General features: G+C 68.7%; 204 protein-coding genes, 1 other RNA gene and 26 pseudogenes (2 of these 231 cut by a window edge). 130 read left to right on the top strand and 101 right to left on the bottom strand.

The features are described from left to right. Nucleotides 1-94, top strand: the 3' portion of a protein-coding gene (locus ACFJI0_RS07170) for a cupin domain-containing protein (RefSeq protein ID WP_382159062.1). The gene continues 437 nt to the left of window position 1, outside the view; only the last 94 of its 531 coding nucleotides appear in the window; its start codon lies off the left edge, out of view; its stop codon occupies nt 92-94. A gap of 22 nt (nt 95-116) precedes the next feature. Here the strand turns inward: ACFJI0_RS07170 and ACFJI0_RS07165 are convergent, their stop codons facing one another. After that, entirely contained in the window at nt 117-695 is a 579-nt protein-coding gene (locus tag ACFJI0_RS07165; RefSeq protein WP_382323937.1) for a LuxR C-terminal-related transcriptional regulator, read from the bottom strand. 87 nt (nt 696-782) lie between these two features. Between ACFJI0_RS07165 and ACFJI0_RS07160 the strand changes: the two genes are divergently transcribed. Genes ACFJI0_RS07160 through ACFJI0_RS07150 form a run of 3 tightly spaced genes read left to right on the top strand, consistent with a single transcriptional unit; the run spans nt 783 to nt 3,026 of the window. Beyond that, on the top strand, nt 783-1,595 hold the full coding sequence (locus ACFJI0_RS07160; RefSeq protein ID WP_382159065.1) for a thymidylate synthase: 813 nt from the start codon (nt 783-785) through the stop codon (nt 1,593-1,595). Between the two features lie 22 nt (nt 1,596-1,617). Then, nucleotides 1,618-2,574 (top strand): DMT family transporter, encoded by a 957-nt coding sequence (locus tag ACFJI0_RS07155; RefSeq protein WP_382323936.1) that lies wholly within the window; start codon nt 1,618-1,620, stop codon nt 2,572-2,574. Further along, a complete protein-coding gene (locus ACFJI0_RS07150) occupies nt 2,517-3,026 on the top strand; it encodes a dihydrofolate reductase (RefSeq protein WP_382323935.1) in 510 nt (169 codons plus the stop codon). The genes ACFJI0_RS07155 and ACFJI0_RS07150 overlap by 58 nt, the downstream gene beginning before the upstream one ends. Here the strand turns inward: ACFJI0_RS07150 and ACFJI0_RS07145 are convergent. Then, complete coding sequence (locus ACFJI0_RS07145) at nt 3,002-3,661, bottom strand: helix-turn-helix transcriptional regulator (protein WP_382323934.1); 660 nt, start codon at nt 3,659-3,661, stop codon at nt 3,002-3,004. The two genes, ACFJI0_RS07150 and ACFJI0_RS07145, sit on opposite strands and share 25 nt — an antisense overlap. A gap of 142 nt (nt 3,662-3,803) precedes the next feature. On the opposite strand from ACFJI0_RS07145, the gene ACFJI0_RS07140 reads away from it, so the two are divergent. From ACFJI0_RS07140 to xth, 3 genes are all read left to right on the top strand, one after another. Continuing rightward, nucleotides 3,804-5,246 (top strand): MFS transporter, encoded by a 1,443-nt coding sequence (locus ACFJI0_RS07140; RefSeq protein WP_382323933.1) that lies wholly within the window; start codon nt 3,804-3,806, stop codon nt 5,244-5,246. A gap of 9 nt (nt 5,247-5,255) precedes the next feature. Further along, nucleotides 5,256-5,573: a tetratricopeptide repeat protein gene (locus ACFJI0_RS07135; protein WP_382323932.1), complete on the top strand. Its 318-nt coding sequence runs from the start codon at nt 5,256-5,258 to the stop codon at nt 5,571-5,573. A gap of 102 nt (nt 5,574-5,675) precedes the next feature. Next, complete coding sequence (xth, locus tag ACFJI0_RS07130) at nt 5,676-6,452, top strand: exodeoxyribonuclease III (RefSeq protein WP_382323931.1); 777 nt, start codon at nt 5,676-5,678, stop codon at nt 6,450-6,452. A 6-nt stretch (nt 6,453-6,458) separates the two neighbouring features. On the opposite strand, the gene ntrC is transcribed toward xth, so the two are convergent. The 6 genes and pseudogenes from ntrC to ACFJI0_RS07100 all read right to left on the bottom strand — a co-directional run bounded on the left by ntrC (nt 6,459) and on the right by ACFJI0_RS07100 (nt 13,349). Beyond that, entirely contained in the window at nt 6,459-8,018 is a 1,560-nt protein-coding gene (ntrC, locus tag ACFJI0_RS07125; protein WP_382323930.1) for a nitrogen regulation protein NR(I), read from the bottom strand. Nucleotides 8,019-8,066: 48 nt separating this feature from the next. Next, nucleotides 8,067-9,225: pseudogene (glnL, locus tag ACFJI0_RS07120) on the bottom strand (nitrogen regulation protein NR(II)). Next, nucleotides 9,222-9,632, bottom strand: a complete 411-nt coding sequence (locus ACFJI0_RS07115; protein WP_382323929.1) for a hypothetical protein — start codon at nt 9,630-9,632, stop codon at nt 9,222-9,224. The pseudogene glnL and the gene ACFJI0_RS07115 overlap by 4 nt, the downstream one beginning before the upstream one ends. Before the next feature lie 326 nt (nt 9,633-9,958). After that, complete coding sequence (glnA, locus tag ACFJI0_RS07110) at nt 9,959-11,374, bottom strand: type I glutamate--ammonia ligase (protein ID WP_291114810.1); 1,416 nt, start codon at nt 11,372-11,374, stop codon at nt 9,959-9,961. Nucleotides 11,375-11,639: 265 nt separating this feature from the next. Continuing rightward, nucleotides 11,640-12,455 (bottom strand): competence/damage-inducible protein A, encoded by an 816-nt coding sequence (locus tag ACFJI0_RS07105; protein ID WP_382159086.1) that lies wholly within the window; start codon nt 12,453-12,455, stop codon nt 11,640-11,642. Beyond that, nucleotides 12,452-13,349 (bottom strand): annotated as a pseudogene (locus tag ACFJI0_RS07100) (EI24 domain-containing protein). The gene ACFJI0_RS07105 and the pseudogene ACFJI0_RS07100 overlap by 4 nt, the downstream one beginning before the upstream one ends. Before the next feature lie 84 nt (nt 13,350-13,433). Here ACFJI0_RS07100 and ACFJI0_RS07095 point away from each other — a divergent pair. Both ACFJI0_RS07095 and ACFJI0_RS07090 read left to right on the top strand, forming a co-directional pair. Continuing rightward, the gene (locus tag ACFJI0_RS07095; protein ID WP_382323928.1) at nt 13,434-14,246 is read left to right on the top strand and encodes an alpha/beta fold hydrolase; all 813 of its coding nucleotides are present in this window, start codon (nt 13,434-13,436) and stop codon (nt 14,244-14,246) included. A 226-nt stretch (nt 14,247-14,472) separates the two neighbouring features. Beyond that, nucleotides 14,473-15,201: a hypothetical protein gene (locus ACFJI0_RS07090; RefSeq protein WP_291114818.1), complete on the top strand. Its 729-nt coding sequence runs from the start codon at nt 14,473-14,475 to the stop codon at nt 15,199-15,201. 17 nt (nt 15,202-15,218) lie between these two features. On the opposite strand, the gene ACFJI0_RS07085 is transcribed toward ACFJI0_RS07090, so the two are convergent. Continuing rightward, nucleotides 15,219-15,968, bottom strand: a complete 750-nt coding sequence (locus ACFJI0_RS07085) for a pseudouridine synthase (protein ID WP_382325555.1) — start codon at nt 15,966-15,968, stop codon at nt 15,219-15,221. Here ACFJI0_RS07085 and ACFJI0_RS07080 point away from each other — a divergent pair. Next, nucleotides 15,919-16,416, top strand: a complete 498-nt coding sequence (locus ACFJI0_RS07080) for a DUF2062 domain-containing protein (protein ID WP_382323927.1) — start codon at nt 15,919-15,921, stop codon at nt 16,414-16,416. The genes ACFJI0_RS07085 and ACFJI0_RS07080 overlap by 50 nt on opposite strands. After that, nucleotides 16,307-16,651 (top strand): DUF2062 domain-containing protein, encoded by a 345-nt coding sequence (locus tag ACFJI0_RS07075; RefSeq protein WP_382323926.1) that lies wholly within the window; start codon nt 16,307-16,309, stop codon nt 16,649-16,651. The genes ACFJI0_RS07080 and ACFJI0_RS07075 overlap by 110 nt, the downstream gene beginning before the upstream one ends. Before the next feature lie 62 nt (nt 16,652-16,713). Here ACFJI0_RS07075 and ssrA read toward each other — a convergent pair. From ssrA to ompA, 4 genes are all read right to left on the bottom strand, one after another. After that, nucleotides 16,714-17,090: a transfer-messenger RNA gene (gene ssrA / locus ACFJI0_RS07070) on the bottom strand. Between the two features lie 13 nt (nt 17,091-17,103). Beyond that, complete coding sequence (locus ACFJI0_RS07065) at nt 17,104-17,775, bottom strand: HAD-IA family hydrolase (protein WP_382323925.1); 672 nt, start codon at nt 17,773-17,775, stop codon at nt 17,104-17,106. After that, nucleotides 17,772-18,479 (bottom strand): bifunctional 2-polyprenyl-6-hydroxyphenol methylase/3-demethylubiquinol 3-O-methyltransferase UbiG, encoded by a 708-nt coding sequence (gene ubiG / locus ACFJI0_RS07060; protein ID WP_382323924.1) that lies wholly within the window; start codon nt 18,477-18,479, stop codon nt 17,772-17,774. The genes ACFJI0_RS07065 and ubiG overlap by 4 nt, the downstream gene beginning before the upstream one ends. Before the next feature lie 70 nt (nt 18,480-18,549). After that, a complete protein-coding gene (gene ompA, locus ACFJI0_RS07055; protein ID WP_291114826.1) occupies nt 18,550-19,197 on the bottom strand; it encodes an outer membrane protein OmpA in 648 nt (215 codons plus the stop codon). Between the two features lie 260 nt (nt 19,198-19,457). Here ompA and gyrA point away from each other — a divergent pair. The 9 genes and pseudogenes from gyrA (at nt 19,458) to lapB (ending at nt 31,053) form a co-directional block, all read left to right on the top strand. Then, nucleotides 19,458-22,110: pseudogene (gyrA, locus tag ACFJI0_RS07050) on the top strand (DNA gyrase subunit A). Continuing rightward, nucleotides 22,110-23,216, top strand: a complete 1,107-nt coding sequence (serC, locus tag ACFJI0_RS07045) for a 3-phosphoserine/phosphohydroxythreonine transaminase (protein ID WP_382323923.1) — start codon at nt 22,110-22,112, stop codon at nt 23,214-23,216. The pseudogene gyrA and the gene serC overlap by 1 nt, the downstream one beginning before the upstream one ends. A 4-nt stretch (nt 23,217-23,220) precedes the next feature. Continuing rightward, complete coding sequence (gene pheA, locus ACFJI0_RS07040) at nt 23,221-24,318, top strand: prephenate dehydratase (protein ID WP_291114832.1); 1,098 nt, start codon at nt 23,221-23,223, stop codon at nt 24,316-24,318. Continuing rightward, nucleotides 24,318-25,196 (top strand): prephenate dehydrogenase/arogenate dehydrogenase family protein, encoded by an 879-nt coding sequence (locus ACFJI0_RS07035; protein ID WP_291114849.1) that lies wholly within the window; start codon nt 24,318-24,320, stop codon nt 25,194-25,196. The genes pheA and ACFJI0_RS07035 overlap by 1 nt, the downstream gene beginning before the upstream one ends. Before the next feature lie 35 nt (nt 25,197-25,231). Continuing rightward, nucleotides 25,232-27,283, top strand: a complete 2,052-nt coding sequence (locus tag ACFJI0_RS07030; protein WP_382323922.1) for a bifunctional 3-phosphoshikimate 1-carboxyvinyltransferase/cytidylate kinase — start codon at nt 25,232-25,234, stop codon at nt 27,281-27,283. Between the two features lie 181 nt (nt 27,284-27,464). Beyond that, a pseudogene (rpsA, locus tag ACFJI0_RS07025) lies at nt 27,465-29,149 on the top strand (30S ribosomal protein S1). Nucleotides 29,150-29,241: 92 nt separating this feature from the next. Beyond that, the gene (locus ACFJI0_RS07020) at nt 29,242-29,562 is read left to right on the top strand and encodes an integration host factor subunit beta (protein WP_291114839.1); all 321 of its coding nucleotides are present in this window, start codon (nt 29,242-29,244) and stop codon (nt 29,560-29,562) included. Between the two features lie 44 nt (nt 29,563-29,606). Further along, nucleotides 29,607-29,918 carry a lipopolysaccharide assembly LapA domain-containing protein gene (locus ACFJI0_RS07015; protein WP_291114841.1) on the top strand — a complete coding sequence of 104 codons (312 nt, stop codon included), beginning with the start codon at nt 29,607-29,609 and terminating at the stop codon, nt 29,916-29,918. Then, nucleotides 29,908-31,053, top strand: coding sequence for a lipopolysaccharide assembly protein LapB (lapB, locus tag ACFJI0_RS07010; RefSeq protein WP_382323921.1), 1,146 nt, complete (start codon nt 29,908-29,910; stop codon nt 31,051-31,053). The genes ACFJI0_RS07015 and lapB overlap by 11 nt, the downstream gene beginning before the upstream one ends. Nucleotides 31,054-31,162: 109 nt before the next feature. Here lapB and ACFJI0_RS07005 read toward each other — a convergent pair. Next, a pseudogene (locus ACFJI0_RS07005) lies at nt 31,163-34,749 on the bottom strand (hydantoinase B/oxoprolinase family protein). A gap of 8 nt (nt 34,750-34,757) precedes the next feature. Continuing rightward, entirely contained in the window at nt 34,758-35,297 is a 540-nt protein-coding gene (locus tag ACFJI0_RS07000) for a winged helix DNA-binding protein (protein ID WP_382323920.1), read from the bottom strand. Here ACFJI0_RS07000 and ACFJI0_RS06995 point away from each other — a divergent pair. From ACFJI0_RS06995 to crcB, 6 genes are all read left to right on the top strand, one after another. After that, nucleotides 35,248-35,370, top strand: coding sequence for a hypothetical protein (locus ACFJI0_RS06995; protein WP_382325929.1), 123 nt, complete (start codon nt 35,248-35,250; stop codon nt 35,368-35,370). The genes ACFJI0_RS07000 and ACFJI0_RS06995 overlap by 50 nt on opposite strands. A 103-nt stretch (nt 35,371-35,473) precedes the next feature. Continuing rightward, entirely contained in the window at nt 35,474-36,448 is a 975-nt protein-coding gene (locus tag ACFJI0_RS06990) for a TRAP transporter substrate-binding protein (protein ID WP_382323919.1), read from the top strand. 67 nt (nt 36,449-36,515) lie between these two features. Next, nucleotides 36,516-37,019: a TRAP transporter small permease gene (locus ACFJI0_RS06985; RefSeq protein ID WP_382323918.1), complete on the top strand. Its 504-nt coding sequence runs from the start codon at nt 36,516-36,518 to the stop codon at nt 37,017-37,019. Continuing rightward, nucleotides 37,012-38,307: a TRAP transporter large permease gene (locus ACFJI0_RS06980; protein WP_382323917.1), complete on the top strand. Its 1,296-nt coding sequence runs from the start codon at nt 37,012-37,014 to the stop codon at nt 38,305-38,307. Before ACFJI0_RS06985 ends, ACFJI0_RS06980 begins: the two co-directional genes overlap by 8 nt. Nucleotides 38,308-38,383: 76 nt before the next feature. Beyond that, nucleotides 38,384-39,376: a recombination-associated protein RdgC gene (locus tag ACFJI0_RS06975; RefSeq protein ID WP_382323916.1), complete on the top strand. Its 993-nt coding sequence runs from the start codon at nt 38,384-38,386 to the stop codon at nt 39,374-39,376. A gap of 26 nt (nt 39,377-39,402) precedes the next feature. Continuing rightward, entirely contained in the window at nt 39,403-39,786 is a 384-nt protein-coding gene (gene crcB / locus ACFJI0_RS06970; RefSeq protein WP_382323915.1) for a fluoride efflux transporter CrcB, read from the top strand. On the opposite strand, the gene ACFJI0_RS06965 is transcribed toward crcB, so the two are convergent. The 3 genes from ACFJI0_RS06965 to ACFJI0_RS06955 are packed head-to-tail and all read right to left on the bottom strand — an operon-like array spanning nt 39,773 to nt 43,214. Beyond that, on the bottom strand, nt 39,773-40,684 hold the full coding sequence (locus tag ACFJI0_RS06965) for a helix-turn-helix transcriptional regulator (RefSeq protein WP_382323914.1): 912 nt from the start codon (nt 40,682-40,684) through the stop codon (nt 39,773-39,775). The two genes, crcB and ACFJI0_RS06965, sit on opposite strands and share 14 nt — an antisense overlap. Beyond that, the gene (locus ACFJI0_RS06960; protein WP_382323913.1) at nt 40,681-42,747 is read right to left on the bottom strand and encodes a molybdopterin cofactor-binding domain-containing protein; all 2,067 of its coding nucleotides are present in this window, start codon (nt 42,745-42,747) and stop codon (nt 40,681-40,683) included. The genes ACFJI0_RS06965 and ACFJI0_RS06960 overlap by 4 nt, the downstream gene beginning before the upstream one ends. After that, nucleotides 42,744-43,214, bottom strand: a complete 471-nt coding sequence (locus tag ACFJI0_RS06955; protein ID WP_382323912.1) for a (2Fe-2S)-binding protein — start codon at nt 43,212-43,214, stop codon at nt 42,744-42,746. The genes ACFJI0_RS06960 and ACFJI0_RS06955 overlap by 4 nt, the downstream gene beginning before the upstream one ends. A 251-nt stretch (nt 43,215-43,465) precedes the next feature. On the opposite strand from ACFJI0_RS06955, the gene ACFJI0_RS06950 reads away from it, so the two are divergent. Continuing rightward, nucleotides 43,466-44,653 carry a multidrug effflux MFS transporter gene (locus ACFJI0_RS06950; protein WP_382323911.1) on the top strand — a complete coding sequence of 396 codons (1,188 nt, stop codon included), beginning with the start codon at nt 43,466-43,468 and terminating at the stop codon, nt 44,651-44,653. Here ACFJI0_RS06950 and ACFJI0_RS06945 read toward each other — a convergent pair. Continuing rightward, nucleotides 44,650-45,174 (bottom strand): toxin, encoded by a 525-nt coding sequence (locus ACFJI0_RS06945; protein ID WP_382323910.1) that lies wholly within the window; start codon nt 45,172-45,174, stop codon nt 44,650-44,652. The genes ACFJI0_RS06950 and ACFJI0_RS06945 overlap by 4 nt on opposite strands. A 335-nt stretch (nt 45,175-45,509) precedes the next feature. Then, on the bottom strand, nt 45,510-46,754 hold the full coding sequence (locus ACFJI0_RS06940; protein ID WP_382323909.1) for a serine hydrolase domain-containing protein: 1,245 nt from the start codon (nt 46,752-46,754) through the stop codon (nt 45,510-45,512). A 106-nt stretch (nt 46,755-46,860) separates the two neighbouring features. On the opposite strand from ACFJI0_RS06940, the gene ACFJI0_RS06935 reads away from it, so the two are divergent. Beyond that, on the top strand, nt 46,861-47,340 hold the full coding sequence (locus ACFJI0_RS06935; RefSeq protein ID WP_382159136.1) for a VOC family protein: 480 nt from the start codon (nt 46,861-46,863) through the stop codon (nt 47,338-47,340). 4 nt (nt 47,341-47,344) lie between these two features. Here the strand turns inward: ACFJI0_RS06935 and ACFJI0_RS06930 are convergent, their stop codons facing one another. Then, nucleotides 47,345-48,031, bottom strand: a complete 687-nt coding sequence (locus ACFJI0_RS06930) for a GntR family transcriptional regulator (RefSeq protein WP_382323908.1) — start codon at nt 48,029-48,031, stop codon at nt 47,345-47,347. Nucleotides 48,032-48,087: 56 nt separating this feature from the next. On the opposite strand from ACFJI0_RS06930, the gene ACFJI0_RS06925 reads away from it, so the two are divergent. Genes ACFJI0_RS06925 through ACFJI0_RS06915 form a run of 3 tightly spaced genes read left to right on the top strand, consistent with a single transcriptional unit; the run spans nt 48,088 to nt 51,136 of the window. Beyond that, nucleotides 48,088-49,074, top strand: a complete 987-nt coding sequence (locus ACFJI0_RS06925) for a Bug family tripartite tricarboxylate transporter substrate binding protein (protein WP_382323907.1) — start codon at nt 48,088-48,090, stop codon at nt 49,072-49,074. A gap of 35 nt (nt 49,075-49,109) precedes the next feature. After that, on the top strand, nt 49,110-49,922 hold the full coding sequence (locus tag ACFJI0_RS06920; RefSeq protein ID WP_382323906.1) for an enoyl-CoA hydratase/isomerase family protein: 813 nt from the start codon (nt 49,110-49,112) through the stop codon (nt 49,920-49,922). A gap of 5 nt (nt 49,923-49,927) precedes the next feature. Beyond that, on the top strand, nt 49,928-51,136 hold the full coding sequence (locus ACFJI0_RS06915) for a CaiB/BaiF CoA transferase family protein (protein WP_382323905.1): 1,209 nt from the start codon (nt 49,928-49,930) through the stop codon (nt 51,134-51,136). Here the strand turns inward: ACFJI0_RS06915 and ACFJI0_RS06910 are convergent. Next, nucleotides 51,127-51,738, bottom strand: a complete 612-nt coding sequence (locus ACFJI0_RS06910; RefSeq protein ID WP_382323904.1) for a helix-turn-helix transcriptional regulator — start codon at nt 51,736-51,738, stop codon at nt 51,127-51,129. The genes ACFJI0_RS06915 and ACFJI0_RS06910 overlap by 10 nt on opposite strands. A gap of 244 nt (nt 51,739-51,982) precedes the next feature. Next, nucleotides 51,983-52,066: pseudogene (locus tag ACFJI0_RS06905) on the bottom strand (HTH domain-containing protein); the annotation flags it as partial. 109 nt (nt 52,067-52,175) lie between these two features. On the opposite strand from ACFJI0_RS06905, the gene ACFJI0_RS06900 reads away from it, so the two are divergent. The 13 genes and pseudogenes from ACFJI0_RS06900 (at nt 52,176) to ACFJI0_RS06840 (ending at nt 65,012) form a co-directional block, all read left to right on the top strand. Then, the gene (locus ACFJI0_RS06900; protein ID WP_382323903.1) at nt 52,176-52,895 is read left to right on the top strand and encodes an NIPSNAP family protein; all 720 of its coding nucleotides are present in this window, start codon (nt 52,176-52,178) and stop codon (nt 52,893-52,895) included. Nucleotides 52,896-52,907: 12 nt separating this feature from the next. Further along, the gene (locus ACFJI0_RS06895; RefSeq protein WP_382159151.1) at nt 52,908-53,384 is read left to right on the top strand and encodes a DUF1579 domain-containing protein; all 477 of its coding nucleotides are present in this window, start codon (nt 52,908-52,910) and stop codon (nt 53,382-53,384) included. A gap of 76 nt (nt 53,385-53,460) precedes the next feature. Next, on the top strand, nt 53,461-54,531 hold the full coding sequence (locus tag ACFJI0_RS06890) for a flavodoxin family protein (RefSeq protein WP_382323902.1): 1,071 nt from the start codon (nt 53,461-53,463) through the stop codon (nt 54,529-54,531). A gap of 92 nt (nt 54,532-54,623) precedes the next feature. After that, nucleotides 54,624-55,124: a hypothetical protein gene (locus tag ACFJI0_RS06885; protein ID WP_382323901.1), complete on the top strand. Its 501-nt coding sequence runs from the start codon at nt 54,624-54,626 to the stop codon at nt 55,122-55,124. Between the two features lie 149 nt (nt 55,125-55,273). Next, the gene (locus ACFJI0_RS06880) at nt 55,274-55,741 is read left to right on the top strand and encodes a (2Fe-2S)-binding protein (RefSeq protein WP_382323900.1); all 468 of its coding nucleotides are present in this window, start codon (nt 55,274-55,276) and stop codon (nt 55,739-55,741) included. Between the two features lie 11 nt (nt 55,742-55,752). Then, nucleotides 55,753-58,134, top strand: coding sequence for a xanthine dehydrogenase family protein molybdopterin-binding subunit (locus ACFJI0_RS06875; protein WP_382323899.1), 2,382 nt, complete (start codon nt 55,753-55,755; stop codon nt 58,132-58,134). Between the two features lie 17 nt (nt 58,135-58,151). After that, a pseudogene (locus tag ACFJI0_RS06870) lies at nt 58,152-58,941 on the top strand (FAD binding domain-containing protein); the annotation flags it as partial. Then, nucleotides 58,941-59,847 (top strand): annotated as a pseudogene (locus ACFJI0_RS06865) (AAA family ATPase). The pseudogenes ACFJI0_RS06870 and ACFJI0_RS06865, both read left to right, overlap by 1 nt. 451 nt (nt 59,848-60,298) lie before the next feature. Next, nucleotides 60,299-61,474, top strand: a complete 1,176-nt coding sequence (locus ACFJI0_RS06860) for a VWA domain-containing protein (protein WP_382323898.1) — start codon at nt 60,299-60,301, stop codon at nt 61,472-61,474. Nucleotides 61,475-61,520: 46 nt separating this feature from the next. Continuing rightward, a complete protein-coding gene (locus ACFJI0_RS06855) occupies nt 61,521-62,102 on the top strand; it encodes a CoxG family protein (RefSeq protein WP_382323897.1) in 582 nt (193 codons plus the stop codon). A 2-nt stretch (nt 62,103-62,104) separates the two neighbouring features. Further along, nucleotides 62,105-63,181 (top strand): XdhC family protein, encoded by a 1,077-nt coding sequence (locus ACFJI0_RS06850; RefSeq protein WP_382323896.1) that lies wholly within the window; start codon nt 62,105-62,107, stop codon nt 63,179-63,181. Then, the gene (locus ACFJI0_RS06845) at nt 63,178-63,816 is read left to right on the top strand and encodes an NTP transferase domain-containing protein (protein ID WP_382323895.1); all 639 of its coding nucleotides are present in this window, start codon (nt 63,178-63,180) and stop codon (nt 63,814-63,816) included. Before ACFJI0_RS06850 ends, ACFJI0_RS06845 begins: the two co-directional genes overlap by 4 nt. A gap of 122 nt (nt 63,817-63,938) precedes the next feature. Then, nucleotides 63,939-65,012 carry a sigma-54-dependent Fis family transcriptional regulator gene (locus ACFJI0_RS06840; RefSeq protein ID WP_382325553.1) on the top strand — a complete coding sequence of 358 codons (1,074 nt, stop codon included), beginning with the start codon at nt 63,939-63,941 and terminating at the stop codon, nt 65,010-65,012. Nucleotides 65,013-65,029: 17 nt separating this feature from the next. Here ACFJI0_RS06840 and ACFJI0_RS06835 read toward each other — a convergent pair whose 3' ends face one another. Further along, the gene (locus tag ACFJI0_RS06835) at nt 65,030-65,638 is read right to left on the bottom strand and encodes a glutathione S-transferase (protein ID WP_382323894.1); all 609 of its coding nucleotides are present in this window, start codon (nt 65,636-65,638) and stop codon (nt 65,030-65,032) included. A gap of 144 nt (nt 65,639-65,782) precedes the next feature. Between ACFJI0_RS06835 and ACFJI0_RS06830 the strand changes: the two genes are divergently transcribed. Next, the gene (locus ACFJI0_RS06830) at nt 65,783-66,235 is read left to right on the top strand and encodes an Lrp/AsnC family transcriptional regulator (protein WP_382323893.1); all 453 of its coding nucleotides are present in this window, start codon (nt 65,783-65,785) and stop codon (nt 66,233-66,235) included. Here ACFJI0_RS06830 and ACFJI0_RS06825 read toward each other — a convergent pair. Continuing rightward, the gene (locus tag ACFJI0_RS06825) at nt 66,165-66,722 is read right to left on the bottom strand and encodes an NYN domain-containing protein (protein ID WP_382323892.1); all 558 of its coding nucleotides are present in this window, start codon (nt 66,720-66,722) and stop codon (nt 66,165-66,167) included. The genes ACFJI0_RS06830 and ACFJI0_RS06825 overlap by 71 nt on opposite strands. 563 nt (nt 66,723-67,285) lie before the next feature. Here ACFJI0_RS06825 and ACFJI0_RS06820 point away from each other — a divergent pair. Next, entirely contained in the window at nt 67,286-69,970 is a 2,685-nt protein-coding gene (locus ACFJI0_RS06820; RefSeq protein WP_382323891.1) for an autotransporter outer membrane beta-barrel domain-containing protein, read from the top strand. A 15-nt stretch (nt 69,971-69,985) separates the two neighbouring features. On the opposite strand, the gene ACFJI0_RS06815 is transcribed toward ACFJI0_RS06820, so the two are convergent. Further along, nucleotides 69,986-70,804, bottom strand: coding sequence for a hypothetical protein (locus tag ACFJI0_RS06815; protein ID WP_382323890.1), 819 nt, complete (start codon nt 70,802-70,804; stop codon nt 69,986-69,988). Between the two features lie 158 nt (nt 70,805-70,962). Between ACFJI0_RS06815 and ACFJI0_RS06810 the strand changes: the two genes are divergently transcribed. Beyond that, a complete protein-coding gene (locus tag ACFJI0_RS06810; protein WP_382323889.1) occupies nt 70,963-71,262 on the top strand; it encodes a hypothetical protein in 300 nt (99 codons plus the stop codon). 13 nt (nt 71,263-71,275) lie between these two features. On the opposite strand, the gene ACFJI0_RS06805 is transcribed toward ACFJI0_RS06810, so the two are convergent. From ACFJI0_RS06805 to pedF, 4 genes and pseudogenes are all read right to left on the bottom strand, one after another. After that, entirely contained in the window at nt 71,276-71,647 is a 372-nt protein-coding gene (locus ACFJI0_RS06805) for a DUF779 domain-containing protein (protein ID WP_382323888.1), read from the bottom strand. 123 nt (nt 71,648-71,770) lie between these two features. Then, nucleotides 71,771-73,290, bottom strand: a pseudogene (locus ACFJI0_RS06800) (aldehyde dehydrogenase family protein). Nucleotides 73,291-73,534: 244 nt separating this feature from the next. Beyond that, nucleotides 73,535-74,407, bottom strand: a complete 873-nt coding sequence (locus tag ACFJI0_RS06795; RefSeq protein WP_382323887.1) for a substrate-binding periplasmic protein — start codon at nt 74,405-74,407, stop codon at nt 73,535-73,537. A gap of 14 nt (nt 74,408-74,421) precedes the next feature. Continuing rightward, nucleotides 74,422-74,913, bottom strand: coding sequence for a cytochrome c-550 PedF (pedF, locus tag ACFJI0_RS06790; RefSeq protein ID WP_382323886.1), 492 nt, complete (start codon nt 74,911-74,913; stop codon nt 74,422-74,424). A 442-nt stretch (nt 74,914-75,355) separates the two neighbouring features. Between pedF and ACFJI0_RS06785 the strand changes: the two genes are divergently transcribed. Continuing rightward, the gene (locus ACFJI0_RS06785) at nt 75,356-77,413 is read left to right on the top strand and encodes a sigma-54-dependent Fis family transcriptional regulator (RefSeq protein WP_382323885.1); all 2,058 of its coding nucleotides are present in this window, start codon (nt 75,356-75,358) and stop codon (nt 77,411-77,413) included. On the opposite strand, the gene ACFJI0_RS06780 is transcribed toward ACFJI0_RS06785, so the two are convergent. Both ACFJI0_RS06780 and ACFJI0_RS06775 read right to left on the bottom strand, forming a co-directional pair. Continuing rightward, a complete protein-coding gene (locus ACFJI0_RS06780; protein ID WP_382323884.1) occupies nt 77,390-78,385 on the bottom strand; it encodes an MBL fold metallo-hydrolase in 996 nt (331 codons plus the stop codon). The two genes, ACFJI0_RS06785 and ACFJI0_RS06780, sit on opposite strands and share 24 nt — an antisense overlap. Further along, nucleotides 78,382-79,446, bottom strand: a complete 1,065-nt coding sequence (locus ACFJI0_RS06775) for an alpha/beta fold hydrolase (RefSeq protein ID WP_382323883.1) — start codon at nt 79,444-79,446, stop codon at nt 78,382-78,384. Before ACFJI0_RS06775 ends, ACFJI0_RS06780 begins: the two co-directional genes overlap by 4 nt. Nucleotides 79,447-79,542: 96 nt before the next feature. Here ACFJI0_RS06775 and pqqA point away from each other — a divergent pair, with 96 nt between their 5' ends. The 9 genes and pseudogenes from pqqA (at nt 79,543) to ACFJI0_RS06730 (ending at nt 85,469) form a co-directional block, all read left to right on the top strand. After that, nucleotides 79,543-79,617, top strand: coding sequence for a pyrroloquinoline quinone precursor peptide PqqA (pqqA, locus tag ACFJI0_RS06770; protein WP_068167214.1), 75 nt, complete (start codon nt 79,543-79,545; stop codon nt 79,615-79,617). A gap of 72 nt (nt 79,618-79,689) precedes the next feature. Continuing rightward, nucleotides 79,690-80,606, top strand: a pseudogene (gene pqqB / locus ACFJI0_RS06765) (pyrroloquinoline quinone biosynthesis protein PqqB). A gap of 179 nt (nt 80,607-80,785) precedes the next feature. Further along, a pseudogene (gene pqqC, locus ACFJI0_RS06760) lies at nt 80,786-81,351 on the top strand (pyrroloquinoline-quinone synthase PqqC). 112 nt (nt 81,352-81,463) lie between these two features. Beyond that, the gene (pqqD, locus tag ACFJI0_RS06755) at nt 81,464-81,727 is read left to right on the top strand and encodes a pyrroloquinoline quinone biosynthesis peptide chaperone PqqD (RefSeq protein WP_382323882.1); all 264 of its coding nucleotides are present in this window, start codon (nt 81,464-81,466) and stop codon (nt 81,725-81,727) included. Beyond that, nucleotides 81,711-82,838 (top strand): pyrroloquinoline quinone biosynthesis protein PqqE, encoded by a 1,128-nt coding sequence (pqqE, locus tag ACFJI0_RS06750; protein ID WP_382323881.1) that lies wholly within the window; start codon nt 81,711-81,713, stop codon nt 82,836-82,838. The genes pqqD and pqqE overlap by 17 nt, the downstream gene beginning before the upstream one ends. Then, nucleotides 82,835-83,572, top strand: a complete 738-nt coding sequence (locus ACFJI0_RS06745) for a hypothetical protein (RefSeq protein ID WP_382323880.1) — start codon at nt 82,835-82,837, stop codon at nt 83,570-83,572. The genes pqqE and ACFJI0_RS06745 overlap by 4 nt, the downstream gene beginning before the upstream one ends. Continuing rightward, entirely contained in the window at nt 83,547-84,158 is a 612-nt protein-coding gene (locus ACFJI0_RS06740) for a hypothetical protein (RefSeq protein ID WP_382323879.1), read from the top strand. The genes ACFJI0_RS06745 and ACFJI0_RS06740 overlap by 26 nt, the downstream gene beginning before the upstream one ends. Nucleotides 84,159-84,170: 12 nt before the next feature. Next, on the top strand, nt 84,171-84,815 hold the full coding sequence (locus ACFJI0_RS06735; protein ID WP_382323878.1) for a hypothetical protein: 645 nt from the start codon (nt 84,171-84,173) through the stop codon (nt 84,813-84,815). Between the two features lie 231 nt (nt 84,816-85,046). Next, entirely contained in the window at nt 85,047-85,469 is a 423-nt protein-coding gene (locus tag ACFJI0_RS06730) for a hypothetical protein (RefSeq protein WP_382323877.1), read from the top strand. Nucleotides 85,470-85,520: 51 nt separating this feature from the next. Here ACFJI0_RS06730 and ACFJI0_RS06725 read toward each other — a convergent pair whose 3' ends face one another. The 10 genes and pseudogenes from ACFJI0_RS06725 to ACFJI0_RS06680 all read right to left on the bottom strand — a co-directional run. Next, nucleotides 85,521-86,894 (bottom strand): hypothetical protein, encoded by a 1,374-nt coding sequence (locus tag ACFJI0_RS06725; RefSeq protein ID WP_382323876.1) that lies wholly within the window; start codon nt 86,892-86,894, stop codon nt 85,521-85,523. 147 nt (nt 86,895-87,041) lie between these two features. Continuing rightward, nucleotides 87,042-87,350: a hypothetical protein gene (locus tag ACFJI0_RS06720; RefSeq protein WP_382323875.1), complete on the bottom strand. Its 309-nt coding sequence runs from the start codon at nt 87,348-87,350 to the stop codon at nt 87,042-87,044. Between the two features lie 24 nt (nt 87,351-87,374). Continuing rightward, the gene (locus ACFJI0_RS06715; RefSeq protein WP_382323874.1) at nt 87,375-87,695 is read right to left on the bottom strand and encodes a c-type cytochrome; all 321 of its coding nucleotides are present in this window, start codon (nt 87,693-87,695) and stop codon (nt 87,375-87,377) included. Between the two features lie 82 nt (nt 87,696-87,777). Next, nucleotides 87,778-89,475: a PQQ-dependent methanol/ethanol family dehydrogenase gene (locus tag ACFJI0_RS06710; RefSeq protein ID WP_382325551.1), complete on the bottom strand. Its 1,698-nt coding sequence runs from the start codon at nt 89,473-89,475 to the stop codon at nt 87,778-87,780. Between the two features lie 256 nt (nt 89,476-89,731). Beyond that, nucleotides 89,732-90,697, bottom strand: coding sequence for a quinoprotein relay system zinc metallohydrolase 1 (locus ACFJI0_RS06705; protein WP_382323873.1), 966 nt, complete (start codon nt 90,695-90,697; stop codon nt 89,732-89,734). After that, nucleotides 90,694-91,482 carry a quinoprotein dehydrogenase-associated SoxYZ-like carrier gene (locus ACFJI0_RS06700; protein WP_382323872.1) on the bottom strand — a complete coding sequence of 263 codons (789 nt, stop codon included), beginning with the start codon at nt 91,480-91,482 and terminating at the stop codon, nt 90,694-90,696. The genes ACFJI0_RS06705 and ACFJI0_RS06700 overlap by 4 nt, the downstream gene beginning before the upstream one ends. Before the next feature lie 2 nt (nt 91,483-91,484). Next, on the bottom strand, nt 91,485-92,327 hold the full coding sequence (locus tag ACFJI0_RS06695) for an ABC transporter permease (protein ID WP_382323871.1): 843 nt from the start codon (nt 92,325-92,327) through the stop codon (nt 91,485-91,487). Beyond that, entirely contained in the window at nt 92,309-93,493 is a 1,185-nt protein-coding gene (locus ACFJI0_RS06690) for an ABC transporter substrate-binding protein (protein WP_382325549.1), read from the bottom strand. Before ACFJI0_RS06690 ends, ACFJI0_RS06695 begins: the two co-directional genes overlap by 19 nt. Continuing rightward, a complete protein-coding gene (locus ACFJI0_RS06685) occupies nt 93,493-93,579 on the bottom strand; it encodes a hypothetical protein (RefSeq protein WP_382325547.1) in 87 nt (28 codons plus the stop codon). Before ACFJI0_RS06685 ends, ACFJI0_RS06690 begins: the two co-directional genes overlap by 1 nt. Before the next feature lie 385 nt (nt 93,580-93,964). After that, nucleotides 93,965-94,108, bottom strand: a pseudogene (locus ACFJI0_RS06680) (hypothetical protein); the annotation flags it as partial. 548 nt (nt 94,109-94,656) lie between these two features. Here ACFJI0_RS06680 and ACFJI0_RS06675 point away from each other — a divergent pair. The 4 genes and pseudogenes from ACFJI0_RS06675 (at nt 94,657) to ACFJI0_RS06660 (ending at nt 96,625) form a co-directional block, all read left to right on the top strand. After that, on the top strand, nt 94,657-95,694 hold the full coding sequence (locus ACFJI0_RS06675; RefSeq protein ID WP_382323870.1) for a tripartite tricarboxylate transporter substrate binding protein: 1,038 nt from the start codon (nt 94,657-94,659) through the stop codon (nt 95,692-95,694). Further along, nucleotides 95,691-95,924: pseudogene (locus ACFJI0_RS06670) on the top strand (ATP-binding cassette domain-containing protein); the annotation flags it as partial. The gene ACFJI0_RS06675 and the pseudogene ACFJI0_RS06670, both read left to right, overlap by 4 nt. A 139-nt stretch (nt 95,925-96,063) precedes the next feature. Then, on the top strand, nt 96,064-96,426 hold the full coding sequence (locus ACFJI0_RS06665) for an ATP-binding cassette domain-containing protein (protein WP_382323869.1): 363 nt from the start codon (nt 96,064-96,066) through the stop codon (nt 96,424-96,426). 7 nt (nt 96,427-96,433) lie between these two features. Further along, nucleotides 96,434-96,625 carry a hypothetical protein gene (locus ACFJI0_RS06660; protein WP_382159231.1) on the top strand — a complete coding sequence of 64 codons (192 nt, stop codon included), beginning with the start codon at nt 96,434-96,436 and terminating at the stop codon, nt 96,623-96,625. Between the two features lie 18 nt (nt 96,626-96,643). Here the strand turns inward: ACFJI0_RS06660 and ACFJI0_RS06655 are convergent, their stop codons facing one another. From ACFJI0_RS06655 to ACFJI0_RS06640, 4 genes are all read right to left on the bottom strand, one after another. Beyond that, a complete protein-coding gene (locus ACFJI0_RS06655; protein ID WP_382323868.1) occupies nt 96,644-98,500 on the bottom strand; it encodes a histidine kinase in 1,857 nt (618 codons plus the stop codon). Further along, nucleotides 98,493-98,690 carry a response regulator transcription factor gene (locus ACFJI0_RS06650; RefSeq protein ID WP_382323867.1) on the bottom strand — a complete coding sequence of 66 codons (198 nt, stop codon included), beginning with the start codon at nt 98,688-98,690 and terminating at the stop codon, nt 98,493-98,495. The genes ACFJI0_RS06655 and ACFJI0_RS06650 overlap by 8 nt, the downstream gene beginning before the upstream one ends. Then, nucleotides 98,657-99,169 carry a response regulator gene (locus ACFJI0_RS06645; protein ID WP_382323866.1) on the bottom strand — a complete coding sequence of 171 codons (513 nt, stop codon included), beginning with the start codon at nt 99,167-99,169 and terminating at the stop codon, nt 98,657-98,659. Before ACFJI0_RS06645 ends, ACFJI0_RS06650 begins: the two co-directional genes overlap by 34 nt. Nucleotides 99,170-99,403: 234 nt before the next feature. After that, nucleotides 99,404-99,571, bottom strand: a complete 168-nt coding sequence (locus tag ACFJI0_RS06640; protein ID WP_382323865.1) for a hypothetical protein — start codon at nt 99,569-99,571, stop codon at nt 99,404-99,406. 158 nt (nt 99,572-99,729) lie between these two features. Between ACFJI0_RS06640 and ACFJI0_RS06635 the strand changes: the two genes are divergently transcribed. Beyond that, nucleotides 99,730-101,490, top strand: a complete 1,761-nt coding sequence (locus ACFJI0_RS06635) for a hypothetical protein (RefSeq protein WP_382323864.1) — start codon at nt 99,730-99,732, stop codon at nt 101,488-101,490. Between the two features lie 104 nt (nt 101,491-101,594). Here ACFJI0_RS06635 and ACFJI0_RS06630 read toward each other — a convergent pair whose 3' ends face one another. Further along, a complete protein-coding gene (locus ACFJI0_RS06630) occupies nt 101,595-102,002 on the bottom strand; it encodes a DUF3597 family protein (protein ID WP_382159239.1) in 408 nt (135 codons plus the stop codon). Between the two features lie 358 nt (nt 102,003-102,360). Between ACFJI0_RS06630 and kdpF the strand changes: the two genes are divergently transcribed. The 7 genes and pseudogenes from kdpF to kdpE all read left to right on the top strand — a co-directional run bounded on the left by kdpF (nt 102,361) and on the right by kdpE (nt 110,500). Beyond that, a complete protein-coding gene (kdpF, locus tag ACFJI0_RS06625; RefSeq protein WP_291119061.1) occupies nt 102,361-102,453 on the top strand; it encodes a K(+)-transporting ATPase subunit F in 93 nt (30 codons plus the stop codon). Further along, nucleotides 102,450-104,223, top strand: a pseudogene (gene kdpA / locus ACFJI0_RS06620) (potassium-transporting ATPase subunit KdpA). Before kdpF ends, kdpA begins: the two are co-directional and overlap by 4 nt. Before the next feature lie 13 nt (nt 104,224-104,236). Continuing rightward, nucleotides 104,237-106,309, top strand: coding sequence for a potassium-transporting ATPase subunit KdpB (kdpB, locus tag ACFJI0_RS06615; RefSeq protein WP_382323863.1), 2,073 nt, complete (start codon nt 104,237-104,239; stop codon nt 106,307-106,309). Nucleotides 106,310-106,328: 19 nt separating this feature from the next. Continuing rightward, nucleotides 106,329-106,931 (top strand): potassium-transporting ATPase subunit KdpC, encoded by a 603-nt coding sequence (gene kdpC / locus ACFJI0_RS06610; protein WP_382323862.1) that lies wholly within the window; start codon nt 106,329-106,331, stop codon nt 106,929-106,931. Then, nucleotides 106,928-107,083, top strand: a complete 156-nt coding sequence (locus tag ACFJI0_RS06605; RefSeq protein ID WP_382159247.1) for a hypothetical protein — start codon at nt 106,928-106,930, stop codon at nt 107,081-107,083. The genes kdpC and ACFJI0_RS06605 overlap by 4 nt, the downstream gene beginning before the upstream one ends. A 20-nt stretch (nt 107,084-107,103) precedes the next feature. Then, nucleotides 107,104-109,701 (top strand): annotated as a pseudogene (locus ACFJI0_RS06600) (DUF4118 domain-containing protein); the annotation flags it as partial. A 106-nt stretch (nt 109,702-109,807) separates the two neighbouring features. Next, nucleotides 109,808-110,500: a two-component system response regulator KdpE gene (gene kdpE, locus ACFJI0_RS06595; protein ID WP_382323861.1), complete on the top strand. Its 693-nt coding sequence runs from the start codon at nt 109,808-109,810 to the stop codon at nt 110,498-110,500. Here the strand turns inward: kdpE and ACFJI0_RS06590 are convergent. From ACFJI0_RS06590 to ACFJI0_RS06560, 7 genes are all read right to left on the bottom strand, one after another. Next, nucleotides 110,482-111,285, bottom strand: coding sequence for an ABC transporter ATP-binding protein (locus ACFJI0_RS06590; protein WP_382323860.1), 804 nt, complete (start codon nt 111,283-111,285; stop codon nt 110,482-110,484). The genes kdpE and ACFJI0_RS06590 overlap by 19 nt on opposite strands. Then, on the bottom strand, nt 111,282-112,280 hold the full coding sequence (locus ACFJI0_RS06585) for a FecCD family ABC transporter permease (protein WP_382323859.1): 999 nt from the start codon (nt 112,278-112,280) through the stop codon (nt 111,282-111,284). The genes ACFJI0_RS06590 and ACFJI0_RS06585 overlap by 4 nt, the downstream gene beginning before the upstream one ends. Before the next feature lie 2 nt (nt 112,281-112,282). Next, complete coding sequence (locus ACFJI0_RS06580) at nt 112,283-112,579, bottom strand: hypothetical protein (protein WP_382325545.1); 297 nt, start codon at nt 112,577-112,579, stop codon at nt 112,283-112,285. A gap of 734 nt (nt 112,580-113,313) precedes the next feature. Beyond that, entirely contained in the window at nt 113,314-114,048 is a 735-nt protein-coding gene (locus ACFJI0_RS06575; RefSeq protein ID WP_382323858.1) for a molybdate ABC transporter substrate-binding protein, read from the bottom strand. A 78-nt stretch (nt 114,049-114,126) separates the two neighbouring features. Continuing rightward, entirely contained in the window at nt 114,127-114,909 is a 783-nt protein-coding gene (locus ACFJI0_RS06570; protein ID WP_382163670.1) for an extracellular solute-binding protein, read from the bottom strand. 32 nt (nt 114,910-114,941) lie between these two features. Further along, entirely contained in the window at nt 114,942-115,727 is a 786-nt protein-coding gene (locus ACFJI0_RS06565; RefSeq protein ID WP_382323857.1) for an ATP-binding cassette domain-containing protein, read from the bottom strand. After that, entirely contained in the window at nt 115,724-116,461 is a 738-nt protein-coding gene (locus ACFJI0_RS06560) for an ABC transporter permease (RefSeq protein ID WP_382323856.1), read from the bottom strand. The genes ACFJI0_RS06565 and ACFJI0_RS06560 overlap by 4 nt, the downstream gene beginning before the upstream one ends. Before the next feature lie 123 nt (nt 116,462-116,584). Here ACFJI0_RS06560 and ACFJI0_RS06555 point away from each other — a divergent pair, with 123 nt between their 5' ends. After that, complete coding sequence (locus tag ACFJI0_RS06555; RefSeq protein ID WP_382323855.1) at nt 116,585-117,694, top strand: substrate-binding domain-containing protein; 1,110 nt, start codon at nt 116,585-116,587, stop codon at nt 117,692-117,694. 174 nt (nt 117,695-117,868) lie between these two features. On the opposite strand, the gene ACFJI0_RS06550 is transcribed toward ACFJI0_RS06555, so the two are convergent. Both ACFJI0_RS06550 and coaBC read right to left on the bottom strand, forming a co-directional pair. Further along, nucleotides 117,869-118,456 carry a nitroreductase gene (locus tag ACFJI0_RS06550; protein WP_382323854.1) on the bottom strand — a complete coding sequence of 196 codons (588 nt, stop codon included), beginning with the start codon at nt 118,454-118,456 and terminating at the stop codon, nt 117,869-117,871. Nucleotides 118,457-118,467: 11 nt separating this feature from the next. Next, a pseudogene (gene coaBC / locus ACFJI0_RS06545) lies at nt 118,468-119,683 on the bottom strand (bifunctional phosphopantothenoylcysteine decarboxylase/phosphopantothenate--cysteine ligase CoaBC). A 114-nt stretch (nt 119,684-119,797) separates the two neighbouring features. On the opposite strand from coaBC, the gene ACFJI0_RS06540 reads away from it, so the two are divergent. The 5 genes from ACFJI0_RS06540 to ACFJI0_RS06520 are packed head-to-tail and all read left to right on the top strand — an operon-like array spanning nt 119,798 to nt 124,642. Next, nucleotides 119,798-121,471 carry a CTP synthase gene (locus ACFJI0_RS06540; RefSeq protein WP_382323853.1) on the top strand — a complete coding sequence of 558 codons (1,674 nt, stop codon included), beginning with the start codon at nt 119,798-119,800 and terminating at the stop codon, nt 121,469-121,471. 22 nt (nt 121,472-121,493) lie between these two features. After that, on the top strand, nt 121,494-122,351 hold the full coding sequence (kdsA, locus tag ACFJI0_RS06535; protein ID WP_382159295.1) for a 3-deoxy-8-phosphooctulonate synthase: 858 nt from the start codon (nt 121,494-121,496) through the stop codon (nt 122,349-122,351). Between the two features lie 51 nt (nt 122,352-122,402). After that, the gene (gene eno / locus ACFJI0_RS06530) at nt 122,403-123,686 is read left to right on the top strand and encodes a phosphopyruvate hydratase (RefSeq protein ID WP_382323852.1); all 1,284 of its coding nucleotides are present in this window, start codon (nt 122,403-122,405) and stop codon (nt 123,684-123,686) included. A gap of 11 nt (nt 123,687-123,697) precedes the next feature. Beyond that, nucleotides 123,698-123,982 (top strand): septum formation initiator family protein, encoded by a 285-nt coding sequence (locus tag ACFJI0_RS06525; RefSeq protein ID WP_382159299.1) that lies wholly within the window; start codon nt 123,698-123,700, stop codon nt 123,980-123,982. A gap of 3 nt (nt 123,983-123,985) precedes the next feature. Then, entirely contained in the window at nt 123,986-124,642 is a 657-nt protein-coding gene (locus ACFJI0_RS06520; protein WP_382323851.1) for an AAA family ATPase, read from the top strand. Nucleotides 124,643-124,645: 3 nt separating this feature from the next. Here ACFJI0_RS06520 and ACFJI0_RS06515 read toward each other — a convergent pair whose 3' ends face one another. Both ACFJI0_RS06515 and ACFJI0_RS06510 read right to left on the bottom strand, forming a co-directional pair. Next, nucleotides 124,646-125,623: an Hsp33 family molecular chaperone HslO gene (locus ACFJI0_RS06515; protein WP_382159303.1), complete on the bottom strand. Its 978-nt coding sequence runs from the start codon at nt 125,621-125,623 to the stop codon at nt 124,646-124,648. Nucleotides 125,624-125,674: 51 nt separating this feature from the next. Continuing rightward, entirely contained in the window at nt 125,675-126,199 is a 525-nt protein-coding gene (locus tag ACFJI0_RS06510) for a gamma carbonic anhydrase family protein (RefSeq protein WP_382323850.1), read from the bottom strand. 41 nt (nt 126,200-126,240) lie between these two features. Here ACFJI0_RS06510 and ACFJI0_RS06505 point away from each other — a divergent pair. After that, a pseudogene (locus ACFJI0_RS06505) lies at nt 126,241-127,085 on the top strand (ferritin-like domain-containing protein). Between the two features lie 10 nt (nt 127,086-127,095). Here ACFJI0_RS06505 and ACFJI0_RS06500 read toward each other — a convergent pair. After that, nucleotides 127,096-128,076, bottom strand: coding sequence for an NAD(P)H-binding protein (locus ACFJI0_RS06500; protein ID WP_382323849.1), 981 nt, complete (start codon nt 128,074-128,076; stop codon nt 127,096-127,098). A 75-nt stretch (nt 128,077-128,151) separates the two neighbouring features. On the opposite strand from ACFJI0_RS06500, the pseudogene dbpA reads away from it, so the two are divergent. Continuing rightward, nucleotides 128,152-129,547 (top strand): annotated as a pseudogene (gene dbpA, locus ACFJI0_RS06495) (ATP-dependent RNA helicase DbpA). A gap of 159 nt (nt 129,548-129,706) precedes the next feature. Next, a complete protein-coding gene (locus ACFJI0_RS06490) occupies nt 129,707-130,240 on the top strand; it encodes a GNAT family N-acetyltransferase (protein WP_382323848.1) in 534 nt (177 codons plus the stop codon). A gap of 235 nt (nt 130,241-130,475) precedes the next feature. On the opposite strand, the gene ACFJI0_RS06485 is transcribed toward ACFJI0_RS06490, so the two are convergent. The 4 genes from ACFJI0_RS06485 to ACFJI0_RS06470 form a co-directional block, all read right to left on the bottom strand. Beyond that, nucleotides 130,476-130,925: a carboxymuconolactone decarboxylase family protein gene (locus tag ACFJI0_RS06485; protein WP_382323847.1), complete on the bottom strand. Its 450-nt coding sequence runs from the start codon at nt 130,923-130,925 to the stop codon at nt 130,476-130,478. A gap of 161 nt (nt 130,926-131,086) precedes the next feature. After that, nucleotides 131,087-132,079, bottom strand: a complete 993-nt coding sequence (locus ACFJI0_RS06480; RefSeq protein ID WP_382323846.1) for a sigma-70 family RNA polymerase sigma factor — start codon at nt 132,077-132,079, stop codon at nt 131,087-131,089. Nucleotides 132,080-132,399: 320 nt separating this feature from the next. Next, nucleotides 132,400-132,816, bottom strand: coding sequence for a hypothetical protein (locus tag ACFJI0_RS06475; protein WP_382323845.1), 417 nt, complete (start codon nt 132,814-132,816; stop codon nt 132,400-132,402). A gap of 189 nt (nt 132,817-133,005) precedes the next feature. Continuing rightward, nucleotides 133,006-133,260, bottom strand: a complete 255-nt coding sequence (locus ACFJI0_RS06470) for a helix-turn-helix domain-containing protein (RefSeq protein WP_382323844.1) — start codon at nt 133,258-133,260, stop codon at nt 133,006-133,008. 164 nt (nt 133,261-133,424) lie between these two features. On the opposite strand from ACFJI0_RS06470, the gene ACFJI0_RS06465 reads away from it, so the two are divergent. After that, nucleotides 133,425-133,742 (top strand): hypothetical protein, encoded by a 318-nt coding sequence (locus ACFJI0_RS06465; RefSeq protein WP_382323843.1) that lies wholly within the window; start codon nt 133,425-133,427, stop codon nt 133,740-133,742. Here ACFJI0_RS06465 and ACFJI0_RS06460 read toward each other — a convergent pair. Beyond that, nucleotides 133,732-134,151, bottom strand: a complete 420-nt coding sequence (locus ACFJI0_RS06460) for a VOC family protein (protein ID WP_382323842.1) — start codon at nt 134,149-134,151, stop codon at nt 133,732-133,734. The genes ACFJI0_RS06465 and ACFJI0_RS06460 overlap by 11 nt on opposite strands. A 72-nt stretch (nt 134,152-134,223) precedes the next feature. Between ACFJI0_RS06460 and ACFJI0_RS06455 the strand changes: the two genes are divergently transcribed. Genes ACFJI0_RS06455 through ACFJI0_RS06440 form a run of 4 tightly spaced genes read left to right on the top strand, consistent with a single transcriptional unit; the run spans nt 134,224 to nt 136,808 of the window. Then, complete coding sequence (locus tag ACFJI0_RS06455; protein ID WP_382323841.1) at nt 134,224-135,153, top strand: SdiA-regulated domain-containing protein; 930 nt, start codon at nt 134,224-134,226, stop codon at nt 135,151-135,153. 39 nt (nt 135,154-135,192) lie between these two features. Continuing rightward, complete coding sequence (locus ACFJI0_RS06450) at nt 135,193-135,906, top strand: YebC/PmpR family DNA-binding transcriptional regulator (protein ID WP_382159322.1); 714 nt, start codon at nt 135,193-135,195, stop codon at nt 135,904-135,906. A 15-nt stretch (nt 135,907-135,921) separates the two neighbouring features. After that, entirely contained in the window at nt 135,922-136,182 is a 261-nt protein-coding gene (locus tag ACFJI0_RS06445; RefSeq protein WP_291113155.1) for a DUF3297 family protein, read from the top strand. A 50-nt stretch (nt 136,183-136,232) separates the two neighbouring features. Beyond that, on the top strand, nt 136,233-136,808 hold the full coding sequence (locus ACFJI0_RS06440; RefSeq protein WP_382159324.1) for a DUF1439 domain-containing protein: 576 nt from the start codon (nt 136,233-136,235) through the stop codon (nt 136,806-136,808). Nucleotides 136,809-136,811: 3 nt separating this feature from the next. On the opposite strand, the gene xerD is transcribed toward ACFJI0_RS06440, so the two are convergent. Beyond that, nucleotides 136,812-137,729, bottom strand: coding sequence for a site-specific tyrosine recombinase XerD (gene xerD / locus ACFJI0_RS06435; RefSeq protein WP_382159326.1), 918 nt, complete (start codon nt 137,727-137,729; stop codon nt 136,812-136,814). Further along, nucleotides 137,729-138,708 (bottom strand): annotated as a pseudogene (locus ACFJI0_RS06430) (tripartite tricarboxylate transporter substrate binding protein BugE). Before ACFJI0_RS06430 ends, xerD begins: the two are co-directional and overlap by 1 nt. Before the next feature lie 174 nt (nt 138,709-138,882). Between ACFJI0_RS06430 and ACFJI0_RS06425 the strand changes: the two are divergent. Next, nucleotides 138,883-139,797 carry an AEC family transporter gene (locus ACFJI0_RS06425; RefSeq protein WP_382323840.1) on the top strand — a complete coding sequence of 305 codons (915 nt, stop codon included), beginning with the start codon at nt 138,883-138,885 and terminating at the stop codon, nt 139,795-139,797. A 147-nt stretch (nt 139,798-139,944) separates the two neighbouring features. Here ACFJI0_RS06425 and ACFJI0_RS06420 read toward each other — a convergent pair whose 3' ends face one another. After that, nucleotides 139,945-140,616, bottom strand: a complete 672-nt coding sequence (locus tag ACFJI0_RS06420) for a FadR/GntR family transcriptional regulator (RefSeq protein WP_382323839.1) — start codon at nt 140,614-140,616, stop codon at nt 139,945-139,947. Nucleotides 140,617-140,771: 155 nt separating this feature from the next. On the opposite strand from ACFJI0_RS06420, the gene ACFJI0_RS06415 reads away from it, so the two are divergent. Next, nucleotides 140,772-141,644: a fumarylacetoacetate hydrolase family protein gene (locus tag ACFJI0_RS06415; protein ID WP_382159334.1), complete on the top strand. Its 873-nt coding sequence runs from the start codon at nt 140,772-140,774 to the stop codon at nt 141,642-141,644. Between the two features lie 41 nt (nt 141,645-141,685). After that, on the top strand, nt 141,686-142,663 hold the full coding sequence (locus ACFJI0_RS06410; RefSeq protein WP_382323838.1) for a tripartite tricarboxylate transporter substrate binding protein: 978 nt from the start codon (nt 141,686-141,688) through the stop codon (nt 142,661-142,663). Nucleotides 142,664-142,672: 9 nt separating this feature from the next. On the opposite strand, the gene ACFJI0_RS06405 is transcribed toward ACFJI0_RS06410, so the two are convergent. The 4 genes from ACFJI0_RS06405 to ACFJI0_RS06390 all read right to left on the bottom strand — a co-directional run bounded on the left by ACFJI0_RS06405 (nt 142,673) and on the right by ACFJI0_RS06390 (nt 145,640). After that, a complete protein-coding gene (locus ACFJI0_RS06405; protein ID WP_382323837.1) occupies nt 142,673-142,912 on the bottom strand; it encodes a hypothetical protein in 240 nt (79 codons plus the stop codon). Nucleotides 142,913-143,162: 250 nt separating this feature from the next. Continuing rightward, nucleotides 143,163-143,822 carry a hypothetical protein gene (locus ACFJI0_RS06400; protein ID WP_382323836.1) on the bottom strand — a complete coding sequence of 220 codons (660 nt, stop codon included), beginning with the start codon at nt 143,820-143,822 and terminating at the stop codon, nt 143,163-143,165. Next, the gene (locus tag ACFJI0_RS06395; RefSeq protein WP_382323835.1) at nt 143,819-144,829 is read right to left on the bottom strand and encodes an MlaD family protein; all 1,011 of its coding nucleotides are present in this window, start codon (nt 144,827-144,829) and stop codon (nt 143,819-143,821) included. Before ACFJI0_RS06395 ends, ACFJI0_RS06400 begins: the two co-directional genes overlap by 4 nt. A 4-nt stretch (nt 144,830-144,833) precedes the next feature. Then, a complete protein-coding gene (locus ACFJI0_RS06390; RefSeq protein WP_382323834.1) occupies nt 144,834-145,640 on the bottom strand; it encodes an MlaE family ABC transporter permease in 807 nt (268 codons plus the stop codon). Between the two features lie 122 nt (nt 145,641-145,762). On the opposite strand from ACFJI0_RS06390, the gene ACFJI0_RS06385 reads away from it, so the two are divergent. From ACFJI0_RS06385 to ACFJI0_RS06370, 4 genes and pseudogenes are all read left to right on the top strand, one after another. After that, a complete protein-coding gene (locus ACFJI0_RS06385; RefSeq protein ID WP_382323833.1) occupies nt 145,763-147,325 on the top strand; it encodes an acyl-CoA synthetase in 1,563 nt (520 codons plus the stop codon). Nucleotides 147,326-147,827: 502 nt separating this feature from the next. Next, nucleotides 147,828-148,961 carry a radical SAM/SPASM domain-containing protein gene (locus tag ACFJI0_RS06380; protein ID WP_382323832.1) on the top strand — a complete coding sequence of 378 codons (1,134 nt, stop codon included), beginning with the start codon at nt 147,828-147,830 and terminating at the stop codon, nt 148,959-148,961. Nucleotides 148,962-149,004: 43 nt separating this feature from the next. Continuing rightward, complete coding sequence (locus tag ACFJI0_RS06375) at nt 149,005-150,075, top strand: glycosyltransferase (RefSeq protein WP_382323831.1); 1,071 nt, start codon at nt 149,005-149,007, stop codon at nt 150,073-150,075. A gap of 16 nt (nt 150,076-150,091) precedes the next feature. Continuing rightward, nucleotides 150,092-150,257, top strand: a pseudogene (locus tag ACFJI0_RS06370) (IS30 family transposase); the annotation flags it as partial. Nucleotides 150,258-150,280: 23 nt separating this feature from the next. Here ACFJI0_RS06370 and ACFJI0_RS06365 read toward each other — a convergent pair. Then, nucleotides 150,281-151,090 (bottom strand): siderophore-interacting protein, encoded by an 810-nt coding sequence (locus ACFJI0_RS06365; RefSeq protein ID WP_382323830.1) that lies wholly within the window; start codon nt 151,088-151,090, stop codon nt 150,281-150,283. Between the two features lie 74 nt (nt 151,091-151,164). Here ACFJI0_RS06365 and ACFJI0_RS06360 point away from each other — a divergent pair, with 74 nt between their 5' ends. Beyond that, nucleotides 151,165-151,602, top strand: coding sequence for a MarR family winged helix-turn-helix transcriptional regulator (locus ACFJI0_RS06360; protein ID WP_382323829.1), 438 nt, complete (start codon nt 151,165-151,167; stop codon nt 151,600-151,602). A gap of 9 nt (nt 151,603-151,611) precedes the next feature. On the opposite strand, the gene queG is transcribed toward ACFJI0_RS06360, so the two are convergent. After that, nucleotides 151,612-152,703 (bottom strand): tRNA epoxyqueuosine(34) reductase QueG, encoded by a 1,092-nt coding sequence (queG, locus tag ACFJI0_RS06355; protein WP_382323828.1) that lies wholly within the window; start codon nt 152,701-152,703, stop codon nt 151,612-151,614. Between the two features lie 42 nt (nt 152,704-152,745). Between queG and tsaE the strand changes: the two genes are divergently transcribed. Together tsaE and ACFJI0_RS06345 are read left to right on the top strand one after the other, a co-directional pair. Then, complete coding sequence (gene tsaE / locus ACFJI0_RS06350) at nt 152,746-153,282, top strand: tRNA (adenosine(37)-N6)-threonylcarbamoyltransferase complex ATPase subunit type 1 TsaE (RefSeq protein ID WP_382323827.1); 537 nt, start codon at nt 152,746-152,748, stop codon at nt 153,280-153,282. After that, entirely contained in the window at nt 153,279-154,727 is a 1,449-nt protein-coding gene (locus tag ACFJI0_RS06345; RefSeq protein WP_382323826.1) for an N-acetylmuramoyl-L-alanine amidase, read from the top strand. The genes tsaE and ACFJI0_RS06345 overlap by 4 nt, the downstream gene beginning before the upstream one ends. Here ACFJI0_RS06345 and ACFJI0_RS06340 read toward each other — a convergent pair. Both ACFJI0_RS06340 and ACFJI0_RS06335 read right to left on the bottom strand, forming a co-directional pair. Then, on the bottom strand, nt 154,724-155,233 hold the full coding sequence (locus tag ACFJI0_RS06340) for an aromatic-ring-hydroxylating dioxygenase subunit beta (protein ID WP_382323825.1): 510 nt from the start codon (nt 155,231-155,233) through the stop codon (nt 154,724-154,726). The two genes, ACFJI0_RS06345 and ACFJI0_RS06340, sit on opposite strands and share 4 nt — an antisense overlap. 119 nt (nt 155,234-155,352) lie before the next feature. Beyond that, complete coding sequence (locus ACFJI0_RS06335) at nt 155,353-156,687, bottom strand: aromatic ring-hydroxylating dioxygenase subunit alpha (RefSeq protein WP_382323824.1); 1,335 nt, start codon at nt 156,685-156,687, stop codon at nt 155,353-155,355. Between the two features lie 237 nt (nt 156,688-156,924). Here ACFJI0_RS06335 and ACFJI0_RS06330 point away from each other — a divergent pair, with 237 nt between their 5' ends. Next, nucleotides 156,925-159,639: a tannase/feruloyl esterase family alpha/beta hydrolase gene (locus ACFJI0_RS06330; RefSeq protein ID WP_382323823.1), complete on the top strand. Its 2,715-nt coding sequence runs from the start codon at nt 156,925-156,927 to the stop codon at nt 159,637-159,639. A gap of 134 nt (nt 159,640-159,773) precedes the next feature. Here the strand turns inward: ACFJI0_RS06330 and ACFJI0_RS06325 are convergent, their stop codons facing one another. Further along, on the bottom strand, nt 159,774-160,430 hold the full coding sequence (locus ACFJI0_RS06325; RefSeq protein WP_382159364.1) for a DedA family protein: 657 nt from the start codon (nt 160,428-160,430) through the stop codon (nt 159,774-159,776). A 36-nt stretch (nt 160,431-160,466) separates the two neighbouring features. Here ACFJI0_RS06325 and mutL point away from each other — a divergent pair. The 3 genes and pseudogenes from mutL to ACFJI0_RS06310 all read left to right on the top strand — a co-directional run bounded on the left by mutL (nt 160,467) and on the right by ACFJI0_RS06310 (nt 164,976). Continuing rightward, a pseudogene (gene mutL, locus ACFJI0_RS06320) lies at nt 160,467-162,384 on the top strand (DNA mismatch repair endonuclease MutL). Nucleotides 162,385-162,533: 149 nt separating this feature from the next. After that, nucleotides 162,534-163,877, top strand: a complete 1,344-nt coding sequence (gene gdhA / locus ACFJI0_RS06315; RefSeq protein ID WP_382323822.1) for an NADP-specific glutamate dehydrogenase — start codon at nt 162,534-162,536, stop codon at nt 163,875-163,877. 220 nt (nt 163,878-164,097) lie between these two features. Further along, nucleotides 164,098-164,976 (top strand): alpha/beta hydrolase, encoded by an 879-nt coding sequence (locus ACFJI0_RS06310; RefSeq protein ID WP_382323821.1) that lies wholly within the window; start codon nt 164,098-164,100, stop codon nt 164,974-164,976. Between the two features lie 7 nt (nt 164,977-164,983). Here ACFJI0_RS06310 and ACFJI0_RS06305 read toward each other — a convergent pair whose 3' ends face one another. Next, the gene (locus tag ACFJI0_RS06305) at nt 164,984-166,285 is read right to left on the bottom strand and encodes a serine hydrolase domain-containing protein (RefSeq protein ID WP_382323820.1); all 1,302 of its coding nucleotides are present in this window, start codon (nt 166,283-166,285) and stop codon (nt 164,984-164,986) included. Between the two features lie 91 nt (nt 166,286-166,376). On the opposite strand from ACFJI0_RS06305, the gene ACFJI0_RS06300 reads away from it, so the two are divergent. The 11 genes and pseudogenes from ACFJI0_RS06300 (at nt 166,377) to ACFJI0_RS06250 (ending at nt 177,664) form a co-directional block, all read left to right on the top strand. After that, a complete protein-coding gene (locus tag ACFJI0_RS06300) occupies nt 166,377-167,576 on the top strand; it encodes a winged helix-turn-helix domain-containing protein (RefSeq protein WP_382323819.1) in 1,200 nt (399 codons plus the stop codon). Beyond that, nucleotides 167,494-167,715, top strand: a complete 222-nt coding sequence (locus tag ACFJI0_RS06295) for a hypothetical protein (protein ID WP_382323818.1) — start codon at nt 167,494-167,496, stop codon at nt 167,713-167,715. The genes ACFJI0_RS06300 and ACFJI0_RS06295 overlap by 83 nt, the downstream gene beginning before the upstream one ends. Before the next feature lie 36 nt (nt 167,716-167,751). Beyond that, nucleotides 167,752-169,023: a Bcr/CflA family efflux MFS transporter gene (locus ACFJI0_RS06290; protein WP_382323817.1), complete on the top strand. Its 1,272-nt coding sequence runs from the start codon at nt 167,752-167,754 to the stop codon at nt 169,021-169,023. An 11-nt stretch (nt 169,024-169,034) separates the two neighbouring features. Further along, nucleotides 169,035-170,003 carry a tRNA (adenosine(37)-N6)-dimethylallyltransferase MiaA gene (gene miaA / locus ACFJI0_RS06285; protein WP_382323816.1) on the top strand — a complete coding sequence of 323 codons (969 nt, stop codon included), beginning with the start codon at nt 169,035-169,037 and terminating at the stop codon, nt 170,001-170,003. After that, a complete protein-coding gene (locus ACFJI0_RS06280) occupies nt 170,000-170,668 on the top strand; it encodes an ABC transporter ATP-binding protein (protein WP_382323815.1) in 669 nt (222 codons plus the stop codon). The genes miaA and ACFJI0_RS06280 overlap by 4 nt, the downstream gene beginning before the upstream one ends. A 121-nt stretch (nt 170,669-170,789) precedes the next feature. Next, nucleotides 170,790-172,265, top strand: a complete 1,476-nt coding sequence (gene zwf, locus ACFJI0_RS06275; protein ID WP_382323814.1) for a glucose-6-phosphate dehydrogenase — start codon at nt 170,790-170,792, stop codon at nt 172,263-172,265. A gap of 122 nt (nt 172,266-172,387) precedes the next feature. Next, the gene (gene pgl / locus ACFJI0_RS06270; protein WP_382323813.1) at nt 172,388-173,011 is read left to right on the top strand and encodes a 6-phosphogluconolactonase; all 624 of its coding nucleotides are present in this window, start codon (nt 172,388-172,390) and stop codon (nt 173,009-173,011) included. Nucleotides 173,012-173,025: 14 nt separating this feature from the next. After that, a pseudogene (edd, locus tag ACFJI0_RS06265) lies at nt 173,026-174,913 on the top strand (phosphogluconate dehydratase). Between the two features lie 11 nt (nt 174,914-174,924). Then, the gene (eda, locus tag ACFJI0_RS06260) at nt 174,925-175,563 is read left to right on the top strand and encodes a bifunctional 4-hydroxy-2-oxoglutarate aldolase/2-dehydro-3-deoxy-phosphogluconate aldolase (protein WP_382159385.1); all 639 of its coding nucleotides are present in this window, start codon (nt 174,925-174,927) and stop codon (nt 175,561-175,563) included. Nucleotides 175,564-175,585: 22 nt separating this feature from the next. Further along, a complete protein-coding gene (gene pgi, locus ACFJI0_RS06255) occupies nt 175,586-177,160 on the top strand; it encodes a glucose-6-phosphate isomerase (protein ID WP_382323812.1) in 1,575 nt (524 codons plus the stop codon). A 156-nt stretch (nt 177,161-177,316) separates the two neighbouring features. Next, nucleotides 177,317-177,664, top strand: coding sequence for a hypothetical protein (locus ACFJI0_RS06250; RefSeq protein WP_291113075.1), 348 nt, complete (start codon nt 177,317-177,319; stop codon nt 177,662-177,664). Between the two features lie 162 nt (nt 177,665-177,826). Here ACFJI0_RS06250 and ACFJI0_RS06245 read toward each other — a convergent pair. Further along, nucleotides 177,827-178,493 (bottom strand): annotated as a pseudogene (locus ACFJI0_RS06245) (SDR family oxidoreductase). 187 nt (nt 178,494-178,680) lie between these two features. Between ACFJI0_RS06245 and ACFJI0_RS06240 the strand changes: the two are divergent. Further along, on the top strand, nt 178,681-179,571 hold the full coding sequence (locus tag ACFJI0_RS06240; RefSeq protein ID WP_382323811.1) for a LysR family transcriptional regulator: 891 nt from the start codon (nt 178,681-178,683) through the stop codon (nt 179,569-179,571). Between the two features lie 27 nt (nt 179,572-179,598). Further along, nucleotides 179,599-179,946 (top strand): winged helix-turn-helix domain-containing protein, encoded by a 348-nt coding sequence (locus ACFJI0_RS06235; RefSeq protein ID WP_382159393.1) that lies wholly within the window; start codon nt 179,599-179,601, stop codon nt 179,944-179,946. 12 nt (nt 179,947-179,958) lie between these two features. Here the strand turns inward: ACFJI0_RS06235 and ACFJI0_RS06230 are convergent, their stop codons facing one another. Further along, nucleotides 179,959-180,258, bottom strand: coding sequence for a hypothetical protein (locus ACFJI0_RS06230; protein ID WP_382323810.1), 300 nt, complete (start codon nt 180,256-180,258; stop codon nt 179,959-179,961). 117 nt (nt 180,259-180,375) lie between these two features. On the opposite strand from ACFJI0_RS06230, the gene ACFJI0_RS06225 reads away from it, so the two are divergent. Then, nucleotides 180,376-180,813, top strand: coding sequence for a YeeE/YedE family protein (locus tag ACFJI0_RS06225; RefSeq protein ID WP_382323809.1), 438 nt, complete (start codon nt 180,376-180,378; stop codon nt 180,811-180,813). Between the two features lie 14 nt (nt 180,814-180,827). Beyond that, entirely contained in the window at nt 180,828-181,268 is a 441-nt protein-coding gene (locus tag ACFJI0_RS06220) for a DUF6691 family protein (RefSeq protein ID WP_382159397.1), read from the top strand. Nucleotides 181,269-181,278: 10 nt separating this feature from the next. Here the strand turns inward: ACFJI0_RS06220 and ACFJI0_RS06215 are convergent, their stop codons facing one another. The 4 genes from ACFJI0_RS06215 to ACFJI0_RS06200 are packed head-to-tail and all read right to left on the bottom strand — an operon-like array spanning nt 181,279 to nt 184,666. After that, nucleotides 181,279-182,301, bottom strand: coding sequence for a TRAP transporter substrate-binding protein (locus ACFJI0_RS06215; protein ID WP_382323808.1), 1,023 nt, complete (start codon nt 182,299-182,301; stop codon nt 181,279-181,281). Nucleotides 182,302-182,341: 40 nt separating this feature from the next. After that, nucleotides 182,342-183,634 carry a TRAP transporter large permease subunit gene (locus ACFJI0_RS06210; protein WP_291113066.1) on the bottom strand — a complete coding sequence of 431 codons (1,293 nt, stop codon included), beginning with the start codon at nt 183,632-183,634 and terminating at the stop codon, nt 182,342-182,344. 4 nt (nt 183,635-183,638) lie between these two features. Next, a complete protein-coding gene (locus ACFJI0_RS06205; protein WP_382159401.1) occupies nt 183,639-184,130 on the bottom strand; it encodes a TRAP transporter small permease subunit in 492 nt (163 codons plus the stop codon). Beyond that, nucleotides 184,127-184,666, bottom strand: a complete 540-nt coding sequence (locus tag ACFJI0_RS06200) for a gluconokinase (protein ID WP_382323807.1) — start codon at nt 184,664-184,666, stop codon at nt 184,127-184,129. The genes ACFJI0_RS06205 and ACFJI0_RS06200 overlap by 4 nt, the downstream gene beginning before the upstream one ends. A gap of 120 nt (nt 184,667-184,786) precedes the next feature. On the opposite strand from ACFJI0_RS06200, the gene ACFJI0_RS06195 reads away from it, so the two are divergent. Continuing rightward, complete coding sequence (locus tag ACFJI0_RS06195; protein WP_382323806.1) at nt 184,787-185,872, top strand: LacI family DNA-binding transcriptional regulator; 1,086 nt, start codon at nt 184,787-184,789, stop codon at nt 185,870-185,872. Between the two features lie 6 nt (nt 185,873-185,878). On the opposite strand, the gene ACFJI0_RS06190 is transcribed toward ACFJI0_RS06195, so the two are convergent. Further along, entirely contained in the window at nt 185,879-186,409 is a 531-nt protein-coding gene (locus ACFJI0_RS06190; RefSeq protein ID WP_382323805.1) for an SRPBCC family protein, read from the bottom strand. After that, entirely contained in the window at nt 186,406-186,780 is a 375-nt protein-coding gene (locus ACFJI0_RS06185; protein ID WP_382325543.1) for an ArsR/SmtB family transcription factor, read from the bottom strand. Before ACFJI0_RS06185 ends, ACFJI0_RS06190 begins: the two co-directional genes overlap by 4 nt. A gap of 109 nt (nt 186,781-186,889) precedes the next feature. Between ACFJI0_RS06185 and ACFJI0_RS06180 the strand changes: the two genes are divergently transcribed. Continuing rightward, nucleotides 186,890-187,177: a DUF1330 domain-containing protein gene (locus tag ACFJI0_RS06180; protein WP_382323804.1), complete on the top strand. Its 288-nt coding sequence runs from the start codon at nt 186,890-186,892 to the stop codon at nt 187,175-187,177. Here ACFJI0_RS06180 and creD read toward each other — a convergent pair. From creD to creB, 3 genes are all read right to left on the bottom strand, one after another. Further along, the gene (creD, locus tag ACFJI0_RS06175; RefSeq protein WP_382323803.1) at nt 187,171-188,523 is read right to left on the bottom strand and encodes a cell envelope integrity protein CreD; all 1,353 of its coding nucleotides are present in this window, start codon (nt 188,521-188,523) and stop codon (nt 187,171-187,173) included. The two genes, ACFJI0_RS06180 and creD, sit on opposite strands and share 7 nt — an antisense overlap. A 94-nt stretch (nt 188,524-188,617) precedes the next feature. Next, nucleotides 188,618-189,946, bottom strand: coding sequence for a two-component system sensor histidine kinase CreC (gene creC / locus ACFJI0_RS06170; protein WP_382323802.1), 1,329 nt, complete (start codon nt 189,944-189,946; stop codon nt 188,618-188,620). A gap of 112 nt (nt 189,947-190,058) precedes the next feature. Next, complete coding sequence (creB, locus tag ACFJI0_RS06165; RefSeq protein WP_382323801.1) at nt 190,059-190,757, bottom strand: two-component system response regulator CreB; 699 nt, start codon at nt 190,755-190,757, stop codon at nt 190,059-190,061. A 138-nt stretch (nt 190,758-190,895) separates the two neighbouring features. Here creB and ACFJI0_RS06160 point away from each other — a divergent pair. The 3 genes and pseudogenes from ACFJI0_RS06160 to ACFJI0_RS06150 all read left to right on the top strand — a co-directional run. Continuing rightward, nucleotides 190,896-191,471 (top strand): annotated as a pseudogene (locus ACFJI0_RS06160) (transglycosylase domain-containing protein); the annotation flags it as partial. A 103-nt stretch (nt 191,472-191,574) separates the two neighbouring features. Beyond that, entirely contained in the window at nt 191,575-193,218 is a 1,644-nt protein-coding gene (locus ACFJI0_RS06155; RefSeq protein ID WP_382323800.1) for a penicillin-binding transpeptidase domain-containing protein, read from the top strand. Between the two features lie 69 nt (nt 193,219-193,287). Then, nucleotides 193,288-194,118 carry a thioesterase family protein gene (locus ACFJI0_RS06150; RefSeq protein ID WP_382323799.1) on the top strand — a complete coding sequence of 277 codons (831 nt, stop codon included), beginning with the start codon at nt 193,288-193,290 and terminating at the stop codon, nt 194,116-194,118. A gap of 7 nt (nt 194,119-194,125) precedes the next feature. On the opposite strand, the pseudogene ACFJI0_RS06145 reads toward ACFJI0_RS06150, so the two are convergent. The 4 genes and pseudogenes from ACFJI0_RS06145 to ACFJI0_RS06130 form a co-directional block, all read right to left on the bottom strand. Then, a pseudogene (locus ACFJI0_RS06145) lies at nt 194,126-195,107 on the bottom strand (NAD(P)H-dependent flavin oxidoreductase). Between the two features lie 88 nt (nt 195,108-195,195). Then, on the bottom strand, nt 195,196-196,986 hold the full coding sequence (locus ACFJI0_RS06140; protein WP_382323798.1) for an acyl-CoA dehydrogenase: 1,791 nt from the start codon (nt 196,984-196,986) through the stop codon (nt 195,196-195,198). Between the two features lie 79 nt (nt 196,987-197,065). Then, nucleotides 197,066-197,998 carry an electron transfer flavoprotein subunit alpha/FixB family protein gene (locus tag ACFJI0_RS06135; RefSeq protein ID WP_382323797.1) on the bottom strand — a complete coding sequence of 311 codons (933 nt, stop codon included), beginning with the start codon at nt 197,996-197,998 and terminating at the stop codon, nt 197,066-197,068. An 11-nt stretch (nt 197,999-198,009) separates the two neighbouring features. Next, nucleotides 198,010-198,759, bottom strand: coding sequence for an electron transfer flavoprotein subunit beta/FixA family protein (locus tag ACFJI0_RS06130; RefSeq protein ID WP_382159425.1), 750 nt, complete (start codon nt 198,757-198,759; stop codon nt 198,010-198,012). A gap of 337 nt (nt 198,760-199,096) precedes the next feature. Here ACFJI0_RS06130 and ACFJI0_RS06125 point away from each other — a divergent pair, with 337 nt between their 5' ends. From ACFJI0_RS06125 to ACFJI0_RS06095, 7 genes are all read left to right on the top strand, one after another. Continuing rightward, nucleotides 199,097-199,807 carry a response regulator transcription factor gene (locus ACFJI0_RS06125; protein ID WP_382159427.1) on the top strand — a complete coding sequence of 237 codons (711 nt, stop codon included), beginning with the start codon at nt 199,097-199,099 and terminating at the stop codon, nt 199,805-199,807. 2 nt (nt 199,808-199,809) lie between these two features. Further along, on the top strand, nt 199,810-201,516 hold the full coding sequence (locus ACFJI0_RS06120) for a FecR domain-containing protein (RefSeq protein ID WP_382323796.1): 1,707 nt from the start codon (nt 199,810-199,812) through the stop codon (nt 201,514-201,516). 7 nt (nt 201,517-201,523) lie between these two features. Beyond that, entirely contained in the window at nt 201,524-203,890 is a 2,367-nt protein-coding gene (locus tag ACFJI0_RS06115; protein WP_382323795.1) for a CHASE2 domain-containing protein, read from the top strand. 259 nt (nt 203,891-204,149) lie between these two features. Next, nucleotides 204,150-204,725: a hypothetical protein gene (locus ACFJI0_RS06110; protein WP_382323794.1), complete on the top strand. Its 576-nt coding sequence runs from the start codon at nt 204,150-204,152 to the stop codon at nt 204,723-204,725. Between the two features lie 123 nt (nt 204,726-204,848). Continuing rightward, nucleotides 204,849-205,862: a TRAP transporter substrate-binding protein gene (locus ACFJI0_RS06105; protein WP_382323793.1), complete on the top strand. Its 1,014-nt coding sequence runs from the start codon at nt 204,849-204,851 to the stop codon at nt 205,860-205,862. Between the two features lie 79 nt (nt 205,863-205,941). Beyond that, complete coding sequence (locus ACFJI0_RS06100) at nt 205,942-206,454, top strand: TRAP transporter small permease (protein ID WP_382159437.1); 513 nt, start codon at nt 205,942-205,944, stop codon at nt 206,452-206,454. After that, nucleotides 206,451-207,746, top strand: a complete 1,296-nt coding sequence (locus tag ACFJI0_RS06095) for a TRAP transporter large permease (RefSeq protein ID WP_382323792.1) — start codon at nt 206,451-206,453, stop codon at nt 207,744-207,746. The genes ACFJI0_RS06100 and ACFJI0_RS06095 overlap by 4 nt, the downstream gene beginning before the upstream one ends. On the opposite strand, the gene ACFJI0_RS06090 is transcribed toward ACFJI0_RS06095, so the two are convergent. From ACFJI0_RS06090 to ACFJI0_RS06080, 3 genes are read right to left on the bottom strand one after another with little or no spacing between them, the layout of a single operon-like run. Next, nucleotides 207,723-209,051: a mechanosensitive ion channel family protein gene (locus ACFJI0_RS06090; RefSeq protein WP_382323791.1), complete on the bottom strand. Its 1,329-nt coding sequence runs from the start codon at nt 209,049-209,051 to the stop codon at nt 207,723-207,725. The genes ACFJI0_RS06095 and ACFJI0_RS06090 overlap by 24 nt on opposite strands. Nucleotides 209,052-209,078: 27 nt before the next feature. Further along, a complete protein-coding gene (locus ACFJI0_RS06085) occupies nt 209,079-209,885 on the bottom strand; it encodes an enoyl-CoA hydratase (protein ID WP_382323790.1) in 807 nt (268 codons plus the stop codon). Between the two features lie 35 nt (nt 209,886-209,920). Further along, nucleotides 209,921-210,874: a histone deacetylase family protein gene (locus ACFJI0_RS06080; RefSeq protein WP_382323789.1), complete on the bottom strand. Its 954-nt coding sequence runs from the start codon at nt 210,872-210,874 to the stop codon at nt 209,921-209,923. Between the two features lie 26 nt (nt 210,875-210,900). Here ACFJI0_RS06080 and ACFJI0_RS06075 point away from each other — a divergent pair, with 26 nt between their 5' ends. The 4 genes from ACFJI0_RS06075 to mltB are packed head-to-tail and all read left to right on the top strand — an operon-like array spanning nt 210,901 to nt 215,889. Then, nucleotides 210,901-211,821 (top strand): AAA family ATPase, encoded by a 921-nt coding sequence (locus ACFJI0_RS06075; protein WP_382323788.1) that lies wholly within the window; start codon nt 210,901-210,903, stop codon nt 211,819-211,821. Continuing rightward, nucleotides 211,818-212,795: a DUF58 domain-containing protein gene (locus ACFJI0_RS06070; RefSeq protein ID WP_382323787.1), complete on the top strand. Its 978-nt coding sequence runs from the start codon at nt 211,818-211,820 to the stop codon at nt 212,793-212,795. Before ACFJI0_RS06075 ends, ACFJI0_RS06070 begins: the two co-directional genes overlap by 4 nt. After that, complete coding sequence (locus ACFJI0_RS06065) at nt 212,792-214,810, top strand: transglutaminaseTgpA domain-containing protein (RefSeq protein WP_382325541.1); 2,019 nt, start codon at nt 212,792-212,794, stop codon at nt 214,808-214,810. Before ACFJI0_RS06070 ends, ACFJI0_RS06065 begins: the two co-directional genes overlap by 4 nt. After that, the gene (gene mltB / locus ACFJI0_RS06060; protein WP_382323786.1) at nt 214,807-215,889 is read left to right on the top strand and encodes a lytic murein transglycosylase B; all 1,083 of its coding nucleotides are present in this window, start codon (nt 214,807-214,809) and stop codon (nt 215,887-215,889) included. Before ACFJI0_RS06065 ends, mltB begins: the two co-directional genes overlap by 4 nt. A 7-nt stretch (nt 215,890-215,896) precedes the next feature. Here mltB and ACFJI0_RS06055 read toward each other — a convergent pair. From ACFJI0_RS06055 to ACFJI0_RS06035, 5 genes and pseudogenes are all read right to left on the bottom strand, one after another. After that, nucleotides 215,897-218,309 (bottom strand): annotated as a pseudogene (locus tag ACFJI0_RS06055) (catalase). A gap of 35 nt (nt 218,310-218,344) precedes the next feature. Further along, nucleotides 218,345-218,827 carry a hemerythrin domain-containing protein gene (locus tag ACFJI0_RS06050; protein WP_382325539.1) on the bottom strand — a complete coding sequence of 161 codons (483 nt, stop codon included), beginning with the start codon at nt 218,825-218,827 and terminating at the stop codon, nt 218,345-218,347. 99 nt (nt 218,828-218,926) lie between these two features. Beyond that, complete coding sequence (locus tag ACFJI0_RS06045; RefSeq protein ID WP_382323785.1) at nt 218,927-219,232, bottom strand: hypothetical protein; 306 nt, start codon at nt 219,230-219,232, stop codon at nt 218,927-218,929. 90 nt (nt 219,233-219,322) lie between these two features. Further along, on the bottom strand, nt 219,323-219,895 hold the full coding sequence (locus ACFJI0_RS06040) for a cysteine hydrolase family protein (RefSeq protein WP_382323784.1): 573 nt from the start codon (nt 219,893-219,895) through the stop codon (nt 219,323-219,325). Further along, on the bottom strand, nt 219,888-220,382 hold the full coding sequence (locus ACFJI0_RS06035) for a DUF421 domain-containing protein (protein ID WP_382323783.1): 495 nt from the start codon (nt 220,380-220,382) through the stop codon (nt 219,888-219,890). Before ACFJI0_RS06035 ends, ACFJI0_RS06040 begins: the two co-directional genes overlap by 8 nt. 17 nt (nt 220,383-220,399) lie before the next feature. Here ACFJI0_RS06035 and ACFJI0_RS06030 point away from each other — a divergent pair, with 17 nt between their 5' ends. Continuing rightward, nucleotides 220,400-220,834 carry a hypothetical protein gene (locus ACFJI0_RS06030; RefSeq protein ID WP_382323782.1) on the top strand — a complete coding sequence of 145 codons (435 nt, stop codon included), beginning with the start codon at nt 220,400-220,402 and terminating at the stop codon, nt 220,832-220,834. 38 nt (nt 220,835-220,872) lie between these two features. On the opposite strand, the gene ACFJI0_RS06025 is transcribed toward ACFJI0_RS06030, so the two are convergent. Next, the gene (locus ACFJI0_RS06025) at nt 220,873-221,235 is read right to left on the bottom strand and encodes a response regulator (protein ID WP_382159463.1); all 363 of its coding nucleotides are present in this window, start codon (nt 221,233-221,235) and stop codon (nt 220,873-220,875) included. 270 nt (nt 221,236-221,505) lie between these two features. Here ACFJI0_RS06025 and ACFJI0_RS06020 point away from each other — a divergent pair, with 270 nt between their 5' ends. Then, nucleotides 221,506-221,920, top strand: the 5' end (the start) of a protein-coding gene (locus tag ACFJI0_RS06020) for an ATP-binding protein (RefSeq protein WP_382323781.1). Its footprint extends 2,078 nt past the window's final position; the window shows 415 of its 2,493 coding nt (coding positions 1-415); it begins with the start codon at nt 221,506-221,508; its stop codon lies beyond the right edge, outside the window.

Below are 221,920 nucleotides of genomic sequence, written 5' to 3'. Positions count from 1 at the left end.
GGTCCAGCGCGGGACCATGCATTCGTGGAGCGTGCGCGGCACCGAGCCCTGCATCGTGGCGGCCATCCTGATCGGCGCCACGCCGCACGCCTGAGCAACGCCCGCCTCCCGCCCGCTCAGGGCGAGGGCGGCATGCCCAGGATGCGCGCGATCAGCTCGCCGGTGGAGTTCACGTCCAGCTTGCGCATCAGGCGCATGCGGTGCGCCTCCACCGTGCGGTGGCTGACGTTGAGGTCCTTGGCGATCTGCTTGCTGGTCAGGCCGGTGATGACCCGGGCCGCGATCTCGCGTTCGCGCGCGGTGAGCGGCGCGTTCACCGGGCGGGCTTCGCTGATGTCGTCGAACACCCAGATCACCGACGCGAAGGGCGATTCCGGCGTGAAGGACCGCCCCGACACCGCGCACCAGAACATGCGCCCGTTGGCGTGCCGCATGATGCGCTGATCCCGGTGGTTGCCGTTCTGCCGCATGCTGACCACCCAGGTCTCGCCGATGTGCTCGAACTCCTCGTGCGAGGGATACAGCATCTCGGTGGATTGCCCGACCAGGGCGCTCACCGGGTAACCGAACATCTCCGACATGGCCCGGTTGCAGCGCTCGATGATGCGCTGGCGGGTCACCATCAGACCGACCGGCGCGAGCTCGAAAATCATTTCGGGCTCGGCGATGGATTCAGACAGGGTCTTGGGCGTCATCGGGCGTCGGGGTGATGGGCCATTATGGCGCAGGGGTTCGGCGCGCCGCCGCCTCGGGGCCGGGCCGAAACAGGCACAATTCCGTCCATGACCGACCGCCCCATCCGCTCACAGTACGAAGATTTCATGCGCCACGTGTTCACCACGGGCGTGCAGAAAACCGATCGCACCGGCACCGGCACCACCAGCGTGTTCGGCCACCAGATGCGCTTCGATCTCAACGAAGGTTTTCCCCTCGTGACCACCAAGAAGGTGTTCACCAAGGCCATCATCGTCGAGCTGCTGTGGTTCCTGCGCGGGGACAGCAACGTGAAGTGGCTGCAGGAGCGCGGCTGCACGATCTGGGACGAGTGGGCGCGCGAAGACGGCGACCTCGGACCGGTGTACGGCGTGCAGTGGCGCAACTGGCCGGCGCCGGACGGGCGCCACATCGACCAGATCAGCGAGGTGGTCAAGCAGCTCAAGACCAACCCCGACTCGCGCCGCATCATCGTGAGCGCCTGGAACGTGGCCGACCTCGACAAGATGGCCCTGATGCCCTGCCACGCGTTCTTCCAGTTCTACGTGGCCGACGGCAAGCTGAGCTGCCAGCTCTACCAGCGCAGCGCCGACATTTTCCTGGGCGTGCCGTTCAACATCGCCAGCTACGCGCTGCTCACCCACATGCTGGCGCAGCAGTGCGACCTGGAAGTGGGCGAATTCATCTGGACCGGCGGCGACTGCCACATCTACAGCAACCACCACGAGCAGGTGCAGACGCAGCTCGCGCGCGCCCCGCACCCCTACCCCACGCTGCGCATCAAGCGCCGCCCCGCATCGATCTTCGACTACGAGCTCGACGACTTCGAGATCCTCGACTACCAGCACCATCCCGCCATCAAGGCGCCGGTGGCGGTCTGAGCCCGCGCCCGCCGCGGACCACGTGATCACCCGCCGCCAGCTCTGGGCGCTGCTCGCCCTCACGCTCATGTGGGGCGTGAACTGGCCCATGATGAAGCTCTCGCTGCAGGAGCTCACGCCGCTGTATTTCCGCGCCAGCACCATGATGCTGGGCGCGCTCGGCCTGTTCATCTACGTCGCCCGCCGGGGCGAGCGCATGCGCCCCACGCGCGCCGAATGGGCCGCCATCGCCTGGCTCGGCCTGCCCAACGTGCTGGGCTGGCACACGCTCTCGATCTTCGGCGTGCAGGAACTCGCCTCCGGCCGCGCGGCCATCCTGGGCTTCACCATGCCGATCTTCACGGTGCTGATCGGCGCGGCCTTCTTCGGCGAGCGCATCACGCCGCGCGTGCGCACGGCCGTGGTGTGCGCGGGCATCGCCATCGCGCTGCTGCTGTGGCACGAGCTGCAAAGCCTGAGCGGCCGGCCCACCGGCATCGCGTGGATGCTGGGCGCCGCCTTCTGCTGGGGCGTGGGCACGCTGCAGTTCCGCCGCGCCCACCTCACGCTCTCGCCCATGGTGGTCACGGTCTGGATGCTGCTGCTGGGCAGCGGTGTGGTGGGGGCGCTGGCCCTCGCGCTGGAACCGGTGCCCCGGCTGGCGGGCTTTTCGGTGCCGATGTGGATCAGCCTGCTGTATGGCGTGTGCATCAACTACGGTGTGGCGCAGTTGATCTGGTTCGGCATGGCGCGCAACCTGCCGCCGGCCACCAGCGCCATGAGCGTGATGGCGATCCCGCTGGTGGGCACGCTGAGCGCGACCTTCATCGTGGGCGAGGTGCCGCACTGGCAGGACTGGGTCGCCATCGGCTTCGTGATGATGGCCATCGCCAGTGTGCTCTGGCGCAGCCCGGCCTGCTCTGCCGGCGGCACAATAGGCGCATGCCCCAGCCCACCACCCGATTGCACCTCATCTTCGCGCGCGCCGCCAATGGCGTGATCGGCAAGGACAACGCCCTGCCCTGGCACCTGCCGGAGGACATGGCGCACTTCAAGCGCACCACGCTCGGCCACCCCGTGATCATGGGCCGCAAGACCTGGGATTCGCTGCCACCCAAATTCCGCCCGCTGCCGGGCCGACTCAACATCGTCGTCACGCGCGACACCGCCTGGCAGGCCGAAGGCGCTGCCCGGGCGAACTCGCTGCCCGAAGCCGTGTCGCTGTGCCCCGCAGGCTCGGACGCCTGGGTGATCGGCGGCGCACAGATCTACGCCACCGCCCTGCCGCTGGCCGACACCGCCGTGGTCACCGAGATCGCACGCGATTTCGAGGGCGATGCGCACGCACCCGTGTTCGGCCCCGAATGGCAGGAGACCGCGCGCGAAACCCACACGGCCGCCAACGGCCTGCCCTTCGCGTTCGTCAGCTACACCCGGGCCACGACGCGGTAGACGCAGCGCGATGCCCCCGCGAGCACGTGCTGCTCGCGCGTGACGCGGCCGTCGCCGCCGATGATGTCCTGGAACAGCAGCAGCTCCGAGCGGCAGAAGCCCTGGCAACTGCGCGCCGCGGCGCAGATCGGGCAGTGGTCCTCGATCAGCAGCCAGTCCTTGCCATCGCGCTCGACGCGCGCCATGTAGCCCTCTTCGCTGCGCACCACCGCGAGCTGCTCCAGGCGCTTCGCCATGGTCTTGCCGTTGCAGCGCTGCCGATACAGCGTGCGGGCATCGGCTTCGCGTTGCGAGATCAGCCGCTCCAGGCCCTGCTCGCCAAACAGCTGCCGCACCGAGCCGATCAACTGCACCGTCAGCTGCGCATGGGTGTCGGGAAAACGACGATGCCCGGCCTCGGTCAGCGCCCAGTTCTGCCGGGGCCGACCGACGCCGACCGCAGCTTCCTGCACGCCCTCGAGCACGCCCGCCGCGACCAGTTTCTGCACCTGCTGGCGCGCCGCTTCGGGCGTCAGGCCCAGCGCCTGCGCCAGCCGGGCGGTAGAGGTCGGCCCCCTGGACTTGATGAGGAACAGAAGGCGATCCGCCGTCGGCGATGCACCCGGAATATCCAGGTCTTTACTTGCATAAACCATGGCGCAATCCTAATATGCAAACAATCACTTGGATAATAACCGCGCCACCGCGCCACCGCGCCACCGCGCCACCGCGCCACCGCGCCACCGCGCCACCGCGCCACCGCGCCACCGCGCCACCGCGCACTGTCGAGAATCACGCATGTCTTCCCTGACCGCCCCTTTACCCGCAACGGCTTCCTGGGGCGATCTGCTCAAGGGCAAGAACGGCTGGCTCGCACTGGCCCTGACCGGTGGCGTGGCCCTGCACGCCATCAACGTGCACATCGTTACCACTGTGCTGCCTTCCGTGGTGCAGGACATCGGCGGACTGGACTGGTACGCCTGGAACACCACCTTGTTCGTGGTGGCCTCCATCATCGGCGCCGCACTCTCGGTGCGCGTGCTGTCCTCGCTCGGGCCCCGCGGCGCCTGCCTCGCGGCGCTGGGCCTGTTCGCCCTCGGCTCGGCCGTGTGCGCCAGCGCCGGCTCCATGGGCGGGATGCTGATCGGCCGCAGCGTGCAGGGCCTGGGCGGCGGCACCCTGGCGGCCCTGAGCTACGCCCTCATCCGCGTGGTGTTCGAGCCGGCCCTGTGGTTGCGCGCGGTGGCCCTGGTCTCCGGCATGTGGGGCATCGCCACGCTGTGCGGCCCGGCGGCGGGCGGGCTGTTCGCCGAGGCCGGCCACTGGCGCTCGGCGTTCTGGATCCTGCTGCCGATCTCGCTGCTGCAGGCGCTGGTGGTGATGGTGCAGCTGCGCCCCGCGCCCGGCGCCGCACCGAGCCGTGGGCAAAAACCAGAGGTGCCGTTGGTGCAGGTGGGGCTTCTCGCCGGCTCGGTGCTGCTGATCGCGGCGGGAAGCCTGTCGCCGCAGTTGCTGTGGCAAGGCCTGGGTGTGGCCGGTGGCCTGGCCCTGGGCGCCGCCGCCGTCGCGGTGGACCGCCAGGCGGCGGTGCGCCTGCTGCCTTCGGGGGCGACGGCACTGGGCTCGCCGCTGGGCTCGGTGTACGCCATCGTGGCGCTGCTGCTGGTGGGCATGACGACCGAGATCTACGTGCCCTACTTCCTGCAGGTGCTGCACGGCTACACGCCGCTGGCGGCGGGTTACCTCACCGCGGCCATGGCGGCCGGCTGGAGCGCGGGCTCCTTGCTGTCGTCGGGGCGCGGTGGTGCCGCTGCCGCCCGGCTGCTGCGCGTCGGTCCGCTGTTGACCACCCTCAGCCTGCTGGCCCTGGCGGTGGTGATACCGGTCGGCGCGGACCTGAGCCCCGGCGCGCGCCTGCTGCTTTGCGGCCTGCCCCTGGCCGGTGCCGGGGCCGGCGTGGGCATCGGCTGGCCCCATCTGCTGAACCGCGTGCTGAACCTCGCGCCCCCCGGGGAAGGCGGCATGGCGTCGGCCGCCATCACCACCATCCAGCTCTACGGCATGGCCGTGGGCGCGGCGGTGGCCGGTCTGGTGGCGAACGCCGCGGGCCTCAGCGACCCGGGCGGCCCGGCCGGTGCGCGCGCCGCCGCGGTCTGGCTGTTCGCGAGCTTCGCCCTGGCGCCGGCCCTGGCGACGCTGCTGGCCCGCCGCATCACGCGCGCACCGGGCAGCCACCCATGAGGAGACGCCATGCGCGAACGGCTCGAGAAAATGCTGGCCGAGGGCCGTGACAACGCCCTGTTGCGCTTCGGCCTGGGCCAGGCCTGCCTCAAGGACGAGGACGCCGAAGCCGCGGCGCTGCATCTGACGCAGGCGACGGCGCAGAACCCGCGCCACTCGGCCGCCTGGAAACTGCTCGGTGTGGCGCTCCGCCGGCTCGACCGCCTGGACGCGGCCGAAGCGGCCTGGACCCAGGGCCTGGTGGTGGCCGAACAGCAAGGCGACCACCAGTCGGTCAAGGAAATGACGGTCTTCCTCAAGCGCCTGCGGCGGCCCACACCGGGGTGACGGGCTCGCCCGGTCGGGCCGCGGTTCATCGCATACTTGGCACTTCCGGCCGCATGGCTGGCATGCACCAACACGCTGATCAACCACCACGATGGGTCCACCATGAAACTCGCCACCTGGAACATCAACTCCCTCTCCGTGCGCCTGCCTCAGGTGCTCGACTGGCTGGCCGCCAATCCCGTCGACGCGCTGGGCCTGCAGGAACTCAAACTCGTGGACGAGAAGTTCCCGCACGACGCGCTCAAGGAAGCCGGCTACCACGCCGCTGTCTTCGGCCAGAAGACCTACAACGGCGTGGCGATCCTGAGCCGCAACCCCGTCACCAACATCGTGCGCAACATCCCCCGGCACACCGACGACCAGTCGCGTGTGATCGCCGCGACGCTGGACACGCCCGAAGGCCCGCTGCGCCTGGTCAACTGCTATTTCGTCAACGGCCAGGCACCGGGCACCGACAAGTTCGCCTACAAGATGCTCTGGCTGGAGGCGCTGCACCGCTGGCTGCAGGAAGAACTGAAGGTGCACCAGCGCCTCGTGCTGCTGGGTGATTTCAACGTGGCGCCGGAAGACCGCGACTCGTTCGACCCCGTCGGCCTGAAAGACACCATCCACCACACGGTCGAAGAGCGCGCGCATTTCCAGGCCTTGCTCGACCTGGGATTGACGGACGCCTACCGCCTGTTCGAGCAACCGGAGAAAAGCTACTCGTGGTGGGACTACCGCATGCTGGGCTTCCAGAAGAACCGGGGGCTGCGCATCGACCACATTCTGGTGAGCGAGGCGCTGCGCGGCCGCGTGGCGGCCTGCCACATCGACCGCCTGCCGCGCAAGAACCCGCAGCCCAGCGACCACGCACCGGTGGTGGTCACGCTGGGCTGAGCCCGTTCACTCGAGGTTCAGTTCCTGGATCTTGCGGGTGATGGTGTTGCGGCCGATGCCGAGCTTGTGCGCGGCCTCGATGCGGCGCCCACGCGTGTTCGCCAGCGCGGTCTGGATCAGGCGCGTTTCGAAGCGGCGCGTGAGCACGTCCCACACATCGGTGCGGCCGTCTTCGAGCAAGGCCTGGGCCTCGGCCTGCAGGCCACTCTCCCAGGCCAGAGGCGCCGCCCGGGCGGTCTCCGCCTCGGGTGAGGCGACGGCCGATTCGGCGTGGGCAATGGCCGCCGAACTGCCTGCGTAGACGGGCTCGGGCACGGCAGGCGCCATGAGGCCGGTCGGCAGGGAAGACACCACCGGGGCTTCCGAGGCGGCCGGGTGGGCCACGGCGGGAGCCGTACCGCTCATGGACAACACCTCGGGCGGCAGGTCCTTGAGTTCGATCACCTGGGCCGGGGCCATCACCGTGAGCCAGTGGCAGACGTTTTCCAGCTGGCGCACATTGCCGGGGAAGTCGAAGGCGCCGAGCAGCTTCAAGGCCGCCTCGGAAATGCGCTTGGGCTCCACGCCCAGCTGTTTGGCGCTTTGCTGCAGGAAGAAGCGCGTGAGCATGGGCACGTCTTCGCGCCGCTCGCGCAGCGCGGGCAGGCGCAGGCGGATCACGTTGAGGCGGTGGAACAAGTCTTCGCGGAACACGCCTTCCTTGACGCGCTGCTCCAGGTTCTGGTGGGTGGCGGCGATCACGCGCACGTTGGCGCGCACGGCGCTGTGGCCGCCCACGCGGTAGAAGTGGCCGTCGGACAGCACGCGCAGCAGGCGCGTCTGCAGGTCGAACGGCATGTCGCCGATTTCGTCGAGGAACAGCGTACCGCCATCGGCCTGCTCGAAGCGGCCCCGGCGCATGGTCTGCGCGCCGGTGAAGGCCCCACGCTCGTGGCCGAACAGTTCCGACTCCAGCAGGTCCTTGGGGATGGCTGCGGTGTTGATGGCCACGAAGGGCCCGGCCGCGCGCGGCGAATGCTTGTGCAGCGCGCGCGCCACCAGCTCCTTGCCCGAACCCGACTCGCCGGTGATCAGCACCGTGACCTGGCTCTGGCTCAGGCGCCCGATGGCGCGGAACACGTCCTGCATCGCGGGCGCCTGGCCGAGCATTTCGGGCGCGGCGCTCATGCGCTCCTCGGCCACTTCCTCGCGCAGGCTTTCGTCCACCGCACGGCGGATCAGCTCGACCGCCTTGGGCAGATCGAAGGGCTTGGGCAGGTATTCGAAGGCACCGCCCTGGAAGGCCGAGACCGCACTGTCCAGGTCGGAGAACGCGGTCATGATGATGACCGGCAGGCCGGGCAGCTTTTCCTTGACCTTCTCCAGCAGCTCCAGCCCCGAACCGCCGGGCATGCGGATGTCGCTCACCAGGATCTGGGGGCCCTCGTGTTCGGGCGTGTCGATCAGGGCCTTGAGCACGTCCTGCGGGTTGGTGAAACTGCGCGTGGGCAGGTTCTCGCGCAGCAGCGCCTTTTCGAGCACGAAGCGAATCGATTGGTCGTCGTCCACTATCCAGATCGGCTTCATTGAGTTGTCTTCCCTTCTTGTGGCGCGGCGTTCGACGGTCGGTGACGGCTAGGGCAACGGAATCAGAATCTTGAAATCCGTCTCGTTCGGCACGCTCTCACACTCGATCAATCCATGGTGCTGCTGGACAAAGGTCTGCGCCAGCGTGAGCCCCAGGCCGGAGCCGCCATCCCGCCCCGACACGAGCGGGAAAAAGATGCGGTCCTTGATCGAGTCTGGAACGCCAGGCCCGTTGTCGATCACATGCAATTCCAGTGCCAGCCGATAGCGCTGTTTACCAAACGTCACCTGTCGGCCCACGCGCGTGCGGAACACGATGCGCGCATCGCCCGCCGCGATGCGTTCGCTCAGCGCCTGCGCGGCGTTGTGCGCGATGTTGAGCACGGCCTGGATGAGCTGCTCGCGATCGCCGCGGAACTCGGGGATGGAGGTGTCGTAGTCGCGCACGACCTTCAAGCCCTTGGGAAACTCGGCCAGGATGAGCGAGCGCACGCGCTCGCACACCTCGTGGATGTTCACGTCGCCCACCACGTGAGGCCGGCGGTGCGGCGCGAGCAGGCGGTCCACCAGCGACTGCAGCCGATCCGCCTCGTGGATGATGACCTGGGTGTACTCGATCAACTCGCGGGACTCCAGCTCCATCTGCAGCAACTGGGCCGCACCGCGAATGCCGCCGAGCGGGTTCTTGATCTCGTGCGCGAGGTTGCGGATGAGTTCCTTGTTCGCCTGCGCCTGATCGATCAGCCGCTCTTCGCGCTCCTGGCGCGCCTGCTGCTCCAGCGGCAGCAGCTCGACGATCACCTCACCCGGGTTGTCGGTCTGCGCCACCACCACGTGCACCGGCAGGGCTTCGTGGTTGAGGCGCTTGAGCCAGGCGTCGTAGCGCAGCGCGGCGAACTGGTTGCCGCTCGCGCCCTGCAAGGCGTTTTCCAGCAGCGGGGGTTCGGTGAAGCAGTCCTGCAGCAGCGCGCCCGTGATGCTGCGTCGGGACATCCCCAGCGCATCCTCCAGCGCCGCGTTGGCGTAGAGCACGCCACCGTGCTGATCCACCACGGCCACCAGGGTGCGCCAGCAGGTCGAGGGACTGGAAACGGGACGACACCGAGGGGGACTTGCGTCCGGCAGCCGACCCGTCCGGGTCGGCCGGGGCCCGGCGCGGGAAAGTGGGAAGAAGGGAGGGGAAGTTGGGCTTTTTCAAGCCGGTCATTTTGCGGCAGAACCGACGGCGTTGGCGGACCCCGGCAGTCGATTCAATTCGCGCTGCAGGCCGGCGACGTCGCTCTCGGCGCGCGCCACGGCGGCCTTGAGTTCGGCCACGCGGTCGAGGTAGCGCTGGTAGTTGCGCGACTCGATGCCCTGCTTCTCGGGCTCGCCGTTGGCGTACTCCTTGCGCGCGAGCGCCAGGCGCTCTTGCGCCTTGCGCAGTTCGGCCTCGAGGATGGCGCGCGCATCGCTGTCGCGCGCGCGCTGCGCGGCCGAGTCGACGCGTTCGTTGGCGCTGCCGTTGCGTGGGGCGGCCGCTGCGGGCGTGGCGCGCGGCGGCGTGGGCCGGGTGCCTTCGATGATGGTGATGTTGCCGCCCTCCATGGGGCTGCAACCCTTGGACTTGGCCACCTGCGCGTCGTTCGTGTATTCGTTGCCGCAACGGTAGATGCGCGCCTGGGCATGGGCTTCCAGGACGCACAGCGCGAGCGTTGCGCACGGCCAGCGACCGGATCGTGAGTGAAGGCATCGGATTCAAGGTGACATCAACTCCAGGAAACGGTTTGGGGTATGGGCGGGCGCACCGATATGCGTTTTTCAGTATGACCGAAAACTGTTTCAAAAGTGCCGTGCCAGCGTGTGAACGGTGGCGATTGACCGCCCGAGCAACAAAAAGGGGCCACTTGCATGGCCCCTTTCGGGATGGCCCTGGCAGCCCGGCAGAGCCGGGCAAGCCATCACAGGCTGTAGTACATGTCGAACTCGACCGGGTGCGGCGCCATGCGGAAACGCGTGACTTCGCCCATCTTGAGTTCGATGTAGGCGTCGAGCATGGAGTCGGTGAACACACCGCCCTTGGTCAGGAAGCTGCGGTCCTTGTCGAGGTACTCCAGCGCCTGGTCGAGGCTGTGGCACACGGTGGGCACCAGCTTGTCCTCTTCGGGCGGCAGGTGGTACAGGTCCTTGGTGGCGGCTTCGCCCGGGTGGATCTTGTTTTCCACGCCGTCCAGACCCGCCATCATCAGGGCCGAGAAGGCCAGGTAGGGGTTGGCCGAAGGATCTGGGAAACGCGCTTCGATGCGGCGGCCCTTGGGGTTCGCCACGTACGGGATGCGGATCGAGGCAGAACGGTTGCGGGCCGAGTAGGCCAGCTTCACCGGGGCTTCGAAGCCAGGCACCAGGCGCTTGTAGGAGTTGGTGCCAGGGTTGGTGATGGCGTTGAGCGCACGGGCGTGCTTGATGATGCCGCCCACGTAGTACAGGGCGAAATCGCTCAGGCCGGCGTAGCCGTCACCGGCGAACAGGTTCTTGCCGTCCTTCCAGATCGACTGGTGCACGTGCATGCCGCTGCCGTTGTCGCCGGCGTAGGGCTTGGGCATGAAGGTCGCGGTCTTGCCGTAGGCGTTGGCGACGTTCCACACCACGTACTTGAGCACCTGCGTCCAGTCGGCGCGCTCGACCAGCGTGCTGAACTTGGTGCCGATTTCGTTCTGGCCAGCGCCCGCCACTTCGTGGTGGAACACTTCAACCGGGATGCCCAGCGATTCGAGGATCAGGGACATCTCGGCGCGCATGTCCTGCGTGCTGTCGACCGGGGGCACGGGGAAGTAGCCGCCTTTGACGGTGGGACGGTGGCCGCGGTTGCCGCCTTCGAGCTTGGCGCCGCTGTTCCAGGGAGCTTCGTACTCCTCGATCTCGCACATCACGCGGCCGGGTTCGTTGCTCCAGCGCACGCCGTCGAAGATGAAGAATTCAGGTTCCGGTCCGAAGAAGGCGGTGTCGCCCAGGCCGGAGGCCTTGAGGTAGGCCTCGGCGCGCTTGGCGATGGAACGCGGATCGCGGTCGTAGGCCTTGCCGTCGCCCGGCTCGATCACGTCGCATTGCAGGAACAGCGTGGTTTCTTCGAAGAAGGGGTCGATGTTGGCGGTATTGGGGTCGGGCATGAGCTGCATGTCGGAGGCTTCGATGCCCTTCCAGCCAGCCACCGAAGAACCGTCGAACGCGTGGCCCGAGCTGAACTTGTCTTCGTCGAAGTGAGACACGGGCACGGTGACGTGCTGTTCTTTGCCCCGGGTGTCGGTGAAGCGGAAGTCAACGAACTTCACTTCGTTGTCTTTCACCATTTGCATCACGTCTGCGACGGTCTTGGCCATCAAATACTCCTGTAGCTGGGTGAGTGGAAAAATTGAAAACGACGCTGCTGATAAGCAGAATGTGTGCCACAAAGTGGGTCATGCGCGGGCGCTGGCTCCCCCGGCTTCACGGGACAGCGGGAATTATGGCCCAGCCATGCGCCACAAAGGGTCGGCCGGCAGGCATCGAAGCCCTGGGAAGACCGTGCGTTGCACCTTGTCGGGCGTTATCGCCCCCGGTCGCACCCATTGGGTGCACCCGTCAATTGCACCGATTTGGTGCAACTCAATTTCGCACCATTTCAGGGCCCAGCTTCGCGTCGTGCCGATGCAGGCCCGCGAGCAGCTGGGCGTAGGCCGGCGCCACCGCCTCGGTGGCGCCCTTCACCCCCAGTTCGATGTGCCGGCCGTACTCAGGGTGGTCCACGCTGGGCAGGCTGAAGACCTTCACGGCATGGGCCTGCTCGATCTGCTCCATGAGCGGGGTCAGGGTGGCCTCCATGGCGCCGAACACGATCACCGAACGCTCCTGCCAGGCGCCCTGGCGATGCCATTGCGCGTACTCGGTATCGAGCACGCCTTCGATCATGGGCCAGGCCATGACGGGGAAGCCGGGCACGAAATGCACGCTGCCGCCCCCCGCCCCGTCGCAGCTGAAACCGGGGATCTTGTTGTACGGGTTGAGGATGAGGCGAGCGCCCACGGGAAACACGCCCATGTTGTAGCGGTGCACGTTGTCCGGCCGCTCGGGATCGAAGACCTCGCCACGCTCGGCGGCCGTGTCTCGCATGCGGGACTCGATCAGTTCCTTGGCCTGCGGGTGCAGGGCCAGGTCCACGCCCAGCGCGGCGGCGGCGCACTGGCGCGTGTGGTCGTCGGGCGTGGCGCCAATGCCGCCGCAGCAGAACACGGCGTCGCTGCCCGCGAACGCGTCGCTCAGCGTGGCGGTGATGCGGTCGCGATCGTCGCCGACCAGCTTGGCCCAGGACAGGGTCAGGCCGCGCTGCGCCAGCAACTCGATGATCTTGGGAAGGTGTTTGTCGCTGCGCTTGCCGGAAAGGATCTCGTCACCAACGATGATCAGGCCGAAGGTGGGTGTCATGAAAGGGTGGGTGGCTGGTTGAATGAGGACCCTGGTTCCTGGGCAGGCAAGGTCAATGGGGCCGGTGGGCTGGGTTCGGCGTCCCGCACCTCCACCGTGGCCTGCGCGCGCTGGCGCTGCAGCACGGTCAGGCAGAAATGGGCGAACCAGAGCGAGGCGAATGCGAACACCAGGGTGTAGATCCAGATCGCCACAGGCACCAGCAAGGGGGCCAGTGCAATGAACATCGCACCCGAAGCCCACAGCAGGCTGGGCGCGGCGCCCAGGTAGCCGCTGAGCACGCCCATGACGAGCAGGCTGCCGCGGTGCTCGCGCAGGATGGCCTTGCGCTCGTCGCCGCTGGCGTGCGTGGCCAGCGCGTCGAACGCGAACACCCGGTAGGTGAGCCAGCCCCAGATCAGCGGCGGAAGAATGAGCACCAGGGGTGGCACCAGCCACAGCGGCATGGACACGATCAAGGCCAGCACCGCGAGCAGCGTGGAGCCGAGCGACCACAACACGCTCACCAGCAGAGACCCACCGTGCTTGCGCTCCAGGCTGGGAAAGCGGCGCTGGCGCAACCAGCTCCACCATGGCGGGCGTCATGAACATCGCCACCAGCAACAGGCACAACAGCACGATGACGGGGGTGCGCAGCACCAGCACCAGCAGCGGCGCGAACACGGTGCGCAGCGAGCCCAGGCCCAGGCGCTCCAGCCAACCGAGGAACATCTGGATGAGGTCAAACGCCTCCAGCCACGCCGCCACCGAGGCCACGGCGTTTTCCCAGAAGAAGTAACCCAGGCCGAACGACAGCACCACCATCAGGATCAGCGGGAGAAACGACAGTGCGATCACCCGCGGATGCATGCAATAGGCGATGGCGCGCCAGAAGGAATCGAACAGCAAGGACATGCCGGCAAGAATACATCCAATCCATGTCAGGCCACCCCGCGGGCGGCCCTCGCGCCGATCACTGCGACGCTAGGATCGAGCCCCATGAAACACATCGACATCGCGGGCATTGGCCTGGAAGTGGCTCACATTCCGGGGCCGGCGGAACGTGCCCCCCTGGTCTTCCTGCATGAAGGCCTGGGCAGCGTGGCCATGTGGCAGCAGCGCGGCCGGCACTGGCCCGCCGAGCTTTGCACCGCCACAGGCCGCGCGGGCTGGCTGTACTCGCGCCGGGGCTATCGCCAGTCCGACCCCGTGGCAGACGTGCGCGGCCAACCCCGGTGGCAGGGGTCCTGGCACATCGGCCGCCACGAGCCCGACTACATGCACCACGAAGCCTGGCAGGTTCTGCCTGCGCTGCTGCAAGCCCTGGGCGTGCCCGAGCCCGTGCTCGTAGGCCATTCGGATGGCGCCACCATCGCCCTGCTGCACGCCAGCCGGCACCCGGTCGCGGCCTGCGTGGCAGTGGCGCCCCACGTGTTTATCGAAGACATCGCGCTGAACGCCATCGCCCAAGCCAAGACCTTGTACGAAGGCGATCCCGACGGGCTTCGCCAGCGCCTCTCGCGCTACCACGCCGACGTGGACAACGCCTTCTGGCAGTGGAACGACGTCTGGCTCAGTCCGGCCTTCCGCCAGTTCGACATCCGCGCCGAATGCCAGGCCATCACCGCCCCCTTGCTGCTGGCGCAAGGCCTGGGCGATGAGTACGGCACCCTGGCCCAGCTGGACGAGATCGCGCTGGCGGCGCCGCATGCGCAACGCATCGAGCTGCCCGATTGCGGCCACAGCCCCCACCGCGATCAGCCTGAGGCCTTGACCCGCGCCGTGGCGGATTTTCTGGCCCGCTTGGGCTGATTTCCCCGCCTGGGGGATGCACGCCCGACGCGCAGTTGGGCACAATGGAACGTTGGCCGGACGCGGGCGCCGCCGGCCTGGCGCGCCATACCGCCATTTGCATCAAACGACCTCAAAACCCCAAGAAATTCACACGAAACGCGTACACACAAGGCCACAAAGCCCCGCCGAAGGTCCGGCAAACCTCTACACTTTGATACAAATAGACGCCACCCCTCCGCCACACATGAATACTTGGAACAACCCATGGCTGCTTGCCGTGCTCGCGCCCGCTCTGCTGGCCCTGGGGGCATTCCTGCACCGCGTCTGGGTCGACAAGCAGGCGCGGGAACGGCGGCGCATTCCCAAGCATTGGCCGCTGAGCACCCGCGCGCTGGCCAACAGTGAAGAAGCCCGCGTCTGGCACTGGCTGGCGCGCGCCTTCTACGACCACCACGTCATGATCAAGCTGCCGGTCACGCGCTTCACCTTGCCGCGCGACAAGGAGCAAGGCATGGACTGGTACAAGCTGCTCGGCGGCGTGTATTGCACCTTCACCGTCTGCCGCTCGGATGGGCGCGTGCTGGGTTGCCTGGACGTACCGGGCAGCGCTGGCTTGCCGCGCAGCACCCGCACGCTCAAACACTCCCTGCTGACCCAGTGCGGCCTGCCTTATTGGGTCGTGCGCTCCAACAGCCTGCCCACGGTTGCCGAAATCCGGGCCGAGTTCCTGGGCGAGTCCTCGCTCAACCACTCCATGCGCGAGCGCGAAATGGAAGAGCGCGCCATCATCGCCGCGCAGGCCAACCTGCGCACCGCGCTCACGCGCCAGCGAAGCAACCGCAACAGCGATTTCAGCCCGCTGTCGAACTGGCCCAACAGCACCACCGGCGACCCGCGCAGCGACTTCAACTCGCAGTGGCAGGAAAACTCCTTCCTCATGCCGCTGGACAGCCGCAAGGGCGATCTGCTCTAAGCCTGGCGCGCCGCCTGCTAGGCGCTCGCCGCACCGGGGGCCTTCTGCGTGAGCGCCAGCACCTCCGCCGCGGTGAGCCACCGCCACTGACCCGCCTTGAGCTCGGGCGACAGCACCAGAGCGCCGATGGATGACCGGTGCAGGCCTTCCACCCGGTTGCCGACGGCCGCCACCATGCGCTTGACCTGGTGGTATTTGCCCTCCGTCAAGGTCAGCCGCAGGTGAAGCTCGCTGACGGCTTCACACGCCTCGGCCTTCACCGGCTGGGGATCGTCGTCCAGCACCACCCCTGCCAGCAAGCGGCCGATCTGCCGCGCATCCAGTGGATGCTTGACCTGGGCCTCGTACACCTTGGGCACGTGGTGGCGCGGCGACGTCAGCCGGTGGATGAACTTGCCATCGTCGGACAGCAGCAGCAAGCCCGTGGTGTCCTGGTCCAGCCGACCGACCGCCTGCACGCCCGCGGCAGCCCCGCCCCCGCGCTGGCGCAAGGGCCCAGGCAACAGGGTGTAGACGCTGGGGTAGGTGCTGGGCTTCTGCGAACACTCGTAGCCCGCGGGCTTGTGCAGCAGCAGGTAGGCGCGTGCGTGGTAGTGCCAGACCTCACCCTGCACGCGAAACACCAGCCCCTCCTCCTCGAAGAGAGCTGAGGGATCGGTACACGGAGAGCTGTCTTCACCCACCGACACCAGCCCTTGCTGCACCAGGCCGCTGCAGATGCGGCGGGTGCCGAAGCCCTGGGAAAAAAGAATGTCCTGCAATTGCATCATGGTGCGGGAATTGTCGCCGCTCGCCCGACTCAGACCACGACACACCAGAATGGCAGGCCGCCCTCCGTGGGCACCCTCACTTTTGCGCATGAAGCAACGGATCAAGACCTGGCTCAGCACACAGGACGGACTGCGCCACCACCGCTGGCTGCGCTGGATGGGGCCGGTGTTGCACCAGCCCAGGTTGTGGCACTTCAGTCGCAAAGGCATCGCCATGGGCGTGGCCGTGGGCATCTTCTTCGGCCTGCTCGTCCCGATCGCGCAAATGCCCCTGTCGGCCGCCGCGGCCGTGCTCCTCAGGGCGAACCTGCCGATGGCGGTGGCGCAGCACCTTCGTGACGAATCCGGTGACCTTCGGGCCGGTCTACTACGGCGCCTACCGCCTCGGCAAGGTGGTGTTGGGCGAACCTCGCGTGACGGAGAGCGAGGCGATGGCCGCGCTTGAGAGGGTGCGGGCTGAAGAGGAGAAGGCCGAGGGAGCGCGCCCAACCTGGTCGCAGCGCCTCGCCCGAGGTGTCGAGCACCTGAGGACAGCCGGCAAGCCGCTGGCCGTGGGTCTGGCGATCATTGCCACCTTGAGCGGGCTCACCGTCTACGTCCTCATCAGCGGGCTGTGGATTCTCAAGACACGCTGGGAACGCAAGCGACGGCTGCGCGAGCGCTCTTCGCCGGACACCTGAAGGCCGCTAGCTTCGCAGGGCCGAAAAAAACCCACCCGGCACCGGGTGGGCTTTTCAATAGATGGTGGAGCTGGGGGGATTCGAACCCCCGTCCGCAAGCCTTCTTCGAGCAGTTCTACATGTGTAGCCGTCTGTTTTGGGTCTCGCCGCCCGAGTCGCGCAGTGGCACGCTAAACGGGAAGCCAGCATCCTTGAATCTCACCCTGCGCCAAGGTGCCCGACGCAGAGCCAGCCAATGTGAATTACCTCGCAGCCGGGAGGTCTTGCGACCCCCTTGCCCAGCCCATCGGCCTGCTGTTGCGAGGCTCACCGGTGTTTAAGCGGCGAGTGCGAAACGTTCGTCGTTTGCAGTTGGTTTTTTTCTGCGGATTAACGAGGTGACAGAACCTCGACATGCCCTGCTGCGCGTCCGAACCCACGTCGAAACCAGTGCAGCCCCAGGAAGACAGAGTTTAAGGCAGTTCCAGCAATTTCAAGAGCTGCAGGGGCGAAGAAACCTCCGCGTCCGCACCCCAGCTGGCCACGTCGGCACCATAGCCGAGGTAACCGTACCGAGCAGCCACCGTCGGCATGCCCGCCGCCTTGCCCGCCCGGATGTCGCGCTCGTCATCGCCCACGTAGATGCACTGGCTCGGCAGCAGCTGCAACCGGCGCGCCGCCTCCAGCAAGGGCTCGGGATGCGGTTTGGCATGGGGCGTGGTATCGCCGCTGATCACGACAGAAGCGGTCTCGAAGAGCGCCATGGCCCGCGAAAGAGGATTCGTGAACCGCTGCGACTTGTTGGTGACCACGCCCCAACGAAGCCCACCGTCCACGAGGCGGGCCAGCAGATCGGCCACGCCGTCGAACGGCGCCGTGCGTTGGGTCATGCAGACTTCGTACGCACCAAAGAACTCTTCCTTCAACGCAGGGTAGTCCGCGTGCTCGGGCGTGATGCCGAACGCCACATGCAGCATGCCCCGTGCCCCGGAGCCCGCATGAGGCCGGTATTGCTCCAGCGGCAGCGAGGCCATGCCCCGGCTCACCCGCATGCCATCGGCAGACGACCCAAGATCCGATGCGCTGTCGATCAACGTGCCGTCCAGGTCGAACAGGACGGCGTGCACCCCTCGAAAAACAGTCATGGTTTGCGTGTGGCGAACAGGTAGTTGACGCTGGTGTCGGCGCTGAGCCAATAGCGTTGCGTCAAGGGGTTGTATTCCATGCCCCGGGTCTGATCGAGTTCCAGACCCACGGCCCGGCAATAGCTCGCCAGCTCGCTGGGGCGGATGAATTTCGCGTACTCGTGCGTTCCCTTGGGCAACAGCTGCAGCAGGTACTCCGCCCCGAGCACCGCGAACAGGAAGGCCTTGGCGTTGCGGTTGAGGGTCGAGAAAAACACCCAGCCTCCGGGTTTCACCAGGGTGGAGCAGGCGCGCACCACCGACGCGGGGTCGGGCACATGCTCCAGCATCTCCATGCAGGTCACCACATCGAACTCGCCAGGCTGCTCCAGCGCCATGGCCTCCGCGCTGATCTCCTTGTAGCTGACGTTGGCGGTGCCCGCCTCCAGCGCGTGCAACTGCGCCACCCGCAGCGCCTTGACGGACAGGTCGATGCCCGTCACGTCGGCACCTTTGCGCGCCATGGAATCGGACAGGATGCCTCCGCCGCAGCCAATGTCCAGCACCCGTTTGCCCGCCAATCCCGCCAATCCATCGATCCACCCCAGGCGAAGCGGATTGATCTGATGCAGGGGACGGAACTCGCTGTCGGGATCCCACCAGCGATGGGCGAGATCGGAGAATTTGGCCAGCTCGGCCGGATCGGCATTGACGTTCGGATTCATGCGTTGATTATCGCCAGCACAATAAAAAAACCGCGCCGAAGCGCGGTTTTTGGACCGGAACTGAAGGGAATCAGTTCTTGCGGGTGCCGACCACTTCGACTTCCACGCGGCGGTTCTTGGCGCGGCCTTCGCGGGTGGCGTTGTCGGCCACCGGCTGGGTCAGGCCCTTGCCTTCGGTGTAGATGCGGTTGCTTTCGATGCCCTTGCTCACCAGATAGGCCTTGACGGCTTCAGCGCGGCGGTTGGACAGCTTCTGGTTGTAGCCAGCAGCGCCGGTGGAGTCGGTGTGACCCACAGCGATCACGACTTCCAGAGCAATGCCGGACACCTTGCCAGCCAGATCGTCCAGCTTGGCCTTGCCTTCGGGCTTGAGCACAGCCTTGTCGAAGTCGAAGAAGGCGTCAGCAGCGTAGGTCACCTTGGACGCCACGGGAGCCGGTGCGGGTGCGGGAGCCGGTGCGGGTGCAGGGGCTGCGGCAGGAGCCGGAGCGGGAGCCGGTGCGGGAGCCGGAGCAGCGGCAGGAACGATCGCGCCGTCGCAACCTTGTGCGGCGGTGGCGGGCGTCCAGTTGGCATCGCGCCAGCAGAGTTCATTGGTGCCGTTTTTCCAAACCAGTTCGCTGGTGCCATTGCGCCAGTTGTCGATGGTTTGGGCGCCGGCGGCCGTTGCCATGGCGGCGGTTGCCAACAGCATTGCCACTTTGTTAAGTTTTTTCATGGTTTTCCTCTATATAAGCCGCAGACAGACTGCGTGACAAGAACGACGCTTCAAGTGACCACCACTAAAAACGCTGGAATTTATTGTGCCACAAGCACGGAATGCCCGGCCCGCCGGCCAATGCGGCGTTGTCGCCGGATACAGCAGGTCACGTCATTCGTTGTGGATGTACAACAAACGACCCAAGAAGTTGTAGGAGAACGCGCCGTCTAAAATCGCAGGTTGCCCTCCGGTCCATCTACGCACCTATTCCCTCGCTCATGACACAGTTCGCCAAAGAGACCCTGCCCATCAGTCTTGAAGAGGAAATGAGGCGCAGCTACCTCGATTACGCCATGAGCGTGATCGTGGGGCGCGCCCTGCCCGACGCGCGGGATGGTCTCAAGCCGGTGCACCGGCGCGTGCTTTTCGCGATGCACGAGCTCAACAACGACTGGAACCGCCCTTACAAGAAATCGGCCCGTATCGTGGGCGACGTGATCGGTAAGTACCACCCGCACGGCGACAGCGCGGTGTACGACACCATCGTGCGCATGGCGCAGGACTTCTCGCTGCGGCACATGCTCGTGGACGGCCAGGGCAACTTCGGCTCCGTCGACGGCGACAACGCCGCCGCCATGCGCTACACGGAAATCCGCCTGTCGAAAATCGCCCATGAAATGCTGGCGGACATCGACAAGGAGACCGTCAACTTCGGTCCCAACTACGACGGTTCGGAAAAAGAGCCGCTGGTGCTCCCGTCGCGCCTGCCCAACCTGCTCGTCAACGGCTCGGCCGGCATCGCGGTCGGCATCGCCACCAACATCCCGCCGCACAACCTCAACGAGGTGGTGGACGCCTGCCTGCACCTGCTCAAGAGCCCCGAGGCCTCCATCGACGAATTGATGGAGATCATTCCCGCGCCCGACTTCCCCACGGCGGGCATCATTTACGGCATCAACGGGGTCAAGGACGGCTATCGCACGGGCCGGGGCCGCGTGGTGATGCGCGCCAAGTGCCATTTCGAGGACATCGACCGTGGCCAGCGCCAGGCCATCATCGTGGACGAACTGCCCTACCAGGTCAACAAGAAGACGTTGCAGGAGCGCATTGCCGAACTGGTGCACGAAAAGAAGATCGAGGGGATCAGCCACATCCAGGACGAGTCGGACAAGTCGGGCATGCGCCTGGTGATCGAACTCAAGCGCGGCGAAGTGCCGGAAGTGGTGCTCAACAACCTGTACAAGCAGACGCAACTGCAGGACACCTTCGGCATCAACATGGTGGCCCTGGTCGATGGCGCAGCCGCGCCTGTGCAACCTGAAGGACCTGGTCCAGGTCTTCCTGGAACACCGCCGCGAGGTCGTGACCCGCCGCACGGTGTTCAACCTGCGCAAGGCGCGCGAGCGCGGCCATGTGCTCGAAGGCCTCGCCGTGGCCCTGGCAGACATCGACGAGTTCATCCGCATCATCCGCGAGTCGCCCACGCCGCCCGTCGCCAAGGCCGAACTCATGGCGCGCCCCTGGGACAGCCAGCTGGTGCGCGAGATGCTCACCCGCACGCGCGCCGATGGCGGCGTGATCAACGCCGACGACTACCGGCCCGACGGCCTGGAACGCGAGTTCGGCATGGGTGGAGACGGCCTGTACCGGCTGTCCGAGACCCAGACCCAGGAAATCCTGCAGATGCGCCTGCAGCGCCTGACCGGCCTGGAGCAGGACAAGATCGTGGCCGAGTACAAGGAGGTCATGGGCGAGATCGACGACCTGCTGGACATCCTGGCCAAGCCCGAGCGGGTCTCGACCATCATCGGCGAAGAGCTGATCATCGTGAAGCAGGAGTTCGGCCAGACCAAGCTGGGCGCGCGCCGCAGCGAGATCGAGCACAACGCGCAAGACCTCGCCACCGAAGACCTGATCACGCCAACCGACATGGTGGTCACGCTCAGCCACAGCGGCTACATCAAGAGCCAGCCGCTGTCGGAATACCGCTCGCAAAAGCGCGGCGGCCGCGGCAAGCAGGCCACCGCCACCAAGGAAGACGACTGGATCGACCAGCTCTTCATCGCCAACACGCACGACTACATCCTGTGCTTCTCCAACCGTGGCCGGCTGTACTGGCTCAAGGTGTGGGAAGTGCCGGCCGGTTCGCGCGGTTCGCGCGGCCGCCCGATCGTCAACATGTTCCCGCTGCAGGAAGGCGAGAAGATCAACGTGGTGCTGCCGCTGACCGGCGAGATGCGCAGCTTCCCGTCCGACCGCTATGTGTTCATGCGCACCTCCATGGGCACGGTCAAGAAGACGGCGCTCGATGAGTTCAGCAACCCGCGCAAGGCCGGCATCATCGCCGTGGACCTCGACGAGGGCGACTTCCTCATCGGCGCGGCCCTGACCGACGGGCAGCACGACGTGATGCTGTTCAGCGACGGCGGCAAGGCCGTGCGTTTCGACGAGAACGACGTGCGCCCGATGGGCCGCAACGCGCGCGGCGTGCGCGGCATGCTGATCGAAGACACGCAGAGCGTGATCGCCATGCTGGTGGCCGAGGACGAAGAGCAGAGCGTGCTGACCGCCACCATCAACGGCTATGGCAAGCGCACGCCGATCGCCGAGTACACCCGCCATGGCCGTGGCACCAAAGGCATGATCGCGATTCAACAGAGCGAGCGCAACGGCAAGGTCGTGGCGGCCACGCTGGTGCACAACGACGACGAGATCATGCTCATCACCGACAAGGGCGTGCTGGTGCGCACCCGCGTGTCCGAGATCCGCGAAATGGGTCGCGCCACGCAAGGGGTGACGCTGATTGCGCTGGACGAAGGCTCCGAACTCTCGGGCCTGCAGCGCATCGTGGAGAACGACGCCAACGTGCCTGAGCTGGGCGACGACACGAACGGAGCGGGCGCAGCCGACGACGCGGGCACCGAGCCGTGATGGCGCGGCCCTACAACTTCTCCGCCGGCCCGGCGGCCATGCCCGCCGAGGTGCTGCAGCAGGCCGCGGCCGAAATGCTCGACTGGCACGGCAGCGGCATGAGCGTGATGGAAATGAGCCACCGCGGGCAGGAGTTCGGCGCCATCCTCAAGGCCGCCGAAGCCGACCTGCGCGAGCTGCTCGCCGTGCCGGAGCACTTCCGCATCCTCTTCATGCAGGGCGGTGGTCTGGCCGAAAACGCCATCGTGCCGCTGAACCTGTCGCGCGGGCAAACGGTGAACTTCGTGGTCACCGGCAGCTGGAGCCAGAAGTCGCTGAAGGAAGCGCGCCGCTACTGCGACGCGCGCGTGGCCGCCAGCAACGAAGCCGACCACCACACCACCCTGCCCGCGCCGGCGACCTGGCAACTCGACCGCAGCGCGCGCTACGTGCACCTGTGCAGCAACGAGACCATCAACGGCGTGGAAGTGCACGAGTTGCCCGACCTGAAGGCACTCGGATCCGATGTGCCGCTGGCCATCGATTTCTCTTCCCACGTGGCCTCGCGGCCGGTGGACTGGTCGCGCGTGGGCCTGGCCTTCGGCGGCGCCCAGAAGAACCTGGGGCCGGCCGGCCTCACGCTCGTGGTGGTCCGCGAAGACCTGCTGGGCCACGCCCTGAAAACCTGCCCCAGCGCGTTCGACTACAAGACCGTGGCCGACAACCACTCCATGTACAACACGCCGCCGACCTTCGCCATCTACATGGCCGGCCTCACCTTCCAATGGCTCAAGCGCCAGACCGAAGGCAACCTGAGCGGCGTGGCGGCCATGGAGGCGCGCAACATCGCCAAGGCCGAGTTGCTGTACGGCTTCATCGACCAGTCGACCTTCTACAGCAACACGGTCGCCAAGGACTGCCGTTCCCGCATGAACGTGCCCTTCTTCCTGCGCGACGAGTCGCGCAACGAGGCCTTCCTCGCAGGCGCCAAGGCGGCCGGTCTGCTGCAGCTCAAGGGCCACAAATCCGTGGGCGGCATGCGCGCCAGCATCTACAACGCCATGCCGATCGAGGGCGTGCGCGCCCTGGTGGCCTACATGCGCCAATTCGAACAAACACAGGCCTGAACCGATGACCCTTCCCTCACAGTCCGAAGCCCTGGGCACCCTGCGCGTGCAGATCGACGCGCTGGACCAGCAGTTGCTGGCCCTGCTCAACCAACGCGCTCGCGTGGCCGAACAGGTCGGCGACATCAAGCGCGCGGAGGGCTCGCCCTTTTTCCGGCCGGACCGCGTCGCGCAAGTCATCGAGAAGATCCAGGGCGCCAACCAGGGGCCGTTGCTGAACCAGCACGTGGCCTCGATCTGGCGCGAGATCATGTCCGCCTGCCTGGCGCTGGAAGCGCCGCAGCGCGTGGCCGTGCTCGGTCCGCAGGGCACCTTCTGCGAACAGGCGGCGATCGAATTCTTCGGCGGCGCGGCCAACCTGATCTACTGCGCCAACTTCGACGAGGTGTTCCACGCCACCGCGGCCGGCACGGCGCAGTTCGGCGTCGTGGGCATGGAGAACTCCACCGAAGGCGTGGTGGCGCGTTCGCTGGACCTGTTCCTGCGCTCGCCTGTGCACGTGGTGGGCGAAGTCAGCCTGCTGATCCGCCACAACCTGCTGCGCCAGGTCAATCACCTGGATGGCATCGAAGTCGTCATGGCCCACCCGCAGGCCCTGGCCCAGTGCCAGAACTGGCTCACGCAACACCTGCCGAACGCCGAGCGCCGCGCGGTCTCCAGCAACGCCGAAGGCGCGCGGCTGGCGGCCGAGAACCCGGCCTGGGCCGGCCTGGCCAGCGAACGCGCCGCCGCCCAGTTCGGGCTGCACATCGTGGCGCACGCCATTCAGGACGAGGCCTACAACCGCACGCGCTTTGCCGTGATCTCGCTGCCGCAGACCCTGGCCATGCCGCCCGCCTCGGGACGCGATTGCACCAGCCTGGTGGTGTCGGTACCCAACCGCCCCGGTGCCGTGCACGACCTGCTGGTGCCGCTGAAGAACAACGGCGTGTCCATGACGCGCTTCGAGTCGCGCCCGGCCAAGTCGGGCCAGTGGGAGTACTACTTCTACATCGACATCGCGGGCCACCCGTCGCAGCCGCACGTGGCCGCCGCGCTGGAGGAACTCAAAGGTCTCTGCGCCTTCTACAAGGTGCTGGGCGCATACCCGGTGAGCGAATGATGTTTGAACAACTGGGACTGATCGGCTGCGGCATGATGGGCGGCTCCTTCGCGCTGGCGCTCAAGCGCGCCGGGCTGGTCAAGCGCGTCGTGGGCTACAGCAAGTCGCCCTCCACCACCGAACGCGCGCGCCAGCTGGGCGTGATCGACGTCGAGGCCCCGTCGGCGCTGCTGGCGGTCTCGGGCGCCGATCTCGTGCTGCTCGCGGTGCCGGTCTCGGCCACCGAAGCCACCTTCAAAGCCATTCGCCACCTGGTGCGCGGCAACGTGCTGATCATGGACGTGGGCTCGACCAAGCGCGAGGTGATCGACGCCGCGCGCCGTGTGCTGAAGGACCAGGTCGGTGTCTTCGTTCCCGCCCACCCGATCGCTGGCAAGGAAGTCGCCGGCGTCGAGCACGCCGACGCGGACCTGTACCACGGCCGCCAGGTCATCCTCACCCCGATCGAACGCACGCTGACCGCCCAGCTCGAGAAGGCCAGCCAGCTCTGGACCGCGCTCGGTTGCCACGTCAAGCAGATGTCGCCGGAAGCGCACGATGCGGCCTATGCCGCCGTCAGCCACCTCCCGCACATGGTGGCGTTCGCCCTGATGAACGCCATCCAGGGCCAGTCCGATGGGCCGGATTTCCTCTCGCTGGCCGGCCCGGGCTTTCGCGACTTCAGCCGCATCGCGGCCAGCGACCCGGCGATGTGGCGCGACGTGCTCATGTCCAACCGCGAAGAGCTGCTGGCGCAGTCGCGCCATTTCCAGCGCGCGCTGCACGCCCTGGAGACCGCCATCAATGCCGGCAACCCCGACGCCCTCGAAGCCTTGATCGAACAGGCCAGCAGCGCGCGCGCGCGCTGGCGCATGACCGCCGTCAAGCCCCGCAGCTGAGCGGCGCCCCGGGCGACGCTTCCTCACCTTCGCGCATGTTTGCCATTTCCCACCTCGACATCCCGCCGCTGGCGAGCGCCGGCGGCACTGTGCGCCTGCCCGGCTCCAAGAGCATTTCCAACCGCGTGCTGCTGCTCGCCGCGCTCAGCGTGGGCCACACCGACATCGCCGACCTGCTCGACTCCGACGACACGCAGGTGATGCTCAAGGCCTTGGCCGAACTGGGCTGCCGCATCGAACCGCAACCCAACGGCGCCCTGCGCGTGCATGGCCTGGGCGGCGCCCTGCCGGTGCCCCAGGCCAAATTGTTCCTGGGCAACGCCGGCACCGCGATGCGGCCCCTCACCGCCTCGCTGGCCCTGCTGGCCACCCGCCATGGCGGCACCTTCGAACTCAGCGGCGTCCCGCGCATGCACGAGCGCCCCATCGGCGACCTGGTCGATGCGCTGCGCCAGCTGGGCTGCCCCGTGGCCTGCCTCGCCAACGAAGGCTATCCCCCATTGAAACTCGGCGATGGTCGGACCCACGCCCTGCGGCTGGACCAGCCCATCCGCGTGCGTGGCGACGTGTCCAGCCAATTCCTCACCGCCCTGCTGCTCGCCCTGCCCCTGGTGGCGCAGGAGCGCGACATCGTCATCGACGTGGTGGGAGAACTCATCTCGCGGCCCTACATCGAGATCACGCTCAACCTGCTGGAGCGCTTCGGCGTGGCCGTGCGGCGCGACGGCTGGCAGCGCTTCACCATCCCCGCCGGCAGCCGCTACCAGTCGCCCGGCCGCATCGCGGTTGAAGGCGATGCCTCGTCAGCCAGCTATTTCATCGCCCTGGGCGCCCTCGCGCCCGCCACGCCGGGCACCGACGGCATCACCATCGAAGGCGTCGGCCTGTCGTCCATCCAGGGCGACATCCGCTTCGTCGAAGCCGCCCGCCTCATGGGCGCCAAGGTCTCGGGCGAAGCCAACCGCCTGCACATCCAGCGCGGGGCCTGGCCGCTCAAGGCCGTCGACCTGGACTGCAACCACATCCCCGATGCCGCCATGACGCTGGCGGCCATGGCCCTGTACGCCGACGGCACCACCACGCTGCGCAACATCGCCAGCTGGCGCGTCAAGGAAACCGACCGCATCGCCGCCATGGCCAAGGAATGCCGCAAGCTCGGCGCGACGGTGGAGGAAGGCGAGGATTTCATCCGCATCACGCCGCCCGCCCGCCCGCAGGACTGGCGTGCGGCGTCGATCCACACCTACGACGACCACCGCGTCGCCATGTGTTTTTCGCTCGCCGCATTCAACCCGGCGAAGCTGCCGGTGCGCATCGAAGACCCCAAGTGCGTCGCCAAGACCTTCCCGGACTACTTCGAGACCCTGTTCCAGGTCTGCACCACGCCCAGGGAGCACATCCCCGTGATCTGCGTGGATGGCCCCACCGCCTCCGGCAAAGGCACCCTCTCGGCCGAGGTGGCCGAACAGCTCGGGTACCACCTGCTGGATTCGGGGGTGTTGTACCGCCTGGTCGGGCTGGCGGCTGAAAGAGCCGGCCTGTCCACCGCCGAACCCGACCTGAAGGACCCCGGGCACGCGCGCCGCCTGGGCGAGCTCGCCGCCGGCCTGCAGGTGCGCTTCGAAGGCCTGCGCACCCTGTTCGAGGGCCAGGACGTGACCGACGACCTGCGCAGCGAAACCGCCGGCATGGCGGCTTCCCGGGTCTCGTCCGTGCCCGCCGTGCGGGAGGCCCTGCTGGGCCTGCAGCACGCCTTTCGCCAGCTCCCCGGTCTGGTGGCCGACGGCCGCGACATGGGCACGGTGATCTTCCCGGACGCCCCGCTGAAGGTGTTCCTCACCGCCAGCGCCGAGCAACGCGCCGCACGGCGCCATAAGCAGTTGATTTCAAAGGGAATTGCTGCTAACATCGACAGTCTTTTGGCAGACCTGAAAGCGCGTGACCTGAGGGACACCTCCCGCACACACGCCCCTCTCAAGCCCGCCGAAGACGCCCTGGAACTGGACAACTCCGGCATGGACATCGAGCAATCGGTGCAGCAGGTGTTGAACTGGTGGCAAGGCAAAACGGCGTTCTCGGGCAACTGAGCGCGCTTCTTGATGGCCCTGACGGCACAGCCGGGCGTTCCCTGCCCGCAGGCCCGAAGGTTCTTTTCACTTAACCCCGCGGTGTCACGCACCGCAACGTCAACGCCGCCCACACGTCGCATCCGTTCCAGCCGCATTTCCCGTGGTTGTTGCACCGACGCTGAGTGGTTTAGGAAATTCAATGTCTGAATCTTTTGCCGCCCTGTTTGAAGAGTCCCTGAAACGCGCTGAAATGCGCTCGGGCGAAGTCATCACCGCCGAGGTCGTGCGCATCGAGCACAACCACGTGGTGGTCAACGCTGGCCTGAAGTCGGAAGCCTACGTGCCTCTGGCCGAATTCAAGAACGACCAGGGCGAACTCGAAGTGCAGGTCGGTGACTTCGTCTCCGTCGCCATCGACTCCGTGGAAAACGGCTTCGGCGACACCCTGCTCTCGCGCGACAAGGCCAAGCGCCTGGCTTCCTGGATGTCGCTGGAAAAAGCGCTCGAATCCGGCGAATTCGTCACCGGCACGACCTCCAGCAAGGTCAAGGGCGGCCTCAAGGTCATGGTCAACGGCATCAGCGCCTTCCTGCCGGGCTCGCTGGTCGACAGCCGTCCGACCAAGGACCTGACCCCGTACGAAAACAAGACCCTGGAATTCAAGGTCATCAAGCTCGACCGCAAGCGCAACAACGTGGTGCTGAGCCGCCGCGCCGTGGTGGAAGCCTCCATGGGCGAAGAACGCGCCAAGCTGATGGACACCCTGAAGGAAGGCGCCATCGTGCACGGCGTGGTCAAGAACATCACCGAATACGGTGCGTTCGTGGACCTCGGCGGCATCGACGGCCTGCTGCACATCACCGACATGGCATGGCGCCGCGTGCGCCACCCGAGCGAAGTGGTCACGGCCGGTCAGGAAATCACCGCCAAGATCCTCAAGTTCGACACCGAGAAGCACCGCGTCTCGCTGGGCCTCAAGCAGATGGGCGACGACCCGTGGATGGGCGTTTCGCGCCGCTACCCGCAAGGCACCCGCATGTTCGGCAAGATCACCAACATCGCCGACTACGGCGCGTTCGTGGAACTCGAGCCTGGCATCGAAGGCCTGGTGCACGTCTCCGAAATGGATTGGACCAACAAGAACGTGGCCCCGTCCAAGCTGGTGTCGCTGGGCGACGAAGTCGAAGTCATGGTGCTCGACATCGACGAAGACAAGCGCCGCATCTCGCTGGGCATGAAGCAGTGCCGCGCCAACCCCTGGCACGAATTCGCCGAGCAGACCAAGCGCGGTGACCGCGTCAAGGGCCCGATCAAATCGATCACCGACTTCGGCGTGTTCGTCGGCCTGGCCGCCGGCATCGACGGCCTGGTGCACCTGTCCGACCTGTCCTGGAACGAGCCCGGCGAAGCCGCCGTGCGCAACTACAAGAAGGGCCAGGAAGTCGAAGCGATCGTGCTGGCCATCGACGTGGAGCGCGAGCGCATCTCCCTGGGCATCAAGCAGCTCGACGGCGACCCGTTCACCACCTTCGTGTCGGTGAACGACAAGGGCTCCATCGTGACCGGCAAGGTCAAGACCGTGGATGCCAAGGGTGCCGAGATCGATCTGGGCGAAGACGTGCTGGGTTACCTGCGCGCCAGCGAAATCAGCCGTGACCGCGTGGAAGATGCGCGCAACGTGCTCAAGGAAGGCGACGAAGTCAACGCCGTGGTGGTGAACGTGGATCGCAAGACCCGCAACATCCAGCTGTCGATCAAGGCCAAGGACGCCGCCGACCAGCAGGAAGCCATGGCAACCTGAGCCAGCAGTCTTCCCGCGAAAACGCCGGCACGACCAGCCTGGGCGCCCTGCTGCGCGCCAAGCTGGACAACAACCAGAACTGAAGCGAAACCGGTTCGGCGCCGGGTGAGCCACCCGCCCGCAAGGGCGGCCACTTGCCCGGCGCTGTCCCCTCAACGCCCCCACTCCATTCGACATGACCCGAAGCGACCTCGTTGAAGCTCTGGCCAGCCGTTTCGGCCAGCTCACCCACCGCGATGCCGAGTTCGCCGTCAAGGCGATCCTGGACGCCATGGGCGAAGCCTTGGTGAAGGGCCATCGCATCGAGATCCGGGGTTTTGGCAGCTTCTCCGTCAACCGGCGTTCACCTCGCATCGGGCGCAACCCGCGCTCCGGTGAGAGCGTGATGATTCCCGAGAAACGGGTGCCGCACTTCAAGCCGGGCAAGGCCCTGCGCGAAGAGGTGGACAAGAAGACCGCCGAGATTCTGGGCCGCGAAACCCAGAAGCGGGCCTGAGACAGGGCTGCTCGCTACAATCGCCCCACCACAAAGGGGACGACGTGAAATACCTGATGTGGCTGCTCAATGCAGCCATTTTTTTTGTGCTGTTCGCCTTCGCACTCAACAACCAGGACAGCGTGACGCTGCACCTGTTCTTCGGTGCGAGCTGGCAAGCCCCCCTGGTGCTGGTGATCCTGGTGGCGCTGGTGATCGGGGTGTTCCTCGGCGTGGCCGTGATGCTGCCGCTGTGGCTGCGCGCCCGGCGCACCCGCCGCCAGCACGCGTCGGCCTCGGCGCTGCACAGCACCGCCTTTGACGGCGACACCACCCTGCTCCCTCCCGACCCGATCGACCGCCGGCATGGACTTTGATTTCACCTGGCTGCTCTGGGGCCTGCCGCTGGCGTTCGCGCTGGGCTGGGCCGCGTCGCGCTTCGACCTGCGCCAGTGGCGCATGGAAGGCCGCCAGGCGCCCAAGGCCTACTTTCGCGGCCTCAACCACCTGCTCAACGAACAGCAGGACCAGGCCATCGACGCCTTCATCGAAGCGGTGCAGGGCGACCCCGACACCGCCGAACTGCACTTCGCCCTGGGCAACCTCTTCCGCCGCCGCGGCGACTACGACCGCGCCGTGCGCGTGCATGAGCACCTGCTCTCGCGCGCCGACATCGACCGCAAGGACCGCGACCGCGCCCAGCACGCGCTGGCGCTCGACTTCCTCAAGGCCGGCCTGCTGGACCGCGCCGAAGCGGCCCTGCACAAGCTCGAAGGCTCGGCCTTCGAAGGCGAGGCCTTGCTGGCGCTGCTGGGCATCTACGAACGCTCGCGCGACTGGCCCCAGGCCAAGCGGATCGCCCAGCGCCTCGAAGACGCCGAACAAGGCAGTTTCGCCACGCGGCTGGCGCACTACCTGTGCGAAGAGGCCGACCTCGCCCAGCGCGGGGGCGACGGCGCCAAGGCCCAGCAACTGCTGAACGAGGCCGTGCAACGCGCCCCACAGCTGGCGCGCGGCTGGATGGCGCTGTCGGCCCTGAAGGCGCACACCGGCGACGCCTCGGGCGCGTTCGACGCCCTGGTGCGCATGAACCAGCACGCACCACAAAGCCTGCCGCTGGCGGCCCGTGCCCTGGCCGATCTGGCCCGGCAGACCGGCCGCGAGGCCGAGGCCATGAAGTTGCTGCAGGCCAGCCACGAGCGCGCACCGGCGATCGACGTCACGGAAGCCCTGGCCAGCCTGAGCAGCGGCACCGAGGCGGTGCGCGGCCACTACCTCAGCCACCTGGAGCGCGAACCCTCGCTGGTCATCACCACCCAGTGGATGGCGGGCGAGACGCTCTCCAGCCCCACCGCGAAGGCCAGCGTGCAGAAGGCGCTCGAACACGCCAGCGCGCCGCTGCGCCGCTACCGCTGCGCGGCCTGCGGCTTCGAGGCGCGCCAGCATTTCTGGCAGTGCCCGGGCTGCCAGGCCTGGGACAGCTACCCGGCCCGCCGAGTCGAAGAGTTGTAGACGGCTCCCCTCCCCGCGCCGCGCCTGCGGCGCGTCACCCCCCAGGGGGCGACACCTGGGGCCGGCGAAGCCGGACCCGCGGTGTCCCTGGATCGTGGGCTGGCGCTCGTTACGCCTTCCCGTATCCCCCGCCACCCGGTGTGTGGATCTCGAAGACATCGCCTGCCTGCATCTCGGCCTGCCCGATGTGGGCCAGGTCCTCGGTGCGGCCATCGGCCCGCACCACGCGGTTGATGCCCAACTGCCCCGGCTGGCCGCCCGCCATGCCGAAGGCCGGGTGCACACGGCCGTTGGACAGAATGCTCGCGGTCATGTCTTCCAGGAACCGCACGCGGCGCACCCCACCGTCGCCGCCGTGCCAGCGCCCGGCCCCGCCTGAGCCAGCCCGGATCTCGTAACTCTCCAGCCGCACCGGAAAACGGAACTCCAGCACCTCGGGGTCGGTCAGGCGCGAGTTGGTCATGTGGGTCTGCACCACGCTCGTGCCATCGAAGCCATCGCCCGCGCCGCTGCCACCCGAGATCGTCTCGTAGTACTGGTGCGCCGCGTTGCCGAAGGTGAAGTTGTTCATCGTGCACTGGCTGGCCGCCATCACGCCCAGCGCGCCGTACAGCGCGTTGGTGATGCAGCTGGAGGTCTCCACGTTGCCCGCCACCACCGAGGCCGGCGGGTTGGGGTTGAGCATGGAACCGGGCGGGATGACGACCTTGAGCGGCTTGAGGCAGCCCGCGTTGAGTGGGATGTCTTCGTCCACCAGCGAGCGGAACACGTACAGCACCGCCGCCATGCACACCGCCGTGGGCGCGTTGAAGTTGTTGAGCTGCTGCGGCGAGGTGCCGGTGAAGTCGATCTCGGCGCTGCGCTCGGCCGCGTTCACCCGCACGCTCACCTGGATCTGCGCGCCGTTGTCCAGCGGCAGGGTGTACCGGCCGTCCTTCAGGCGCGTGATCACACGGCGCACCGACTCCTCCGCGTTGTCCTGCACATGGCGCATGTAGGCCTGCACCACGTCCAGGCCGAACTGCTCGACCATCTTGCGCAGCTCCTGCACGCCTTTTTCGTTGGCGGCGATCTGCGCCTTGAGGTCGGCCATGTTCTGCTGCGGGTTGCGCGAAGGGTATTCACCACTCTGCAGCAGGGCCACCATCTCGGCCTCGCGCAGCACGCCCCGGTCCACCAGCTTCACGTTGTTGATCTGCACGCCCTCTTCCTCGATGCGCGTGGAGAACGGCGGCATGGAGCCCGGCGTGGTGCCGCCGATGTCGGCGTGGTGGCCGCGCGACCCCACGTAGAACGTGGGCTGGCTGCCGAGGTAGACCGGTGTGATCACCGTCACATCGGGCAGGTGCGTGCCACCGTGGTAAGGGTCGTTGAGCACATACACGTCGCCCGGCTGCATCTTGCCGGTGTTCTCGCGGATCACCGTCTTGATGCTCTCGCCCATGGAACCCAGGTGCACCGGCATGTGCGGCGCGTTGGCGATGAGGTTGCCCTGCGCGTCGAACAGCGCGCACGAGAAATCCAGGCGCTCCTTGATGTTCACCGAGTACGCGGTGTTCTGCAGCTGCAGCCCCATCTGCTCGGCGATGTTCATGAACAGGTTGTTGAACACCTCCAGCAGCACCGGGTCCACCGTGGTGCCCACGGCGTAGCTCACCGTGCGTGGCACACGGCGGTCCAGCACCAGGTGGTCCAGCGCCGTGAGCACCGCCTCCCAGCCCGGTTCGACCACCGTGGTCGCGTTCTTCTCCGCGATGATCGCGGGCCCGGGAATCACGTCGCCCGGGCGCAGGTCCTCGCGCACCACCAGCGCGGTGTCCAGCCACTGGCCCCCCGAGTACATGCGCACCGTCTCGCGCCGCGGCACTTCGCGCGGTTCGTGCGTTTCCACGCGCGGCTCGTGCGGCGCGTCGCCCGCGACCACGGCCTCCACCGACACCGCCTCCACCACGAGGCGCTTGCCCTGCATGAGAAAGGCAAAACGCTGCCGGTAGGCGGCTTCGAAACCCGCCTCGATCTCGGCCATGTCGCCGTAGGGCACGACCAGGGCCGAGTCGCTGCCCTCGTAGCGCACATGCACGCGGCGGTGCACGGTGGATTCGCCCGCGTTCACCTGCTGGCGCTGCAGCTCGGCGCGAGCGGCCGCCGCCAGGGTCTCGAGCGCGTCCGCGATCGTGGGCAGCGACGCCGCCACCAGCGGCAGTTCCACCGCCTGCTCGCGGATCACGTTCTGGTCGGCCAGCCCCATGCCGTACGCGCTGAGCACACCCGCCAGCGGGTGCACGAAGACGCGCGTCATGCCCAGCGCATCCGCCACCAGGCAAGCGTGCTGCCCGCCCGCGCCGCCGAAGCACTGCAGGGTGTAGCGCGTCACGTCGTAGCCGCGCGCCACCGAAATCTTCTTGATCGCGTTGGCCATCTGCTGCACCGCGATGTGGATGAAGCCCTCGGCCACCTCCTCGGCGGGCCGCCCGGTCTGCGCCGCCAGCTCGGCGAACTTCGACTGCACCGCGTCCAGGCTCAAGGCCTCGTCGGCGCGGGGGCCGAACACCTTGGGAAAGTGCTCCGGCTGGATCTTGCCCGTCATCACGTTGGCGTCCGTCACCGCCAGCGGGCCGCCGCGCCGGTAGCTCGCCGGGCCGGGGTTGGCGCCCGCGCTCTGCGGGCCGACGCGAAAGCGCGAACCGTCGAACGCCAGGATGGAGCCCCCCCCCGCCGCCACCGTGTGGATGCTCATCATGGGCGCGCGCATGCGCACGCCCGCCACCTGGGTCTCGAACTCGCGCTCGAACTCGCCCGCGTAGTGCGACACGTCGGTGGACGTGCCGCCCATGTCGAAGCCGATCACCTTGCCGTGGCCCGCCAGGCCCGCCGTGCGCGCCATGCCCACGATGCCGCCGGCCGGGCCGGAAAGGATGGCGTCCTTGCCCTGGAAGGCGTGGGCATCCGTGAGGCCACCCGAGGACTGCATGAAGAACAGCTTCACGCCCGGCATCTCGGCGGCCACCTGCTCCACGTAGCGGCGCAGGATGGGCGAGAGGTAGGCATCGACCACCGTGGTGTCGCCCCGGCTCACGAACTTCATCATGGGGCTGGTGCCGTGCGAGCTGCTCACCTGCGTGAAGCCCGCCTCGCGCGCCAGCCGCTCGGCCGCCGCCTCGTGCGCGGTGAAGCGGTAGCCGTGCATGAACACGATGCGCCACGCTGCGCAAGCCGCGCGCGAAGGCCGCCTGCAGGTCGGCGCGCAACGCCGCCTCGTCCAGCGGCTGCAGCACCTCGCCGTGCGCGGCCATGCGCTCCTGCGCCTCGATCACCTCGGTGTACAGCAGCTCGGGCAGCACGATGCGGCGGTCGAACAGGCGCGGCCGGTTCTGGTACGCGATGCGCAGCGCATCGCGGAAACCGCGTGTGGTCACCAGCAGCGTGGGCTCGCCCTTGCGTTCCAGCAGCGCGTTCGTCGCCACCGTGGTGCCCATCTTCACGCACTCGACCTGCTGGGGCGTCACCGGCTCGCCGGCTTTCAGCCCCAGCAGGTGGCGGATGCCGGCCACCGCCGCGTCGCGGTACTGCTCGGGGTTTTCCGAGAGCAGCTTGTGCGTGACCAGGGTGCCGTCGGGCCGCTTGCGCAGCGATGTCGGTGAAGGTGCCGCCCCGGTCGATCCAGAACTGCCAGCGAAGTGCGTGCGTCGGTGTCATAGGGAATGTCAGAGCGAAGCGGCCGAACGCGCGGCCTGGTCATAGATGCCGGAGAGCACGCGCAGCAGGCGCGCGAGTTGGCCGATGTCGTGGTTGAGCGCGTCATCCGCCTTGAGCGCATCGATCAGGCAGGTTTCGCGGATCTCGCGGTAGCGCGTCACGTAGCCCTTGCCCACCTCGGTGGGCGCGTAGGTCACGTCCTTGCCGTTCTTGCTCGACTCCACCATGCCCAGGCTCTGCAGCTTCTTGAGCGAGTAGTTGACGAGGTGCGTGTCCTCCACGTTCATGATGAAGGCGATGTCGGCCAGGCGCTTGTCGCGCGCGCGGTGCGAAACGTGGTGCAGCACCAGCACGTCCAGCGCGGTGAGGTCCTTCAGGCCGGCGGCGCTCATGCAGTGCACCACCCAGCGGTGGAAGGCATTGCCGGCCACGATCAGGCCGAACTCGAACTCGCTCATCTCCGCGCTGCGCGGCGACACCAGGTGCGCGGAAGACACGATGGGCGAAGCCGGCGGCGTTGGCTTGGCACTTGCTTTGGAACGGGCCATGGCGGAAAGTCTGCGTCGTTTCGGTGCGGCGGAGTTTAGGCTTTATGTTGACGATTTGCCAACGATTTATTGACATTCAGGGAAAGTACCGATCACACTTCATCCACTCGCCGATAGAGTCCTCCGAGCCGCAACCGCTGCTCGATCCGTGTCCCACCCCCACCTGGAGCCCCAAGATGAAACGTCGCCTGTTCAGCCTTTCCGTGGCCGCTGCCACCGTGGCCATGAGCCTCCCCGCCCTGGCCCAGACCAAATGGGACCTGCCGGCGGCCTACCCCGCCACCAACTTCCACACCGTCAACCTCACGGCCTTCGCCAACGACGTGGACAAGGCCACCGGCGGCAAACTCAAGATCACGGTGCACGCGGGCGCCTCGCTGTTCAAGGCGCCCGAGATCAAGCGCGCGGTGCAGGGCGGCCAGGCGCAGATCGGCGAGATCCTGCTGGCGGCCTATCAGAACGAGTGGCAGATGTTTGGCGCCGACGGCCTGCCCTTCCTGGCCACCAGCTACGCCGATTCCATGAAGCTCTACAAGGCGCAAAAGCCCATCCTGGAAAAAAAGCTCGCCGAGCAGGGCATGACCTTGCTGTACACCGTGGCCTGGCCACCTCAGGGCATCTACAGCAAGAAGCCGGTGACCAGCGCCGCTGATCTCAAGGGCAGCAAGTGGCGCGCCTACAGCCCGGCCACCTCGCGCATCGCCGAGCTGGTCGGCGCGCAACCCGTGACCGTGCAGGCCGCAGAACTCTCCCAGGCACTGGCGGCCGGTGTGGTCGAGTCCAACATGACCTCCGGTGCCACCGGCGTGGACAGCAAGCTCTACGAGCATCTGAAGTACTACTACGACGTGCAGGCCTGGTTGCCCAAGAACGCGATCATCATGAACAAGCGCGCCTTCGACGCGCTGGACAAGCCCACCCAGGATGCCGTGCTCAAGGCCGGCGCCGACGCCGAGGCGCGTGGCTGGGCTGCCTCGCAAAAGGTCAACACCGACACCCTGGCCATCCTCAAGGCCAATGGCATGGCGGTGGAAGCGCCTTCGGCCGCCCTCAAGGCCGACATGCAGAAGGTGGGCGAAACCATGGTCAAGGAATGGCTGGAGAAGGCTGGTCCCGAAGGCCAGGCCATGCTCGACGCCTACCGCAAATAAGTCCTCTCGACACTGCCCGGCCCCGCCGGGCGGTGTTTTTTTCACCCGCCCTATCCCCCATCCGCCGATGCGAAAACTCCTGGATGCCCTCTACACCGGATCGGCATGGCTGGCCGCGCTGTTCATGATCGGCGTGCTCATCATGGTGCTGCTGTCCATGCTGGGCCGCATGTTCAACTTCTACATCCCCGGCACCGATGCCTATGCCGGCTACGCCATGGCGGGCGCCGGTTTCCTGGCGCTGGCGCACACGCTCAAGAGCGGCGAACACATCCGCGTCACGCTGATCATCGGCAAGCTCACGGGCGGCATGCGGCGCGGCCTGGAGCTGTGGTCGCTCTCCGTTGCGGTGTTGCTCTCTGGCCTGCTGGCCGTGTATGCGTGGCGGCTGGCTTGGCAATCCCATGTCTTTCACGACATCTCCACCGCGAGCGACGCCACGCCGCTGTGGATTCCGCAGATCCTCATGGGCCTGGGCACCACCGTGCTGCTGATCGCCTTCATCGACGAATGGGTGCTGGAGCTTCGCCGCGAGCGCTCGCACGACAGCGTGGAGACGCGCCATGAATGAAGTCGTCGTCACCACCTTGCTGATCGTCTCGCTGTTCGCCCTGCTGGGCAGCGGTGTCTGGATCGGACTCACCCTCGCCGGCGTGGCCTGGATCGGCATGGAGCTGTTCTCATCGCGCCCGGCGGGCGATGCCATGTCCATCACGATCTGGGGCTCGGCGAGCAGCTGGACGCTGACCGCCCTGCCCCTGTTCGTGTGGATGGGCGAAATCCTCTTTCGCACCAAGCTCTCCGAAAGCATGTTCCGCGGGCTGGCCCCCTGGGTCAATGCCCTGCCGGGCCGGTTGCTGCACACCAACATCCTGGGCAGCACGATCTTCGCGGCGGTGTCCGGGTCGTCGGCCGCCACCTGCGCCACCATCGGCAAGATGAGCATCCCGGAGCTCACCAAACGCGGCTATCCGCCTGAGAAGATCGTGGGTTCGCTGGGCGGGGCGAGCACCCTGGGTCTTCTCATTCCGCCCTCGATCATCATGATCGTCTACGGTGTCGCCGCCGAGGTCTCCATCGCCAAGCTGTTCGTCGCCGGCGTGCTGCCCGGCCTGCTGCTCGCGGCGCTGTTCAGCGGCCACCTGATGATCTGGGCCCTGCTCAACCCCGACCAGGTCCCCCGCAGCGATGAGCGCATGAGCTTCAGGCAGAAGCTCGGCGAATCCCGCCACCTGATCCCCGTGATCCTGCTCATCGGCGGCGTGATCGGCACCATCTATACCGGCATCGCCACCGCCACGGAAGCCGCCGCCGTCGGCGTGGTGGGCTCGCTCATCCTCTCCGCCGCGCAAGGCTCGCTCAACTGGGTCACGTTCCGCGATTCGCTGCTGGGTGCCACGCGCCTCTATTGCATGATCGCGCTGATCCTCGCGGGTGCGGCCTTTCTCACGCTGTCCATGGGCTACATCGGGCTGCCGCGCCATCTCGCCGAGTTCGTCACCAGCCTGAACCTCTCGCCCGGCGTGCTGCTGCTCGCGCTGGCGGTGTTCTACATCGTGCTCGGCTGCTTCCTCGACGGCATCTCGATGATCGTGCTCACCATGGGCGTCATCCTGCCCACGGTCACCGCCGCCGGCATCGACCTCATCTGGTTCGGCATCTTCGTGGTCATCGTGGTGGAGATGGCGCAGATCACCCCGCCCGTAGGTTTCAATCTCTTCGTGCTCCAGGGCATGACCAAACGCGAAATCACGTGGATCGCCAAGGTCTGCCTGCCTTATTTCTTCATCATGGTCCTGGCGGTGCTGCTGCTCTGGTGGTTCCCGCAGATCGTGAGCTGGCTGCCCTCCCGTATGTAACAAAAGGCCATCCTCTAAGATATGCAGGCCCTGCACCCGCCCCGGGTGCAGGGCTTGTTTTTTTAAGGTGTTCCCCGTGTTCAAGAATGTGACGATCTACCGCATCGCGCCCGGCTGGGAAGCGACGCTGGAAGACATGGAAGCCGCGCTGGACGTGGCCCGTTTCGTGCCCTGCGGCGCCACGCAGGACAAGGCCGTCGGCTGGATCGAGCCGCGCGGCGAGGCCCACGGCCCGCTGGTGGAATCGGTGGCCGGCCAGCGCATCCTGAAACTGCAGATCGAGACCAAGGGCGTGCCCGGCTCGGTCGTCAAGAAAAAGGCCCAGGAAGAAGCCGACCACATCGAGGCCACCACCGGCCGCAAACCCGGCAAGAAGGAAACCAAGGCGCTGCGCGAAGACGCGCTGCTGGCCCTGCTGCCCCAGGCCTTCGCGCGCCAGATGACGGTGTGGGTCTGGATCGACCTGAAGAACGGCTGGCTCGTCACCGACGCCAGCAGCCAGGGCAAGCTCGACGAGGTCGTCACCGCCCTCGTGCGCGCCTTCGACGGCCTGGCCGTCACCCTGCTGCAGACCGCCGTGACGCCGCAGACCGCCATGACGCAGTGGCTCTCGGCCACCACGCCCGACGAATGGCCCGGCGGCTTCGCGGTGGAGCGCGAGTGCGAGCTCAAGTCCGGCGATGAAGAAAAGTCGGCCGTGAAATTCACGCGCCACAACCTCGCCACCGACGAGGTGCGCAAGCACATCACCGAAGGCAAGCTGCCCACCCGCCTGGCCATGAGCTGGGAAGGCCGCATCGGCTTCACGCTCACCGAATCGCTGCAGGTCAAGAAGATCAGCTTCCTGGAAGGCGTGTTCGACGGCCGGCCCGATGAAGGCGAAAACGGCTTCGACGCCGACGTGGCCCTGTCCACCGGCGAGCTGCAGAAACTCATTCCCGAGCTGATCGAGGCCCTGGGCGGCGAGATGGCCTTCGGCGCCGCCGCCGACAGCGAGCCTTCGGCGTCGGCACCCGCCGCGCGCGAGGCCGTCACCGCCGACGCGGACGACGACGGCCCGCCGTTCTGATCCTCCATCGCTGAAGCGCGGCCCCCATGCACAGCGTCATCGCCATCTCCCTCGGTGCCGTGCTCGGCGCGCTGGCGAGATGGCGGCTGAGCCTGTGGCTCAACCAGGGCGCGGCCATCCTGCCCTGGGGCACGCTGGCGGCCAACTGGATCGGCGCCTACATCGTGGGCGTGGCCGTGGTGTTCTTCCAGAGCCAGACGCAGATCGACCCGGTCTGGCGGCTCGCGGTCATCACCGGTTTTCTCGGTGCGCTGACCACCTTCTCCACCTTCTCGGCCGAAGTCATCGCCATGCTGCAGCACGGCCGCTTCGCGCTCGCCGTCGGCACGGCCGGCCTGCACCTGATGGGCTCGCTGCTGCTGACCTGGGTGGGCATGCGCAGCGCCGCGATCTGGTTCACGCCGGCCTGAACTCGTTGCGGTAGAGCCCCGGCGTCATCGCCGTGTGCTGCTTGAACTGCCGGGTGAAATGGGCCTGGTCGGCGAAGCCGCACACATAGCCCACCTGGGCCGTGGGCATGTTGTCCGCGGCCAGCAACCGGGCCGCCCCGGCGAGCCGGGCCTTGGCGAGCAACTGCGTGAAGCTCAGGCCCTGGTCCGCCAGGCGGCGCTGCAGCGTGCGCGGCGACGAGGCCGCTTCCCGCGCCAGCGCGTCCACCGTCCAGCCCCGCCCCGGGTCGGCGGCGAGCCGGGCCTGGAGGTGGGCGACCCAGCCCTCGGGGGTCGCGGGTCCGGGTTCGGTCAGCGGGCTCTCGGGCCGGGCTTGCCAGCGCAACTCCCAGCTCGACACATCGTCTGGCCAAACGGGTGAGCGCCACGCGCGTTGGCTGCGGCTCCACAGCGGTTGCCCGACTGGCCGGGCCTGCACACCGGGTGTCCGCAGGTATTCGCACAGCGCCACCAGGAAGCCGAACACCAGCAGGTCTTCGGCCGGCGTGGGCGGGCGCAGCGGATCCAGCGACAGATGCCGCAGGCGCAGCAGGCCGGGCTCGGGCTGGCTCACGCGCACGCGATGGCGCGAATGCACGAAGCGTTCCAGGCGTTGCCAGCGCTGCAGCAGGTCGGGCGGGTCGCGCGCAAGCGACAGCGCCAGCAACAGCGGCTCGTCGTCCATGCCGTGCACCGCCTCGCCCAGCCGCACGATCACGTCCGGCCCATGGGCCTGCCACAGCCGGTCCAGCCAGGTGCGCTTGTCCGCCAGCGGCACGTGCGCGCTGCGCACGGCCGGCGGGCCGTCGGCCGCCAGGCCCTGCCGCTGCAGGCCGGCGCGCACCAGGCGCAGCATGGCTTCGGAAGCAAAGTCGCTCATGTGGTCGTGGTCTGGGCCAACAGGCCGGTGTCGATCGGGAACCGCTGGATGCGCACGCCGGTGGCCTCGCGCACCGCGTTGGCGATCGCCGCCGCCGTGGCCACGATGGCGGTCTCGCCCGCCCCGCCCGGCGCGCCACCCGCCTCCACCAGCACCACCTCCAGCGGCGGAATCTGGTCCAGCGATGGTATCGGTGCTTCGGCAAAACTGCCGGGGCCGATGCGCGAATCGACCGCCGCCAGCCGGTCGCTCAGCGCCATGCCCAGGCCCCACACCAGGTTGCCCTCGCACTGCGCGCGCACCTGGTCGGGGTTGATCACCGTGCCGCAGTCGTGCGCGCAGACCAGCCTCGCCACGCGCAGCTGGCCGCGCGCGTCCACCACCACCTCGGCGACCACGGCCACGTAACTCAGCTGCTTGTAGATGCCGCAGGCCACCCCGCGCCCGCGCCGCACGCCCGACACCGCCGACGCGCCTGCACCGGCCCGTGCATCCGCCGCGCGCAGCACACGCGCCAGCCGGGGGTCTTCGGCGTGCCGCAGGCGAAACGCCAACGGCTCCACGCCCGCGCGCCGCGCGCATTCGTCGATGGCCGATTCCATGGCCAGCCCATTGGGCCCCGCGCCCAGGCCGCGCCAGGGCCCGGTGAACACCGGCAGGCGGTTCAGCGCGAACTCGGCGCGCTTGCGCGCGCAGCGGTAGGGCAGCTGCGCCCCGCGCGCCACACCCGCGTCGGTCACGAAGTCGGTCAGTCGCTGCATCCAGGCCGGCAGGCCCGCGTTGGTGAACAGGATGTGGCTGCTGCCGAACGCGTGCCACCACTGGTCCAGCTGACCGTCGCGCAGGCGCACGCGGATGCGGTGGCTCGAGGGCGGGCGGTGGAAACCCTGGCGGAACTCCTGCGCGCGCGTCCACTGCAGCTTCACCGGCTGCCGCACCGCCTGCGCGAGCACCGCGGCCTCCAGCTCCACCGTGCAGATCGTCTTGCCACCGAAGGCCCCACCCACCCGGCTGCCATGCACGCGCACGCGGTCTTCGTCCAGCCCCAGGCTTTTGCAGACCACGTCGCGCTGGTAGTACACGTCCTGCGAGCCCACCCAGAGGTCCAGCCCGCCCTCGGCATCGAAGGCGGCCACCGCCGCGCGCGGCTGGATCGGCGCGTGCGCCGCCAGCGGAATGTCGATGCGCAGGTCCACATCCCACTCGCCCTGCGCGTCGATGGCGTCCTCGTGCACCCGGTACTTGAATCCCCCGTCGGCGAGGTGGCGGTCCACGTCCACCAGGTGGTCGATCTCGGCCTGCCCGAAGCTGCCCTGCGAAAGCCAGCGCGCCTCCAGCGCCGCCTCGATGCGGTCCAGCGCCCCCGGCGTGCGCGCGACGATGCCGACGCCCTCGCTCGACGCCTGCCGCAGGCGCTCGTCGCGCACCAGGGCCACGAAGCCCTTCACCGCGCGCGCGGCGGCCTCGTTCATCGCGCCCAGTGTGGAGACGCGCTCGGCCGACACCGGCGCGCGCAGCACGCGGCCGAACAGCAGGCCCGGCAGGCGCACGTCCGCCACGTAGACCGCGGCGCCGGTCACGATGGCCGGGCCCTGTTCGATCGGCGCGGCGCGGCCCACGTGGCGGCCCCCGGGCTGGAACGCGCGCAGCTGGTCCATGGGCCGGGGCTCGGCCATGCGCTCGCCCTGGGTGTGGCCCGCCGCCAGCGCCTCGCGCAGCGTGGCACAGGCCTGGGCCAGCGGCAGGGCGAAGTCCTTCACCGATTCGCTGCCCACCGTGGCGCGCACGCGCGCCATCTCGCCGGTGTGCGGCAGGCGCAGCGTGAGCTGGTCCCAGCCGATGCCCAGCTCCTCGCACGCCACCTGCTTGAGCGCGGTGCCGATGTTCTGGCCCATCTCCACGCGCGGCAGCAGCAGCTCGTAGCGGCCCTCGCGGTGGCGCACCCAGCCCAGCGCGTCTTCGTAGCCCGCCACGGGCCGCTTGGGAATCACCGGCAAGGCGCAGCCGGCGAGAAAGGCCACGCTCAGCGCGCCGCCGGCCTGGAGCAAGGCGCGCCGCTTCACGGGCGGCCCCGCTGCAGCACCACCGCGCGCTGCACACCGGCGCGGATGCGCTGCTGCGTGCCGCAGCGGCACAGGTTGCCCGCCAGCGCTTCGTCCACGCGCGCCGGGCTGGGGGCCGGGTCCTGCCGCAGCAGGGCCACGGTGGCCATGATCTGGCCCGCCTGGCAATAACCGCACTGCGGCACGCGCTCGTCCAGCCAGGCCTGCTGCACCGGGTGCAGACCACCGTCCCGGCCCGCCAGCCCCTCGATGGTTTCCACGGCCTGGTTCTGCACCGCGCTCACCGGCAGCAGGCAGCTGCGCTGCGCCTGGCCATCGAGCAGCACCGTGCAGGCGCCGCACTGGCCCATGCCGCAGCCGAACTTGGTGCCCACCAGGCCCAGGTGTTCGCGCAGCACGGCGAGCAGGGTCTCGTCCTGCCAGTCGGGGTGGATGTGAAACCGCTGTCGGTTCACGAGGATGTTCATGGCGCTGCTCCGTTGAGGGGTGATGGCACGCCACTGTCTCAGCCGGCGCGCCGCGCGTCTTGAAGATTCGCGCCACGCCGTGCTGGGGCAGAATGCCGCCATGGGCCGCGCACAGCCGGCCCGATTCCCGCCACGGGCCCCACCCAGCCCGATGGCGCATGACTCCTGTTGAACCCGGCACGAGCAGATCACGGTCGCGCAACCGCACGGCCCCCGGCGATGTGTCCCCTCAGCCCAGGCGTTCAACCCCCATGCAGACCACGGCCTCCCCGCGCCTCTCCGTCCTCATCGCCTTGTCGGCGCTGGCGATCCTGCCGCTCAACATGTTCGTGCCCTCGCTGCCGAACATCGCGCGCGACCTCGACGCCGACTTCGCGCTCGTCAACCTCGCCGTCGCCGGCTATGCGATCGCCACCGCCGTCGCGCACCTGATCGCGGGCGCGATGTCCGACCGCTTCGGCCGCAAGCCCGTGGCGCTGGCCGCGCTGGCGATCTACACCCTCGCCTCCATCGGCTGCAGCCTGGCCACCGACATCACCACCTTCCTGGTGTGCCGCATGTTCCAGGCCACCGTCATCGCCGGCTACGCCGTGTCCCTCGCGGCCATTCGCGACACCTCGGACGAAGGCGGCGCCGCCAGCCGCATCGGCTACGTCTCCTCGGCCTGGGCCGTGGCGCCCATGATCGGACCCACCGTGGGCGGCCTGCTCGACAGCGCCTTCGGCTGGCGCGCCAACTTCGTCGCCTTCGCCGTGCTCGGGCTCGCGGGCCTGTGGCTGGTGGCCTTCCACCTGAAGGAGACCAACCACCACCGCACCGCCTCCTTCGCCCTGCAGCTCAAGGGTTATGGCGAGCTGGGCCGGTCGCCACCGTTCTGGGCCTATGCCCTGTGCATGGCCTTCGGCATCGGCACGCTGTACGCCTTCCTCGGTGGCGCGCCCCTGGTGGCGGCGCAGCTCGGCGGCTTGTCGAGCACGGCGCTGGGCGCCTACATGGGCCTGGTGCCGGCGGGCTTCATGCTGGGCAGCTACATCGTGGGGCACACCAGTTCCAGGCACGCACCGACCCGGTTGATCCTGGTCGGCCGCCTGCTCACGGCCGTGGGCCTGCTGGTGGGTCTGGTGCTGCTGGCCTCGGGCCTCACGCACCCGCTCGCCTTCTTCGGCCCGTGTGTCTTCGTGGGCCTGGGCAACGGCCTGACCATGCCGGCGGCCAATGCGCGCATCCTGTCCCTGCGCCCGCACCTGGCGGGCACGGCATCGGGCCTGGCCGCCGCGGTGACGGTGATCGGTGCCGGCATCGTCGCGTTTCTCGCGGGCCTGGTGGTCAACGCGTCCAACGCCCACCTCGCCGTGCTCGGTGTGATGTGGGCCAGTTCGCTGCTCTCGCTGCTCGTGGCCCTGTTCATCGTGCACACCGAACGCCAGCGCCCGGCCTAGGCCGTGTGCCGCTCGATGAACGCCCGGGCCTCGGAGGGCCGGGTGATCTCCGTCCATTGGAGGTGGGCGTAGCGCGGATCCTCACGAAGGCCGGCGTACTTTCGCCGGTTCGTTTCGAAGGTGCGGTACGACCACAGCAGGACGGAATCGCGCGAGAAGAACGACATGCGCAGCGACTCGCGGTTGCCTTGAAACAGTTCTTCGCGCGTCATGATGCGGCCGAGCGTTCGCCAGAGCAGGCGCGAGAACACCGTCCAGCGGCTGTAGTTCAGCCAGACGACCTGGGTGGCGCGGGGCCAGAGCACATCGCGCACGGCGCTGTAGTTGCCATCGGCCACCCAGCGCGCTCCTTCGGTGGCCGCCAGCACGGCACGCTCGAACTGTTCGTGCGGCACGGCTTCCCAACCTGGGCCCCAATAGAACCTGTCGAGTTCGATGTGCGGACACTGTGCTGCCTTGCCCAAGGCCTCGGCGAAGGTGGACTTGCCCGCGCCGCTTGTTCCTACAACCAAAAAACGCATGCGCGCGATGCTAGCCCACACGCGGTGGTTGCTCAGCCTCTCGCGCGCTCCGCTGCGTTTCAGGCCATCTGGCGGGGGCCCAACTGAGGGTGGGACAGCCGCTGATCCCGCGGCGTGTCGTCGGGCTGCTCCAGGGCCATGCGGGAGGGTCCCTGTCGCCGCGGGGCCTCGCCCTGACGCGCCTGGCGGCCCGTCCGGCCGCTTTTGCGGGGCGGATTGAAGTGGTGTTGCGGGGATGGCATGCTGGTCTCCGGATGTCTCGTGTCCGGAGTATTCGCCTGCGCCTTCTGGCCGTCTGTTGGGTAGCCCACAAACCGGGGGGCAGGCAGGCCTGCTCACCAAGCCCCGTATTGCTCGACCACCCCCCGCCACAAGGCCAGCAGCTCGGCCCGCGCCGCGCGGTCGCCCGCGGATTTCCAGACGGCCGTCTGCACCAGCACCAGGCGCAGCGCAGGGTCCACGAAGATCACCTGGCCGCGCACCCCGATGAGCGCGAACCGCGGCCGTGCACCTGGAAAGATCCAGACATGATTCCCGTAGCCAAAGTAGGAACTCGCCACAAAGGGCTGGGCATGGGGTTGTGCGACCGCGGTCGATTGCCGCACCCACGCAGCGGGAACGACCTGCCTGTCGCCCACCTGGCCTTCATTGGCCAGCAGCATCCCGAGACGGCCGTAGTCCCGAAGCGTCGCGTGCAGGAACGCGAAAGCCGCTTCCTGGCCAGCGGCATCGACCAGGAAGCTCGCATCGTCCTGAGCCCCCATGGGCTGCCAGATCCGTTCACTCAGGTAGTCGGCCGGCGCAACACCGGTGGCACCGCGCAGCACAAGACCGAGCGCCTGCGTGTCCGCGGACGAGTAGTAGAACAACTGGCCCGGCGCGATCCGGCGCTGGACATGCGGCAACAAGACGGCGGCCCCGCCCGGCGAGCGGCGCCCGATGGTGTCTTCGATGAGGGCGCCCAGGTCGTCGCGGCCGTCATACTGCTCCGAAAACCGCACGCCCGACGACATCTGGAGCAGATCGCGGATCGACGTTTCACCATAGGGGTTGCCCGCCAGCGCGGGCACGTAGACCCGCGCCAGGTCGTCCAGGGAGCGAATGCGGCCTTCCTCCAACGCGATGCCGATGAGCACGCCGACGATGGACTTGACCATCGAGGCCGACAGGAAGCGCGTGGCCGGACCCAGGCCGTACTGGTAACGCTCGAGCACCACCGTGTCGTCCTTGATCACCATGAGGCCCGTGACCCGCTGGCGATCCAGATAGTCGTTCACGCCAAGACGAAGGCCATCGTGCTGGTACACGAAAGCCGTTTCCTCGGGCGCGCGGGCGAGTGGCCTCGAATGCGCGCCCTTTCTGACGATGCGATGGGCCAGCGCCTGCTCCAAGGCCCCGCTGAAGGAGTTCAGCAGATGCTGGGGCTGCTCGTCCGCCACGAGATGCGATGCCAACGGGACGGGACCACCGGGCGGATAGCCTTGCCCTCCTCTCAACAGGGCGTCGTCCGGCGCGGCGGCATGGGCGACGCAGGCCAGCGTGAACGCCAGGCAGGCCGTTACAGCAGGTAAAGAGGTCATCAGAAGATGCTAACGCCGCCAGGTTCGCGGTCGCGGCGCTTAACGCGAGCCTCCGAAAGCGGTAAGGTGCCGGGTTCCTCTTGCTCAACGCTCAAGGAGACCCGGAATGATCCCCAAGAACACGATCTGCCTCTGGTTCGACCGCGACGCCCTGGACGCCGCGACCTTCTACGCCAAGACCTTTCCCGACAGCGCGGTCGGCGCGGTGCACCGCGCGCCGGGCGACTACCCCTCCGGCAAGGAAGGCGATGTGCTCACGGTGGAGTTCACCGTGGCCGGCATTCCCTGCATCGGGCTCAACGGCGGCCCGGTGTTCCAGCACGACGAGGCCTTCTCCTTCCAGATCGCCACCGACGATCAGGAAGAGACCGACCGCCTGTGGAACGCGATCGTGGGCAACGGCGGCCAGGAGAGCGAGTGCGGCTGGTGCAAGGACCGCTGGGGCCTGTCGTGGCAGATCACGCCGCGCACGCTCACCGAGGCTTTCACCGGCCCCGACCGCGCGGCGGCCAAACGCGCCTTCGACGCGATGATGACCATGAAGAAGATCGACGTGGCCGCCATCGACCAGGCGCGGCGGGGCTGAGGCCTCACACGCTCAGGAGACTCGCGGGGATGCCGCTGACGAATTCGGCGAAGTCCCGTCCACCGATCGCGATGTGCTCGGACATGGCCTGCCACGCGGCCGCCTCATCGCCATTCGCGATGGCGAGCGCGACCGCCTGGTGCTCCTCCACGGACCGTTGCATGCGCCCTGGCGAATCAAAGCGGTTGCGGGTGTAGCCCGCGGTTTTGGTGCGCATCTGGCGAACCTGCTCTTCCAGCAGTTCGTTGTGGGACGCGGACCAGATGGCGCGATGGAACCCGTCGTTCGCGACCTCGTACGTGCGCGCGGTGCCATCGGCCGCGATGCGGCGTCCCTGCTCCAGTGACGCCAGGATGGCTTGCCGCTCCGCGGCGGTCGCCCTTCTGGCGGCCAGCCTGGCGGCGGTCGCCTCCAGCTCGGCGATCAGCTCCAGGATGTCGCGCAAGCGCTGCAGCGACAGCTTCGGGATGGTGACGCTGCTTCGGGCTTCGTTGACCGCGAAACCCTGGGCCACCAACTGCAGGAACGCTTCGCGCACCGGTGTGCGGGACACACCGAAGCGCTCGCACAGCAGCTTTTCGTCCAGGGGTTCCCCGGGGCGGAGCGCGCCCGACGCCAAGTCTTCAAGGATCGCCAGGCGCACTTGCTCGGCGAACGTGCGCGCGCCTTTCGTGGGCTCGGCCACTTGCATGGTTGTGCTCATTTAAATATACTGAAGTCGATCGTAAATATATTAGGAGACGTTCAGTGAATATTCTAAAACAAGCGGTCGCTGCCGCCACCCTGGCGGCCGGCTTGGCCTTGCCCGGCCATGCCGTGTTCGCCGCAGGCCCTCAGTGGGTGCCGACCAAACCCATCAAACTGATCCTGGGTTACACCCCGGGCGGCGCGGCGGACGCCACCGCGCGCGAAATCGCCGGGGTCATGGAAAAAATCCTGGGGCAACCCATGGTCGTGGACTACCGTCCCGGTGCGGCGGGCTCCATCGGGGCCGAGGCCGTTGCGAACGCGGCGCCCGATGGCTACACGGTGGGCCTTATCGACAGCGCCCCACTGACCATCATCCCGACCACGCGCAAGGTGCCTTACGACCCCGTGACCGGCTTTGCCTACGTGGGCGTGGTCGCCCAATCGCCCTTGGTCATCCTGGTGAACCCCACGCTTCCCGTGCGCACGCTGCCGGAGCTGATCCAGCTGGCGCGCAAGAAGCCCGGCGCCCTGAGCTTCTCCACCTCAGGGCTGGGAAGCATCCACCAGATGTCCGCCGAACTGCTGAAGGCCGAAACCGGCACCTTCATGACCCACGTGCCCTATCGGGGTGCGGCCCCCGCCCTCAACGACCTGATGGGCGGGCAGGTGGAGGTGTCGTACGCGACGATCGCGCCCGCCATCCCGATCGTGCAGAGCGGCCGGGCGCGCGCCATCGCCGTGACCTCGGACCGCGAGGTGCCGTCGTTCCCGGGCGTCAGGCCCGTGTCTCAACAGGGTGTCCCAGGCTATGACGCCCAGGGCTGGTTCGTGATGGCCTTGCCCAAGGGCACGCCGCAACCGGTGATCGAGCGCTTGAACGCGGCGCTGAACGAAACCCTGAACACCCCCGCCGTGAAGGACAAGCTCGTCGGTTTCGGCAACGACATATCGGCCAGCACCCCCAACGCAGCCTCGCTGCTGGTGAAAAGAGACTTCGAAAAATGGGCTCGCGTGGTGCGGGTGCAGCAATTGAAGTTCGAGTGAACCGCATTCCCCTCCCCTGTCTGAAAGCCTCCCTCATGTCCACCCACCTTGAATCCGCCCCCGCCGCCACCGCGCTCGCCTCTCAGCCGCCCGAGCTGAACGTGGATGGCGCGGTCGCCACCATCCGCCTGCGCCGGCCCGCCACGCACAACCGCATCGAACCCGATGACGTGGGCGTGATTTCCCGCTACCTGAGCGAGCTCAACGGCATGCCCGCGGTGCGCGTCATCGTGTTCCAGAGCGAGGGCAAAAGCTTCAGCTCGGGCTTCGATCTGACGCGGCTGGGCACGGCCGCCAGCGCCAATGGAAAGGCCGGCGAGAACCCGTTCGAACAACTCTGCGACGACATCGAAAATGCGCGGGCGGTCACCATCGCCCGGCTGCATGCGCCGGTCTATGGCGGGTCCACGGACCTCGCCCTGTCGTGCGACTTCCGCCTCGGCGCGCAAGGCATCCGCATGTTCATGCCGGCGGCCCGCCTCGGACTGCACTACTACGGCAGGGGCATTCGCCGCTGGGTCACCCGGCTGGGGCTGGGCGGCGCGAAGAAGCTGTTCCTCACCTCGCGAACGATCGACGCCGCCGAGATGCTGCGGATCGGCTACCTCGACGCCTTGGTGGCCCCCGAAGAACTGGACGCCGAGCTGCAGCGCTGGATCGGCGATCTGCTGGCCATGGCCCCCATTCCGCTGGTGTCCATGAAGAAGGTGCTCAACGAGACCGGGCGGCAGGAGTACGACGAGGCGACCGCCACCCAGGCCTTTCTGCACAGCCTGGGCACGAGCGATCTCCGGGAGGCCCTGGCGGCCTTCGCTGAAAACCGCCCACCCGTGTTCAAGGGCGCCTGACCGACATGACCCCCAAAGCCCAAGGCCCCCTGAAGGGCATGCGCGTTCTCGAACTGTCCCAGATCATGGCCGGCCCGGTGTGCGGGCTCATGCTGGCGGACATGGGCGCCGACGTCATCAAGATCGAGAAATTCCCCGCCGGGGACGACTCCCGAGGCTATGCACGGCCGGGCGACCCCGGCCTGGCGCCCAGCTTCCTGATGCTCAATCGGGGCAAGCGCTCCGTCGCCGTGGACATCCGCCTGCCACAGGGCCAGGAGGTGATCCGCCGCCTGGTCGCGCGGTGCGACGTCATGACCGAGAACTTCCGCCGCGGCAAGCTCGACGCGCTGGGCCTGGGCTACGACGACCTGCGGCGCATCCAGCCCGAGCTGATCTACTGCTCCATCAGCGGCTACGGCCCCCATGGACCGCTGAGCGACCAAGGCGGCTTCGACCTGGTGCTGCAGGCCTTTTCAGGCCTGATCAGCGCCACGGGCACGCCCGACGGGCAGATCGTCAAGCCCGCCAACTCGGTGGCCGACATCAATGCCGGCATTCTCGCGGCCGTCGGCATTCTCGCGGCCTACATCGAGCGGCTGAAGACCGGCCAGGGTTGCAAGGTGGAAACCTCGCTGCTGCAGGCGTCCATGCAGCAGATGTACTGGTTCGCGGCGGCCTACTTCAACGACGGCACCATCGCCAAGCCCATGGGGACGGCCCATCCCCTCATCGCGCCCTACCAGACCTTTCGCTGCCGCACCGGGGCCATCGCCCTGGGTGGCGGAAACCAGGCCAACTGGGAGCGCATTGCCCAGATCCTCGGGCACCCCGAATGGCTGCAGGAACCCCGGTTCAAGAATGGCCGCAGCCGGGTGGCGCACCGCGCGGAACTGGAAGCGCTGATCACACAAGCCCTGTCCAGCGACGACGCGCCGGCCTGGGTGCAGCGCTTCGACCTGGCCGGCGTGCCGGTGGGCCCGGTCAACGACGTGGGGCAGGCGCTGGAACATCCGCAGGTGCGCGCCACGTCCATGGTGGTGGACGTCGACCATGCCGACGGCGGAAAAACGCCTTCGCTGGGTTTGCCGCTCCATTTCAACGGCGCGTCTCCGCACGCCACCTCCGCCGCCCCCTACGTGGGGCAGCACACGGTGTCGGTCTTGCGCGAGCTGGACTTCGAGCCCGGGGAAATCGATTCGCTGATGACCTCGGGCGCGGTCTTTCAGCACTGAGCACGGCCCCGGGCCTGGTAGCGCGCCAGCACCGCCACCGCCTGCTGCGCCAGGCGCTCGCGCAGCGCGGGCGGTGAGAGCACCTCGATCTCGTCGCCGAAGGCGAGCAGCTGCCGCGCGCCCTGCTCCACCGATTCGACGCGGATCGTCACCTCGTCGCCCACCGGGTCGCTGAACGGCACGCGCGCGTTCGCCAGCCACTTCAGGCAGCGCGGCGTCGCGCGCGCCCGCACCTCCACCGAACGCAGCTCCGATTCGAAGCGCGCGGCCGACGCCTGCCAGGTGCGCGCGAGGTCGAACGTCTTGGGCCGGCGAAAGGCCGCGCCCGGCTTGAGTTCCAGCAGGCTCGCCAGCCGGTAGGTGCGCACGCCATCGCCTTTCGGGGGCGCCGCGTCCACCGCGCGCGCCACCAGGTACCACGCGCCCGCCTTGAGCACCAGGCCCAGCGGCTCCAGCGTCCGCCAGGCCTTGCCGCGCCAGCTTTCGTAACGCACCTCGATGCGGCGCGCGCGCCAGACGGCGTCGGCCACCTCGCGCAGGAAGTTCGGCGCGTCCTGCGCGCGGTACCAGTCCACCGGGTCGATGTGCAGGCGTTGGCCCACGCGGTCGGCCTGCTCGCGCCACTCGCCCGGCAGGCTGCGCCACCATCTTCAGCCGCGCCGAGGCGGCGGCCGCGCCCAGGCCCAGTTCGGTGGCCGGCCCGGGCAGGCCGGCGAGCAGCAGCGCCTGGGCTTCGGGCTCGGTCATGCCGGTGAGCTGGGTGCTCCAGCCCTCGCGCAGCTGAAAGCCGCCCTGGCGCCCGCGCTCGCCCCACAGCGGCACACCGGCGGCCGAGAGCTGGTCGATGTCGCGCAGCACGGTGCGCTCGGACACTTCCAGGGCCTGCGCCAGCGCGCCGGCCGTCAGGCGGCCCCGCGCCTGCAGCAGCATGAGGATGGAGAGCAGTCGGCTGGCTTGCATGCGAGAGATTTAAACATGACACACCGTGTCAGGTTATGGGGTGGATCATCACCGCATCGTCTTTCAAGGAGCTTTTGCCATGACCGAGTCCCCCCTCGTCGAGCTGCGCCGCTACACCCTGCACCCGGGCCGGCGCGACACCCTCATCGAATTGTTCGACCGCGAGTTCGTCGAGACCCAGGAGGCCCAGGGCCTGCGCGTGATCGGCCAGTTCCGCGACCTGGACGACGCCAACCGCTTCGTCTGGCTGCGCGGCTTCGCCGACATGGCGCGCCGCGCCCAGGGCCTGGCCGCGTTCTACGGCGGCCCGGTGTGGCAGGCGCACCGCGACGCGGCGAACGCCACCATGATCGATTCGGACGACGTGTTCCTGCTGCGCCCGGCCTGGCCCGGCGCGGGCATCGACGGCGAAGCCCCCCGGCGCGCCAAGCCCGGCACCACCGACACACCGCCCGGCCTGCTGGACGCGGCCGTGTTCCCGCTGCGCGCGCCCGCCGGCAGCGACCTGCTGGATCTGTGCCGCGAGGTGCTCTCGCCGGTGCTGCGCCAGGGCGGCGCGCGGCGCATCGGCTGGTACGTGACGGAGGCCAGCCCCAACAACTTCCCGCGCCTGCCGGTGCGCGAGGGCGAGCCGGTGCTGGTGGGCCTCGCGCTGTTTCACAGCCCCGCCGCCTTCGACGCCTTCGCGCGCGGCGGCGCCTGGGCGCGCGACGCGCAGCCCACGCTCGCCCCCTGGCTGGCCGGCCCCACCGAGAGCCACCGCCTCACCCCCACCGCCCGTTCCGCTTTGCACGCCTGAAGGAGCCACCCCATGAACACCAGCGACCACGACTTCGACTTCCTGCACGGCCACTGGCGCGTGGAACACCACCGCCTGCGCGAGCGCCTGAGCGGCTGCACCGACTGGGAGCGCTTCGACGGCACCTGCACCGCCTGGCCCGTGCTCGGCGGCCAGGGCAATGTGGACGACAACCTGCTGCACCTGCCCGGCGGCAGCTACCGCGCGGCCACGCTGCGCAGCCACAACCCGCACACCGGCCGCTGGTCCATCTGGTGGCTGGACGGCCGCCAGCCCCACCAGCTGGACGTGCCGGTGGTGGGCCACTTCGACCGCGGCGTGGGCACCTTCTTCGCCGAAGACGTGCTGGACGGCCGCCCGATCCGCGTGCGCTTTCGCTGGACCGACACGCAGACCGCCTCGCCGCTGTGGGAGCAGGCGTTCTCGGCCGACGCCGGTCGCAGCTGGGAAGCCAACTGGACGATGCGCTTTCACCGAGCCCCGGCCTGAAGCCAGGGTGCGGTGGCGAACAGACGCGCCCGCGGGTGGCTCCGATATTGGGTCACCCCACCCACACCACCGCACCATGACCCAGATCCGAAAAGGACAGGCGCCCGCTCCCCTGGAGCGCGCGGCATTCAGCGAGCGCTTTCGCGCCTTCTTCTTCGACCCCGCCTTCCGCACCGAGGACGCGAGCATCGAGCGGCTGGAGGCCATCGCCTGGAAGGCCTACCAGGAAGGCCGCAAGGCGCCCGTGACGCAGAAGGCCGGGCCGGGCTACGCCGACCCGGACTACGACCTGTCGTCCGAGTGGGTGGCGACCAAGGCGCGCCTGGACGCCGCGCAGGCGAGTTGGTCGCTGCCCAGCACACCGTCGCGGGTGCTGCTGGTCTGCGGCTCGGCGCGCAACGACGGCACCTGCCCCGGTGAGATCTCCAAAAGCTACCGGCTCACCCGGATCGCGCGCGAAGCGCTCGAACAGCAGCACATGCAGGTCGACGTGCTGGACCTGAGCCTGCTCACCTCCGAATACGCGCTGCACATCCACCCCTGCAAGGGCTGCGTGTCCACCGCCATGCCGCTGTGCCACTGGCCGTGCAGCTGCTACCCCAACCACGCGCTGAACCAGACGCACGACTGGATGGCCGAGATCTACGAACGCTGGGTGGCGGCGCACGCCGTGCTGCTGGTCACACCGGTCTACTGGTACCAGAGCCCGAGCCCGCTCAAGCTCATGATCGACCGCCTGGTGTGCGCCGACGGCGGCAACCCCGACCCGACCTCCACCGGCGGCAAGAAGCCCGAGAAGGCCAAGGCGCTGGAAATGGCGGGCTGGGACTACCCGCAGCACCTGGCGGGCCGCGCCTACGGCGTGGTGGTGCACGGCGACGTGGCCGGCATCGAGGGTGCGCGCCGCTCGCTGTGCGACTGGCTGGACTGGATGGGCCTGATCGACGCCGGTCCGCAGGCGCGGCTGGACCGCTTCATCGGCTACTACGAACCCTACGCCACCAGCCACGACACGCTGGACGACGACCTGGCCGTGCAGGACGAAACCCGCAACGCGGCCTTGGCGGTGAGCAAGGCGGTGGTGGAGTTGCGCAGCGGGCGGTTGCAGGCGGTGCAGCCCCACCTGTCCCGCCCTCGGCCCAAGTAGCCACCGGGTATTCTTGCCGGGCCACCGGCGGGCCCCGCGCCCGGGTGCCGAACCACCCGAACTCCGCGGCTTCGCCCGCATCCAACGCCCACATGAACAAATTCCTCGTCTGCTCGGCCCTGCTCCTGTGGTGCGTGGGCGCTTCGGCGCAGGCGCTCTGGCGCGGCGTGCCCGCCGGCGCCACGCCGGCGGAAGTGGTGGCGCTGATTCCCGAGGCGGCGGCCCCGGGCACGCTGCGCCCGGCCACCGAAGACGGCCGCGTGCTGCTGGAAATTCCCGCCCATGACGTGGTGGGCGCCGACTTCCAGGTGGCGTTCGGGTTCGAGCAGGACCGGCTGCAGAGCGTCGTGCTGCGCGCCCAGGCTGGCTCACCCGAAGAGGCGCGCGCCCTTGCCCAGCGGCTGACGGTGTCGCTGCGGTCGAGGTACGGGCTGGAGATCAGCACCAAGAGCCGCCAGGACCCCTTGACCGTGGGCATCGACCGCAAGTGGTCGTACCGCCGCACCAGCGTGCACCTGCAGGTGGTCGAGGACACGGTGGTGCGCCTGCGCTACCGCGCCGAGCTGCCCCGCTCATCCAGCCCGCAGCTCTGAGCCGGGTCGCGCAAGCCCCCTGGGCCGCGTGCGTCTCAATTTGAGAATGATTGGCGCCGGCCAGAGGATTTCAGGGTTAACCCGCAAATCACCGCCCGGGCCGCGTGCTCAACTTGTTGGTGCCCCATCACCACAACAAGGAGACAAGCATGCAGGTTCAACTCAGGGTCAACGGCAAGGCCGTGACCATCGACGCGCCGCCCCACACGCTCTTGGTCCAGGCGATCCGCGAACACCTCCGGCTCACCGGCACCCACGTGGGTTGCGACACCGCCCAGTGCGGCGCCTGCACGGTCTTGCTCGACGGGCGCGCGGTCAAGTCCTGCAACATGCTGCTGCCCCAGGCCGCCGGCTGCGAGGTGACCACCATCGAAGGCCTGGCGGCGGCCGACGGCACCATGCACCCGATGCAGGCGGCGTTCAAGGAATGCCACGGCCTGCAGTGCGGCTTCTGCACCCCGGGCATGGTGATGAGCTCGGTGAGCCTGTGCAAGTCGAACCCCGGCGCCACCGGCACCGAGATCCGCGAGCTGCTCGAAGGCAACCTGTGCCGCTGCACCGGTTACCAGAACATCGTCAAGGCCGTGCAGCAAGGTGCTGCCGCCATGAAGGCCTGAGGAGAACGACCATGGGTGCTTCCGACTTCTCCAAACTCCCCCACATCGGTGAATCGCTCAAGCGCAAGGAGGACTACCGCTTCCTCACCGGCGCCGGCCAGTACACCGACGACATCGTGCTGCCCAACATGCACCACGCGGTGTTCGTGCGCTCGCCGCACGCGCACGCCAACATCCGCAAGATCGACAAGTCCGCCGCGCTCAAGGCGCCGGGCGTGATCGGCATCCTCGACGGCGACGACGTCGCGGGCGACAAGATCGCCGGCCTGCCCTGCGGCTGGCTCATCACCGACACCGCCGGCCAGCCCATGAAGGAGCCGCCCCACCCCATCCTGGCCTTCGGCAAGGTGCGCTACGTGGGCGACCACGTGGCCATGGTGGTGGCCGACACGCTGGAGAACGCGAAGAACGCCGCCGAGCTGGTGGAGGTGGACTACGAGCCGCTGGCCGCCGTGGTGGACGTGCGCGACGCCATGAAGTCCGGCGCGCCCGCGCTGCACGAGGCCGCCGCCGACAACCACTGCTACAAGTGGGCCATCGGCGACAAGGGCCAGGTGGACGCCGCGTTCAACGGCGCCGCGCACGTGACCCAGATCGACCTCGTCAACAACCGCCTGGCGCCCAACCCGATGGAGCCGCGCGCGGCCATCGCCAGTTACAACCGCGCGGGCGACGACTACACGCTCTATGTCGCGAACCAGAACCCGCACGTGGAGCGCCTGCTCATGACGGCCTTCGTGCTCGGCCTGCCCGAGCACAAGGTGCGCGTGATCGCGCCCGACGTGGGCGGCGGCTTCGGCGCCAAGATCTTCCTGTACGCCGAAGACGTGTGCCTGACCTGGGCCTCGAAGAAGCTCAACTGCGCGATCAAGTGGACCTGCGACCGCTCGGAAGCCTTCCTGAGCGACGCGCACGGCCGCGACCACGTGACGCACGCCGAGATGGCGCTGGACAAGGACGGCCACTTCCTCGCCTTCCGCGTGCACACCGACGCCAACCTCGGCGCGTATCTCTCCACCTTCTCCACCGCCGTGCCCACCATCCTGTACGCCACGCTGCTCGCGGGCCAGTACAAGACGCCGCAGGTCTACGTGGAGGTGGACGCCTGGTTCACCAACACCTCGCCGGTGGACGCCTACCGCGGCGCCGGCCGACCCGAGGCGACCTACCTGCTCGAGCGCATCGTGAGCCGCTGCGCGTGGGAGACCGGCCTGTCGCAGGACGAGATCCGCCGCCGCAACTTCATCACCGAGTTCCCCTACCAGACCCCGGTGGCGCTGCAGTACGACACCGGCGACTTCCCCGCCTGCATGGCCCAGGCCAACGAACTGGCCGAGATGGCCAGCTTCGAACAGCGCAAGGCCGCCTCCAAGGCCAAGGGCCTGCTGCGCGGCGTGGGCTACAGCAGCTACATCGAGGCCTGCGGCCTGGCGCCGTCGAACGTGGCGGGCGCGCTCGGCGCGCGCGCCGGCCTGTTCGAATGCGGCGAGGTGCGCGTGCACCCCACCGGCAGCGTGACGGTGTTCACCGGCTCGCACAGCCACGGCCAGGGCCACGAGACCACTTTCGCGCAGGTCGTGGCCTCGCGCCTGGGGCTGGACCCGTCGCAGGTGGACATCGTGCACGGCGACACCGGCCGCGTGCCCTTCGGCATGGGCACGTATGGCTCGCGCTCCATCTCGGTGGGCGGCGCGGCCATCATGCGCGCGCTGGACAAGATCGAGGCCAAGGCCAAGAAGATTGCGGCCCACCTCATGGAAACCGGCGACGCCGACGTGGACTTCGCCAACGGCGAGTTCACCGTGAAAGGCACCGACAAGAAGGTCACCTTCGGCCAGGTCGCGCTCACCGCGTACGTGCCGCACAACTACCCGCTGGACAAGCTGGAGCCGGGCCTGAACGAGACCGCGTTCTACGACCCGACCAACTTCACCTTCCCGGCCGGCACGCACATCTGCGAGGTGGAGATCGACCCCAACACCGGCGTGGTGCGCATCGACCGCTTCACCGCGGTGGACGACTTCGGCACCATCATCAACCCGATGATCGTGGAAGGCCAGGTGCACGGCGGGCTGGTGCAAGGCATCGGCCAGGCGCTGCTGGAGCACTGCGTGTACGACCGCGAGACCGGCCAGCTGGTCACCGGCTCGTTCATGGACTACGCCATGCCGCGCGCCGACGACGTGCCGGACTTCCGGCTCGGCCACGTGACCACGCCCTGCACCACCAACCCGCTGGGCACCAAGGGCTGCGGCGAGGCCGGTGCCATCGGCTCGCCGCCGGCGGTGATCAACGCCGTGCTGGACGCGCTCGCGCCGCTGGGCGTGAAGGACCTGGACATGCCCGCGAGCCCCAGCCGCGTGTGGACGGCCATCCAATCGGCCAAGGCCTGAAACGGAGGAGACACACCATGTACGCATTCACACTCGAACAACCCAAGACCCTGGCCGACGCCAAGCGCTTCAGCGGCGCGGGCGCGCAACCCCTGGCCGGTGGTCAGACCCTGATCGCTTCCATGAAACAGCGCCTGCTGCGCCCTGAGCAACTGGTGGACCTGGGCGGCGTGGCCGAGCTGCGCGGCGTCAAGGTCGAAGGCCAGACCCTGGTCATCGGCGCCATGACCTGCCACCAGGACGTGGCCGACAACGCCGACGTGCGCAAGCACATCCCCGGGCTGGCCGCGCTGGCCGAAGGCATCGGCGACCGCCAGGTGCGCGCGCGCGGCACCCTGGGCGGCTCGGTTGCGCAACAACGACCCGGCCGCCTGCTACCCCAGCGCCGTGCTGGGCCTGGGCGCCACGGTGGTGACGGACCGGCGCCAGATCGCGGCCGACGACTTCTTCCAGGGCCTGTACACCACGGCGCTGGAGCCGGGCGAGATCATCACCGCGATCCGTTTCCCCATCCCCAGCAAGGCGGCGTACGCCAAGTTCCGCCAGCCGGCCTCGCGCTTCGCGCTGGTGGGCGTGTTCGTGGCGCTCACGCCCTCGGGCCCGCGCGTGGCGATCACCGGCACCGGCAACGGCGTGTTCCGCCACGCCGGGCTGGAGGCTGCGCTGGCCAAGAGCTTCACGCCCGACGCGGTGAAGGACGTGAAGATCGACGCGAGCGACATCAGCGGCGACCTGCACGCCAGCGCGGCCTACCGGGCGCACTTGGTGACGGTGCAGACGCAGGTGGCGGTGCGTCACGCCAACGGATCAGCCGGGTGCCCGACGACACCGACAGCATCGACGGCCTCACCCACGCCCTGCAGGGCGTGGGCTACCACGCTCCCCGGCGGCTGCGCCACCGCCGTGTTTCTCGCGATGCGCCTGCAGCGCCCGCTGTTGCTCGAAGGCGAGCCGGGTGTGGGCAAGACCGAGCTGGCCAAGGCGCTGGCGAAGGTGCTGGGCCGGCCCTTGTTGCGCCTGCAGTGTTACGACGGCATGGAGCAGCGCGAGGCGCTCTACGAGTGGAACCACACGGCGCAGTTGCTGCACATGCGCGCGGCGCAGGCCACGTCCACGCCCGACGAGATCGAGCGCGAGGTGTACCAGGCGCGTTACCTGATCCGCCGCCCGCTGCTGCAGGCCTTGCAGACGCCGGAGCCGGGCGCGGTGTTGTTGATCGACGAGGTGGACCGGGCCGACGAGCCGTTCGAGGCTTTTCTGCTGGAGTACCTGGGCGAGTACCAGGTGAGCATTCCCGAACTGGGCACCATCCGCGCGGTGGCGGCGCCATTGACCATTCTCACGAGCAACCGCACGCGCGATCTGAACGACGCGGTGAAGCGGCGTTGTCTGTACCAGTGGCTGGACTACCCGGAGCGGGAGCGCGAGCTGGCCATCGTGAAAAGCCAGGTGCCGGAGGCGAGTGCGGCGTTGACCGAGCAGGTGACGCGTTTTGTGTCCCGTCTGCGCAACCAGCCGTTCGCCAATGCTTTTCAGCGCAGTCCTGGCATTGCGGAGAGTGTGGAGTGGGCGAAGGCGCTGGTGGCTTTGGATACGCTGACTTTGGACCCTGAGGTGATCCAGGACACGGCGGGCATTCTCTTCAAGCAGCGGGAGGATGTGGCGGCCTTGCTGCCGATGCTGGATCAGTTGTTGGCGCCTGAGCCTGTGTGAGTTTTGTGGATACCTTGCTTGCTTGCATTGGTTCAAGGCCGCTGGGGCGTGTGCCCGTTCTCCGGCGCACTGTCGCGGGCGTCTGCCCGGGCGCGAGTGAAACCACTGCGTTAACGCCATGGTCTGGACGCTTACTCTGTGGCAACCGCGAATGGCGCCTGCGCCCGGACACCCACCCCATCGACCCCAGCCGCACCCAGGCACGCCACACGGGAGAAGACCCTTTGCGCGCCTGCATGTCACTCTCGACGGATGGTGGGGTTCGCGGGCGCAGGCGCCCATTCGCGGTTGCCACAGAGGGAGCGCGAGGGGGTCGTGTTGACGAAGTGATGGTCGTGGACCCGGGCAGACACCCGCGAGCAGCGCCGGAGAACGCGGACCCCGCCAGCCGTCAGCGCGAGGTGCATGCAACCCACCACGACGTGCCAAGCAAAAAGCAGGCAGAAAAAGAATGATCCTGGGCGACGCCAGAAGCGGGAAACTCCCCGACCACATCACCGCCTTCGGCAGGGCCCTGCGCCGAGCCGGTGTGCCGGTCGACAGCAGCCGCGCCGTGCTCGCCATCACCGCCGCACAAGCCGTGGGCGTCGAACGCAGAGACGACCTGCGCGCCGCCCTCCAAGCCGTGATGGTCAGCCGCCAACAAGACATCGGCGTCTTCAACGAAATGTTCGACGCCTTCTTCCGCAACCCCGAACTCGCCCAACAACTCCTCGCCCAGATGCTTCCCAAAGCCGCCAAAGCCCACCCGGTCCGGCGCAAAGCCCGCGTGCAGGAAGCCCTCAGCGTCGCCGGCCTCAAAGCCCGCACCCCCAACCAAGGCGAAACCGAACTCAAGTTCGACGCCGCCATGACCGCCAGCGACCAGCAGCGCCTGCGCCACGCCGACTTCGCTGGCCTCTCCGCCAGCGAATTCCGCCTCGTCGAACAACTCGTGCGCGACATCCCCCTGCCCCTGCCCCCCGTGCGCTCGCGCCGCGAACGCGCCGGCACGCGCGGCCACCGCCCCAACTGGCCGCGCGCCCTGCAACAGGCCCGCCGCCACGACGGTGAACTGCTGCAACTCCCCCTCATGAACCGCCGGCCCCAGCCCCTGCCGCTGCTCATCCTGGTCGACATCTCCGGCTCCATGGAGCGCTACGCGCGCCTGCTGCTCGCCTTCCTCCACCAAGCCACGCGCGGCACCCCGCGCGCCGCCTTCGCCTTCGGCACCGAACTCACCGACCTGCGCGCCGCCTTCCGCCACCGCGACACCGACCAGATGCTGGAGATGGCCAACGCCGCCATCGACGACTTCGCCGGCGGCACCCGCCTGGGCGCCTCGCTCGCCAGCCTGCGCACCCAGTACCCGCGCTGCCTCGTCGGCCGGCGCACCGTGGTGCTGCTCATCACCGACGGCCTGGACACCGGCGCGCCCGAACTGCTCGACCAGGAACTCACCTGGCTCGGCCGCCACAGCCGCCGCCTGCTCTGGCTCAACCCCCTGCTGCGCTACGACGGCTACGCCCCCCTCGCCACCGGCGCCAGCGTGCTGCATCGCCACGCCCACGGCATGCTGGCCGTGCACAACCTCAGCCGCCTCGAAGACCTCGCGCGGTCCATGGCCGCGCTGATGCAGCGCGGCTGATGTCATCTGTTTCATTCATCATTCCGACCTGACAGGAGAAACCAACGTGGACATGCAAGGAAGCCGGCCGCTCGCCGTGACCCAGCAACAGGCCTGGGAGGCCCTCAACGACCCGGAGATGCTCAAGGCCTGCATCCCGGGCTGCGAGAAATTCGAGCTCACCGAACCCAACACCTACGCCGTGACCACCGCCATCAAGATCGGCCCGGTCGCCGCGCGCTTCAACGGGCGCGTGACGCTCTCGGACATCGTGCCGCCCAGCTCGTACAAGATCGGCTTCGACGCGCAGGGCGGCGTGGCCGGTTTCGGCAAGGGCGAGGCCGCCGTGCAGCTCGCGCCGGCCGCCTCCGGCTGCGAACTCAGCTACACGGTGCACTCCACCGTGGGCGGCAAGATCGCGCAGCTCGGCCAGCGCCTGATCGACGGCGCGGCCAAGTCGCTGGCCGAAGACTTCTTCCGCCGTTTCGACGAGGCGCTGCAGGCCCGCTACCCGAGCGCGGCCGCGCCCGCTGCGACCGACGCCACACTCAAACCCATGCCCAAGGCCGGCGGTGGCATGCCCACCTGGGCCTGGGCCGCCATCGCCGTCGTCGTGGCGGCGGTGATCTACATGCGCACGAAGGGGTAACTTTGGAAAATCTGGATGTCACCGTCCTGCGCACGCTGCTGGGCTGGCGCAACGAAGGCCGACGCGCGCTGCTGCGCACCGTCGTGCGCACCTGGGGTTCGTCGCCGCGCCCGGTCGGCTCGGTCATGGCGCTGTGCGAAACCGGCGCGGTGGTCGGCTCGGTCTCGGGCGGCTGCATCGAAGACGACCTGATCTACCGCTACAGCCGAGCGCACGGCGCGGTGCAAGGCAGCACGGCACCGCCCGGCATCACGCACGAGATCCCCACCGGGCCGCCCGAGCGCGTGAAGTACGGCGTGAGCGCCGACGAGGCCCACCGCTTCGGCCTGCCCTGCGGCGGCACGCTGGAGCTGGTGCTCGAATTCAACCCCGACGCCACCTCGCTGGACGAGCTGGTGCGCACGCTCACCGCCGGCCACCTGGTCGAGCGGCGCACCGAGCTGGCCACCGGCCGCGTGGAACTGCGCGCGGCCGCCACACCCGCGGCGCTGGCCGACGAGAACGGCTGGCTGAGCAACACCTTCGGCCCCGAATACCGCATGCTGCTGATCGGCGCCGGCCAGCTCACCGAGTACCTCGCCACCATGGCGCTGTTCAACGGCTTCGCGGTCACCGTGTGCGACCCGCGCGAGGAATACCGCAGCGCCTGGGCCGTGCCCGGCGTGACCCTCGTCACCGAGATGCCCGACGACGTGGTGCGCGAGTTCCGCGTGGACCGGCGCAGCTGCGTGATCGCGCTCACGCACGACCCCAAGCTGGACGACCTGGCGCTGCTCGAAGCGCTGGAGACCGAGGCCTTCTACGTCGGTGCGATCGGCTCGCGCCGCAACAACGAGGCGCGCCACGCCCGCATGATCGAGCACTTCGACCAGACCGAAGAAAGCCTGGCGCGGCTGCGCGGGCCGATCGGCATCTACATCGGCAGCAAGACGCCGGCCGAGATCGCGGTGAGCGTGATGGCCGAGGTGCTCGCGGTGAAGAACGGCGTGCCGCTGCCGCGCGACATGGAAGTGGCGAACGCGAAGAACACGCTGTCGGCCGCCGAGGCCTCCGCGCCCACCTGCTTCGTCTCGCCGTGAAGACGGGTTTCGTCATCCTCGCCGCCGGCGCCGGCCGGCGCATGGGCGGGGTCGCCAAATGCCTGCTGGAGCTGGAAGGCCGCACCCTGCTGGAGCGGCTGCTCACCCACCTGCAGCCGCTGCGCGGCCCGGCGCGGCACGACCTGGTGCTGGTGCTGGGCCACCACGCGCACGACATCCAGGCCCACGTGGCCCGTCTGCCCGACGAGCTGGCGCCGCTGTGCGTCATCAACCCCCGGCCCGAAGACGACACCGCCTCGTCGCTGCGCGCCGGCCTGCGCGCGCTGGCGCACGACGTGAAACAGGTCGTGGTGCTGCTGGCCGACCAGCCGCTGATCGACCGCGCCGACGTGCAGCTGGCGCTGGACGCCTTCACCGCGCGCGGCCCCGGCATCCACGTGCAGGTGCCCATGGTGCACGGCCAGCCCGGCCACCCGGTGATCTTCGACACCCGCGTGCGCAGCGCGCTGACCGAGCCCCTGCAGCCCAGCCTGCGCCAGTGGCGCGCGGCCCACCCCGAGGCGGTGCGCCTGTGGGCGGTGGACAACCCGCACTACACGCGCGACCTCGACACCCCGGCCGACCTGGAGGTGCTGGTGCGCGAGACCCGCTGGAGCTGGCGCTGGCCGGGTTAACCCGATCCGGGCGGGGGGTGCACGGGCGGCCAAACGCTGCTCTAATGGCAAAGACCTGTCCGCAGCCCGGCCTCGGCCCAGCCAACCCCCTGCCGATCGTGACCCCACAGCCCCAGCCTTCGATGCCCCAGCAGCAGCGCCTGGCCCTGATCGAGCAGGCGCGCAAGGCGGTGCTCGAATCGCGCGCCCCGCTCAGCCCGCCCCTGCTGGCGCCCTGGGTCGAACGCTCCTGGCGGCGCTGCCTGGACCTCGGGCTCGAACCGCGCCAGCACATCACCTTCGACACTGTCACCAGCGGCGCGGCACAGCGCGCCATCGAAGCCAACCAGCCGCTGCTGCGCGCGGCCGCACCGGTGATCCAGTCGCTCTCGCGAGCCATGGCGCACACGCGCTACTTCGCCATCCTCACCGACGCGCGCGGCCTGGTGATCGACGTCAACGGCCCGGTGGACCGCCACGACCCGCACGCCGCCAACATCGCGCGCATCGGCGTGGATCTGTCCGAACGCGCCGTGGGCACCACCGCCATCGGCACCACCCTGGCCGACCTGCAGCCGGTCTGGCTGCACCGGGGCGAACACTTCTTCGACGACACCAGCGTCTACAGCTGCGCCGGTGCGCCCATCTGGGGGCCCAACGGCCAGTGCGTGGGCATGCTTGACCTCACCGGCGTGAACGTGATCGAACAGCCCGCGCTCAAGCACCTCGTCACGCAATCGGCGCGCAGCATCGAGAACGCCCTTACCCTGAGCCAGCCGCACCGCCTGCTGCTGTGCCTGAGCTGGCCCGGCCGCATGCCGGGCGACGCCAGCGACGGCCTCGTCTGCGTGGACGCCGACGGGCAGATCACGGCGATCAACCGCCCGGCGGCCGACATGCTGGGCATGGCCGCCGGCATGGCGCCCGGCCATTGCAGCGAACTCTTCGCCGTGCCGGTGGAAACCCTGTTCGACGCCGCGCGGCACCAGCGCGGCCCGCTGGAAGTGCCACTGTGGTCGGGCCTGCGCCTGAGCGTGCTGGCCCAGCTCAACCCCGGTGGCGAACGCGGCGCCAGCCACGGCCTGCCGCTCAAGGACGTGGAGACCGCCATGATCCGCAAGGCGGTGGACGATGCGCGCGGCAACGTGAAGGAAGCGGCGCGCGCGCTGGGCATCAGCCGCGCCACCGTGTACCGCAAGCTCGGCCGCAGGAGCTGAAGCCGCTCGGCCGCACTTCAGGCGAAAGGCGCCGCGCGGAAGGCATCCAGCCCCTCCGCCTCGCTCGAAAAGCGAGCCGTTGCCGGGTAGGCCTGGGCATCCACTTCACCAGGCACCATCTCCTGCGCGAAGCGCCAGGCCACAGCGGCCGTGACCCCGGCCTGGTCGATGGAAGCCACCTCCACCGGCAGGGGCTGCGCCACCATCTCCGCCTCCAGCTGCGCGAAGGCGGCCACCAGTTGCCCCTTCACCCGAAGCATCCAAGGTTCGTGCAGCTTCTCGACCGGGCGCAGATTTCGCTCGTAGACGATCTGCACCGCCTTTTCGCAGGCCGCCAGGCCCAGACCAACGATGCGCAGCGCGCGCTGTCGCTGCGGCCCGCCCGCCGGCATCAGGCTGCGGCCCGCGACGGATTCGATGTGGTCAATGATCAACGTGGAGTCCATCAAGGTCTGGCCGTCGCTGCACACCAGCGTGGGCGCCTTGACCACCGGGTTGATGGCATGAAAGTCATCGAAAGTGCGAAACACCGAGATCGGCCGATGCACATAAGGCAGCCTGAGCAGTTGCAAGGTGACTGCCACCCGCCGCACATAAGGCGAGTCGAGCATGCCGATGAGTTCCATGTTTCCGTCCTGGGTTGAAGGGCCGTCGCGGGGTGCGAAACAGCTTCGGCCCATGCTAGACAATGGCAGCGCCGCCTCCAAGCGCGGGCCATCGGAATCCGGCCCTCAAAACCGATGGATCATCGCTGCCCACGACACACCGCCATGAAGCTGGACAAGAAAGACCTCCTCATCCTCGAAGCCCTGCAGCGCGACGCGCGGCAAAGCCTGGCCGCCATCGGCAAACGCATCGGCCTGTCGCAACCCGCGATGAGCGAGCGCGTGCGCAAGCTGGAAGACGCCGGTGTGATCGAGGGCTACAGCGCGCGCGTCAATCTGCGCGCCATCGGCATCGGGCTGCAGGCCCTCATTCGCATCCAGACCACGCACGCCGGTATTTCCCCATATGTGCAGCTGTTCGAGAACATGCCCGAGGTGCTGGAAGCGGACCGCGTGACCGGCGAAGACTGCTTCATCGTGCGCTGCGCCATCGCCGAGCCGAAGGATCTGGAACGCGTGGTCGACGCGCTCGCGGTGCACGGCAGCGTTACCACCTCGCTGGTGCTCTCCAGCCCGGTGCGCAAGACCGCCACGGTGCTCGCCACGCGGCGGGCGTAGGCCTCACCGCCCCCCGGCGCTGGCGCGCATGTGCTGATTCCGCCGCGATCGACTCGGTGTAGATGAAGCTGCTGCAGGCGGCCACGAAGGCCCGTGGCGTCTGCCGCGCGCCGAAGCCATACACACGCAGCCCCTCGCGCCGCACGCCGAACGCCAGCGGCGTGAGATCGCTGTCCGACGACACCAGGCAGACCGCATCGAACTGCCCCGTGTTCACCAGCGACATCGCCTCCACGCTGAGCATGATGTCCGCCGCGTTCTTGCCCTTGGCGTATGGGAAAAGCTGCACCGCCTCGATCGCGTTGTAGAGCAACACGTTCTTGAAGCGGCTCATGTGGGGCCGCGTCCAGTCGGCGTACGCGCGCTTGACGATGAGCGCGCCGTAACAGGCGGCGCGCAGCAGGATGGAACGGATCAGTGTGTGAGAGACGTTTTCCGCGTCGATCAACACGGCAATCTTCTGTTGCTTGTGCTGCAGCCTGGGCATGGAGTGCCTGCCTTCCCTGTTCGTTGGAGAAAGCCGCCGCCACACAACACAGAGTGGCGGCGGCCCGAACGGGCTGAGAACCGGGAACATCGTCGCGAAGAACCGGCAAGCCTCGCGGCTTCCCATTCAGGCCGCCATAAAACAAGCGTGAATGATGAAGGCCGCTGTCCTAGCGGTATGCAGCGGCCTTCGGGGCCGCGACGATCTTCCGGGTTCTCAGGCCCGGCTCACCTTTTTCGTGAGCGGCAGAGACTTTACCTCAATACGACAAAAGCATTCATGTTGTGCGCATGAAAAATTCGCCGTGGATGCGCCACGGTGCGACCGCCGCCGCGTGCTTCGACTTTAGTAGCACGGACACCTGCCGATAAGTGACAGGGTAAGACTTGCCTGTCACGACATCGCCCGGGATGGAACGGGAAGGGCAGCAGGTTCCATGTGTCAACCAACCGGAGGCCCGCGCCGTCATGACCAAGAAGAACATGCCTGGGATGCGACCATCAAAACGAGCGGGACGCCATGGCGAATTTTTCCGCCACCGGCGCTCTCACCTGTCGACGGCGGTGCTGGCCCTTGCCTGCGCGACCCTTGGGCCTCGCGTCGCGCTGGGCCAGTCCGTCATCGGCGTGGGCGACGTCAACCCGGGCCCCTTGCCGGTGCCGTCGCCGAACTGGGTCGAGGCCGGGGAGATTTACGTGGGCGACACGGGCGTGGGCACCTTGACCATCCAGGACGGCGGCACGGCCACCAGCGCGACCGGCGCCCTGGGGTACACCGGGGGCACGGGCACGGTGATCGTCACGGGCAGTGACGGCAGCGGCAACGTGTCGAGCTGGACCATGCCAGGCCAGTTGAGCGTGGGCTTCGGCGGCACGGCCTCCTTGTCCATCCTCGATGGCGGCCTGGTCAGCAATGCGCACGGCAACATCGCGAAGGACGGCGGCACCGCCTCGGCCACCGTCTCGGGTGTGGACGCGCACGGCAATGTCTCCACCTGGATCAACAACAGCACGCTCACCGTGGGCAATGGAGGCGCGGGCTCGCTGCTCATCCAGAACGGCGGGCTGGTGCGCAGTGCCCAGGGGGCCATCGGCGGCACCACCGGCGCGGTTCCGGGCCTCTCCTCCGGCACGGTCACGGTCTCGGGCAGCGACGGCCATGGCAACGTCTCGACCTGGGCGCTCGGCGACAACCTGTACGTGGGTTTTACCGATCCGGGCACGCTGTCGGTGGATGCGGGCGGTGCGATCACCGGCCACACCGCCTACATCGGCTATCAGGGCACTGGCGACGGCACGGCCGTCGTCTCGGGCCGCGACGTGGTCAGCGGCCGCGCATCGAGCCTGGACTTCTCGGCTCAAATGAACGTCGGCTATGAAGGCATCGGCGCGCTGACCATCGAGGACCACGGCAGGGTGCAAACGCCGCTGACCCAGATCGCCGTGCAGGCCGGCTCCACGGGCACGCTGACCCTCCGTGGCGATGCGGTCAGCCGCGGCCTGCTGGAAACGAGCACGGTCGTCCACGGCAGTGGAACCGCCACCCTCAACCTCGATGGCGGCATCCTGCGCGCGACCTGGAACGCGTCCGATTTCCTGGAAGGCTTCACCACGCTCTCGGGCGGCGCCGAAGGCGTCTGGTTCGACACCAACGGCCATCAGGTCGGCATCCGCACCGCCTTCATCGGCGCGGCCGGTTTCAACAAGCTGGGCGCGGGCACGTTGACGATGCACGGCCTCAACACCTACGCGGGCGCCACGGCCATCAACGCCGGCACGCTGCGCGCCGGTGTGGCCGGCGCCTTCAGCGCGGCCTCCGCGCACACCGTGGCCAACGGCGCCACGCTCGACACCGCGGGCCTGAACCAGACCGTGGCCAGCCTGGACAACGCGGGCACCGTCTCGCTGCGGGGCGCCACCCCCGGCAGCCGGCTCACCGTCCGTGGGGCCTATGTCGGCCAGAACGGGGTGTTGAGGATCGGCACCGCGCTGGGCAACAGCATCAGCCTGAGCGACCGGCTGGTGCTCGATGGCGCCGGCGCCAGCGCCAGCGGAAGCACCACCCTGCAGGTCACCAACCTCGGCGGCCTGGGCGCGCAGACCACCGGTGACGGCATCGAAGTCATCAGCGCGCTCAACGGCGCCACCACCACGGCCCAGACCACCCGCGACGCCTTCCACCTCGCGGGCGGACACGTCGACGCCGGCGCCTACGAATACCGCCTGTACGCCGCGGACGCCAATGACGCGGGGGAAAGCTGGTTCCTGCGCTCCAGCACGCTCGCCGCCGGGCCCACCACCCCCGCCTACCGGGTGGAGGTGCCGCTGTTCGCCGCGCTGCCCGAGCAACTGCGCCTGGGCAACACGCTGATGCTGGGCAGCCTGCACCAGCGCATCGGCGATGGCGCCGGCAGTGGTGTCGAGCGCCAGACCTGGGCCCGTCTCATCAGCGCGGAACGCACCGTCGCCCAGAACGGCGACGTGAGCCCGCGCAGCCAGGGTCGGCTCCATGGCCTGCAAGCCGGCATCGACCTGTGGGCGCAGCCCGGCTGGCGCGCGGGCCTGTACGTGGGCCAGCTCAACGGCACCATGAACGTCCGCGGCTTCGCCAGCAGCGTGGCCGACCAGAACGTCGGCGGCAACCGGCTGCGCAGCCACTACCTCGGTGCCTACACCACCTACCACCACACCAACGGTTTCTATGTGGACACCGTGCTGCAAGGTGGGCAGCATCGCTACGGCGTCTCGCCGCTCACGGCGCCCGCCAGCCACGGCAAGGGCGACAGCCTGCTCGCGTCGGTGGAAGTGGGACGGGGCTACCAGCTCCCGTCGGGCTGGATGCTGGAGCCGCAACTGCAGCTCATCCAACAGCGCATCGACCTCGACGGCGTGGTGATCACGGGCGCCGACGTGCAGCAGAACACGCACAGCCGCTGGACCGTGCGCGCCGGACTGCGCTTGAAAGGCGAACTCTCCACCACCGCCGGCAAGCTGCAACCCTACGCCCGCCTGAACCTGTACCACGGCAGCAAAGGCCGGGACGTGACCCGCTTCACCGGCCCCGCCGGCGCCACCGACGTCGCCACCGGCACCGGCGGTGCCAGCACCGAACTCGCCGCCGGCGCCACGCTCGCCCTGTCAACCTCCACCAGCCTCTACGGCGAGATCGGCACCGTGTGGGCCGCCGGCGGGCATGCGCGGCACAGCGGCGGCCTCAACGGGACACTGGGCCTGCGAGTGCGCTGGTAGCCGGGCGGGTTCGCCTCAGTGGCCGGGCACCCACACCATGGCGATGCTCAGCCAGACCCCGACGCTGAAATAAGGCGTGAGCCACAGCGCATCCGCTTTCCACGCCGTCCAGCTGCCGCTGCACACCCGGCGCTGCCAGGCATCGCGCGCGCCCTGCTCGACGCACAGGTAGGTCTGCCCGTTCGACCGCCCGAGGCGGTAACGGCGCCAGTACATCGGCGCATCCACGCTCAGGACGTACGCCACGAAAGCCAGGCAACAAAGAATGCCGAAGATCGCCAGCGAGTTGACCCAGCCCGTGCTGTAGAGGGCGGTGACGCCCAGCAGGACCGCCATCCAGGAAAAGCCGGCCGCCCAGAGCAGGGACTCGACGGCCTGGGTGATGTGGTTGAGCGTGAGCACGCTGTGCCAGCAGAAGCCTTGTGCCACCACCATGAAGACCGGGACCACCCAGGCGGCGCTTTGCACCCACGGCAGGCCCGCGTGCACGCCCAGCTGATGGATCAGCAGCCCGAGCTGGATCGCGAAGCAGATCTCGGCCACCGTGGCTGCCGCGCGGCCCAGGAAGATGTTGGACAGGCGCGTGTCCACCACCACCAGCCGCTCGAGGTCCACCCGGGGGAACACCGAGCGGTAGGCGCACACCAGCACGTAGACGCCGGACAGCGTGAGCTGCAGCCCCCCGTGGAAACCGGCCACAGGCGCGAAGTGCCACACGGCCAGCCACAGGCCGACGTTCACTGCCGCCAGCGCGCACATCGCCCGCCACCACCGAAGCACCTGGGCATCGGCACCGGCAATGCCCGGCACCCTGCTGCTGAAGATCAACGACATGCCGCGCTCACCTCCATCGTTCACAAGCTCACATCGTAGGCAATCCATCGCGCCGGCGCTGTAGGACAAAAGCGATCGTTGAGGGCTTCGGCCATCTCCTTCGCCGACATGGGGCGTTCTCCTACCCGCTCCAAGGCGCCTCACTCGCATGCTGGGGCATGGATATTCCCTCCCCCAAGTTCCATGCGTGGAAAAAGGCCGAGGCCGAGCTGGCCGACATCGAGCGAACGTTCCGGGCCCTGTCCGTCGATCTCTCCCCATCCGACCGCGAAAGGGTCACCCAGCAGCTTGCCGCATTGAAAGCGGCGCGGCTGAGGGTTCGCCTGCTGTTTGAAGAGGTGATGAAGGAGAGCGCGATCGTGCTGGAGCAACTCGCCGCCAGCGAAGCGCCGCCGCCGCCGCCTCCACCGCCGAGCCACGACCCGCGTCGGCCTGACGCGGAAGACTGGTTGTCCTAGCCTTCGCGGCGGTTCAGGGCAAGGCCTGCGCGTCCAGCTCGGTCATCTCCTGCGCCGTGAACACCCGGGATCGCGTGTGGAAGGCCTTGCCTTGCGGGCCTTCGAGCGAGAAGGTGCCGCCGTGGCCGTCGATCACGTCGATGATGAGCTGCGTGTGCCGCCAGTACTCGTACTGCGCCTTGCCGATGTAGAACGGGCAGCCACCGATGTCGCCCAGGTACACGTCACCCGCGCCGGTGGTGATCTCGCCCAGCAGGTAGCAGTTGGCCGCGCTGTTGTCGCAGCAGCCGCCGCTCTGGTGGAACATGAGGCCGGGGCCATGCTGCGCCTTGAGCCGTTCGATCAATTCCACGGCGGCCGGTGTGGCGATGACTCTTTCAACCATGAGAGATCTCCTAAGGTCTTTCCGGAGCGAAGTGCCCCAGCCAGAACGCGGCGGATCCGGCTTGGCCGGTCCGCACGCGTTGCCCCTGGGGGGTGACGCGCCGCAGGCGCGGCGCGGGGGGGATTAAAAGAACCCCAGCTTGTTCTCGCTGTAGCTCACCAGCAAGTTCTTGGTCTGCTGGTAGTGGTCCAGCATCATCTTGTGCGTCTCACGGCCAATGCCCGATTCCTTGTAGCCGCCGAAGGCGGCGTGCGCGGGGTAGGCGTGGTAGCAGTTGGTCCACACGCGGCCGGCCTTGATGGCGCGGCCCATGCGGTAGGCCACGTTGCCGTTGCGGCTCCACACGCCGGCACCCAGGCCATACAGCGTGTCGTTGGCGATCGCCAGGGCTTCGGCCTCGTCCTTGAAGGTGGTCACGGCCAGCACGGGGCCGAAGATTTCTTCCTGGAAGATGCGCATCTTGTTGTGGCCCTTGAACAGCGTGGGCTGCACGTAGTAGCCGCCTTCGAGCTCCCCCCCAGGTTCGCCTGGCCACCACCGGCCAGCACCTCGGCGCCTTCCTGCTTGCCCAGGTCGAGGTACGAGAGGATCTTGGTGAGCTGTTCCTTGCTGGCCTGCGCGCCCATCATGCTGTCGGTGTCCAGCGGGTTGGCGTGCTTGATCGCGGCCACGCGCTTGAGCACGCGCTCCATGAACTTGTCGTAGATGCTTTCCTGGATCAGCGCACGGCTGGGGCAGGTGCAGACCTCGCCCTGGTTGAAGGCGAACAGCACCAGGCCTTCGATCGCCTTGTCCAGAAACGCGTCGTCCTTGTCCATGATGTCGGCGAAGAACACGTTGGGCGACTTGCCGCCGAGTTCCAGCGTGGCGGGAATCAGGTTGTTCGCCGCGGCCTGCGCGATCACGCGGCCCGTGGTGGTGGAGCCGGTGAACGCGATCTTGGCGATGCGCTTGCTGGTGGCCAGCGGCATGCCCGCTTCGCGGCCGTAGCCGTTGACGATGTTGAGCACGCCCGGCGGCAGCAGGTCGGCGATGAGTTCGGCCAGGATCAGGATGCTGATGGGCGTGGACTCGGCGGGCTTGAGCACCACGGCGTTGCCGGCGCCCAGCGCGGGCGCGAGCTTCCAGGCCGCCATGAGGATGGGGAAGTTCCAGGGAATGATCTGGCCGATCACGCCCAGCGGTTCCTGGATGTGGTACGCCACGGTGTTCTCGTCGATGTTGCTCAGCGCGCCTTCCTGCGCGCGCACGCAACCCGCGAAGTAGCGGAAGTGGTCCACCGTGAGCGGGATGTCGGCGTTGAGCGTCTCGCGGATCGCCTTGCCGTTGTCCACGGTCTCGGCGTAGGCCAGCAGCTCCAGGTTCTGCTCGATGCGGTCGGCGATCTTGAGCAGCACGTTGGCGCGCTCGGCCGCCGAGGTCTTGCCCCAGGCATCGGCCGCGGCGTGCGCGGCGTCCAGCGCGAGTTCGATGTCTTCGGCGGTGGAGCGCGCGGCGCGCGTGTACACCTTGCCCGAGACGGGCGTGATCACATCGAAGTACTGGCCTTTGACCGGCGCGAGCCAGCGACCGCCGATGAAGTTGTCGTACTGGGTCTTGTAGGCGATCTTGGCGCCAGCGGCGCCGGGGGCTGCGTAAAGCATGTTGTCTTCCTCAGGATGGACGTTGATGGCAAGGCCTGTGTCTTCAGGCCCTCTGCTCTCTTCAAGTTCCATGCCATGGGCTTGGGCCCGGTGAAGCGCTGCACGAAAGCACACATGCGGGGTTCGCACTGTCCCGGAACCGTGCACAAGCGAACCGGCTGTCTCAAAGCGGCACACACGCCGGCGCCATGAAAAAAGCCACTGGTTGCGCGCGCAACCAGTGGCTGTGTTGAAGCGTCGGGCGTCAGGGCGCGGTGAGCGTGAGCCCATGTTGCTGGAAGATGGCCAGCAGCTCGCCGCTGTCGCGCATCGATTTCAAGGCCCCTTCCAGCGCCAGGCCCAGGTCCTTGTGTTCGGCCTTGATCGCCATGCCCACGGGCCAGCCGGTGTCGGGCACGCCGCCGAGCGAGAGCGTGCTCAGGCGGATGTGGCTCGGCCTCGGATCGGTGTGCGAGAGCACCGACTCGGCCTGCGCGCGCGTCACATACGCGGCGGCGGCCTTGCCCTCCACCACGGCCTGCACCGCCTGCTCGCCGCTGTTGTGGATGCCCACCTGCGCGCGCAGCAGACCGCCGCCATGGCCCATGAGCGCGCTGGCCGCGCCGGCCCCGCGCTCGGCGGCCAGCGGCAGGCCTTTGAGGTCTTCCGGCGTGCGCACCTCGGCGACGCGGCGCGTGTCGTGCGCCAGCACCAGCTGCTGGCGCATGTAGGGCGCGAGGATCATCACCTGGCGGTTCTTCTGCATCAGGTAGCGGTCCACCGGCACCTGCAGCATCACGTCGGCAGGGCCGTAGCCCAGGTAATGGCCGCGCCAGACCATGTTGCGCAGGTCGTCGTTCATGTTCTCGCCCGCGTCGAACGGCAGCAGCGCCAGCCTCAGCTGGAGCTGGCGCGCCAGCGCGGCGGCGATCGACACGTCCAGGCCGTGGAGGTCGTTGGCCGGGCCGTCGGAGAACGGCGCGTTGTCCTTGTAGACCGCCACTTTCAGCGCGCCATTCGCGCGGATGCGTTCGAGGTCGCTCAGGTCGGCCTGCGCGCGCGCCAGTGGCACGCTCGCGGCGAGCAGGGCCGCCAGCACCTGGCGGCGGTCGGGGTGGTGGTGATGGGTGGTGGTCATGCGCGTCTCCCGTCTCAGGGCTCGCGGCGGGTTTCGAGGTAGGTCTTGATCGACCAGATCGCCTCCTGCGACAGCGTGCCCTCGAACGGCGGCATGTACACGCGCCCGTCGCGCACGCGGCCCCGGCGCACGGTGGCCATGTAGTAGTCGTCCATCTCCTTGAAGCACGCGGCCTTCTTCGCCGCGTCGGCGTAACCCGAGCATTCGCCGTCGAACTTGCGCAGGTCGGGCGAGATGCCGCCGGAGATCGCCTCCAGGCCGTGGCAGCGCGCGCAGTTCTGGTTGTAGGCCGAGGTGCCGATGCGCAGCGCCTCCTTGTTCGCGGGACCGCTGCTGTAGGGGTTGGCATCGAGCCACTTGGTGCCCAGCTGCGGCAGGGTGCTCGTGTCCACCGCCTGCGGTGTCACATCGCCATGCGCCATCACGGCGGCCACGCCGCAGGTGACGGCCAGCGCGAGCAGGCCGCGCGCGCCCCGCAAGGAAAGAGAGAAACGCGAAATCTTCATGGGTTGTCTCCGGTTCAGAAAGGGTCTTTTCCGGCATGGACAGCAAGTTGCAGGCCATGGCGCCGTGGACCGGAGCCACGCAAGGGACGGGCCCGCCCGCAGGCCCGGTCAGGCCCGTGCAAGGTGTGCCAATTTGAATCACCGGGTCGCCTGCGATCGCACCGGATGTCACAGTCCGCCGCTTCATGGGCGCCTTGTGTGTCAACTTTGCGCGCCACGGCCTGGCCCAGGTGGTGGCCGGCTCTTTGCTAACAGCGAAGGTGTGACACCCGGGACACGCTGTTGCATCTCGGGATTAACCAGTGTTGCTCACAGGGACAGATATGAAGAGAATTGCATGAACCCGCGCGACCAAGACGACAGCCCGTCTGACGACCCGGAGCACCCGCCACGATGGGTGCCCGACTACTGGGGGGGATTTCCCCCGGATCCAGGAGACAACATGAGTGCTGCCCTCTTCACGCCTCCCGGCGGAAGACACGATGCGCCCGCGCCCCCCGGCCCGGACGGCAACGCACCACCCGATCCCATCGGCCAGGCCCACCGCCGGTCGCAGGCCTATGGCATCGACTCCACGGACGCGCCCGATTTCTCCAGCCCCGGCGTGGGTCTGCTCAACGATGCACGGGAAGAGAACCGATTCCTGTTCCAGCACGCCGCCCCGGTCATGGAGACGCTCTACGACCAGATCGTGAACACCCACAGCATGGTGCTGCTCACCTCCGCCAAGGGCCTGGTGCTGCATTCGCTGGGCGACACCGACTTTCTCGAAAAGGCCTCGCGCGTCGCGCTCACGCCCGGCATGGACTGGTCCGAGAAAAACAAGGGCACGAATGCGATCGGCACCGCGCTCAGCGAACAGGAAGCGCTCACGGTGCACGGCAGCCAGCACTACATGGACGCCAACAAGTTCCTCACCTGCTCGTGCTCGCCGATCTTCGATCCCTACGGCCAGGTCATCGGCGCGCTGGACGTGACGGGTGACCACCGCAGCTACCACCAGCACACGCTGGCGCTGGTGCGCATGTCGGCGCAGATGATCGAGAACCACATGTTCGCGGACATCTTCCCCAAGGCCATCCGCATCCACTTCCACACCCGCTCCGAGTTCCTGGGCACGCTGGTCGAAGGCATCGCGGTGTTCTCGCCCGAGGGCCGCTTCCTCTCGGCCAACCGCAGCGCGCAGTTCCAGATCGGGCTGCCGTTCAGCGCGCTCAAGGCCCACACCTTCTCCTCGCTCTTCGGCATGCCGATCTCGGCCCTGTTCGAGCTGTTCAGCGGCGCCATGCCCACGCCCAAGCAGCTGTGCATGCACAACGGCGTGTCGGTCTGGTGCCGCGTGAAGATCAAGGCCGCCAACCCCTGGTCGGGCGGTGGCAAGCCCACGGGCGCCGCGCCCGACGCGGCACCCGCTTGCGCCGCCGCCGCGGCCGAGCCGCTCAGGCCCACCGGCCGCAAGATGCAGTTCTCCTCGCTGCAGTACCTCGACACGGGCGACCCCCAGGTGTCGACGGTGATCCACAAGCTGCGCCGGGTCTCGGGGCGCGACATCCCGGTGATGATCCTGGGCGAGACCGGCACCGGCAAGGACCTGCTGGCCCAGGCCATCCACGGCGATTCCACGCGCTCGGCGCAGCCCTTCGTGTCGGTGAACTGCGCCTCGATCCCGGACACGCTGATCGAGTCCGAGCTGTTCGGCTACGAAGAAGGCGCCTTCACCGGCGCACGCAAGAAGGGCTCCATCGGCAAGATCCTCCAGGCCCACGGCGGCACGCTGTTCCTCGACGAGATCGGCGACATGCCCAAGCACCTGCAGGCCCGCCTGCTGCGCGTGCTGCAGGACCGCAAGGTCAGCCCACTGGGCGCGGGCAAGGAGGTGGAAGTGGACGTGACGGTGATCAGCGCCACGCACAAGAACCTCAAGGACATGATCGCGCGCGGCGATTTCCGCGAGGACCTCTACTACCGCCTCAACGGCCTGGTGGTGCGCCTGCCGGCGCTGCGCGAGCGCACAGACTTCGAACTGGTGGTGCACAAGATCCTCAAGGCGCTGTGCGACCAGGGCCAGCAGATCGGCATCGCGCCCAATGTCATGGCGCTGTTCAAGCGCTACCAGTGGCCGGGCAATTTCCGCCAGCTGCACAACCTGCTGCGCACCGCCGTCGTGATGGTGGGCAGCGACGGCGTGATCGACGTGGCGCACCTGCCCGACGATTTCCTCGACGAACTCGAACACGCCCAGGCCGCCGATGCGGCGGAGGGCGGCCTGGCCGAGTCCTTCGGCACCGCCCCGGGCAGCGAACCGCTGCCACCGCCCGCGCCGCTGAGCGAGGTGGCACCGGGCGATGGCCAGCGCCTGCAGGACGTCACGCTCAGCGCCATGGCGCAGATGCTGCGTCTGCACAAGGGCAATGTGTCGGCGGCGGCGAAGGCGCTGGGCGTCTCGCGCAACACCATCTACCGCAAGAAGGACCAGCTACCGCCCGACCTGCTCGGCTGAAGCCGGCGGCGGCGCCTGCCGCATCCACAGCGGCTCCAGCTCGCGCCAGGCGCGCTGCACGTTGAAGTCCTGGCGCTGCGCGTGGCCGGCCCAGCCGCGCCATTCGGGCATGGGCACGGTGGCGCTCTCGCCGGCGTGGCGCCCCTGGTCCATTGCGCTCAGCACATGATCGCGCAAGGCCTGCAGGTAGCCGCGTGTGCCCGAAAGAGCCACGGGCCCTGAATCGCCCTGCGCGCTGGACACCACCGCGCCGATCACGTGGCGCGGCCCCAGTGCCTGCAAACGGTCCAGCGCGGCGAGCCAGCCGTCCACGCTGCCCTGCGCGAGTTCGGGCAGGCGCTCGCCGTACACCAGACCCCCCGCCCACAACACGCCCTGCTGCGCGTGCCAGAGCACCAGGTCGCTCTCGGTGTGCCCCTGCTCCACGCGCATCACGCGCAGGCGCTGCGCGCCCACCGCCAACACCGCGCCTTCGATCAGGCCGCGCGTGGGCCACACGATGGCCGTGCCCGCCATGGCCTGCGCGCCGGCGCGTTCGATGAGGCTTTGCAGGCAGGCCGGGCAGCGCTGCTCCATCGCCCGGCGCGTGCCCTCGGTGGCGAGCACCGTGGTCTGGCCGGTCTCGATGCGGTCGGCCCAGGCGCCATTGGCCAGCACGTTCTCGGCGTGCGCGTGGGTGTTGACGATCCAGCGCACCTGCACCCCGAAGCGGCAGGCCAGCGAGGCGCGCACGCGCTCGCCATGCCGATGGCTCGGGCCGGGGTCCACCACCAACGCCTCGCCGCCGTCGATCAGCACCGAGGTCGGCACCACATGGCCGGCGTTGTCGGGCGAGATCTCCTGCGGCGCCGGCGGCGACCAGGCCCACACGCCCGGTGCCACAGGTTGCCAGGGCACGCCGTCCGGGCAGTCGCGGCCCTGTGCGTTCACGGAGACACACAGCGCGAACAGCAAGGCGCCCACCGCTCTCATGGCAACGAGCGCCTCACGCACGCGCGCAGACACGCCAGCATCGTCGGCTCGCCACCGAGGTGGCCGCTGGGCGGCAGGTGCAACACCACCGGGCCACCCGCCCGCCGGCCCAACGCGGCCCAGCGGGCGCTGTTGGCCGGTGGACAGATCGCATCGAAGCGCCCATGCACCCAGTCCACCGGGATGCGCTCGCGCGCGAGCAGCGCCACCGCGCGGTCCAGCCCGCCCGGGCGCATGAAACCCCGGTGCAGCAGGTAGTGCGCCTGCACCCGGTACCGGGTCCGGGCCGCGCGGTCGCTGCGGCGCACACCGGGCTGGGGCAGGCGCGCCAGCGCGCGCCGCTGCTGGCGCTGCAGGCCGGCCCATTCACGGCGGATCGGGTTCGCCCAGGGCGAGCCGGTGTGCGCCGCGTGGCGCAGGCTGCGCCGCAGGCCATGCGCCGCGTCGGCGGTTTCGCGCAGGCCCCAGCCGCGCCACGCGCGCAGCGATGCAACACCGGGTGTGCCGTTTTGAATCAGTTGTCTCAGCCGTTGCAACGCCACCGGCACACCGTCACCCGGCCGCACCGGCCACAAAGCGGCCGGCGCCCTCAGGGTTTGCCCTCGCCTGGCCGACGGCAACAGCAGGCCGCCGATCTCGCGGCGCGTGAGCGCGAAGGCGCCGCGCAACACCAGGCGCGGCACGCGCGCGGGGTGTTGCTGCGCATACGCCAGCGCTACCACCGTGCCCCAGGAACCCGCCAGCACCGACCAGCGTTGAATGCCCAACTGCTCGCGCAAGCGCTCCAGATCGGCCACCAGCGCGAGGGTGTGGTTGCCCTGCGTGCGGCCACGCGGCCGCGAGGCGCCGGCACCGCGCTGATCGGGGGCGATCACGCGCTGGCGGCGCAGGTCGAAGGGCCGCAGCATGCCGGGCTGGCAGGCGCCGCCCGGCCCGCCGTGCAGCAACAGCCAGGGCTCGCCGCGCGCCGCGCCGAGCTCGCGCCAGGCCATGCGGTGCAGGCCACCGACGGGCAGGCGCCGGGGTGCTGGCCAGGGGGTGGCGTTCGGGGGCTTTTGCATGGCATCGATATTGCTGTTCAGGGTCGCGGCCGGTGTGGCGATGGTGCCATCCGGCTTGCAGACATGTTTCATGCCAACCCTTTCTGGAGAACGACCATGCAATGGACCACCCCGGCCTTCACCGACCTGCGTTTCGGCTTCGAGATCACGATGTACATCGCCAACCGCTGATCGATCGATCCGCCAGCGCACGTGTGAACAGCGCGTGCGCTTTTTTTGACCCTTCACCTTCCTCCATCGACCATGCGCATCCGGGTTCTGGGCTCTTCGGCCGGCGGCGGTTTCCCCCAGTGGAACTGCAATTGCCCCAACTGCGACGGCCTGCGCCGCGGAAAGCTCATGGCCCACGCGCGCACGCAGTCCTCGATCGCGGTGAGCGCCAACGAGGTGGACTGGCTGCTGGTCAACGCCTCGCCCGACATCCTCGGCCAGATCCGCGACACGCCGGAACTGCAGCCCGCGCGCGCGGTGCGCGACAGTGGCATCGCCGCCGTGCTGCTGATGGACGCGCAGATCGACCACGTCACCGGCCTGCTGATGCTGCGCGAGCGCGCAGGCGCGCTGCCGCTGCTGGCCACGCCCGAGGTGCTGTCCGAACTGGACAGCGGCTTTCCCATCACCCGCCTGCTCTCGCACTACTGCGGCGTGGCGCCCCATCCCGTGCCCACCGACGGCCGCACGTTCACCGCGCCCGGGCTGGAGGGCATCGAGCTGCAGGCCGTGCCGCTCGCGTCCAAGCCGCCACCGTATTCGCCGTTCCGCGGCAACCCGCGCCCGGGCGACAACATCGGCCTGGTGCTGCGCAACCCGGCGACTGGCGCGCGCGTGTTCTACGCCCCCGGCCTGGGCGAGGTCACGCCCGAGCTGCTGGCGATCATCGCACCTGCGCCATGGTGCTGGTGGACGGCACCTTCTGGACCGGCGACGAGATGCAGCGGCTGGGCCTGTCGCCCAAGGCCGCGGCCGACATGGGCCACCTGCCGCAGAGCGGGCCCGGCGGCATGATCGAACACCTGGCGCGGCTGCCGGCGACCACGCGCAAGCTGCTGATCCACGTCAACAACACCAACCCCATCCTGATCGAGGACTCGCCCGAGCGCGATGAACTCACCCGCCAGCGCATCGAGGTGGCGCGCGACGGCATGGACATCCGCTTCTGAGCGCGGGCACGCCATGGACATCGCCACCACCCCGCGCCCCCGCACCGGCCTGCCAGCCTGGACGCGCGGCGAGTTCGAGGCCCAGCTGCGCGAGAAGGGCCGCTCGTACCACATCCACCACCCGTTCAACGTGCGCATGAACAGCGGCGGCTGCACGCCCGACGAGCTGCGCTGCTGGGGTGGCGAACCGCTTCTACTACCAGATCTGCATCCCGCGCAAGGACGCGGCCATCCTCGCCAACATGCCCGACCGCGCGCACCGCCGGCTGTGGATCGAGCGCATCCTCGACCACGACGGCCATGGCGACCACGAAGGCTCGGCCGCCGGCGGCATCGAGGCCTGGACGCGGCTCGGTGAGGCCGTGGGCCTCGCGCGCGAAGACCTGTGGTCGCTGCAGGGCGTGGTGCCCGCCGTGCGTTTCGCCTGCGATGCCTACGTGAACTTCGCCGCCAGGGCGCCCTGGCAGGAGGCGGTCTGCTCCTCGCTCACCGAGATGTTCGCGCCCCAGATCCACAAGGACCGCCTGGCACCTGGCCCACGCATTACCCCTGGATCGAGGCCGAGGGACTGGCCTACTTCCGCAACCGCATCCCCCTGGCCGGGCGCGACGTGGCACACGGCCTGCGCGTGACGCTGGAGCACTTCGACACCCGCGAGGCCCAGCACCGCGCGCTGGACATCCTGCAGTTCAAGCTGGACATCCTCTGGAACATGCTCGATGCCATCGAGAAAGCCTGCCAATGAAGACCCCCCCTGCGCCGCTTCGCGGCTTCCCCCCTGAGGGGGGACCACACCAGCGGCCTGGCAGAGCCAGTTCCGCGGTGTGTGCTGGTCCAACGATCTCTTTGCGCCGACCATGACAGCCATCTCCACCCATCCCAAGCTCTCGCGGCGTTTCCGCCTGCAGTACGAGCCCGCGCAGGAGCGCTGGGTGCTGCTCTACCCCGAAGGCATGGTGCAGCTCAACGAGAGCGCGGCCGAGATCCTGAAACGCTGCGATGGTGAGCGCACGTTGGCCGCCATCGTGGAGGATCTGGAGACCACGTTTTCCATCCAGGGCATTGGCCGCCAGGTGAAAGACCTGCTCGAAGAAGGAGGCCGCCGTGGCTGGATCGATTGAACCGCCCGGCCCGCCGCTGTGGCTGCTGGCCGAGCTCACCTACCGCTGCCCGCTGCACTGCGTGTTCTGCTACAACCCCACGCAGCACGCGCGCATCCAGCAGGAGCTGAGCACCGCGCAGTGGGTGGACGTGATGCGCCAGGCGCGCGCGCTGGGCGCGGCGCAGCTCGGTTTCTCGGGCGGTGAGCCGCTGCTGCGCGACGACCTGGAAGAGCTGGTGCAGGAGGCGCACGCGCTCGGCTACTACACCAACCTCATCACCTCGGGCGTGGGCCTGACCGACGCGCGCGCCACGCGCCTGAAGGCCGCCGGCCTCGACCACGTGCAGCTCTCGTTCCAGGACAGCACGCGCGAACTCAACGACTTCCTGAGCCACACGCGCACCTTCGAGCTCAAGCAGAAGGTCGCGCGCATCATCAAGTCGCACGACTGGCCGATGGTGATGAACTGCGTGCTGCACCGGCACAACCTGCCACACGTGGGCCCGATCATCGAGATGGCGCTGGACCTGGGCGCGGAATACCTCGAACTCGCCAACACGCAGTACTACGGCTGGGCCTGGGTCAACCGCGACCACCTCATGCCCACGCACGAGCAGCTGGTGGAGGCCGAAGCGGTGGTGAACCGCTACCGCGAGCAGATCGGCTCGCGCTGCCGGCTGCTGTTCGTGGTGCCCGACTACTTCGAGCAGCGCCCCAAGGCCTGCATGAACGGCTGGGGCTCGGTGTTCCTCTCGGTCGCGCCCGACGGCCTGGCGATGCCCTGCCACAACGCGCGCAACCTGCCCGGCCTGGCCCTGCCCAACGTGGCGCACACGCCGCTGGCCGACATCTGGCGGACCAGCCAGGCCTTCAACGCCTACCGGGGCGATGGCTGGATGAAGCCGCCCTGCCGCGACTGCGACGAGCGACACAAGGACTTCGGCGGCTGCCGCTGCCAGGCCTTCCAGATCACGGGCGACGCGGCGCAGGCCGACCCGGTGTGCGGCAAGTCTCCCCACCACGACCAGGTGGTGCAACTCGTGAAGCAGGCGCCCGCGCAGCGCCACATCCCCATCGTGTTCCGCAGCGACACCGAGTCGCGCGGCCTGCACCCCGAGGTGCCGGCATGAACACCGCCACCGGCCACCACCGCATGCTGGGCGCGGCGGTGGTCAGCCACCTGCCGGTGCTGCGGCGCGGCCCGTTCGCGCTGGAGCACGCGCCGCACGGTCTCTTCCTGCTGTGGCTCGCCTTCATGGGCCTGGTGGGTTTCGGCGCCCTGCTGCTGTGGCAGGCCGGCGCCTGGCACCGGCTGGTGCACGCCGACCCCACGGGCCTGACCGTGGTCATCGTGCTGCTGTTCATCGGCGGCTCGCTCTGGGCCGGCCGCCGCGCCTGGGTGCTGGGCGAACAGCGCCTGCGGCTGGACGCCGCGCGCGAAGACCCGCTGGACACCTGGAGCGCCGAGTACCGCGACGGCTGCGCGCGGGCCGGTGCCGACCCCACGGTCTGGCTGCAGGTGCTGGGCGAGCGCGCGCACGGCCCGCACGAAATGGCCTGGTGGCTCAATGGCATCCAGCTCAAGCTGGGCCTGCTGGGCAAGGTGATCGGCTTCTCCATCCTCGCGCTGCAGCTCGGCGAGGTGCAGAGCTTCGACGCGAGCCAGTCCACGCAATTGCTCAAGAACCTCACCGGCGGCCTGGGCATCGCGCTGCTGACCACCGTGACCGGCCTCACCGGCAACATCCTGCTGGGCCTGCAGCTCATGCGGCTGGACCGGTTCGCCGACGCGCTCATCGCCGACACGCTGGCCACCACACCGACCCCGGAGGCGCGCGATGGCGATCGGCCGAGCGGTCCGTGACACCGAGACCGACCCGTTCTACGACATGTTGTTCAACATGCTGATCGCGTTCGTCTTCTGTTTCGTCATCGCGCTGCTCGCCTTCAACCCCAAGGCGCGCAAGAGCGGCGACATCCCGGCCAAGGCCGAGTTCATCGTCACCATCTCCTGGCCCGACAACAATCCCAACGACGTGGACGCCTGGGTCAACGAGCCGGGCGGCAAGACGCTGTGGTTCCGCCAGCGCGACGCCGGCATGCTGCACCTGGACCGCGACGACCGGGGCGCGAAGAACAACAGCGTGATCGTCAACGGGCGCGAGATCCGCAGCCCGGTGCGGCAGGAGATCGTCACGCTGCGTGGCCTGGTGCCGGGCGAGTACGTGGTGAACGCGCACTACTACGACTCGCGCGACCAGCAGCCGGTGGATGTGTCGGTGGCGGTGGTGAAGGTCAACCCGCAGGCGGAGATCGTCTACACCGGCACGCAGCAGATCCCACGCAAGGGCGACGAGCGCACGCTGGTGCGCTTCACCCTCGACGAGGCCGGCAGCGTGACCGACCTCAACACCCGACCGCTCGCGATCGTGCAACGCACGGGCCTCTGAACACCGCTTCCCATGATCCCCACCGTCTCTTCCCAATTGCTGTGGCTGGTGCTGGTGTACGCGCTGCTGGCCTTCCTGTTGCTGTGCCTGCTGCTGGCCACGCGCTGGCACTGGGGCGTGAAGCTGGGCGCGGTGCTGCTGGTCAGCGGCTTCTACGCGCTGAGCCACGCCACGCTGCAGGGCATCGCGGGCTGGCCGAGCGACGCTCCCCTGCCCCCGCGCTTCGTGCTGCTCTCGGCCGTGTTCGACGAACCCAGCCCGGGCCGAGGCCACGCCGGCGCGATCTACATCTGGGTCAATCCCATGACGGACAACCAGCCGCTGGCGATGCCGCGCGTGCACCGCCTGCCTTACGAGAAGGACCTGCACCGCATCCTGGGCGACGGCCTGCGCAAGGCGCGCGACGGCAACACGCAGATGGGCAGCACCGAACCGGTGCCGGGTGCGGGCGGCTTCGCCTGGCTGCGCCCGGCCGGCAACGACCGCCTGCAGATCAAGCTGAGCGACCTGCCGCGCGGCGCAGCTGCCGGAGAAATGAGCCCCCCTGCGCCGCTTCGCGTCTTCCCCCCCGAGCGGGGGACCCCACCACGGGCCCGGCAAAGCCGGATCCAGGGTGGGTCTGGAAGGGGATGCCGGCGAGCGTTGCAACCTGGGTAATGCTGACCAGCTGCAGCGGTCAGGGTGGCGGCGAAGGCTGGTTTCCGCTGATCGAGGGCGAGCGCATGGTCTACGCCGTGACGGTGGAGAGCGACGAAGCGCCACCGCCCGAGACATGGACGCTCACCGTCACCGCGCCGCAGACCGTGGCCGGCCAGCGCACCCAGGTGCGCCACCATTCGGCCGGCGTGAGCTACCACCTGCTGAGCGACGAAAAAGGCATTCGCCGCGTTGCGCACGCGCACCGACATCGACCGCGAGCCCACGCCCGACAAGGAACCGCTGTGGGTGCTCAAGGCGCCCTACGAAGTGGGCACCGAATGGACCACGCCCACCGTGCCCTACCTGATCCTGCGCCGCAACGAGCACCCGCGCGAACTGCGCTACAGCCACCGCGCGCCGATGGCCTGGCGCATCGAGGCCGTGGACGACGAGGTGAAGACACCCACCGGCACGCACAAGCCGTGTCTGCGGGTCGTGGGCCGCGCCAAGCTCAACCTCTTCACCGACCCGGTGAACGGCTTCACCGACGTGCCGCTCACCAGCCGCGAGTGGTACTGCCAGGGCAAAGGCCTGGTGAAGTTCGAGCGCGAGGAGACCGTGCCGCCCGGGTTTCTGGTCGGCGGGCGGTTGACGGCGGTGTGGGTGCGGTAGGTAAAAGTATCCGCAGAAGGCTTGATGACGGACGCGGAACTTGGACTTCGGCTAATGACGCTGACCGTTGAGCTCCGATGAAGAAGTGACCGTCAGTCGACTGAAGGCTTTCTGAAGCATTTCGTCGGGATCGCTCGGAGTGCGCGCGCTGTCTATGCCCCTGCGCAATTCATCACCTGATACGAGAAGCACTTGACGTGACCTCAAGTCAGCTTCATGGGCGGCGATCTGATCCCGAGGCAGCCTGCATACAAGAACTGCTGATACCTCGGCAGAATGGCCTGTTGCTGCGAGGTGCTTCGACAAAGCTCCGCGCCGATCTACCAGTTTCCCTAGCTTTGTACCGAAATCAGAGACGCGCGTAGTGCACTCGACAATCACCAAACGACCTAAGGGCGTGGTGACGATCACATCAGGCGCATCCGTTTCAAGCTGAACGGCTGGAGAAAATCCGAAAAGAAACAACAAAGAAGCGACGCCATTCTCAAATCTCGTTGGATCGGTAGATTCAAACAACGCTTGTCGGAGCATTCGAAGTTCCCTATCGAAATGTTGAGTCGCTAGCAATCGATTGTTTCGAGCTCTTGCAGGATCGACAAACCACTGTCGTCGGACAGTCGCCTCCTCAATCATCAGCATTGCCAACACGCTATCTGTCTGTTTTACTTCAAGGTCTAGGACTCCTGTTCGAACGCCGCCACGGACTCGAGCCCATTTAATTTTTTGGGCAACTTGGATTCTTCCACTCAAAGCCACATCTGGAACCGAACGCAAAGCGAGTCCCACGCGCCCCACATCAAAGCGCGGATGTGCGTGGAGCGTCAGCTTCAACCGATCTTGCGAAAGTACACATTGGTCGAAGATGAGATCAACCGGCGGTCCAACGCGGACGGCTATCGCCGGTTGGCGCGAAGTGGCCTCGGGAGAACGCAACCCCAGCCAAGCTAGAGCGTCCGAGAGACCATCAAATGGAGGTGTTGAAGCTCGAAGTTTGTTGTCAACCTCAACCATATCAATCGAAGAGGGCGATGACAGTCCTGTACCAGACACCTGAAGATGCAGATCAGAGAACCACCGGTCGCGATTCATCATCTCCGAATAGTAGTCAAGGGACCGATCCACGGCGAGTTGCATGCTGCGCCCAGATAGGCTGACTCGCCCTCTCACCGCATCACTCAATATCTCAGTGAGCGCCTTCTTCTTTAAACGACCCGGCTGCAGGTGTCCAAGAAAATGACCGGCACCCTCGAAGTGAAAGCCGAAGCCACGCTTGCCCGGAAGCGGATTCAAGGTGATATGCGCATCCAAAAGGCAAGCACCTTGAGCGTCCGCATTTGCCAGATAGCGAATGTCGATGTTGTAGTCATCGCAGATCCAAGAATCTGCAGATCGAGTAAACACATCGATAATTTTTTCGTTGCTCACGGGTTGTACTCGTTGCTTGCAAGATTTTGAGCGAATCACCTGTGACCACGTGGGCCGCTGCCGGAATGTATCCCATTGAACGAAGGATCACCGTGCGGAACTACGCGCGTGGCGGCGCTCACACTATTCGTCAGTTTCCCCCTCTGCTTACGAACACAAACCAACCTGGCGCCGCGCCTTGGCGTGGCCCGCCCGCGCAGCACGGGTAAAGAACGCTTCGGCCCGGGCCGGGTTGCGCGGTTCACCCAGGCCTTCATCGGCCAGCACGCCGAGCATGAACAGGGCCTCGGCGTTGCCCGCCTCGGCCAGGCCATGCCAGATCTCGCGCGCCTGGGCGTACCGGGCCAGCCGGAATTCGGCATGCGCCCGGTAGCGGTCATCGCCCACGCTGGACAGCACCGCGAGGGCCGCACCCAGCAGGGTGCGGGGGTGGCACAGATCGGTCTGCGCGCTCATGGCGGGACAGGTGGGTAGACCGGCTCAGGGTTTGACCGTGAGCACCCAGGCCGAGAGGGTCTTGAGGTCGGCCGCGTTCAGGCTGGGATGCGCAGGCATGGGGATGCGGCCCCACTTGCCCTTGGAGCCGTTCTGGATCGACTGCGCGAGCGAGGCCGCGGCGTCCTTGTCGCCCGCGTATTTTTCCGCGATGGCGCTGAAGGCCGGGCCGACCACCTTGTCGGCGTTGGCGTGGCAGGTGTAGCAGCCATTGGCTTTGGCGAGTTCCACGGCGGCCAGGTCGGCGGCGGTGGCGTGCTGGGCCAGGCCGGCCAGCACAGTGGGGAGGATCAGGAGGTAACGCATGGCGGGCACCGGAGAAAGGAAGGAAAGAAGGGACAGAAAAAAGGGGTGGCATGGCCTGGGCCACGCCACCCCCAACACCACATCACTTCATGAGCTTGAAGGTCCAGACCGAACCGCCCTGTTCGAGGAAGTTGACCTTCTTGGCCACTTCACCGCCCCACAGCGGCACGGCACCGCCCCAGCCCGAGACCACGCTGACGTACTGCTCGCCGCCCTCGGTCCAGGTGATGGGGGGCGCGACCACGCCGGAGCCGGTCTGGAACTGCCACACCACCTTGCCGGTCTTGGCGTCGGCGGCCTTCAGGTAACCCTCGGGCGTGCCCCAGAACACGAGGTCGCCGGCGGTGAGCACACCGCCCCACAGCGGCGCGCTGTTCTTGACTTCCCAGGCCACCTTGCCGGTCTTGGGATCGATCGCGCGCAGCGATCCGATATGGTCGTCGAACAGCGGCTTGATGGTGAAGCCCGCGCCCAGGAAGGCCGCGCCCTTCTTGTAGGTGATGGGCTCGTTCCAGATCTCCATGCCCCATTCGTTGGTGGGCACGTAGAACAGGCCGGTCTTGGGGCTGTAGGCCATGGGCATCTGGTTCTTGCCACCCAGGAAGCCCGGCGCGGAGAACACCGCCTTGCCCTTGGCACCGTCGCCACCGGCGGCGGTCGGGTCGCCCGGGCGGTTGGTGTCGTCGAAGTTGGGGCGGCCGGTCTTGAGGTCGATGCCGGTGGCCCAGGTCACCTTCTTCACGAACGGGAAGGCGTTGACCAGCTTGCCGGTGGCCGCGTCGTTCACGTAGAAGAAACCGTTGCGGTCGGCCTTGGCGCCCATGCGCTTGCCGTCCATGTCGAAGGTGACGAATTCGTTGACGCCGTCGTAGTCCCAGCCGTCGTTGGGCGTGCTCTGGTAGTGCCAGACGATCTTGCCGGTCTTCACATCGATCGCGACGGTCGAGGCCGAGTACAGGTTGTCGCCCTTGCGCACATGGCTGTTCCAGGGGCCGGGGTTGCCGGTGCCGAAGTAGGCCAGGCCGGTCTTGGCGTCGTAGGTGCCGCCCAGCCAGGTGGCCGCGCCGCCGGTCTTCCACGTCTCGCCCGGCCAAGTGGCGTTGGTGGTGCCGGTGATGCCGTTTTCCTTGCCGTCCTTGTAGCCCATGTGGCCTTCGACGACGGGGCGCGTCCACACCATCTTGCCGGTGCGCGGGTCGCGTGCTTCCACGCGGCCGACCACACCGAACTCACCGCCCGAGACACCGGTCATCAGCAGGCCTTCGGCGATGAGGGGCGCGGCGGTGTAGCTGTAGCCGGCGGCGTAGTCGTCGATCTTCTCGCGCCACACCACCTTGCCCGTGTTCTGGTCGAGCGCGACCAGCTGCGCGTCGAGCGTGCCGAAGATCACCAGGTTGTCGTACAGCGCGGCGCCGCGGTTGATCACGTCGCAGCAGGGCATGATGCCTTCGGGCAGGCGGTGTTCGTACTTCCAGAGCTTCTCGCCGGTCTTGGTGTTGACCGCGTAGATGCGCGAGTAGGACGCGGTGACGAACATCTTGCCGTTGTGCACCAGCGGCTGCGACTGCTGGCCGCGCTGCTTCTCGCCGCCGAACGACATGGACCACACCGGCACGAGCTTGTTGATGTTGCGCTCGGTGATGCCGTTGAGCGTGGAATGGCGCTGGCCCTGGGTGCCCAGGCCCCAGCTCAACACGTTGTCGGGGGTCTTGGCGTCGTCGGCGATCATCGCGTCGGTCACGCCCTGGGCGCTCACGTGGGCGGTGGCGGCCAGAATCATCAGGCTCAATAGGGTGCGTTTCACAGTGTGTCTCCTGCTCGTTCGTGGATGTGTGATGCCTGCGACCGAGCACCATGCCCGGCCGCCCGTGAACACCCCGGCCCTGCGGCCGTCGGGGTTTGCACAGACAGCAAATGGCAACATCCATGCCAGCGTTTTCGAGCGGTTTTCCGGCCTGAAATGCGCCACGCCCGGGCCTCGCGGCGGGTCGCGGCTGTGACACTGTTCAGAAACGAATCAACCCCTGCAACAGGGTTCAGCGCGCGCGCGAATCCAGCGCCCGCTGTTCGTACCGCGGGTACCACTGCACGAGGCTGCGGTGCAGCTCGGCGGGCTGCGCGGCCCAGCCGGCGAAGCGCGCGGGCACGGGCGTGCGCAGCAGCTCGCTCAGGTCCAGGCCTTGTTCGGCGCTCGCCTGCATGAGCGTGGTGAGCCAGCGCAGCCAGTCGCGCGTCTGCTGCACGCCCACCGGCCCGCTGTGCACCGGGCCGTGGCTGGGCACGACCTGCCGCACCTCGCCCGCGGTGAGCCATTGCGCCAGCGTGTCCAGGCTGGCGAGCCAGGCGGCGGGGTCGGCGTGCGGCGTGGTGGGCACGCGCTCGGCGAACACCAGGCCGCCGGCGAACAGCACCCCGGTGCGGTGGTCGATCAGCACCAGGTCATCGCCGGTGTGGCCGCTCAGGCGCCGCAGCTCCAGCGTGTGTGCGCCCAGGCTCAGCGTGCGCGGTTCGATGGCTTCGCGTGCCGGTGTGGGCTCGGTGCCTTTCATCCAGTCGCCGCACAGGCGGTAGAGGTTGTCGGCGTAGGCCGCGCCCTCGGCTTTCATGCCTGCGATGCTGCCGGCCAGGGCCTGCGTGGGGCGGTCGGCCCAGGCCTGGTTGCCGAAGAAGTAGTCGGGGTGCAGGTTGAGGTTGAACACGTGGCGCACCGGTTCGTGCGTGAGCTGTTCGATGGCGCGGCGCTGCTGCTCGCCATAGCCGCGCGAAGGACCGGTGTTGACCACCACCACGCCCTCGCCCGTGGCGATGAAGGCGGTGTTGATGATGTTGCAGCCGTTGGCGCGCGAGAAGTCGGCCACCGCGCCTTCGATCACCCAGGTGTGTTCGGCGACCTGGCGCGGCCGCAGGCCATGGTCGAGCCGCGCCACGTCGGGCTGCGGCTGCGCGTGGACCATGGCCGCGAACAGCAGGGCCGCTGAGGCCAGCGCGCCGCGCACCGTCACGCGGGCACCTCGGCATCGATGCGGTTGCCGTTGTTGTCGCGCCCGGTCAGGCGGAAACCGCCCACGTGCTGCGGCGGCAGCTCGAAGGTGAGCAGCGGGTTTTCCGACACCGGCTCGTGCAGGGCCAGGCGCCACCAGGCCTGGCCCGCGCTGTCCACCAGCTGCAGCTGCTCGATGTAGAACGCGGGGATGCCCGCGACCAGGCCGGTGTCCATCGGGTGCATCACGCGCACGCGCAGGCGACGGCTGCCCTCGATCACATTCGGGAAGAAGCGCGCCTGCACCTGGTTGAGCGTGCGGCTCCACGAGCCGTCGGCGCGCGTGGCGCCGGGCACCGTGCAGCCCCCACCGGCCGCCTGCACCCAGGTGCCGCCCACGTGCCAGCGGCCGTCCGCCGTCTGCACCATCGCGCGCACCGGCGATGCCTGTTCCATGCGGATGCGGAACGCCAGCATGGGCAGCGCGCGCAAGGGCTCGAAGGCCAACACCTCGCGCACCGGGTTGCGGTCCACCACCACCAGGATGCGCGCCACACCGCCGCCCGTGCGGGCCAGGCCGCGCGCGTCCACCAGCAGCGGCACGTTCATCGCGTCGTCCGCGAAGGCCGGGCCGCGCACCGTCACCGCCTCGGAAAACACCATGGGCGCATCGCGCAGGTACTGCCGACGCAGCGTGGGCCATTGCATGGAGCCCAGCGGGTCGCCCCCGGTGCGGTCTTCGGCGGCAGCCCACAGCGGCGGCGCGCCGAGCAGGCCGCCCCAGAGCAAGGTTCGGCGCCGCAGCATGCTCAGCCCCCGCCCTTCTGGCGGATGAAGCCGCGCTGCGGGTCGTAGCCCCAGAGCGCGAGCACGAAGAACACGGCGGTGCACCCCAGCACCACGGCCCAGGCCACGGCGTTGAACTGCCCAACCATGGCAAAGCGCATGGCCTCCACCGCGTGGGTGAAAGGGTTGAACTCCGCGATCTTCAGCAGCCAGTAGGCGCCCGATTCCTCCAGCTTCCACAGCGGGTACAGCGCAGGGCTGATGAAGAACATCGGGAAGATCACGAAGTTCATGGTGCCGGCGAAGTTCTCCAGCTGCTTCACGTACACCGAAAGCACGAGCCCCAGCGCGGCCAGCATCGCGGCGGCGCAGGCCATGGCCAGCAACAGGCCCGGCAGATGCGCCCAGGCCAGCTCGACGCCGAAGGCCAGCGCGATCAGCAGGAACACCGCCATCTGCAGCACCGAGAGCACGGTGCTGCCCAGGAGCTTGAAGGCCAGCAGCCAGCCGCGCGCCAGCGGCGCGGTGAGCAGCAGGCGCATCACGCCCATCTCGCGGTCGTACACCATGGAGAGCGAGCTCTGCATGCCGTTGAACAGCGCCACCATGCCCAGCAGGCCCGGCACCATGTAGACCTGGTACTCGATGTAGGTCTCGTAGGGCGGGATGATCGCCACGCCGAACACGTTGTGAAAGCCGGCCGAGAACACCACGAACCACAGCAGCGGGCGCACCAGCGCCGAGCCCAGGCGCGTGGGCTGGCGCAGGAAGCGGCCCAGCTCGCGACCGACCACGGCGCGCAGCGCGCGCGCCAGGTGCAGCGGCAGCGATGGCGCGGCCAGGGGGCTCAGGGGCGTTGCCGGCATGCGGTCTCCGCTTCGTCCACGCCCAGCGTGTCCAGCACGTCCTTGGGGTGCAGCACGCCGTCGAGCGGCGCCACGCCCGCCACGCCGTCGATGTGGCTCAGGAACACGGGCTGGCGCAACTGCCCGTCCCAGGCGCGGAAGGACAGGCGCGGGCCCTTGAAGCCGTCGATGAAGACGCTGCCGCCGCGCAGCTTCTTCAACTGCTGCGCCAGCGGTGCCTTGGGGTCGTCCACCAGCACCGCCGCCACCGCGCGGCCCGCCACCCAGGCCGACCAGTCGTGCGACCGCATGGGGCGCTGCGCGAGCTTCTGGAAACGGCGCGAGAGCTGCGGCCCGCCGTTGCGCTCCCACTGCGCATGCCAGGCGCTGGCCACCAGGCCGCTGGCACCGACCACCGGGCGCGGCCACTGCGTGGCGTAGGGCAGTGTGCGCGCGAACTCGCCGTCGGCGTCCATCACGGCCACCACCTCGTGCTCGCGCTCGCCGGTGAGCAGCCGGGTGTTGGCCAGGTCGCGCTCGCGTGGGTCGCCGGTGAGCTTGAAGGGTTTGCTCTGCACGATCTTCAGGCCGTAGCGCCTGGCCGCGCGGGTGAAGGACTCGCCCATGAGCAGGTCGGCCGGCTCCGGCCCCTGCAGCAGCAACACCTTGCGCCAGTTGCGCGCGGCCAGGTACTGCGCCAGCGCGTCGCTGGCGATGTGGCGGCTGGGCAGGGTGTGCAGCAGGTGCGCGGCGCAGCCCTGCGCGCGCAGGCTGTCGTCGTCCAGCCCGGTGTTGAACACCATGGCACCACCGAGCGCGGCCGGCGCGCTCTGCACCAGCTGGCGCAGTTCGGCCAGCGGCAGGTCGGCCACGAGGTGCTGCACCTTCGCCGCCTTCAGCTCGGCCAGGGCCTTGGGCAGCGCCGCCGCATCGGGCAGCACCACCTCGCGCAGCGCGAGCTCGATGCCGGCGGCGTCCAGCTCGAACGCCGCGTCTTCCAGCGCGAGCCGCACGCCCTGCACCGCCCGGCCCTGCGGGTGGCCGGGGTAGGCGCGCTCCAGGCGGCGCGGCGCGTAGCGCGCGTCATCGGCCAGCGAGACCACAGCCACCGTCAGCTTGACCGCGGCGGCGTGCACCGACGGCGCACCGAGCAAGGCGGCCAGCGCGAGCAGCGGGGCTTTCCACATCAGGGCGCCACGATCACGCTGTGCGGCACACGGCCCACGGCCACCGTCTTCACCGCCTTGGCGCCGGCCGTGTCCACCAGGGTCATGTCGTCCGACAGGCCGTTGGTCACGTACAACGTCTTGCCGTCGGGGTGCACCGTCAGGCCCCAGGCGCGCTTGCCCACCAGCACCTGGCGGCCCACGGTGCGCGTTGCGCACGTCCACCTCGGCCACGTGGTTGGCGCGGCCCAGGCCCACCCACAGGGTCTTGCCGTCCGGGCTCAGCGCCATGCCCACGGGGGTGATGTCGGCCTCCCGCATGCCCTTCACCGCAAACTTCACCGTGCCCTTGACGCTGTGGTCCCTGGTGTCCACCACGCTCACCGTGGCGTCGAGCTCGTTGCTCACCCACAGCTCGGCGCCACCGGCGGCGAGCACGAAGCGGCGCGGTCGTTTGCCCACCTTGATGTTCTTGATCACCTTCTTCTGGCCCAGGTCGATGACGTGCACGACGTTCGCCACCTCGGAGGTGACGTAGGCGAACTTGCCGTCGGGCGTGATCAGCACGCCCTCGGGCTCGCCACCGGTCTTCACCTCGAACAGGGGCTTCTTGCTCGCCAGGTCGTAGGCGGCCATCACGTTCTCGTCCTCGATCGACACGTACACCGTCTTGCCGTCGGGGCTGAGGTCGAAGATCTCGGGACTGTCCCCCAATGGAACAGTGCCGGTCATCTTGCCGCTGGCGGTGTCGACCACGCCAAGCTGGTTGCTGTCGCCGCAGCACACGTAGAGCTGGCTGCGGCTGGCATTGAACATCATGTGGCGCGGCCGCTTGCACACGTCGATGGCCGCGAGGCGCTCGCCTTTCGCGTCGAACACATAGAGCTTGTTGTCCTTCTCACTGGACACATACACCTTGCCCTGGGCCATGGCGAGGGTGGCACAGCCCAGCAGGGTGGCAAGGGTGAGCAGGCGAAGCGGGCGGGTCATGTCGGTGTCTCCTGAAGGGGTCTTGTGGGTGGCACAGCGGTCACCCGGGTGGCGCCGCTGCCCTTGTTCCGCAAATTCGATGCCAGCGCCAGTGGGGGAATGGAAATTGCGTTGACCTGCCCCAAACACCCCGTTGGCGACCCGATCGCTACGGACAAACCCTGAGACCACACGGCTTCGCAGGCCCGCACCGCATGACCCGACTGCCCCACGGCCCTCCCGACTGTTCCAGCAAGGAACACTGTTCTGTGACACGCCGCCGCGCGCTGGCCTGGGGCCTGGCGCTGGCGGCCTCGGCGGGCCCGTCGCTGGCCAGCACGGCGGCCTGGCCCATCCGGCCCCTGCAGCTCATCGTGCCCTGGCCCGCCGGCGGCGCGACCGACCTCACGCTGCGCATCCTGTGCGAGGAAGCCGAGTCCCTGCTGGGCCAGCCCATCGTGGTCATCAACCGGCCCGGCGCGGCGGGCACGCAGGTCGCGCCGCTGCTCAAGGCCGCCGAGCCCGACGGCCACACCATCGGCCAGGTGCCCATCACTGTGTACCGGCACGCGCTCATGAACCCCGTGCCCTGGGACCCGGTGACGGATCTCAGCCCCATCGTGCAGGTCTCGGGCACCACCTTCGGCGTGCTGGTGCCCAGCACCAGCCCCTGGAGGCAATTGCCCGAGATGCTCGACTGGGCGCGCGATCACCCGGGCGAACTCATCCTGGGCTCCACCGGCATCGGCACCACCGCCCACCTGGCGATGGAAGAGATCCTGTTGCAGCGCGGCATCCGTTATGTGCACGTGCCCTACCGGGGCACCGCCGACCAGATGCTCGCGGTCGCCAGCGGCCAGCTGATGGCGGGCGTGAACTCCACCGGCTTCGCGCCCTGGGTGGACCAGGGCCGCATGCGCGTGCTCGCGATCTTCAGCGCGCAGCGCAGCCCGCGCTGGCCCGACGCGCCCACGCTGCGCGAGCTGGGTTACCCGCAATCGGTCTACACCTCGCCCTGGGGTCTGGCCGCGCCGCGCGGCACACCCGAGCCGGTGGTGCGGAAACTGCACGACGCCTTCGCCCGCGCGATGCAGAGCGAGCGCCACCTGCGCGAGCTGGCGCGCTACGACCAGACACTGGACTACCTCAACACCCGCGACTACCGGCAGGCCGTGCGCGACACGGTGGAGCGCGAGAAACGCCTGCTGCAGCGCATGAACCTGCTGGCCCGGCCGATGGGAGCGACGGGATGAACCCCACCACCCTGCTCCAGGCCGGCGGCCTGCACAAGGCCTACGCCGGCAAGCCCGCGTTGAAAGGCGTGGACGTGGCACTGCGGGCCGGCGAGGTGCTCGCGCTGCTCGGTCCCAACGGCGCGGGCAAGTCCACGCTGCTGCAACTCCTCACCGGCCTGTTCACGCCCGACCAGGGCCGCATCGAGGTGCTGGGCCACGACATGTGCCGCCACCCCAGCCGCGCGCTGGCCGGGCTGGGCGTGGTGTTCCAGCAGAGCGCGCTCGACCTGGACCTGTCGGTGATGGCCAGACCTGCTGTTCCACACCGACCTGCACGGCCTCCCGCGCGCGCAGGCGCGCGAGCGCATCGCGGCGCACCTCGATGCCATGGGCCTGGGCGAACAGGCGCGCGCCGTGGTGCGCAGCCTCTCGGGCGGCACGCGGCGCAAGGTGGAGCTGGTGCGCGCGCTGCTGCACGAGCCACGCGTGCTGCTGATGGACGAAGCCACCGTGGGCCTGGACCCGGCCTCGCGCCAGCAGTTGCTCGACACCGTGCGCACGCTGTGCCGCGCACGGGGCATGGGCGTGCTGTGGGCCACCCACCTGATCGAGGAAGTGCACGGTGCCGACCGCCTGATGCTGCTGCACCAGGGCACGGTGCGCTTCGAGGGCTCGATCCCGGCCTTCATGGCGCAGGCACAAGGCGCGGACTTTCAGGCCGAGGTGCTGCGCCAGCTCGGGCCGCCATAATCAGGGCATGCCCGACAAAGACCCCGACGCCCGCTTCAAGACCGCCCTGCAGGTGGTGGGCATCCTGGGCCTCACGGGCATGCTCGCGATGATCTTCCACAAGGGCTTCGCCGACATCTCGTTGCTGTGGCAACAGCACTCCGGGGGCGACTTCTGGGTGGCGCTGGCGCGCTACTTCTTTCGCAACCTGGCGGGGTGAGATGCGTCCGCCGAACCGTCAGGACAACTGGATCTCGACCACCGTGCGACCCGGCGCGCTCTGAAGAGAGAGCACCGCGCCGATCGCGCGGGCGCGTTCCCGCATCGCCAGCAGTCCCTTGCGCCACGCCACGGTGGCGTCGAACCCTCGGCCGTTGTCCACGATGCGCAGGCGCACACCCTGCTCGGCCGCGACGGCTTCGATGCACAGCTCGGTTGCCTGCGCATGCTGCAGCACGTTCGACAAGGCCTCGAAGACCATGAACTGCAGCTGGCGCATCGCGCCGGCGTCCAGCCGCTGCAGCGGCTCGATCAGTTCCACCGCCCAGCGAAGCGCGATGTCGCTGGCCTGCAGGCGAGGCTCCAGGCGGTAGCGCAGGTTGGCCAGCAGCGCCGTCACGTCGCCCGGCGGCAGGTTCATGGCGTCGATCGACAGCTTGAGCTGATCCAGCGAGTCGCGCAGCGTCTGCAGCAGCTCCTGCTGGCTGGACCGGCCCGACTCGAGCTGCCGGATCGCCGAGCTGATGTGGGCTCCCACGCCGTCGTGCATGTCGCGCAGGATGCGGGTCCGCTCGAAGGTGCGCTCCTGCTCGCGGGCCAGTTGCTCCACCCGCCGGTAGGTCTCGGCGAGCTCGCGCTCCTTCTCGCTCACCCGCGCGGCCAGGGTGTTCAGGAGGTCGCGCACCTGGGCCGACACCCGCCGGAACCGCTCGATCACGATGTAGACCAGCCCCAGGCCGAACACCACCGACGAATACCGCATCAGGCTGCTGTCGGCGTAGGTCGGGTCGATGCGAAACACGTAGAGATCGCGAAACCCCACCGCCACGTTGAGCAGCACCGCCAGCGCCACCACCCGGTGAGGCATGCTGGCGCCACGCAGCGCCTGGCCCAGGAAAACCGCACCGAACAACAGGAAGGTCAGGCCCAGCGCCGCGTACCACGCCGTGAGCGCCAGCGGGTGACCAAAGCCCAGCGCCCAGATCGCCATGGGCCCGCTGGCCAGCATCAGGGCGGTCAGCCAGGTGGCCATCAGGCGCCCGGCCGGCCGATTCTCCCAGCGCGCCACGTTCATGCAGAACAGCCCCATGCTCCAGCTCCAGACCGCGAGCGCCACCACCGGCACAACGCCCCACCAGGGCCAGGCCAGCACCGGGTTCTCGATGAGCACATCGCCGACGCGGACCGCCCAGAACAGTTCGGCCAGGCCGGCATACAGGTACAGCGGGTCGCGCCGCTGGTGAACCGTGTTGGACAGGTCGGGCTGAGTCACCCACAGGGACAGCGAGATCAGCCCGACCAGGAGGCTGAAGCCGACCACGACCATCGAGCCCGTCACCCGCCAGCGATGGGCCTCGGCGTACTTCGCGACGACCGCCTCCCGTGGCCCGATCCAGACGGTGGAGAGCCCACCCCGGCGGCCCACGTCGGCGCGCACCCGCACCTGCAGGGTGTTGTGTCGCTGCAGCAGGCCTGCGGGCAGCGGCGCCATGCGAGGCACCTGTCCGTAGTCGGCCCCGTTGGGCCGCAGCATGTCGCCCTCGTGCTGCACCCGCATGCCGTTAAGCCAGATTTCGTAGGCGTTGCCCAGCCGGGGCAGGTAGATGCTCCAGGGCTCCTGCGGCACCTCGGGCAAGGTGAAGCTCAGGTCGAAGGTCGCCCGGCCGGCTCGGCCGGGATGGTGCCGGTCCCAGTGGTAAGGCAGGGTCAGCAGGCGCTGCTCGATGCGATCGTCCACCACCACGGTGGCCTGGGCTTCGCGCAGCTCCAATGCGGGGTGATGGGGCGTTTCCCGATCATCGGCGTGCAGCGATCCCGTCAGGCCCAGGGCCAGACTGAGGCACACCAGCCAGCGCCACCCGATGCCCTCAGTCATGCCGAGGCAACATGCCCATGCGCGTGGCTTCAAACACCGCCTCCATCTTGGAATGCACCGCCAGCTTGCTGTACAGGCTCTTGATGTGCGCCTGCACCGTGTGCACGCTCACGCCCTGCAGGACAGCGATTTCCTGGTACGAGAAGCCTCGGGCGATCAGGCTGAGCACCTCCTGCTCGCGGCGCGACAAGGGCGGGCGTTCGACCGGCGGCGGCGCGGCGGCGGGGGCGGGACGACGGCCTGGCGGGTGGCGTACTTGGCCAATACGCGGCGGGCGATCATGGGAGAGATCGGTGAGCCGCCGGCCTTCATCTCCAGGATGGTCTGGGCGATGTCTTCGGGTGCCGCGTCCTTGTGGATGTAGCCCAGCGCGCCGGCCTCGATGCTGGCCAGCACGTTGTCCTCGTCGCCGAACATGGAGATGACCAGGGTCTCGCAGGCGGGGTGGGTCAGGCGTGCCTGCTGAATGACCTCCAGACCGGACCCGTCGGGCAGGCCCAGATCGGTCAGCAGCACGTCCACGTCCAGGCCTGGACGGGTCAGGCAGTCTTTGGCGTGCGCCACGGTGCCCACACAACCGGCCAGCGTCAAGGCCGGCGAGCGGGCCACGCAGGACTCAAAAAAACCCCGCATCTCGGGGTCGTCTTCGACGATCAGCACACGCCACATCGGGATCGGTCTCCAGCGGCCCGCGGGTTGGACACATTGCGCGCGGGCTCCTTCGAGCATACCCAGAAAGCGGGCGCCGACCGTGCAAAGCGGCACGCCACGCAGGCCAGGAACGCCTCGAACCCCATGTTCATGGGATGCAATTTGTCGCCGCCAGACCTCCAATGCCGGTGCCTGGGTCCAGGGATCCCGGGCCACTGTCCCACGAACACATGGAGATTGCATGCGAAACGACTACAGACGGTATGCCCTCGCGGGCTTGTTGATGCTGGCACTGGCGGGCTGCGGCGGCGGCAGCGGCGTCAACTCGGGCGCAGGGGGCGGCGGCACCGTCACCGCCCCGGTGGGCCTCACCGTCAGCGGCGTGGCCGCCACCGGCGCGGCCTTCACAGGCGCCGTCATCACCGTCGTCGACAGCCGCGGCGTCACCGTGGGCCAGAGCCAGCCCGTCGGCGCGAACGGCACCTACAGCATCCCGCTGGACGCGGCGGCCGTGGCGCCTTTCGTGCTGGTGGCGCAACCGCACCGACGCCAACGGGGCCACCCAGACGCTGGTCAGCGTGATCGCTTCGGCCAGCGCGACCACCGCCAACATCACGCCGATCACCACGCTCATCGCCTCGCGCCTGTCGCCCTCCGGCGACCCGGGCAAGCTGGCCAGCGAACTGGCCGCGGGCAATGCGGTCATCTCGGCGCAGGCCGTGGCCGCCACCGTGACAGAGGTGCAGGCCATCCTGGCGCCGTTGCTCACGGCCACCAGCACGACCGGCTTCAATCCGCTGACAGGCACCTTCAGCACCGACGGCACCGGCTACGACCGCTTGCTGGACTCGGTCAACATCACCTTCCTGCCGGCCAGCTCGACCACCACCAACATCGAGATCTCGGTCAAGCAGGAAGTGCCCGATGGCCAGCAACCCATCAGCCTGAGCTTCAGCAGCAACACGACGACCGTCGCGCCCCTGCCCGCGATCGATCCGACCACGCTCATCGCCGAAGGCACCTCCGCGAAGATCACCCAATTCCTTCAAGCGCTGACCGCCTGCTATGCCCTGCCGGCCAACCAGCGCGCGGCGGCGCCCAGCACCGTGCTGGCGGCCGCCTGCCTCGACGTGTTCCACAACAACGACCCCGCACTCTTCAGGAACAACGGTGGCACGGTGGGCAGCAGCGGCGCTTTCGCCAGCCTCTTCAACCCCAACGCCGTCGGTGTCGTGTTCAACCAGGGCAACTACGAATTCACCCGCGACAATGCCGACAAGGACATCGTCGTGGGCTACAAGACCACCAGCCCTGACGGCAGCGAGTCCTACGACAGCTTCGTGCTGCGCACCAGCACGGTGGACGGCAAGCTGCGGCTGATCGGCAACCAGTACCGCTTCCCCGGCCGCGTCGCGGCCTACCAGCAGCGGCGCAACTTCATCAGCCTGGGCCAGGAAGCCTACGACTACTTCAGCACCGGCTACGTGCTGGACGTGGCCAACCGCCAGCGCCCGGGCAACCAGGGTCCGCTCTTCAACCGCGTCGTCGTGACCACGCCGACCGGTTCGGTCCTCACCCTGCAACCGAGCGGCAACTCCAGTTTCCTGGGGCTGGTCAAGCCCGGGCCCGTGGTCTCCGGCACCAGCTTCGTTCGCTTGCGCAGCGAGTACGTGGATGGCAACACGTCGCGCCCCCATCCGCGCGACGTCGACCCCACGCTGTTCTTCGTGGCCGATCCGGACCGCACCGAGGCCAGCCTGGCCAGCGCCAAGTCGCAGGGCAGCTGGCGGTTCGAGTACTACCTCAACGTCAACGACCCGGCCACGCCGCAGGACGACACCCTGGTGCCCGAGGTGCAGTACTACAAGAACCGCGCCCGCGCCCTCACCATCGCCGAACTCCGCACGCAGGGCCTCGCGCAGCTGACGCCGGCCCTGATCGCCGAAATCCGGTCGGGCACCGAGCCGGCCGGCGTCCAGGACGCGGGACAGATCGTGTTCGTCGCCGGCGACCCCGGCGACATCTCCTCGGAAGGCGGCGGCAACGGCTGGAGTGTGGGCACGGGCCAGTTGCCCCCCACGCAGATCACGATGTTCGGGCGCTCGCCGCGCACGGGCAGCAACGCCAACTTCACCGATTCGGTCGAGGTGCGATCGACGGCGCGCCAGGCTGTCGTGCCCTGCTCGCAGCAGAGCGTGACGGACGACCACTGCTTCAATGGCGGCCCGACCTTCGCTGCGGGTTCGCGCCTGAGTGGCCTGCACCTCTCGGCCCGCGACGTCGCCGGGCGGGAGTACGCCAACTTCTACGCGCTGTACCAGCTCAACATCGTGCCCTGAAGCCCCCGGGCCCGGCTCCGCGGCCCCGCTTCGGCGGGGCTTTTTCATGCCCGAAACGACAACGCCCCGCAAGCGGGGCGTTTCTGCCGCACCGGTTCAGCGGATCAGCTGAACAGTTCCTTCGGCACGTTGCCGCCGTTGGCGGCGATGTGGGCCAGCACGTTCTTGTGCAGCCACATGTTCATCTTGGCCGAATCGCCCATCAGCTCGTCGGGGCAATACAGCTCCTTGGCGAGCGCCTTGCGCGCCTCGAGGCTGCTGTCGAGGTCCAGCAGCTTGAGCAGGTCGACGATGGAGGTCTTCCAGTTCAGCTTCTGCGGGTTGGCGGCCGCTTTCTTCTCCATCAAGGCCATCACGTCGACCATGGTGATCGATGCGACGGCGGGCGCGGCGGCCGGCGCGGGTGCCGGTGCGTCAGCAGGCGCCGTGGGCACGGTGGGCGGTGTGATGACCGGGGCCTCCGCGGCCTTGGACATGCCGAGCTTCTCGAGGATGTTGCTGAAAAATCCCATGGTGTTCTCCTTGTTTCCGTTGAAAAAGGCCCGCCTGGCCAGTGTGGAGGCGCGCCACGCCAGCATAGGCCATAAATGCGACAAGCCCAACCGCCGGTCTTGATGCTTTCTTGATACCGGCCCGCGCAGTCTTGCGCCCGTCTTGACGCCCCCGTTCCTAGCATCGGTGGACTGTCTTGAACGGAGAACCCCATGGACTTCATCTACCTCGGCCTGGCCGCTGCCTGCGGCCTGCTCGTCTGGGGCCTGGCATTGCTCTGCCAGCGCCTGCAACCCACCGGCGGGGGGCGCGCATGAGCGCCGCGCCGGGCCGCCCCAAGCCAGCTCGCACCGCAGCGCGTCGCGCGGAGGTACTCCTATGAGCGGTTGGACCCTGCTGGCGGCCGCGCTTTCGGGCGGGCTGCTGATCTACCTGGTGGCCGTGCTGCTGCGGCCGGAAGACTTCTCATGAGCGCGATGGCATGGCTGCAACTGGCGGTGTTCCTCGCGCTGCTGCTCGCGCTGGCCTGGCCGCTGGCGCGCGCGATCGACGCGGTGATGGCCGGCCGCTTCGCGCTCGGCCAGCGCATCGAGGCGCCGCTGTGGCGCCTGGCCGGCGTGCGACCCGAGCGCGAATCCGGCTGGCTGCGCTACGCGCTGGGCCTGCTGGTGTTCAACGGCCTGGGCCTGCTCGCGGTGTACGCGCTGCAGCGCCTGCAGGGTGTGCTGCCACTCAACCCGCAGACCTTCGGCGCGGTCACGCCCGACTCGGCCTTCAACACCGCCATCAGCTTCATGGCCAACACCAACTGGCAGGGCTATGGTGGCGAGTCCACCATGAGCTACCTCACCCAGATGCTGGGCCTCACGGTGCAGAACTTCCTGTCGGCCGCCACCGGCCTCGTGGTGGTGGTCGCGCTGGTGCGCGGCTTCTCGCGCCATTCGGCCCAGTCCATCGGCAACGTGTGGGTGGACCTGACGCGCGCCACGCTGTGGGTGCTGCTGCCGCTGTCGCTGGTGCTGGCGGTGTTCTTCGCGGGCCAGGGCGTGATCCAGAACCTCTCGCCCTACACCGAGGTGAAGACGGTCGAGACCGTCACCTGGGAAACCTCGACCCCCGGCGCCGAAGGCCAGCCGGCGCTCACCGAGGCGCACAGCAGCGCGGCGCAGACCCTGGCCATGGGGCCGGTGGCCTCGCAGCTCGCGATCAAGATGCTGGGCACCAACGGCGGCGGCTTCTTCAACGCCAACTCCGCGCACCCGTACGAGAACCCCACGGCGCTGTCCAACTTCGTGCAGATGCTGGCCATCTTCCTGATCCCGGCGGCGCTGTGCTTCGTCTTCGGCCGCATGGTCGGCGATCCGCGCCAGGGCTGGGCCGTGCTCGCCGCGATGGCGCTGCTGTTCGTGGCCTTCGTGGTCGCGGCCACCGCGTTCGAGCAGCAGGGCAACCCGGTGCTCGCCGCGCTCGGCGCCGACCAGGCCAGCAGCGCGCTGCAGTCGGGCGGCAACATGGAAGGCAAGGAAGTGCGCTTCGGCATCCACGCCTCCAGCCTGTTCGCGGTGGTCACCACCGCCGCGAGCTGCGGCGCGGTGAACGCCATGCACGACAGCTTCACGCCCCTGGGCGGCATGGTGCCGCTGGTGCTCATGCAACTGGGCGAGGTGGTGTTCGGCGGCGTCGGCGCGGGCCTCTACGGCATGCTGGTGTTCGCCATCATGGCGGTGTTCATCGCCGGTCTGATGATCGGGCGCACGCCGGCCTACCTGGGCAAGAAGATCGAGGCGCACGAGATGAAGATGGTGTCCATCGCCATCCTGGTCACGCCCCTGCTGGTGCTCGTGGGCACCGCCGTGGCCGTGATGGCCGGCGCCGGGCGCGCGGGCATCCAGGACCCGGGCGCGCACGGCTTCACCGAGGTGCTGTATGCCCTGACCTCGGCCGCCAACAACAACGGCAGCGCCTTCGCCGGCCTGTCGGCCAACACGCCGTTCTACAACGTGCTGCTGGGCCTGGCCGATGGTGTTCGGCCGCTTCGGGGTGATCGTGCCGGTGCTCGCCATGGCCGGCTCGCTCGCCGCCAAGCAGCGCGCCGGCGCCACCGACGGCACCCTGCCCACCCACGGCCCGCTGTTCGTGGCCCTGCTGATCGGCACCGTGTTGCTGGTCGGCCTCTTGAACTATGTGCCCGCGCTGGCGCTCGGCCCGGTGGCCGACCACCTGCTGCTGTGGGCCCGCTGAAAGCCCCATCACCATGACCCGCACAACCCTGACCCTGTTCGACCCGGCGCTGGTGCGCCCGGCCCTGCTCGACGCGATTCGCAAGCTCGACCCCCGCGTGCAGCGCCGCAACCCCGTGATGTTCGTCGTCTACGTGGGCAGCGCGTTCACCACCGCGCTCGCCTTCGCCCGGCCCGAGGCCTTCACCATCGCGGTGGCGCTGTGGCTGTGGTTCACCGTGCTGTTCGCCAACTTCGCCGAGGCCCTGGCCGAGGGCCGCAGCAAGGCGCAGGCCGCCGCGCTGCGCGGCCTCAAGCGCCAGACCTGGGCCAAGCGGCTGGACCGCCATGTGCAGTACGACCGGCGCGTGCCCCGCACGTCCATGGCGTGGCTGCCGATCGAGGCCGACCAGCTGCGCAAGGGCGACGTGGTGCTGGTCGAGGCCGGTGACACGGTGCCGGCCGACGGCGAGGTGATCGACGGCGTGGCCTCGGTGGACGAGAGCGCCATCACCGGCGAGTCGGCCCCGGTCATCCGCGAATCGGGTGGCGACTTCTCGGCCGTGACCGGCGGCACGCGCGTGCTGTCCGACTGGGTCGTGGTGCGCGTCTCGGTCAACCCCGGCGAGACCTTCGTGGACCGCATGATCGCGATGGTGGAGAACGCCAAGCGGCAGAAGACGCCGAACGAGATCGCGCTGACCATCCTGCTGGTGGCGCTGACCATCGTGTTCCTCGGCGTGGTCGCCACGCTGCTGCCCTTCTCGTCCTTCAGCGTGCAGGCCAGTGGCGCGGGGCAGCCGGTGAGCCTGGTGGTGCTGGTCGCGCTGCTCGTGTGCCTGATCCCGACCACCATCGCCGGCCTGCTCAGCGCCATCGGCGTGGCCGGCATGAGTCGGCTGATGCAGGCCAACGTGATCGCCACCTCGGGCCGCGCGGTGGAAGCCGCCGGCGACGTGGACGTGCTGCTGCTGGACAAGACCGGCACCATCACGCTGGGCAACCGGCAGGCCAGCGCCTTCCTGCCGGCACCCGGCGTCCAGGAGGCCGCCCTGGCCGACGCCGCGCAGCTCGCCTCGCTGGCCGACGAGACGCCCGAAGGCCGCAGCATCGTGGTGCTGGCCAAGCAGAAGTTCCAGCTGCGCGAGCGCGAGGTGGAGGCCCTGGGCGCGAGCTTCGTGCACTTCACCGCGCAGACGCGCATGAGCGGGGTGGACCTGCCCCAGGGCCGCACGCTGCGCAAGGGCGCGGCCGATGCGATCCGCCGGCACGTGGCTTCGCTGGGCGGCGCCTTCCCCTCCCACGTGCAGGCCACGGTGGACGAGGTCTCGCGCCGCGGCAGCACGCCGCTGGTGGTGAGCGACCGCGACCGCGTGCTCGGCGTGGTCGAACTCAAGGACGTGGTCAAGGGCGGCATCAAGGAGCGCTTCGCCGAACTGCGCCGCATGGGCATCCAGACCGTGATGGTGACCGGCGACAACCGCCTCACCGCCGCGGCGATCGCCGCCGAGGCCGGCGTGGACGACTTCCTGGCCGAGGCCACGCCCGAGGCCAAGCTCAGGCTGATCCGCGAACACCAGGCCCAGGGCCGGCTGGTGGCCATGACCGGCGACGGCACCAACGACGCGCCCGCGCTGGCCCAGGCCGACGTGGCCGTGGCCATGAACACCGGCACGCAGGCCGCCAAGGAGGCCGGCAACATGGTCGACCTCGACAGCAACCCGACCAAGCTGATCGAGATCGTGGAGACCGGCAAGCAGATGCTGATGACGCGCGGCTCGCTCACGACCTTCAGCATCGCCAACGACATCGCCAAGTACTTCGCCATCGTGCCCGCGGCCTTCGTCACCACCTACCCGCAGCTCTCGGCGCTCAACGTGATGCGGCTGACCAGCCCCGACTCGGCCATCCTCTCGGCGGTGATCTTCAATGCGCTGATCATCGTCGTGCTCATCCCGCTGGCGCTCAAGGGCGTGCGCTACCGCGCGGTCGGCGCGGCCTCGCTGCTGCGCCGCAACCTGGCCCTCTACGGCCTGGGCGGCATCGTGGTGCCCTTCATCGGCATCAAGGCCATCGACCTGCTGCTCTCGGCCATCGGCTTCGCCTGAACACCCCCAAGGATTTGTCATGAACCCCACAACGCCCTCTTCCGAATCCGATCCCGTGTGGCGCCCGGCCCTCGTGCTGTTCGTGCTGCTGAGCCTCGTCACCGGCCTGCTCTACCCCTTCTTCGTCACCGGCGTGGCGCAGGCGGTGTTCCCCCACCAGGCCAACGGCAGCCTGATCGAGCGCCAGGGCCAGGCCGTGGGCTCCGAGCTCATCGGCCAGCCCTTCACTCAGGCCGGGCACTTCTGGGGCCGCCCCTCGGCCACCGGGCCGATGGCCTACAACGCCGGCGCCTCCAGCGGCTCCAACCTCGGCCCCAACCACCCCGCGCTGGCCGAGGCCGTGAAGGCCCGCATCGACGCCTTGCGCGCGGCCGACCCGGGCAACACGGCGCCGGTGCCGGTGGACCTGGTCACCGCCTCCGCCAGCGGCCTGGACCCGCACATCAGCCTGGCCGGCGCGCGCTACCAGGTGGCGCGGGTGGCGCGCTCGCGTGGCCTCGCCCCCGAGCAGGTGAACGCGCTGGTGGACCAGCACACCGAGACCAGCCTGTTCGGCTTCCTGGGCGAGCCGCGCGTGAACGTGCTGGCGCTCAACCTCGCGCTCGACGCGCCGCGGCCATGAGCGGCGGCTGGCTGGAACCGGTGCTTGCGTTCGGGGCCATCGTGCTGCCCCTGCTGCTGGCCTGGTGGCTGGTGGCGCGCGGGGCGCAGCGCCCCCGGCAGCGCAAGCGCCGCTCGGGCGACAATGGCAGCCACCCGCGCGACCCCTCCTGACGCGCCGGCCCCGCCACCCCATGCCCGATTCCTCCCGCCCCGACCCGGATGCCCTGCTTGCGCGGGTGCAGCAGGAAGAAGCCCGCGCGCGCCGGGGCAGCCTGAAGATCTTCTTCGGCGCCTCGGCCGGCGTGGGCAAGACCTACGCCATGCTCTCGGCCGCGCGCGCGGCCCTGGCCCAGGGCACGCCGGTCACCATCGGCGTGGTGGAGACGCACGGACGGCCCGACACCGAGGCCCTCGCGCGCGGCCTGCCCCGCCTGCCGCTGCAGGCCGTGGCCTACCGGGGCCACCAGCTGCACGAGTTCGACCTCGACGCCGCGCTGGCCTTCGGCGCGCAGCACCCCGGCCAGGCCCTGGTGCTGCTCGACGAGCTGGCCCACAGCAACGTGGCCGGCACGCGCCACCTCAAGCGCTGGCAGGACGCCGAGGAGCTGCTGGTGGCCGGCATCGACGTCTGGTCGACCATGAACGTGCAGCACCTGGAGAGCCTCAACGACATCGTCAGCGGCATCACCGGCATCCGCGTCTGGGAGACCGTACCCGACCACTTCTTCGACGACGCCGACGAGGTGGTGGTGGTCGACCTCCCGCCCGACGAACTGCTGGAGCGCCTCAAGGCCGGCAAGGTCTACCTGCCGCAGGGCGACGACCAGCGCGCCGAACGCGCGGCGGCCAACTTCTTCCGCAAGGGCAACCTGCTGGCGCTGCGCGAACTCGCGCTGCGCCGCACCGCCGACCGGGTGGACGACGAGATGCGCGCCTACCGGCGCGGCGGTGCCGACAAGCCGGTGTGGCCCAACCGAGAGGCCCTGCTGGCCGGCGTGGGGCCGGGCGCGCACGCCGAGAAGGTGGTGCGCAGCACGGCGCGCATGGCCGCCCAGCTCGACGTGCCCTGGCACGCCGTGCACGTGGAGACCCCGGGGCGCCCGATGGCCGAGGCCACGCAGCGCACCCTGCGCCTGGCCGAATCGCTGGGCGCGAGCACCGCCACGCTGTCCTCCACCGACGCCGCCACCGCCCTGGTGCGCCACGCGCGCGAACACAACCTGGCGCGCCTGGTGCTCGGCCGCCGCCGCGCGCGCCGCTGGCCCTGGCAGCGCAGCCTGGCCGAGCGGGTGGCCGAGCGCGCCGACGACCTGGACCTGGTGCAGGTCGGCCTGCCCGCGGCGCCCGACGACACCCCGCCCGCCGCGCGCGCCGAACCCGGCGAGGGCCGCTGGCGCGGCTACCTCTGGGCCGCCGCCACCTGCCTGCTCATGGCCCTGCTCGCGATGCCGCTGCGCGACGTGCTGGAGCGCAGCAACATCGTCATGCTGTTCCTGCTCGTGGTGGTCGGCGTGGCCCTGGTGCTGGGCCGCGGGCCGGCCGTGCTCGCCGCCTTCCTGGGCGTGGGGCTGTTCGACTTCCTGTTCGTGCCGCCCTTCCACAACTTCGCGGTGAGCGATGTGGAATACCTCGTCACCTTCGGCGTGATGCTGGTGGTGGCGCTGGTGGTGGGCCAGCTCACGGCCGGACTCAAGCAGCAGGCCGAGGCCGCCACCCAGCGCGAACACCGCGTGCGCAGCCTGTACGACATGTCGCGCGACCTCTCGGCCGCGCTGCTGGCCACGCAGGTGGCCGAGATCGGCGCGCGTTTTCTCACCGGCGAGTTCGGCGCGCGCTCGGCGCTGCTGGTGGCCGACGACCACGACCGGCTGCAGGCCCTCGACGGCGGCAGCGCGCCGGTGGACACCGCCGTGGCGCAATGGGCCTTCGAGCGCGGCGAAGAAGCCGGGCGCGGCACCGACACCCTGCCCGCCAGCGCCAGCCTGGTGCTGCCCCTGAAAGCGCCCATGCGCGTGCGCGGCGTGCTGGTGATCGAGCCGCCCGGCGGGCGCCCCTGGGGCATCGAACAGCGCCGCCTGCTGCAGACCTGCGCCTCGCTGCTGGCGATCTCGCTCGAGCGCATCCACTACATCGAGGTGGCGCAGAGCAGCACGGTGCAGATCGAGTCCGAGCGGCTGCGCAACTCGCTGCTCTCGGCGATCTCGCACGACCTGCGCACGCCCCTGGCCTCGCTGGTGGGCCTGGCCGACGCGCTCGAACTCACACCACCCGCGCTCGGCGAGGCGCAGCGCGAGGTCGCCAGCGCGATGCGGCAATCGGCCCAGCGCATGAACGCCCTGGTGAACAACCTGCTCGACATGGCCCGCCTGCAGGCCGGCGCGGTGCAGCTCAACCGCGCCTGGCAGCCGCTGGAAGAGGTCGTGGGCAGCGCGCTCGCCGCCTGCGGGCCCTTGCTGGCCGGGCGCGACATCCGCGTGGACCTGCCCGACGGCCTGCCCCTGCTGCACCTGGACACGGTGCTGATCGAGCGCGTGCTGGTGAACCTGCTGGAGAACGCCACCAAGTACACGCCGGCGGGCAGCGCCATCCAGATCGCGGCGCGCGAGCGCAGCGACAGCGTGGTGATCCTGCTCGACGACCACGGCCCCGGCCTGCCCAAGGGACACGAGGCGCGCGTGTTCGAGAAGTTCGAACGCGGCCAGCGCGAGAGCGCCCTGCCCGGCGTCGGCCTGGGGCTGGCGATCTGCCGCGCCATCGTGCAGGCGCATGGTGGCACCATCGAGGGCCACAACCGCGAGTCGGGCGGCGCCGTGCCGGGCGCCCGCTTCGTCATCACCCTGCCCCGGGCACACCGCCCGCCGACCTGGGCACGCACACCGAGGACGCGCCCCCGCCATGAGCACCGCCGGCAGCCAGATCCTGATCGTCGAAGACGAGGCCCACATCCGCCGCTTCGTGCGCCTGGCGCTGGAGGCCGAGGGCCACACCGTGCACGAGGCCGAGAACTACCAGCGCGGCCTGATCGAGGCCGGCACGCGCCGGCCCGATCTGGTGGTGCTGGACCTGGGCCTGCCCGATGGCGACGGCGTGGACCTCATCCGCGAACTGCGCCAGTGGTCGGCCATGCCGGTGATCGTGCTCTCGGCGCGCAGCGCCGAGGCCAGCAAGATCGCCGCGCTCGACGCGGGCGCGGACGACTACCTCGTCAAGCCCTTCGGCGCGGGTGAACTCGGCGCGCGCGTGCGCGCCCAGCTGCGCCGCCACCAGCAGCAGACGCCGGGCGGCGCGCCGCAGATCGTGTTCGGCGAGGTGCGCATCGACCTCGTGCGCCGCGTGGTGGAGCGCGCGGGCGAGGCGCTGCACCTCACCCCCATCGAATACAAGCTGCTCACGCACCTGGCCTCGCAGCCCGACCGCGTGATCACGCACGCGCAACTGCTCAAGGCCGTGTGGGGCCCCGGCCACCTGGAAGACTCGCACTACGTGCGCGTGCACATGGCCAACCTGCGCAAGAAGATCGAGGCCCAGCCTTCGATGCCGCGCCACCTGGTCACCGAGACCGGCATCGGCTACCGCTTCGTGGCCTGAGCGGTCTCGAACTCGGGCAGGAACACCGGCAGACCACCCCCCGCGTCGTCCACCTGGTGCACCCCCGCGCGGTAGAGCGCGCGCAGGCCCTCGGCCTCGATCACCGCCCCCACCGCGCCTTCGCCCAGCACCTGGCCTTCGCGCATCAGCAGTGCGCGGTCGGCGCAGCGCAGGGCCTGGTTGGGGTCGTGCGTGGTGAACAGCACCGCCAGGCCTTCGCGCGCCAGCGTGCGGATGGCGCGCATCACCAGGCCCTGGTTGCCGAAGTCCAGGCTGGCGGTGGGTTCGTCGAGCAGCACGGCCTGCGGCTGCTGCGCCAGCGCGCGGGCGATCAGCACCAGCTGGCGTTCGCCGCCGCTGACCTCGTGCACCGAGCGCGCGGCCAGGTGCGCGATGCCCAGGCGCTCCAGCGCCTGCAACGCGATGGCGCGGTCTTTCGCGCCAGGCCGCGCGATCAGGCCCAGGTGCGCGGTGCGGCCCATCAGCACCATCTCGAGCGCGGTGAAACCGAAGGTGCTGGCCTGGCCCTGGGGCACATAGGCCACCACGCGCGCGCGCTCGGCCAAGGGCCAGGCCGCGAGCGCGCGGCCCTGCAGCCGCACCGAGCCCGCCAGCGCGGGCAGCAGGCCGAGCACGGTCTTGAGCAGCGTGGTCTTGCCGCAGCCGTTGGGGCCGAGCAGCGCGAGCACCTCGCCGCCGCGCAGCTCCAGCGACAGGCCCGCGCCCACCACGCGGCCCGGGTAGCCCACGCTCAGGCCGTCGGCGTGCAGCAGGGCCTCCGTCATGTCCAGCCCCGGGAGGCGCGCCGCAGCAGCACGATGAAGAACGGCGAACCGATCAGCGCGGTGAGGATGCCCAGCGGGATCTCCACCGGTGCCAGGGTGCGGGCCAGCGTGTCGATGAGCAGCAGCAGGCCGCCGCCGAGCACGGCCGAGGTGGGCAGCAGGCGCACGAACGAAGGCCCGACCAGAAAGCGCGCCAGGTGCGGCACGACCAGCCCGACCCAACCCACGATGCCGGCGGCCGCCACACTCGCGGCCGTGACCAGCGTGGCGGCGGCGACGATGAGCAGGCGCAGGCCGGTGGTGCGCGCGCCCAGCGAACGCGCCTCCTCCTCGGGCAGCGACATCACGTCCATGCGCCAGCGCAGCAGCAACAGCAACACCGTGCCCAGCGCCACCGGCCCGATCAGCGAAGGCAAGTCGTTGGCGTGCGCGCCGGCCAGGCTGCCGAGCAGCCAGAAGGTCATGGCGGGCAGCTGGTTGTAGGGGTCGGCCAGCACCTTGACCAGGCCGATGCCCGCGCCCAGCAGCGAGCCGATGACGATGCCCGCGAGCAGCAGCACCAGCACCGGGTCGCCGTGCCGCACGGTGGAGCCCACGCCGTACACCAGCGTCACCGCGAGCAGGCCACCCACGAACGCGGCCATCTGGATGCCGAACACGCCGAACGAGAAGAAGATGCCCAGCACCGCGCCGAGCGCCGCGCCGGCCGAGGCGCCCAGGATGTCGGGCGAGACCAGCGGGTTGCGGAACAGGCCCTGGAAGGCCGCGCCCGCCACCGCCAGCGCCGCGCCCACCGCGAGGGCGGCGAGCGCGCGCGGCCCGCGCACCTGCAGCACGATGGTCTGCACCTGGTCGTTGGGCGCGGGCGCGCCTTGCAGCAGGGCGGCCGCCCATTGCACGAGGTCGCCGAGCGGGATATCGATGCGGCCCTGCGTGAGCGCGAGCAGCAGGCCCGCGAGCAGCACCGCCCCCGCCCAGAGGCCGCCGCCTTTCATGTTCAGTCCCGGCCGGCGAGCACGCGCTGCACCCGCACTGGCGTCAACTCGACCTGGTAGAACAGCTGGTAGAACTCGCGCGTGATCGCGCCCAGGTCTTCGGGGAACAGCGCGGGAAACACCTTGCTGCCCAGCCACCACAGGCCCGGCAGCCGGTTCACGCTGGGTGGGAAGTCGATCCAGCCGAAGGGCAGCTTGGGCGAGAGGTGCACGCGCCCGTTCTTCACCGCGCTCACGCCGCGCCACAGCGGGTTGTTGTGCACGGTCTGCGCGAAGCTCTGGTCGATGGTGACGATCACCTCGGGGTCCCAGGCCAGCACCTGTTCGATCGACACCGTGCGCCAGGCCCCCTTGCAGGCCGGCGGCCACGTGGCGGATGCCCATGGCCTCGAACATCTCGACGTTGATGGATCCACCCAGGCCGGTCTCCAGCCCCTCGGGGCCGCGCGCGTAGTACACGCGGGGTGGTGCGGTCGCGCGCGCCACGCGCTCGCGCACCGTGCGCAAGGTATCGGCGGTGTAGCGGGCCAGCCGCGCCGCGCGCTCGGTGCGCCCGGTGAGTTCGCCCAGCAGGGTGTAGCCCTGCGCCGTGGCCTCCAGCCGGCCGTCGAGCAGCGCGTAGGGAATGCCGGTCTGCGCCTGCATGCGGTCGGCGAGTTCGACGAAGGTCTGGCGCGTGGAGCCGGCGTCCACGATCAGGTCGGGCTTGCTCGCCAGCAGCTGTTCAAGGTTGGTGGTGTTGCCGCGCCCGGTGAGCCGCCCCACCTCGGGCCGGTTGCCGATGCCGGGCAGCAGGAACTCGAGCTCGGGGCCGCGGTTGGCGCGCGGCCAGCCGATGAGCGCATCGGGCGCGAGCGTGTAGAGCCAGATGGCCGCCGGCGGACCGGCCGGGAAGATGCGCTGCACCCGCGCCGGCACGTTGACGCGCCGGTTGGCGCCGTCGACCACGCTGCGCGTGGCCTGTGCCCCCGCCGGCAGGCAGGCGCCCAGGCCGGCTGCGATCAGCAGATCGCGCCGGCGCGGGTGGGCATGTTCAGGGTTTTCCAAAGCCATAACGCGCGAACGTGGCTTGCGCGGGCGGCGCCAACAGGGCCTTGGCGAAGGCCTCGGCCTGCGCGGGAGCCCCTTGCCGCACCGTGAGACCATACGACGCCCCCACCTGCAATTCCACCGGCACTGGCACCACCTTCAGGCGCGGGACTTCCTTCTGCGACGCCACGGCGTTGGTGCAGTACGTCAGGAACACATCGGCCTGGCTCTGGTCCATCACCCAGGCGTACGTGCCCTGGCCGGCAGGCGGCTTGGGCGAATCCGGGCCGCCGGTGAGCTTGAGGGCCTTGGCGTCGAGCGCCGCGTAGGCGCCAGCGCGCACCTGGTCGGCCTTGCGGAACAACTCCCACGCATAGTCGCCCGACGGATCGGCCTTGGGCGTGGACGTGCCCAGCTTCACCGCCGGGTTGAGCATGGTGGCCAGCAAGGTCTGCGGCGTGGCGTTCACGTTCGCCTGCGTCAGTGCGCACAGGCTGTTGCGAACGAACACGGTGTGCGGCGCCCAGCCTCCCGCGGCGGCCAGGCGTTGGGGATGCTGGGTATCCGCCGAGGCGAACACCATCGCGCCCTCGCCTTTCTCGATGCGTTCGCGCAGCAAGCCGGAGGCGCCGAACGTCAACGCAATCTTCTGCCCGGTGCGCATCTCGTGATCGCGCGCGATCTCGGTGAGCACCTCGCGCAGGCTGCCGGCGGCGTAGACCTGAAGGGGTTCTTTCATCGGCGCAACCTCAGGCGAGGCACAACCGATCAGCGTGGCCAGGGCAACGGCCGTCAGGCTGGCGCGGTGCATCACGCTTCACTTCGCCGCGTTGGGGAAAAAGAGCTGCTCGCCGCCGATCTTGTAGCTGGCGATGGCCGCCTGACCGGCCGGGCCGGTGACCCAGTCCACGAACTTCTGGCCTTCGGCCGTCTTCACCTGCGGGTGCTTGGCCGCGCTCACCAGCATCACGCCGTACTGGTTGAACAGGCGCTTGTCGCCCTCCACCAGCACCGCGAGGTCGGCGCGGTTCTTGAAGTTGAGCCAGGTGCCGCGGTCGGACAGCACATAGCCCCCGCTGCTGGCGCCGATGTTGAGCGCCGGGCCCATGCCGCAGCCGCATTCCTTGTAGCCGCTGCCCTTGTTGGCGTCGGTGTCGGTCATCTTCCAGAAGCGCAGCTCGGCCGCGTGCGTACCACTCTTGTCGCCGCGCGAGATGAACTCGGTGTTGGTGCTGGCGATCTTCTTCAGCGCGGCCACGATGTCGTCGCCCTTGGTCTTCGCGGGGTCGGCCTTGGGGCCGATCAGCACGAAGTCGTTGTACATGACCTCCTGGCGCTTGGCCGAGAAGCCGTCGGCGACGAACTTCTCTTCGGCCACCTTGTCGTGCACGAACAGCACGTCGGCATCGCCCCGGCGCGCCATGTCGATCGCCTGCCCGGTGCCGAGCGCGACCACCTTCACGTCGATGCCGCTGGCCTTCTTGAACTCCGGCAGCAGGAAGGAGAACAGGCCCGACTGCTCGGTGGAGGTGGTGGAGGCCACCACGATGCTCTGGGCGAGCGCACCGGCGCTGGCCAGCAGGCCGGCGGTGCCCAGCACGGCGGTGAGGGTGAGGTGGCGGAAGGTGGTTTTCACAGGCTTTCTCCTTGGACAAACAAATGGGCCTGCGGGCACAGGGACCGCAGGAGATCGTGGTTGAAAAAATCGGTCACGGGCAGGTCCGCCAGCAGGCGGCCCTTTTCCAGATACACGACGCGGCTGGCCAGGCGCTTGACCTGGCCGAGGTTGTGGCTGCTGAAGACCAGCGTGGTGGGTTTGCCCGTGGGTTGGCCGGCCACGTCGCGCTGGCCGGCGGTGGTGAACTCGGCGATCAGCGCCTCCACCTCGCGCTTGGCGTGCGGGTCCAGGCTGGCGGTGGGCTCGTCGAGCAGCCACACGGCCGGGCGCAACGCCCAGGCCCGCGCGAGCGCCAGGCGCTGCTGCTGGCCGCCGGAGAGTGCGCGCCCGTTGCGCTCGGCCAGGTGGCCCATCTCCACGCGCTCCAGCGCCTGCAGGGCCAGCGCGCGCGTCTGGCGCGCGGGCACGCCCTGCAGCCACAGACCGAGCTGGATGTTGCGCCGCGCGCTCATGCGCAGCATGTGCGGCCGCTGGAACAGCATCGCCACGCGCTGGTGCGCGGGCGTGTGCAACTCGCCCGCGCTGGGGCGCTGCAGCCCGTGCAGGGTGCGCAGCAGCGTGCTCTTGCCGCTGCCGTTGGCGCCGACCAGCGCCACGCGCTCGCCCTCTTCGATGCGCAGGAACACGTCCGTCAAGGCCTGCAGGCGCGCGGCCGGGCCCAGGTGCACCTGCACGCCGCGCAGCTCGAAACAGGGGGCAGGCGCCACGGCGCGGCGCGCGGTCACGGGCAAGCCGCTCATGCCGCCACCAGCGGCGGCGCGGCGCTGGCCGCACCGTCGGCGCGCTCGCGCCAGCGGCTCAGCAGCGACACGAGGGCGTTGAGCAGGAGCACCACCAGCAGCAGCACCACGCCCAGTCCCAGCGCAAGCGGCAGGTCGCCCTTGCTGGTCTCGAGCGCGATGGCCGTGGTCATGACGCGCGTGAAACCTTCGATGTTGCCGCCCACGATCATCACCGCGCCCACCTCGGACACGGCACGGCCGAAGGCGGTCAGCAGCACGGTGAGCAGCGCGTAGCGCTCGTCCCAGGCCAGCAGCAGGCTTCGGAAAGCGGCACCGGCGCCCAGCGAGGCGAGCTGCTCGCCATGGCTGCGGTCGGCGTCTTCCACCACCTGGCGCGTGAGCGCGGTCACCAGCGGCAACACCAGCACCGTCTGCGCCAGCACCATGGCCTGGAAGCTGAACAGCCAGCCCAGGAAACCCAGCGGCCCCGAACGCGAGAGCAGCAGGTAGATGACCAGGCCGACCACCACCGAGGGGATGGCCAGGAAGGTGTTGAGCACGGTGAGCACCGCGCCCCGGCCGGGGAAGCGCGCGGCCGCGAGCCAGGCGCCCAGCACCAGGCCCAGGCCGCAGGCCAGCAGGCAGGCCGTGGCACTGACCGCCAGGGAGCGCATGACCACCGCCCACAGGCCCGGGTCGCCCGAAAGAATCAGCCGCAGCGCCGTGGCCAGGCTGTCTGAAAATGTGTTCATATGTTCGATCGAGCTTACGGGTGTGCTCCTGAATCGAGAGTACGTAATGACGCGGTATGAAATTCAATGCATAGGGCGCCCGCTCGCCGGACCCGCCCGTGGTTTGGTGCAAACTCGGCGTCCATGCGAAAAATCGAGCTCTCCTACACACTGACGTCACCGACGCCGGAGCGCTCGTCCCATCCCGTGCAGTTGCGCAATCCCATGATGGACGTGCTGCACGCCGTGCGCAGCAGCGGCTCGATCTCGGGCGCGGCGCGCGAGCTGGGCCTGTCGTACCGCCACGTGTGGGGCCAGCTGAAAGACTGGGAAGCCGGCCTGGGGCAGGCGCTGATCTTCTGGGAACGCGGGCAGGCCGCGCGCCTCACGCCTTTTGGCGAACGCCTGCTGATGGCCGAGCGGCTCGCCCAGGCGCGCCTGGGCCCGCAGATGGAGAGCCTGCGCGCCGAGCTGGAGCGCGCCTTCGCCATGGCCTTCGACGAAGGCCAGCACGCCAGTGCGGCCGACGTGCTCACGCTCTACGCCAGCCACGACCACGCGCTCACCGAGCTGCAGCATCACGCGGGCAACGCCGCGCCGCCCCTGCACCTGGACATCCGCTTCTGCGGCAGCGTGGACGCGATCCGCGCGCTCAACGAAGGGCGCTGCGAGCTCGCGGGCTTCCACACCCAGCCCTTCGCCGCCGCTGGCAGCCTGAGCGCGCGCGCCTACCGGCCCCTGCTCAAGCCCGGCCTGCACAAGATCATCGGTTTCGCGCGCCGCTCACAGGGCCTGATGGTGGCGCCGGACAACCCGCTGCGCCTGCGCGACATTGCCGACGTCTCGCGCCTGCAGGCGCGCTTCGTGAACCGCGCCATCGGCACCGGCACGCGCCTGCTGCTCGACGAGCTCCTGGCCCAGGCCACGTTGCTGCCCATGGACATCGTGGGCTACCACAACGTGGAAAGCTCGCACGCGGCCGTGGCCCAGGCGGTGGCCAGCGGCAGCGCGGACGTGGGCCTGGGCACCGAGTACGCCGCGCGCTCCCGCGGCCTGGACTTCGTGCCCCTGACCGAGGAGCGCTACCTGCTGGTGTGCCTCAAGAGCGCGCTGGAGCAGCCGGCCATGCAGCGCCTGCTGAAAAGCCTGCGCAGCCGGGCCTGGCAGGAGCGGCTGAACGCCCTGCCCGGTTATGCCACCGACCACTGCGGTGAGGTCGCGGCGATGAAGCGCCTGCTGCCCTGGTGGGATTGAAAGTGCCCCCACGCTCCGCCGCTGCGCGGGTCGCTGCCCCCCGAGGGGGCTGATCCGGCTTGGGGCGGCCCGGCGCAGGATCGTAGCCCCCACGCTCCACCGCTGCGCGGGTCGCTGCCCCCGAGGAGGCTGATCCGGCTTGGGGCGGCCCGGCGCCGGATCGCTTTTCGCCGGCTACGGCCAGTCCCGCATCACCTCGGCCGCATCGGGCTTGCTGAACTTGGGCGAACCCGCCTTGCGCGGCGTGCCCAGCACCACCCAGCCCACCAGCTGCTCCCCCGGCTCGCAGAACGCGGCCACCACCGGTGCGGCGCGCACCTTGGCACCCGAGAGCATCTTGCCGCCGTAGCCCAGCGCGTGCGCGGCGTTGAGGAAGTTGGTGAGCGCGCCCCCCACGGTCATCCACTGTTCGTGCGGCGTGCGCAGCCGGGTGCCAGGGTCGATGCGCGCGATCACCGCCACCAGCAGCGGGGCATTCAGCGCACGGCCACGGTCCAGCGACGCCTCTGCCGGGTTTTTCCCGGCCAGAACAGCGGCCTGCTCGAACAGGTCGGCCAGGCGCTCGCGCGCGTCGCCCCGCACCGCCGCGAAGCGGAACGGCACCAGACCGGCGTGATCAGGCGCGCGCAGAGCGGCCTCGGTCATGCGGTGCAGCGCTTCCAGGGAAGGGGCGGGCTCTACCAGGTGCTTGGCGCCCACCGAGAAGCGGCCCAGCAAGCCCGCCAGCAACGCATCGCCCGCCGACGCATCCATCGATCGCATGCGCACCCAGCCTAGGACGACAGGCGGCGCGCGATCTCGGCCACCAGTTGGCGCGCCAGCACCAATTTGGGCGCGCGGGGCAGTTCTTTCATGCCGCGCTCGTCCACCAGCAGCAGCGCGTTGTCGTCCTGGCCGAAGGTGGCCGGGCCGATGTTGCCCACCAGCAGCGGCACGCCCTTGCGCTTGCGCTTGGCCTGGGCGTGCTCTTCCAGGTCGTGGCTTTCGGCGGCGAAGCCCACGCAATAGAGCTCGCCGCTCTTCGCGCGTGGCGAGGCCGCGATGGCGGCCAGGATGTCCGGGTTCTCGACGAACGACAGCGTGGGCACCTCGCCCGAGCCGTCCTTCTTGATCTTGTGTTCCGCCGATGTCGCGGGGCGCCAGTCGGCCACGGCCGCCGCGGAGACGAAGACCGTGGCGCCGGGCACCAGCAGGTCCAGGCTTTTCTGCATGTTCAGCGCCGACTTCACGTTCACCCGCCCCACGCCGCGCGGCGTGGGCAGCCCCACCGGGCCGGCCACCAGCGTGACCTGGGCGCCCGCCTCGTGGGCGGCGCGCGCGATGGCGAACCCCATCTTGCCGCTGGAGAGGTTGGTCAGGCCCCGCACCGGGTCGATGGCTTCAAAAGTCGGGCCGGCGCTCACCAGCACGTGCTGGCCGGCCAGCGGCTTGGGCTGGAAGAAGCGGGTGAGGTCGTAGAGCAGCTCGTCAGGCTCCAGCATGCGGCCATCGCCCGTTTCACCGCAGGCCTGCTCGCCCGCGCCCACGTCCAGCACGGTGGCGCCGTCGGCGCGCAGCTGCTTGACGTTGCGCTGGGTCGCCGGGTGGGCCCACATCTCGCGGTTCATGGCCGGCGCCAGGATCAGCGGCACCCCATCGATCGGCCGCGCCAGGCACATCAGGCTGAGCAGGTCGTCGGCCCGGCCATGCACCAGCTTGGCCGATGAAGTCCGCGCTCGCGGGCGCCACCATGATGGCGTCGGCCTCGCGGCTGAGGTTGATGTGGGCCATGTTGTTGCCCGGGCGCGCGTCCCACTGCGAGGTGAACACCGGCCGGCCCGACAGCGCCTGCATGGTCACCGCGGTGGTGAACTGTTCGGCCGCCTCGGTCATGACGACCTGCACCGTCGCGCCCTCCTTGACCAGCGCCCGGCAGAGTTCGGCGGCTTTGTAACAGGCGATGCCCCCGGAGAGGCCCAGCACGATGTGTTTTCCGGCGAGGTCGTTCATGCGCGCAATGTAGCAGTTCGGGTCTACCCCGACAGACCCCATGGATAGCCCGGGAAGAGGCGGCCTTTATAATCGCCATTTCCACCTCCTGCGAGCAACCGGCTCGCCCGAGACATGACCAAATTTGTGTTCGTCACCGGCGGTGTGGTGTCCTCCCTGGGCAAGGGCATTGCCTCCGCATCACTGGCCGCTCTCCTCGAGTCCCGCGGCCTCAAAGTCACCCTCATCAAGCTCGACCCGTACATCAACGTGGATCCGGGCACCATGTCCCCCTTCCAGCACGGCGAGGTCTTCGTCACCGACGACGGCGCCGAGACCGACCTGGACCTGGGCCACTATGAGCGTTTCATCGAAACGCGCATGAAGAAGACCAACAACTTCACCACCGGCAAGATCTACCAGTCGGTGCTGGAGAAGGAACGCCGGGGCGACTACCTCGGCAAGACGGTGCAGGTGATCCCGCACGTCACCAACGAAATCCAGGAGTTCATCCAGCGCGGCGCGGGCATCGGCACGCCCGACGCGGTGGACGTGGCGATCGTCGAGATCGGTGGCACCGTGGGCGACATTGAGTCCCTGCCCTTCCTGGAGGCCGTGCGCCAGATGAGCCTGCGCCTGGGCCCGAACAACTCGGCCTTCGTGCACCTGAGCTACGTGCCCTGGATCGCCGCCGCCGGTGAGCTCAAGACCAAGCCCACGCAGCACACCGCCAAGGAGCTGCGCGCCATCGGCATCCAGGCCGATGCGCTGCTCTGCCGCGCCGACCGCCGCATTCCCGACGACGAGCGCGCCAAGATCTCGCTGTTCTCCAACGTGCCCGAATGGGGCGTGATCTCCATGTGGGACGTGGACACCATCTACAAGGTGCCGCGCATGCTGCACGAGCAGGGCCTGGACGGCCTGATCTGCGACAAGCTGCGCATCAACACGCCCCCGGCCAAGCTCCAGCGCTGGGACGACCTGGTGCACGAGGTCGAGCACCCGAAACACATCGTGAAGATCGCCATGGTCGGCAAGTACGTCGACCTGTCGGACAGCTACAAGTCGCTCAACGAGGCGCTGCGCCACGCCGGCATGAAGAACCACGCCAAGGTGCAGATCGACTACATCGATTCGGAAACCATCTCGCCGGCCAACGTCGCCAAGACGCTGGGCGCGTTCGACGCCATCCTGGTGCCCGGCGGCTTCGGCAAGCGCGGCATCGAAGGCAAGATCTGCGCGGCCCGCTATGCGCGCGAGCAGAAGGTACCCTACCTCGGCATCTGCCTGGGCATGCAGGTCGCCACCATCGAGTACGCGCGCCACGTCGCCGGCCTCAAGAACGCCAACAGCACCGAGTTCGAACCCGACACGCCGCACCCCGTGATCGCCCTGATCACCGAGTGGAAGGACGCCGACGGCAGCATCCAGCAGCGCAGCGCCAGCTCCGACCTGGGCGGCACCATGCGCCTGGGCTCGCAAAGCTCCGACGTGGCCCCCGACACCCTGGCCCACCAGATCTACGGCCCGGTGGTCACCGAGCGCCACCGCCACCGCTACGAAGCCAACGTGAACTACCTGGACCAGCTGCGCGCGGCCGGCCTGGTGATCGCGGCGCTGACCCAGCGCGAGCAGCTCACCGAAATGGTCGAGCTGCCGCAGAAGGTGCACCCCTGGTACGTGGGCGTGCAGTTCCACCCCGAGTTCAAGTCCACCCCGTGGGACGGCCACCCGCTGTTCAACGCCTACGTGAAGGCGGCGCTGGTCCACCAGGGCCAGACGAGCACCCAAACCCCGGTCGCGGCCTGAGCACCCCACGGAGAGGCACCCCATGAAACTCTGCGACTTCGACATCGGCCTGGACCGGCCCTTCTTCCTGATCGCCGGGCCCTGCGTGATCGAGTCCGAGCAGTTGCAGATGGACGTGGCGGGCCAGCTCAAGGAGATCACGGCCAGCCTGGGCGTGCCCTTCATCTTCAAGAGCAGCTTCGACAAGGCCAACCGCAGCAGCGGCACCAGCTACCGCGGCCCGGGCCGCGACAAGGGCCTGGAGATCCTGGCCAAGGTCAAGCGCGAGCTCGGCGTGCCGGTGCTCACCGATGTGCACAGCGAGGACGACATCGCCGATGCGGCCAAGGTCTGCGACGTGCTGCAGACCCCGGCCTTTCTGTGCCGCCAGACCGATTTCATCCGCGCGGTGGCGCAGAGCGGCAAGCCGGTGAACATCAAGAAGGGCCAGTTCCTCGCGCCGCACGACATGAAGAACGTGATCGACAAGGCGCGCGCGGCCGCGAAGGAAGCCGGCCTCAACGAAGACAGCTTCATGGCCTGCGAGCGTGGCGCGAGCTTCGGCTACAACAACCTCGTCTCCGACATGCGCGGCCTGGCCATCATGCGCGAGACCGGTGCGCCGGTGGTGTTCGACGCCACGCACAGCGTGCAGTTGCCCGGCGGGCAAGGCACCAGCAGCGGCGGCCAGCGCGAGATGGTGCCGGTGCTGGCGCGCGCGGCGGTCGCCGTGGGCGTGGCCGGCCTGTTCATGGAAACCCACCCCGACCCGGCCAAGGCCCTGAGCGACGGGCCCAACGCCGTGCCGCTCAAGCACATGAAGGCGCTGCTGGAAACCCTGCTCGCGCTCGACACCGTGACCAAGAAGAACGGTTTCCTCGAAGACCGTTTCAACACCTGATTTCCCCTTCTTTCTTCTTCTTTCTGTCTCTGACCCAAAGGTAGTGAATCCATGAGTGCAATCGTTGACATCGTTGGCCGCGAAATCCTGGACAGCCGCGGCAACCCCACCGTCGAATGCGACGTGCTGCTGGAAAGCGGCGTGATGGGCCGCGCGGCCGTGCCCTCGGGCGCCTCCACCGGCAGCCGCGAAGCCATCGAGCTGCGCGACGGTGACAAGAGCCGCTACCTCGGCAAGGGCGTGCTCAAGGCGGTGGAGAACATCAACACCGAGATCAGCGAAGCCGTGCTGGGCCTGGACGCCTCCGAGCAGGCCTTCCTGGACAAGACCCTGATCGACCTCGACGGCACCGACAACAAGGGCCGCCTGGGCGCCAACGCCATGCTGGCCGTCTCGATGGCCGTGGCCCGCGCCGCCGCCGAAGAGGCCGGCCTGCCGCTGTACCGCTATTTCGGCGGCATGAGCGCGGTGCAGATGCCCGTGCCCATGATGAACGTGGTCAACGGCGGCGCGCACGCCAACAACAACCTGGACCTGCAGGAACTGATGATCATTCCCGTGGGCGCGCCGAGCTTCCGCGAGGCTGTCCGCTGGGGTGCCGAGGTGTTCCACGCGCTCAAGAAGATCATCCACGACAAGGGCATGAGCATCGCCGTGGGCGACGAAGGCGGCTTTGCCCCCAACGTGGCCAACCACGAAGCCGCGATCCAGATGATCCTGGAGGCCATCGGCAACGCCGGCTACACCGCCGGCGAGCAGATCGCCCTGGGCCTGGACTGCGCCGCGAGCGAGTTCTACAAGGACGGCCAATACCACCTGGAGGCCGAAGGCCTGGTGCTCAGCGCCGAGGACTGGACCAACATGCTGCGCACCTGGGTCGACAAGTACCCCATCATCAGCATCGAAGACGGCATGGCCGAAGGCGACTGGGACGGCTGGAAGGTGCTCACCGAACGCCTGGGCGCCAAGGTGCAGCTGGTGGGCGACGACCTGTTCGTCACCAACACCAAGATCCTCAAGGAAGGCATCGAGAAGGACATCGCCAACTCGATCCTGATCAAGATCAACCAGATCGGCACGCTGACCGAGACCTTCGCCGCCATCGAGATGGCCAAGCGCGCCGGCTACACCGCCGTGATCAGCCACCGCTCGGGCGAGACCGAGGACAGCACCATCGCCGACATCGCCGTGGGCACCAACGCCGGTCAGATCAAGACCGGTTCGCTCTCGCGCTCGGACCGCATCGCCAAGTACAACCAGCTGCTGCGCATCGAGGAAGACCTGGGTGATGTGGCCGTGTACCCCGGCCGCGACGCCTTCTACAACCTGAAGTAAGCTTCGGCTTCATGGCCCGCCGCTTCATCCCCGCCCTGCTGATCGCGCTGCTCTTCATCGTGCACGCGCAGCTCTGGTTCGGGCGGGGCAGCGTGACCCAGGTGGCGAGCATGAAGCAGCACCTGGCCACGCAGGAGCAGACCAACCGCGAGGCCCAGTTGCGCAACGACCAGTTGCTCAGCGAAGTGCGCGACCTGCAGCAGGGCCTGGACATGGTCGAGGAACTCGCCCGCCAAGAATTGGGCATGGTCAAGCCCAACGAAATCTTCGTGCAGATCGCGCAGAACAAGCGCTGATCGATGGCGGTCTGCGTCGCGCTGCTCGGCGGCGAATCCAGCGGCAAGTCCACGCTGGCCCAGGCGCTCGAACGCCACCTCAACGACATCCACGGTCTGCGCGCGGTCCGCGTGCCCGAGCACCTGCGCGCCTGGTGCGAGGCGCGTGGCCGTGCCCCCCACGCCCACGAGCAGGCCGCCATCGCGGACGAGCAGACGCGGCTCATCGACCGCGCGAAGCACGCACCCGGTGTGGACCTGGTGATCGCCGACACCACGGCCCTGATGGTCGCGGCCTACAGCGCGCTCTACTTCCAGGACGACACCCTGCTCGCGCCCTCGCTCGCCGCACAGCGGACCTGCGACCTCACCCTGCTCATGGGCCTGGACCTGCCCTGGACGCCCGACGGCCTGTTCCGCGACAGCCCGGCCGTGCGCGACGCCACCGACAGCCTGCTGCGCCACGAGTTGCAGGGCGCGGGCATCGCCTTCCAGACGGTGTACGGGCAAGGCGACGCGCGCCTGCAACAAGCCCTGCGCGCCGTGGGCACGGCGCTGGGCCGGCCGCTGGTGAAGGAAGACCCCGCCCTCGCCAACGGCCTGCGGCCCTGGTCATGCGACAACTGCAGCGACCCCGGCTGCGAGCACCGGCTGTTCACCGGCCTGCTGTCACGCCCCTGAGGGTCAATGCTTCTGGTCGCTGGCCGGCGCTTGCTGGGCCGGTTGCAGGAAGACTTGAGCGGCGTCCACCGGATCGAAGCGGTACTGGGCGCCGCAGAACTCGCAACCCACCTCCACCTGGCCCTGCTCGGCGAGGATGGATTCCACCTCGTCGCGCCCCAGGCTGCGCAGCATGCTGCCCACGCGCTCGCGCGAGCAGGTGCAGGCAAAACGCGGGCCCTGCTCGCCGGTGAGCGGTTCGAAGCGGCGCACGTCCTCTTCCCAGAACAGGCGGCGCAGGATGGTGTCGGCGTCCAGGCTCAGCAGCTCCTCGCGCTTGAGGCTGGAAGCCAGGATCGCGATGCGGTTGTAGTCCTCGTTCACGCCGATCTGGTCCTCGTCGCGCGCGCCCGACTGACCCGCGAGGTTGTCCACCCCCTGCAGCGGCAAGCGCTGGATCAGCAGGCCGGCGGCCATCTTGTCGTCGGCCGCGAGCACCAGGCGCGTGTCGAGCTGCTCGCTCTGCAGCATGTAGTGCTCGATCACCTCGCTGAGCTTTTCGAGCTTCTCGCGCCGGTCGCCGAACAGCGGCACCACGCCCTGGTAGGGCTGCTGGCCCGGCAGGCGGTCCTTGGGGTCGAGCGTGATGGCGCAGCGGCCCTGGTTGGTGACGTTGACCATGTGCGACAGCGGCGCATCGGCCGCCACCTCGCCCACCACGGTGGCGGTGGCGCGCAGGCTCAGGTCGGGCTGCACCTCGGCCACGGCCAGCTTCACCGGCCCGTCGCCCATGATCTGCATGATCAGCGCGCCGTTGAACTTGATGTTGGCCTGCATCAGCGTGGCCGCCGCCGTCATCTCGCCCAGCAGCTCGGTGACCGCCGCGGGGTAGCCCCCGGCGTCTCGGTGGCGCTGCAGGATTTCCTGCCATGCGTCGGTCAGGCGCACGAGCATGCCGCGCACCGGCAGGCCTTCAAAGACGAATTTGTGGAGTTCGGACACGCGGGGCTTTCAGGGTCAAATCAAAAAAAATCGAAGGGGAACAGGTCGGGGTCAGGCGATCTTTTTCAAGCCCTGGCGGTAGCGCGCGGCGTTCTCGATGTAATGCCCGGCGCTGCGGCGCAGGCCCTCGATCTGCTCGGGCGTGAGCGACTTCACCACCTTCGCCGGGCTGCCGATGATCATGCTGCCATCGGGGAATTCCTTGCCCTCGGTGACCAGCGAACCCGCGCCCACCAGGCAGTTTCTGCCGATCTTCGCGCCGTTGAGCACCGTGGCACCAATGCCGATGAGCGATTCGTCGCCGATGGTGCAGCCGTGCAGCATCACCTGGTGGCCCACGGTCACGTGCTTGCCCACGCTCAGCGGGAAACCCACGTCGGCGTGCATCACGCTGCCGTCCTGGATGTTGCTGCCCTCGCCGAGCGTGATGGTCTCGGTGTCGCCCCGCAGCACCGCCCCGAACCACACGCTGCTGTTTTCGCCCAGCACCACGTTGCCCATCACCTGCGCGCTGTCGGCCACCCAGGCCGAGTCGGCCATGCGGGGTGCGACACCATCGAGTTCGTAAATCGCCATGGGGGAAGTCTCCGTCGTTCCTGAAACCTAGAATTGTAGGGATGCAAGCCCCCGCGCCCCTGTCGCCACCGTCCCCGGTCTCCCTGCGCGCGCAGGCCCTGAACGCCCTGTGCCTCACCGACCCCGGCCTCAAGGTGGCAGCCACCCATGCGCTGTTCGAGGCCTGGCAGGCCGGCCAGACCGTGCTGGACATCACCGAGCACCTCACACCAGCCCTGGGTGCCTCCCTGCCCGGCCGCCCTGAGCAGCCCGTGCTGCTGCCCCCCGTGGACGTGCCCCAGCGCTCGCCCTTCACGCCACCGGGCCTGGCATGCTGCTGCACGCCGTGACCCACATCGAGTTCAACGCGATCAACCTCGCGCTCGACGCGGTGTGGCGCTTCCCCGGCATGCCACCCGATTTCTACACCGACTGGCTGCGCGTGGCGCACGAAGAGGCCATCCATTTCAGCCTGCTGCAGACCCACCTGCAGAGCCTAGGTCACCACTACGGTGAATTCGCGGCGCATGGCAGCCTGTGGGAGATGTGCGTGCGGACCCAGGGCGACGTGACCGCCCGCATGGCGCTGGTGCCCCGCACCCTGGAAGCCCGGGGCCTGGACGCCACGCCGCCCATGCAGGCGCGCCTGCGCAAGGTGGGCACACCGGCCGCGCTGCGCGCGGTGGAGATCCTGGACGTGATCCTGCGCGACGAGATCGGCCACGTGGCGGTGGGCAACCGCTGGTACGGCTGGCTGTGCGCGCAACAGGGCATCGAGCCCCTGGGCCACTACCGCCGCCTGGCGCGCGAGCATTCGGCGCCGCGCCTGAAGCCGCCCTTCAACGACGCGGCGCGGCTGGCGGCCGGGTTCAGCCGGCCCGAGCTGGACGCGCTGCTCGGCCCCTGACAGGCGTCAATCAAGAGAGGCGGAAGTCGTCCCGCAGGGCGGTGCGCCGGTGCGTCACCGGCGCAGGCGCGCGGCCCAGCAGCTGCGGCAGCGCATTGGGCACCGGCATGTTGTCGCGCTGCAGCAGGATCCAGTGGCGATAGCTGAACGGGCTGAAGCGGAACACATCGCACAGGTGGGCCCCCATGCGGCTCACCCAGTCCGGCAGCAGGACCTGCAGCGCCGGTTTCACCGGTTGCTCGGCATGCTCCACGCCGCGCAACACCTGCAGGTAATGCCGGTAGGCGAACAGGCGTTCACCGCCCAGGTTGGCCTCGCGCTGCTGGGCCAGCGTGGGCAGGCGCGCCAACACGGCATAGGCCTCGCCCAGGTCGGTCGCCTGCAGCGCGGCGATGCGGCCAGTGGCGCCGCGCGGCACGAAATGCACCGGCCAGCTCGCCAGCATGCGCAGCCAGCTGGCGCCAAAGCCGCCCAAGCCGTCGATCAGCGAAGGGCGCACGATGCAGTGGTCCGCGCCGCTGGCCTGGATGGCCTGCTCGCCTTTGAGCTTGCTCGACAGGAAGCGGCTCTTCGCCCCTTCGTGCAGACCCAGCGCGGAGGTGTGGATCAGGCGCACGCCCGAGGCCGCGCACGCGGCGGCCAGCTCCTTGGGCATGAGGTGGTGCACCTCCTCGTAGCGCTCGCCCACCCGCTGGCGCAGGATGCCCACGCAGTTGATGACGACGTCCATGCCTTGCAGGTGCTCGCGCCAGGCGCCGGGCTCCCGCAGCGTGTGCAGTTGCAGGTGCTTCCAGGTGACGCCCCCGGACTCGCCAGCGCCCGTTGCAGGGGCCGCGCGGCGCACCCCCACCACCGCCATGCCCTGGGCGAGCAAGGCCTGCACCACATGGCGGCCGATGAAGCCATTGGCCCCCAGCACCAGGACACGCGGTGGCGCGCCCGGCGCCGCCGGGAAATCGGCGCTGGTGGTGCGCCCTTGCTCCAGAAACATGCGATTCACTCCCTGCCGGCACCGGTGCGGCCGGTGGTGCGGCGGATTCTACGGGGCGATCCCGGATAATTCGGGATGACTTCCGCACCCTCGACCGCCTTCAGCGCCCTGCCGCTCTCCCCCGCCATGCTCGCCAACCTGGAGCGGCTGGGTTACACGGCCATGACGCCCATCCAGGCCGCCGCCCTGCCGCCCGCCCTGCTCGGCAAGGACCTCATCGCCCAGGCCAAGACCGGCAGCGGCAAGACCGCCGCCTTCGCCCTCACCCTGTTGGCCAACCTCAACCCGCGCCGCTTCGCGGTGCAGACCCTGGTGCTGTGCCCCACGCGCGAGCTGGCCGACCAGGTGACCACCGAAATCCGCCGCCTCGCGCGCGCCGAAGACAACATCAAGGTCGTCACGCTCTGCGGCGGCGTGCCGCTGCGCGGGCAGCTCGCCACGCTGGAGCACGGCGCGCACATCGTGGTCGGCACGCCCGGCCGCATCATGGACCACCTGGAGCGCGGCAGCCTGCAGCTGGACGCGCTCAACACCCTGGTGCTGGACGAAGCCGACCGAATGCTCGACATGGGCTTCTTCGACGACATCGTGACCGTCGCCAAACAATGCCCCAAGGCGCGCCAGACCCTGCTGTTTTCCGCCACCTACCCCGAAGGCATCGCCAAGCTCAGCGCACAGTTCATGCGCGAGCCGCTCACCGTGAAGGTGGAGGCCCAGCACGCCGGCGCGCAGATCGAGCAGCGCTGGTACGAGGTGACCGAGACGCAACGGCTCGACGCGGTGAGCAAGCTGCTCTTCCACTTCCGCCCGGCCAGCACGCTGGCCTTCTGCAACACCAAGGCGCAATGCCGCGACCTCGTGGCCGTGCTGCAGGCCCAGGGCATCAGCGCGCTGGCGCTGTTCGGCGAGCTGGAGCAGCGCGAGCGCGACCAGGTGCTGGTGCGCTTCGCCAACCGCAGCTGCTCGGTGCTGGTTGCGCACCGACGTGGCCGCGCGCGGGCTGGACATCGCCAGCCTGGCCGCCGTGATCAACGTGGACGTGACGCCCGACCCCGAAGTGCACATCCACCGCATCGGCCGCACCGGCCGTGCCGGTGAAAGCGGCCTGGCCCTGAACCTCGCCAGCCTCGACGAGATGGGCAGCGTCGGCAAGATCGAACACCTGCAGGGCCGCGAATCTTCATGGCACCCGCTGAGCGAACTTCAGCCCGCCAGCAAGGACCCGCTGGTGCCGCCCATGGTCACGCTTCACATCCAGGGTGGCCGCAAGGAAAAGATCCGACCCGGCGACGTGCTGGGTGCGCTCACCGCCGACCTCGGCTACACCCGCGAGCAGGTGGGCAAGATCAACGTGAACGAGTGGTCCACCTACGTGGCGGTGGACCGCGACATCGCCCAGCAGGCCGCGAGCCGGCTCAACGCCGGGCGCATCAAGGGCAAGAGCGTGAAGGTTCGCGTGCTGGAGGACTGACATGGCGCCAGGCCGAGCGCAGAGAAGATCGGTGCTGCGATCGGCATGGGGCGGACGATCGCTTCCGTTGCGGCCTCCCGCCCAGGGGGTCCATTCGGAATCAGTACCCGTCCGTGAGCTCTCAAAGTGACGTGCCCCTGGCTGCAGGGACAATGGAAGATGACCCCAATCGAAACAGAGCGTCTCGTCCTGAGAGGCTTCCTGCCTCAGGACGCAGCCCACTTGTACGAATACCTGCACCAGCCGACAGCCGACTGCTTTCTGTCTCTCGCTCTTCCCGACCTTGTTGCGGCGGCAGACGAAGCCAAGAAGCGAGCTGCCGATGAAGACTGCGTCGCGGTCTGGCTAAAGGAATCGGAAGTGCTCATTGGCGATGTGTTCGCCATCCCCGAAGAGGACACGTTCAGCATTGGTTGGAACTTCAACCCGCGCTACGCCGGCAAGGGCTACGCTTTTGAGGCAGTGGCAGCCACGGTGAATCATCTGTTCACGTCGAAGAACGCAAGGCGCCTCTATGCCTATGTGGAGACCACCAATGCCTCATCGCAGAGGCTGTGCGAAAAGCTGGGCATGCGCAAGGAAGGCGTGTTCAAGGAGTTCATCTCTTTCAAGACGGACAGGGAGGGAAAGCCTGTGTACGTAGACACCATGCAATACGCCCTTCTGCGCAAAGAATGGAAGTTGCCCGACTGAGCCGCCTTGGGCAGAGAAAGCCGAATGTCGGCTTTCTGCGGATGCTGAATTTCCGCAATGGGCCCGTCGCCGTCTGTAACTACAGGCATGTCGACGACCGCTTTGCGGCGGTCTTCCAATCTGCAGCTCTGACACGTGAGTCGGCTTTGGGGGCAAAAGCGGTCGCTAGGTTACAGGCAGACCGGAGGCCCCGGGGCAAGCGTTCAGCCACGCAATTGCGGATCTGCCCGCAGTTTCACGATTTGGCCCGAGGCTTCATGCGGAAGCTTATGCCCATGCGATTGATGGCATTCATGGCGGCAATCGTGAGAGTCAGATCAACCAAATCCTTCTCACCAAACGCGGTCAATGCGGCCGAGTAGGCCTCATCCGAGGCATGAGTCTCGCTCACCAGCGTCACCTCCTCGCACCACGCTAACGCAGCGCGCTCCTGCTCAGAGAACAGGTACTGAGCCTCGTGCCAGACAGGAACGAGTACCAACTTCTCAACCGACATCCCTTCGGCAAGCAGATCACGCGAATGAATGTCGATGCAGTGCGCACAACCGTTGATCTGTGAAACGCGTAAGAAGACCAGATGAGTCAGCAAGCTCGGTAGGCCAGTGTCTTTGGTGACGAAGTGATGCAGCGTTCCAACAGCCTTGGCGCCCTGGGGGGAGGCTTGAAACCATACAGCGCGATTCATAGATCAGATTCCTTCAGTATCAATGATGGGCGGAGGCCAAAGCCGACCTCCTGCTCACAAGACGTTTGACACGGAGGCGCTGTGACACAAGATGGAAAAAAATGACTGCGAACGTCGGCGTGCAGCACGTTTTTTGACCGCATACACACAGGAACGGAAGATCAGTGAGGATTTCGCAGTGGCAGCAAGTCGCTGCGGCGTTTTAGGCCTGCCAACTTCTCCGGATTGCGCTGTATCCGCACGTGCGAGATGCGGCCACGGTGGAACTCAAAGGCCTGGACGGACTCTAGTTCGCCTTGCAGGTAACGCAGTAGGGCCCACTCACCGTTCAAGAATGCCAGTTCAAGCCGCATGTTGCCACCATGCCGCAGGTGGTGCGCGTAATAGAGCTGGGCAATGCGCTGGGCTCCGTTCAAGGGGTGACGCAAGCTTGGACCATGCCCGCCAAAGTCGCCCACTAGGGCGGCTTCTTCTGCCAACAAAGCCCGTATCCCGCTGAAATCACCTTCCATGATGGCCTGTACCAGACGATGCAGAAGTACGTACTGCTCCGGCGACGGGGTTCGCGAGCGCTGCCCATTCAAGCCGCGCGCTGCGGACAGCCGTTGCTTTGCACGGTGCACGATCTGACGGGACGCCGCCTCGCTCTTGCCGATAGCGGCGGCAATGTGCTCATAGTCGACTTCAAAGACCTCCCGAAGCAAGAACGCAGCGCGCGCCTCTGGCGTCAGGCAATCGAGCAGCACCAAGAAGGCGACAGAAACATCATCGGCGACTTCGTGGATTTGCTCCGGTGAGGCCGGGCCGTCGCCGATCAGTGGCTCGGGAAGCCAGAGGCCCGGATAGGCTTCTCGTCGAAGCTTGGCAGAACGCAAGCGGTCAATTGCCATGCGCGTGGCGACCGTGACAAGCCAAGCCTCTGGAACGAGCACGACTTCACGTTGATTCTCGAGTTCATCATGCCAACGCAGCCAGACATCCTGCACCAGGTCTTCGGCCTCGTCGACGGAGCTAAGCATTCGATAGCCGATGGCCATCAGCCTTGGGCGCAATCGCGAAAAGACTTCTTCTGACGATGGAGACAAGGTCACCTCTAAGACATTTCTGCTGCCGCCGCTCCGGTACGCGTAGCCGCTGGCCGATTGGACGAACATCAACCGAGCACGAGAAGAAGCTGCTTGATCCTACGGTACAGCGTCTTGACAGTTGTTGACTGACTGCGATGCGGCGCTAAGTAGTCCCGTCCATGGTTCGGACTTGCCTCAACCGCCGGCGGCAGGTTTGGCCGCACAGCGGTCGCTTGTGGCGCTCCACCAGGCTTGGGGGCAACGTCAGAGCAGACTCTCGACCAAGTGGGGCAAACGGCCGCTTCTGGCCGATGGGTGCCATCGTAGCCGAGGCTCGGAACGGGCCCCTAGCGGACCGCCGCGCTGTACTGTCGGTGCTCGTTTGCAGGGTCGTCCACGAGGGGCGTTCAACCGAACACATTGTTGATTGCGAATGCAAGTGCTGCTGTGAAAACGCATGCCGAGACAAATCCCATCAACACATCGTAGATTCCTCTCGTGTTTAGGGGATCATCCTGCCTGACGAAAAGCAGCGCTGACAACTGGGCAGTGTTTCCGGCTACTCGGTCCTGAAAATACTGATGGGACCAATACGCTGGCACCAACAAGACAAACCAACCAAGCGTGTCTAGGTCAATAGCTACGACAAGAGCAATCAATGCTGCTGAACCGTACATGGCCCATTTCGCGAGCGACGCCATTCTTGAGAGGGATACTTGCCACTGGGCCTCAGACTTAATGACAGGGCCGGACCCGCAATGCGGGCAGGTCCAAGCGCCACTTGGGAACTCCTGATTGCAGGTTACGCAGTACTTGCTGTGCATGTCGTGTCGTGGGTGACGTTAGGCAGTCCAACCAAGGTCGCTAGTTCATCAAGCGCGGCGCCGCCCGTAAGCACAGATTTCATTGCATTCGGGGGTTGCGGTCGAAGGTCCGCTTCTGGCCGATGGGTGCCATCGTAGCCGCCGGCGCCTAGCGCTCCGGTACTCGTGATCGGTCTGCGGCTGGCAGGTTTAAGTGTCCTCGCCGGACACGGTGAAGAGCTTGGCCGGCGACTCATCAAGGGCCCGCGCCAGCCGATAAATGTTGAACAAACTCAGGTTTTTAAGGCCGCGTTCAATCTGGCTCACGTAGGTAACGTGCATCTCGGCCCGGTCGGCAAGCTCTTCTTGCGTCAAGTGGTGCTTGTTGCGCAACACGCGTACGGCGGCGCCGAATTCCGTTTGCACTTCAGTCTGGTTTTTGAGCTTGGTGGCTGTCTTTCGCATACCAGAAAGTCTTGACCGCATAGATTCATGAGTCCATAGACGTTGAATCCATATATGGATAAACTTCAGGTAGATTTATTGATCTATTACTCAAGCGCGAAATCGCCACCAGGAAGAAGCGATCGACGCAGGTTTCAGAAGGAGCGAACCTATGCCCACGCCCCATGCGCGATCTGCTTCGTCAGTTGCCCTGCCTTCACACGGACGGGCAAGGCAACGTCGACTACGCCAACTCGGACCAGGCCATCGTCGCCGCGACGGGGCAGAACGCGACATCCATTGCCAGTGCGCTGCACATGGGCATCGGTGCCATCGGCCACCTGCTGGCCACGTCGGCGCCGCAGATCGAGGACGGCTCGGTGGACTCGGACGCCGTTGAGGCACTGGGCTGGCTGATCGCCGAACTCGGTGATCTGGGCGCGGAGTTGGCGGTGATGGCGGTTCAGTGCCGCCGCTGCACGGGCAGCACGCCTAGAACGTGACCTTCACCGACGGCGCGCTGCGCTTCGCTTCGCCGTGGTACACGGCCTCGATGTTGTTGCCATCGGGGTCGATCACGAAAGCGGCGTAGTAGCCCGGGTGGTATTTGCGTTCGCCGGGCCCGCCGTTGTCCTTGCCGCCAGCGGCCAGCGCGGCTTTGTGGAAGGCCTCGACCATGGCCCGGTCCTGCGCCTGGAAGGCCAGGTGGTGTCGGCCGGTGAGTTCACCGTGCGCGGCCTCGCTGTCGGCCGTGGAGACAAACAGCTCGTCGGCCCAGAAGTAGTTGTCTCCCTTGCCGCTCATGGGCACCTTCAGCGCCTTGAAAACGGCTTCGTAAAAGGCCTGGCTGGCGGGCAGGTCCTTGACGACGAGCTGGATGTGGTCGATCAGGCGGCCTCGGTGCAGTTCCATGGTGCGCTCCTGTGCTTGAAAGGGTGAAACGGAGAGGGCATGCTACCGGGGCCGCCCACTAAACTCTGTGCGATGGCTCGCGTAAAAATCTGCAAACCCTGTCTCTGGACCGCACTGGCCGGCATCGGTTTCCTCTGCATCTGGTACTTCAAGGTGCTGGCCCTGGGCTACTACTGGCTCAGCACCTCCATCAACGCGGTGCAATGGGAGGGCTCCGCCCTCTGGCTGCCGGGCTACCAGGTGGCGGTGGAAGGCGCTCCCATCGAGGGCCTCTCGCGCAACGCCTCGGGGCTCACCTTCAACTCGGAGACCGGCACCCTGTTCACCGTGATCAACCGCCCGCCGCAGATCGCCGAACTCACGACCGACGGGCGCCTGCTGCGCATCCTCGAACTCGAGGGCGCGAAAGACCCCGAGGGCATCACCTACGTCCAGGGCGACACCTACGTCATCTCCGACGAGGACAGCCACAGCATGTACTGGGTGCAGATCGGGCCACAGACCTCGCGCGTCTCGGTCACCGGCAAGTCCAGCCTGGGCATCCGCATCGACAGCGTGCACAACAGCAGCTTCGAGGGGGTGTCCTGGGACAGCGTGCAGGACCGCCTGTTCGTGGTGAAGGAAAAGCTGCCCCTGCGCGTGCTGGTCATCCGCGGGCTGGACGTGTTCAATGCCTCCACCGGTTTCAACATCGACATCAGCGAATGGAAGTCGTCCAGCGCGGCCTCGCTGTTCATGAGCGACCTGTCGTCCCTCACCCTGCACGAACCCACCGGCCACCTGCTGCTGCTCAGCGACGAATCGGCCCTGGTGGTGGAGTACGCGCCCGACGGTCAGCCCATCAGCATGCTGCCGCTCTGGCGGGGGTTTAATGGGCTCCAGCGCAAGGTGCCCCAGCCCGAGGGCCTGGCCGTCGGCCCCGACAACGCGATCTACGTGCTGTCCGAACCCAACCTGTTCTACCGCTTCGAACGCACCCCAACCCCATCGGCCAGCCGCTAAGCTCGCCCATTACCGCCACCATCACCAAAGGAACACGCCATGGGCGCACAGTGGAAAGCCAAACACAAGGACCTCGCGGCGAACGCCAAGGGGCGGCTCTTCGGCAAGCTGGTCAAGGACATCGTGATCGCCGCCCGACACGGCGCCGACCCGGCCTCCAACGCGCGGTTGCGGCTGGTGATGGATCAGGCGCGCAAGGTGTCCATGCCCAAGGACACGCTGGACCGCGCGATCAAGAAAGGCGCCGGCCTCACGGGCGAGGCCGTGCACTACGAACACGTGGTCTACGAAGGCTTCGCACCGCACCGCGTGCCGGTGATGGTGGAATGCCTCACCGACAACGTGAACCGCGCGGCCTCGGAAATGCGGGTGCTGTTCCGCAAGGGGCAACTGGGCAGCTCGGGCACGGTGGCCTGGGACTTCGACCACGTCGGCATGATCGAAGCCGAAGCCACCCGCAAGGACGCCGACCCCGAAGTGGCCGCCATCGAGGCCGGCGCGCAGGACTTCCACCCCGGCCACGACGAAGGCGTGACGGTGTTCCTGACCGACCCGACCGACCTGGACCTGGTGAGCCGCGCCCTGCCGGCGCAGGGCTTCACGGTGCTGTCGTCCAAGCTGGGCTACAAGCCGAAGAACCCGATCGACCCGGCCAGCCTGAGCGCCGAGCACCTGGAAGAGGTGGAGGCCTTCCTCGCCGCGCTGGACGCGAACGAGGACGTGCAGAACGTCTTTGCCGGCCTGGGCGGTTGACCGACAATCTCCCCCATGAACGACGCAACCGCTTCCACCCCCAACCGCCCTCCCCTGCCCGACCACCTGTCCATCGACCCGCGCAGCCCGCACCACGTGGCCGCCGTGTTCGAACACGACATCGGCATCCGCTTCAACGGCAAGGAACGCTTCGACGTGACCGAGTACTGCATCAGCGCCGGCTGGGTGAAGGTGCCTTCGGGCAAGACCCTGGACCGCAAGGGCAACCCCCTGCTGATCCAGCTCAAGGGCACGGTGGAAGCCTTCTACAAATAGAGACGACTTGCCCTGAACCTGCGGCGCCCCTCGGGCTCGAACCGGTACCCATGCGACGTAGAACCCTTCTTCTCTCCCTTCCCCTGGCGCTCGGCGGCCCGGCCCTGGGCCTGGCGGCCGACACCGAAGACCGGCCCGAGCAGCCAGCGGGCTACCCGGTCTCGCTCGAGCAGATGCAACAGGCGGTGGCACAGCGCTTCCCCCGCCGCTACCCGGTGCAAGGCCTGCTCAACCTGGACCTGCAGACCCCGCGCCTGCGGCTGCTGCCCGAGCAGAACCGCCTGCGCGCCGAGATGGCCGTGGAAGCCGCCGGCCCGGCGCTCAACCGGGCACACCAGGGCCGTTTCGACGTGGAGTTCGGCCTGCGCTACGAAGCCAGCGACCGCACCCTGCGCGCCCACCAGCTGCGGCTGGCCCGGCTCGACTTCCCCACCCTGCAGCCCAAGGTGGTGGAGATGCTCAACACCTACGCGCCCGTGCTGGCGGACCAGTCGCTGCGCGAGGTGGTGCTGCACGAGCTGACCGCGAAAGACCTGGCGGCCGTGGACGCCATGGGCATGCAGCCCGGCCCCATCACCGTCACGCGCAACGGCCTGGTGATCGGCCTGGTGCTCAAGCCGCTCTGAGCTTCAACCGCGTGGGTGGTGCTGCGCCACGATGCTCTTGAGGCGCTCGCGGGCCACATGGGTGTAGATCGTGGTGGTGGAGATGTCGGCATGGCCGAGCAGCATCTGCACCGCGCGCAGGTCTGCGCCGTGGTTGAGCAAATGGGTGGCAAAGGCGTGGCGCAGCGTGTGGGGCGACAGCGGCGAGGTGATGCCGGCCTGCAGCGCGTACTTCTTCACCAGGTGCCAGAACATCGCGCGCGTCATGGCCTCGCCCGCGCGCGAGCCGCGCGAGGTGACGAACAGGTCTTCGCTCTGCTGGCCGTGGAGGATCTCGCCGCGCGCCTGGCCCAGGTAGCGCTGCAGCCATTGCCCGGCCAGCTGGCCGAAGGGCACCAGGCGCTCCTTGTTGCCCTTGCCGGTGATGCGCAACACGTGCTCGTTCATGCCCACGTGCCAGGTCTTGAGCGTGACCAGCTCGCTCACGCGCAGGCCGCTGGCGTAGATGAGTTCGAGCATGCAGCGGTCACGCAGACCCAGGGGCGTGCCCACGTCGGGCGCGTTCAGCAGCGCCTCCACCTGGGCCTCGGACATGGTCTTGGGCACGCGCAGCGGCTGGCGCGCGGGCACCAGGCGCAGCGTGGGATCGGCCTGGATGGCACGCTCGCGCAGCGCCCAGCGGAAATAGCGCTTGAACACCGTGAGCCGCCGGTTGGCGGTGGTGGCGCGGGTTTCGGCGTGGCGGTCGCTGAAGTAAGCGTTGAGGTCGGCCTCGCTGGTCTCGGGCAGGGTCTTGCCGCGCCCGGCCAGCCACTGGCCGAGCAGCACGAGGTCGCGCCGGTAGGCGTCGAGCGTGTTGCGCGAGAGGCCTTCCTCCAGCCAGAGACTGTCGATGAAGGCCCCGGCGATGCCTTCGCTGGCCGATGCCAGGGCCTGGTCCATCACTCCAGCTTGAGCTTCTGCTTGGCGACCACTTCCTTGTAGACCTCGAACTCGGCCTTGATCTGCGCGGTGAACTCGGCCGGCGTGTTGCCCACGACCAGCGAGCCGGTGTCCTCGATGCGCTTCTTCACGGCCGGGTCGGTCAGGGCCTGCTTGGTCGCGTTGTAGACCTTGTCCACCACCTCCTGCGGCAGGCCCTTCGGCCCGATCAGGCCGTAGTAGGCCATGCGGTTCACCGGCTCCAGGCCCACTTCCTTGAAGGTCGGCACATCGGGCAGCACGGCCAGGCGCTGCGGCGCGGCCACCACGATGGCCACCAGGCGACCCGACTTGATGAAGGGCAGTGCCGAGGGCAGGTTGTCGAAGATGATGGGCACGGTGCCGCCCACGGTGTCGTTGAGCGCCGGGCCCGCGCCGCGGTACGGAATGTGGGTGATGAAGGTGTTGGTCAGGCTCTTGAACAGCTCGGTCTGCAGGTGGCCGATGCCGCCGGTGCCCGAGCTGGAGTAGCTGTATTTGCCGGGGTTCTTCTTGAGTTCGGCGACGAAGGACTTGTAGTCCTTGGCCGGGAAGCTGGGGTGCACCGCGATCACGTTGGGCGTGGCGGCGATGTTGATGATGGGCGTGAAGTCCGTGAGCGTGTTGTACGGGATCTTGTCGTTGATCGCCGGGTTGGCGGCGGTGGTGGACACCGTCGGCGATGCCCCAGGATGTAGCCGTCGGCGGGCGTGCGGGCCAGCTCGGTGGCACCGACCACCCCACCGCCACCGGCCTTGTTCTCGACCACCATGCTCTGGCCCAGGGCCTTGCCCAGGGACTCGGACATGACGCGCGCGATGATGTCCGTCGTGCCGCCCGGTGCGAAGGGCACTTGCAACTTGATGATCTTGTTGGGGTAGGCCTGTGCCCAGGCGCTGCCTGCCACGGCCACCGAGGCGGTGGCCAGACCGATCGCAACCATCTGACGACGAGAAACCATGACGTGTACTCCTTGACGTTGAAACATCGAAAAATTCCAGGGTGGTGCCCATGCTAACCGCCCGGTCCACCCTGACCAGCCCCGCACTTTAGACGGGGTGGCCCGAAGTGAACATGGGGAGACTACATACGTATTAACCCGGAAACGGCACCGGCCTGCGGCTATGCTCTGGCGGTGAATTTCGCCCAGCTTCTCTTCCCCGATTTCTCGCTGATTCTTTGCGGGTACCTCGTCTGCCGCTTCACCGCGCTCAACCGCAAGGTGTGGGAGCAGGTCGAGAGCCTGGTGTATTACTTCCTGTTCCCGGTCCTGCTGTTCCACTCGATCGTGAAGAGCCCGCTGGACCTGGGCGCGGCCTCCAGCCTGATGGGCGCGGGCGTGACGATGGGTCTGCTGGGCATCGCGCTGAGTTATTCGCTGCCGCACTGGCCCTGGCTGGGACCGAAGCTGGACGTGCGCCTGCACGCCGCGAGCGCGCAGGTGGGTTTCCGTTTCAATTCCTTCATTGCCCTGGCCCTGGCCGACAAGGTGGCCGGCCCGCAAGGGCTGCTGATGATCGCGGTGCTGATCGGTGTGTGTGTGCCGCTGTTCAACGTGGGCGCGGTCTGGCCGATGGCGCGCCACGCGAACAAGGGTTTTGGGCGCGAGCTGCTGCGCAATCCGCTGATCATCGGCACGGTCTCTGGCCTGGTCGCGAACCTATTGGGCTTCTCGATTCCGTTCTGGCTGGAGCCGACGGTGAACCGCATCGGCCAGGCGTCGCTGGCCTTGGGCCTGCTGGCGGCGGGCGCCGGCATGCAGTTCGGCATGCTGGCCTCGGCCAAGCTGTTGGGTGGGCTGGTGTTGGCCTGCAAGCACCTGGGCATGCCCTTGCTGGCTTTTGGTCTGGCGAAGCTGTTCCGCCTGGACCCGACGCAGACGACCGTGTTGCTGATGTTCTCCGCGGTGCCGACCGCGTCGAGCTGTTATGTGCTGGCGGCGCGCATGGGCTACAACGGGCCTTATGTGGCGGGGTTGGTCACGTTGTCCACTTTGTTGGGCATCGTGAGTCTTCCCTTTGCTTTGGGGGTGTTGGGGGGGATGCCTTAGTTTTCGCTCCTGCGGGTTTGCGGGGCCCCAGGGGCGGGCGTTCTGCGCAGCGGGGTAAAGGAGGAGAACCGGCGAAGCCGGTTCGGGGGACACCCGCGGAGCAGAGCGCCCGGGTGGTCGATCCCGCGAGACAGAAAAGCGAAAGGCTCAGTACCCCAAAAGGTTCTGCCGCACATGCAGCAGATGCGCCAAGGTCAACTCACGCGCCCGCACCGCATCCCGGTCCCGCAGCGCCCCCACGATCGCGCGGTGCTCGGCCTGATAGGCCAACCGGCGCTCCGAAGTCACGCTCTTCTTCTTGAGCTGCCCCCAGTCCCCCTGCGCCCGCACCGTCTTCATCAACGTGAACACATTCGCCACGAAACTGTTGTGCGCCGCATCCGCGATCGCCTGGTGCAACTCCGCGTCCCAATGCTCGAAAGCCTCCAGCGTCTCGGCCGCCTCCGCGTTGACACAGCAAGCCTCCATGCGCTGCAAATCCGCCTGGTTCGCGTTGCGGATCGCCATGTCGATGATCGCCGGCTCCATCGCCAGCCGCGCCTCCATCAGCTCCGCCGGGCTCGTGTGCTGCGACGAGTCCTGCTGCACCCGCTGCCCCAGGCGCGCGCCCACCTGCTCGGCCACATAGGTGCCACTGCCCACGGTCTGCTCGATCAGGCCCTGCTGCTTCAGATCCAGCAAGGCCTTGCGCACCGTGGTGCGGCTCACGCCGAACCGCTCCGAGAGCTCGCGCTCGGTCGGCAGCCGGTCACCCGCGCGCCAATGGCCCGAACGCAGCTGGTCCAGGATCGATTCGCGCAAAGGCGTTGACATGCTCATGGGTGACGAATGTACCAAAACAGACCAATCAGGCAACACCATACCAATTAGGTGATTTCCCCAGGTCCGAAACCGCTCTCATCGCCTACCATCATGGCTCTGGTACCAATTGGTATTTTTTGGTATCTCATCTGGATTTTCAACAAGGAGTTTGCGTGCGCCTCGCCACTTTCGTTCACCAGGGCCAACGCCAGGTCGGCCTCGTCTCGGCCGACGGCCAGACCGTCACCCCCCTCGCCCTGAACCCCGCCGATGCCCAGCGCGGCGTGCTGCCGCTGATCGAGGCCGCGGCCGCTGGCCAACCCCTGCCCGCCACCACCGGCGCGGCGCTGAAGCTGGCCGACGTGACGCTCGACGCCCCGCTGCCCCTGCCCCGCCGCAACCTCTGGTGCGTGGGCCGCAACTACCACGAGCACGCCAAGGAACTGCAGGGCTCGGTGTTCAAGAACAACAACGCCAACCCCGCCGTCTGGCCCATCGTCTTCACCAAGGTGCCCGAATGCGTGATCGCCGACGGCGCCGACGTGGTGCTGCCCGGCGACGACATCTCGCCCCAGATCGACTACGAGGCCGAGCTGGCCGTGGTCATCGGCACCGGCGGCAAGAACATCGCCAAGGCCGACGCCATGAAGCACATCTACGGCTACACCATCGTCAACGACGTGACCGCGCGCGACGTGCAGATGCGCCACCAGCAGTGGGACATGGGCAAGAGCTTCGACACCTTCTGCCCCATGGGCCCGTGGATCGTCACGGCCGACGAGCTCGACGGCCAGCACACGCGCGTGCGCTGCTGGGTCAACGGCGAGCCGCGCCAGGACGGCCGCACCGAAGACCTGATCTTCGACATCCCCACGCTGATCGAAACCATCTCGCGCGGCATCACGCTCTACCCGGGCGACGTGATCGCCACCGGCACACCGGCCGGCGTGGGCCTGGGCATGACGCCGCCCACCTTCCTGAAAAGCGGCGACGTGGTGCGCATCGAGATCGACGGCATCGGCACGCTGCAGAACCGCTTCGTCTGAGCCCCCGCGCTTTCACCGACCGACAACAACAGGAGACAAGAATGAACCGAACCGCACTCCGACTGTGCAGCCTCGCACTGGCGCTGGCCGCCACCGTGGGCCTGGCCCAGGCCCAGGACGCCTACCCCAGCAAACCCGTGACCATGGTCGTGCCCTTCCCGCCCGGCGGCGTGGCCGACGTGGTGGGCCGCCCGGTGGCCGAGGCCATGGCGCGCCACCTCAACCAGTCGGTGGTGGTGGTCAACCGCGCCGGCGCGGGCGGCGGCATCGGCATGGCGCAGGTTGCCAAGGCCGCGCCCGATGGCTACAACGTGTTGATGGCGCTGTCCTCCATCGTGGTGCTGCCCGAGGCCGACAAGATCCTCGGCCGCGCCCCGATGTTCGAACTCTCGCAATTGATCCCCGTGGCACGCATGACGGCCGACCCCACGGTGCTGGTGGTGCGCGCCGACAGCCCCTGGAAGACGTACGCCGAGTTCATCGCGCACGCCAAGGCCAACCCGGGCCGCATCACCTTCGGTTCATCGGGCAACTACGGCACCATGCACGTGCCCATGGAGCAGCTCAAGGCGGCCACCGGCAGCTACATGCTGCACGTGCCCTACACCGGGGCGGGCCCGGCCATCCTGGGCATGCTCAGCGGCCAGGTCGACGCCGTGGCCACCGGCCCCGCCAGCGCGGTGGGCCAGATCAAGGCCGGCAAGCTGCGCGCGCTCGCGCACTGGGGCGAGGGCCGCCTGGCCCTGCTGCCCGATGTGCCGAGCTTCCGGGAGCTCGGCGTGCCCATCAACTACTCGCAGTGGGCGGGCATCTTCGTGCCGGCCGGCACGCCGCCTGCGGTGGTGAACAAGCTGCGCGAGGCCGCGCGCATGGCCGCGCAGGACCCGAAGACGGTCCAGGTGATGACCACCGCCGGCACCTCGTTCCAGTTCCAGGACGCGGCGGACTTCGACAAGTTCGTGCAGAGCGACGCCAAGGCCATGGCGGCCGTGGTGCAGAAGATCGGCAAGGTGGACTGAGGCCAGGGCCTAGGCCTTGGCCTCGCACAGGGCGCGCAGGGCCTCCAGCGCCTTGGGCCACGCGGCCTCCATCATGGGCACGTAGTCCTCCAGCATGTCCTGCGTGATGGTGAGCTGCGTGCCGCCACCCACGGCCTCGAAGCGGTAGTTCTCGTGGGCCGGGGCCCACGAGGTCACGGCCTCGCTGGTGGTGTCGTCCTTGCCGTTGGCCACGAAGCCCAGGTGCCGGATCGAGATGAACTCGTGCAACTGGTTGCGCTCGATGGTGCGCCACCATGCCTTCGCCGCTGGGCGAGAGAAAGCGGATGGTGGCGCCCTCGTCCCACGAGCCTTCGTAGTACGAGCCTTCCATGAAGGGGCGCGTCCATTCGCGGTAGCTGGCCGGGTCGAGCATGGTGTTCCACACCAGCTCGCGCGGGGCCTTGATGGTGGTGGTGAAGGTCATTTGCTGCATGGGGACTCTCCTGGTGGGGAAGAACGGGCCCCGCGCAGGCGCGCGTCAGCGCGCGGCGGTGCCCAACACGAGGTCGATGCGCCGCTGCAGGCGCGCCGCCTCCTCCGATGCGCCTGCGGCCTGGGCGCGTTGCAATTGCAGGCCGAGCCAGGCCCCGAGGGGCCGGCGCCAGCCCTGCGCCGAGGCGGTGTCCACCGCCTGCGTGAGCACGGCCGGTGTGGCGCGGCCGCTGCGCAGCAGCACGCCAGCGGCCACCAGCCGCGACAAGGGGTCTTTCACCGCGGCCAGGGCCGCGTCGGGCGAGCCAGCGCTCAGGAGCGCGCGCTGCGCCTCGGGCAGCAGGGCGGCGTCGGCCGGCATGGCGGTGCCCGCGAGGTAGCGCGCGTAGGCCTGCTCGGCCGGTGCCGCGTCCTGCGCGAGCGCCTCGAAACCGGTGCAGGGCTCGAACACCAGCGCGGCCACGCGCGTGGCGCAGCGCAGCAGCTCGGCACGCGCCAGCAGATCGGGCCGGCCGGTGCTGGTGAGTTCGCGCCGCACGCGCGCGAACTCCGCCGACTCGATGGCCGAGTCACCGCGCAACCAGGCCTCGGCCGCGCGCTCGGTGCCGTCCTTGGCATTCAACTGCCATTCGGGTACGGGCGGCTTGCTGCCGCAACCGGTCAGGGTCACCACGGCGCACGCCATCAGAATGGTTTGCAGCTTCATGGCAGCTTGATTTCTGTGTCCTTCGAGAAAGGCCACTTGCGGTTGATGTCGTTGATCATCGAGTCCACCTTGCGCAGACTGGCTTCGACCTCACCGCGCAGGTAGCCCAGGTCGCTGGTGGCCTCGCGCGTGTTGCCGGCGATGCCCTGCACCTCCACCAGCACCGCGTCCACCTTCTTGAGGCTGGTGCGCGTCTCGGCCAGCAGGCCGTTGAGCTGCTGCACCGTCGCGCGCGCGTCGCCCACCAGGCCGGCCTCGCCGGGCGCGGCTCCCTGGCCGAACACCTGGCGGTCCGCATTGGCGGCCAGGCTGTCCAGCCGCCGGGCCAGCGAGTCGGCGCGCAGCAGCAAGGCATTGGTGCGGTCGATGGTGGCGACGAGCTTCTTCGCGTCCTCGTCGTTGCCCATCAGCACGCCCAGGCCGCCGTGCGGCCCCTGGAGGCGCTCGGTGCGCAGCTTCACGCCACCCAGGGTGCCGGCCACCGCGCCATCGCTGGCCGTGAGCGCGGCGAGGTTGTCGAGCACATCGCGCATGCTGGCGGCCAGCTTGGGAATCTCGGCCGCGGTGTCGCCGCGCAGCACGGTGCGCTCGGCGCCGTCGGGCAAGGCGGGGTCTTCGAGCACGCCGCTGTAGGCGCGGATGCGCGTGCCGCCCACCAGGCCCCGCTCCATGGTGAAGATGCTGGAGGTGCGCAGCCATTTCGCGTCCTTGCGCGGCACGTCGATGAGGATGCGCGCGTTGCCGTCGTCGCCCAGCTCGATGCGCGCCACGCGGCCGATGGCGAAGCCGGCGAAGGTCATGTCCATGCCCACGACCACGCCCTCGGAGTCGTCGGAGATCAGCACCAGGCGCTGCGTGGGTTCGAGCACGCCGCGTGCGAACAGGATGTAGGCCGCCGAGCCCACCAGCAGCACGGCCATGAGCATCAGCAGCAGCCCGGCCTTGAATTCCAGGTTCTTCACCGGCGGGGCTTCGGGCGGCGGTGGCGGAGGGGGCGTGGGGTTCATGGTGTCAATAGTAGTTGCCGACCAGCGACACCACCTCGATCAGCAGCACGACCGAGAACAGGCGGGCGAACTCGCTCATGTCGCTGCGCCGGCTGTAGCGGCCGTCGCGGTCGGCCTGCGCCGCCCCGGCCAGCGGCACCACGGCCACCGCGAGGCTGAAGAACACGGTCTTGAGGCCGAAGATCAGCGTGACCGCCGGCGAGAACACACCGCCCACGGCGCGCGTGTAGCCCGGCAGGCCCCAGGGCGAGAAGCCGTAGACCGTGAGGTAGGTCAGCACCAGCGCCACCACCGAGCTCAGGCCCGCGAGCAGCAGCACCGAGAACATGCTGCCCAGCGCGCGCGGCAGCAGCTGGTTGGCCAGCAGCGACTGCCGCTCGGGCAGGCTGCCCTCGCGCTGCTGCAGCGCCAGCTGCTTGCGCACCTCCTGCGCGCCCGGCATGGCGTAACGCACCGCCACGAACATGGCCACGTAGAGCGGGATGAGTTCGAGCACCAGCGTGCGCACCAGCACCTCCAGCGCGTACTGAGACAGGCCATAGCTGTAGGCCGTGCGCACCACGATGCGGATCAGCACCAGGCTCACCAGCGCCGAGAGCACCAGGAACCAGGTGAGCAAAGGCGCGGTGGCGCGGTACAGGCTGCCGAGCACCGCCTGGCGGTGCGTGGGCGCGCGGTAGCTGGCCGGCGACAGCGCCAGCACCAGGATCTGCGCGCCCACGAACAGGGTGTGCCACCAGGCGTTCCAGCTCGCGCGCAGGCCCCGGCCCCAGCGGCCCAGGGTGTCGTGTGCGGCGTTCACGGGATTCATGGGGCCATGATAGCCGTGGGTCTTCGCCACAGCGGGGGCGCGGCCACCGGCAAATGTGACAGCATGCAGCCGCTGCAACGGTCAGAATCCGTTGGCGCCCTTTCCGCCGACAGGAGACAACCATGACCGCTTCCGTGCACCCCGTGGTCCGCCGCCAGACCATCGCCGACGCCCTGCGCCGCACCGCGCAGCGACTGCCCGCCAAGTCCGCCGTCGTCTGCGGCGACACGCAGTGGACCTACGCCGAGTTCGACGCCCTGGTCAGCCGCCTGGCCGCGGGCCTGGCGCGCATCGGCGTGGCCCAGGGCGACAAGGTGGCCGTGCTGGCGCGCAACTCGCACGGCTTTGCCGCGCTGCGCTTCGCGCTGGCCCGCCGGGGCGCGGTGATGGTGCCGATCAACTTCATGCTCAAGGCCGACGAGGTGGCCTACATCCTGCGCCACGCGGGCGCGCGCACCCTGGCCACCGACAGTGGCCTGGCCGAGCTGGCGCGCGCGGCGGCGGCGCTGGAGACGCAGGTCCAGCAGTACCTCTGGCTGCCCTCGGAAGACCCGAGCGAGCCAGTGGCCGGCATGCACCGCTTCGACGAACTCGCGGCCTGCACCGACCCGCTGCCCGAGGTCACGCTGGGCAGCCACGACCTGGCGCAGATCGTCTACACCAGCGGTACCGAGTCGACGCCCAAGGGCGCCATGCTCACGCACGACGCGGTGCTGTGGCAGTACGTGAGCTGCGTGATCAACGCCGAGATCGCCGAAGACGACCACGCCCTGCACGCGCTGCCGCTCTACCACTGCGCACAGCTCGATGTGTTCTTCGGCCCGGCGGTCTACATCGGCAGCAGCAACGTGATCACGGCCAAGCCGGTGCCCGACCACCTGATCGCGCTGATCGAGAAGTACCGCATCACCAGCTTCTTCGCGCCACCCACGGTGTGGATCGCGCTGCTGCGCTCGCCGCTGTTCGACGCGGCCAAGCTCCAGAGCCTGGCCAAGGGCTACTACGGCGCGTCCATCATGCCGGTGGAGGTGCTCAAGGAACTGGCCTCGCGCCTGCCTTCGGTGCGGCTGTGGAACCTGTACGGCCAGACCGAGATCGCGCCGCTGGCGACCATGCTCGGCCCGGACGACCAGCTGCGCAAGCCCGGCTCCTGCGGCAAGGCCGTGATCAACGTGGAAACGCGCGTGGTCACGGACGACATGCGCGACGTGGCGGTGGGCGAGGTCGGCGAGATCGTGCACCGCTCGCCCCACCTCATGCTGGGCTACTTCAACGACCCCGAGCGCACGCGCAGCGCGTTCGACGGCGACTGGTTCCACAGCGGCGACCTCGCGATGATCGACGACGAGGGCTACATCACCGTGGTGGACCGCAAGAAGGACATGATCAAGACCGGCGGCGAGAACGTGGCCAGCCGCGAGGTGGAGGAAATGGTCTACCGCCTGCCGGCCGTGAGCGAGGTGGCGGTGATCGGCCTGCCCGACCCGAAGTGGGTGGAAGCCGTGACGGCGGTGATCGTGGTCAAGGCCGGGCAGGCGCTCACCGAGGCCGAGGTGATCGCGCACTGCAACCAGCACATGGCGGCCTTCAAGAGCCCGAAGCGCGTGGTGTTCAGCGACAGCCTGCCCAAGAACCCGAGCGGCAAGCTGCTCAAGCGCGAGCTGCGCCAGCGCTACACGGGCTGAGGAATGGTTTGCGGCCAACAAAGAGAACGGGGGCGACCCTGGACGGCGGCGTGCCCGGAGACATTTCGATGAACGATTTCACTGTCGTAAAGGAAGGAACGTGGTTGTACGACGGCAGCATGCCGACAGGCGTCCGTACTGTTGGTTGGACCAAGTTCTGAGGTCCGGGCGATTTCCCTGGATGACAACACGCATCGCCGCCACGATCTGTCCGCCATTTCCCAGAAAAATGTCCCAACCAAGCCAAGCAGGTCACATCTTCCTTGAAATAAACGGTGCGAGCAGACCAGTCAAGTCACATACATGGTAATTTCAATACCACTTGCAGCAAGAAAAAACCAGGGCTTCCATGTTCATTCTTCCCGCCATTTGGCGGTGACTGTCATTGGGATGTCGGACAGGTGTCGGAGCTGATCTGGGAATAGGCGCGCGCGACAATCTCGTACACGCATCCGCTCTTGCTCCGCTTAGTTGAATTCAACGCCTTAACAGAGGGTCAACAATGACAGTCGACAGCATCGCTCGCTCCGTTGCCAAGTTCATACCCTCAGCCATGCCGGTGTTGAAAGCAGGCTATCGCGCCAGCGAGCGCATGCTCAGTTCACTTGGGGAGACTTGGCCATCGATCGTGCGAGCGCGGACCGAAAGAATCACCATAGCCATCACGGCCCATTGCAACTTGCGGTGCAAGGGCTGTAGATATGGCCGGGACTTTATGCCAGGAGCGCAGCTCCCACTGAAAATCGTCGAGCAGTTGCTGGAAGATGCGGCCGCCGCCAAGGTCCCCGCTGTCCGCCTCTATGGAGGCGAACCGTTGCTCCACCCCGATGTGGTCAAAATGGTCGAGACCGCCACCCGTCTCGGCGTTGGCTGCTACATCACGACCAATGCACTCACATTGGACAAGCGAATCAAGGAGCTGCACGCTGCAGGCCTGCGCAAAATCACGGTGGGCTACTACGGGGAAGGCAGTGCGTTTGACGAGTATGTCCAACGCCCTGGACGCTTCGAACGTCTGATCGAAAGTCTTGAAAACACACGAAAGATGTTTGGGCCAGACGAGCTGGAGATTCAGTTCAACTTCCTGCTCAGCCGCCGCTCAGCAAGCATTGAGTCCGTAGACGAGATTGTCCGATTTGCAGACCGCTTCAAGGGCCGCATTCACATCGATATCGTTCATTACTCGCTACCCTATTTCCAGGAAGGTGAGGACCGTGAGCTTCAGTTCACGCCCAGTGACGAGGTTGCGCTTGAGCAAGTTACCCGTCATCTGCTCACGCTAAAGGCCACTCGTCCTGAGTTGCTGACCGAATCCGCGGTTGCCATTGCATCTCTGGCGGATTGGGCGCTGAAGCAGGAACAGATGCGAATTCCTTGCGATGCACGCAAGCTGCTCTGGGTTGGTGCAGACGGCAGCGTCATGCTCTGCTACGTGACCTTTCCCCTTGGCAATCTGCACGAGAAGCGGCTCAGCGAGATCATCTACTCGAAAGCTCACCATGAGGCTGCGCAGGACGCCTTCAAACTCAACTGTCCCAATTGCCACTGTGAAGCCGCCTCGAGAATAGAAAAGCACGCGCCGAGCTATCGCAAGTATGCGGGTGAGGCGCGCAGTCGGCTCGGTGCTGGCGGATGAGGGCGCCCACAAGGCGGAACGTGAAAACGACCCAAGACCCGTCATGATCCGCGTCGCTCACCTGCTCCCGACCATGGAGATCGGCGGGCGTGAGCGGATCGTCTCGGACCTGTGCCGCACCGGGCCCAGCCTGGGCATCGATCCGGTCCTGATCACCTACGATCCGCCGACCGAGGGCTACTCGCTGATCGATGCGCCCGGTGTACCGGTCATCGGTCTGGATCGCCGTGATTCGGCCTTTCCCGATCGGTTGCGCACGATTCTAGAATGGCAAAAAATCCATGTGTTGCATGCACAGGGACACATATCAGCTGCACTGGCCGCGGGATCGCTAGGCCATGTGCCGATGTCGGCCACCATGCACATCGCGCTCGGCTCGGGCTGGCGTTGGCTGGTTCCCATCATTCGGGGGCTTCGCGCCGCTGAGCGCCTGACTGCAGTGTCAGAGGATCTCGCTCGTCGCTACGGGTACCTTGCCCGGCGCCAGATCGAGGTGATTCCGACCGGCGTTGATCTAGGGCACTTTTCGCCTTCACCCAGATGCCGAGACACGAGCACGCCCTTCACCGTTGGCGTTGCAGCCAGGCTCCATCCAGTAAAGCGTCTGGACGATGCTGTCGCTGCGATGCGGGTTTTGAAAGGACGCGGCCTGAGTTGCCGATTGGTCATCGCAGGGGAGGGACCTTGCCGCAGGCATATCGAGACACTCGCCGTTGGCCTGGACGTTGAACTGCGAGGTGCTGTCATGGACATGCCAGAATTTCTGCGCAGCCTCGATGTGTTCCTTCTACCGTCGGACCATGAGGGCACCCCAGCTGCTTTGCTCGAAGCAATGGCTATCGGGTTGCCTTGCATCGCAACACGAGTCGGCGGCATGCCCGCATTGCTCGGTAGCGCGGGTGTGCTCGTCCCTCGTCGCGACCCGCATGCGATCGCCGATGAGGTCCAGCACTTGCTTGGCAACCCTGGTCGGCGTCTGGATCTTGGAAAGGCGGCGGCGCAGCGCGCGATGTCTCATTCCATGACGTACCAGGCGCGGGCCTACGCAGACCTCTACGCTCTGATTTGCGCATGTGGCTCCAACCCGCGAGCTATGCGTCAGCGCGACGCCTGAGGAAGCGCGGGCGGGTGTCGACGCGCTGATCAAGAACGCACGCAAGCTGCCGCAGGAGCGCCACAAGTCGCTGCCTGGGATCGAGACACCGAGTGCACGCTCACAAGCAGTTCACGGTCGCCACGGACATTCCGGTCTACTTCTGCGATCCGCAAAGCCCATGGCAACGGGAGAGCAACGAGGCAAGAGCAGCAGCGCCGTTCGCTCAACCGACCAGCGTTTCGTGGTGCCCGACGGCGCCGCGCTTCCAGTAGGCGGAGGCGCGCACGCGGCCCTTGTCCAGGCCATGCCCGTCCACCAGCGCCTGCCGCACGGCCGCGATGCTGGCGGCTTCGCCACCGGCCCAGGCAAAACCTTCACCGGCGGGCAGCTTCAATGCGGCCACCGCCTTCGCGAGCGCGTCGGTGGCGCCGGTCTGAATCCAGTGCGTCTGCAGGCGCGCGCGGCTGCTGAAGGTGCGGCGGTCGGCCGCGTCGCCGGTCTCGATCACGGTGATGGCCTGGGCCGTCTCAGGCAACTCCTCCAGGCGCCGCGCGATCGCGGGCACGGCGGACTCGTCGCCCACCAGCAGGTGCCAGTCGAAGCCCGTGGGCACCACGAAGGAGCCCCGGGGCCCGCCCAGGCCGACATCGTCGCCCGGCTGGGCCGTTTCGGCCCAGCGCGAGGCCACGCCGTCGCCGTGCAGCACGAACTCGATGTCCAGCGTGCCGGCGGCGCGGTCGAACTGGCGCGGCGTGTAGTCGCGCATCACCGGTTTTTCGACGCCCGGCGGCAGAGCCAGGCCGTCGGGGCCGGGCTGGGGCAGCACCAGCGGCTGGCCGGGCTGGGCCGGCAACATGAGCTTGGCGTGGTCGTCGAACGAGGCGCTGACGAAATCGCGCAGGGCCTCACTGAAAAAACGGATGCGAAGGAAGTGCGGGCTGACCGCGTCGATGCGCTGCACCGTCAGGCGGCGCGCCTTGATCTCGTGGCGCACGCGCTCCACGGCCAGGGGGTCGGGAATGCTTGTGTTCATGGTTCTACTTGGTTGATAATGACAACCATCATGCCTTGATTGGATGACACTGTCAACAACATGGACAACCCACGATGACAAGAAATGTGAACACCGATGTGCTGGACCGCCTGCACAGCCTCATGCACGGCCTGCGGCGCCACCTGCAGGAGGCCATGCGCCACGACGGCGAGGGCCTGGGACCGATGGAGGCGCGCTGCCTGGGTTACTTCATGCGCCACGACGGCGCCACGCAGAGCGACCTGGTGCAGCACTCGGGCCGCGACAAGGCGCAGATCGCGCGCATCGTCAAAGCCCTGCACGAGCGCGGCCTGCTGCACAGCCGCCCCGACCCCGACGACGGCCGCAGCCAGCGCGTGGGCGTGACCGCCGAAGGCCGGGCGCTGCAGCGCAAGATGCAGCAGCACCGGGTGCGCTTCGAGAAGACCATGATGGCCGGCCTCACCGACCACGAGCGCACCACCCTGCTCGCCCTGCTCGACCGCCTGGAGGAGAACGTGGGCGAGGCCTGAGCCCCTGGCTCAATGGGTGGCGGTGCGGCCTTGCGCCATCGCCCAGGCCACGTGCTCTCGCACCAGTTCGCTGGGGTGTTCGGCCCGGGCCTGCAGCGCGCGCCGCACGCCGTCGTCGGGTCCAGCGCGCAGCGCGTTGCCGAGCGAGACCGCGATGTTGCGCAGCCAGCGCTCGTGCCCGATGCGCCGGATGGGGCTTCCCTCGGTGCGGCGCAGGAACTCCGGCTCGCTCCAGGCGAACAACTCCACCAGCGTGGCCCCGCTCAGGCCCTCGCGCGCGTCGAAGTCGGGCAAGGGGCTGCGCCGGGCGAACTTGTTCCAGGGGCAGATCAGCTGGCAGTCGTCGCAGCCGTAGATGCGGTTGCCGATCAAGGGGCGCAGGGCCTCGGGAATCGGGCCGGCATGTTCGATGGTCAGGTAACTGATGCAACGGCGTGCGTCCAGCCGGTGCGGTGCGGTGATGGCCTGGGTGGGGCAGATGTCGATGCAGGCTCTGCAGGCGCCGCAGTGCGCGCTGATCGGCTCGGTGGGCGGCAGGGGCAGGTCGGTGTAGATCTCGCCCAGGAAGAACATCGAGCCGGCTTCGCGGTGCAACAGCAGCGTGTGCTTGCCGCGCCAGCCCTGGCCGCTGCGCTGCGCGAGCTCGGCCTCGAGCACCGGTGCCGAGTCGGTGAACACGCGGTGGCCCAGCGGCCCGGCGGCGGCCTGGATGCGCTCGGTCAGGGTCTGCAGCCGGTTGCGCAGCACCTTGTGGTAGTCGCGCCCCCGCGCATAGACCGACACGATGGCCTCGCCCGGGCGCTGCAGGCGCTGCAATTCCTGGGCCTGCCAGTCCTCGGGCGTGCCACGCGGCAGGTAGTCCATGCGCGCGGTGATCACGCTCAGCGTGCCCGGCACCAGCTCCGCCGGGCGGGCACGCTTCATGCCATGCGCGGCCATATAGGCCATGTCACCGTGCCATCCAGCCGACAACCAGGCCTGCAAACCCGGTTCCGCGGCCGACAAATCCACACCGGCCACGCCAATTTGGGAAAATGCAAGCTCCTGGCCCCAGGCCTGTATCTGCGAGACGAGTTGAGCGGCATCAAAAGCGAACTTCATGGAAAGCCGATTGTAGGAACCGCACCGGTTTCTGCGGGCCTTGTGCCCCCTGTCGAACGCTGGCAAGGCCAGTGGGCCACCGAAGAAGACACCCAGACCTTCGCGCGCCGCCTCGCCACCACCCCGGCCATCGCCCACGCCACGCTGACCCTGCAGGGCGACCTGGGTGCGGGCAAGACCACGCTGGTGCGCCACCTGCTGCGCGCGCTGGGCGTGCGCGGTCGCATCAAGAGCCCCACTTACGCGGTGGTCGAGCCGCACAGCGCGATCGACTGCGCGGTGATGCCCGAGGGCGAGCCGCTGCAGATCTGGCACTTCGACTTCTACCGCTTCAACGACCCGCGCGAATGGGAAGACGCGGGCTTCCGCGAACTTTTCGCCAGCCCCGGCCTCAAGCTGGTGGAATGGCCCGAGCGCGCCGGCGAGTTTCTGCCGGTGGTCGATCTCCAGATCGACATTCAACCCGACGACATGACCACACCGCAAGCCCACACCGACCCGGACCAGGACACCCAGCGCACCGTGCACGCCACGGCGCTCACCGCCACCGGCCGCCGGTTGCTGGAGGCCTTGGCATGAGCGGCAACCTCAGCCGCCGCACCCTGCTGCGCACCGGCTCGCTGGTGCTGCTGCTGGGCGCGCAGCAGATCGCGCGCGGCGCCAGCGTGGTGGCCGTGCGCATCTGGCCGGCCGAGGACTACACGCGCGTGACCATCGAGTCCGACGGCGTGCTGCAGGCCAAACAGTTCTTCGTGACCGACCCGCCCCGGCTGGCGGTGGACATCGAAGGCATCGACCTGCTGCCCGGCCTGCGCGAGCTGGTGGGCAAGCTCAAGTCGGACGACCCCAACATCGCCGGCATCCGCGCCGCGCAGAACGCGCCCAACGTGGTGCGCCTGGTGATCGACCTCAAGAAGCCGATCAAGCCGCAGGTGTTCAACCTGGAGCCCGTGGCGGCCTACCAGCACCGCCTGGTGTTCGACCTCTACCCGCTCAACCCGCCCGACCCGCTGGAGCAACTGATCGCCCAGCGCATGAAGGACATGGACGCGGCCAGCGAACGCGCCGCGCGCCTGCTGGGCCTGGAAGCCGACAAGGTCACCAAGCCGGCCACACCGGCCGACGACCCGCTGGGCGAGCTGATCGCGGGCCGCGAGCGGCCCAAGGCCCCGGCCAACCCCGACCAGGGCCCGCCGCTGCCGGCGGCCAAGCCGCCAGGCGGCAGCGACGACACCGCCGTGGCCGGTGCCAACCCCAAGGGCAGCCCGGCCAAGCAGCCGCCCGGGGGCAAGGGCAAGACTGAGCGCCTCATCATCATCGCGCTCGACCCTGGCCATGGCGGCGAAGACCCGGGTGCCATCGGCCCCAACGGCACGCAGGAAAAACGCGTGGTGCTGCAGATCGCGCACAAGCTGCGCGAGCGCATCAACGAGACCCGCGTCAACGGCAACCCCATGCGCGCCTTCATGACGCGCGACAAGGACTTCTTCGTGCCGCTGCAGGTGCGCGTGCAGAAGGCCCAGCGCGTGCAGGCCGACCTGTTCATCAGCATCCACGCCGATGCCTTCCTCACGCCCCGGCCCCAGGGCGCCAGCGTGTACGCGCTGAGCACGCGCGGCGCCAGCAGCTCGGCCGCGAAGTGGATGGCCGACAAGGAGAACGCGGCCGATCTGGTGGGTGGCCTGAACACGAAGACGGCCGACGCGCACGTGCGCCGCGCCCTGCTCGACATGAGCACCACGGCCCAGATCAACGACAGCCTGAAACTCGGCACGGCCATGCTGGGCCACGTCAAGCGCATCGGCAAGCTGCACAAGCCCCAGGTGGAGCAGGCCAACTTCGCCGTGCTGCGCGCGCCCGACATCCCCAGCGTGCTGGTGGAGACGGCCTTCATCAGCAACCCCGATGAAGAAAAGCGCCTGAACGACCCGAAGTACCAGGACGACCTGGCCGACGCACTCGTGCGCGGCATCGTCGCCTACTTCTCGAAGAACCCGCCGCTGGCGCGCAACCGCCAGATCTAGACCGGGTAAATCAGCGAGTTCAGCACCATCTCGCTGTCGTACACGCAGAGCCGGCTTTTCAGCTTCAGCCCGGCATCGGTCTGCACGAAGTCGTCGATGTAACGACCCACCTGGTACACCTCGCTCACACCGCCGGGCTTGGTGCGGAACACCGCGTAGTTCGCTTCGGCGCGGATCGGGTCGTCCGCCGTGCCCGCACCTGCGTGGGTCACGCGCGCCGGGCTCACCACGTGGCGCGTGTAGTACGGGCCGTGGTAGATGGTCTGGCTGGTGCCGTAGATGCGGTCGCGCATCATGCCCTGGCTCTCCAGCGCGATCAGCGCCAGCGGGAGCTTGCGGTCGAAGTTCTCGCGCGCCTGCACCTTGTAGCGCGCGTCTTCCACGAAGCACTCGGGCCATTCGCTGAAGCGGCGCTCGTCGAGCGAGGCCGCATAGGCCGCGTTGAAACGGTCGATGGCGTGGTGCAGCAGCAGGCTCTGCAGATCGGTGTCAATCACAGCATTCATGGATAGGCTTGTTCGGAGACAGGTGACTGGTGACCAGAGGTGCCGCGGAACCGGCTTTGCCGGGCCGCCAGCACCGCCCCCTTGAGGGGGTCGAGCGAAGCTCGGCGGGGGGTGTTTCACTAGACCCCCATCGCTTTCTTCCAGTAGGCGTACATCGAACGGATCAGGGTCTCGGTGACCATGTGCTCGGTGGGCGGCTGGCCCACGTCGTCGCCGCGGCCGCCCAGTTCCACCAGCGTGGCGCCCTCTTCGCCCCATTGTTCGAAGCCGTCCTGGCTGTACTCGATCACCTCGCCGTCGTCGGCGCTCACGAAACCGGCCGGACCGAACAGGTTGGCCTGGCGCAGGCGGCGCTGGGTCATCTCCTCCGTGTCGTCGGTGAAGCCGAAGTGCGTCCACACGAAATCGAACTCGCCCGCGCCCCGCGGCACGATGTGGCGCGTGGACAGCGAGTTCACCTGCTGCTGGATGATGAGGCTGGGGAACAGCGTGATCATGGTCACCGTGGGCGTGATGGTCGCGCCCGGGTGGGACGGGTCGTCCACCGTCCACCAGGGTTCGGGCACCACGTCGAGCAGGCGCGTGTCGTTGAGGGCCATGTCGGCCTTGAAGCTGGTCACGCCTTCGGTCACCGTCTTGTTCGCGCCGCCGTCGTTGCGGCGCGAGATCATCACGGCGTGGCGGCCTTGCGCGTCCATCACCATGCGGCTCTTCTGGTCGGCGCGCCACAGGCCGAAGGTGACGAACCAGGTGTGCAGCAGGCCGGGGTGGTACGGGTCCTTGATGTTCTCCATCATGAGCTTCCAGTTGCCTGGAATGCGCTGGCGGTTGTAGCCCAGCAGCTTGAGCTCGCGGCCCTGGAAGATGCGGTCGAGCCAGGGCATGACCTGCGGACCGATGTACTGCTCGAAGGGTTCGGCCTCTTCGCTGAAGGTGGCGAACACCAGGCCGTGCAGCACGGCCACGCGCAGCTTGGTCAGGCCGTTCTTGCCGAGGTCGAAATCGGCCGGCATGCCGCCGTTGACGCACTCGCCGTCCTTCACCCCGTCCTTGAACGGCAGGCCGGCCAGGTCGCCGTTGAGCTTGTAGGTCCACTGGTGGTAGGGGCAGACGAAGCTGCGCGCGTTGCCGGTCTGGCCGTCCATCGGCGACTGGCAGAAGCGCACGCCCCGGTGCGCGCAGCGGTTCTCCACCACGCGGATGCCGTGGTCGGTGGCGCGCTCCCTGGGCGCGACGCGGTCGCGCACCATGATCACCTGGCGCTCGCCGATCCAGCTCAGCCTGTAGTCGCCGGTGTTGGGGATTTCGATCGCCAGGCCCACGTAGCTCCAGTGCGGGCCGTAGAAGAGGCGCTCGAGTTCGCGCTGGTACAGCGTAGGGTCGGTGTAGGCCCAGAAGGGCACCCGGCTGGTGCCGGGCTCGCGCCAGCGCGACAGGGTTTGCGGTGCGTTCATGTCTCCTCGCGTGCGGGAAACGCCCCGCTTGAAGAAAATGATACGCCTACTCATCAATTCAGGCAAAACCCGGGCGTCCCCCAGGGCACAGCCCCATTCTGGCCGTCAACTGCATATCTTCAAAGTATTGAAGTTGTTGATTTCATATATTTGACGCACATCCTCCATGTCTCTATCGTCCCGCCGACCAGCGAGCCAAGCAGGCATCGCCGGCCTACAACGACGGAGACAACGGACATGAGCCATTCGCACCGCCCGGGGCAGCCTCCCAGGCTTCCCCTCCCCCACGCCCTCCTCGCCGGCACCGCGCTGTGCCTGCTGCTCGCCGCCTGCGGCGGCGGGGGCTCCGACAGCGCCGCGGGCAACAGCGACGACGACGCGGGCGGCGGCCCGCCCCCGGTGGTCGCGCCGCCCATCGACCCGGTGGCCGCCTGCGCCGCGCTCAACGGCTTCACGCTCGCGGCGGCGGACCTGTCGCTGCCCTCCGGCGGCGCTTCGGTAACGGCCGCCACCTACCTCACCGGTGGCCCCCTGGGCAACCACTGCCAGGTGCGCGGCGCGATCCGCCCGGTCGACCCGAGCGCGCCCGACATCGGCTTCGCCGTCAACCTGCCCACGGACTGGAACGGCAAGGCCATCCACTTCGGCGGCGGCGGCTTCAACGGCCGCCTGATCGACGGCACCGAGCAGATCCGCTTCGGCCCGCCGGACAAGCCGGCCCCACTGGCGCTGGGCTACGCCACCTTCGGCGACGACAGCGGCCACCAGAGCAGCAGCATCACCGACGGCTCGTTCGCCGCCAACGACGAAGCGCTGGCCAACTACGGCGGCCTCGCGCTCAAGAAGACCCACGACGTCGCCATGAAGCTGGTGCGCGCGCGCTACGGCAGCGCACCGAAGCAGGCCTACTTTCTCGGCACCTCCACCGGCGGGCGCGATGCGTTGGCCCACATCCAGCGCTGGCCCGCCGACTACAACGGCGTGATCGCCAACGAACCCGCGCTCAACTACAGCGGCACGCGCCTGAGCAACCTGGCCGTGGGCCGCGCGCTCTACCTCAACGGCGGCGCGGGCTGGCTCAACGTCGCCAAGACGCTGCTGGTGCAGCGCACCGCCATGACCACCTGCGACACGCTGGATGGCGCGGCCGACGGCATCGTCAGCAACGTGGAGAGCTGCCGCCTGCTCAACGCGCAGGTGCTCAACGCCCTGCGCTGCCCCGGGGGCGTGGACACCGGCAACACCTGCCTGTCGGACGCGCAGCTCGACACCGTGCGCGCCATCGAATCGCCGCTGGACTTCACCACCTACACCCTGGCCCATGGCGTCACGCGCGCGGGCGGCTACAACCTGCTCGAAGGCGCGCTGGTGGCCGGGCCGTACACCTCGCGCGACCTCGGCACGCGGGCGGTGCCGGGCAACCCCGCCACCTCCGCGGACGCCAACATGTACGTCACGGGCGACCAGTGGGCCAAATACTTCGTCACGCGCGTGGCCTCGTTCGACTCGCTCGGCTTCGACCCGCTGAACCCTGGCCTGTACACGGCGCGCGTGCAGGCGGCCTCGGCGCAGACCGACGCCACCAACCCCGACCTCTCGGCCTTCCTCGCGCGCGGCGGGCGCCTGATCATGCTGCACGGCCTGGCCGACGAGGTCATCAGCCCGAACTCCACCATCGACTACCACCAGCGCGTGCTCGCCACCGTGGGGCAGGCCGCCGTCGAGGCGGGCATCCGCTTCTACACCGTGCCCGGCATGGGCCACGGCACGGGCGTGTTCATCCCCAACTGGGATTCGCTGGCGGCGCTGGAAAACTGGGTCGAGCGCGGCCTTGCGCCCGCCACCGTCACCGCCTTCGACGCGGTCGCCGGCACCTACGGCCGCACGCGCCCGCTGTGCGAGTACCCGGCCTACCCGAAGTACCGGGGCAGCGGCAGCCTGGACGCAGCGGTGAATTTCAGCTGCGTCACCGAGGTGGGCGACCCGCTGGCCTGCAGCCACCTGCCCAGCGCGCTGACCAGCTACAAAGGCGGCAACACGCGCGGCGAGGAACTGACGCTGCAGGTGGACCCGGCCACGCTGGCCTACACCCTCACCATCGACGCGAGCCTGCAGCGCGCGCCGGGCACGCAGCGCAGCGGCACCCTGATCGCCCAGGGGCAGTGCAGCTACGCCAGCGCCGAAAACGGCGCGCTCTTCACCTTCAGCGCCGGCGGCCTGGTGCACGGCGGCATCGCGGCGGCCAGCGGCGGCGGCCACCTGCCCCTGCTGGCGTTCCGCGACACCTTCGTCAACACCACCGCGGGCAGCGGCTTCAACACCATCGCGGGCGACTTCAACGCCGTGGGCGCCGACTACAGCGCGGGCGGCACCCTGAGCACCTGGGCCGGCACCGGCAAGATCCGCAACGCGGGCACCTGGCAGACCTGCCAGGCCACCGGCACGCCGCCGGGCTTCATGCTCTACGAGGCCAACTGCTCACCGGCCACCAAGGGCTACCTGCAGTACAGCGCCGTGCGCAACGCCTACGAGCTCATGCTCACCTCCACCTGCGGTGGCGCGGGTTGCCCCTCGACGCCCACCTCGGGCGGCACGGTCACCGGCTCCGTGGTGGCCGGCATGGTCGGCGGCAACCCGGTGCCGCTGGTGCTGCTGCGCGCGGCCGATGCCAGCAGCTCGGGCATGCGGCTCTACGCCAGACAGGCCACCCTGTTGCCCGGCACGGGCGATGGCCGCTACGCGATGAACAGCACCGACGGCAGCGCGGTGGGCGACGCCACGGTGCTGGGCACCGCCCTCACGCGCGGCGCGCAATCCGATGTGCTGGACTTCGACACGCCGGTGGCGGGTGTCACACAGACCCGCGCGGCGCCACCGGCCCACCTGCTGTTCAGCAACGGCGTGCTCGGCCAGCTGGAGACCACCCGGCTGCTGCTGGGCGTTCGGCACTGAGAAAAACACCCCCTGCGCCGCTGCGCGGCTTCCCCCTCTCTGGCGCCTTCGGCCGGGGGGGACGGCACCTCGGGCCGGCGGGGCGGGACCCTTGTTGCCCCTGGTGGGCGGCGCGCTCCGGCGGAGTACTCAGCTCAGGCGGTGCCGGCGCGCTTGGCCTCGCGGCTGGCTTTCCAGGCGCCGAAGATGGCGATCAGGCCGGGCACGATGATCAGGGCCCAGATGATCATGCTCAGGTTCTCCTGCACCCAGGGCAGGTTGCCGAACAGGTAACCCGCCGTGGTCAGGCCCACCACCCAGATCAGCGCGCCGATCACGTTGTAGGCCGTGAACTTGACGCGCGTCATCTCGGCCACGCCGGCCACGAAGGGCGCGAAGGTGCGGATGAAGGGCATGAAGCGCGCCAGGATGATGGTGATGCCGCCGTATTTCTCGTAGAAGGCGTGCGCCTGGTTGAAGGCGTTGCGGTTGAACAGGCGCGAGTTCTCCCACTGAAACACCTTGGGGCCGAAGTAGCGGCCGATGGTGTAGTTGGTCTGGTCGCCCAGCACCGCGGCGATGACCAGCAGCACCATCGCCAGCGGCAGGCTCATCAGGCCCACGCCGCACAGCGCGCCCACCACGAACAGCAGCGAGTCCCCGGGCAGGAAGGGCATCACCACCACACCGGTCTCGGTGAAGATGATCAGGAACAGCAGGGCATAGACCCAGGCCCCGTAGTTCTGCACGAAGGTCTGAAGGTGCTGGTCCACATTCAGGATGAAGTCGATGAGGAAGGTAACGATTTCCATGGTGGGGGCATTATCCCTGCGGCCTACAATTTGCCCGTGACAAGCCTTCCCACCCCCACCGCCCTCCCCCGCCGCCCCATCCGCGAACTGCCCGATGAGCTGATCAGCCAGATCGCCGCGGGCGAAGTGGTCGAGCGGCCCGCCTCGGTGGTGCGCGAGCTGGTGGACAACGCGCTGGACGCCGGCGCGACGCAGATCACGCTGCGCCTGCAGGCCGGCGGTGTGCGGCTCATCAGCGTGGAAGACAACGGTTGCGGCATCCTGCGCAGCGAGCTGCCCCACGCGCTCAAGCGCCACGCCACCAGCAAGATCGCCAGCCTCTCCGACCTCGAGTCGGTGGGCACCATGGGTTTTCGCGGCGAGGCACTGGCCGCCATCTGCTCGATCGCGGAGGTCTCGCTGCTCACGCGCGTGGACACGCCCGACGAACCCCACGGCTGGCTGCTCGACGGCCGCAGCGGCGAGCTGCAGCCCACCGCCCGCGCGCCCGGCACCACGGTGGAAGTGCGCGAGCTGTTTTTTGCCACGCCCGCGCGGCGCAAGTTCCTCAAGACCGACGCGACCGAACTCGCCCACTGCATCGAGGCCGTGCGCCGCCACGCGCTGGCCCGGCCCGACGTGGGCTTCGCCATCTGGCACGAGGGCAAGCTGGTGGCGCAGTGGCGCGCGGTGGCCGGCGACAGCGGCATGGCCGCACTGCGCCAGCGCCTGGCCGACGTCCTGGGCGAGGACTTCGTGGCACAGGCCGTGGCGGTGGACTGGCCCATCGACCCCCCTGTCCTGGTGGCGAATGGCCAGCAGCGCCTGCGCGTGTGGGGCTTCGCCGGCGTGCCCGACGCGGCGCGCTCGCGCGCCGACTGGCAGTTCGCCTACGTGAACGGCCGCTACGTGCGCGACAAGGTCATCACCCACGCCGCGCGCAGCGCCTACGAAGACGTGCTGCACGGCCACCGCCAGCCGGTGTACGCGCTGTTCGTCTCGCTCGACCCCACGCGCGTGGACGTGAACGTGCACCCCACCAAGATCGAGGTGCGCTTTCGCGACAGCCGCGAGGTGCACCAGGGCGTGCACCATGCGGTGGAAGCCGCGCTCGCGGTGCCCCGCTCGGGCAACAGCGCAGCAGAGGCGGCCCCCCTGCCAGCGGCCGCGCCCGCCGCCCCGGCCTGGACACCCCCGGCGCGGCAGGCCCCGTTTGCGTTCGCGCCGCGCGAGCCCGAGGTGGGCCACCGCGTGAGCGACGTGGGGGCCCTGTGGGCCACCGCACCGGCCGCGGCCCCCCCGACCACGGCCAGCAGCAATGCCAACGCCTGGACCCCGCCCGCGCGCAGCGCCGACCCCGCGCCACCCCAGGCCTTGCCCGAGGGCGACTGGCCGCTGGGCCGCGCCATCGCGCAGCTGCAGGGCGTGTACATCCTTGCCGAGAACGCGCACGGCCTCGTGGTGGTGGACATGCACGCGGCCCACGAGCGCATCGTCTACGAGCGACTCAAGCAGCAGCTCGACGAGCAGCAGCTGGCCAGCCAGCCGCTGCTGATCCCGGCCACCTTCTCCGCCACGCCCGACGAGGTTGCGCACCGCCGAGGACGGCGCCGACGTGCTGGCGCAGCGCTGGGTCTGGAAATCACCGCCCTCTCGCCCAAGACGCTGGCCGTGCGCGCCGTGCCGACCACGCTGGCGCAGGGCGACCCGGTGGAGCTGGCGCGCAGCGTGCTCGCCGAGCTGGGCCAGCACGAAGCCAGCACCGTGGTGCAACGCGCCCGCAACGAACTGCTGCGCCACCATGGCCTGCCACGGCGCGGTGCGCGCCAACCGGCGCCTCACGCTCGACGAGATGAACGCGCTGCTGCGCCAGATGGAAGTGACCGAGCGCTCCGACCAGTGCAACCACGGCCGGCCCACCTGGCGGCAGATGGGCATGAAGGAACTGGACGCCCTGTTTCTGCGCGGCCGCTGACTCGCGCCCGCTTTTTCGCACCAAAAACAGGCGAGACCCTCGGGTAAACGAGGAGGGCGCCGATCGTCCACCGCGCCAAAACAGGGCGTTTTGCGTCACGAAATGCAGGTTGCGCATAATCTCATGCACTTTTTTAAAGCATGAGACACATGAAATACACCTCGGCCCACCATTTCCTCGAACACGTCGCGCAGCAGAACCCCGGTCAACCCGAATTCCACCAGGCCGTCTCGGAGGTCATGGAAAGCCTCTGGCCTTTCATTGCCGCCCACCCCAAATACGCCGAACACGGCCTGCTGGACCGCCTGGTCGAGCCCGAGCGCGTGGTGATGTTCCGCATTTCCTGGGTCAACGACCACGGTGACGTGCAGGTCAACCGCGGCTACCGCATCCAGCACAGCTCGGCCATCGGCCCCTACAAGGGCGGCATGCGCTTCCACCCCTCGGTGAACCTGTCGATCCTGAAGTTCCTTGCCTTCGAGCAGACCTTCAAGAACGCGCTGACCACGCTGCCCATGGGCGGCGGCAAGGGCGGCTCCGACTTCGATCCCAAGGGCAAGAGCCCGGGCGAGGTGATGCGCTTCTGCCAGGCCCTGGTGAGCGAGCTGTTCCGCCACGTCGGCAGCGACACGGACGTGCCGGCTGGCGACATCGGCGTGGGCGGGCGCGAGGTCGGCTTCATGGCCGGCATGATGAAAAAGCTCAGCAACCGCGCCGACTGCGTCTTCACCGGCAAGGGCCTGTCCTTCGGCGGCTCGCTGATCCGCCCCGAGGCCACCGGCTACGGCACGGTGTACTTCGCCGAAGAGATGCTCAAGCAGCGCGGCATGAGCTTCCAGGGCCTGCGCGTGAGCGTGTCCGGCTCGGGCAACGTGGCGCAGTACGCGGTCGAAAAGGCCATGGCGCTGGGCGCCAAGGTGGTCACGGTCTCCGACTCCAGCGGCACCGTGATCGACGAGGACGGCTTCAGCCCCGCCAAGCTCGCCGAGCTGATGGAGGTGAAGAACCACCTCTACGGCCGCGTGAGCGACTACGCCGAGCGCACCAAGACGCGCTTCGAGCCCGGCAAGAACCCCTGGGCCGTGCCGGTGGACGTGGCCCTGCCCTGCGCCACCCAGAACGAGCTCAACGCCGAGGACGCGGCCACCCTGATCCGCAACGGCGTGATCTGCGTGGCCGAGGGCGCCAACATGCCCACCACCATGGAGGCGGTGCAGCGCTTCGAGCAAGCCGGCGTGTTGTACGCGCCCGGCAAGGCCAGCAACGCCGGCGGCGTGCGCACTTCCGGCCTGGAGATGAGCCAGAACGCCATGCGCCTGTCCTGGCCGCGCGACGAGGTCGACGCGCGCCTGCACACCATCATGCGCGGCATCCACGAGGCCTGCCTGCAGCACGGCCGCCGCGCCGACGGCACGGTGAGCTACGTGGACGGCGCGAACATCGCCGGCTTCGTGAAGGTGGCCGACGCGATGCTGGCCCAAGGCGTCATTTAGCGCACCCCCTGCGCCGCTCACGCGGCTTCCCCCTGAAGGGGGACGACACCTGGGGCCGGCAAAGCCGGACCCTCGGTGTCTCTGGCTGCTCTGCCCGCAGGCGCAAGGCGTGATCTAAACCACGCGGGCGCCTTCGCGGTGCCCCGGCGGTGTGGCATGGAACCTGCGGAAGGAGGAAAGTACCTGAACTTTTTCCCCTTCTGGTGCATCCATCACCGCCATGAAGCGCCTCATTGTCACCCTGCTCGCCGCCCTGGCCCTGTTGGCCGGGTGCGCCACACTGGATGAGAAGCAGCGCTTCTGGATCTTCCAGCCCTCCGACCGCACCTGGGCCGGCGGCCTCAGCGCCGCCGAGGGCATGGACGACGTGTGGATCGATTTCGACTCCCCCAAGACCGGCAAGCCGGTGAAGCTGCATGGCCTGTGGGCGGCGCACGAGAACTTCGAGCGCCGCAAGGACGCGCCGGTGCTGCTCTACCTGCACGGCGCGCGCTTCAACGTCACCGGCTCGGCCTTCCGCGCCCGGCGCATGGAAGACCTGGGTTTCTCGGTGCTGGCCATCGACTACCGGGGTTTCGGCAAGAGCACGAACGAGCTGCCCTCCGAGACCACCGCCTACGAAGACGCGCGCGCGGCCTGGAACTGGCTCGGTGAAAAATACCCCGGGCGGCCGCGTTACATCTTCGGCCACTCGCTGGGCGGCGCCATCGCGATCGAACTGGCGGCCCAGGTGGACGACGAGGCCGGCACCGTGGTCGAAGGCACCTTCACCTCCATTCCCGACGTGGTCAGCACCTTCAAATGGGGCTGGCTGCCGATCTCGCTGCTGATCACGCAGCGCTTCGAGGCCGTCAAGCGCGTGCCCGAGATCGGCTCGCCGCTGCTCGTGGTGCACGGCGGGGACGACCGCCTGATCCAGCCGGAGCTGGGCCGCAGGCTGTACGAGGCCGCCCAAGGCCGAAAGGCCTTCGTGCTGGTCGAAGGCGGCTCGCACCACAACACCAACTCGGTCGGGCAGGCGCAGTACCGCGCCGCGCTCTCCAGCCTGTTCGGCATGCGCGACGAGAGCGCGGACGCGCTGAAGGTGGTCGAGCGCTAGACCCGGCTCAGTGCTGTACCGCCTGGGCCAGCGCCGCCCAGGCCTTGTGGTTCAAGGGCATGGTGGCCGCCGCCGCCGCGATCGGGTGCGAGGACAGCTTGACCACCACCATCTCGGCCTTGGGGTTGATGTGGATGAACTGGTTGTGCACGCCGGCCGCCTCCCAGGCGCCATCGGCGTTGTGCAGCGCCCACCACTGGTTGCGGTAGCTGTAGCCCGCGCGCGCCTGCTGGCCCGGTGCCTTGGCGAACTTCTCGCGGTCGCCGCCGCGCGCGGTGTCGGCGATCACCTCGCTGGCCAGGATGCGCTGGCCGTTGAACTCGCCGCCCCGGCGCAGCATCTCGCCAAAGCGCGCCAGGTCGCGCAGCGTGGCGCTCATGCCCGAGCCCTGCAGCGGCGTGCCCACCGAGTCGATCATCACGCTCGCGTCCTCCTCGGCGCCCAGCTTCTGCCAGACGCGTTCGCTCAGCAGGTCGGCGAAGTGCTGGCCGCTCGCGCGCGAGACGATCCAGCCCAGCACCTCGGAATGCACGGTGCGGTAGACGAAGGCCTCGCCGTGCTCGCCCTCCTTCTTCAAGGTTTTGAGAAAGCTGTAGATGTCCTTCGGCCCGGTGTAGGTGGCGGGCGCGGGCAGCATGCCGCTGGAGAACAGGTAGGGGAACACCTCGGTCGTGGGGTCGGTGTAGACCTCGCGGTAGCGCACCGCGCCGGTCATGTCCATCACCTGGCGCACGCTCATGTCGTCCCAGGCGCTGCCGGCCAGTTCGGGCACGTACTGCGTCACGCGCGCGGCCGGGTCGATGCGGCCTTCGTGCGCGAACTGCGCGGCCAGCAGGCCGGTGAAGCTCTTGGTGACGGAGAACAGCAGGTGCGGCGTCTCGGGCTTCATGTTGCGGTAGCGCTCGTACACCACCCGGCCGCGGTGCAGCACGATGAGGGCGTCGGTGTAGGTGTTGCGCTGCCACTCGGCGATGGTGGTGCGCCCGCCCTGCTCGTCGGCGAAGGCCCAGTCGTCCAGGTTCTTCTCGCGGCGCGGCAGCGGGGCCACCGCCGCCGGGCCGCGGCGGATGTTGCGCGTGGGCAGCAACTCGCGCACGTGCTGCAGCGACCAGGTCATCTGCGGGTAGCGGGTGCGGTTGCCGTTGTCCACCAGCTTGTCGGGGGCCGGCGGAAAGCCTTCCATGTAGCCGAGCTTGTCGAGCAGCACGCTGTCGGGTGGCGGCAGTTGCGGGGCCTGGGCCCAGGCCGTGGGCAGGGCCAGCAGCAGGCCGCAGAGGGCGGTGGTGATCGGTCGGACGCGGTGGCGCATGGGTCTTGTCTCCTGTTGTGGTTCGGGAATACCGGGGTCTCGCCACGGGCAAGTTACCGGGACAATGGCGCGCAATCTTGATGAGAACCTGATGCCCAGTCCCGCACGCGACGACGACAACGACGCGCCCACCGGCACCCACCCCGGCGGGCTGGGCTACACCGCCGCCGACGACGGCGATGTCTGCCACCACGGCCGGCCGCTCGCGCTGCCGCCCAAGGAGCGCGCGGTGCTGCACCTGCTGCTGCGGCAATGGCCGCGCACCGTGTCCAAGGAGCAGTTCGCGCGGCAGGTGTGGGCCGGCCAGCCGATGTCGGACGAAAGCCTGGCCCGCTGCATCGCACAGCTGCGCCAGGCCCTGCCGCCGGCCACCGGCCTGGCCCTGCGCGCGGTGTACCGGCGCGGCTACCGGCTGGAGGTGATCGCCTCCACCAACGAGGCCCCGTCGCCCGCGCATGGTCGGCTGGCGCATGCCGCCATGGCAGCGCCGCACCAGGTGGAGACGCTGACCCACGCGCGCCAGCTCGTGCAGCAGCGCACCGCCGAGGCGCTCGTGCGCGCCGAGCGGCTGCTGCGCGCGCTGATCGACGAAGCGCCGGACTACCTCGCGGCGCCGCTCGCGCTGGCCGAGTGCCTCGCGGCGACGGTGAGCTGCGGCCTGGCCGTGCGGCGCGAGCGCATCGACGAGGCCCTGGCGCACCTGGACCGCGTGGCCCACGGCGCGCCCCACATGCCCGGCCTGTGGGCCGAAAGCGCGCACCTGCTCGACTGCGCCTGGCGCTTCGACGAGGCCGCCGCGCTGCACGAACGCGCCCTGGCCAGTTCGCCGCTGGACGCCGCCACGCACTACTACCGGGGCTGGCACCTGCTCGCCACGGACCGGCCGCGCGAGGCCGTGGCGGCGCTGGAGCAGGCCCTGCGCTTGAACCCGTTCTCGGTCTACATGGCCATCCTGCTGGCGCGCGCGCTGCGCCACCGCGGGCGACCCCGAAGCCGCGCTCGCGCGGGCCCGGCGCACGCGCGAGAACGCGCCCGAGCACCGCGCCGCCGCCTTGCACCTGCTGGGCGTGCAGGCCCTGGTGGCGCCCTCGCCCGCACTGGCCGCCCAGGCCCTCGAGCTGCTGCCCGACCCGGCCGCGTGGGTCTTCGCCGCGTCCACGCTGGGCTATGTGCTCGCGCGCTGCGGCGAGGCCGACGCGGCCGCGCGCGTGATCGCCGGCACCCAGCAGGGCAATCCGAGCGAGCAGGCCACCCACGTCGCGGCGCTCGCGCTGCTGGGCCGCCGCGATGAAGCGATGGACCGCCTGGAGCGCGCCGCCACCGAGGGCTGCGGACACCTGCCGCTGGTGCTGCTGGCCACCGAGAACCACGGCCTGCGCAGCGAACCGCGCTGGCCGGCCATCGCGGCCCGCGTCTGGCCACCCCGCTAGCCACGCGCCGCAAGGCGTTCTGCTACCCTCGACCGGATGCCCGCCCCGCCTCCTTCGCCCTCTTCTTCCGCCATGTCGTCCGGCCTGATCGTGCTGGTGCTGTCGCTGCTGCTGGGCCTGCAGCCGATCGCCACCGACCTCTACCTGCCCGCGCTGCCCGCGCTCACCTCGGGCTTTGGCGCGCCCATGTCGCAGGCCCAGCTCACGCTCACCGCGCTGCTGCTGTGCTTCGGCCTGTCGCAGCTGGTGTGGGGCCCCCTGTCGGACCGCCACGGCCGCCGGCCCGTGCTGCTGGTGGGCATGAGCGCCTTCGTCGCGGCCTCGATCGGCAGCACCTTCGCGCCGTCGATGGAACAGCTCATCGTCTGGCGCGCGGTGCAGGGCGCGGCCATGGGCGCGGGCGTGATGTGCGCGCGCGCCATCGTGCGCGACCTGTACGCGCCCAGCGAAGGCGCGCGCGTCATGTCCAAAGGCCTCACCGGCCTGGGCGTGATCGCCTGCGCCGCGTCGCCCACCGGCGGCCTGCTGTCGGACCTGTTCGGCTGGCGCGTCTCGCTCATGGCGCTCGCGGTGTTCGGCGCCATCACCCTGCTGGTCGTGGCCTGGCGTTTCGAAGAGACCCTGGCGCAGAAGAACCCGCGCGCGCTCTCGCCCGGCACCCTGTTCGGCAACTGGGCGCAGATCGCGCGCCACCCCACGTTCTGGGCCTTCGCGCTGCTGTCCACCGCGTCCTACGGCGGCCTGTTCACCTTTCTCGCGGCCTCGTCCTTCGTGTTCATCCGCGTGCTCGGCCTGTCCACCACGGCCTATGGCGTGGTGATGTTCAGCATCTCGCTGGTCTACATCCTGGGCACCTTCCTGTGCCGACAGCTGCTGCCGCGCCTGGGCCTGCGCCGCACCGTGGCCGTCGCCGGGGTCATCACGCTCACCGCCGGTACCAGCATGGGCGTCCTGGGGCTGCTGGGCGTGCAGAGCACCTGGGCCATCCTGGTGCCGTTCTGGCTCTTCATGCTCGCGCACGGCGTGCACCAGCCCTGCGGCCAGAGCGGCGCGGTGGGCCCGTTTCCGCAGGCCGCCGGCGCGGCCTCGGCGCTCAGCGGTTTCCTGTCGATGGTCACGGCCTTCGCCATGGGCGGCTGGCTCGGCGTGAGCCTGGCCGGCATCGGTGAAGGGCGCGGCTCGGTGCTGCCGCTGACCAATGGCCTGTGGTTCTGGAGCGTGCTCATCGCCCTCGTGGCCTGGACGCTGGTGCAGCGCCATGGCGAGGCGCACACCGCGCCGCAGCGCGTGAGCGCATCGGCCCGTTGACACCCCTCACCATGCCAGTCGCTCCCCGTTGCATCGCACTCGCCGGCCCCACGGCCAGCGGCAAGAGCGCGGCCTCGCTGGCCATCGCGTTGCGCTGGCCGGTGGAAATCATCAGCGTCGACTCGGCCCTGGTCTACCGCGGCATGGACATCGGCAGCGCCAAGCCCAGCGCGGCCGAACGCGCCCAGGTGCCGCACCACCTGATCGACATCCTCGACCCGCTGCAGAGCTACAGCGCCGCCGACTTCGTGCGCGACACCACCCGCCTGGTGGACGAGATCGCCGCGCGCGGCCGCACCGCGCTGCTGGTGGGCGGCACCATGCTCTATTTCAAGGCCCTGCTGGTGGGCCTGGACGAGATGCCCCAGGCCGACGCCCGCGTGCGCGAACGCATCGAAGCACGCGCGCTCGAACTGGGCTGGCCCGCGCTGCACGCCGAACTCGCGCGCGTGGACCCGATCACCGCCGCGCGCCTGCCGCCCAACGACTCGCAGCGCATCCAGCGTGCGCTGGAGGTGCACGAGGTCTCCGGCCAACCCCTCTCCAGCTTCCAGACCGGCCGCACCCACAACCCCGACAGCCCGCTCGCGCCCGAGCACCTGATCTCGCTCGAACCGCAGGACCGCGCCTGGCTGCACGCGCGCATCGCCCAGCGCTTCGACGACATGCTCGCCGCCGGTTTTCTCGACGAGGTGCGCGCGCTGCGCGCGCGCGGCGACCTCTCCACCGAGCTGCCGTCCATGCGCTGCGTGGGCTACCGCCAGGCCTGGGACATGCTGCAGGCCCATGGCGACGCGCTCACGCGCGAACAGCTCGCCGAGCTGCGCGACCTCGGCATCTTCGCCACCCGCCAGCTCGGCAAGCGCCAGCTCACTTGGCTGCGCTCCATGCCACAGCGCCGCGTGATCGCCTGCGACGCGCCCGACGCACTGGCCCAGGTGCTGCACACCGTCGAAACCTGGCTGGGCCCGGCCGCATGAGCACGCCGGCCCTGGTGGTCCACGAACTCGGCAAGCGCTACGGCGATACGCCCGTGTTCAGCCAGGTGAGCCTGAGCGTGGCCCCGGGCGAGTTCGTCGCCATCGTGGGCGAGTCGGGCGTGGGCAAGTCCAGCCTGCTCAACTGCCTGGCCGCGCTCGACGACTGGAGCGAAGGCCACATCACCCACCAGGGCGTGGACCTCGGCACGCTCGACGAGACCCAGCGCGCGCACTGGCGGCGCGAGCACCTGGGCTTCGTGTTCCAGGCCTTCCACGTGCTGCCGCACCTGGACGTGGCGCAGAACGTGGGCCTGCCCCTGCTGCTGCTGGGCCGCCCCGACCCAGCGCGCGTGCAGCAGATGCTCGACGCCGTGGGCCTGGGCGGGCTGGGCGCGCGGCTGCCGGCCGAACTCTCGGGGGGTCAGCTGCAGCGCGTGGCGATCGCGCGCGCGCTGGTGCACCGCCCTGGTTTGCTGCTGGCCGACGAGCCCACCGGCAACCTCGACCCCAGCACCGCCACCCAGGTCATGGACGTGCTGCAGCAGCAGGCCACCGAGAGCGGCGCGGCGCTGGTGCTGGTCACGCACTCCCGCGCGGCCGCGGCGCGCGCGCAGCGCGTGCTGCACCTCACCGCCTCGGGCCTGCAGCCCGCGCTCACCACCTGACACGTTTTCCGCGTGCACGGCGCGGGGCATCGCGGTAAGGTCAGGGCATGGCCGGTGAAAAGAACCAGTCATGTAACTTGATTACAATAAAATCCAAAATCACAAGTAACTAAATTAGACCATGGTCACAACGAATCCCGCCCCCACCCCTGCCGAGCCGCTCGATCTGGTGATCTTCGGCGGCGTGGGCGACCTCTCGGTGCGCAAGCTGCTGCCCGCGCTCTACATGGCGCACCTGCACCGCAACCTGCCCGAGGCCACGCGCATCCACGCCCTGGGCCGCCAGCCCTGGGACCGCGAGACCTTCACCGCCTTCATCCACGAGAAGGTGCGCGCCTTCATCGCCCCCGAGACGCTGGACGAAACCGCCTGGCAAGGCTTCGTGGCGCGCCTGGGCTATGTGTGCCTCGACGCCACGCAGCCGGCCGACTTCACCGCCCTGGCCGGCGCGCTGCAGCCGGGTTCGGACCGCGTGTACTACCTCGCCACCGCGCCCACGCTGTTCACCGGCATCTGCGCCAACCTGCATGGCGCCGGCCTGATCGACGAGCGCTCGCGCGTGGTGCTGGAAAAGCCGCTGGGCCACGACCTGGCCTCGGCGCGCGCCATCAACGACGAGGTGGGCCGCTACTTCAGCGAGGGGCAGACCTTCCGCATCGATCACTACCTGGGCAAGGAGACGGTGCAGAACATGATGGTGCTGCGCTTTGGCAACACCATCTTCGAGCCGCTCTGGCGCAGCCCCTACATCAAGAGCGTGCAGATCACGGTGGCCGAATCGGTCGGTGTGGGCAGCCGCGCCGGCTTCTACGACGGCACCGGCGCGCTGCGCGACATGGTGCAGAACCACCTGCTGCAGCTGCTGTGCATCGTGGCCATGGAGCCGCCGGTCTCGCTCGACCCCGATGCCGTGCGCGACGAAAAACTCAAGGTGCTGCGCTCGCTGCGTCCCATGACCGAGGCCGACGTGGCGCGCGACACCGTGCGCGGCCAGTACACCGCCGGCGCCTCCAACGGCGACAAGGCCGCGGGCTACCTGCAGGAGGCCAACGTGCCGGCCGACAGCACCACCGAAACCTTCGTGGCCCTGCGCGCGCACATCAACAACTGGCGCTGGGCCAACGTGCCGATCTTCCTGCGCACCGGCAAGCGCATGGCCGAGCGCCGCTCGGAGATCGTCATCGAGTTCGCCGACCTGCCGTACACCATCTTCCCCGACGCACCGCGCCAGCCGGTCAACCGGCTGATGATCCGCCTGCAACCCGAGGAACACGTGCAGCTGCAGATGATGGCCAAGGAACCCGGCAGCGGCATGCGCCTGCGCCCGGTGAGCCTGGACCTGGACCTCGAATCGGCCTTCAGCGCGCGCCGCGCCGAAGCCTACGAGCGCCTGCTCATGGACGTGATCAAGGGCCGCCTGACGCACTTCATGCGGCGCGACGAACTCGAAGCCGCCTGGACCTGGGTCGAGCCCATCCTCGACGGCTGGAGCAACCTGAGCGAGAAGCCCCGCCCCTACACCGCCGGCAGCTGGGGGCCCGCCGCCTCGTCCGCGCTGATGGCGCGCGAAGGCTCGGCCTGGGTGGAAGAAGCCTGACCCCATGAACGCGCTCGACCGCCCCCCACCCAACCCGCTGCAGGTGCACCCCGCCAGCAACGCGGCCGAACTCGCGGCGCAGCTGGCCCTGCATGCCGCGCAGCGCCTGCGCGAGGCGATCGGTGCGCGCTGCGCACGCGGTGCTCGCGGTCTCGGGCGGCAAGTCGCCGGTGGCGATGTTCGAACGCCTGCGCGAGCAGCCGGTGGAATGGGACCATGTGAGCGTGCTGTTGGTGGACGAGCGCTGCGTGCCGCACGACCACCCCGAGAGCAACACCGCCCTGGTGCGCACCCACCTGCTGCAGGGCGCCGCCGCCGCGGCCCGCTTCGTGCCCTTCTTCGACCGCCTGCCCACCGTGCTCGACGACGCCGCGCTCGCGGCCCTGGCCGACGGCGCCAACCACCGCCTGGCCACCCAGCCCTGGCCCATGGACCTGGCCGTGCTCGGCATGGGCGAGGACGGCCACACCGCGTCGATCTTTCCGGGCGCGCCCGGCCTGGCCCGCGCGCTGCACGGCAGCGGCCCGGTGACCTGGCAGCGCCCCGCCGAAGCGTCGCGCGCGCCGCACGCGCGCCTCACCCTCACCCTGCCGGCCTTGCTCGCCACGCGCGAACTGGCCCTGTCCATCAGCGGCGCGAGCAAGCTCGCCGTGTACCAGCAGGCCCGGCTCGCCGCCGACGAAAGCCTGCCGGTGTCGCTGGTGCTCAACCAGCACCTCACGCCCGTGAGCGTCTGGCTGGCCTGAACGAGACACCCAAAATGACCACCACCACGAACGCCCCCCTGCACCCCACCCTGGCCCACGTCACGCAGCGCATCACCGAGCGCAGCGCCGCCACGCGCGCGACCTACCTCGCCGCCATGGCCGCGCAGCGCAAGAAAGGCACGCAGCGCACCGGCATGGGCTGCGCCAACATGGCCCACACCACGGCCGCGCTGCCCCTGGCCGACAAGCTCCAGATCCACGCCGAACGCGCGCCGCACCTGGGCATCGTCACCGCGTACAACGACATGCTCTCGGCGCACCAGCCCTACGAGACCTACCCGCAGAAGATCCGCGACCACGCGCACGGCCTGGGCGCCACGGTGCAGGTGGCCGGCGGCGTGCCCGCCATGTGCGACGGCATCACGCAGGGCGCGGCCGGCATGGAGCTCTCGCTGTTCTCGCGCGACGTGATCGCGCTCTCCACCGCCGTGGCGCTCTCGCACAACGTGTTCGACGCCACGCTCATGCTCGGCATCTGCGACAAGATCGTGCCCGGCCTGTTCATGGGCGCGCTGCAGTTCGGCCACCTGAGCACCGTGTTCGTGCCCGCCGGCCCCATGACCTCGGGCCTCTCGAACGACGCCAAGGCCAAGGTGCGCCAGCAGTACGCGCAAGGCCTGGTGGGCCGCGACGCGCTGCTCGAATCGGAGGCCCAGGCCTACCACAGCCCCGGCACCTGCACCTTCTACGGCACGGCCAACAGCAACCAGATGCTGATGGAGATCATGGGCCTGCACCTGCCCGGCGCCTCCTTCGTCAACCCCGGCACGCCGCTGCGCGAGGCGCTCACCCTGGGCGCGGTCAAGCGCGCGGTCGCGCAACACCGGCCGCACCGGCGAACCCGCGCTGAGCCTGGCCGACATCGTGACCGAGAAGACCCTGGTCAACGGCATCGTCGGCCTGCTGGCCACGGGCGGCTCGACCAACCACACGCTGCACCTCGTGGCGATGGCGCGCGCCGCCGGTGTGCTGATCGACTGGGACGATTTCGCCGAGCTCTCGCACGTGGTGCCGCTGCTGGCGCGCGTCTACCCCAACGGCAGCGCCGACGTGAACCACTTCCACGCGGCCGGCGGCATGGGCTACCTGATGCAGCAGCTGCTCGCCGCCGGCCTGCTGCATGCCGACGTGAACACCGTGATGGGCGCGGGCCTGGACAGCTACACGCGCGAGCCCTGGCTCGACAGCGGCCAGCTCGCCTGGCGCCCGGTGCCCGAACAGAGCGGCGACCTCTCGGTGCTGCGGCCGGTGAGCGAGCCCTTCAGCGCCGACGGTGGCCTGCGCCTGCTGCAGGGCAACCTGGGGCGCAGCGTGGTGAAGGTCTCGGCGGTCAAGCCCGAGCACCGCGTGGTGCGCGCCCAGGCCGTGGTGGTGAGCGACCAGCAGGACCTGCTGACCCTGTTCAACGAAGGCAAGCTGGAGCGCGACCTGATCGCCGTGGTGCGCTACCAGGGCCCGCGCGCCAACGGCATGCCCGAGCTGCACAAGCTCACGCCGCCGCTGGCCGTGCTGCAGGACAAGGGCTTCAAGGTGGCGCTGGTCACCGACGGCCGCATGTCCGGCGCCTCGGGCAAGGTGCCCGCGGCCATCCACCTCAGCCCCGAGGCCCTGTCCAACGGCCCGATCGCGCGCGTGCGCGACGGCGACTGGATCACGCTCGACTGCGAGCGCGGCGTGCTCGAACTCGAGGTCGATGCCCGCACCCTGGCCCGCCGCCGCATCAAACACCCCGACCTGAGCGCCAACGAACACGGCAGCGGGCGCGAACTGTTCGGCCTGTTCCGCGAAAATGCGGGCGCGGCCGAATCGGGCGCCTCGCCCCTGTTCGCCCCGCTGGCGGTGAACCGCCCCGTGGCCCCCGTTGCAACCCCCACCGCCTGAACCCAGACACCATGACGACCACCTGCTTCACCCGCCCTGCTTTCACCGCCCGTGTCGTGCCCGTCATCGTCCTGAGCGACGAGGCCCAGGCCGTGCCGCTGGCGCATGCGCTGCTCGAAGGCGGCATCGACGTGATGGAGATCACCCTGCGCTCGGGCGTCGCGCTGCGCGCCATCGAGGCCGTGGCGCGCGCCGTGCCCAAGATGCACCTGGGCGCCGGCACCGTCACGCGCGCGGCCGAGGTGACCCAGGTGGTGAACGCGGGCGCGAAGTTCGCCCTGTCGCCGGGCTGCTCCGACGCCCTGGTGGACGCGGTGAAGGCGGCCAGGCTGCCCTTCATTCCCGGCGTGATGACGCCCAGCGAGGTGATGCGCGCGCGCGACCACGGCTTCACGCTGATGAAGCTGTTTCCCGCCGCGCAGGCCGGCGGCATCGGCATGCTCAAGGCGCTGGGTGCGCCCCTGCCCGACGTGCGCTTCTGCCCCACCGGCGGCGTGAGCCCCGAGAACCTGCGCGAGATCCTGGCCCTGCCCAACGTGGCCATGGCCGGCGGCTCCTGGCTCACGCCCTCGGACGCGCTGCGCCAGGGCGACTGGAAACGCATCGCCCGCCTCGCGCGCGAAGCCACCACCCTGGCCACCGCCGTCTGACGCCACCGCACGTCACCGACCCATGACCCTGCCCACCACCCTGCCCGCCTGGGCCCAGCTGCAATCCCTGGCCGGGGCACCGCAGCCCCACCTGCGCGAGCTGCTGCCCGCCGACACCGGCCGCGCCGAGCGCATGGCGCTGCGCGCCGCCGGCATCACGCTGGACGCGAGCCGCCAGCGCGTCTCGCCCGCCATTCAGCAGGCGCTGCTGGCGCTGGCCGAGCAGGCCGGCGTGGCGGCCCAGCGCGACGCCATGTTCCGCGGCGAGCCCATCAACACCACCGAAGGCCGACCCGTGCTGCACGTGGCGCTGCGCGGCGACCCGCTGCACACCGGGCCCTGGGGCGCGGACGTGCAGAAGGCCGTGCAGGTCGAACTGGCCCGCGTCTGCGACTTCGCCGAAGCCCTGCGCGCGGGCACGGTGCGCGGGCACAGCGGCGAAGCCATCACCGACGTGGTGAACATCGGCATCGGCGGCTCCGACCTCGGCCCGCGCATGGCGGCCGACGCGCTGGCGCACCTGGCCCACCCGGGCGTGCGGGTGCACTACGTCTCCAACCCCGATGCCTGGGCGCTGTGGAGCGTGTTGCGTGGGCTGGACGCCGCGCGCACGCTGTTCATCGTCTCCAGCAAGACCTTCACCACGCAGGAAACGCTGACCAACGCCGCGAGCGCGCGGCGCTGGCTGAGCGACCACGGCTGCCCGGCCGACGCGCTGGGCCAGCACCTGGTGGCCATCACCGCCAGCCCGGCGCAGGCCGCGAAACTGGGCTACCCGGCCGAGCGCACCTTCCTGTTCTGGGACTGGGTGGGCGGGCGCTACTCCGTGTGGTCGGCGCTGGGCCTGCCGCTGGCGATTGCCATCGGCTCCGAGCATTTCCGCCTCTTCCTGGCCGGCGCTCGCGCCATGGACGAGCACTTCCGCACCACGCCGCTGGCGCAGAACCTGCCGGTGCAGCTGGCCCTGAACGGGATCTGGAACCGCAACTTCCTGGGCCTGCCCACGCAGCTGGTCGTGCCCTACGCCTCGCGCCTGGTGCGCTTCACGCCCTTCGTGCAGCAGATGGACATGGAGTCCAACGGCAAGCGCACGCACACCGACGGCACGCCCGCCACGGTGGACACCGGCCCCATCGTCTGGGGCGGGCTGGGCATCGACGGGCAACACGCCTACTTCCAGCTGATCCACCAGGGCCGGCACACCGTGCCGGTGGACTTCATCGGCGTGCAGAACGAAGACACGCCCCTGCCCCTGGCCGCGACGCACCACGAGGTGGTCAACCTCAACCTGCGCGCCCAGGCCGAGGCCATGGCGCGCGGGCGCTCGCTGGCCGACACGCAGGCGCTGCTGCAGAAGGACGGCATGAGCGAAGCCGATGCCCGGGCCATGGCGCCGCACCGCAGTTTCGAGGGCAACATCCCGAGCCACATCCTCTGGCTGGACCGCCTGGACCCGGCGCGCCTGGGTGCCCTGATCGCGCTCTACGAACACAAGGTGTTCACCCAGGCCGCGGTCTGGCGCATCAACGCTTTCGATCAGTGGGGCGTGGAGCTGGGCAAGACCATGGCCAAGGCGATGGAGCAGGCCGCCCGCTGAGCCTGGTGGCGACAACGGGCCGCAAGCGGGCCCCAAACCGTGCTTTGTCGCGCAAAAATGCGGCAAAAAATACCGTATCGGGTATAAACGCAAAAGTTCCCGAAAGGGCAGGCGCTATTCCATCAGGTTCGGCACACACGGACAGCATCCACCAGCATGCAAAGAGTCAAGACCTTCCTCAGCAGCCTGACGTCGATCCTCACGCCGAATTCGGAGTCCGCGCCCAAGGCGCCCGACCCGAGGGCGATGGTCCTGATCCAGAAATCGATGCTCCGCCTGCTGGGTGTGCGAGGCGCCGAACTCAATCCCCAGCTGGAACACCGCATCCGCTACGCCTCCAGCATCGAGGCCCTCTGGTTCCTGCGCGCCGACCTGGCCCAGGCCCTGTGCCTGCAACGCGACGAGTCCAGCGCCCTGGCCGCCGTCTCCGACCTCACGCCCCTCTTCGAAGGCAACGTCTCCAAGGCGCAGCTGCAGTCCTTCCAGCGCGGCCAGCGCCGCTGAATGACCCGCGTGGTTGCGTCAAGCGCGACCCGTGACGCCTGAAGCAACGCCCACCAGGGGCATCGAGGGTCCGGCTCTGCCGGCCCCAGGTGCCGTCCCCCTCCCAGCCGAAGGCGCCAGTGAGGGGGAAGCCACGAAGTGGCGCAGGGGGTGCCGCCTTCTTCACGCCAAGCCGCCGTTGGCGCGCAGCACCTGACCATTGACCCAACCGCCGGCCGGGCTCACCAGAAACCCCACCACCGAAGCGATGTCGCCCGGCTCGCCCAGCCGCTGCAGCGGCGGCATCTGGGCGTGCATCTGGATCTGCTCGGGCGTCTTGCCGTCGAAGAACAGCGCGGTGGCGCACCGGGCCGGGCGCCACCGCGTTGACCGTGATGCAGCGCCCGCGCAGCTCCTTGGCGAACACCTGGGTGAGCGACTCCACCGCCGCCTTGGAGGCGATGTACACGCTGTAGCCCGGCAGGTTCAGCGCCACCGTGGTGCTGGAGAAGTTGACGATGCGCCCGCCCTCGTTCAGCCGCGTGGCGGCCTCGCGCAGGGTGTTGAAGGTGCCGCGCACGTTGGTGTCGAAGGTGCGCTCGTACAGCGCATCGCTGGTCTGCGCCAGCGGCAACGTCTTGAGCACGCCGGCGTTGTTCACCAGCACGTCCACCGGGCCGAGTTCGCGCTCGGTGACGTCGAAGAGGGCCCGCACCTCCTCGGCCTTCGAGACGTCGGCCCGCACCGCGATGGCCCGGGCGCCGCCGGCGCGCAACTCGGCCACCAGGGCCTCGGCCTCGGGGGCGCTGTGGGCGTGGTTCACCACCACGGCGTATCCGTCGGCGGCCAGGCGGCGGGCCAGTTCGGCGCCGATGCCGCGCGAGGCGCCGGTGACGATGGCGACGGGGGAGGAGGCGTTGGAGCTCATGGGGTTTTTCCTGAAAGTTGAACGATGGCCCGATGATGGATCGTTCCCCCCGGAAGATCATTGCCTCGAAATTGGCAACATCATTCGAATTTCATCAACAATAACGCCCATGGACCGATTCCAGGAAATGCAGGTGTTCGTGCGCATCGCCGAGCGGGGCAGCTTCACGCAGGCGGCGGACGACCTGCAGCTGCCGCGCGCGACGGTGAGCAACCTGATCCAGCGGCTGGAGGCGCGCCTGGGCGTGCGCCTGCTGGAGCGCACCACGCGCACGGTGCGGCTCACGCCCGATGGCGAGGCCTACCGCCAGCGCTGCGTGGGCCTGCTGGCCGACCTCGAAGAAGCCGACGGCCTGTTCCGCCAGGCCGTGCCCAAGGGCCTGCTGCGCGTGAACCTGCAGGGCACGCTGGCGCGCCGCTTCGTCGTGCCCGCCCTGCCCGCCTTTCTCGCGCGGCACCCGCAGCTGGAACTGCAGATCGGCGAGGACGACCGCCTCGTCGACCTGGTGCGCGAAGGCGTGGACTGCGTGCTGCGCGCCGGCCAGCTGCGCGACTCGTCCCTGGTGGCGCGCCGGGTGGCGCTGCTGCCGCAGCTCACCTGCGCCAGCGCGAGCTATCTCGCGCAATTCGGCGAGCCTCGGACCCTGGCCGACCTGGCCGGCCACCGCGCGGTGAACTACCTCTCCAGCGCCACCGGCCAGGCCCTGCCGCTGGAGTTCACGGTGAACGGCGAAGTGCGCACGCTGAGCCTGAGCGGCCCGGTCTCGGTGACGGGGGCCGACGTCTACGCGGGCGCGGCGATCGCCGGCCTGGGCCTGGTGCAGGTGCCGCGCTACCGCGTGGCCGACGAACTGGCCTCGGGCCAGTTGCGCGAGGTGCTGGTGGACCTGCCACCGCCCCCGCTGCCGGTGTCGGTGCTGTACCCGCAGAACCGCCAGCTCTCCGTGCGCGTGCGCGCCTTCGCGCAGTGGCTGGGTGAGCTGTTCGAAACGCTCACCTGATCCCCCACTGCGTTAGCATCGCCCCCCATGAAACCCCAGGTGCAATTCCGCCTCCGCATCAAGCGCGGTGATGTCATCGCCATCGGCCCGGGCAAGGTGAGCCTGCTCGAAGCCATCGCGCGCACCGGCTCGATCTCGGCGGCCGGCCGGGAACTCAACATGTCGTACCGGCGCGCCTGGCTGTTGGTGGACGAAATCAACCGCTCGCTGACCGGGCCGGCCGTGTCCACGGCAGCCGGCGGGGCCAAGGGGGGCGGTACCTCGCTCACGCCCGTGGGCGAAGAGCTGGTGCGGCGCTACCGCGCCATCGAGGCCATCGCCCTGGCCGCGGCCTCGGCCGAGCTGCAGCAGCTCACCCGCCTGATCGCGCCCTGAAGCGGGCCGCCCTCAGGGCGCCTCGGCGCCGGGCGCCCCCTGCGCCAGCGTGAGGCTCAGGTCCTGGGCGTCCTGGGCCCCGAGCACGAAGGACAGGCTCACGTGCTCCGACAGCACCAGGGTGAGCGCCAGCTCGGTGCTGCCCGCCACGGGCTCGACCATCCATTCGCACACCCGCACGGCGCTGCGCAGTTCGGGCAGGCGGCTGAGCGCGCCGCGCACCGGCAACTCCTGCGAGACCAGGTGGCTCGGCAAGGCATTGAACACGGGCGCGCTGTGCGAGGCCTGCTGCGCGTGGGTGGGTCCGGTCATGGCGTGCTCCGAAAAAGAGGGTCAGGCTTTCGCTATATTTCTCAGTATATAACCAAGACCGCGCCCTGGCACCGGCAGGGCGTCGCCCGTATGCTCGGCCAGACAACGGAGATCCACATGAACATCGATTGGGCCCACTTCACGCCCTGGGCCTCGCTGGCCGGGGGCATTCTGATCGGCCTGGCGGCGGCCGCCTTCATCCTCATGAACGGCCGCGTGCTCGGCATCAGCGGCATCCTGGGCGGCCTGCTGCCGCCCCGGGCGGGCGACGCGGGCTGGCGCATCGCCTTCCTGCTCGGGGTCTTCAGCGCCCCCCTGCTCTACGGCTGGCTCGCGCCCGACGGCCTGCTGCGCGCGCCGCGCATCGACGCGGGCACCGGCCTGCTGGTGGCCGCGGGCTTGCTGGTGGGCCTGGGCACGCGCTACGGCTCGGGCTGCACCAGCGGCCACGGCGTGTGCGGGCTCTCGCGCCTGTCGCCGCGTTCGCTGGTGCGCACGCTGTGCTTCATGGCCGCGGGCTTCGCCGTCGTCTACGCCGTCCGCCACCTGCTCTGAGGAGACCCCACACCATGCAACGCATCATCGAATTTCTCGTCGGCCTGCTGTTCGGCCTGGGCCTGCTGCTCTCGGGCATGGCCGACCCGGCCAAGGTGCTGGGCTTCCTCGACCTGTTCGGCAGCTGGGACCCTTCGCTGGCCTTCGTGATGGCGGGCGCGATCGCGGTGGGCGTCTTCGCCTTCGCGCTGGCGAAGCGGCGCACCACCAGCTTCTTCGGCGACGCCATGCACCTGCCGAAAGCCACGCAGATCGACCGGCGCCTGGTGCTGGGCAGCCTGGTGTTCGGCGCGGGCTGGGGCCTGGCGGGCTTCTGCCCGGGCCCCGCGCTCGTGTCGATGGCCTCGGGCGAGTTCAAGGCCGCGGTGTTCGTCGCGGCCATGCTGGTGGGCATGCTGATGCACGGCTGGGCCGAGCGCCTGCTCGCCCGGCCGGCGGCGGCCGCCGCGCGCTGACGAACCCGGCTTACTTCGCGGCGCGCGCCTTGGCGACGGCGGCCTGCGTTTCCTTCCAAAGGTCTTCGCCCACGTTGGCGGCGATGCCCGAGTTCACGCCGGCGAGTTTTTCGCGCATGCGGTTGGCTTCGGCCGGCGAGAGCTGGTTGATCTGCATGCCCTTGCCCTTGAGGTCGGCCAGCGCCTTGTCGGCCTCGGCGCGCGTGTCCTGGCGCTCGAAGTCACGGCTCTTCCTGGCGGCGTCCAGCAGCACCTTGTGCTCGTCCTTGCTCAGGCCGTCCCAGTACTTCTTGCTCACCAGCACGATCCACGGGCTGTAGACGTGGTTGGTCACCGTGAGGTACTTCTGCACCTCGTAGAACTTGCTCGAGAGGATGGTGTTGTACGGGTTCTCCTGGCCGTCCACGGTCTTGGTCTCCAGCGCGGTGAACAGCTCGGAGAACGGCAGCGGCACGGCGTTGGCGCCCAGGGTCTTGAAGCTGTCGATGAACACGTTGTTCTGCATCACGCGCAGCTTGATGCCGTCCATGTCCTCGAGCTTGGTGACGGCGCGCTTGTTGTTGGTGAGGTTGCGGAAACCGTTCTCCCGATACACCAGGCCGACCAGGCCTTTTTCCTGCAGCTTGTCCATCACCTTCTGGCCCACCGGGCCGTCGAGCACCACGTCGGCTTCCTTGGCGTTGTCGAACAGGAAGGGCGTGTCCCAGATCGCCATTTCCTTGGTGATGCCCACCAGGGTGGCGGTGGAGCCCACCATCATTTCCTGCGCGCCGCCGATCAGCGCCTGCTGCATCTGCACGTCCGAGCCCAGCGCGGCGGCGCCGATGGCGCGGATCTTCATCTTGCCGCCCGAGGCCTTTTCGACCTCTTCGGCGAACAGCTTGGTGGCGCGGCCCTGGTTGGAGATTTCGTTGAGGCCGTAGCCGAAACGGATGATGCGCGGCTTGATGTCCTGCGCCCAGCTGGCGGCGAAGGGGGTGGCGAGCGCGGCGGCCGCGGTGGCGGCGATCAGGGTGCGGCGAAACAGGGTCATGGTTGTCTCCTTGGGGGTGGGTGAAGGGGAAGTGGCAAGGTCAGCGCATCCAGGCCACGGGCGCGGTGACGATCTGCGGGAACACGATGAACAGGCCGAGAACGATGAGGTAGGTGATCAGGAAGGGGTTCACGCCCTTGATGACCTGGTGCATGGGCAGGCGCCCGACCCCGGCCACCACGTTGAGCACGGTGCCCACCGGCGGCGTGACCAGGCCGATGGCGCCGTTGAGCACGAACATCAGCCCGAAGTACACCGGGTCGATGCCCGCCTTCACGGCGATGGGCAGCATCACCGGCGCGAAGATCAGGATGGTGGGCGTGAGGTCCAGCGCGGTGCCGATCGCCACCAGCACCAGCATCATCACCACCATCAGCACGCGCGGGTGTTCCACCAGCGGGCCCAGCCAGCCGGTGAGCGTGGATGGCAGGTCGGCCAGCGTGATCATGTAGCTGGCCACGGCGGCGCCGGCGCACAGGAACATCACCACCGAGGTGGTGCTCGCGGCGCGCACCAGCGCGCTGTACAGCTCGGGCAGGCGCATCTCGCGGTGCACGAAGAGCGCGATCACCAGCGCGTAGAACGCGGCCACCACGGCGGCCTCGGTGGGCGTGAAGATGCCGCTCTTCATGCCGCCGATGATGATCACCGGCATCACCAGCGCCCAGACCGCGCGGCCCGTGAGGCGCAGGCGCTCGGCCATGGGCACCGGCGGCGAGCTGGTCAGCGTCATCTTGCGCAGCACCACGCGCCAGGCCACCACCAGCGCCACGCCCATCACCAGGCCGGGCACGATGCCCGAGATGAACAGGGCCGAGATCGAGGTGTTGGTGGTCACGCCGTAGATCACGAAAGCCATGGACGGCGGGATGATCGGCCCGATGACGCTGCCGGCGGCGATGAGCCCGGCCGACGAGGCCACCGGGTAGCCGTGCTTGCGCATCATGGGCAGCAGGATGGCGGACATCGCCGCCGCGTCGGCCAGCGCCGAGCCCGACATGGCCGAGAGCAGCACCGCCGCACCGATCGCCACATACCCCAGCCCGCCGCGCACGTGGCCGACCCAGGCCTGCGCCATGTCGATGATGCGCTTGCTGATGCCGCCCGAGTTCATGAGCTCGCCGGCCAGGATGAAGAAGGGCACGGCCAGCAGCGGGAAGCTGTCGATGCCGGCCACCATGTTCTGCGCCAGCAGCTGGGTGTCCCAGAAATCCATCACCCAGGCCATGGCGGCCCCCGTGAGCAGCAGCGCGAAGGCCATGTTCATGCCGATGCCCATGAGCACCAGCATGCCGGCGATGAAGACCACGAAGGCCAATGCTTCAACGCTCATCGTGTCACTCCATGTCCACCGCGTGGCCCAGGTCGAGCGGCGTGCGGCGCACGATCTCGACCAGCACCATGGCGCCGATGGCCAGCGCGCACAGCAACGCCGGCAGGGGCAACAAGGCCACGGGGTAGCCCAGCACCACGGAGTGGCTGTCCATGCCCACCACCACCTGCTGCCACGCGCCCCGACCCAGCAGCACGCAGGCCAGCAGCACCAGCCCGCGGATGGCCAGCGTGGCGAAGGCGAATGCGCGCGGGCGATCGCGCAACGAGCCGACCAGGCTGGTGAAGGCCATGTGCTGGCCCAGCGGGTAGGCGGCGGTCGCGCCCAGGAACACCATCCACACGAACAGCAGGCGCGAGAGTTCTTCGGTGGCGTTGATGCCGCTGTCGAAGCCGTAGCGCAGCACCACGTTGGCGAACACGCAGACCACCATGCCCGCCAGGCACAGCGCGAGCAGGGCCTCGGCCCCGTGTTTCAAGACTTGCGATGGTTTCATGAGCGAAGCTCCAGGGAATGGGAGGTGGCGTTGCCGTGCACCCAATGCACCACGGCCTCACCGAGTTCGGCCAGCGGGCGCGTGGCGTCCAGCGGCAGCACGCCGGGTTCGCGGCGCGGGTCTTCCAGCGTGGCGAACTGGCTGGCCACGAGGCTCACCGGGAACAGGTGGGCCGGGCGCGCGGCCACGCGCTCGCGCGCCTGCTCCTGCGTGAGTTCGAGAAACACGAAGCGCAGGCCGGGCACGGCGGCGCGCAGGCGGTCGCGGTAGCGCAGCTTGAGGGCCGAACAGGTCAGCACCACGCCCTCGGCATGGGCCTGCAGCTGCTCGGCCAGGGTGTCGAGCCAGGCCGCGCGGTCGTCGTCGCTCAGGGGGATGCCGCCGCGCATCTTGGCGACGTTGCTGGCGGAGTGGAAATCGTCTCCCTCCAGCAAGGGCACGCCCAGCGTCCGGGCGCATAACTGGCCCAGGCTGGACTTGCCGCAACCCGCCACGCCCATGACGACGAGGGAGGTGTTCGGGGGCGATGCATTCATTTGGTAGCGCTGTCCCAACAAGGTGAAAAAGAAAACCGGTCCTCATGTCCGACCGTGCCCGCCTTCCTGGCTGGGACTTTGGTCGGCCTGTGGCACGATTCAGGGTAAATTCGGGTGTCCATGGCCTTGGACAGCGCTATCCTAACGCCAGGCTCACCGCCTCCAACACCGGGAAAACCCTTGGAACCGACCGAACGCAAGCGCCGCCACAGCGGCCGCACCACCCTCAGCGACGTGGCCCGCGCGGCCGACGTGAGCCCCATCACCGCCTCGCGCGCGCTGCGCGGCGAGCGCAGCGTGGCGGCCGAGCTGGTGGAGCGCGTCAAGCTCGCCGCCGAGCAGCTGGGCTATGTGCCCGACCCGGCGGCGCGCGCCCTCGCCTCCCAGCGCAGCACGCAGGTGCCGGTGCTGGTGCCGCTGCTGTCCAACGCGCTCTTCGTCGATGTGCTGGAGGCCGTGCACCGCACCCTGCTGCCACACGGCTACCAGACCCTGATCGGCGTGACGCACTACGAGCCGCGCGAGGAAGAGCAATTGCTGCGCAGCTACCTGGCGCACCGGCCGGCGGGCCTGCTGCTCACTGGCTTCGACCGCACCGAGGCCGCGCGCCAGCTCATCGCCGGCAGCGGCGTGCCCTGCGTGCACCTGATGGAATTGACGCAGGCACCGGGCGTCTACTGCGTGGGCTTCTCGCAGGTCGAGGCGGGCCACGCGATCACCGAGCACCTGGTGCAGCGCGGCCGCCGGCGCATCGCCTTCGTGGCCGCGCAGCTGGACCCACGCACCATGCAGCGCGCCGAGGGCTACCGCCGCTGCCTGCGCCAGCACGGCCTGTACGACGCGAAGCTGGAGCTGCTGAGCCCGCAGCCCTCGTCCATGCAACTGGGCGGTGAACTGCTCGAAGACCTGCTGCGCACCCGCCCCGAGGTGGACGCGGTGTTCTTCTGCAACGACGACCTGGCCCAGGGCGGCCTGCTGTGCGCGCTGCGCCTGAAGATCGAGGTGCCCGCGCGCATCGCGGTGGCGGGCTTCAACGACCTCTCGGGCAGCGACCAGATGGTGCCGCCGCTGACCACGGTGCGCACGCCGCGCCGCGCCATCGGCGAGGCCAGCGCGCAGATGCTGCTGAGCCTGATGCGCGGCGAGCTGCCGCCCAAGCCTTCGCTGGACCTGGGCTTCGAGCCCCTGATCCGCGGCAGCAGCTGAGCCCGATCAAACCGGGAAACGATCGGCGTAGTCGACCTCGAGCCGCGAGTGCAACCGCCAGTAGCGCGGCGCCTCGCGGCCCCGCATGCGCGCGACCAACAGATCGAGGTGCGCATGCCATCCGGCCGACACGCTCAGCACATCGTCGCGGCTGGGCAAACGCTGGTGCGTGATCACGAGCCGCACACCGCCCCCGACTTCACGCAGCTCGTACTGAACCTCGCCCTGCCCGCCCCAGGTGTGGGCCAACCGATGCGGTGGCTCGCACACCGTGACCTGTCCCAGCAGTTCCGCGCAGGCCGCCATGTCCGCGTATTTCGGTGGCGCGGGGTCGTCGGCATGCGTCAGCTCCTTGTGGCGGAACGTCAATGCCACCCGGCCGCCCACCTGCAGGTCCATCGCGCCGCCGGCCAGCCACTGGGCGCGCTTGTCCTCTTCGGTGATCCAGGCCCACGCCCGCTCGATGGGGCCGGGCAGCAGGCGTTCGATGCGCACCGTGTCGGGGGCGGTGAGCACGCCGTAATCGTCGTCCTTCATGGTTTTCTCCTTGGGTTGCGGGGTGCCCGCGGTTGCCGGGCCTTGTCCTCGGCTTTGAGCAAGGCTTCGAGCACATCGACGCGCTGCTGCCAGAACCGCTCGTAGTGGCGAATCCACTCGAGCCCGGCGTGCATCGGTGCGGCGTTCAACTGGCAGAGGTGGGTGCGTCCGGTGATGGTGCGCTGAATCAACCCGGCCCGTTCGAGCACCTGGATGTGCTTGGATGCCGCGGCCAGCGAAATGTCGAACGGCGCCGCGAGCTCGCCCACGGGCAGGGGCTGCGAGGACAGCGCGGCCAGCATGGCACGCCGGGTCGGATCGGCCAGGGCGCGAAACACGGCGTCGAGTTGGGGCGCTTGATATTCAACCATGAAGTTGAATATATACGCCACCCGAACAACTGTCAACCGAATGATTGAATGTTTTTTCCGCCGTCCCCTGGCGGTAAGCTCCGCGTCGAAGACACCACCCGGAGACCCCATGCCCGCCTATCTCTACGGCAACATCGACATCACCGACCCGACCCTCTACGAGGAATACCGCCGCGAGGTGCCCGCCGTGATCGCCGCGCACGGCGGCCGTTACCTGGTGCGCGGCGGCGCGGTGAAGGTGCTCGAAGGCCACGGCGTGCCGAACCGCCAGGTGATCCTCGAATTCCCCGACATGGCGCGGCTCGAGGCCTTCTACCACTCGCCCGAGTACCAGCGCCTGGTGGCGATCCGGCAGCGCGCCGCCAGCGGCACGCTGTTCGCCATCGAAGGCTACTGAGCCGGCGGGTCCTGCGCCGGGGCGGCGGCGCCCATCACGCTGTACCAGTCGACCTTGCGCGTCGCAACCATGATGGCGGCCAGCACGCCGAACAGCAGCAGCGAGCCCATCATCAGCGCGTTGTCCTCCGAGATCAGGATGCCGTAGAGCACGCCATAGAGCGCCACCAGCAGGCCGCTCATGAGCAGGCCCGGCGTCCAGCCGCCCAGCACGTGGCGCAGGTAGTGCGCCAGCAGGCCGATGCAGGCCGCGCTGGCCACGAGGTAGGCCCAGACGAAGTCCAGGTGCTCGGCGATCGACAGCAGCAGCAGGAAGAACAGCACCAGCGCGGCGCCGATCATCAGGTACTGCATGGGGTGGATGCGCCAGCGCTTCACCATCTCCAGCACGAAGAAGGCGGCGAAGGTGAGCACGATGAACATCATCCCGTACTTGGTCGCGCGCTCCGTCATGCGGTAGACGTCCACCGGGTTGCCGAGCGAGACGGAAAAGCTCTCGGGCGCGCGCCGCTGCTCGCCGCCCTGCTGTACGAACTGCTGCTGCGCCTGGGTCGAGAGCGACGGCACGCTCCACGCGGCCTCGAAGCCCGAGGCGCTCACGCTGCGCGTGCGCGGCAGGAAGTCGCCGTCGAAGCTCGGGTGCGGCCAGCTCGATTGCAGCTGCACGCGGTTCTCGTCGGCCAGCGGCACCCAGCCGATGCGGCCCGTGCCCGCGAGTTCGAGCTGCAGTTCGAAGGGCAGCACCGCGCCGGGCCGCAGCTGGGCGACGTCGAGCGAGGCAGCCAGCGGCAGGGGCAGCCGCTGCGCGGCCGGCCCGGGCGCCACGGCCAGCGGGCGGCCGTCGACCTTGAGCTGGGGCGCGTTAAGCAGGCCGCGCAAATCGCTCACGCCCATGAGCAGGCGTGGCTGGCCCAGGCTGATCTGGCCGTTCTTCTCGCGCGGTTCGACCTCGGTCCACACGAAGCGGCCGCTGCTCCGGTTCACGCTGGTGTAGACCGTGATCGGGAAGACGCCGCGCCAGCGCGTCTCGGTCGCGAGCTGGCTGCGGGTCTCCATCACCGTGGGAAAGCGGATCACCGCGTGCGACTGCGTCACACGCTCCTCGCGCGTGTGGCCGGTCTCGCCCACGCTCACGGTGCGCGTGAAGGTCTCGGTGTAGGGCACGTACAGCACCGGCCCGGTGAGGGTCTGCGCGCCGGCGTGCGCGCGCGCCACCTCCTCGGTGGCGGTTTCGCGGTTCTGGCTGCGCTCCTGGATCAGGTCGCGCACCATCAGGAGGGGAATCGAGAGCAGCAGCATCAGCAGGCCGATGACCAGGACTTTGCTCAGCAGGGGGTATTTGTTCAAGTCGGGCTCCGTGGTGAGAACCCGGCCAGTCTGGCCCCGCCGTGCGAAGCGGCCGTGCGCTGCAGCAGCGTTTTGTGCAGTGGGTGTGAAACCCTCAGGCCGGCAGGCGCCAGCGGGCGATGCAGCCGTCGGGCGAGGACACGTTCTCCACCACCACCTGGCCGCCATGCAGGTCGCTCACCTCCTTGACCAGGCACAGGCCCAGGCCCGAGCCCTTGTCCTGCCCCTCGCCGCGCGGCAGCGAATAGAAACGCTCGAACAGGCGGTCGCGCGCGTAGTCGGGAATGCCCGGCCCCTGGTCGCGCACCGACCACTCCAGCTGGCCACCGTCCTTGTGCAGGCGCAGCCACAACTCGCCCTGCGGCGGCGAAAAGTCGATCGCGTTGTCCAGCAGGTTCTGCAAGGCCTGGCCGATGAGGAAGGCATCGCCCTGCACCACCAGGCCCTGCCCGAGTTCGTCGCGCACGCGCAGCGACTTGCGGCGCAGGCGCGGCTCGAGCCGCTGCAGCAGCTCGCGCGTGAGCGCGCTCAGGTCCACCGGCTCGCGCGTGCCCAGGCCTTGCATCTGCTCCACGTGGGCCAGTTGCAGCAGCTTGTCCACCAGCAGGTGCAGGCGCTCGGCCTGCCGTTGCACGTTGCCGGCGAAGCGCTGCCGGTCGGGCGCGGGCAGGTCTTCCTGCAGCAGCTCCGCCGCGCCCCGGATCGCGGCCAGCGGGCTCTTGAGCTCGTGCGTGAGTGTGTGCACGTAGCTCTCCACATAAGCCTTGTCCTCCAGCTTGAGCCGCATGCGCTCCAGCGCGCCCGCCAGGTCGGTGAACTCGGTGCTGCCGCTCAGGCGACCGAGCACCGGCAGCGGCACGCGCTCGCCGCGCGAGACCGCGTTCGCATAGCCGCGCAGGCGCGAGAGCGAGCTCGCGATCCACCAGCTGAACAGCAGGCCGATGAGCAGGGACAGGCCCAGCAGCGCCCAGGACCAGCGCAGGATGCGCTGCTCGCTGCGGTCGATGTAGGGCTGCAGGCGCTGGTTGGGGCGCGAGACGGTGAGCACGCCGATGACGCGGTCGCCATCGCGGATCGGCGCGGCCACGTGCATCACCGTGTTGTCGGGGTCGTCCGGACTGGCGGGGCTGGAGCGCGCGCCGTACTCGCCGCGCAGCGTGCGCACCACGTCGTTCCAGCGCGAATGGTCCTGGCCGATGGCCTCGGGCTGCGTGTCGAAGCGCACGATGCCTTCGGTATCGGTGATGGTGATGCGGTAGTCGATGCGGTCCTTGCGAAAGCCCCCGATGTTGGCGCCGGGCCGCGCGGTGTCCAGGCCCTGCAGCGAGCGGGCGAAGAAACCCTCGGCGATGGTGCCGGCCTTCATGTCGGGCGTCGCCAGTTGCGCCAGCGTGTAGGCCGCGTCGATCAGGCTGTCCTCCATCGGCCAGGCGGGTGCCGGGCTTGACCTCGTCCAGCAGCACGCGCAGCACCACGAACAGCGCCAGGCCCAGCACCAGGAAGAACCCAATGAGCAGGCGCAGGCCGATGCGCATTCAGGGCAACCGCAGCGAGTAACCCATGTGGCGGTGGGTCTGGATCACGTCCGCCACCAGGCCGCGCTCGCGCAGCTTGGCGCGCAGCAGCTTGATGTGCGCGTCCACGGTGCGGTCGGAGGTGTGCGGGGCCCCGCCCCAGACCAGGTCCATGAGCTCGGTGCGCGAGAAGATGCGCTGCGGCCGCCGCAGCAGCGTCGCCAGCAGCAGGAACTCGTAGCGCGTGAGCGCCAGCAGTTCGCCCTCGCAGGCGATGCGCTGCGCCTTCTCGTCCAGCGTGAGCAGGCCCGGGGCCACCGGGGTGGGCGCGGGCACGGCGGCCGGGGCGCCACCGGCCGCGCTGCGGCGCAGGATGGCGCGCACGCGGGCGCACACCTCGCGCGGCGAGAACGGTTTGACCACATAGTCGTCGGCCCCCAGCTCCAGGCCCAGCACGCGGTCGATCTCCTCGTGGCGCGCGGTCAGGAACACGATGGGCAGCTCGCTGGTCTTGCGGATCGCGCGGCACACGTCGAAGCCGTTGCCATCGGGCACGCCCACGTCCAGGATGGCGAGGTCCGGCGGTGCTTCTTCGAAGGCCGACAGTGCCTCGCGCGCCAGCCCCACGTGCCGCACCTCGAAGCCCTCGCTCTGCAGCGCGTACAGCAAGGTGTCGGCGATGGCCTGTTCGTCTTCCAGCAGCAGGATGCGCTTGCGCATGGTGTAGAGGGGGCTTTCGGATGGAGCGGGCCATCTTAACCAAGGCCCTGGGGGCCCCCGAAAGCCAGTCACAGCTGGTTACGAGCACGACCTTTGACCACACGCCGGCTTCACACGGGGGCGGGATAATTCCACCCCATGCTTCAGCTCACCCCACGCAGGACGGTTCTCGCCCTGGCGTTCTCCGCCGCCCTCATCGTGGCGTTCCCGGTCCCGGCGTCGACCTTCGACCTGCCCTCGCTGGATCGCATCGTCCACTACCAGCCCAAGCTGCCGCTGCAGGTCTACACCGCCGACGGCGAGGAAATCGCGCAGTTCGGCACCGAGCGGCGCGACTACGTGCCGCTCTCGCGCATGCCGATGCAGCTGCAGCAGGCCGTGCTGGCGGTGGAAGACGCGCGCTTTCGCGAACACTCGGGCGTGGACCCCAAGGGCATGGCGCGCGCGGTGCTGGCCGTGATCACCGGGGGGCGCAAGCAAGGCGCCTCCACCATCACGCAGCAGCTGGTGCGCACCATGCTGCTCACGCGCGAGTTCTCGGCCGAGCGCAAGGCCAAGGAAATCTGGCTGGCCCTCAAGCTGGAAGACGAGATCTCCAAGGACCGCATCCTGGAGATCTACATGAACGAGATCTTCCTGGGCCAGCGCGCCTACGGCTTCGCCGCCGCCTCGCAGATCTACTTCGGCAAGCCGCTGGACAAGCTTTCGCTGGCCGAGACCGCCATGCTCGCGGGCCTGCCGCAGAACCCGTACTACGCCAACCCGGTCGGCGGACTTCGAGCGCGCCACGCAGCGCCAGCGCGTGGTGCTCGAGCGCATGCGCGCCGTCGACGCGATCGACGACAAGCAGCTCGCCGCCGCGCGCGCCGAGAAGCTGGTCATCCGCACCCCGGGCACGCGCAGCGTGCACGCGGCCCACGTGGCCGAGATGGCCCGGCGCGCCGTGGTCGAGCGCTTCGGCACCGAGGCCTATTCGAGCGGGCTGCGCGTGACGACCTCGCTGCGCGCGGCCGACCAGCGCGCCGCGCACACCGCCGTGCAGCGCGGCGTGCTGGCCTTCGAACGCCGGGGCGCGTGGCGCGGCCCGGAAGACACCGAGTCGCTGCCCTCGGGCAACGGCGCCGAACTGGAGCGCGCGGCCGCCGAGGCGCTCAAGGACCACCGCGACGACGAGACCCTGCGCGTGGGCATCGTGCTCTCGGCCAGCCCGACGGCGCTGGAGGTGCAGCTGGCCAGCGGCGAACGGATCACCGTGCAGGGCGAGGGCCTGCGCTGGGCACAGAAGGCGCTCGACGCCAAGGCCAAGGCGCCCCTGAAGATCACGCGCGGCGCCATCTTGCGCGTGGTCGCCAACGGCAAGGCCAAGGACAAGAAGACCCCGCTGTGGGCCATCTCGCAATGGCCCGAGGCCGAGGCCGCGCTCGTCGCGCTGGACCCGCAGACCGGCCGCGTGCGCGCGCTGGTGGGGGGCTTCGACTTCACCAACCAGCCGTTCAACCACGTCACGCAGGGCTGGCGCCAGCCGGGCTCGGCCTTGAAGCCCCTGCTTTACTCCGCCGCGCTCGAAGCGCGTGTGATGCCGGCCACGATGGTGGACGACCTGCCCTTCACCGCCGCCAACGGCTGGAGCCCGAACAACGCCAGCGGCGAACACCTGGGCTCGATCTCGGTGCGCGAAGCGCTCAAGCGCTCGAGCAACCTGGCCAGCGTGCGCGTGCTGCAGCACACCGGCACCCAACCCGCGCGCGAGTGGACCGGGCGCTTCGGCCTGGACGTGGCGCGCCAGCCCAACGACCTCACCCTGGCCCTGGGCACCGGCAGCGCGACGCCGCTGCAGATGGCCCAGGCCTACGCCACCCTGGCCAACGGCGGCTGGCCGGTGGCGTCGGTGGTGATCGAGAAGATCACCGACGCGCAGGGCAAGGTGCTGTTCGAAGCCCCGGCCGCGCCCCCGCTGACCGAAGAGACCCGTGCCATTCCCGCGCGCAACGCCTACGTGGTCGGCAGCCTGCTCAACGACGTGGCGCGCGCCGGCACCGCCGCGCGGGCCCAGGCCCTGCTCAAGCGGCCCGACATCTACGGCAAGACCGGCACCACCAACGACGCGGTGGACGCCTGGTTCGCCGGCTACCAGCCCTCGCTGGCCGCGGCCGTGTGGGTGGGCTACGACAAGCCGCGCAGCCTGGGCGGCGGCGAGTCGGGCGGGCGCATCGCGCTGCCGATCTGGATCGACTACATGGGCGCGGCGCTCAAGGGCGTGCCGGTGGCGCAACCGCCCGCCCCGCCGGAAGGCCTGGTGCGCGATGGCGAGGACTGGCTGTACGCCGAATGGCACGACGGCGGCTGGGTGTCGCAGATCTCGGACACCAGCGGGGTGCAGTACAAGACCAACCTCGGCAGCGAGATCGGCAAGGTGTTCAACTCGTTCGGTGCCTGGCTGCGCGGCGAGTCCAGGCCCTGAGCGAAGGCCCCTGAGCGCTGCACGGCGGCGACAGCCCAGCGCGGACCGCGCACCTATCATCGGCTCACCATGAGCCCTGCCGCCCCTTCTCCCGACGCCGCCGCCCTTCCCACCGCCGTGTTCGAACAGGACGGCACCCGCTGGCAGCCCAGCGTGCTGGCCCGCGGCCCCTGGGACGCCCGCGCCCAGCACGGCGGTGCGCCTTGTGCCCTGCTGGTGCACCTGGCCGAAAGCGCCCTGCCCGACCCGGCCTGGCAGCTCTCGCGCCTGAGCATCGAGCTGATCAAGCCGGTGCCGGTGGCGCCGCTGACCTCGCGCCTGGACACCCACCCGGGTCGCTCCACCACGCGCATGACGATCGACCTGTTCGCTGACGATGTTCTGGTGGCCCGGGGCCATGCGCTCCTGGTGCGCGGGCAGCCGTTCGAGTTGCCGTCCGGCTTGCCGGGCTGGTCGCCTGAGCTGCTGCGCCCGCTGCCCGACGAATGCCATGAGCGGCTGCGCATTCCTGGCCTGCCGGATGGTGTCTCGTTCTACCAGTCCGCCATGGACCACCGCATGGCTCAGGGCGATGCCGCGCAGCCCGGCCCGGCCGCCGCCTGGTTTCGCCTGAGTGTGCCGCTGGTGCAGGGTCGGCCCAACTCCCCTGCCATGCGGGCGGCGGCCGCCGCCGATTTCGGCAATGGCCTGAGCTGGGTGCTGCCGGCCGAGCGCTACCTGTTTTCGAACGCCGACCTCAGCCTGCACCTGCACCGCCCACCCGAAGGCGAGTGGATCGGGTTGCGCTCGGAAACCCAGGCCCACGGTGGCGGCGTGGGCACCACCTTGTCACGCCTCTACGACGTGCACGGCCCCATCGGCGTCGCGACCCAGACCCTGGTGATGCGCGAACGCGCCTGAGGCGCGCTCAGCCCGCGCAGATGCGCGCCTTGGCCTCGGCGTATTCGCGCTTGAAGCGCGCCACCAGGTCGGCGGCGGGCAGCACCTCGCGGATCGCGCCGATGCCCTGGCCGCAGCCCCAGATGTCGCGCCAGGCCTTGGCCGCGTTGGCGCCCTCGCCGGTGGCGAAGTTCATCTTGCTCGGGTCGCTCTGCGGCAGGTTGTCCGGGTCCATGCCGGCGTTCTTGATGCTGCCCTTGAGGTAGTTGCCGTGGATGCCGGTGTAGAAGTTGCTGTAGACGATGTCGTCGGAGTCCGACGCGGTGATCATCTCCTTGTAGCCGTCCACCGCGCGCGCTTCCTCGGTGGCGATGAAGGCCGAGCCGATGTAGGCCAGGTCGGCGCCCATGGCCTGCGCGGCCAGGATGGCACCGCCCGAGGCGATGGCGCCCGAGAGCGCGATCGGGCCGCCGAACCATTCGCGGATTTCCTGCACCATCGCGAACGGGCTCTTCACGCTGGCGTGCGCCACCGGCACCGGCGGCCACGGGGATCAGGCCGTCGGCGCCCTTGTCAATCGCCTTGTGCGCGAACACGTTGTTGATCACGTCGTGCAGCACGATGCCACCCCAGGCGTGCACCGCCTGGTTCACGTCCTCGCGCGCGCCCAGGCTGGTGATCACGATCGGTACCTTGTACTTGGCGCACAGCTGCATGTCGTGCTCCAGCCGGTCGTTGCTCTTGTGCACGATCTGGTTGATCGCGAACGGCGCGGCCTTGTTGTCGGGGTTGGCCTTGTCGTGCGCGGCCAGGGCCTCGGTGATTTCAGCCAGCCATTCGTCGAGCTGCGAAGCCGGGCGGGCGTTGAGCGCGGGCATGGAGCCCACCACGCCGGCCTTGCATTGCGCGATCACGAGCTTGGGGTTGCTGATGATGAACAGCGGCGAGCCGATCACCGGGAACTTCAGGTTCTTCAGAACGAGCGGCAGGCTGCGGGCGGGTGCGATCATGGTGTCTCCGTTGGGGTTCGTCAGGATTCTGGGGGCAGCGCGGGGCGAGGCCCTGTCGATGCGGCGACAGGGCGCGCGAAAACCGCGATCAGAAGGCCTCGATGGCGAGCGCGGTCACGGCCTCGGCGCCGTCCACGATGCTGTCGCGCACGCCCGGGGCGCGGCTGAGGAGGTGGTCGGCGTAGAAGCGCGCGGTGGTGATCTTGGCCTGCATGAAGGCCGCGTCCTTGCCCTGGGCCAGTTGGTCCTCGGCCACCATCAGCGCGCGCGCCATCTGCCAGCCCGCCACGAGGTTGCCCGCGAGCATGAGGTAGGGCACGCTGCCGGCGAAGGCCGCGTTGGGGTTGGCGCGCGTGTTGGCGGCGATGAACTCGACCACGTCCACGAAGGCCTCGCGCGCGGCCTTCAGGCGCGCATGCACGGCCTTCGCGTTGGCGCTGCCGCGCGTCGCCAGTTCGGCTTCGGTCTTCTCGATCTGGGCCGCGATGGCCTTGGCGCCGGTGCCACCATCGCGCGCGGTCTTGCGGCCCACGAGGTCGTTGGCCTGGATGGCGGTCGTGCCTTCGTAGATGGTGAGGATCTTGGCGTCGCGGTAGTACTGCGCCGCGCCGGTCTCCTCGATGAAGCCCATGCCGCCGTGCACCTGCACGCCCAGGCTGGTGACTTCCAGGCTCATCTCGGTGCTGTAGCCCTTGACCAGGGGCACCAGGAATTCGTAGAAGGCCGCGTTCTGCTTGCGCACCTCGGCATCGGGGTGGTGGTGGGCGGCGTCGTACGCGGCGGCGGCCACGCTGGCCATGGCGCGGCAGCCTTCGGTGGACGCGCGCATGGTCATGAGCATGCGCTTGACGTCCGGGTGGTGGATGATGGGCGCGGCCGCGCTCATCGAGCCATCGACCGGGCGGCTCTGCACGCGGTCCTTCGCGTAGCCCACGGCCTTCTGGTAGGCGCGCTCGGCGATCGCGATGCCCTGCACGCCCACGGCGTAGCGCGCGGCGTTCATCATGATGAACATGTACTCCAGGCCCCGGTTTTCCTGGCCCACGAGGTAACCCACGGCACCGCCGTGGTCGCCATACTGCAGCACGGCGGTGGGGCTGGCCTTGATGCCCATCTTGTGCTCGATGCTCACGCAATGCACGTCGTTGCGCGCGCCCAGGGAGCCGTCCGGGTTCACCATGAACTTGGGCACCACGAACAGGCTGATGCCCTTCACGCCCTCGGGCGCGCCGGTCACGCGCGCGAGCACGAGGTGCACGATGTTCTCGGCCATGTCGTGCTCACCGTAGGTGATGAAGATCTTGGTGCCGAACACCTTGTAGCTGCCATCGGGCTGCGGCTCGGCGCGGCTGCGCACGGCAGCGAGATCGGAGCCGGCCTGCGGCTCGGTGAGGTTCATGGTGCCGGTCCATTGACCGCTCACCAGTTTTTCGAGGTAGGTCGCCTTGAGCTCGTCGGAGCCCGCGGTGAGCAGGGCTTCGATCGCGCCGTCGGTCAACAGCGGGCACAGCGCGAAACTCATGTTGGCGCTGTTGAGGATTTCGCCGCAGGCCGCGCCGATGGTCTTGGGCAGGCCCTGGCCGCCGAAGTCCACCGGGTGCTGCAGGCCCTGCCAGCCGCCTTCGGCGTACTGCTTGAAGGCGTCCTTGAAACCGGGTGTGGTGGTGACCACGCCGTCCTTGAACCACGAAGGGTTCTTGTCACCCTCGAAGTTCAGCGGTGCGATCACGCCTTCGTTGAGCTTGGCGCACTCCTCGAGCACGGCTTGCGCGGTTTCCAGGCCGGCTTCCTCGAAGCCGGGCATCTGCGCCACCTGGTCGATGCGGGCCAGGTGCTCGATGTCGAACAGCATGTCCTTGAGGGGGGCGGTGTAGCTCATCGTCTTGTCTCCGGGGGAAATTCAGGGGGCAGATGCGGCAAGGGCATCGCGAACGATGCCCTTGTCTTTCTCAAGCGGCTCAGAGTGCCTTGATCAACTCGGGCACGGCGGTGAACAGGTCCGCCTCCAGGCCGTAGTCGGCCACCGAGAAGATCGGGGCCTCGGGGTCCTTGTTGATCGCCACGATCACCTTGGAGTCCTTCATGCCGGCCAAATGCTGGATCGCGCCCGAGATGCCGGCGGCGATGTAGAGCTGAGGCGCGACGATCTTGCCGGTCTGGCCCACCTGCCAGTCGTTGGGCGCGTAACCCGCGTCCACGGCGGCACGGCTGGCGCCGAGGGCGGCACCGAGCTTGTCGGCCAACGGGGTCATCACCTCGTTGAACTTCTCGGCGGAGCCCAGCGCGCGGCCACCGGAGACGATGATCTTCGCGGCGGTGAGTTCGGGGCGGTCGCTCTTGGCGATCTCGCTGCCCAGGAACTTGCTCTTGCCGTCATCGGCCGCGGCCGTGGCGGTTTCCACGGCGGCGCTGCCACCGGTGGCCGCCGCCGGGTCGAAGCCGGTGGTGCGCACGGTGATCACGTGCTTGGCATCGGTGCTCTGCACGGTGGCGATCGCGTTGCCGGCGTAGATCGGGCGTTCGAAGGTGTCGGCGCTGATGACCTTGGTGATGTCGGAGACCTGGCCCACGTCCAGCGTGGCGGCCACGCGCGGCGCGACGTTCTTGCCGCTGGCGGTGGCCGGGAACAGGATGTGGCTGTAGTTGCCGGCCAGGGCCAGCACCTGGGCGGCGACGTTCTCGGCCAGGCCGTGCTCGAAGCCCGGGGCGTCGGCGTGGATCACCTTGGCGACGCCAGCGATGGCGGCGGCGGCCTTGGCGGCTTCACCGGCGTTGTGGCCGGCGATGAGCACGTGCACGTCACCCCCGCACTGGGCGGCGGCGGTCACGGTGTTGAGGGTCGCGCCCTTGATGGAGGCGTTGTCGTGTTCGGCAATAACGAGTGCGGTCATTTGTCAGGTCCTCAGATCACTTTGGCTTCGTTCTTCAGCTTGTCCACCAGGGCGGCCACATCGGCCACCTTGACGCCGGCACCGCGCTTGGGCGGCTCGCTGACCTTGAGGGTCTTGATGCGCGGCTTCACGTCCACACCGAGGTCTTCGGGTTTGACGATGTCCAGCTGCTTCTTCTTGGCCTTCATGATGTTGGGCAGCGTCACGTAACGCGGCTCGTTCAGGCGCAGGTCGGTCGTGATGACGGCCGGCAGCGTGATGGACAGCGTCTCCAGGCCGCCGTCCACTTCGCGCGTGACGCTGGCCTTGCCGTCGGCCACTTCGACCTTGGAGGCGAAAGTCGCTTGGGGAAGCCCTGCCAGCGCGGCCAGCATCTGGCCGGTCTGGTTGCAGTCGTCGTCGATCGCCTGCTTGCCCAGGATCACGAGCTGGGGCTGTTCCTTGTCCACCAGCGCCTTGAGCAGCTTGGCCACGGCCAGGGGCTGCAGTTCTTCGCTGGTCTCCACCAGGATGGCGCGGTCCGCGCCGATCGCCATGGCCGTGCGCAGGGTCTCCTGGCACTGCGTCACGCCGCAGGAGACGGCGATCACCTCGGTGACCACGCCCTTCTCCTTCAGGCGCACGGCTTCTTCCACCGCGATCTCGTCAAACGGGTTCATGCTCATCTTGACGTTGGCGATGTCCACGCCAGTACCGTCGCTCTTGACGCGAACCTTGACGTTGTAATCCACCACGCGCTTGACGGGGACGATGACCTTCATGATTGGGTTGCTCCTGATGATTGGAAAAATGTCGTCACGAATTGACGTGCACGTCAACTCAAGGATTGTATGCGGATGGTCAGCCGCCTCATGGGCGCTGCCCTCGTGGGCGACGCACAAACCGAGAAAAGAACGGTCGTGCTTTTTTTGCCATTGTAGGCGCTATTGCCCCTGGATGGAAGTCTCCCTAGTGAAACGGCACGTGCCTTCGGTCTCGGAATGACCGTTTGATTTCTTAATAGATTGTCAAAACGGCTGCAACACCGCAGGTCCATCGATATATTCGTGCAAACACATTCTGTTTCTTTTAATCCTTTGAAGCACCTGCCCGAGCCACATGCGCATTGCCGCCATTGATGACGATCCCGCGCAGCTGGATCTGGTCAGGGTGGTCGTCGCATCCATGGGCCACGACTGCCACCTGTTCGAGAATGCCAACGCGCTGCTGCGCGTGCTGCCCAAGGAGACGTTCGACCTCTTCATCGTCGACTGGGAACTGCCCGACATCCCCGGCCTGGACGTGATCCGCGCCATTCGCGACACCGCGATGGCACCGGTGCCCATCCTGATGATGACCAACCGCAGCGACGAGCGCGACATCATCGAAGGCCTGAACTGCGGCGCCGACGACTACATGGTCAAGTCCGCCCGCGTGGGGGAGTTGCGCGCGCGCCTGATGGCGCTGCTGCGACGGGGCGGCCACGCCCCGGCGCCGAGGGAGCTGGTCTGGGGCCGCTACCGTTTCCTGGTGCAGGACCGCGTGGTGCGCGTCGACGGCACCGAACTCTCGACCCTGACCAGCAAGGAATTCGACCTCGCTTTCCTCATGTTCCGCAACATGGGCCGCCTGCTCTCGCGCGCCCACCTGATCGAGGCCGTCTGGGGCATCGACGCGGACATCTCGTCGCGCTCGCTGGACGTCTACATGTCCCACGTGCGCAGCAAACTGAGCCTGCGCGCCGAGTCGGGCTACAAGCTGGTGTCCGTCTACAGCCACGGGTACCGGCTCGAAGACCTCGGCCCGGTGCCGGCCGCCCTGGCCCATTGAACATGCCCCGCACCGCCCCTCAACCCCCTTTGCGTTCGCCCTGGCGCCTGGTGGCCCCCGCCGCCGCCCTGCTCTGCTGGAGCGGGCTGGCGCTCGCGCAGCAGGACCGCGTGCACACCGTGCAGCCGGGCGACAACCTGTACGACCTCGCGCAGCGTTACCTGGACGACCCGAGCCAGTGGCCGCAACTGCAGCGCCTCAACCAGGTGAGCCATCCGCGCCGCCTGAGACCCGGCAGCCAGCTGGTGATTCCCGCCGCGCTCGCGCGCCCCGAGCCGGCGGTGGCCGATGTGCTGCACGTCGCGGGCCAGGCCAGCGTGCGCCAGGGGGCGTCCCAGGCCCATGCCGCGCCGCTGGTGGTCGGCGGACAGGTGAGCGAAGGCGCGCAGATCGAGGTGGGTGACGACGGCTTCGTGACCCTGCGCCTGGCCGATGGCTCGGTGGTGCGCCTCTCGGCCGGCACGCAGGTGCGCCTGCGCGAACTGCGGCATGCGCCCGCGCCCGGCCATGCGCAGTCCGGCCTCGACCTGGAGCGCGGCCGGGTCGATGCCACGGTCAAGCCACTGGCCTCTCCCCGCAGCCGCTTCGAGGTGCGCACGCCGCGCGCCGTGGGCGGCGTGCGCGGCACCACCTTCGGCGTGGCGGTGGGCAGCGGAGGTGACCTGATCAGCGATGTGCGCGAAGGCGCCATCCAGGTGCGCTCGCGCGCCACCCCCACGAATGCGGCAGGCACCCTGGTGCACGCCGGCCAGGGCGCGCGCGTGGGCAACACAACGGTGGTGGCGCCCCTGCTCGCGCCGCCCGACCTCTCCGGCGTGCCCGACGTGCTCGAGGACGCCTCGCTGATCGAACTGCCGCTCGCCCGCGAAGCCGGCGCCGCGGCCTGGCAGGTGCGCATCGCCAGCGACGACGCGGCCGAGCGCGTGGTGCGCAACGCCGTCTTCCCCTCACCCGTGGCGCGTTTCGCGGCGCTGGACGATGGGACCTACCTGCTCGCGGTCCGCGCCATGGATCGCCAGGGCATTCCGGGGACCGAGGCGGTGCGCCGCCTGGTCGTCAACGCGCACCCGACGGCCCCTTTGCTGCGCGAACCGCGCCAGGGCAGCCGGGTGGTGGGTCCCGCCATCGAACTGCTGTGCACCGAAGGCGCCACGGCCGTGGGCTACCGCTTCGAGGTGGCGCGCGACGCCAGCTTCACCGACCTGGTCGCGCAAACGCCCGACCTCGACCGCTGCCAGCACACCGTTCGCCCGCTCGCACCCGGCGCCTACGTCTGGCGGGTGGCGGCGGTCGCCCGCGATGCGCAGGGCGAGCGCGACCAAGGGCCTTTCAGCCGACCGATGCCGTTCCAGGTCGTCGCCCTGCCGCCCACCCCGTCCACCCCCACCTTGGGCGGCGCGGGAACCGACACGCTCGCGGTGAGCTGGACCACCAGCCCCGGCGGCCCCTGGCGCCATCAGCTCCAGCTCGCGCACGACGCGGCCTTCGCCCGCCTGCTGGACGACCAGTCGCTCGCCGAGGCGGTGTTCACCCGGCCCATGCCGCCGCCCGGCACGTACCACCTTCGGGTGCGCCAGATCGACGCCGACGGCCTGCCCGGCGCGTGGAGCGAACCGCAGCGCCTGGACGTGCACGCGCGCGTCGTGACCTCGGACAACCGGCCGCTCCACAGCAGCGAAGGCCGGCCGGTGCTGCGCGGCCTTCGCTGACGTTCGCTTGGACACGCGGCCCACCGAATCCACCACCTCCCAGATGCAGGAGCCGCTGGCGCGCGCGCGCCGTCCGCGCACCCGCTGGCTCGAATGGGGCCTGCTGTCGGCGGCCCTGCTGGCCGGCGTGGTCGCCCTGGGTTGCTCGCGCAGCCTGGAGCACATCGACCTGGCCCTCACCGACCAGCTCACGCGGCTGGGCCGGCAGGCGGTGTCGCCCGACATCGTGATCGTGGCCATCGACGACAAGAGCCTGAGCGAGATCGGCCTCTGGCCCTGGCGCCGCGCCTTCCATGCCGCGCTGCTCGACCGCATCACCCCCGCGGGGCCGCGTGCCGTGGGGCTGGACCTCATCCTGGTGGAACCCGGCCGCGACCACGCCGTGGACGATGCCCTGCTCGGCGAGGCCATCGCGCGCAATGGCAAGGTGGTGTTGCCCCTGTTGCTGATGGACCGGCACGGCACGGGTCAGCTGACCCGCACCGACCCGGCACCCGAGCTCGCCTCGGCGGCGGCCGCCATCGGCCACGTGCACCTGGAGATCGACAACGACGGCATCGTGCGCAGCACCTTCCTGCGCGAAGGCGACGGCACCCAGTGGTGGGATCAGTTCGCCGTGGCCTTGTTGCGCGTGGGTGGCTTCGCGCTGCCCGAGCCCCTGCCCGGCGAGCGGGCGCCGCCGCCCAAGAGCCCGGACGCCTGGCAGCGCGACCACTGGATGCAGATTCCCTTCGCCGGACCACCGGGCAGTTTCCCGCGCGTGTCCTACGTCGACGTGCTCCGGGGCCAGGTGCCGCCCGAGCAGTTCGCGGGCAAGTACGTGCTCGTGGGTGCCGTGGCCGCCGGCATGGGCGACGCCTATGCCACGCCGCGTTCGGGCCAGTCCGAGTTGATGGACGGCGTGGAGATCGCGGCCAACGTGATGAACGCGCTGCTGCTCGACCAGCGGCTGGAACGCGCCAATGCCTGGCAGAACGCGCTGTTCAGCGTGGTGCCGGTGGGGCTCGCGCTGCTGGCGGTGCTGCTGCTGGCGCCCACCGCCTCGCTGCTGGCGAGCGCCGCGCTGCTGATCGCCACCGTCGTGGCCGCCGCGCTCGCGCCGTCCGTGGCCGGCCTGCACTTCGCGCCTTCGGCCGCCCTGCTGGGCGTGTTGCTGGCCTATCCGCTGTGGGTGTGGCGGCGCCTGCGCGCGGCGCTCGGTTACCTGCTCGAGGAGTTCCGGCGCATGGAGACCCGCCGCGACCTGCCCACCATGCTGCCGGCGGCCCGTTCGGGCGATCTGCTGGACCGCCACATCAACGCGCTGCAAAACGCCTCCGAACAGTTGCGCAACCTGCACCGCTTCGTCAGCGAGACGCTCAACAGCCTGCCCGACGCCACGCTCATCGCCGACGCCTCCGGCCACGTGCTCGCGGGCAACCAGGCCGCCTACCAGTACTTCAGCCGGCAGAAGGTGGCGCGGCTGCGGGGCTACCCCCTTGGCGAGCTGCTGCGCGGCGTGCACCGCACCGGCACCCAGCAGCCGGTGTTCGACATGGAGCGCCTGCACCACGCCACCCAGCCCTGGGGGGCGGAGGCGCGCGACGCCGCCGGGCGCGATCTGCTGGTGCGCTTCGTGCCCTGCTTCAACACCGATGGGCAGACCACCAGCTGGATCACCAGCCTGGTCGACATCACCCCGATCCGCGAGGCCGAGCGCCAGCGCGACGTGGCCCTGCGCTTCATCTCGCACGACATGCGCTCGCCGCAGGCCTCCATCCTCGCGCTGCTGGAAGTGCAGCGCATGAACCCCCAGCAGCCCATGCGGCCCGAGACGCTGGGCCGCATCGAACGGCATGCGCGCCGCACCCTGGACCTGGCCGAGGAGTTCGTGCAACTGGCCCGGGCCGAATCCAGCACCTACCGCCTGGACACCGTGGACCTGGTGGACCTGCTCGACGAGGCCGTGGACGAGGTCTGGCCGCAGGCCCAGGCGCAGCGCGTGAACCTGCTGGTGGTGCGCCCCGATGCACCGGCCCTGTGCGAAGCCGACCGCGGCCTGCTCACCCGGGCCATCGCCAACCTGCTGGGCAACGCGGTGAAGTACGGCGGCGAAGGCACCGAGGTGCTGTGCGCCGTGCACGCGGCGACCGGGGGATGGCGGGTCTCCATCACCGACCAGGGCCCGGGCATGACGCCCGAGCAGCAGCAGCGGCTGTTCCAGCAGTTCGCCCGGCTCGATCCCGAGCACAGCGCCACGCGCGGCGTGGGCCTGGGGCTGGTGTTCGTGCGCACCGTGATCGAACGGCACGGCGCGCGCATCGAGGTCATCAGCCAGCCCGGCCATGGCACGACCTTCCATTTCACGCTCGCCGCCAGCCCCCACCTGCCCTAGGAGGGTGCATTCCACGCTTTACACGGTCGCTCTGTTAAGCGACTGTTAAACCGTTTGTTTGCGAAACGGGTCGAGGCTACGCTGATGTCTCGTTCCCCGATTTCCCTTTGACGACATGAGCACCCACACGATAGACCGAACAGACCGCACCGTTTCCCTGGAGACGGGCGCCGCCTCGGTTGTGCAACGCGGTGCCCGAGAAACCGTGTTTCCCCCCGAGGCTGCGCTGCACGTTCTGACCCGTGACGAGTTCAGCAGCATGACCACCCCTCTCCCCGTCGACCCCCTCATCCACACCATGCGCATGCTCGGCCGCACGGTGCGCCTGCTGTTCAGCCGCCAGGAGCCTGAGCGAGCGCGTTCGCTGGCGATGGAACTGGCGCGCGCCACCTCGCCCTGCAAGGGGCTGGACGACCCCGTGCGCAGCTGGGAGGCCAACCTGCAGGTGGACCGGGGCCTGGGCCGGGCCCGGCGCCTGCAACGCCTGGTCAACAGCCCCGTCTGGCAAAGCGATCACGGCACGCCCGGCAGCGGCAAGACCCCGACCGAGAGCGCGGCCGACTACCTGTTCGCCTCGGTCATGAACCTGATCCACCAGATGCCGCTGTGCGACGAGGCCCATGTGTTCCGCCTCTGGTACCTCGCCACGCGGGCGGCCACGCCGCCGGAGAACGCCCTGCGCCTGTTCGGCGACCTGCGCTACCTGCCGGCCCACCAGCAGCTCGCCGCCGGCGCGCGCCTGCTCGAAACGCTGGGCAGCGACGCGCTGCACGCCACCCCCTCGCGGCCCCGGCTGCAGCCCGCCCACCCGGTGGAACTCCCCCCGAACGACTAGGCGACGACAGCGACTCAGGGCCATCCGGGTAAGTCTGGAGGGGGCCGCACAAGGGCTTGACCTATAGTGATTTCGCCGCCTCCGAGGGAGGCCGGTCACCCCCGAACGCGCCCAGGAGACCCCATGAAACTTCGCTGTCTTGCCACCGCCGTGCTGTCCACCACCGTGCTCGCGGGCGGCGTGGCCTCGGCCCAGACCGTCTTCACCGTCTCCAGCTGGGTGCCGCCCACGCACACGCTGAGCATGGCGCAGAAGAGCTGGTGCGACCTGCTGGAAAAAGACAGCGCGGGCCGCATGAAATGCAACATCCTGCCCAAGGGCGTGGCCGCGGCGCCCGGCACCTTCGACGCGGTGCGCGACGGCCTGGCCGACATCTCGTACACGGTGGACGGCTACACGCCCGGGCGCTTCATCAACACCCAGGTCGCCGAATTCCCCTTCCTGGGCGACAGCGCCACCGCCACCTCGCTGGCTTACCAGCGCATCTACAGCAAGTACTTCGCGCCGCTGGGCGAACACCGCGGTGTGAAGACGCTGGCGGTGTTCACGCACGGGCCCGGCATCATCTTCACCACCAAACAGGCGGTGGCCAGCGCGGCCGACGTGGCCAAGCTCAAGTTCCGCATCGGCGGCGGCAACATCAACGAACTCTCCAAGGCCATGGGCTGGAACACCACGCTCAAGCCCGCGCCCGAGTCGTTCGAAATGTTGTCCACCGGCGTGATGGACGGCACCTTCTTCCCCGACGAGTCGGTCGCCTCGTTCAAGCTCAGCATGGTCAAGCACGCGACCACCTTCCCCGGCGGCCTGTACAACACCAGCTTCGTCTTCATGATGAACGAGGGCAAGTACAACGCCCTGTCGGCGCAGGACAAGGCCGTGATCGACAAGCTCTCGGGCGAAACCGCCGCGCGCATCTTCGGCGAGGGCTGGGACCGCGTCGACGCGGCCAGCCGCGAACTCCAGAAGACCCAGGGCGTGACCCGCATCGTGGCCGACGCGGCCTTCGTGCAGGCCGTGAAGGACAAGCAGGCGGGCCTGGAGACCAAGTGGGCCGAGGCCGCGCAGGCCAAGGGCCTGAAAGACCCGAAGGCGGTGCTCGCCGAGTTCCGCGCCGAAATCGCCAAGGTAAAGTAAGCCAGCGCACCACCTCCCACGGCCGGCCGGGCAGTCTGTTGCACACTGCCCAGCCGGCTTTTTCACATCAGGCCCCTTCATGCTCAAGACGCTGGAACGCATCCTGCGCTGGTCCACCGGCCTCATGGCCGCCATGGCGCTGTTCACCATCATGTGGCTCACGCTGGTGGACGTGACCGGCCGCCGCTTCTTCAGCCACTCCGTGCCCGGCGGGCTGGAGCTCACCGAGATCCTCATGGTGATCGTGATCTTCGGCGCCATGCCCCTGGTGTCGTGGCGCAACGAGCACGTGGTCTTCGACTCGCTCGACAGCATGCTGCCCGAGTGGGTGCGCGACATCCAGGCGCGCGTGGTCCACCTGATCTGCGCCGGCACCTTCGGTTTCCTGGCCTACCTCATGACGACGCGCGCGGACCGGCTGACCGAGTACGGCGACACCACGGTGCACCTGCAGCTCTCCATCGCCCCGGTGGCCTGGATGATGGCGGCCATGCTGGCCCTCACCGGCCTGGTGCACCTGCTGTTCGTGTTCGTCACGGTGCCCGCGCCCCACCACCCCGAACCCACCACCTTCGACGGGGGCGCGACATGATCGAAGCCAGCCTGGGTTTCCTCGCCGTCTTCGCCCTGGCGCTGCTGCGCATCCCCATCGCGCTGGCCATGGCCATCGTCGGCATCACCGGCCTGGGCCTGATGCGCGGCTGGTCCCCGGCCTTCGCCAGCACCAGCCAGGTGATCTTCGAGACCGGCTTCGCCTACGTGCTTTCGGTCATCCCGCTGTTCGTGCTGATGGGCAACCTGGTGGCCCGCGCCGGCATGGCGCGCGAGCTCTACACCGCCGCCAACGCCTTCGTCGGCCACCGCAAGGGCGGCCTGGCCATGGCCAGCGTCATCGCCTCGGGCGGCTTCAGCTGCATCTGCGGCTCGTCCATCGCCACCGCCGCGACCATGACGCGCGTGGCCTACCCCGAGATGAAGCGCCACGGCTACAAGGACACGCTGGCCACCGGCTCCATCGCGGCCGGCGGCACGCTGGGCATCCTGATCCCGCCGTCCACCATCATGGTGATCTACGGGATCATGACCGAGACCGACATCGGCAAGCTGTTCATCGCGGGTGTGCTGCCCGGCCTGGTCGCCATCGCCTGCCTGTGCGCGGCGGTGGTCTACATCAGCTGGCGCGACCCGCTGGCGGGCCCACCCGGGGAGCGCTTCAACTGGGGACAGCGGCTGGCCGCCCTGCGCAGCATCTGGGCGGTGGTGCTGTTGTTCGCGCTGGTCATCGGCGGCATCTACGGTGGCGTGTTCACCGCCACCGAAGGCGCGGGCGTGGGCGCCTCGGGCGCCTTCCTGTTCGCCCTGCTGCGTGGCGCGCTCACGCCGCGCGTGCTGATGGACATCCTGGTCGACAGCACGCGCACCACGGCCATGCTGTTCACCATCCTGATCGGCGCGATGGTCTTCACCAGCTTCGTCAACTTCACCAGCATGCCGGGCGACCTGCGCGATTTCCTGCTGCAGTTCAGCCCCAACCCCATCATGGTGGTGGTGGTGATGATGGTGATCTACGTCGCGCTCGGCCTGGTGATGGAAGAGCTGTCGATGGTGCTGCTCACCATCCCGGTGTTCTTCCCGGTGATCACCGGCCTGGGCTTCGACCCGGTGTGGTTCGGCGTGCTGATCGTCACCATTGTGGAGATCGGCATGATCTCCCCGCCGGTGGGCATGAACCTGTTCGTCATGAACTCGCTGCTGCCGCTGGTCAAGCTCAAGACGATCTTCCAGGGCGTCTGGCCCTTCGTCATGGCCGACATCGTGCGCCTGGGCATCCTGATCGCCTTCCCGGCGATCTCGCTGTGGTTACCCAGCCTGATGAACCGCTGAGTCCTTCGGGCCTTCGAGCGGTGGCATTTCCTTGATGTGCACCACGCGCTGCGGCGACGGGATGTCGATGCCGTGCTGCTGCAGCGAACGCAGGATCTGCAGGTTGATGAGGGATTTCAGTTTGAGCTGCTCGGCGCCGTCGCCCGAGTTGATCCAGTAACCCACCGTGAACTCCAGGCCATCGGCGCCGAAGGCCGAGAGCGAGGCCTGCGGGGCGGGGTCCTTCAGCGCATCGGCCTGCGCGCTCACCGCCTCCAGCAGCAGGCGGCTCACGAGGTCCACGTCGCTGTCGTAGGCGACCGACACCACCGAGGTCTGCCACACGCGCGTGAGCGCCCCCGAAAGGTTCTCCACCCGGTTGATGACCATGAGCTCGTTGGGCACGATGGACTCGCGCCCCGCCGGCGAGCGGATCACGCTGTAGCGGGTGTTGATGTCGAGGATGCGGCCTTCGAAGCTGTCCACCTTCACGTTGTCGCCGATGCGCAGGCGCCGCTCGGCCAGGATCACGAAACCGCTCACGTAGTTGGACGCCAGCTTCTGCAGGCCGAAGCCCACGCCCACGCCGATGGCGCCACTGAACACGGAGAGCGCGGTGAGGTCGATGCCCACGGCCGACAGGGCGATGATCAATCCCACGAACAGCAGCAGCGCGCGCGTCGCGTTGCTCACCGCCTTGCGCATCGACAGATCGCCCCCGGTGGCCTTGCGCAGCAGCCGGGACTCGATCGCGGAGGAGACCCACAGCGCGAGGATCATCACCGCGCCGGCTGTGATGGCGCCCTCCAGCAGGGTGCGCAGGCTCAGGGTGCTCGCGCCAATCTTCCAGGTGATGTCGTCCAGCTCGGCCAGCACCACCGGCAACAGGCCGCTGACCCACAGCACCATGGCCAGCCAGGCCACCCAGGAAATCGTGCGCTCCAGCGCCCGCACCCAGGGCGCGGTGGTGAACGCCGCCTGCAGCACCTTCACGCCCACGCGGATCACGACCAGCGACACCAGCACGGGAATCGCGACCTTGAACGCCGCCAGGGGCAGGAACTTGGTGACGATGGCGCGCGCGATGTAGCCCAGCAGCAGCAAGGCCAGGGGGAACATCACGCCGTCGATCAGGCGGCGGCCGAACAGCACCGAGCTCTTGTCCTCCTGCATGCGCAAGGCGTTGCGCAGCGCCCAGCTGAAGCTCCAGGCCAGGGCCACGCAGATCGCCAGCGCGGCGAGTTCGACCAGCACCGTGGGTTGCGTGAAGCCGGCCAGCCACAGGCCGATGTCGTCGATGGGTTTGGGATTGGTGGAGGGATTCATGTCGGATCGGAAACGGGTGTCGGAAGCTCAGGCGCGCCAGGACGGCGGGCGCTTGTCGATGAAGGCCTGCACGCCCTCCTGCGCCACCTCGTGCGCCATGTTGCAGGCCATGCTCTGGCCGGCGAGCTGGTAGGCCGACTCCAGGCCGGTCTCCAGCTGGCGGTAGAACAAGGCCTTGCCCATGGCGAGGGCCTCGCGCGGTTTGGCCAAGATGCGCTCCAGCAGAGCCTGCAGCTCGGCGTCCAGCGCATCGGGGGCCACCACGCGGTTGACCAGGCCGCGCACCCTGGCCTCGTCGGCCGAGATGAAGTCGCCGGTGAGCAGCATCTCCATCGCCTGCTTGGGCAGGATGTTGCGCGAGAGCGCGACCCCCGGCGTGGCGCAGAACAGGCCCACGTCGATGCCGTTGACGCCGAAGCTCGCGTTGTCGCTCGCCACCGCCAGGTCGCACTGCGCCACCAGCTGGCAGCCCGCGGCGGTCGCCAGGCCCTGCACGCGCGCGATCACCGGCACCTCCAGCTTGCGGATGGCCAGCATCAGGCGCGAGCACTGCGCGAACAGCTTCTGGTAGTAGGCCAGCTCGGGCGTGGCGCGCATCTGCTTGAGGTCGTGCCCGGCGCAGAAGGCGCGCCCGTTCGCGGCGATCACGACCAGCCGCGCCTGCGGGTCGGCGGCCACCGCGTCCAGCGCCGACTGCAGGGCAGCCAGCATGGCCTCGGACAACACATTGAAGCTGCGCGGCGTGTTCAGCGTGAGCGTGTGCACGCCACGCGCATCGCGCGAACTCAGCAGCACCGGCTCGGCGGGAGGGGAAGAAGAAGTGGGCTCGGTCATCGGAACATTATGGGACGCCCGGGCGCCGCGGAAGTTCAGACGCCCGCCAGCACCCTCAGGTGCGCTTCCACGCTGCGGCCCAGCGCGCTCAGGGCGTAGCCGCCTTCCAGGCAGCTCACGATGCGGCCCTTGGCGTGGCGCTGCGCCACTTCCTTGATGCGCTCGGTCAGCCAGGCGTAGTCCTGCTCCACCAGGCCGAGCTGCGCCATGTCGTCCTCGCGGTGCGCGTCGAAGCCGGCGCTCACGAAAAGCATCTGCGGCTTGTGGGCCTCCAGCCGGGGCAGCCACATCATGTCCACCAGCTCGCGGATGTCCATGCCCTTGGTGTAGGCCGGCACCGGCAGGTTGACGAGGTTGCTCGCCGTCGAGTGCTCGCACACCGGGTAGAACGGGTGCTGGTAGAAGCTGCACATCAGAATGCGCTCGTCGCCGGCCACGATGTCCTCGGTGCCGTTGCCGTGGTGCACGTCGAAGTCGACGATCGCCACGCGCTGCAGCCCATGGCGCTCCAGCGCGTACTTGGCGGCCACGGCCACGTTGTTCACGAAACAGAAACCCATGGCCTGGTTGCGCGTGGCGTGGTGGCCCGGCGGGCGCACCGCGCAGAAAGCGTTGGCCAGTTCACCGGCCATCACGGCATCGGTCGCGTCGATGGCGGCGCCCGCGGCCATCAGGATCGCGTCCCAGCTGTGGGCGTTGATGGAGGTGTCCGGATCGACCTGCGCATGGTCCGGGCCGCCGGCGGCCATGTCGTCGCGCAGCTGGTCGCTCAGGCCGCGCAGCGAGGCCAGGTGCATGCGGCCGTGGGCGAGTTCGAGGTCGGCGATCGCGGCGGGGGTGGCCTCGCGGCGCTCCAGCGCGACGTCCAGGCCGCTGATCAGCAGGCGGTCTTCGATGGCATCGAGCCGCTCGGGGCACTCCGGGTGCCCGGCGCCCATCTCGTGTCTCCAACAATCCTTGTGGGTGAAATACCCAGTGGCCTGGCTCATGGGGGTTTTACGGTATGGTTCGCGGCATGCAAGCCGACACAAGAATCCAACTGCTGCTGAGTCAGCTTAACACGGTGATCGTGGGCAAACCGCAGCAGGTTTCGGACTGCGTGGCCTGCCTGCTGGCCGGCGGACACCTGCTGATCGAGGACGTGCCGGGCGTCGGCAAGACGACCCTGGCGCACGCGCTGGCGCGCTCCTTCGGCCTGCAGTTCTCGCGCGTGCAGTTCACCGCCGACCTCATGCCCAGCGACCTCATCGGCGTGTCCATCTACGAGCGCGGCCGCGAGGACTTCGTCTTCCACCCCGGCCCGGTCTTTGCCCAGGTGCTGCTGGCCGACGAGATCAACCGCGCCAGCCCCAAGACCCAGAGCGCGCTGCTCGAGGCCATGGAAGAAAAGCAGGTCACGGTGGAAGGCGAGACGCGCGCCCTGCCCGAGCCCTTCTTCGTGATCGCCACGCAGAACCCGCACGACCAGCTCGGCACCTACGCCCTGCCCGAATCGCAGCTGGACCGTTTTCACATGCGGCTGTCGATCGGCTACCCCGACCGCGCGGCCGAGCGCGAGCTGCTGCGCGGCCAGGACCGGCGCGACATGCTCGACCGCCTGGCACCCGCGCTCACGCCGGCCGACCTGGCCAGCCTGCAGCACACCGTGAGCCAGGTACACACCGCCGAGCCGGTGCTGGAGTACCTGCAGGACATCGTGGGCGCCACGCGCAGCGGGCGCTGGTTCGCCCAAGGCCTGTCGCCGCGCGCCGCGCTGGCCGTGGTGCGATCGGCCAAGGCCCAGGCCTACCTGAGCGGGCGCGACTACGTGGCCCCGGACGACATCGCCGCCATCCTGCCGCAGACGGTGGCCCACCGCCTCACGCCGGTGCGCGACGCAGGGCGCGGCCCGGTGGAACAGGTGCGTGCCATGCTGGAAGCGATTCCCTTGCCGTGAAGCTCCCCCCGGTTCGCGCCCGCATCCAGTCCTGGTGGCACAACCGCCTGCCGCGGCGCGACACCCTCACGCTGACCCAGCGCAACGTCTACATCCTGCCCACGCGCGCGGGCTGGATGCTCGCGCTCACGCTGCTGCTGCTGCTCGTGGCCAGCATCAACTACCAACTCAACCTGGGCTACCTGCTCACCTTCCTGCTCGCGGGCAGCGCGGTGGTGGGCATGCACGTGTGCCACGGCAACCTGCGCGGCACCACCCTGCACCTGAACCCACCCGACCCGGTGCACGCCGGCCAGGCCGCCGCGCTGGACATCCGCCTCACCAGCGAACGCCCTCGCATCCGCTACGGCCTGGGCCTGGGTGTGATCGGCGCCGACCTGGCGCACGCGCCGCTGGCCTGGACGGACGTGCCCGCGCAGGGCAGCACCACGCTGCAGGTGGCCTGGCCGGTGCCCGGGCGCGGCCTGCATGCGCTGCCGGCCCTCACCGCGCTCACGCTGTTCCCGCTGGGCACCTTCCGCGTGTGGACGGTGTGGCGCCCGGCCGCCCCCGTGCTGGTCTACCCCGAGCCCGAAAGCCACCCGCCGCCGCTGCCGCCGGGCGAACCCCAGGCCGGCAGTTCGGGCAGCGCGCGCGTGCAGAGCACGGGCGAATTCGACGGCGTGCGCGCCTACCGCCGGGGCGACCCCATCAAGGCCGTGGTGTGGAAGAAGGCCGCCCAGACCTTCGCGGCCGGGCGCGACGAACTCGTGAGCCGCGACGCGCTCTCCACCCAGCGCCAGCAGCTCTGGCTGGACCACGCGCAATGTCGCCACAGTGAACTGGAAGCGCGCCTCTCGCGCCTGACGGCCTGGGTGCTGATGGCCGACCGCCTGGGGCTGGACTACGGCCTGCGCGTGCCGGGTCGCGAAATCGCGCCCGACCAGGGCCCGGCGCACCGCGCGCGCTGCCTGGAGGCGCTGGCGCTGTGCTGAACAAAACCCTCTCCGCCCTGCCGCGTGAGACCCGCGACACGCTGTTCCTGCTCGCCGTGGTCGGCTGGGTGGTCGCCATGCAGGTCGCCCACATCCCCTGGTGGTGCAGCGCGCTCACGGCGGGTGTGCTGGTGTGGCGCGCCACCCTCGCGCTGCGCGGCCTGCCGCTGCCCGGCTGGCCCTGGCGGCTGGGGCTGCTGGCCCTCACGCTCGCGGCCACCTGGGCCACCCACCGCACGCTCCTGGGCCAGGACGCGGGCGTCACGCTCGTCGTGGTGCTGCTCTCGCTCAAGACGCTGGAGATGCGCGCGCGGCGCGACGCCTTCGTGGTGTTCTTCCTGGCCTTCTTCACGCTGCTCACGCACTTCTTCTACTCGCAGTCGCTGCTCACGGCGGCGGGCATCCTGATCGCGCTGCTGGGCCTGCTCACCGCGCTGGTGAACGCCCACATGCCGGTGGGGCGGCCTTCGCTGGCGCAGGCCGCGCGCATCGCCTTGGGCATGGCGGCCCTGGGCGCGCCCATCATGCTGGTGCTGTTCCTGCTGTTCCCGCGCCTCTCGCCGTTGTGGGGCGTGCCCGCCGACGACCGGGGACGCAGCGGCCTGTCCAGCACGATGCGCGTGGGCCAGATCGCCGAACTGGTGCTGGACGACAGCATCGCCCTGCGCCTGCGCTTCGAGGGATCTCCACCGCCGCAAAGCCAGCTGTACTTTCGCGGCCCCGTGCTCAGCGCCTTCGATGGCGTGGAATGGCGCCCCGCGCGCGCCGAATTCCCGCCGCGCCAGGCCTTGGCAAGCGAGCTCACGGTCTCGGGCGAACCTGTGCGCTACGAAGTGACCATGGAGCCGCACCGCCGGCCCTGGCTGTTCCTGCTGGAAGCCGCCACGCAGGCGCCCGAACTGCCCGATGTGCGCGTGCGCATGACCAGCGAACTGCAATGGCTCACCGACCGCCCCATGGGCAGCCTGGTGCGTTTCAGCGCCGTGAGCCACACCACGTTCCGCCACGGCCCGCTGGCCCTCACCCCCGCCTTGCAGGAACAGATGGCGCTGCCGCCCGGCTACAACCCGCGCACGCTCGAACTCGCACAGCAGCTGCGCCGCGAACACGGCAGAGGGCCCGACGCCACACCCCGGCTCGTGGCGGCGGTGCTGGAGCGCCTGCGCACCGGCGGCTACCTCTACACGCTCGAGCCCGGCGTGTACGGCCAGCACACCGCCGACGAATTCTGGTTCGACCGCCGCCAGGGCTTCTGCGAACACATCGCCAGCAGCTTCGTCATCCTCATGCGCGCGCTCGACATTCCCGCGCGCATCGTCACCGGCTACCAGGGCGGCGAGATGAACGGCGTCGACGGCTACTGGACCGTGCGCCAGCGCGACGCCCACGCCTGGGCCGAGGTCTGGCAGGCCGGCCAGGGCTGGGTGCGCGTGGACCCCACCGCGGCGGTCGCGCCCGGGCGCGTCGGCTCGCTGCAGCGGCTGAGCGCGCCCGAAGGCGCCATCGCCGGCGCCATCCGCAACCTCAACCCCAACATCGCTGCCCGGCTGCGCGCGGCCTGGGAGGCGATGAACAACAGCTGGAACCAGTGGGTGCTGAACTACACCCAGGGCCGCCAGCTCGACCTGCTCAAGAACCTGGGCTTTCGCTCGCCCAGCTGGGCGGACCTGGCCTACGTGCTGATCGGTGTGGTGGTGCTGGTGAGCCTGATCGGCGCGGCCTGGACACTGTGGGAGCGCCAGCAGCACGACCCCTGGTTGCGCCTGCTGCAGCGCGCCCGCGCGCGCCTCAAGGCGCAAGGCCTGGACAGCAGCGACCGCACGCCCCCGCGCGAACTCGCCCAGCGCGTGCGACAGCACTGGGGCGCCTCGGACGCGGCGCGGCGCGTTGCACAATGGCTGCTGCAACTCGAAGCCCAGCGGTACGGCCGCCCGGGCGCCGCTGACACCCCCACCCTGGCCACGCTGCAAACCGAATTCCGGCAGCTGGCCTGGCCCCGAAAAGACCCCCGTTGAACGCCCTCGCCTGCCTCCTCTCCTCGTCCGCCCTGGCCTTGTGCCTGAGCGCCAGCGCCCTGGCCCAGTCGCCCGCAAAAGCGCGCCCGGCCAACCCGGCCAAGGCACCCGCCTACAGCTACGCGCAAAGCGCGGCCGCCATGGCCTTCGCCACCGACCTCGCCGAGCGCCGCAACCTCGACCCGGCCTGGGTGCGCCAGCAAATCGGCGCGGCCCAGCGCATCCCCACCGTCATCCGCCTCATGCAGCCCGCGCCCAGCGGCGTGCCCAAGAACTGGGCCGCCTACCGCGCGCGCTTCATCGAGCCCGTGCGCCTGCGCGCCGGCCAGCGCTTCTGGGAAGCCAACCGCGAAACGCTGGCGCGCGCCGAGACCGAGTTCGGCGTGCCCGCCAGCCTCATCGTCGGCGTGATCGGCGTGGAGACGCTGTACGGCCAGCACACCGGCAATTTCCGCGTCATCGACGCGCTCACCACCCTGGCCTTCGACTTCCCGGCCAGCCACCCGCGCGCCGCCGCGCGCACCGAGTTCTTCCGCAGCGAACTCGAACAGTTCCTCAGCCTCACCGAGCGCACCGCCACCGACCCGCTGACGTACCTCGGCAGCTACGCCGGCGCCATGGGCTGGCCGCAGTTCATGCCCAGCAGCTGGGTGAAGTACGCGATCGACTTCGACGCCGACGGCAAGGTCGATCTCTTCAACAGCCAGGCCGACGTCATCGGCTCCGTCGCCAATTACTTCAAGGCCTTCGGCTGGCAGCCCGGCATGCCCACGCACTACCCGGTGCGCTTCGACCCGAACCAGAGCAAGGAAGATTTCGAGACCTTGCTCGCACCCGACATCCTGCCCAGCTTCGGTGTGCAGAGCTTCACCGCCAAGGGCGCGGTGCTCGACGGCCCCGCGCTGCAACACCCCGGCCAATTGGCCTTGGTGGAGTTGCAGAACGCCGGCGCGCCGTCCAGCTACATCGCCGGCACCGAGAACTTCTACGTGGTCACGCGCTACAACTGGAGCAGCTACTACGCGCTGGCGGTGATCGAGCTGGGCGAGGCGGTGAAAGCGCTGGTCGGCGAGCGCTGAGGCGTCATCAAACCCGAGGCGGGTCTGTCTCGCGCTCGGGATGGCGGTGCCTGGCCATGGCCGCGATGAAGGTCGCCACATCACCACCCTGCACCACGCCCGGATCGGCTTCGCCCGAAGGCAGCGTGGCGGACGCACCCGCCGCTTCCAGCAGCGTGACGGACGCGGGCAGCACCAGGATGGTCTTGCAGTGGCGGTACTGGTCCTTGATGAACTCCATGGTGTCGGCGATCGAGCGAGAGCGTGCGCACACCCTCGTCGCCGTCGGGCAGCACCAGCGCATCGAACAGGAAACCGGGCTCGTTCTCGAGCGAGGCATCGGCATCGATCGCGACACCGTCCGCGGTCTTCACCGGGCCGATGCGTGGCGCCACGAAGCGCGGCACCGCGCCCTGCGCGAACAGCATCGCATGCACGTCGACCGCGCTCTGGCCGTTCACGCCATCGGCCACCAGCAGCGCCACCTTGCGGCCCTTGATCGAGCCGTCTCCCGGCCGCGCGAGCAGCGAGAGCGGGGGCGAGCGACTCACCTCGGGCTTGGGCGGGTTGTCCAGCGCGCGCGGCATCGGCGCAGGCAACGCCGCCATGCCCAGGCCTTCGGCCACCTGCGCCGCCAGCGACTCCGAAGCGTTGCGCAGCGAGGCCACCATGCGCTCGCGGATCGCGGGCACCGTCACCTTGGAGAGTTCGAAACGGAACGCCGCCGCGATGTGGGCCTGCTCGACCGGGCTCTGGCTCTCGAAGAACAGCGTGGCCTGCGTGTAGTGGTCGGCGAACTTCTCGGGCTTGGCGCGGACCTTGCCCTGCTCTTCCTTGGCCTGGATGCGCGCCGGCACCGACACGAAACCCTGAGCGGCGCCGGCCTGGAAGGGACAGCCACCGGCCAGCGAATTCGGTTCGTAGTTCACGCGCCCCCGGTGGATGGCCTGGCGGTGCATGCCGTCGCGCTGGTTGTTGTGCACCGGCGCCAGCGGCGAGTTGATCGGGATCTCGTGGAAGTTGGGTCCACCCAGGCGGCTGATCTGCGTGTCCACGTACGAATGGATGCGGCCGGCGAGCAGCGGGTCGTTCGAGAAGTCGAGGCCTGGCACGATGTGCGCCGCGCAGAAGGCCACCTGCTCGGTCTCGGCGAAGAAGTTGTCGGGGTTGCGGTTGAGCACCATGCGGCCCACCGGGCGCACCGGCACCAGCTCCTCGGGCACGATCTTGGTCGGGTCCAGCACGTCGAAGCTGAAGCCATCGGCCTGCTCCTCGGTGAAGATCTGCAGGCCCAGCTCCCACTCGGGGAAGGCGCCCGCCTCGATGCGTTCCCACAGGTCGCGACGGTGGTAGTCGGGGTCGGCGCCGGAAATCTTCACCGCCTCGTCCCAGACCAGCGAGTGCGTGCCGTAGACCGGGTTCCAGTGGAACTTCACGAACACCGAATCGCCTTCGGCATTGACCATGCGGAAGGTGTGCACGCCAAAGCCCTGCATGGTGGCGTAGCTGCGCGGAATGCCGCGATCGGACATGGCCCACATCAGCATGTGGGTGGACTCGGGCATCAGGGACACGAAGTCCCAAAAGGTGTCGTGCGCGCTGGCCGCCTGCGGCATCTGGTGATGCGGCTCGGGTTTCACGGCGTGCACCAGGTCCGGGAACTTCATCGCGTCCTGGATGAAGAAGACCGGCATGTTGTTGCCCACCAGGTCCCAGTTGCCTTCGTCGGTGTAGAACTTCACCGCGAAGCCGCGCACGTCGCGGGCGGTGTCCTTGGACCCTCGCTCGCCCTGCACGGTGGAGAAGCGCACGAACACCGGCGTGACCTTGCCGGCTTCCTTGAAGGGCGCGGCCTTGGTGATGTCGGTCAGCGCGTCGTAACACTCGAAGAAGCCGTGCGCGCCCGAACCGCGTGCGTGCACGATGCGTTCGGGAATGCGCTCGTGGTCGAAGTGCGTGATCTTTTCGCGCAGGATGAAATCCTCCAGCAGCGCTGGACCACGCACGCCGTACTTCAACGAGTTCTGGTTGTCCGCGATGGGCACGCCCTGGTTGGTCGTGAGCACCTGGCCCGACGAGTCCACTCGCACGCGGTCCAACGACTCGATGGCCCAGTTGATGCCTTCGGCCGCGACGCTGCCGGTCTTGTCGGAGTGGTTCTCCTCCGACAGGGTGCTGCCCGTGGGCAGGCGGGATGGCGCATCGACCGTGATGCCGGGCTGCACCGCCAGCCCGTTGTCGAAACCGTGTTCGCCGGCCTTGTTGGCGTTGAACGGCATGCCCTCGGCCAACTGGCCGGTGTGGACCGCCTTGAGCACGGCAGGATCGTTCGCAGGCTGGACTTGGGAAGGCCCACTGTCGGTGTTGCGGGCCGCGGCCCGGGGAGCGCTGTTCGCCTCCGGGTTGGCGCGGCCGGAGTCGGGGGATTTGGATTTAGGCACAGTGGGCTTTCGAGAAAAGTTGAGCGATTGGACGGTCAGGCGACTTCAGCGCCCATGAGCGCCTCCTTGCGCGCCATCAACTGGTCGCGCATGCGCACCAGGTCCAGCGACTTGGCCGCCCTGGCCTTGGGGAAGATCTCGTTGCGCTCTTCCTTCACGTGGTGGTCGATGTACTCGCCCAGCACCTTGACCTTGGCGTCGAACATCTCGTCGGCTTCTTCCATGGCTTCGATCTGGGCGATCAGGTCCTTGGCACCCGCGTGCTCCACCTCGGCTTCGGCCAGGATGTCGGTCTCTTTCAAGGCTTCACGCAGCGCGGGGTAGAAGATTTCTTCCTCGACGGTGGCGTGCACCGTGAGTTCCTGGCAGATCTGGTGTGCCAGCTCCAGTTTCTTCTGCGCGGCGCCACGCGCCTTGGAGCCGGCAAGCTCCTCGTAGGTCTTGAACATCTTTTTGACCGCCTTGTGGTCGGTGTCCAACAGGGTGCATGCGTCTGCTTCGGTTCGGGTGGTGGCGATGGAGGGCTCCTGATTTCGGTGTGGGGATGGATGTTTTGATCGAGAGAAGCAAAACCCCACCCGGCCCAGCTGGGCAGGGTGGGTGCACTGCATCAGCGGTTATGAAGCGTTGTTGTCACCCGGGCGGCGGGTGCCATCGTCCTGCTCCCGGGCACCGGGACGCGAACCGTCCTGCTGTTGGGACGGGTTGACTTCCTTGCGGCCTTGCTGGTCGGAGCCGCCGGGGTTGCTCTGCTCGCGCTGCCCTGCCGGGTTGCTCTGGTCGCCTTGCTGCCCGCCTTGCTGGCCCGGGCGCTGACCTGGGTTCTGGCCCTGCTGATTCTGGCCCTGCTGGCCTTGTTCCTGCTGGTTCTGGCCTTGCTGGCCCTGCTGTTGGCCTTGCTGGCCCTGGTTGTTCGATGCCATGTCGTTGCTCCTGCATGTGTTGAAAGAATTGCGGCGATCGCGATGGATCGAACGCAAATCTCTTTGGGCAAGGCGCGTGCCCGCGCCGTGTCAACCGGGCTGCCAGCGCAGGCGCTGCCAGGGGCGTGTGTCGCACTTGAGGATGTCGCGCATGTAGGCCAGCGCCGCCGCCTTCTTCTCATCCGTCTCGGCCGCCGTGCAGTCCTCGGGCGCGTGCACCTTGAGGCCGCGCAGAAAGGCATCGGCGGCCGTCAGCTGGATGCAGATGTCGGTCGCCAGCCCCGCCATCACCAGGGAGCGGGCGCCGATCTGGTCGAGCAGGATGTCCAGGGGCGTGCCGAAGAAGGCGGAGTGCATCGGTTTCAACACGGTGAGGTCGCCGCGCTGCGGGCGCAACAGCCGCGCCATGGACGCGCTGACGCCCTGGCCCTGCGCCAGGCGCTTCACCAGGGTGGGGAAATCGGAGCGCCAGCGGCCGAAGTTGTCGTTGGCATAGATCACCGGAATGCCTCGCGCGCGGGCCGCGCTGGCGAGTTGGCGAGCCGCCCTGGCTGCCAGCAACGCGGGCCCGGCGAGTTCGTCGGCTTCGGGGAAGTCCAACGGGTTGATGAAGTCGATCAGCAGCAGGGCGCGCCGGCTTCGTGGCAGTTCCGCTTCACCCATCGCCCCTCCCTTGCCCCACCTCGCCGGACGAGTCTTTCAACACGCTGATGCCGCCATCGGCCTCCAGAAAGGCGTACTTCATGTCCTTCAGGTCGCAATCGGCCTCACGCAGTGCTCGTTCCACATCCAGCATGGGCACATGGTGCTGCCTGAGGGTGCGGGAGTGAATCCGCCCATCGCGGCCAATGAGCACAGGCTCGCCCTCGGCCAGGGCTTGCAGCCTGGTACTGCGGGCGGTCACCACCGCCACCAGCATATTCAGGGCGATCAGGGTCGCGGCAGCAAGCAGTCCACCGGTCACCGACTCCTCGCCCCCACTCAGCCCCGCCGACACCGACTCGCTCAGCAGCATCACCACCAGGAGGTCGAACGGCGTGAACTGCCCCACGGTGCGCTTGCCGGAGAGGCGCACCAGCAGCAACAACACCGCATAGATGATCGCGGCCCTGGCGGGCAACTCCCACCAGGCAGTGGAAAGCTCGAACATGGACACCTCGCCTCACGATGAATGCCCAGGTCAGAGCAAATGGCATTCCCGGAACGCGCAGGTCGACCGTTGAGCAGCACCTCGGGCGCTTGCGGCAAATTTTGCTGATCCAAGACGGCGGGAGCGCTTTTTACCGCTCGAAGCTGTGTGTCATGGCGAACAGTCGGATCGGCCGCAGACAGGCACCATCACGCGCACCAACCGTCCGGAGAACCATGGATTTGCTCGACCTCATGCAATGGCCCGCCATGCTGGTAACGCTGCTGGCGTCCTGGCTGGTGGCCTCGCGCAGCGCCGGGCGGCGCCATGCCGGCTTCTGGCTGTTCCTGGCCAGCAACGCCCTGTGGGTCGCCTGGGGTTGGCATGCGAGCGCGTACGCGCTCATTGCCCTGCAGATCGGGCTGGCCGGCATGAACATCCGCGGCGCCCTGAAAACGGAAAGCCCGTCGTGATGGCATCGCGGCCGGGGATGCGGCCCGCCAGCGAAAGGCTACGCCTGCAGCACCTTGGCCAGCGCCTCGGCCGAAACGGGCTTGGTGAAGTGGTAGTCCACCAACGAAAACACTTCGGCCGCCAGCTCGTCGTCATGGTCCGAGCCGGTCACCGCGATGAGCACCAGGTTGTCGCCGCATTGCTGGCGCAGCGCACGGACCAGTTCCAGGCCGTCCATGTCCGGCATGTGCACGTCGAGCATGACGCACAGCGGCAGCGAATGCCCCACCACCTCGAGCGCCTCCTGGCCGCTGTACGCCGCCCTCGCGCGATGCCCCATGAGGGTCATCAGCGTGGTCAACGAGTCCGCGGCATCCCGCGAGTCGTCGACGATCAATATGTCCAGGTCCTGGTTTGTCATGGCTGTTGTGCCTGTGGTGACCCGACGGGCCCGCTCGCGCGACAGCATAATGCCTTTCGCCGGACGTTCGCACGCGCGGGCCGATGTGCCGGCGTCCACCCCCTCCTGCCCGGCCCGGGCCAGCGTCGTTCTTGAATGGAATCGTCCATGGAAGCTGCGAGCCCGGAACCCCCTCCATTTCTATCCGGTGGCGGAGAGCTCGCCCGGCTCATCGCCGGGTTCGACTGGGCATCGACCGGGCTTGGCCCGATCGACCAATGGCGCGACCACGTGAAAGCGGCCACGGCCTTGATGCTGCGTTCCCAGGTGCCCATCGTCATGCTCTGGGGCGAGCGGGGGTTCATGGTCTACAACGACGCCTACTCCCACTTCTCGGGTCTGCGCCACCCTCAGTTGCTGGGCTCGGAGGTGCGCAAGGGCTGGCCAGAAGTGGCGGACTTCAACGATCACGTCATGACGGTGTGCCTGGCCGGCGGCCACCTGCGGTTCGAAGACCAGGAGTTGATCCTGCACCGCCACAACCGTGCCGAGCAGGTCTGGATGAACCTGGACTACTCGCCGCTGCTCGACCTGAGCGGCCAGCCGGTGGGCGTGATGGCCATCGTGGTCGAAACCACCGCCAAGGTGCAAGCCCTTCGCAAGGTGCACAGCGAACGGGAGCGGATGGCGCAGCTGTTCCAGCAAG

It is taken from the genome of Hydrogenophaga sp. UC242_53 (assembly GCF_042696965.1).
Lineage (GTDB): Bacteria > Pseudomonadota > Gammaproteobacteria > Burkholderiales > Burkholderiaceae_C > Hydrogenophaga.
Note: the sequence above shows the minus strand (reverse complement) of the source record. Positions and strands in the feature narration are given on the sequence as shown.

What these genes read in the sequence shown, in the direction of transcription:
- ACFJI0_RS07165 (WP_382323937.1), bottom strand. Translation starts at nt 695, where the DNA reads ATGACGCCCAAGACCCTGTCTGAATCCATCGCCGAGCCCGAAATGATT.
- ACFJI0_RS07160 (WP_382159065.1), top strand. Translation starts at nt 783, where the DNA reads ATGACCGACCGCCCCATCCGCTCACAGTACGAAGATTTCATGCGCCAC.
- ACFJI0_RS07150 (WP_382323935.1), top strand. Translation starts at nt 2,517, where the DNA reads ATGCCCCAGCCCACCACCCGATTGCACCTCATCTTCGCGCGCGCCGCC.
- ACFJI0_RS07145 (WP_382323934.1), bottom strand. Translation starts at nt 3,661, where the DNA reads ATGGTTTATGCAAGTAAAGACCTGGATATTCCGGGTGCATCGCCGACG.
- ACFJI0_RS07140 (WP_382323933.1), top strand. Translation starts at nt 3,804, where the DNA reads ATGTCTTCCCTGACCGCCCCTTTACCCGCAACGGCTTCCTGGGGCGAT.
- ACFJI0_RS07135 (WP_382323932.1), top strand. Translation starts at nt 5,256, where the DNA reads ATGCGCGAACGGCTCGAGAAAATGCTGGCCGAGGGCCGTGACAACGCC.
- xth (WP_382323931.1), top strand. Translation starts at nt 5,676, where the DNA reads ATGAAACTCGCCACCTGGAACATCAACTCCCTCTCCGTGCGCCTGCCT.
- ntrC (WP_382323930.1), bottom strand. Translation starts at nt 8,018, where the DNA reads ATGAAGCCGATCTGGATAGTGGACGACGACCAATCGATTCGCTTCGTG.
- glnA (WP_291114810.1), bottom strand. Translation starts at nt 11,374, where the DNA reads ATGGCCAAGACCGTCGCAGACGTGATGCAAATGGTGAAAGACAACGAA.
- ACFJI0_RS07105 (WP_382159086.1), bottom strand. Translation starts at nt 12,455, where the DNA reads ATGACACCCACCTTCGGCCTGATCATCGTTGGTGACGAGATCCTTTCC.
- ACFJI0_RS07095 (WP_382323928.1), top strand. Translation starts at nt 13,434, where the DNA reads ATGAAACACATCGACATCGCGGGCATTGGCCTGGAAGTGGCTCACATT.
- ACFJI0_RS07090 (WP_291114818.1), top strand. Translation starts at nt 14,473, where the DNA reads ATGAATACTTGGAACAACCCATGGCTGCTTGCCGTGCTCGCGCCCGCT.
- ACFJI0_RS07080 (WP_382323927.1), top strand. Translation starts at nt 15,919, where the DNA reads ATGCGGCGGGTGCCGAAGCCCTGGGAAAAAAGAATGTCCTGCAATTGC.
- ACFJI0_RS07085 (WP_382325555.1), bottom strand. Translation starts at nt 15,968, where the DNA reads ATGCAATTGCAGGACATTCTTTTTTCCCAGGGCTTCGGCACCCGCCGC.
- ACFJI0_RS07065 (WP_382323925.1), bottom strand. Translation starts at nt 17,775, where the DNA reads ATGACTGTTTTTCGAGGGGTGCACGCCGTCCTGTTCGACCTGGACGGC.
- ubiG (WP_382323924.1), bottom strand. Translation starts at nt 18,479, where the DNA reads ATGAATCCGAACGTCAATGCCGATCCGGCCGAGCTGGCCAAATTCTCC.
- ompA (WP_291114826.1), bottom strand. Translation starts at nt 19,197, where the DNA reads ATGAAAAAACTTAACAAAGTGGCAATGCTGTTGGCAACCGCCGCCATG.
- serC (WP_382323923.1), top strand. Translation starts at nt 22,110, where the DNA reads ATGGCGCGGCCCTACAACTTCTCCGCCGGCCCGGCGGCCATGCCCGCC.
- pheA (WP_291114832.1), top strand. Translation starts at nt 23,221, where the DNA reads ATGACCCTTCCCTCACAGTCCGAAGCCCTGGGCACCCTGCGCGTGCAG.
- ACFJI0_RS07035 (WP_291114849.1), top strand. Translation starts at nt 24,318, where the DNA reads ATGTTTGAACAACTGGGACTGATCGGCTGCGGCATGATGGGCGGCTCC.
- ACFJI0_RS07030 (WP_382323922.1), top strand. Translation starts at nt 25,232, where the DNA reads ATGTTTGCCATTTCCCACCTCGACATCCCGCCGCTGGCGAGCGCCGGC.
- ACFJI0_RS07020 (WP_291114839.1), top strand. Translation starts at nt 29,242, where the DNA reads ATGACCCGAAGCGACCTCGTTGAAGCTCTGGCCAGCCGTTTCGGCCAG.
- lapB (WP_382323921.1), top strand. Translation starts at nt 29,908, where the DNA reads ATGGACTTTGATTTCACCTGGCTGCTCTGGGGCCTGCCGCTGGCGTTC.
- ACFJI0_RS06995 (WP_382325929.1), top strand. Translation starts at nt 35,248, where the DNA reads ATGGGCGAAGCCGGCGGCGTTGGCTTGGCACTTGCTTTGGAACGGGCC.
- ACFJI0_RS07000 (WP_382323920.1), bottom strand. Translation starts at nt 35,297, where the DNA reads ATGGCCCGTTCCAAAGCAAGTGCCAAGCCAACGCCGCCGGCTTCGCCC.
- ACFJI0_RS06990 (WP_382323919.1), top strand. Translation starts at nt 35,474, where the DNA reads ATGAAACGTCGCCTGTTCAGCCTTTCCGTGGCCGCTGCCACCGTGGCC.
- ACFJI0_RS06985 (WP_382323918.1), top strand. Translation starts at nt 36,516, where the DNA reads ATGCGAAAACTCCTGGATGCCCTCTACACCGGATCGGCATGGCTGGCC.
- ACFJI0_RS06980 (WP_382323917.1), top strand. Translation starts at nt 37,012, where the DNA reads ATGAATGAAGTCGTCGTCACCACCTTGCTGATCGTCTCGCTGTTCGCC.
- crcB (WP_382323915.1), top strand. Translation starts at nt 39,403, where the DNA reads ATGCACAGCGTCATCGCCATCTCCCTCGGTGCCGTGCTCGGCGCGCTG.
- ACFJI0_RS06965 (WP_382323914.1), bottom strand. Translation starts at nt 40,684, where the DNA reads ATGAGCGACTTTGCTTCCGAAGCCATGCTGCGCCTGGTGCGCGCCGGC.
- ACFJI0_RS06955 (WP_382323912.1), bottom strand. Translation starts at nt 43,214, where the DNA reads ATGAACATCCTCGTGAACCGACAGCGGTTTCACATCCACCCCGACTGG.
- ACFJI0_RS06950 (WP_382323911.1), top strand. Translation starts at nt 43,466, where the DNA reads ATGCAGACCACGGCCTCCCCGCGCCTCTCCGTCCTCATCGCCTTGTCG.
- ACFJI0_RS06945 (WP_382323910.1), bottom strand. Translation starts at nt 45,174, where the DNA reads ATGCGTTTTTTGGTTGTAGGAACAAGCGGCGCGGGCAAGTCCACCTTC.
- ACFJI0_RS06940 (WP_382323909.1), bottom strand. Translation starts at nt 46,754, where the DNA reads ATGACCTCTTTACCTGCTGTAACGGCCTGCCTGGCGTTCACGCTGGCC.
- ACFJI0_RS06935 (WP_382159136.1), top strand. Translation starts at nt 46,861, where the DNA reads ATGATCCCCAAGAACACGATCTGCCTCTGGTTCGACCGCGACGCCCTG.
- ACFJI0_RS06930 (WP_382323908.1), bottom strand. Translation starts at nt 48,031, where the DNA reads ATGCAAGTGGCCGAGCCCACGAAAGGCGCGCGCACGTTCGCCGAGCAA.
- ACFJI0_RS06920 (WP_382323906.1), top strand. Translation starts at nt 49,110, where the DNA reads ATGTCCACCCACCTTGAATCCGCCCCCGCCGCCACCGCGCTCGCCTCT.
- ACFJI0_RS06915 (WP_382323905.1), top strand. Translation starts at nt 49,928, where the DNA reads ATGACCCCCAAAGCCCAAGGCCCCCTGAAGGGCATGCGCGTTCTCGAA.
- ACFJI0_RS06900 (WP_382323903.1), top strand. Translation starts at nt 52,176, where the DNA reads ATGACCGAGTCCCCCCTCGTCGAGCTGCGCCGCTACACCCTGCACCCG.
- ACFJI0_RS06895 (WP_382159151.1), top strand. Translation starts at nt 52,908, where the DNA reads ATGAACACCAGCGACCACGACTTCGACTTCCTGCACGGCCACTGGCGC.
- ACFJI0_RS06890 (WP_382323902.1), top strand. Translation starts at nt 53,461, where the DNA reads ATGACCCAGATCCGAAAAGGACAGGCGCCCGCTCCCCTGGAGCGCGCG.
- ACFJI0_RS06885 (WP_382323901.1), top strand. Translation starts at nt 54,624, where the DNA reads ATGAACAAATTCCTCGTCTGCTCGGCCCTGCTCCTGTGGTGCGTGGGC.
- ACFJI0_RS06880 (WP_382323900.1), top strand. Translation starts at nt 55,274, where the DNA reads ATGCAGGTTCAACTCAGGGTCAACGGCAAGGCCGTGACCATCGACGCG.
- ACFJI0_RS06875 (WP_382323899.1), top strand. Translation starts at nt 55,753, where the DNA reads ATGGGTGCTTCCGACTTCTCCAAACTCCCCCACATCGGTGAATCGCTC.
- ACFJI0_RS06860 (WP_382323898.1), top strand. Translation starts at nt 60,299, where the DNA reads ATGATCCTGGGCGACGCCAGAAGCGGGAAACTCCCCGACCACATCACC.
- ACFJI0_RS06840 (WP_382325553.1), top strand. Translation starts at nt 63,939, where the DNA reads ATGCCCCAGCAGCAGCGCCTGGCCCTGATCGAGCAGGCGCGCAAGGCG.
- ACFJI0_RS06835 (WP_382323894.1), bottom strand. Translation starts at nt 65,638, where the DNA reads ATGGAACTCATCGGCATGCTCGACTCGCCTTATGTGCGGCGGGTGGCA.
- ACFJI0_RS06830 (WP_382323893.1), top strand. Translation starts at nt 65,783, where the DNA reads ATGAAGCTGGACAAGAAAGACCTCCTCATCCTCGAAGCCCTGCAGCGC.
- ACFJI0_RS06825 (WP_382323892.1), bottom strand. Translation starts at nt 66,722, where the DNA reads ATGCCCAGGCTGCAGCACAAGCAACAGAAGATTGCCGTGTTGATCGAC.
- ACFJI0_RS06815 (WP_382323890.1), bottom strand. Translation starts at nt 70,804, where the DNA reads ATGTCGTTGATCTTCAGCAGCAGGGTGCCGGGCATTGCCGGTGCCGAT.
- ACFJI0_RS06810 (WP_382323889.1), top strand. Translation starts at nt 70,963, where the DNA reads ATGGATATTCCCTCCCCCAAGTTCCATGCGTGGAAAAAGGCCGAGGCC.
- ACFJI0_RS06805 (WP_382323888.1), bottom strand. Translation starts at nt 71,647, where the DNA reads ATGGTTGAAAGAGTCATCGCCACACCGGCCGCCGTGGAATTGATCGAA.
- ACFJI0_RS06795 (WP_382323887.1), bottom strand. Translation starts at nt 74,407, where the DNA reads ATGACCACCACCCATCACCACCACCCCGACCGCCGCCAGGTGCTGGCG.
- pedF (WP_382323886.1), bottom strand. Translation starts at nt 74,913, where the DNA reads ATGAAGATTTCGCGTTTCTCTCTTTCCTTGCGGGGCGCGCGCGGCCTG.
- ACFJI0_RS06785 (WP_382323885.1), top strand. Translation starts at nt 75,356, where the DNA reads ATGAGTGCTGCCCTCTTCACGCCTCCCGGCGGAAGACACGATGCGCCC.
- ACFJI0_RS06780 (WP_382323884.1), bottom strand. Translation starts at nt 78,385, where the DNA reads ATGAGAGCGGTGGGCGCCTTGCTGTTCGCGCTGTGTGTCTCCGTGAAC.
- ACFJI0_RS06775 (WP_382323883.1), bottom strand. Translation starts at nt 79,446, where the DNA reads ATGCAAAAGCCCCCGAACGCCACCCCCTGGCCAGCACCCCGGCGCCTG.
- pqqD (WP_382323882.1), top strand. Translation starts at nt 81,464, where the DNA reads ATGACAGCCATCTCCACCCATCCCAAGCTCTCGCGGCGTTTCCGCCTG.
- ACFJI0_RS06745 (WP_382323880.1), top strand. Translation starts at nt 82,835, where the DNA reads ATGAACACCGCCACCGGCCACCACCGCATGCTGGGCGCGGCGGTGGTC.
- ACFJI0_RS06740 (WP_382323879.1), top strand. Translation starts at nt 83,547, where the DNA reads ATGGCGATCGGCCGAGCGGTCCGTGACACCGAGACCGACCCGTTCTAC.
- ACFJI0_RS06735 (WP_382323878.1), top strand. Translation starts at nt 84,171, where the DNA reads ATGATCCCCACCGTCTCTTCCCAATTGCTGTGGCTGGTGCTGGTGTAC.
- ACFJI0_RS06720 (WP_382323875.1), bottom strand. Translation starts at nt 87,350, where the DNA reads ATGAGCGCGCAGACCGATCTGTGCCACCCCCGCACCCTGCTGGGTGCG.
- ACFJI0_RS06715 (WP_382323874.1), bottom strand. Translation starts at nt 87,695, where the DNA reads ATGCGTTACCTCCTGATCCTCCCCACTGTGCTGGCCGGCCTGGCCCAG.
- ACFJI0_RS06710 (WP_382325551.1), bottom strand. Translation starts at nt 89,475, where the DNA reads ATGATTCTGGCCGCCACCGCCCACGTGAGCGCCCAGGGCGTGACCGAC.
- ACFJI0_RS06700 (WP_382323872.1), bottom strand. Translation starts at nt 91,482, where the DNA reads ATGCTGCGGCGCCGAACCTTGCTCTGGGGCGGCCTGCTCGGCGCGCCG.
- ACFJI0_RS06695 (WP_382323871.1), bottom strand. Translation starts at nt 92,327, where the DNA reads ATGCCGGCAACGCCCCTGAGCCCCCTGGCCGCGCCATCGCTGCCGCTG.
- ACFJI0_RS06690 (WP_382325549.1), bottom strand. Translation starts at nt 93,493, where the DNA reads ATGTGGAAAGCCCCGCTGCTCGCGCTGGCCGCCTTGCTCGGTGCGCCG.
- ACFJI0_RS06685 (WP_382325547.1), bottom strand. Translation starts at nt 93,579, where the DNA reads ATGACCCTGGTGGACACGGCCGGCGCCAAGGCGGTGAAGACGGTGGCC.
- ACFJI0_RS06675 (WP_382323870.1), top strand. Translation starts at nt 94,657, where the DNA reads ATGACCCGACTGCCCCACGGCCCTCCCGACTGTTCCAGCAAGGAACAC.
- ACFJI0_RS06665 (WP_382323869.1), top strand. Translation starts at nt 96,064, where the DNA reads ATGGGCCTGGGCGAACAGGCGCGCGCCGTGGTGCGCAGCCTCTCGGGC.
- ACFJI0_RS06660 (WP_382159231.1), top strand. Translation starts at nt 96,434, where the DNA reads ATGCCCGACAAAGACCCCGACGCCCGCTTCAAGACCGCCCTGCAGGTG.
- ACFJI0_RS06655 (WP_382323868.1), bottom strand. Translation starts at nt 98,500, where the DNA reads ATGACTGAGGGCATCGGGTGGCGCTGGCTGGTGTGCCTCAGTCTGGCC.
- ACFJI0_RS06645 (WP_382323866.1), bottom strand. Translation starts at nt 99,169, where the DNA reads ATGTGGCGTGTGCTGATCGTCGAAGACGACCCCGAGATGCGGGGTTTT.
- ACFJI0_RS06640 (WP_382323865.1), bottom strand. Translation starts at nt 99,571, where the DNA reads ATGACGGCGCCTGTGAAGGCCGCGCCGGTGGCGGCCACGCCGCTGACG.
- ACFJI0_RS06630 (WP_382159239.1), bottom strand. Translation starts at nt 102,002, where the DNA reads ATGGGATTTTTCAGCAACATCCTCGAGAAGCTCGGCATGTCCAAGGCC.
- kdpF (WP_291119061.1), top strand. Translation starts at nt 102,361, where the DNA reads ATGAGCGGTTGGACCCTGCTGGCGGCCGCGCTTTCGGGCGGGCTGCTG.
- kdpB (WP_382323863.1), top strand. Translation starts at nt 104,237, where the DNA reads ATGACCCGCACAACCCTGACCCTGTTCGACCCGGCGCTGGTGCGCCCG.
- kdpC (WP_382323862.1), top strand. Translation starts at nt 106,329, where the DNA reads ATGAACCCCACAACGCCCTCTTCCGAATCCGATCCCGTGTGGCGCCCG.
- ACFJI0_RS06605 (WP_382159247.1), top strand. Translation starts at nt 106,928, where the DNA reads ATGAGCGGCGGCTGGCTGGAACCGGTGCTTGCGTTCGGGGCCATCGTG.
- kdpE (WP_382323861.1), top strand. Translation starts at nt 109,808, where the DNA reads ATGAGCACCGCCGGCAGCCAGATCCTGATCGTCGAAGACGAGGCCCAC.
- ACFJI0_RS06590 (WP_382323860.1), bottom strand. Translation starts at nt 111,285, where the DNA reads ATGACGGAGGCCCTGCTGCACGCCGACGGCCTGAGCGTGGGCTACCCG.
- ACFJI0_RS06585 (WP_382323859.1), bottom strand. Translation starts at nt 112,280, where the DNA reads ATGAAAGGCGGCGGCCTCTGGGCGGGGGCGGTGCTGCTCGCGGGCCTG.
- ACFJI0_RS06575 (WP_382323858.1), bottom strand. Translation starts at nt 114,048, where the DNA reads ATGAAAGAACCCCTTCAGGTCTACGCCGCCGGCAGCCTGCGCGAGGTG.
- ACFJI0_RS06565 (WP_382323857.1), bottom strand. Translation starts at nt 115,727, where the DNA reads ATGAGCGGCTTGCCCGTGACCGCGCGCCGCGCCGTGGCGCCTGCCCCC.
- ACFJI0_RS06560 (WP_382323856.1), bottom strand. Translation starts at nt 116,461, where the DNA reads ATGAACACATTTTCAGACAGCCTGGCCACGGCGCTGCGGCTGATTCTT.
- ACFJI0_RS06555 (WP_382323855.1), top strand. Translation starts at nt 116,585, where the DNA reads ATGCGAAAAATCGAGCTCTCCTACACACTGACGTCACCGACGCCGGAG.
- ACFJI0_RS06550 (WP_382323854.1), bottom strand. Translation starts at nt 118,456, where the DNA reads ATGCGATCGATGGATGCGTCGGCGGGCGATGCGTTGCTGGCGGGCTTG.
- ACFJI0_RS06540 (WP_382323853.1), top strand. Translation starts at nt 119,798, where the DNA reads ATGACCAAATTTGTGTTCGTCACCGGCGGTGTGGTGTCCTCCCTGGGC.
- kdsA (WP_382159295.1), top strand. Translation starts at nt 121,494, where the DNA reads ATGAAACTCTGCGACTTCGACATCGGCCTGGACCGGCCCTTCTTCCTG.
- eno (WP_382323852.1), top strand. Translation starts at nt 122,403, where the DNA reads ATGAGTGCAATCGTTGACATCGTTGGCCGCGAAATCCTGGACAGCCGC.
- ACFJI0_RS06525 (WP_382159299.1), top strand. Translation starts at nt 123,698, where the DNA reads ATGGCCCGCCGCTTCATCCCCGCCCTGCTGATCGCGCTGCTCTTCATC.
- ACFJI0_RS06520 (WP_382323851.1), top strand. Translation starts at nt 123,986, where the DNA reads ATGGCGGTCTGCGTCGCGCTGCTCGGCGGCGAATCCAGCGGCAAGTCC.
- ACFJI0_RS06510 (WP_382323850.1), bottom strand. Translation starts at nt 126,199, where the DNA reads ATGGCGATTTACGAACTCGATGGTGTCGCACCCCGCATGGCCGACTCG.
- ACFJI0_RS06500 (WP_382323849.1), bottom strand. Translation starts at nt 128,076, where the DNA reads ATGTTTCTGGAGCAAGGGCGCACCACCAGCGCCGATTTCCCGGCGGCG.
- ACFJI0_RS06490 (WP_382323848.1), top strand. Translation starts at nt 129,707, where the DNA reads ATGACCCCAATCGAAACAGAGCGTCTCGTCCTGAGAGGCTTCCTGCCT.
- ACFJI0_RS06485 (WP_382323847.1), bottom strand. Translation starts at nt 130,925, where the DNA reads ATGAATCGCGCTGTATGGTTTCAAGCCTCCCCCCAGGGCGCCAAGGCT.
- ACFJI0_RS06480 (WP_382323846.1), bottom strand. Translation starts at nt 132,079, where the DNA reads ATGTTCGTCCAATCGGCCAGCGGCTACGCGTACCGGAGCGGCGGCAGC.
- ACFJI0_RS06475 (WP_382323845.1), bottom strand. Translation starts at nt 132,816, where the DNA reads ATGCACAGCAAGTACTGCGTAACCTGCAATCAGGAGTTCCCAAGTGGC.
- ACFJI0_RS06470 (WP_382323844.1), bottom strand. Translation starts at nt 133,260, where the DNA reads ATGCGAAAGACAGCCACCAAGCTCAAAAACCAGACTGAAGTGCAAACG.
- ACFJI0_RS06465 (WP_382323843.1), top strand. Translation starts at nt 133,425, where the DNA reads ATGCGCGATCTGCTTCGTCAGTTGCCCTGCCTTCACACGGACGGGCAA.
- ACFJI0_RS06460 (WP_382323842.1), bottom strand. Translation starts at nt 134,151, where the DNA reads ATGGAACTGCACCGAGGCCGCCTGATCGACCACATCCAGCTCGTCGTC.
- ACFJI0_RS06455 (WP_382323841.1), top strand. Translation starts at nt 134,224, where the DNA reads ATGGCTCGCGTAAAAATCTGCAAACCCTGTCTCTGGACCGCACTGGCC.
- ACFJI0_RS06450 (WP_382159322.1), top strand. Translation starts at nt 135,193, where the DNA reads ATGGGCGCACAGTGGAAAGCCAAACACAAGGACCTCGCGGCGAACGCC.
- ACFJI0_RS06445 (WP_291113155.1), top strand. Translation starts at nt 135,922, where the DNA reads ATGAACGACGCAACCGCTTCCACCCCCAACCGCCCTCCCCTGCCCGAC.
- ACFJI0_RS06440 (WP_382159324.1), top strand. Translation starts at nt 136,233, where the DNA reads ATGCGACGTAGAACCCTTCTTCTCTCCCTTCCCCTGGCGCTCGGCGGC.
- xerD (WP_382159326.1), bottom strand. Translation starts at nt 137,729, where the DNA reads ATGGACCAGGCCCTGGCATCGGCCAGCGAAGGCATCGCCGGGGCCTTC.
- ACFJI0_RS06420 (WP_382323839.1), bottom strand. Translation starts at nt 140,616, where the DNA reads ATGAGCATGTCAACGCCTTTGCGCGAATCGATCCTGGACCAGCTGCGT.
- ACFJI0_RS06410 (WP_382323838.1), top strand. Translation starts at nt 141,686, where the DNA reads ATGAACCGAACCGCACTCCGACTGTGCAGCCTCGCACTGGCGCTGGCC.
- ACFJI0_RS06400 (WP_382323836.1), bottom strand. Translation starts at nt 143,822, where the DNA reads ATGAAGCTGCAAACCATTCTGATGGCGTGCGCCGTGGTGACCCTGACC.
- ACFJI0_RS06395 (WP_382323835.1), bottom strand. Translation starts at nt 144,829, where the DNA reads ATGAACCCCACGCCCCCTCCGCCACCGCCGCCCGAAGCCCCGCCGGTG.
- ACFJI0_RS06390 (WP_382323834.1), bottom strand. Translation starts at nt 145,640, where the DNA reads ATGAATCCCGTGAACGCCGCACACGACACCCTGGGCCGCTGGGGCCGG.
- ACFJI0_RS06385 (WP_382323833.1), top strand. Translation starts at nt 145,763, where the DNA reads ATGACCGCTTCCGTGCACCCCGTGGTCCGCCGCCAGACCATCGCCGAC.
- ACFJI0_RS06380 (WP_382323832.1), top strand. Translation starts at nt 147,828, where the DNA reads ATGACAGTCGACAGCATCGCTCGCTCCGTTGCCAAGTTCATACCCTCA.
- ACFJI0_RS06375 (WP_382323831.1), top strand. Translation starts at nt 149,005, where the DNA reads ATGATCCGCGTCGCTCACCTGCTCCCGACCATGGAGATCGGCGGGCGT.
- ACFJI0_RS06365 (WP_382323830.1), bottom strand. Translation starts at nt 151,090, where the DNA reads ATGAACACAAGCATTCCCGACCCCCTGGCCGTGGAGCGCGTGCGCCAC.
- ACFJI0_RS06360 (WP_382323829.1), top strand. Translation starts at nt 151,165, where the DNA reads ATGACAAGAAATGTGAACACCGATGTGCTGGACCGCCTGCACAGCCTC.
- queG (WP_382323828.1), bottom strand. Translation starts at nt 152,703, where the DNA reads ATGAAGTTCGCTTTTGATGCCGCTCAACTCGTCTCGCAGATACAGGCC.
- ACFJI0_RS06345 (WP_382323826.1), top strand. Translation starts at nt 153,279, where the DNA reads ATGAGCGGCAACCTCAGCCGCCGCACCCTGCTGCGCACCGGCTCGCTG.
- ACFJI0_RS06340 (WP_382323825.1), bottom strand. Translation starts at nt 155,233, where the DNA reads ATGAATGCTGTGATTGACACCGATCTGCAGAGCCTGCTGCTGCACCAC.
- ACFJI0_RS06335 (WP_382323824.1), bottom strand. Translation starts at nt 156,687, where the DNA reads ATGAACGCACCGCAAACCCTGTCGCGCTGGCGCGAGCCCGGCACCAGC.
- ACFJI0_RS06330 (WP_382323823.1), top strand. Translation starts at nt 156,925, where the DNA reads ATGAGCCATTCGCACCGCCCGGGGCAGCCTCCCAGGCTTCCCCTCCCC.
- ACFJI0_RS06325 (WP_382159364.1), bottom strand. Translation starts at nt 160,430, where the DNA reads ATGGAAATCGTTACCTTCCTCATCGACTTCATCCTGAATGTGGACCAG.
- gdhA (WP_382323822.1), top strand. Translation starts at nt 162,534, where the DNA reads ATGAAATACACCTCGGCCCACCATTTCCTCGAACACGTCGCGCAGCAG.
- ACFJI0_RS06310 (WP_382323821.1), top strand. Translation starts at nt 164,098, where the DNA reads ATGAAGCGCCTCATTGTCACCCTGCTCGCCGCCCTGGCCCTGTTGGCC.
- ACFJI0_RS06305 (WP_382323820.1), bottom strand. Translation starts at nt 166,285, where the DNA reads ATGCGCCACCGCGTCCGACCGATCACCACCGCCCTCTGCGGCCTGCTG.
- ACFJI0_RS06300 (WP_382323819.1), top strand. Translation starts at nt 166,377, where the DNA reads ATGCCCAGTCCCGCACGCGACGACGACAACGACGCGCCCACCGGCACC.
- ACFJI0_RS06290 (WP_382323817.1), top strand. Translation starts at nt 167,752, where the DNA reads ATGCCCGCCCCGCCTCCTTCGCCCTCTTCTTCCGCCATGTCGTCCGGC.
- miaA (WP_382323816.1), top strand. Translation starts at nt 169,035, where the DNA reads ATGCCAGTCGCTCCCCGTTGCATCGCACTCGCCGGCCCCACGGCCAGC.
- ACFJI0_RS06280 (WP_382323815.1), top strand. Translation starts at nt 170,000, where the DNA reads ATGAGCACGCCGGCCCTGGTGGTCCACGAACTCGGCAAGCGCTACGGC.
- zwf (WP_382323814.1), top strand. Translation starts at nt 170,790, where the DNA reads ATGGTCACAACGAATCCCGCCCCCACCCCTGCCGAGCCGCTCGATCTG.
- eda (WP_382159385.1), top strand. Translation starts at nt 174,925, where the DNA reads ATGACGACCACCTGCTTCACCCGCCCTGCTTTCACCGCCCGTGTCGTG.
- pgi (WP_382323812.1), top strand. Translation starts at nt 175,586, where the DNA reads ATGACCCTGCCCACCACCCTGCCCGCCTGGGCCCAGCTGCAATCCCTG.
- ACFJI0_RS06250 (WP_291113075.1), top strand. Translation starts at nt 177,317, where the DNA reads ATGCAAAGAGTCAAGACCTTCCTCAGCAGCCTGACGTCGATCCTCACG.
- ACFJI0_RS06240 (WP_382323811.1), top strand. Translation starts at nt 178,681, where the DNA reads ATGGACCGATTCCAGGAAATGCAGGTGTTCGTGCGCATCGCCGAGCGG.
- ACFJI0_RS06235 (WP_382159393.1), top strand. Translation starts at nt 179,599, where the DNA reads ATGAAACCCCAGGTGCAATTCCGCCTCCGCATCAAGCGCGGTGATGTC.
- ACFJI0_RS06230 (WP_382323810.1), bottom strand. Translation starts at nt 180,258, where the DNA reads ATGACCGGACCCACCCACGCGCAGCAGGCCTCGCACAGCGCGCCCGTG.
- ACFJI0_RS06225 (WP_382323809.1), top strand. Translation starts at nt 180,376, where the DNA reads ATGAACATCGATTGGGCCCACTTCACGCCCTGGGCCTCGCTGGCCGGG.
- ACFJI0_RS06220 (WP_382159397.1), top strand. Translation starts at nt 180,828, where the DNA reads ATGCAACGCATCATCGAATTTCTCGTCGGCCTGCTGTTCGGCCTGGGC.
- ACFJI0_RS06215 (WP_382323808.1), bottom strand. Translation starts at nt 182,301, where the DNA reads ATGACCCTGTTTCGCCGCACCCTGATCGCCGCCACCGCGGCCGCCGCG.
- ACFJI0_RS06210 (WP_291113066.1), bottom strand. Translation starts at nt 183,634, where the DNA reads ATGAGCGTTGAAGCATTGGCCTTCGTGGTCTTCATCGCCGGCATGCTG.
- ACFJI0_RS06205 (WP_382159401.1), bottom strand. Translation starts at nt 184,130, where the DNA reads ATGAAACCATCGCAAGTCTTGAAACACGGGGCCGAGGCCCTGCTCGCG.
- ACFJI0_RS06200 (WP_382323807.1), bottom strand. Translation starts at nt 184,666, where the DNA reads ATGAATGCATCGCCCCCGAACACCTCCCTCGTCGTCATGGGCGTGGCG.
- ACFJI0_RS06195 (WP_382323806.1), top strand. Translation starts at nt 184,787, where the DNA reads ATGGCCTTGGACAGCGCTATCCTAACGCCAGGCTCACCGCCTCCAACA.
- ACFJI0_RS06190 (WP_382323805.1), bottom strand. Translation starts at nt 186,409, where the DNA reads ATGAAGGACGACGATTACGGCGTGCTCACCGCCCCCGACACGGTGCGC.
- ACFJI0_RS06185 (WP_382325543.1), bottom strand. Translation starts at nt 186,780, where the DNA reads ATGGTTGAATATCAAGCGCCCCAACTCGACGCCGTGTTTCGCGCCCTG.
- ACFJI0_RS06180 (WP_382323804.1), top strand. Translation starts at nt 186,890, where the DNA reads ATGCCCGCCTATCTCTACGGCAACATCGACATCACCGACCCGACCCTC.
- creC (WP_382323802.1), bottom strand. Translation starts at nt 189,946, where the DNA reads ATGGAGGACAGCCTGATCGACGCGGCCTACACGCTGGCGCAACTGGCG.
- creB (WP_382323801.1), bottom strand. Translation starts at nt 190,757, where the DNA reads ATGCGCAAGCGCATCCTGCTGCTGGAAGACGAACAGGCCATCGCCGAC.
- ACFJI0_RS06155 (WP_382323800.1), top strand. Translation starts at nt 191,575, where the DNA reads ATGCGCGCCGTCGACGCGATCGACGACAAGCAGCTCGCCGCCGCGCGC.
- ACFJI0_RS06150 (WP_382323799.1), top strand. Translation starts at nt 193,288, where the DNA reads ATGAGCCCTGCCGCCCCTTCTCCCGACGCCGCCGCCCTTCCCACCGCC.
- ACFJI0_RS06140 (WP_382323798.1), bottom strand. Translation starts at nt 196,986, where the DNA reads ATGAGCTACACCGCCCCCCTCAAGGACATGCTGTTCGACATCGAGCAC.
- ACFJI0_RS06135 (WP_382323797.1), bottom strand. Translation starts at nt 197,998, where the DNA reads ATGACCGCACTCGTTATTGCCGAACACGACAACGCCTCCATCAAGGGC.
- ACFJI0_RS06130 (WP_382159425.1), bottom strand. Translation starts at nt 198,759, where the DNA reads ATGAAGGTCATCGTCCCCGTCAAGCGCGTGGTGGATTACAACGTCAAG.
- ACFJI0_RS06125 (WP_382159427.1), top strand. Translation starts at nt 199,097, where the DNA reads ATGCGCATTGCCGCCATTGATGACGATCCCGCGCAGCTGGATCTGGTC.
- ACFJI0_RS06120 (WP_382323796.1), top strand. Translation starts at nt 199,810, where the DNA reads ATGCCCCGCACCGCCCCTCAACCCCCTTTGCGTTCGCCCTGGCGCCTG.
- ACFJI0_RS06110 (WP_382323794.1), top strand. Translation starts at nt 204,150, where the DNA reads ATGACCACCCCTCTCCCCGTCGACCCCCTCATCCACACCATGCGCATG.
- ACFJI0_RS06105 (WP_382323793.1), top strand. Translation starts at nt 204,849, where the DNA reads ATGAAACTTCGCTGTCTTGCCACCGCCGTGCTGTCCACCACCGTGCTC.
- ACFJI0_RS06100 (WP_382159437.1), top strand. Translation starts at nt 205,942, where the DNA reads ATGCTCAAGACGCTGGAACGCATCCTGCGCTGGTCCACCGGCCTCATG.
- ACFJI0_RS06095 (WP_382323792.1), top strand. Translation starts at nt 206,451, where the DNA reads ATGATCGAAGCCAGCCTGGGTTTCCTCGCCGTCTTCGCCCTGGCGCTG.
- ACFJI0_RS06090 (WP_382323791.1), bottom strand. Translation starts at nt 209,051, where the DNA reads ATGAATCCCTCCACCAATCCCAAACCCATCGACGACATCGGCCTGTGG.
- ACFJI0_RS06085 (WP_382323790.1), bottom strand. Translation starts at nt 209,885, where the DNA reads ATGACCGAGCCCACTTCTTCTTCCCCTCCCGCCGAGCCGGTGCTGCTG.
- ACFJI0_RS06080 (WP_382323789.1), bottom strand. Translation starts at nt 210,874, where the DNA reads ATGAGCCAGGCCACTGGGTATTTCACCCACAAGGATTGTTGGAGACAC.
- ACFJI0_RS06075 (WP_382323788.1), top strand. Translation starts at nt 210,901, where the DNA reads ATGCAAGCCGACACAAGAATCCAACTGCTGCTGAGTCAGCTTAACACG.
- ACFJI0_RS06045 (WP_382323785.1), bottom strand. Translation starts at nt 219,232, where the DNA reads ATGGCATCGAACAACCAGGGCCAGCAAGGCCAACAGCAGGGCCAGCAA.
- ACFJI0_RS06040 (WP_382323784.1), bottom strand. Translation starts at nt 219,895, where the DNA reads ATGGGTGAAGCGGAACTGCCACGAAGCCGGCGCGCCCTGCTGCTGATC.
- ACFJI0_RS06035 (WP_382323783.1), bottom strand. Translation starts at nt 220,382, where the DNA reads ATGTTCGAGCTTTCCACTGCCTGGTGGGAGTTGCCCGCCAGGGCCGCG.
- ACFJI0_RS06030 (WP_382323782.1), top strand. Translation starts at nt 220,400, where the DNA reads ATGAATGCCCAGGTCAGAGCAAATGGCATTCCCGGAACGCGCAGGTCG.
- ACFJI0_RS06025 (WP_382159463.1), bottom strand. Translation starts at nt 221,235, where the DNA reads ATGACAAACCAGGACCTGGACATATTGATCGTCGACGACTCGCGGGAT.